The organism is Enterococcus sp. DIV0086, from assembly GCF_050498705.1.
GTDB classification, from domain to species: domain Bacteria; phylum Bacillota; class Bacilli; order Lactobacillales; family Enterococcaceae; genus Enterococcus; species Enterococcus faecalis.
On record NZ_JBNIDN010000001.1, the window covers coordinates 2,230,001 to 2,460,686 of the forward strand.

The 230,686-nt window shown below is 38.0% G+C and carries 203 protein-coding genes, 24 tRNA genes, 11 pseudogenes and 3 other annotated features (2 of these 241 cut by a window edge); of the genes and pseudogenes, 177 read left to right on the plus strand and 61 right to left on the minus strand.

All coding sequences use genetic code 11. The features are described from left to right. The 30 genes and pseudogenes from IGI63_RS10760 to IGI63_RS10905 form a co-directional block, all read left to right on the plus strand. Nucleotides 1-73 (plus strand) — tRNA-Leu (locus IGI63_RS10760); it begins 9 nt to the left of the window's first position. Nucleotides 74-79: 6 nt separating this feature from the next. After that, nucleotides 80-155: transfer RNA gene (locus IGI63_RS10765), tRNA-Thr, on the plus strand. Between the two features lie 4 nt (nucleotides 156-159). Continuing rightward, a tRNA-Gly gene (locus IGI63_RS10770) sits at nucleotides 160-230 on the plus strand. A gap of 15 nt (nucleotides 231-245) precedes the next feature. Beyond that, nucleotides 246-331, plus strand: a tRNA-Leu gene (locus IGI63_RS10775). Between the two features lie 14 nt (nucleotides 332-345). Beyond that, a tRNA-Arg gene (locus IGI63_RS10780) sits at nucleotides 346-418 on the plus strand. An 11-nt stretch (nucleotides 419-429) separates the two neighbouring features. Continuing rightward, a tRNA-Pro gene (locus IGI63_RS10785) sits at nucleotides 430-503 on the plus strand. A 13-nt stretch (nucleotides 504-516) separates the two neighbouring features. Further along, nucleotides 517-589: transfer RNA gene (locus IGI63_RS10790), tRNA-Ala, on the plus strand. 23 nt (nucleotides 590-612) lie between these two features. Continuing rightward, nucleotides 613-686 (plus strand) — tRNA-Met (locus IGI63_RS10795). A gap of 19 nt (nucleotides 687-705) precedes the next feature. Beyond that, a tRNA-Ile gene (locus IGI63_RS10800) sits at nucleotides 706-779 on the plus strand. Nucleotides 780-812: 33 nt separating this feature from the next. Beyond that, nucleotides 813-902 (plus strand) — tRNA-Ser (locus IGI63_RS10805). Nucleotides 903-935: 33 nt separating this feature from the next. Further along, nucleotides 936-1,009: transfer RNA gene (locus IGI63_RS10810), tRNA-Met, on the plus strand. 38 nt (nucleotides 1,010-1,047) lie between these two features. Next, nucleotides 1,048-1,124, plus strand: a tRNA-Asp gene (locus tag IGI63_RS10815). Nucleotide 1,125: 1 nt separating this feature from the next. Continuing rightward, nucleotides 1,126-1,196: transfer RNA gene (locus IGI63_RS10820), tRNA-Gly, on the plus strand. Nucleotides 1,197-1,204: 8 nt separating this feature from the next. Next, nucleotides 1,205-1,278, plus strand: a tRNA-Ile gene (locus IGI63_RS10825). Between the two features lie 14 nt (nucleotides 1,279-1,292). Then, nucleotides 1,293-1,364: transfer RNA gene (locus tag IGI63_RS10830), tRNA-Glu, on the plus strand. A 12-nt stretch (nucleotides 1,365-1,376) separates the two neighbouring features. Beyond that, nucleotides 1,377-1,465: transfer RNA gene (locus IGI63_RS10835), tRNA-Ser, on the plus strand. Nucleotides 1,466-1,498: 33 nt separating this feature from the next. Beyond that, nucleotides 1,499-1,572, plus strand: a tRNA-Met gene (locus tag IGI63_RS10840). 49 nt (nucleotides 1,573-1,621) lie between these two features. Then, nucleotides 1,622-1,695: transfer RNA gene (locus tag IGI63_RS10845), tRNA-Asp, on the plus strand. A 5-nt stretch (nucleotides 1,696-1,700) separates the two neighbouring features. Beyond that, nucleotides 1,701-1,773: transfer RNA gene (locus IGI63_RS10850), tRNA-Phe, on the plus strand. Nucleotides 1,774-1,787: 14 nt separating this feature from the next. Then, nucleotides 1,788-1,858: transfer RNA gene (locus IGI63_RS10855), tRNA-Gly, on the plus strand. Nucleotides 1,859-1,870: 12 nt separating this feature from the next. Further along, nucleotides 1,871-1,944, plus strand: a tRNA-Ile gene (locus IGI63_RS10860). 10 nt (nucleotides 1,945-1,954) lie between these two features. After that, nucleotides 1,955-2,041 (plus strand) — tRNA-OTHER (locus IGI63_RS10865). Between the two features lie 14 nt (nucleotides 2,042-2,055). Further along, a tRNA-Glu gene (locus IGI63_RS10870) sits at nucleotides 2,056-2,127 on the plus strand. Nucleotides 2,128-2,371: 244 nt separating this feature from the next. Continuing rightward, a pseudogene (gene licT / locus IGI63_RS10875) lies at nucleotides 2,372-3,213 on the plus strand (BglG family transcription antiterminator LicT). Between the two features lie 71 nt (nucleotides 3,214-3,284). After that, nucleotides 3,285-5,180: pseudogene (locus IGI63_RS10880) on the plus strand (beta-glucoside-specific PTS transporter subunit IIABC). 46 nt (nucleotides 5,181-5,226) lie between these two features. Next, nucleotides 5,227-5,817: a family 1 glycosylhydrolase gene (locus IGI63_RS10885; RefSeq protein ID WP_429975786.1), complete on the plus strand. Its 591-nt coding sequence runs from the start codon at nucleotides 5,227-5,229 to the stop codon at nucleotides 5,815-5,817. After that, nucleotides 5,814-6,623 (plus strand): annotated as a pseudogene (locus IGI63_RS10890) (family 1 glycosylhydrolase). Before IGI63_RS10885 ends, IGI63_RS10890 begins: the two are co-directional and overlap by 4 nt. 138 nt (nucleotides 6,624-6,761) lie before the next feature. After that, a pseudogene (locus IGI63_RS10895) lies at nucleotides 6,762-8,230 on the plus strand (family 1 glycosylhydrolase). A gap of 21 nt (nucleotides 8,231-8,251) precedes the next feature. After that, nucleotides 8,252-9,070 (plus strand): annotated as a pseudogene (locus IGI63_RS10900) (histidine phosphatase family protein). A 1,161-nt stretch (nucleotides 9,071-10,231) separates the two neighbouring features. Then, a complete protein-coding gene (locus IGI63_RS10905; protein WP_002355186.1) occupies nucleotides 10,232-10,897 on the plus strand; it encodes an alpha/beta hydrolase in 666 nt (221 codons plus the stop codon). Nucleotides 10,898-11,445: 548 nt separating this feature from the next. Here IGI63_RS10905 and IGI63_RS10910 read toward each other — a convergent pair. From IGI63_RS10910 to IGI63_RS10925, 4 genes and pseudogenes are all read right to left on the minus strand, one after another. Next, complete coding sequence (locus IGI63_RS10910) at nucleotides 11,446-12,099, minus strand: transposase (RefSeq protein WP_429975787.1); 654 nt, start codon at nucleotides 12,097-12,099, stop codon at nucleotides 11,446-11,448. Nucleotides 12,100-12,179: 80 nt separating this feature from the next. After that, nucleotides 12,180-12,497, minus strand: a complete 318-nt coding sequence (locus IGI63_RS10915) for an IS110 family transposase (RefSeq protein ID WP_429975788.1) — start codon at nucleotides 12,495-12,497, stop codon at nucleotides 12,180-12,182. Further along, entirely contained in the window at nucleotides 12,391-12,657 is a 267-nt protein-coding gene (locus IGI63_RS10920) for an IS110 family transposase (RefSeq protein WP_429975789.1), read from the minus strand. Before IGI63_RS10920 ends, IGI63_RS10915 begins: the two co-directional genes overlap by 107 nt. Before the next feature lie 216 nt (nucleotides 12,658-12,873). Further along, a pseudogene (locus IGI63_RS10925) lies at nucleotides 12,874-13,488 on the minus strand (bifunctional transcriptional activator/DNA repair enzyme AdaA). A gap of 110 nt (nucleotides 13,489-13,598) precedes the next feature. On the opposite strand from IGI63_RS10925, the gene IGI63_RS10930 reads away from it, so the two are divergent. The 5 genes from IGI63_RS10930 to IGI63_RS10950 all read left to right on the plus strand — a co-directional run bounded on the left by IGI63_RS10930 (nucleotide 13,599) and on the right by IGI63_RS10950 (nucleotide 16,823). Next, nucleotides 13,599-14,090, plus strand: coding sequence for a methylated-DNA--[protein]-cysteine S-methyltransferase (locus IGI63_RS10930; protein WP_165483222.1), 492 nt, complete (start codon nucleotides 13,599-13,601; stop codon nucleotides 14,088-14,090). 12 nt (nucleotides 14,091-14,102) lie between these two features. After that, nucleotides 14,103-14,615, plus strand: a complete 513-nt coding sequence (locus IGI63_RS10935; RefSeq protein ID WP_429975790.1) for a DNA-3-methyladenine glycosylase I — start codon at nucleotides 14,103-14,105, stop codon at nucleotides 14,613-14,615. 12 nt (nucleotides 14,616-14,627) lie between these two features. Continuing rightward, nucleotides 14,628-15,302 (plus strand): HD domain-containing protein, encoded by a 675-nt coding sequence (locus tag IGI63_RS10940; RefSeq protein WP_002355190.1) that lies wholly within the window; start codon nucleotides 14,628-14,630, stop codon nucleotides 15,300-15,302. Nucleotides 15,303-15,444: 142 nt separating this feature from the next. Next, complete coding sequence (locus IGI63_RS10945) at nucleotides 15,445-16,380, plus strand: cation diffusion facilitator family transporter (RefSeq protein ID WP_002355191.1); 936 nt, start codon at nucleotides 15,445-15,447, stop codon at nucleotides 16,378-16,380. 29 nt (nucleotides 16,381-16,409) lie between these two features. Beyond that, a complete protein-coding gene (locus IGI63_RS10950; RefSeq protein ID WP_002364994.1) occupies nucleotides 16,410-16,823 on the plus strand; it encodes a DUF4809 family protein in 414 nt (137 codons plus the stop codon). Nucleotides 16,824-16,920: 97 nt separating this feature from the next. Here the strand turns inward: IGI63_RS10950 and fabI are convergent, their stop codons facing one another. Next, a complete protein-coding gene (gene fabI, locus IGI63_RS10955; protein WP_002358338.1) occupies nucleotides 16,921-17,673 on the minus strand; it encodes an enoyl-ACP reductase FabI in 753 nt (250 codons plus the stop codon). A gap of 297 nt (nucleotides 17,674-17,970) precedes the next feature. On the opposite strand from fabI, the gene fabF reads away from it, so the two are divergent. From fabF to IGI63_RS10980, 5 genes are all read left to right on the plus strand, one after another. Continuing rightward, a complete protein-coding gene (gene fabF, locus IGI63_RS10960; protein WP_002358339.1) occupies nucleotides 17,971-19,209 on the plus strand; it encodes a beta-ketoacyl-ACP synthase II in 1,239 nt (412 codons plus the stop codon). Nucleotide 19,210: 1 nt separating this feature from the next. Continuing rightward, nucleotides 19,211-19,645 (plus strand): 3-hydroxyacyl-ACP dehydratase FabZ, encoded by a 435-nt coding sequence (fabZ, locus tag IGI63_RS10965; RefSeq protein WP_002355197.1) that lies wholly within the window; start codon nucleotides 19,211-19,213, stop codon nucleotides 19,643-19,645. Nucleotides 19,646-19,735: 90 nt separating this feature from the next. After that, nucleotides 19,736-20,071, plus strand: a complete 336-nt coding sequence (locus IGI63_RS10970) for a hypothetical protein (protein ID WP_429975791.1) — start codon at nucleotides 19,736-19,738, stop codon at nucleotides 20,069-20,071. A 128-nt stretch (nucleotides 20,072-20,199) separates the two neighbouring features. Continuing rightward, complete coding sequence (locus tag IGI63_RS10975) at nucleotides 20,200-20,625, plus strand: hypothetical protein (protein ID WP_429975792.1); 426 nt, start codon at nucleotides 20,200-20,202, stop codon at nucleotides 20,623-20,625. A gap of 77 nt (nucleotides 20,626-20,702) precedes the next feature. Then, entirely contained in the window at nucleotides 20,703-21,671 is a 969-nt protein-coding gene (locus IGI63_RS10980; protein WP_002386045.1) for a dihydroorotate oxidase, read from the plus strand. 38 nt (nucleotides 21,672-21,709) lie between these two features. On the opposite strand, the gene IGI63_RS10985 is transcribed toward IGI63_RS10980, so the two are convergent. Beyond that, the gene (locus tag IGI63_RS10985) at nucleotides 21,710-22,357 is read right to left on the minus strand and encodes a FusB/FusC family EF-G-binding protein (protein ID WP_002408654.1); all 648 of its coding nucleotides are present in this window, start codon (nucleotides 22,355-22,357) and stop codon (nucleotides 21,710-21,712) included. A gap of 354 nt (nucleotides 22,358-22,711) precedes the next feature. Here IGI63_RS10985 and efp point away from each other — a divergent pair, with 354 nt between their 5' ends. The 4 genes from efp to IGI63_RS11005 all read left to right on the plus strand — a co-directional run bounded on the left by efp (nucleotide 22,712) and on the right by IGI63_RS11005 (nucleotide 25,735). After that, complete coding sequence (efp, locus tag IGI63_RS10990) at nucleotides 22,712-23,272, plus strand: elongation factor P (protein WP_002355202.1); 561 nt, start codon at nucleotides 22,712-22,714, stop codon at nucleotides 23,270-23,272. A gap of 168 nt (nucleotides 23,273-23,440) precedes the next feature. Beyond that, on the plus strand, nucleotides 23,441-23,578 hold the full coding sequence (locus IGI63_RS10995; RefSeq protein ID WP_002355203.1) for a hypothetical protein: 138 nt from the start codon (nucleotides 23,441-23,443) through the stop codon (nucleotides 23,576-23,578). 89 nt (nucleotides 23,579-23,667) lie between these two features. Next, nucleotides 23,668-24,585 (plus strand): PLP-dependent cysteine synthase family protein, encoded by a 918-nt coding sequence (locus IGI63_RS11000; protein ID WP_429975793.1) that lies wholly within the window; start codon nucleotides 23,668-23,670, stop codon nucleotides 24,583-24,585. 13 nt (nucleotides 24,586-24,598) lie between these two features. Beyond that, nucleotides 24,599-25,735, plus strand: a complete 1,137-nt coding sequence (locus tag IGI63_RS11005; RefSeq protein ID WP_429975794.1) for a cystathionine gamma-synthase — start codon at nucleotides 24,599-24,601, stop codon at nucleotides 25,733-25,735. A 36-nt stretch (nucleotides 25,736-25,771) separates the two neighbouring features. Here IGI63_RS11005 and genA read toward each other — a convergent pair whose 3' ends face one another. The 3 genes from genA to genR all read right to left on the minus strand — a co-directional run bounded on the left by genA (nucleotide 25,772) and on the right by genR (nucleotide 29,498). Further along, a complete protein-coding gene (genA, locus tag IGI63_RS11010) occupies nucleotides 25,772-27,202 on the minus strand; it encodes a 6-phospho-beta-glucosidase GenA (protein ID WP_429975795.1) in 1,431 nt (476 codons plus the stop codon). 26 nt (nucleotides 27,203-27,228) lie between these two features. Beyond that, nucleotides 27,229-28,563 carry a PTS sugar transporter subunit IIC gene (genB, locus tag IGI63_RS11015; RefSeq protein ID WP_002355207.1) on the minus strand — a complete coding sequence of 445 codons (1,335 nt, stop codon included), beginning with the start codon at nucleotides 28,561-28,563 and terminating at the stop codon, nucleotides 27,229-27,231. 173 nt (nucleotides 28,564-28,736) lie between these two features. Further along, entirely contained in the window at nucleotides 28,737-29,498 is a 762-nt protein-coding gene (gene genR, locus IGI63_RS11020; protein WP_002355208.1) for a MurR/RpiR family transcriptional regulator, read from the minus strand. A gap of 198 nt (nucleotides 29,499-29,696) precedes the next feature. On the opposite strand from genR, the gene IGI63_RS11025 reads away from it, so the two are divergent. From IGI63_RS11025 to IGI63_RS11050, 6 genes are all read left to right on the plus strand, one after another. Beyond that, on the plus strand, nucleotides 29,697-30,287 hold the full coding sequence (locus tag IGI63_RS11025; protein ID WP_002386047.1) for a dihydrofolate reductase family protein: 591 nt from the start codon (nucleotides 29,697-29,699) through the stop codon (nucleotides 30,285-30,287). 131 nt (nucleotides 30,288-30,418) lie between these two features. Continuing rightward, a complete protein-coding gene (locus IGI63_RS11030; protein WP_002366061.1) occupies nucleotides 30,419-31,786 on the plus strand; it encodes a TrkH family potassium uptake protein in 1,368 nt (455 codons plus the stop codon). 20 nt (nucleotides 31,787-31,806) lie between these two features. Next, the gene (locus IGI63_RS11035) at nucleotides 31,807-32,970 is read left to right on the plus strand and encodes a cation:proton antiporter (protein WP_002355211.1); all 1,164 of its coding nucleotides are present in this window, start codon (nucleotides 31,807-31,809) and stop codon (nucleotides 32,968-32,970) included. Nucleotides 32,971-33,098: 128 nt separating this feature from the next. After that, nucleotides 33,099-33,539, plus strand: a complete 441-nt coding sequence (locus IGI63_RS11040) for a CopY/TcrY family copper transport repressor (RefSeq protein WP_002355212.1) — start codon at nucleotides 33,099-33,101, stop codon at nucleotides 33,537-33,539. Nucleotides 33,540-33,554: 15 nt separating this feature from the next. After that, nucleotides 33,555-36,041, plus strand: coding sequence for a heavy metal translocating P-type ATPase (locus IGI63_RS11045; RefSeq protein WP_429975796.1), 2,487 nt, complete (start codon nucleotides 33,555-33,557; stop codon nucleotides 36,039-36,041). A 21-nt stretch (nucleotides 36,042-36,062) separates the two neighbouring features. After that, complete coding sequence (locus IGI63_RS11050; RefSeq protein ID WP_002355215.1) at nucleotides 36,063-36,269, plus strand: heavy-metal-associated domain-containing protein; 207 nt, start codon at nucleotides 36,063-36,065, stop codon at nucleotides 36,267-36,269. 44 nt (nucleotides 36,270-36,313) lie between these two features. On the opposite strand, the gene IGI63_RS11055 is transcribed toward IGI63_RS11050, so the two are convergent. Both IGI63_RS11055 and IGI63_RS11060 read right to left on the minus strand, forming a co-directional pair. Next, nucleotides 36,314-37,684, minus strand: a complete 1,371-nt coding sequence (locus IGI63_RS11055) for a DUF5808 domain-containing protein (protein WP_429975797.1) — start codon at nucleotides 37,682-37,684, stop codon at nucleotides 36,314-36,316. Then, nucleotides 37,684-38,073: a GntR family transcriptional regulator gene (locus tag IGI63_RS11060; protein ID WP_429975798.1), complete on the minus strand. Its 390-nt coding sequence runs from the start codon at nucleotides 38,071-38,073 to the stop codon at nucleotides 37,684-37,686. Before IGI63_RS11060 ends, IGI63_RS11055 begins: the two co-directional genes overlap by 1 nt. A gap of 149 nt (nucleotides 38,074-38,222) precedes the next feature. Here IGI63_RS11060 and IGI63_RS11065 point away from each other — a divergent pair, with 149 nt between their 5' ends. Beyond that, nucleotides 38,223-39,551: an aminopeptidase C gene (locus IGI63_RS11065; protein ID WP_002358357.1), complete on the plus strand. Its 1,329-nt coding sequence runs from the start codon at nucleotides 38,223-38,225 to the stop codon at nucleotides 39,549-39,551. A 43-nt stretch (nucleotides 39,552-39,594) separates the two neighbouring features. On the opposite strand, the gene IGI63_RS11070 is transcribed toward IGI63_RS11065, so the two are convergent. Both IGI63_RS11070 and IGI63_RS11075 read right to left on the minus strand, forming a co-directional pair. After that, complete coding sequence (locus IGI63_RS11070; protein ID WP_002361147.1) at nucleotides 39,595-40,215, minus strand: flavin reductase family protein; 621 nt, start codon at nucleotides 40,213-40,215, stop codon at nucleotides 39,595-39,597. Between the two features lie 21 nt (nucleotides 40,216-40,236). Continuing rightward, on the minus strand, nucleotides 40,237-41,211 hold the full coding sequence (locus IGI63_RS11075) for a ring-cleaving dioxygenase (protein WP_002355221.1): 975 nt from the start codon (nucleotides 41,209-41,211) through the stop codon (nucleotides 40,237-40,239). A 265-nt stretch (nucleotides 41,212-41,476) separates the two neighbouring features. On the opposite strand from IGI63_RS11075, the gene IGI63_RS11080 reads away from it, so the two are divergent. Further along, complete coding sequence (locus IGI63_RS11080; RefSeq protein ID WP_002386054.1) at nucleotides 41,477-41,833, plus strand: DMT family transporter; 357 nt, start codon at nucleotides 41,477-41,479, stop codon at nucleotides 41,831-41,833. After that, nucleotides 41,830-42,141 carry a DMT family transporter gene (locus IGI63_RS11085; RefSeq protein WP_002361148.1) on the plus strand — a complete coding sequence of 104 codons (312 nt, stop codon included), beginning with the start codon at nucleotides 41,830-41,832 and terminating at the stop codon, nucleotides 42,139-42,141. The genes IGI63_RS11080 and IGI63_RS11085 overlap by 4 nt, the downstream gene beginning before the upstream one ends. 95 nt (nucleotides 42,142-42,236) lie before the next feature. On the opposite strand, the gene IGI63_RS11090 is transcribed toward IGI63_RS11085, so the two are convergent. Together IGI63_RS11090 and IGI63_RS11095 are read right to left on the minus strand one after the other, a co-directional pair. Then, nucleotides 42,237-43,283, minus strand: coding sequence for a glycosyl hydrolase family 18 protein (locus IGI63_RS11090; RefSeq protein ID WP_429975799.1), 1,047 nt, complete (start codon nucleotides 43,281-43,283; stop codon nucleotides 42,237-42,239). A 42-nt stretch (nucleotides 43,284-43,325) separates the two neighbouring features. Further along, nucleotides 43,326-43,910, minus strand: coding sequence for a lytic polysaccharide monooxygenase (locus IGI63_RS11095; RefSeq protein WP_002355225.1), 585 nt, complete (start codon nucleotides 43,908-43,910; stop codon nucleotides 43,326-43,328). 274 nt (nucleotides 43,911-44,184) lie between these two features. Here IGI63_RS11095 and IGI63_RS11100 point away from each other — a divergent pair, with 274 nt between their 5' ends. From IGI63_RS11100 to IGI63_RS11110, 3 genes are read left to right on the plus strand one after another with little or no spacing between them, the layout of a single operon-like run. Further along, nucleotides 44,185-44,919: an acyl-ACP thioesterase domain-containing protein gene (locus IGI63_RS11100; RefSeq protein ID WP_429975800.1), complete on the plus strand. Its 735-nt coding sequence runs from the start codon at nucleotides 44,185-44,187 to the stop codon at nucleotides 44,917-44,919. Between the two features lie 50 nt (nucleotides 44,920-44,969). Beyond that, nucleotides 44,970-45,803, plus strand: coding sequence for a DUF72 domain-containing protein (locus tag IGI63_RS11105; protein ID WP_002358361.1), 834 nt, complete (start codon nucleotides 44,970-44,972; stop codon nucleotides 45,801-45,803). Nucleotides 45,804-45,819: 16 nt separating this feature from the next. Further along, nucleotides 45,820-46,356 carry a haloacid dehalogenase gene (locus IGI63_RS11110; RefSeq protein WP_002355230.1) on the plus strand — a complete coding sequence of 179 codons (537 nt, stop codon included), beginning with the start codon at nucleotides 45,820-45,822 and terminating at the stop codon, nucleotides 46,354-46,356. 22 nt (nucleotides 46,357-46,378) lie between these two features. On the opposite strand, the gene IGI63_RS11115 is transcribed toward IGI63_RS11110, so the two are convergent. Further along, the gene (locus IGI63_RS11115; protein ID WP_429975801.1) at nucleotides 46,379-47,731 is read right to left on the minus strand and encodes an aspartate kinase; all 1,353 of its coding nucleotides are present in this window, start codon (nucleotides 47,729-47,731) and stop codon (nucleotides 46,379-46,381) included. 186 nt (nucleotides 47,732-47,917) lie between these two features. Between IGI63_RS11115 and IGI63_RS11120 the strand changes: the two genes are divergently transcribed. From IGI63_RS11120 to IGI63_RS11130, 3 genes are all read left to right on the plus strand, one after another. Further along, nucleotides 47,918-48,604, plus strand: coding sequence for an HAD family hydrolase (locus tag IGI63_RS11120; protein ID WP_002355232.1), 687 nt, complete (start codon nucleotides 47,918-47,920; stop codon nucleotides 48,602-48,604). A gap of 185 nt (nucleotides 48,605-48,789) precedes the next feature. Beyond that, on the plus strand, nucleotides 48,790-50,526 hold the full coding sequence (ezrA, locus tag IGI63_RS11125) for a septation ring formation regulator EzrA (RefSeq protein WP_002385382.1): 1,737 nt from the start codon (nucleotides 48,790-48,792) through the stop codon (nucleotides 50,524-50,526). A 126-nt stretch (nucleotides 50,527-50,652) separates the two neighbouring features. Then, nucleotides 50,653-51,798, plus strand: a complete 1,146-nt coding sequence (locus IGI63_RS11130; protein ID WP_429975802.1) for a cysteine desulfurase family protein — start codon at nucleotides 50,653-50,655, stop codon at nucleotides 51,796-51,798. Nucleotides 51,799-51,852: 54 nt separating this feature from the next. Here the strand turns inward: IGI63_RS11130 and IGI63_RS11135 are convergent, their stop codons facing one another. After that, complete coding sequence (locus IGI63_RS11135) at nucleotides 51,853-52,545, minus strand: response regulator transcription factor (protein ID WP_002355236.1); 693 nt, start codon at nucleotides 52,543-52,545, stop codon at nucleotides 51,853-51,855. Then, nucleotides 52,542-53,885 carry a sensor histidine kinase gene (locus IGI63_RS11140; protein WP_002385380.1) on the minus strand — a complete coding sequence of 448 codons (1,344 nt, stop codon included), beginning with the start codon at nucleotides 53,883-53,885 and terminating at the stop codon, nucleotides 52,542-52,544. Before IGI63_RS11140 ends, IGI63_RS11135 begins: the two co-directional genes overlap by 4 nt. 323 nt (nucleotides 53,886-54,208) lie before the next feature. On the opposite strand from IGI63_RS11140, the gene IGI63_RS11145 reads away from it, so the two are divergent. The 5 genes from IGI63_RS11145 (at nucleotide 54,209) to IGI63_RS11165 (ending at nucleotide 59,837) form a co-directional block, all read left to right on the plus strand. Beyond that, nucleotides 54,209-55,186: a DUF4822 domain-containing protein gene (locus tag IGI63_RS11145; protein WP_002358366.1), complete on the plus strand. Its 978-nt coding sequence runs from the start codon at nucleotides 54,209-54,211 to the stop codon at nucleotides 55,184-55,186. Between the two features lie 183 nt (nucleotides 55,187-55,369). Then, nucleotides 55,370-56,335 carry a DUF4822 domain-containing protein gene (locus IGI63_RS11150; protein ID WP_429975803.1) on the plus strand — a complete coding sequence of 322 codons (966 nt, stop codon included), beginning with the start codon at nucleotides 55,370-55,372 and terminating at the stop codon, nucleotides 56,333-56,335. Between the two features lie 218 nt (nucleotides 56,336-56,553). Continuing rightward, nucleotides 56,554-57,597 (plus strand): DUF4822 domain-containing protein, encoded by a 1,044-nt coding sequence (locus tag IGI63_RS11155; protein WP_002387660.1) that lies wholly within the window; start codon nucleotides 56,554-56,556, stop codon nucleotides 57,595-57,597. Between the two features lie 173 nt (nucleotides 57,598-57,770). Continuing rightward, the gene (locus IGI63_RS11160; protein WP_002379049.1) at nucleotides 57,771-58,574 is read left to right on the plus strand and encodes an ankyrin repeat domain-containing protein; all 804 of its coding nucleotides are present in this window, start codon (nucleotides 57,771-57,773) and stop codon (nucleotides 58,572-58,574) included. 51 nt (nucleotides 58,575-58,625) lie between these two features. Further along, nucleotides 58,626-59,837 carry an amidohydrolase family protein gene (locus tag IGI63_RS11165; RefSeq protein ID WP_429975804.1) on the plus strand — a complete coding sequence of 404 codons (1,212 nt, stop codon included), beginning with the start codon at nucleotides 58,626-58,628 and terminating at the stop codon, nucleotides 59,835-59,837. Between the two features lie 40 nt (nucleotides 59,838-59,877). Here the strand turns inward: IGI63_RS11165 and IGI63_RS11170 are convergent, their stop codons facing one another. Next, complete coding sequence (locus IGI63_RS11170) at nucleotides 59,878-60,690, minus strand: alpha/beta hydrolase (RefSeq protein WP_002393705.1); 813 nt, start codon at nucleotides 60,688-60,690, stop codon at nucleotides 59,878-59,880. Then, on the minus strand, nucleotides 60,665-62,257 hold the full coding sequence (locus tag IGI63_RS11175; RefSeq protein ID WP_429975995.1) for a PucR family transcriptional regulator: 1,593 nt from the start codon (nucleotides 62,255-62,257) through the stop codon (nucleotides 60,665-60,667). Before IGI63_RS11175 ends, IGI63_RS11170 begins: the two co-directional genes overlap by 26 nt. Before the next feature lie 122 nt (nucleotides 62,258-62,379). On the opposite strand from IGI63_RS11175, the gene fdrA reads away from it, so the two are divergent. The 9 genes from fdrA (at nucleotide 62,380) to IGI63_RS11220 (ending at nucleotide 76,286) form a co-directional block, all read left to right on the plus strand. Beyond that, the gene (gene fdrA, locus IGI63_RS11180) at nucleotides 62,380-65,391 is read left to right on the plus strand and encodes a DUF1116 domain-containing protein (RefSeq protein ID WP_002355249.1); all 3,012 of its coding nucleotides are present in this window, start codon (nucleotides 62,380-62,382) and stop codon (nucleotides 65,389-65,391) included. Continuing rightward, complete coding sequence (locus IGI63_RS11185; protein ID WP_002355250.1) at nucleotides 65,384-66,217, plus strand: DUF2877 domain-containing protein; 834 nt, start codon at nucleotides 65,384-65,386, stop codon at nucleotides 66,215-66,217. The genes fdrA and IGI63_RS11185 overlap by 8 nt, the downstream gene beginning before the upstream one ends. A 9-nt stretch (nucleotides 66,218-66,226) precedes the next feature. Further along, a complete protein-coding gene (locus IGI63_RS11190; RefSeq protein WP_002355251.1) occupies nucleotides 66,227-67,480 on the plus strand; it encodes an MFS transporter in 1,254 nt (417 codons plus the stop codon). 134 nt (nucleotides 67,481-67,614) lie between these two features. Continuing rightward, entirely contained in the window at nucleotides 67,615-68,553 is a 939-nt protein-coding gene (arcC, locus tag IGI63_RS11195) for a carbamate kinase (RefSeq protein WP_002355252.1), read from the plus strand. A 6-nt stretch (nucleotides 68,554-68,559) separates the two neighbouring features. Beyond that, complete coding sequence (locus IGI63_RS11200; RefSeq protein WP_429975805.1) at nucleotides 68,560-69,780, plus strand: dicarboxylate/amino acid:cation symporter; 1,221 nt, start codon at nucleotides 68,560-68,562, stop codon at nucleotides 69,778-69,780. Between the two features lie 89 nt (nucleotides 69,781-69,869). Continuing rightward, a complete protein-coding gene (gene allD, locus IGI63_RS11205) occupies nucleotides 69,870-70,931 on the plus strand; it encodes an ureidoglycolate dehydrogenase (RefSeq protein WP_002413499.1) in 1,062 nt (353 codons plus the stop codon). Next, on the plus strand, nucleotides 70,931-72,352 hold the full coding sequence (locus IGI63_RS11210) for a citrate transporter (protein WP_429975806.1): 1,422 nt from the start codon (nucleotides 70,931-70,933) through the stop codon (nucleotides 72,350-72,352). Before allD ends, IGI63_RS11210 begins: the two co-directional genes overlap by 1 nt. A gap of 24 nt (nucleotides 72,353-72,376) precedes the next feature. Then, entirely contained in the window at nucleotides 72,377-73,600 is a 1,224-nt protein-coding gene (locus tag IGI63_RS11215) for an amidohydrolase family protein (RefSeq protein ID WP_002389547.1), read from the plus strand. A gap of 391 nt (nucleotides 73,601-73,991) precedes the next feature. Then, nucleotides 73,992-76,286: a WxL domain-containing protein gene (locus IGI63_RS11220; RefSeq protein WP_429975807.1), complete on the plus strand. Its 2,295-nt coding sequence runs from the start codon at nucleotides 73,992-73,994 to the stop codon at nucleotides 76,284-76,286. A 91-nt stretch (nucleotides 76,287-76,377) separates the two neighbouring features. On the opposite strand, the gene IGI63_RS11225 is transcribed toward IGI63_RS11220, so the two are convergent. Next, nucleotides 76,378-76,557: a hypothetical protein gene (locus IGI63_RS11225; RefSeq protein WP_002386074.1), complete on the minus strand. Its 180-nt coding sequence runs from the start codon at nucleotides 76,555-76,557 to the stop codon at nucleotides 76,378-76,380. A gap of 185 nt (nucleotides 76,558-76,742) precedes the next feature. Here IGI63_RS11225 and IGI63_RS11230 point away from each other — a divergent pair, with 185 nt between their 5' ends. Next, complete coding sequence (locus tag IGI63_RS11230) at nucleotides 76,743-78,110, plus strand: PcsB-like coiled-coil domain-containing protein (RefSeq protein WP_429975808.1); 1,368 nt, start codon at nucleotides 76,743-76,745, stop codon at nucleotides 78,108-78,110. A 117-nt stretch (nucleotides 78,111-78,227) separates the two neighbouring features. After that, nucleotides 78,228-78,457 (plus strand) — a binding site (T-box leader). 60 nt (nucleotides 78,458-78,517) lie between these two features. After that, the gene (locus IGI63_RS11235) at nucleotides 78,518-79,645 is read left to right on the plus strand and encodes a 5-methyltetrahydropteroyltriglutamate--homocysteine S-methyltransferase (RefSeq protein WP_002366087.1); all 1,128 of its coding nucleotides are present in this window, start codon (nucleotides 78,518-78,520) and stop codon (nucleotides 79,643-79,645) included. A 51-nt stretch (nucleotides 79,646-79,696) separates the two neighbouring features. Here IGI63_RS11235 and IGI63_RS11240 read toward each other — a convergent pair whose 3' ends face one another. Together IGI63_RS11240 and IGI63_RS11245 are read right to left on the minus strand one after the other, a co-directional pair. Continuing rightward, the gene (locus IGI63_RS11240; protein WP_002383671.1) at nucleotides 79,697-80,881 is read right to left on the minus strand and encodes an AI-2E family transporter; all 1,185 of its coding nucleotides are present in this window, start codon (nucleotides 80,879-80,881) and stop codon (nucleotides 79,697-79,699) included. 15 nt (nucleotides 80,882-80,896) lie between these two features. Beyond that, complete coding sequence (locus IGI63_RS11245; protein WP_002381189.1) at nucleotides 80,897-81,412, minus strand: HdeD family acid-resistance protein; 516 nt, start codon at nucleotides 81,410-81,412, stop codon at nucleotides 80,897-80,899. A 192-nt stretch (nucleotides 81,413-81,604) separates the two neighbouring features. On the opposite strand from IGI63_RS11245, the gene IGI63_RS11250 reads away from it, so the two are divergent. The 6 genes from IGI63_RS11250 (at nucleotide 81,605) to IGI63_RS11275 (ending at nucleotide 86,962) form a co-directional block, all read left to right on the plus strand. Then, on the plus strand, nucleotides 81,605-82,291 hold the full coding sequence (locus IGI63_RS11250) for a DUF969 domain-containing protein (protein ID WP_002355265.1): 687 nt from the start codon (nucleotides 81,605-81,607) through the stop codon (nucleotides 82,289-82,291). Beyond that, entirely contained in the window at nucleotides 82,288-83,232 is a 945-nt protein-coding gene (locus tag IGI63_RS11255) for a DUF979 domain-containing protein (protein ID WP_002355267.1), read from the plus strand. The genes IGI63_RS11250 and IGI63_RS11255 overlap by 4 nt, the downstream gene beginning before the upstream one ends. 15 nt (nucleotides 83,233-83,247) lie before the next feature. Beyond that, complete coding sequence (gene pcp, locus IGI63_RS11260; RefSeq protein WP_429975809.1) at nucleotides 83,248-83,889, plus strand: pyroglutamyl-peptidase I; 642 nt, start codon at nucleotides 83,248-83,250, stop codon at nucleotides 83,887-83,889. Nucleotides 83,890-84,025: 136 nt separating this feature from the next. Further along, nucleotides 84,026-84,201 (plus strand) — a binding site (T-box leader). A gap of 89 nt (nucleotides 84,202-84,290) precedes the next feature. Next, nucleotides 84,291-85,736, plus strand: coding sequence for a Na+/H+ antiporter NhaC (nhaC, locus tag IGI63_RS11265; protein WP_002383673.1), 1,446 nt, complete (start codon nucleotides 84,291-84,293; stop codon nucleotides 85,734-85,736). Nucleotides 85,737-85,887: 151 nt separating this feature from the next. Then, nucleotides 85,888-86,322, plus strand: a complete 435-nt coding sequence (locus IGI63_RS11270) for a MarR family winged helix-turn-helix transcriptional regulator (protein ID WP_002362972.1) — start codon at nucleotides 85,888-85,890, stop codon at nucleotides 86,320-86,322. Nucleotides 86,323-86,326: 4 nt separating this feature from the next. Further along, nucleotides 86,327-86,962 (plus strand): nitroreductase family protein, encoded by a 636-nt coding sequence (locus IGI63_RS11275; protein ID WP_002358386.1) that lies wholly within the window; start codon nucleotides 86,327-86,329, stop codon nucleotides 86,960-86,962. Between the two features lie 42 nt (nucleotides 86,963-87,004). Here the strand turns inward: IGI63_RS11275 and IGI63_RS11280 are convergent, their stop codons facing one another. After that, on the minus strand, nucleotides 87,005-87,838 hold the full coding sequence (locus IGI63_RS11280; protein ID WP_429975810.1) for a Cof-type HAD-IIB family hydrolase: 834 nt from the start codon (nucleotides 87,836-87,838) through the stop codon (nucleotides 87,005-87,007). A gap of 183 nt (nucleotides 87,839-88,021) precedes the next feature. Between IGI63_RS11280 and IGI63_RS11285 the strand changes: the two genes are divergently transcribed. The 3 genes from IGI63_RS11285 to IGI63_RS11295 are packed head-to-tail and all read left to right on the plus strand — an operon-like array spanning nucleotide 88,022 to nucleotide 92,239. Then, nucleotides 88,022-89,770 carry a PTS transporter subunit EIIC gene (locus IGI63_RS11285; RefSeq protein ID WP_429975811.1) on the plus strand — a complete coding sequence of 583 codons (1,749 nt, stop codon included), beginning with the start codon at nucleotides 88,022-88,024 and terminating at the stop codon, nucleotides 89,768-89,770. Continuing rightward, on the plus strand, nucleotides 89,761-91,794 hold the full coding sequence (locus tag IGI63_RS11290; RefSeq protein WP_002361171.1) for a BglG family transcription antiterminator: 2,034 nt from the start codon (nucleotides 89,761-89,763) through the stop codon (nucleotides 91,792-91,794). Before IGI63_RS11285 ends, IGI63_RS11290 begins: the two co-directional genes overlap by 10 nt. 10 nt (nucleotides 91,795-91,804) lie before the next feature. Further along, nucleotides 91,805-92,239 carry a PTS sugar transporter subunit IIA gene (locus tag IGI63_RS11295; RefSeq protein WP_002358391.1) on the plus strand — a complete coding sequence of 145 codons (435 nt, stop codon included), beginning with the start codon at nucleotides 91,805-91,807 and terminating at the stop codon, nucleotides 92,237-92,239. Between the two features lie 270 nt (nucleotides 92,240-92,509). Here the strand turns inward: IGI63_RS11295 and IGI63_RS11300 are convergent, their stop codons facing one another. Beyond that, nucleotides 92,510-92,605, minus strand: coding sequence for a type I toxin-antitoxin system Fst family toxin (locus tag IGI63_RS11300; protein WP_122975133.1), 96 nt, complete (start codon nucleotides 92,603-92,605; stop codon nucleotides 92,510-92,512). Nucleotides 92,606-92,849: 244 nt separating this feature from the next. Between IGI63_RS11300 and IGI63_RS11305 the strand changes: the two genes are divergently transcribed. The 3 genes from IGI63_RS11305 to IGI63_RS11315 are packed head-to-tail and all read left to right on the plus strand — an operon-like array spanning nucleotide 92,850 to nucleotide 96,243. Then, the gene (locus IGI63_RS11305) at nucleotides 92,850-94,622 is read left to right on the plus strand and encodes a PTS mannitol-specific transporter subunit IIBC (RefSeq protein WP_002381191.1); all 1,773 of its coding nucleotides are present in this window, start codon (nucleotides 92,850-92,852) and stop codon (nucleotides 94,620-94,622) included. A gap of 14 nt (nucleotides 94,623-94,636) precedes the next feature. Further along, nucleotides 94,637-95,074, plus strand: coding sequence for a PTS sugar transporter subunit IIA (locus IGI63_RS11310; protein ID WP_002355279.1), 438 nt, complete (start codon nucleotides 94,637-94,639; stop codon nucleotides 95,072-95,074). 14 nt (nucleotides 95,075-95,088) lie between these two features. Continuing rightward, the gene (locus IGI63_RS11315) at nucleotides 95,089-96,243 is read left to right on the plus strand and encodes a mannitol-1-phosphate 5-dehydrogenase (RefSeq protein WP_429975812.1); all 1,155 of its coding nucleotides are present in this window, start codon (nucleotides 95,089-95,091) and stop codon (nucleotides 96,241-96,243) included. Between the two features lie 68 nt (nucleotides 96,244-96,311). On the opposite strand, the gene IGI63_RS11320 is transcribed toward IGI63_RS11315, so the two are convergent. Together IGI63_RS11320 and IGI63_RS11325 are read right to left on the minus strand one after the other, a co-directional pair. Then, nucleotides 96,312-97,427: an NAD(P)/FAD-dependent oxidoreductase gene (locus tag IGI63_RS11320; protein WP_429975813.1), complete on the minus strand. Its 1,116-nt coding sequence runs from the start codon at nucleotides 97,425-97,427 to the stop codon at nucleotides 96,312-96,314. Between the two features lie 78 nt (nucleotides 97,428-97,505). Next, nucleotides 97,506-98,144, minus strand: coding sequence for an NAD(P)H-binding protein (locus IGI63_RS11325; RefSeq protein ID WP_002358396.1), 639 nt, complete (start codon nucleotides 98,142-98,144; stop codon nucleotides 97,506-97,508). 320 nt (nucleotides 98,145-98,464) lie between these two features. Between IGI63_RS11325 and IGI63_RS11330 the strand changes: the two genes are divergently transcribed. From IGI63_RS11330 to IGI63_RS11340, 3 genes are read left to right on the plus strand one after another with little or no spacing between them, the layout of a single operon-like run. Further along, the gene (locus IGI63_RS11330; RefSeq protein ID WP_002355284.1) at nucleotides 98,465-99,643 is read left to right on the plus strand and encodes an efflux RND transporter periplasmic adaptor subunit; all 1,179 of its coding nucleotides are present in this window, start codon (nucleotides 98,465-98,467) and stop codon (nucleotides 99,641-99,643) included. A 9-nt stretch (nucleotides 99,644-99,652) separates the two neighbouring features. Next, entirely contained in the window at nucleotides 99,653-100,363 is a 711-nt protein-coding gene (locus IGI63_RS11335; protein ID WP_002383683.1) for an ABC transporter ATP-binding protein, read from the plus strand. Next, a complete protein-coding gene (locus IGI63_RS11340) occupies nucleotides 100,360-101,589 on the plus strand; it encodes an ABC transporter permease (protein ID WP_002355288.1) in 1,230 nt (409 codons plus the stop codon). Before IGI63_RS11335 ends, IGI63_RS11340 begins: the two co-directional genes overlap by 4 nt. A 54-nt stretch (nucleotides 101,590-101,643) precedes the next feature. Here the strand turns inward: IGI63_RS11340 and IGI63_RS11345 are convergent, their stop codons facing one another. Together IGI63_RS11345 and IGI63_RS11350 are read right to left on the minus strand one after the other, a co-directional pair. After that, nucleotides 101,644-102,348 carry a DUF4811 domain-containing protein gene (locus IGI63_RS11345; RefSeq protein ID WP_002361178.1) on the minus strand — a complete coding sequence of 235 codons (705 nt, stop codon included), beginning with the start codon at nucleotides 102,346-102,348 and terminating at the stop codon, nucleotides 101,644-101,646. Next, complete coding sequence (locus IGI63_RS11350) at nucleotides 102,348-103,865, minus strand: MDR family MFS transporter (RefSeq protein ID WP_002389910.1); 1,518 nt, start codon at nucleotides 103,863-103,865, stop codon at nucleotides 102,348-102,350. The genes IGI63_RS11345 and IGI63_RS11350 overlap by 1 nt, the downstream gene beginning before the upstream one ends. Nucleotides 103,866-103,965: 100 nt before the next feature. On the opposite strand from IGI63_RS11350, the gene IGI63_RS11355 reads away from it, so the two are divergent. The 10 genes from IGI63_RS11355 (at nucleotide 103,966) to IGI63_RS11400 (ending at nucleotide 112,984) form a co-directional block, all read left to right on the plus strand. After that, nucleotides 103,966-104,433 carry a MerR family transcriptional regulator gene (locus IGI63_RS11355; RefSeq protein ID WP_429975814.1) on the plus strand — a complete coding sequence of 156 codons (468 nt, stop codon included), beginning with the start codon at nucleotides 103,966-103,968 and terminating at the stop codon, nucleotides 104,431-104,433. 130 nt (nucleotides 104,434-104,563) lie between these two features. Then, a complete protein-coding gene (locus tag IGI63_RS11360; RefSeq protein WP_002355294.1) occupies nucleotides 104,564-105,316 on the plus strand; it encodes an IclR family transcriptional regulator in 753 nt (250 codons plus the stop codon). 160 nt (nucleotides 105,317-105,476) lie between these two features. Beyond that, the gene (locus tag IGI63_RS11365) at nucleotides 105,477-106,124 is read left to right on the plus strand and encodes a bifunctional 4-hydroxy-2-oxoglutarate aldolase/2-dehydro-3-deoxy-phosphogluconate aldolase (protein ID WP_010822481.1); all 648 of its coding nucleotides are present in this window, start codon (nucleotides 105,477-105,479) and stop codon (nucleotides 106,122-106,124) included. A 4-nt stretch (nucleotides 106,125-106,128) separates the two neighbouring features. Beyond that, a complete protein-coding gene (locus tag IGI63_RS11370; RefSeq protein ID WP_002385349.1) occupies nucleotides 106,129-107,136 on the plus strand; it encodes a sugar kinase in 1,008 nt (335 codons plus the stop codon). 12 nt (nucleotides 107,137-107,148) lie between these two features. Further along, nucleotides 107,149-107,988: a 5-dehydro-4-deoxy-D-glucuronate isomerase gene (kduI, locus tag IGI63_RS11375; RefSeq protein ID WP_429975815.1), complete on the plus strand. Its 840-nt coding sequence runs from the start codon at nucleotides 107,149-107,151 to the stop codon at nucleotides 107,986-107,988. Between the two features lie 21 nt (nucleotides 107,989-108,009). Then, nucleotides 108,010-108,798, plus strand: coding sequence for a gluconate 5-dehydrogenase (locus IGI63_RS11380; protein ID WP_002355302.1), 789 nt, complete (start codon nucleotides 108,010-108,012; stop codon nucleotides 108,796-108,798). A 229-nt stretch (nucleotides 108,799-109,027) separates the two neighbouring features. Next, the gene (locus tag IGI63_RS11385) at nucleotides 109,028-110,134 is read left to right on the plus strand and encodes a glycoside hydrolase family 88/105 protein (RefSeq protein WP_002385348.1); all 1,107 of its coding nucleotides are present in this window, start codon (nucleotides 109,028-109,030) and stop codon (nucleotides 110,132-110,134) included. Between the two features lie 20 nt (nucleotides 110,135-110,154). Beyond that, nucleotides 110,155-111,162, plus strand: coding sequence for a TRAP transporter substrate-binding protein (locus IGI63_RS11390; protein WP_002358408.1), 1,008 nt, complete (start codon nucleotides 110,155-110,157; stop codon nucleotides 111,160-111,162). A 14-nt stretch (nucleotides 111,163-111,176) separates the two neighbouring features. Then, nucleotides 111,177-111,653: a TRAP transporter small permease gene (locus tag IGI63_RS11395; protein ID WP_429975816.1), complete on the plus strand. Its 477-nt coding sequence runs from the start codon at nucleotides 111,177-111,179 to the stop codon at nucleotides 111,651-111,653. 35 nt (nucleotides 111,654-111,688) lie between these two features. Beyond that, a complete protein-coding gene (locus IGI63_RS11400; protein ID WP_429975817.1) occupies nucleotides 111,689-112,984 on the plus strand; it encodes a TRAP transporter large permease in 1,296 nt (431 codons plus the stop codon). A gap of 147 nt (nucleotides 112,985-113,131) precedes the next feature. On the opposite strand, the gene IGI63_RS11405 is transcribed toward IGI63_RS11400, so the two are convergent. Beyond that, nucleotides 113,132-114,004: a helix-turn-helix domain-containing protein gene (locus IGI63_RS11405; protein WP_002355307.1), complete on the minus strand. Its 873-nt coding sequence runs from the start codon at nucleotides 114,002-114,004 to the stop codon at nucleotides 113,132-113,134. Nucleotides 114,005-114,123: 119 nt separating this feature from the next. Between IGI63_RS11405 and rhaB the strand changes: the two genes are divergently transcribed. The 6 genes from rhaB (at nucleotide 114,124) to IGI63_RS11435 (ending at nucleotide 120,070) form a co-directional block, all read left to right on the plus strand. Then, nucleotides 114,124-115,635: a rhamnulokinase gene (gene rhaB / locus IGI63_RS11410; protein WP_429975818.1), complete on the plus strand. Its 1,512-nt coding sequence runs from the start codon at nucleotides 114,124-114,126 to the stop codon at nucleotides 115,633-115,635. After that, nucleotides 115,632-116,918, plus strand: a complete 1,287-nt coding sequence (rhaA, locus tag IGI63_RS11415) for an L-rhamnose isomerase (protein WP_429975819.1) — start codon at nucleotides 115,632-115,634, stop codon at nucleotides 116,916-116,918. Before rhaB ends, rhaA begins: the two co-directional genes overlap by 4 nt. A 27-nt stretch (nucleotides 116,919-116,945) precedes the next feature. Next, nucleotides 116,946-117,794 carry a rhamnulose-1-phosphate aldolase gene (gene rhaD, locus IGI63_RS11420; RefSeq protein WP_429975820.1) on the plus strand — a complete coding sequence of 283 codons (849 nt, stop codon included), beginning with the start codon at nucleotides 116,946-116,948 and terminating at the stop codon, nucleotides 117,792-117,794. Next, entirely contained in the window at nucleotides 117,791-118,102 is a 312-nt protein-coding gene (gene rhaM, locus IGI63_RS11425) for an L-rhamnose mutarotase (RefSeq protein ID WP_033601169.1), read from the plus strand. The genes rhaD and rhaM overlap by 4 nt, the downstream gene beginning before the upstream one ends. Before the next feature lie 251 nt (nucleotides 118,103-118,353). Next, nucleotides 118,354-119,232, plus strand: a complete 879-nt coding sequence (locus IGI63_RS11430; RefSeq protein WP_002358417.1) for an AraC family transcriptional regulator — start codon at nucleotides 118,354-118,356, stop codon at nucleotides 119,230-119,232. A 1-nt stretch (nucleotide 119,233) separates the two neighbouring features. Then, nucleotides 119,234-120,070 (plus strand): sugar phosphate isomerase/epimerase family protein, encoded by an 837-nt coding sequence (locus tag IGI63_RS11435; RefSeq protein ID WP_429975821.1) that lies wholly within the window; start codon nucleotides 119,234-119,236, stop codon nucleotides 120,068-120,070. A gap of 83 nt (nucleotides 120,071-120,153) precedes the next feature. Here IGI63_RS11435 and IGI63_RS11440 read toward each other — a convergent pair whose 3' ends face one another. Next, nucleotides 120,154-120,354, minus strand: a complete 201-nt coding sequence (locus IGI63_RS11440; protein ID WP_429975822.1) for a hypothetical protein — start codon at nucleotides 120,352-120,354, stop codon at nucleotides 120,154-120,156. Nucleotides 120,355-120,460: 106 nt separating this feature from the next. Beyond that, nucleotides 120,461-121,942, minus strand: a complete 1,482-nt coding sequence (locus tag IGI63_RS11445; protein WP_429975823.1) for a peptide MFS transporter — start codon at nucleotides 121,940-121,942, stop codon at nucleotides 120,461-120,463. Nucleotides 121,943-122,759: 817 nt separating this feature from the next. Between IGI63_RS11445 and IGI63_RS11450 the strand changes: the two genes are divergently transcribed. Then, entirely contained in the window at nucleotides 122,760-123,359 is a 600-nt protein-coding gene (locus IGI63_RS11450; protein WP_002355317.1) for a LysM peptidoglycan-binding domain-containing protein, read from the plus strand. 69 nt (nucleotides 123,360-123,428) lie between these two features. Here the strand turns inward: IGI63_RS11450 and IGI63_RS11455 are convergent, their stop codons facing one another. Beyond that, entirely contained in the window at nucleotides 123,429-123,809 is a 381-nt protein-coding gene (locus IGI63_RS11455) for a PaaI family thioesterase (protein WP_276338594.1), read from the minus strand. A 110-nt stretch (nucleotides 123,810-123,919) separates the two neighbouring features. Between IGI63_RS11455 and menB the strand changes: the two genes are divergently transcribed. The 6 genes from menB to menC are packed head-to-tail and all read left to right on the plus strand — an operon-like array spanning nucleotide 123,920 to nucleotide 131,264. Further along, nucleotides 123,920-124,789 (plus strand): 1,4-dihydroxy-2-naphthoyl-CoA synthase, encoded by an 870-nt coding sequence (menB, locus tag IGI63_RS11460; RefSeq protein WP_002385329.1) that lies wholly within the window; start codon nucleotides 123,920-123,922, stop codon nucleotides 124,787-124,789. A gap of 4 nt (nucleotides 124,790-124,793) precedes the next feature. Beyond that, a complete protein-coding gene (locus tag IGI63_RS11465; RefSeq protein WP_016617046.1) occupies nucleotides 124,794-126,251 on the plus strand; it encodes an o-succinylbenzoate--CoA ligase in 1,458 nt (485 codons plus the stop codon). Then, a complete protein-coding gene (locus tag IGI63_RS11470; protein ID WP_429975824.1) occupies nucleotides 126,248-127,615 on the plus strand; it encodes an isochorismate synthase in 1,368 nt (455 codons plus the stop codon). The genes IGI63_RS11465 and IGI63_RS11470 overlap by 4 nt, the downstream gene beginning before the upstream one ends. Then, nucleotides 127,615-129,348, plus strand: coding sequence for a 2-succinyl-5-enolpyruvyl-6-hydroxy-3-cyclohexene-1-carboxylic-acid synthase (gene menD / locus IGI63_RS11475; RefSeq protein ID WP_429975825.1), 1,734 nt, complete (start codon nucleotides 127,615-127,617; stop codon nucleotides 129,346-129,348). The genes IGI63_RS11470 and menD overlap by 1 nt, the downstream gene beginning before the upstream one ends. Continuing rightward, entirely contained in the window at nucleotides 129,336-130,160 is an 825-nt protein-coding gene (menH, locus tag IGI63_RS11480; protein WP_010819179.1) for a 2-succinyl-6-hydroxy-2,4-cyclohexadiene-1-carboxylate synthase, read from the plus strand. The genes menD and menH overlap by 13 nt, the downstream gene beginning before the upstream one ends. After that, a complete protein-coding gene (gene menC, locus IGI63_RS11485; RefSeq protein WP_010822488.1) occupies nucleotides 130,161-131,264 on the plus strand; it encodes an o-succinylbenzoate synthase in 1,104 nt (367 codons plus the stop codon). It abuts the gene before it with no gap. Between the two features lie 56 nt (nucleotides 131,265-131,320). Here the strand turns inward: menC and IGI63_RS11490 are convergent, their stop codons facing one another. Together IGI63_RS11490 and IGI63_RS11495 are read right to left on the minus strand one after the other, a co-directional pair. Beyond that, entirely contained in the window at nucleotides 131,321-132,019 is a 699-nt protein-coding gene (locus IGI63_RS11490) for a glucosamine-6-phosphate deaminase (RefSeq protein ID WP_429975826.1), read from the minus strand. 251 nt (nucleotides 132,020-132,270) lie between these two features. Then, entirely contained in the window at nucleotides 132,271-133,797 is a 1,527-nt protein-coding gene (locus IGI63_RS11495) for an AMP-binding protein (protein WP_002355329.1), read from the minus strand. Nucleotides 133,798-134,017: 220 nt separating this feature from the next. On the opposite strand from IGI63_RS11495, the gene IGI63_RS11500 reads away from it, so the two are divergent. Then, complete coding sequence (locus IGI63_RS11500; RefSeq protein WP_002355332.1) at nucleotides 134,018-134,419, plus strand: organic hydroperoxide resistance protein; 402 nt, start codon at nucleotides 134,018-134,020, stop codon at nucleotides 134,417-134,419. 43 nt (nucleotides 134,420-134,462) lie between these two features. Here the strand turns inward: IGI63_RS11500 and IGI63_RS11505 are convergent, their stop codons facing one another. After that, on the minus strand, nucleotides 134,463-135,233 hold the full coding sequence (locus IGI63_RS11505; RefSeq protein WP_225581367.1) for a sulfite exporter TauE/SafE family protein: 771 nt from the start codon (nucleotides 135,231-135,233) through the stop codon (nucleotides 134,463-134,465). Nucleotides 135,234-135,402: 169 nt separating this feature from the next. Between IGI63_RS11505 and IGI63_RS11510 the strand changes: the two genes are divergently transcribed. The 7 genes from IGI63_RS11510 to IGI63_RS11540 are packed head-to-tail and all read left to right on the plus strand — an operon-like array spanning nucleotide 135,403 to nucleotide 140,728. Beyond that, nucleotides 135,403-136,206, plus strand: coding sequence for a PTS mannose/fructose/sorbose/N-acetylgalactosamine transporter subunit IIC (locus tag IGI63_RS11510; protein ID WP_002358431.1), 804 nt, complete (start codon nucleotides 135,403-135,405; stop codon nucleotides 136,204-136,206). Next, nucleotides 136,199-137,017 carry a PTS system mannose/fructose/sorbose family transporter subunit IID gene (locus tag IGI63_RS11515; protein WP_002355336.1) on the plus strand — a complete coding sequence of 273 codons (819 nt, stop codon included), beginning with the start codon at nucleotides 136,199-136,201 and terminating at the stop codon, nucleotides 137,015-137,017. Before IGI63_RS11510 ends, IGI63_RS11515 begins: the two co-directional genes overlap by 8 nt. 30 nt (nucleotides 137,018-137,047) lie before the next feature. Beyond that, on the plus strand, nucleotides 137,048-137,524 hold the full coding sequence (locus IGI63_RS11520) for a PTS system mannose/fructose/N-acetylgalactosamine-transporter subunit IIB (protein ID WP_002355337.1): 477 nt from the start codon (nucleotides 137,048-137,050) through the stop codon (nucleotides 137,522-137,524). 16 nt (nucleotides 137,525-137,540) lie between these two features. Continuing rightward, on the plus strand, nucleotides 137,541-138,392 hold the full coding sequence (locus IGI63_RS11525; RefSeq protein ID WP_002355339.1) for a MurR/RpiR family transcriptional regulator: 852 nt from the start codon (nucleotides 137,541-137,543) through the stop codon (nucleotides 138,390-138,392). Between the two features lie 14 nt (nucleotides 138,393-138,406). Then, complete coding sequence (murQ, locus tag IGI63_RS11530; RefSeq protein WP_002355340.1) at nucleotides 138,407-139,297, plus strand: N-acetylmuramic acid 6-phosphate etherase; 891 nt, start codon at nucleotides 138,407-138,409, stop codon at nucleotides 139,295-139,297. Between the two features lie 12 nt (nucleotides 139,298-139,309). After that, the gene (locus IGI63_RS11535) at nucleotides 139,310-140,299 is read left to right on the plus strand and encodes a serine hydrolase domain-containing protein (RefSeq protein WP_002401733.1); all 990 of its coding nucleotides are present in this window, start codon (nucleotides 139,310-139,312) and stop codon (nucleotides 140,297-140,299) included. Nucleotides 140,300-140,308: 9 nt separating this feature from the next. Then, nucleotides 140,309-140,728 carry a PTS sugar transporter subunit IIA gene (locus IGI63_RS11540; protein ID WP_002363016.1) on the plus strand — a complete coding sequence of 140 codons (420 nt, stop codon included), beginning with the start codon at nucleotides 140,309-140,311 and terminating at the stop codon, nucleotides 140,726-140,728. A 34-nt stretch (nucleotides 140,729-140,762) separates the two neighbouring features. Here IGI63_RS11540 and IGI63_RS11545 read toward each other — a convergent pair whose 3' ends face one another. Then, entirely contained in the window at nucleotides 140,763-141,572 is an 810-nt protein-coding gene (locus IGI63_RS11545; RefSeq protein ID WP_002355344.1) for a DUF1189 domain-containing protein, read from the minus strand. 193 nt (nucleotides 141,573-141,765) lie between these two features. Here IGI63_RS11545 and IGI63_RS11550 point away from each other — a divergent pair, with 193 nt between their 5' ends. The 7 genes from IGI63_RS11550 (at nucleotide 141,766) to IGI63_RS11580 (ending at nucleotide 148,548) form a co-directional block, all read left to right on the plus strand. Continuing rightward, nucleotides 141,766-142,374, plus strand: coding sequence for a superoxide dismutase (locus IGI63_RS11550; protein WP_429975827.1), 609 nt, complete (start codon nucleotides 141,766-141,768; stop codon nucleotides 142,372-142,374). 147 nt (nucleotides 142,375-142,521) lie between these two features. Continuing rightward, nucleotides 142,522-143,502 (plus strand): diaminopimelate epimerase, encoded by a 981-nt coding sequence (dapF, locus tag IGI63_RS11555; protein ID WP_002361202.1) that lies wholly within the window; start codon nucleotides 142,522-142,524, stop codon nucleotides 143,500-143,502. Nucleotides 143,503-143,651: 149 nt separating this feature from the next. After that, a complete protein-coding gene (locus tag IGI63_RS11560) occupies nucleotides 143,652-144,860 on the plus strand; it encodes an LCP family protein (protein ID WP_002383706.1) in 1,209 nt (402 codons plus the stop codon). Nucleotides 144,861-144,990: 130 nt separating this feature from the next. Next, nucleotides 144,991-145,692 carry a glucosamine-6-phosphate deaminase gene (gene nagB / locus IGI63_RS11565; RefSeq protein WP_002355352.1) on the plus strand — a complete coding sequence of 234 codons (702 nt, stop codon included), beginning with the start codon at nucleotides 144,991-144,993 and terminating at the stop codon, nucleotides 145,690-145,692. Between the two features lie 95 nt (nucleotides 145,693-145,787). Next, nucleotides 145,788-146,489 carry an MgtC/SapB family protein gene (locus IGI63_RS11570; RefSeq protein WP_002355354.1) on the plus strand — a complete coding sequence of 234 codons (702 nt, stop codon included), beginning with the start codon at nucleotides 145,788-145,790 and terminating at the stop codon, nucleotides 146,487-146,489. A gap of 158 nt (nucleotides 146,490-146,647) precedes the next feature. Beyond that, nucleotides 146,648-147,217 carry a LemA family protein gene (locus IGI63_RS11575; protein ID WP_002385314.1) on the plus strand — a complete coding sequence of 190 codons (570 nt, stop codon included), beginning with the start codon at nucleotides 146,648-146,650 and terminating at the stop codon, nucleotides 147,215-147,217. Nucleotides 147,218-147,261: 44 nt separating this feature from the next. Then, nucleotides 147,262-148,548 (plus strand): TPM domain-containing protein, encoded by a 1,287-nt coding sequence (locus tag IGI63_RS11580; RefSeq protein ID WP_429975828.1) that lies wholly within the window; start codon nucleotides 147,262-147,264, stop codon nucleotides 148,546-148,548. 39 nt (nucleotides 148,549-148,587) lie between these two features. Here IGI63_RS11580 and nrdF read toward each other — a convergent pair whose 3' ends face one another. The 4 genes from nrdF to IGI63_RS11600 form a co-directional block, all read right to left on the minus strand. Then, the gene (gene nrdF, locus IGI63_RS11585) at nucleotides 148,588-149,553 is read right to left on the minus strand and encodes a class 1b ribonucleoside-diphosphate reductase subunit beta (RefSeq protein ID WP_002355357.1); all 966 of its coding nucleotides are present in this window, start codon (nucleotides 149,551-149,553) and stop codon (nucleotides 148,588-148,590) included. A gap of 200 nt (nucleotides 149,554-149,753) precedes the next feature. Then, nucleotides 149,754-151,913 (minus strand): class 1b ribonucleoside-diphosphate reductase subunit alpha, encoded by a 2,160-nt coding sequence (nrdE, locus tag IGI63_RS11590; RefSeq protein ID WP_002355358.1) that lies wholly within the window; start codon nucleotides 151,911-151,913, stop codon nucleotides 149,754-149,756. After that, nucleotides 151,894-152,271, minus strand: coding sequence for a class Ib ribonucleoside-diphosphate reductase assembly flavoprotein NrdI (nrdI, locus tag IGI63_RS11595; RefSeq protein ID WP_002355359.1), 378 nt, complete (start codon nucleotides 152,269-152,271; stop codon nucleotides 151,894-151,896). The genes nrdE and nrdI overlap by 20 nt, the downstream gene beginning before the upstream one ends. 1 nt (nucleotide 152,272) lies before the next feature. Next, nucleotides 152,273-152,497 (minus strand): redoxin NrdH, encoded by a 225-nt coding sequence (locus IGI63_RS11600; protein WP_002355360.1) that lies wholly within the window; start codon nucleotides 152,495-152,497, stop codon nucleotides 152,273-152,275. Between the two features lie 502 nt (nucleotides 152,498-152,999). Between IGI63_RS11600 and IGI63_RS11605 the strand changes: the two genes are divergently transcribed. The 12 genes from IGI63_RS11605 to IGI63_RS11660 all read left to right on the plus strand — a co-directional run bounded on the left by IGI63_RS11605 (nucleotide 153,000) and on the right by IGI63_RS11660 (nucleotide 167,713). Continuing rightward, entirely contained in the window at nucleotides 153,000-153,473 is a 474-nt protein-coding gene (locus tag IGI63_RS11605; RefSeq protein WP_429975829.1) for a ferrous iron transport protein A, read from the plus strand. Beyond that, entirely contained in the window at nucleotides 153,470-155,620 is a 2,151-nt protein-coding gene (feoB, locus tag IGI63_RS11610; protein WP_002355363.1) for a ferrous iron transport protein B, read from the plus strand. Before IGI63_RS11605 ends, feoB begins: the two co-directional genes overlap by 4 nt. Nucleotides 155,621-155,626: 6 nt before the next feature. Then, nucleotides 155,627-155,764, plus strand: coding sequence for a hypothetical protein (locus IGI63_RS11615; protein ID WP_002355364.1), 138 nt, complete (start codon nucleotides 155,627-155,629; stop codon nucleotides 155,762-155,764). A gap of 81 nt (nucleotides 155,765-155,845) precedes the next feature. Continuing rightward, nucleotides 155,846-155,919 (plus strand) — tRNA-Lys (locus tag IGI63_RS11620). Nucleotides 155,920-156,196: 277 nt separating this feature from the next. Next, nucleotides 156,197-157,072, plus strand: a complete 876-nt coding sequence (locus IGI63_RS11625) for an aldo/keto reductase (protein WP_002384874.1) — start codon at nucleotides 156,197-156,199, stop codon at nucleotides 157,070-157,072. A 22-nt stretch (nucleotides 157,073-157,094) separates the two neighbouring features. Then, nucleotides 157,095-157,577 carry a VOC family protein gene (locus IGI63_RS11630; RefSeq protein WP_002355441.1) on the plus strand — a complete coding sequence of 161 codons (483 nt, stop codon included), beginning with the start codon at nucleotides 157,095-157,097 and terminating at the stop codon, nucleotides 157,575-157,577. A gap of 165 nt (nucleotides 157,578-157,742) precedes the next feature. Further along, on the plus strand, nucleotides 157,743-159,188 hold the full coding sequence (gene cls, locus IGI63_RS11635) for a cardiolipin synthase (RefSeq protein WP_002361214.1): 1,446 nt from the start codon (nucleotides 157,743-157,745) through the stop codon (nucleotides 159,186-159,188). 291 nt (nucleotides 159,189-159,479) lie between these two features. After that, nucleotides 159,480-159,694 (plus strand) — a binding site (T-box leader). Between the two features lie 191 nt (nucleotides 159,695-159,885). Continuing rightward, entirely contained in the window at nucleotides 159,886-161,142 is a 1,257-nt protein-coding gene (gene tyrS / locus IGI63_RS11640; RefSeq protein ID WP_429975830.1) for a tyrosine--tRNA ligase, read from the plus strand. A gap of 297 nt (nucleotides 161,143-161,439) precedes the next feature. After that, complete coding sequence (gene tdc, locus IGI63_RS11645; RefSeq protein WP_002355450.1) at nucleotides 161,440-163,302, plus strand: tyrosine decarboxylase; 1,863 nt, start codon at nucleotides 161,440-161,442, stop codon at nucleotides 163,300-163,302. 202 nt (nucleotides 163,303-163,504) lie between these two features. Further along, the gene (tyrP, locus tag IGI63_RS11650; RefSeq protein ID WP_002355453.1) at nucleotides 163,505-164,923 is read left to right on the plus strand and encodes a tyrosine-tyramine antiporter; all 1,419 of its coding nucleotides are present in this window, start codon (nucleotides 163,505-163,507) and stop codon (nucleotides 164,921-164,923) included. A 124-nt stretch (nucleotides 164,924-165,047) separates the two neighbouring features. After that, nucleotides 165,048-166,454 (plus strand): Na+/H+ antiporter NhaC, encoded by a 1,407-nt coding sequence (gene nhaC, locus IGI63_RS11655; protein ID WP_002363118.1) that lies wholly within the window; start codon nucleotides 165,048-165,050, stop codon nucleotides 166,452-166,454. Nucleotides 166,455-166,810: 356 nt separating this feature from the next. Continuing rightward, nucleotides 166,811-167,713 (plus strand): hypothetical protein, encoded by a 903-nt coding sequence (locus IGI63_RS11660; RefSeq protein WP_429975831.1) that lies wholly within the window; start codon nucleotides 166,811-166,813, stop codon nucleotides 167,711-167,713. Nucleotides 167,714-167,801: 88 nt separating this feature from the next. Here IGI63_RS11660 and IGI63_RS11665 read toward each other — a convergent pair. From IGI63_RS11665 to IGI63_RS11680, 4 genes and pseudogenes are all read right to left on the minus strand, one after another. After that, nucleotides 167,802-169,204 (minus strand): annotated as a pseudogene (locus IGI63_RS11665) (IS3 family transposase). 76 nt (nucleotides 169,205-169,280) lie between these two features. Then, complete coding sequence (locus IGI63_RS11670) at nucleotides 169,281-169,730, minus strand: YehR family lipoprotein (RefSeq protein ID WP_002355456.1); 450 nt, start codon at nucleotides 169,728-169,730, stop codon at nucleotides 169,281-169,283. A gap of 150 nt (nucleotides 169,731-169,880) precedes the next feature. Then, nucleotides 169,881-170,387, minus strand: a complete 507-nt coding sequence (locus IGI63_RS11675) for a phosphatidylglycerophosphatase A family protein (RefSeq protein ID WP_002355457.1) — start codon at nucleotides 170,385-170,387, stop codon at nucleotides 169,881-169,883. Between the two features lie 131 nt (nucleotides 170,388-170,518). Next, entirely contained in the window at nucleotides 170,519-171,472 is a 954-nt protein-coding gene (locus IGI63_RS11680; RefSeq protein ID WP_002358635.1) for an L-lactate dehydrogenase, read from the minus strand. 167 nt (nucleotides 171,473-171,639) lie between these two features. Between IGI63_RS11680 and IGI63_RS11685 the strand changes: the two genes are divergently transcribed. Further along, the gene (locus tag IGI63_RS11685) at nucleotides 171,640-172,002 is read left to right on the plus strand and encodes a DUF4809 family protein (protein ID WP_002361220.1); all 363 of its coding nucleotides are present in this window, start codon (nucleotides 171,640-171,642) and stop codon (nucleotides 172,000-172,002) included. 15 nt (nucleotides 172,003-172,017) lie between these two features. After that, nucleotides 172,018-172,428, plus strand: a complete 411-nt coding sequence (locus IGI63_RS11690) for a DUF4809 family protein (protein ID WP_429975832.1) — start codon at nucleotides 172,018-172,020, stop codon at nucleotides 172,426-172,428. A 46-nt stretch (nucleotides 172,429-172,474) separates the two neighbouring features. On the opposite strand, the gene IGI63_RS11695 is transcribed toward IGI63_RS11690, so the two are convergent. Next, nucleotides 172,475-173,302: a LysR family transcriptional regulator gene (locus IGI63_RS11695; RefSeq protein WP_002355461.1), complete on the minus strand. Its 828-nt coding sequence runs from the start codon at nucleotides 173,300-173,302 to the stop codon at nucleotides 172,475-172,477. A gap of 141 nt (nucleotides 173,303-173,443) precedes the next feature. Here IGI63_RS11695 and IGI63_RS11700 point away from each other — a divergent pair, with 141 nt between their 5' ends. Together IGI63_RS11700 and IGI63_RS11705 are read left to right on the plus strand one after the other, a co-directional pair. Further along, the gene (locus IGI63_RS11700) at nucleotides 173,444-174,412 is read left to right on the plus strand and encodes a TDT family transporter (protein ID WP_002355462.1); all 969 of its coding nucleotides are present in this window, start codon (nucleotides 173,444-173,446) and stop codon (nucleotides 174,410-174,412) included. A 20-nt stretch (nucleotides 174,413-174,432) separates the two neighbouring features. Beyond that, a complete protein-coding gene (locus IGI63_RS11705; RefSeq protein ID WP_429975833.1) occupies nucleotides 174,433-175,392 on the plus strand; it encodes a GDP-mannose 4,6-dehydratase in 960 nt (319 codons plus the stop codon). A gap of 13 nt (nucleotides 175,393-175,405) precedes the next feature. On the opposite strand, the gene IGI63_RS11710 is transcribed toward IGI63_RS11705, so the two are convergent. Next, a complete protein-coding gene (locus tag IGI63_RS11710) occupies nucleotides 175,406-175,753 on the minus strand; it encodes a winged helix-turn-helix transcriptional regulator (protein WP_002355464.1) in 348 nt (115 codons plus the stop codon). Between the two features lie 111 nt (nucleotides 175,754-175,864). On the opposite strand from IGI63_RS11710, the gene IGI63_RS11715 reads away from it, so the two are divergent. Together IGI63_RS11715 and IGI63_RS11720 are read left to right on the plus strand one after the other, a co-directional pair. After that, nucleotides 175,865-176,482, plus strand: coding sequence for a nitroreductase family protein (locus IGI63_RS11715; RefSeq protein WP_033594544.1), 618 nt, complete (start codon nucleotides 175,865-175,867; stop codon nucleotides 176,480-176,482). 186 nt (nucleotides 176,483-176,668) lie between these two features. Then, on the plus strand, nucleotides 176,669-177,682 hold the full coding sequence (locus IGI63_RS11720; RefSeq protein ID WP_002389569.1) for a lipoate--protein ligase: 1,014 nt from the start codon (nucleotides 176,669-176,671) through the stop codon (nucleotides 177,680-177,682). Nucleotides 177,683-177,752: 70 nt separating this feature from the next. On the opposite strand, the gene IGI63_RS11725 is transcribed toward IGI63_RS11720, so the two are convergent. Together IGI63_RS11725 and IGI63_RS11730 are read right to left on the minus strand one after the other, a co-directional pair. Next, entirely contained in the window at nucleotides 177,753-178,607 is an 855-nt protein-coding gene (locus IGI63_RS11725; protein WP_002384882.1) for a M48 family metallopeptidase, read from the minus strand. 182 nt (nucleotides 178,608-178,789) lie between these two features. Further along, a complete protein-coding gene (locus IGI63_RS11730) occupies nucleotides 178,790-179,125 on the minus strand; it encodes a hypothetical protein (protein ID WP_002355470.1) in 336 nt (111 codons plus the stop codon). Nucleotides 179,126-179,239: 114 nt separating this feature from the next. Here IGI63_RS11730 and IGI63_RS11735 point away from each other — a divergent pair, with 114 nt between their 5' ends. The 8 genes from IGI63_RS11735 (at nucleotide 179,240) to IGI63_RS11770 (ending at nucleotide 186,677) form a co-directional block, all read left to right on the plus strand. Then, on the plus strand, nucleotides 179,240-179,524 hold the full coding sequence (locus IGI63_RS11735; protein WP_002364844.1) for a hypothetical protein: 285 nt from the start codon (nucleotides 179,240-179,242) through the stop codon (nucleotides 179,522-179,524). Nucleotides 179,525-179,528: 4 nt separating this feature from the next. Then, a complete protein-coding gene (locus IGI63_RS11740) occupies nucleotides 179,529-180,464 on the plus strand; it encodes a LacI family DNA-binding transcriptional regulator (RefSeq protein WP_002355472.1) in 936 nt (311 codons plus the stop codon). A gap of 170 nt (nucleotides 180,465-180,634) precedes the next feature. Further along, entirely contained in the window at nucleotides 180,635-181,231 is a 597-nt protein-coding gene (locus IGI63_RS11745) for a nitroreductase family protein (protein WP_002355475.1), read from the plus strand. A gap of 42 nt (nucleotides 181,232-181,273) precedes the next feature. Continuing rightward, nucleotides 181,274-182,119, plus strand: coding sequence for a VOC family protein (locus IGI63_RS11750; RefSeq protein WP_002358647.1), 846 nt, complete (start codon nucleotides 181,274-181,276; stop codon nucleotides 182,117-182,119). 130 nt (nucleotides 182,120-182,249) lie between these two features. Continuing rightward, nucleotides 182,250-183,011 (plus strand): DeoR/GlpR family DNA-binding transcription regulator, encoded by a 762-nt coding sequence (locus IGI63_RS11755; protein WP_095725467.1) that lies wholly within the window; start codon nucleotides 182,250-182,252, stop codon nucleotides 183,009-183,011. A 12-nt stretch (nucleotides 183,012-183,023) separates the two neighbouring features. Next, on the plus strand, nucleotides 183,024-184,424 hold the full coding sequence (locus IGI63_RS11760) for a M24 family metallopeptidase (RefSeq protein ID WP_429975834.1): 1,401 nt from the start codon (nucleotides 183,024-183,026) through the stop codon (nucleotides 184,422-184,424). 87 nt (nucleotides 184,425-184,511) lie between these two features. Continuing rightward, nucleotides 184,512-185,162: a uracil-DNA glycosylase gene (locus IGI63_RS11765; protein ID WP_048941054.1), complete on the plus strand. Its 651-nt coding sequence runs from the start codon at nucleotides 184,512-184,514 to the stop codon at nucleotides 185,160-185,162. Between the two features lie 174 nt (nucleotides 185,163-185,336). After that, complete coding sequence (locus IGI63_RS11770) at nucleotides 185,337-186,677, plus strand: MATE family efflux transporter (protein ID WP_141426313.1); 1,341 nt, start codon at nucleotides 185,337-185,339, stop codon at nucleotides 186,675-186,677. Nucleotides 186,678-186,701: 24 nt separating this feature from the next. On the opposite strand, the gene IGI63_RS11775 is transcribed toward IGI63_RS11770, so the two are convergent. Continuing rightward, entirely contained in the window at nucleotides 186,702-188,528 is a 1,827-nt protein-coding gene (locus IGI63_RS11775) for a M3 family oligoendopeptidase (RefSeq protein ID WP_002390495.1), read from the minus strand. A 127-nt stretch (nucleotides 188,529-188,655) separates the two neighbouring features. Here IGI63_RS11775 and IGI63_RS11780 point away from each other — a divergent pair, with 127 nt between their 5' ends. The 3 genes from IGI63_RS11780 to IGI63_RS11790 all read left to right on the plus strand — a co-directional run bounded on the left by IGI63_RS11780 (nucleotide 188,656) and on the right by IGI63_RS11790 (nucleotide 190,547). Then, nucleotides 188,656-189,165, plus strand: a complete 510-nt coding sequence (locus IGI63_RS11780; RefSeq protein ID WP_429975835.1) for a VanZ family protein — start codon at nucleotides 188,656-188,658, stop codon at nucleotides 189,163-189,165. A gap of 130 nt (nucleotides 189,166-189,295) precedes the next feature. Continuing rightward, complete coding sequence (locus IGI63_RS11785; protein WP_010821401.1) at nucleotides 189,296-190,024, plus strand: YebC/PmpR family DNA-binding transcriptional regulator; 729 nt, start codon at nucleotides 189,296-189,298, stop codon at nucleotides 190,022-190,024. A 52-nt stretch (nucleotides 190,025-190,076) separates the two neighbouring features. After that, complete coding sequence (locus IGI63_RS11790; protein ID WP_002384891.1) at nucleotides 190,077-190,547, plus strand: C-GCAxxG-C-C family protein; 471 nt, start codon at nucleotides 190,077-190,079, stop codon at nucleotides 190,545-190,547. A gap of 75 nt (nucleotides 190,548-190,622) precedes the next feature. On the opposite strand, the gene IGI63_RS11795 is transcribed toward IGI63_RS11790, so the two are convergent. Then, nucleotides 190,623-190,796, minus strand: coding sequence for a hypothetical protein (locus IGI63_RS11795; RefSeq protein ID WP_002355495.1), 174 nt, complete (start codon nucleotides 190,794-190,796; stop codon nucleotides 190,623-190,625). 112 nt (nucleotides 190,797-190,908) lie between these two features. Then, on the minus strand, nucleotides 190,909-191,883 hold the full coding sequence (locus IGI63_RS11800; RefSeq protein ID WP_002382960.1) for a ring-cleaving dioxygenase: 975 nt from the start codon (nucleotides 191,881-191,883) through the stop codon (nucleotides 190,909-190,911). Between the two features lie 30 nt (nucleotides 191,884-191,913). Here IGI63_RS11800 and IGI63_RS11805 point away from each other — a divergent pair, with 30 nt between their 5' ends. Continuing rightward, nucleotides 191,914-192,486, plus strand: coding sequence for an alpha/beta hydrolase (locus IGI63_RS11805; RefSeq protein ID WP_002358653.1), 573 nt, complete (start codon nucleotides 191,914-191,916; stop codon nucleotides 192,484-192,486). Nucleotides 192,487-192,552: 66 nt separating this feature from the next. Here IGI63_RS11805 and IGI63_RS11810 read toward each other — a convergent pair whose 3' ends face one another. Continuing rightward, nucleotides 192,553-194,079 (minus strand): UDP-N-acetylmuramoyl-L-alanyl-D-glutamate--L-lysine ligase, encoded by a 1,527-nt coding sequence (locus tag IGI63_RS11810; protein ID WP_429975836.1) that lies wholly within the window; start codon nucleotides 194,077-194,079, stop codon nucleotides 192,553-192,555. 203 nt (nucleotides 194,080-194,282) lie between these two features. Here IGI63_RS11810 and IGI63_RS11815 point away from each other — a divergent pair, with 203 nt between their 5' ends. The 3 genes from IGI63_RS11815 to pepV all read left to right on the plus strand — a co-directional run bounded on the left by IGI63_RS11815 (nucleotide 194,283) and on the right by pepV (nucleotide 198,324). Continuing rightward, on the plus strand, nucleotides 194,283-195,932 hold the full coding sequence (locus IGI63_RS11815) for a putative polysaccharide biosynthesis protein (protein WP_002364837.1): 1,650 nt from the start codon (nucleotides 194,283-194,285) through the stop codon (nucleotides 195,930-195,932). 108 nt (nucleotides 195,933-196,040) lie between these two features. Next, nucleotides 196,041-196,775, plus strand: coding sequence for a pseudouridine synthase (locus IGI63_RS11820; protein WP_429975837.1), 735 nt, complete (start codon nucleotides 196,041-196,043; stop codon nucleotides 196,773-196,775). Nucleotides 196,776-196,908: 133 nt separating this feature from the next. Then, nucleotides 196,909-198,324, plus strand: coding sequence for a dipeptidase PepV (gene pepV / locus IGI63_RS11825; protein WP_429975838.1), 1,416 nt, complete (start codon nucleotides 196,909-196,911; stop codon nucleotides 198,322-198,324). Between the two features lie 366 nt (nucleotides 198,325-198,690). On the opposite strand, the pseudogene IGI63_RS11830 reads toward pepV, so the two are convergent. From IGI63_RS11830 to IGI63_RS11845, 4 genes and pseudogenes are all read right to left on the minus strand, one after another. Beyond that, nucleotides 198,691-199,684, minus strand: a pseudogene (locus IGI63_RS11830) (IS3 family transposase). 401 nt (nucleotides 199,685-200,085) lie between these two features. After that, complete coding sequence (locus tag IGI63_RS11835) at nucleotides 200,086-201,306, minus strand: IS110 family transposase (protein WP_429975839.1); 1,221 nt, start codon at nucleotides 201,304-201,306, stop codon at nucleotides 200,086-200,088. A gap of 464 nt (nucleotides 201,307-201,770) precedes the next feature. Further along, a pseudogene (locus IGI63_RS11840) lies at nucleotides 201,771-201,977 on the minus strand (tyrosine-type recombinase/integrase); the annotation flags it as partial. A gap of 738 nt (nucleotides 201,978-202,715) precedes the next feature. Beyond that, nucleotides 202,716-202,883 (minus strand): hypothetical protein, encoded by a 168-nt coding sequence (locus IGI63_RS11845; RefSeq protein WP_429975840.1) that lies wholly within the window; start codon nucleotides 202,881-202,883, stop codon nucleotides 202,716-202,718. A gap of 348 nt (nucleotides 202,884-203,231) precedes the next feature. On the opposite strand from IGI63_RS11845, the gene IGI63_RS11850 reads away from it, so the two are divergent. Then, nucleotides 203,232-211,475, plus strand: a complete 8,244-nt coding sequence (locus IGI63_RS11850) for an InlB B-repeat-containing protein (protein ID WP_429975841.1) — start codon at nucleotides 203,232-203,234, stop codon at nucleotides 211,473-211,475. Between the two features lie 202 nt (nucleotides 211,476-211,677). Here the strand turns inward: IGI63_RS11850 and IGI63_RS11855 are convergent. Further along, nucleotides 211,678-211,881 (minus strand): annotated as a pseudogene (locus IGI63_RS11855) (acyltransferase family protein); the annotation flags it as partial. A 236-nt stretch (nucleotides 211,882-212,117) separates the two neighbouring features. Between IGI63_RS11855 and IGI63_RS11860 the strand changes: the two are divergent. The 5 genes from IGI63_RS11860 to IGI63_RS11880 all read left to right on the plus strand — a co-directional run bounded on the left by IGI63_RS11860 (nucleotide 212,118) and on the right by IGI63_RS11880 (nucleotide 217,306). After that, the gene (locus tag IGI63_RS11860; RefSeq protein WP_002363150.1) at nucleotides 212,118-213,071 is read left to right on the plus strand and encodes an ABC transporter ATP-binding protein; all 954 of its coding nucleotides are present in this window, start codon (nucleotides 212,118-212,120) and stop codon (nucleotides 213,069-213,071) included. Continuing rightward, nucleotides 213,072-214,589, plus strand: coding sequence for an ABC transporter permease/substrate-binding protein (locus IGI63_RS11865; protein ID WP_002355507.1), 1,518 nt, complete (start codon nucleotides 213,072-213,074; stop codon nucleotides 214,587-214,589). It begins immediately after the preceding gene. Nucleotides 214,590-214,730: 141 nt separating this feature from the next. After that, entirely contained in the window at nucleotides 214,731-215,186 is a 456-nt protein-coding gene (gene argR, locus IGI63_RS11870; RefSeq protein WP_002355509.1) for an arginine repressor, read from the plus strand. A 33-nt stretch (nucleotides 215,187-215,219) separates the two neighbouring features. Then, a complete protein-coding gene (locus IGI63_RS11875) occupies nucleotides 215,220-216,728 on the plus strand; it encodes a phosphomannomutase/phosphoglucomutase (protein WP_429975842.1) in 1,509 nt (502 codons plus the stop codon). Nucleotides 216,729-216,751: 23 nt separating this feature from the next. Beyond that, entirely contained in the window at nucleotides 216,752-217,306 is a 555-nt protein-coding gene (locus tag IGI63_RS11880; RefSeq protein WP_002367997.1) for a GNAT family N-acetyltransferase, read from the plus strand. A gap of 123 nt (nucleotides 217,307-217,429) precedes the next feature. Here the strand turns inward: IGI63_RS11880 and IGI63_RS11885 are convergent, their stop codons facing one another. Beyond that, complete coding sequence (locus IGI63_RS11885) at nucleotides 217,430-218,293, minus strand: RluA family pseudouridine synthase (RefSeq protein WP_002355515.1); 864 nt, start codon at nucleotides 218,291-218,293, stop codon at nucleotides 217,430-217,432. A gap of 342 nt (nucleotides 218,294-218,635) precedes the next feature. Here IGI63_RS11885 and IGI63_RS11890 point away from each other — a divergent pair, with 342 nt between their 5' ends. Together IGI63_RS11890 and IGI63_RS11895 are read left to right on the plus strand one after the other, a co-directional pair. Then, nucleotides 218,636-220,822, plus strand: a complete 2,187-nt coding sequence (locus IGI63_RS11890; protein WP_142957298.1) for a PBP1A family penicillin-binding protein — start codon at nucleotides 218,636-218,638, stop codon at nucleotides 220,820-220,822. 62 nt (nucleotides 220,823-220,884) lie between these two features. Then, nucleotides 220,885-221,226 (plus strand): YlbF family regulator, encoded by a 342-nt coding sequence (locus IGI63_RS11895; RefSeq protein WP_002355518.1) that lies wholly within the window; start codon nucleotides 220,885-220,887, stop codon nucleotides 221,224-221,226. A gap of 68 nt (nucleotides 221,227-221,294) precedes the next feature. On the opposite strand, the gene IGI63_RS11900 is transcribed toward IGI63_RS11895, so the two are convergent. Both IGI63_RS11900 and IGI63_RS11905 read right to left on the minus strand, forming a co-directional pair. Beyond that, entirely contained in the window at nucleotides 221,295-221,753 is a 459-nt protein-coding gene (locus tag IGI63_RS11900; protein WP_002368000.1) for a helix-turn-helix domain-containing protein, read from the minus strand. A 15-nt stretch (nucleotides 221,754-221,768) separates the two neighbouring features. Next, complete coding sequence (locus tag IGI63_RS11905) at nucleotides 221,769-223,331, minus strand: ATP-binding cassette domain-containing protein (RefSeq protein ID WP_429975843.1); 1,563 nt, start codon at nucleotides 223,329-223,331, stop codon at nucleotides 221,769-221,771. A gap of 428 nt (nucleotides 223,332-223,759) precedes the next feature. Here IGI63_RS11905 and IGI63_RS11910 point away from each other — a divergent pair, with 428 nt between their 5' ends. The 8 genes and pseudogenes from IGI63_RS11910 to IGI63_RS11945 form a co-directional block, all read left to right on the plus strand. Continuing rightward, the gene (locus IGI63_RS11910) at nucleotides 223,760-224,179 is read left to right on the plus strand and encodes a hypothetical protein (RefSeq protein WP_429975844.1); all 420 of its coding nucleotides are present in this window, start codon (nucleotides 223,760-223,762) and stop codon (nucleotides 224,177-224,179) included. A gap of 17 nt (nucleotides 224,180-224,196) precedes the next feature. Beyond that, nucleotides 224,197-224,418, plus strand: a pseudogene (locus IGI63_RS11915) (radical SAM protein); the annotation flags it as partial. A gap of 54 nt (nucleotides 224,419-224,472) precedes the next feature. Beyond that, nucleotides 224,473-224,991, plus strand: a complete 519-nt coding sequence (locus IGI63_RS11920) for an SPASM domain-containing protein (RefSeq protein WP_429975845.1) — start codon at nucleotides 224,473-224,475, stop codon at nucleotides 224,989-224,991. Continuing rightward, entirely contained in the window at nucleotides 224,984-225,256 is a 273-nt protein-coding gene (locus IGI63_RS11925; RefSeq protein ID WP_002368006.1) for a hypothetical protein, read from the plus strand. Before IGI63_RS11920 ends, IGI63_RS11925 begins: the two co-directional genes overlap by 8 nt. Then, nucleotides 225,253-225,753, plus strand: a complete 501-nt coding sequence (locus IGI63_RS11930; protein ID WP_429975846.1) for a S24/S26 family peptidase — start codon at nucleotides 225,253-225,255, stop codon at nucleotides 225,751-225,753. The genes IGI63_RS11925 and IGI63_RS11930 overlap by 4 nt, the downstream gene beginning before the upstream one ends. Before the next feature lie 273 nt (nucleotides 225,754-226,026). After that, nucleotides 226,027-227,262 carry a metallophosphoesterase gene (locus IGI63_RS11935; protein ID WP_429975847.1) on the plus strand — a complete coding sequence of 412 codons (1,236 nt, stop codon included), beginning with the start codon at nucleotides 226,027-226,029 and terminating at the stop codon, nucleotides 227,260-227,262. Next, nucleotides 227,259-229,970: an ATP-binding protein gene (locus IGI63_RS11940; protein WP_429975848.1), complete on the plus strand. Its 2,712-nt coding sequence runs from the start codon at nucleotides 227,259-227,261 to the stop codon at nucleotides 229,968-229,970. The genes IGI63_RS11935 and IGI63_RS11940 overlap by 4 nt, the downstream gene beginning before the upstream one ends. Further along, nucleotides 229,967-230,686 carry the 5' portion of a 3'-5' exoribonuclease YhaM family protein gene (locus tag IGI63_RS11945; protein WP_429975849.1) on the plus strand. 225 nt of this gene lie beyond the right edge of the window, so only the first 720 of its 945 coding nucleotides appear in the window; the start codon lies at nucleotides 229,967-229,969; its stop codon lies off the right edge, out of view. Before IGI63_RS11940 ends, IGI63_RS11945 begins: the two co-directional genes overlap by 4 nt.

The window sequence follows — 230,686 nt, forward strand, 5'->3', positions numbered from 1 at the left end:
GCGGAATTGGCAGACGCACTAGATTTAGGATCTAGCGCCGCAAGGCGTGGGGGTTCAAGTCCCTTCGCCCGCATATTTAGCCGGCTTAGCTCAGTTGGTAGAGCATCTGATTTGTAATCAGAGGGTCGAGGGTTCAAGTCCTTTAGCCGGCACCATTTTGCGGAAATAGCTCAGTGGTAGAGCACCACCTTGCCAAGGTGGGGTCGCGGGTTCGAACCCCGTTTTCCGCTTAGCCAATTCATTACGCCGGGGTGGCGGAACTGGCAGACGCACAGGACTTAAAATCCTGCGGTGAGTGATCACCGTACCGGTTCGATTCCGGTCCTCGGCATTGTTTTATATTTAGCACCCATAGCTCAACTGGATAGAGTGTTTGACTACGAATCAAAAGGTTAGGGGTTCGACTCCTTTGGGTGCATTAGTTATATACGGGAAGTAGCTCAGCTTGGTAGAGCACTTGGTTTGGGACCAAGGGGTCGCAGGTTCGAATCCTGTCTTCCCGATAATAATTTTCATGGGGCCTTAGCTCAGCTGGGAGAGCGCCTGCTTTGCACGCAGGAGGTCAGCGGTTCGATCCCGCTAGGCTCCATTCTTATTTTAATATAAGAGTTTCGCGGTGTAGCTCAGCTGGCTAGAGCGTCCGGTTCATACCCGGGAGGTCGGGGGTTCGATCCCCTCCGCCGCGATTATACATTTGGAAGAGCCTGACCTTTAGCTCAGTTGGTTAGAGCAGACGGCTCATAACCGTCCGGTCGTAGGTTCGAGTCCTACAAGGTCCATTGTGACGTTGTTTATAGTTTTATTTTTATCATGGAGGATTACCCAAGTCCGGCTGAAGGGAACGGTCTTGAAAACCGTCAGGCGGGTAAAACCGTGCAAGGGTTCGAATCCCTTATCCTCCTTTCTTAGGAATTAAATTTCCTTGGTCTAATTATCGCGGGGTGGAGCAGTCAGGTAGCTCGTCGGGCTCATAACCCGAAGGTCGTAGGTTCAAATCCTGCCCCCGCAATTGCTTTTGATTTCAAAAGCACATAAAAAGAAAAGTATGGTTTGGTAGTTCAGCTGGTTAGAATGCCTGCCTGTCACGCAGGAGGTCGCGGGTTCGAGTCCCGTCCAGACCGCCATGCGGGTGTAGTTTAGTGGTAAAACCACAGCCTTCCAAGCTGTTGTCGCGAGTTCGATTCTCGTCACCCGCTTTCTTTTTGGGCCTATAGCTCAGCTGGTTAGAGCGCACGCCTGATAAGCGTGAGGTCGATGGTTCGAGTCCATTTAGGCCCATAATTTTATAAAATGGCCCGTTGGTCAAGCGGTTAAGACACCGCCCTTTCACGGCGGTAACACGGGTTCGAGTCCCGTACGGGTCATAGTTTTGTTACGGAGGATTACCCAAGTCCGGCTGAAGGGAACGGTCTTGAAAACCGTCAGGCGGGTAAAACCGTGCAAGGGTTCGAATCCCTATCCTCCTTTCTTAGGAATTAAGTTTCCTTAGTCTAATTATCGCGGGGTGGAGCAGTCAGGTAGCTCGTCGGGCTCATAACCCGAAGGTCGTAGGTTCAAATCCTGCCCCCGCAATTGCTTTTATTTTTTTAAAGCATACATTTGCATAAAGCAAAAACGAATTGGTTTGGTAGTTCAGCTGGTTAGAATGCCTGCCTGTCACGCAGGAGGTCGCGGGTTCGAGTCCCGTCCAGACCGTTTTTGGCTCGGTAGCTCAGTTGGTAGAGCAATGGATTGAAGCTCCATGTGTCGGCAGTTCGATTCTGTCCCGCGCCATCCAAGAAAAATTTGCGGGTGTAGTTTAGTGGTAAAACCACAGCCTTCCAAGCTGTTGTCGCGAGTTCGATTCTCGTCACCCGCTTTTTTCTTATTTGGGCCTATAGCTCAGCTGGTTAGAGCGCACGCCTGATAAGCGTGAGGTCGATGGTTCGAGTCCATTTAGGCCCATTTATTTCTTGGGGAAGTACTCAAGTGGCTGAAGAGGCGCCCTGCTAAGGGTGTAGGTCGGGAAACCGGCGCGAGGGTTCAAATCCCTCCTTCTCCGTTTTTCTTTTTAATGGCCCGTTGGTCAAGCGGTTAAGACACCGCCCTTTCACGGCGGTAACACGGGTTCGAGTCCCGTACGGGTCATAGTGAAGCATACAAACATTGTTTGTATGCTTTTTTATTTTTATTACAAAAAAAAATGTTGTTGAAAGCGTTGACATTTGTTGTAAATATGTTATTCTTTGGATGTAGGGATAAGTAAATAGATGGATAGTGATTGTTTAAAGACAAGCTAAACCTAATTTTTTCATGAAGCGACATATGTGTCGTTCTTTTTGAAGAAATTGGGTTTTTCTTTTTTTCAACGAAACACAAAGGAGGTGGGGCATTGATTATTCACAAAATTTTAAACAATAATGTGGTTATTACATTAGATGATGATAAACGAGAGCAAATTGTTATGGGCAAAGGAATTGCTTTTAAGAAACGCATTGGGGATTGGGTTCCTGATGAAAGTATTGATCAAGTTTTTTATTTAGCCAATCAAGAAACATCACTTAAGTTTCAAGAATTGTTAGGAAATATTCCTTTAGAGATGATGAAACTCTCGGATGACATTATTGTTTATGCAAAATCAACGTTGAAAAAGAGTTTGAATGATACCATTTATATTTCTCTGACGGATCATTTGTACACAGCTTTAGAAAGAAAAAACAAGGAATTGCAATTAAGAATTTATTATTATGGGATATTAAACGTTTTTTTCCTGAAGAGTACGAAGTAGGAGTAAATGCTTTAAAAATGGTACAAAAGCGCGTAGGAATGGAATTGTCAACGGATGAGGCAGGTTTTATCGCATTGCACTTGGTGAATGCGGAGATGGAGGAAGAAGTCGGTAATATTTACGAATTGACAAAGTTGATGCAAGAGATTACAAATATCGTCAAATACTATTTTAAGGTAAGTTTTGATGAAGACTCTGTCTACTTTTATCGATTTAGCACACATTTAAAATTTTTCTGTTATCGCTTATTACACCAACGTGAAGTTGTCGAAAATGATGATGAAGAACTGTATGCGGTAATTAAAAAGAAATATCTCAACGCCTATCGTTGCGTGGAAAAGATCAGCTTGTATTTAAATGAGAACTATGACTATCAAGTTTCAAATGAAGAACGCTTGTACCTAACGATTCACATTGCACGAATTGTACAAACAACGGAACAATAAACGCACCACTTTGGATAGTGACATTCAGTTGGCTAAACCTTCAAATGAAAATAAATTTTTGGAGGAAAAAGATGGGAAAATATCATGAACTAGCAGAAAAAATTGTAAAAAATGTCGGTGGGCAAGAGAATATTAATAGTTTGACACATTGTATCACACGTCTCGCTTCAAATTAAAAGATGAGAGTCAAGCGAATGATGATGTCTTAAAAAATATGGACGGTGTGGTAACTGTTATGAAAAGCGGTGGACAATACCAAGTCGTTATTGGGAACCATGTTCCAGCCGTTTACGAAGAAGTAGTTAGTATTGCAGGCTTGTCAGGAGAACGTGAAGAAGGAGCTTCCAGTGGGAATTTATTTGATCGCTTAATAGATATTTTAAGTGGTTGTTTCCAACCCTTTTTAGGGCGTTAGCAGCGGCTGGGATGGTTAAAGGGTTAAATGCCTTATTGGTTTTCTTAAAGCTCTATACGGCTACGTCAGGGACTTATACCATGTTAAATGGGATTGGCGATGCAATTTTCTACTTTATGCCAGTTATTTTAGGTTATACAGCAGCTAAAAATTCCGGTTGCATCCAATGGTAGGGATCGTGATTGGTGCAGCTTTATGTTACCCAACGATTCAAGGAAGTGCATTACAAACGGCCTTTGAAACAACAGCGGGTGCCGGAGCCGCAGCACCGTATAATTTATTGGGCTTACCTGCCTATAATACATTTATGGGGATTCCTTGGGTCGGTGGAACTATACAAGTAGTGTCGTACCAATCATCTTCATTATTGCTTTTGCGGCACAAGTTCAAAAAGTGTTTAAACGTATTATTCCAGAAGTTGTTCAAACGTTCTTAGTACCGTTTTTCGTCTTGTTGATTGCCTTACCAATTGGTTTCTTAGTAATTGGGCCAATCGTTAGCATGCTAACAGATTTATTAAGCGCTGGCTTTACAGCATTAATGAGTTTCTCACCAGCTTTGTATGGTTTGATTCTTGGTTTCTTCTGGCAAGTCTTAGTTATTTTTGGTTTACATTGGAGCGTTGTGCCATTAGCTATTATGCAAGTGACACAAGAAGGTTCAAGCCAAGTATTAACGGGATCATTTGCAGCTAGTTTTGCGCAAACAGCGGTTGTTTTAGCGATGTTCTTCAAATTGAAAGATAAAAAAGTTAAAAGCTTTGTGTCCGCCAGCAATTATCTCTGGTATTTTTGGTGTAACAGAGCCAGCAATTTATGGAATCACTTTACCAAAAAAATGGCCATTTATTTATTCAATGATTGGTGGCGCTGTCGGTGGTTTATATTTGATGATCAACAATGTGACAGCTTATACAATGGGTGGTTTAGGAATTTTCGGTGTGCTAAACTTTATCAATGGTGATGATGCAAGTGGGATGATTCAGTCCTTTATTGCAATTGCCATTGCAGCGGTCGTTGGTTTTGGTCTAACATTCTTCTTCTGGAAAAGACGATACAGTTGAGGAAGAAGAAGTGATTATTGATAAAACAACGATTAAAAAAGAAAATATTACAAGTCCAGTCAAAGGACGAGTGTTATCTTTAAAAATGCAGAGGATCCTGCTTTTGAATGGAGCATTAGGAAATGGGGTCGTGATTGAACCAACGGAAGGTAAAGTGGTTGCACCCTTTGATGGAACGATTGTCACACTATTCCCAACAAAACATGCATTAGGTTTTGATTTCAGATAACGGCACAGAATTATTGATTCATATTGGGATTGATACAGTTCAATTAGAAGGCGAAGGCTTTGAAGCTTTTGTAAAACAAGGTGACCGCGTGAAAAAAGGTCAAACATTAGTAAACTTTGATTTTAGAAGGAATTAAAAAAGCTGGGTTTAGTACACAAATTCCAATCGTTGTGACGAATACAGCGGATTATTTAGATATTTTGGAAGTCGGCAGTAATGAAGTTTCAACAAGCGATGATTTGCTGACCGCTTTAATATAAAAAGATGTGGAGGAAGAGAATTTATGGCATTTAGAAAAGACTTTTTATGTGGGGTGGCGCAACAGCAGCCAATCAATGTGAAGGTGGCTATAACGAAGGCGGACGTGGTTTGGCAAACGTCGATTTAGCGCCAACTGGTCCAGATCGTTTTCCAGTAATCACTGGTGAAAAGAAAATGTTTAACTTTGATGAGGAACATTTCTATCCTGCACAAGAGGCGATTGATATGTATCATCGCTATAAAGAAGATATCGCCTTGTTTGGTGAAATGGGTTTTAAAACATACCGTTTATCCATTGCTTGGAGTCGAATTTTTCCAATGGGAGATGAAACAGAGCCGAATGAAGAAGGCTTGAAGTTCTATGAAGACTTATTCAAAGAATGTCATAAATATGGGATTGAGCCACTAGTAACGATTACACACTTTGACTGCCCAATGCACTTAGTGGAAGAATATGGCGCTTGGCGTAGTCGTAAGTTAGTAGGTTTCTATGAAAATCTTTGCCGTGTAATTTTCAACCGATATAAAGGATTAGTCAAATATTGGTTAACATTTAACGAAATTAATATGATTTTACATGCACCATTTATGGGGCAGGTCTATACTTTGAAGAAGGCGAAAACAAAGAACAAGTGAAATACCAAGCGGCCCATCATGAACTACTAGCAAGTGCAATTGCGACAAAAATTGCTCATGAGGTAGATCCTGAAAACCAAGTAGGTTGTATGTTAGCGGCTGGTTCCAACTACGCTTATACTTGTAAACCAGAAGATGTTTTCGCTGCTCGACAAGCAGATCGTGAAAATTATTTCTTTATTGATGTCCAATCACGTGGGGAAATACCTGCGTATGCTTTAAAAGAAATGGCCCGTAAAGGTATTCAAATTGAAATGGAAGAAGGCGACGAAGAACTTTTAAAAGAACATACGGTGGACTTCATTTCGTTCTCTTATTATTCTTCTCGTGTCACATCAACAGATCCAGAAATTAATGAACAAAACAGCTGGTAACATCTTTTGCCTCTGTGAAAAATCCTTATTTAAAAGCCAGTGAATGGGGGTTGGCAAATTGATCCGCTTGGTTTGAGAATTACGATGAATGACTTATATGATCGTTATCAAAAACCACTATTCATTGTTGAAAATGGCTTAGGAGCGGTAGATACACCAGACGAAAATGGTGATGTAGTCGATGATTATCGTATCGATTATTTGGCGGCGCATATTCAAGCGATGAAAGATGCTGTTGAACAAGATGGTGTCGACTTGTTAGGCTATACGACTTGGGGCTGTATTGATTTAGTATCAGCTGGAACAGGTGAAATGAAAAAACGCTATGGCTTTATCTATGTGGATCGCGATAACGAAGGAAATGGTACGTTAAAACGAAGCAAGAAGAAATCGTTTGATTGGTACAAAAAAAGTAATCGCAACAAATGGTGAAGATTTAAGTAATTAATAAAATCAGCAACTATTAAAGGGCGTTTGACGTTGGCAGAAAAAACAAGGACTCTTCTGCCAGCGTCAATTCCTTGATGGTTTCTTTTGTTATGCCTAAAAACAGAGGGAAAGAGGGATTTTATGGGATTTCCAGGAAAATTTTATGGGGCGGTGCAACAGCTGCTAACCAATATGAAGGTGGCTATCTTTCAGGAGGCAAAGGTCTGAGTACATTAGATGCAATTACTGGTGGTAGTCAAACAGAACCGCGACGGATTACGTATTTAACTAAAGAGGGCCAAAAGCTTCTTGTACGCGCGATCAAGCATTACCCGAAGGAGCGATTGGTTATATCGATGAAGAGTTATACTACCCTAGTCATGTAGCGACGGACTTTTACCATCATTACGAAGAAGATATCGCCTTATTTGCAGAAATGGGTTTCAAATGTTTTCGGCTGTCTATCGCCTGGAGCCGGATTTGCCCAAAATGGAACAAAAGAGATTAATGAAGAAGGCTTAGCCTTTTATGATAAAGTTTTTGATGCTTTGCTGCGCCATGGAATTGAGCCCGTTGTGACGATTAACCATTTTGATATTCCGATGTATTTGGCCGATGAATATGATGGTTGGGAAAAATCGTGAAGTGATTGATTTCTTTGTTTTTCTTTTGCGAAACCATTTTTACACGTTATCAGGATAAAGTGAAGTATTGGATGACTTTTAATGAAATTAATTTTTTTAAGAAGTTGGACGCAAATTGGGATTCACAATAATGATAAACAAAGTAAATATCAAGCGGCACATCATCTATTTGTAGCAAGTGCGAAAGCAGTTGAATTGGGACATTCCATCAATCCAGATTTCCAGATTGGTATGATGGTGGCTTATATCCCGAGTTATCCTTTGTCCTGCAAACCTGAGGACGTGATGGCAGCTGTTCAATTTAACCGAGAGCAAGAATTTTATATGGATGTCCAGGCTAAGGGCTATTATCCAGCGCATAAGCTCAAAGAATTTGAGCGTGAAGGAATGACAATTCAAATGGAGTCAGAGGATTTAGCGATTATTCAAAAAGGAACAGTTGATTATATCGGGTTTAGTTATTATATGTCGACTGTTTCGACTGCTTATCGAAGAAGTAAAATATGTCGGAGGCAACCAAATGCCTGCGGTTAAAAATCCTTATTTGCAAGAATCTGAATGGGGCTGGGCTGTCGATCCTTTAGGGTTAAGAATTTCATTGTGTCAGTTGTCAGATCGTTACAATATGCCATTGTTTGTGGTTGAAAACGGGTTTGGCGCGGTGGACACATTGCAAGAGGATGGCTCGATTGTCGACGATTACCGCATTGATTATTTTTTAAACAACATATTGAAGCCATGAGAACCGCAGTAGAAGAAGACGGGGTTAACTTAATTGGTTATACGCCATGGGGTTGTATTGACTTAGTTTCAGCAGGGACTGGCGAAATGAAAAAACGTTACGGTTTTATCTATGTAGACATGGATGACGAAGGTCAGGGAACCTTGAAACGAACTAAGAAAAAATCATTTAATTGGTACAAACAAGTTATCGCTAGTAATGGTGAAAACTTAACAACTGAGTAGAAAATGAGGGGAAATAAAAAAATGAAAAAACGATTGACGATTGTGGGGATGCTTTTTTCTGGCCATTTTAGTAATGGTTGGTTGTGGTAAAAATCAGCAAGCAACGACAAAGAAAAAAGAGACAAAACCTGAAGAACTAACTCTTTACATTGTGCGCCATGGAAAAACTATGTTAAATACGACGGACCGCGTACAAGGATGGTCAGATGCGGTCTTAACACCAGAAGGTGAAAAAGTTGTGACAGCAACTGGGATTGGCCTGAAAGATGTTGCCTTTCAAAATGCATATAGTAGTGATAGTGGCCGCGCCTTGCAAACTGCTCAACTTATTTTAGATCAAAATAAAGCAGGCAAAGACCTTGAAGTCGTGCGTGACCCAGATTTACGTGAATTTAATTTTGGTAGCTATGAAGGGGATTTAAACAAGACAATGTGGCAGGATATTGCTGATGATCAAGGTGTTTCCTTAGAAGAATTTATGAAAAACGCAGCCCTGAATCTTTTGCCAACAGTGTAGCTAAACTAGATCAACAGCGCGAGGAAAGCAAAAATAACTGGCCTGCAGAAGACTATGCTACAATTACTAAACGTTTGAAAAAAGGCTTAGATAAAATTGTTGCCACAGAATCAGCCAATCCCGGAAATGGCAATGTTTTAGTGGTCTCTCATGGCTTGAGTATTTCAGCGTTGTTAGCAACTTTATTTGATGATTTTAAAGTCCCAGAAGGCGGGTTGAAGAATGCTAGTGTCACAACAATTCATTACAAAAATGGCGAATATACTTTGGATAAAGTCAATGATGTAAGCTACTTAGAAGCAGGCGAAAAAGAATCAAAATAATCTAAGGAAACGAGAAACAGTCTAGTTAGGAGTTGGTGGAGCAAGAAAAGGGTTGCTTCACCAACTCCTATTTTTTATTAAAAGTGAAGGCTTACCTCATCACATTTTTAAATAGAAGTGGTTCGAGCTCAAAAATGATTTATCGCATAACTATGCTGACTAGATTTTGGACCGTTTTTTTACTAACTGAATAAAAGCATGTTCTGATGGGGTATTTTTACATTTATATTAAGTGAAAATTAGAAATTATTTTTTTAATTAGTGAATCAACTATTAAATAAATAGTATGAAAAAAATTGTGACATGTATCTGTTAAAAACCAGTCCTTTTTATGACTGTTGTTTTTTTTTTAGTTAATGAAATAGGTTGTTATTTATTATCTAAATTGTATAAGGCTGTTACTATGCTTGCTTATATTAGTAATGTGTCCTTATAAAATAGAATAATAGCTATGTCTATTTAAAATAGTGTATGCTACTATTTTTTACAACAGACAAATTTATGAAAGTAAGACTGTTTGTTGAAAAAATAATTTATATATTAATGAAAAAAGTTTAAGAAAGTGTATTGATGGTTTCAAGTGAAGCGATATAATTAATTTCATTAGAGAGAAGTGTTAGAATGGCGAGAAAGCAATGCTTTATTGTTAAGTCAATGTTACTATCATTCCTTATTTTGGGAGTCCTTTCCTTCATTTTCAAAGAATATATTTTTGAAAATGTTGGTTTATTGAGGGCTTCGTTAGTTCTGATAGTATTTTTCATTGGCGAGTATATCTATTTAGACTATACTTTATCAAATAACAGGGCTTTATTGATCTGTTCGGTGTTGATATTTCTGCTTTCAGCTTCATTGTTATTTTAATAAAGGGAAGTATAGGAAAAATAAAATGATGATTTGAAACGATTATTATCAGCTACTTAGAAGCAGGCGAAAAAGAATCAAAATAATCTAAGGAATCGAGAAACAGTCTATTTAGGAGTTGGTGGAGCAACAGAAGGATTGCTTCACCAACTCCTATTGTTGTGTTCTTTTTTTATTAAGGGTAGAATCAGAAAGAAGAATTTTTTCATTGGGAGGAAATGAGATGAAAAATAGAACAAAATCACGCTGGAAAAAATTGTCCTAGGACTTGGGCTTTTTGTAATCTTAGTCATCGGTTTGACTATTTTTATTAAAAATAGTACGTATCAAGCAACCGATTCAGCCTTAAAAATAAGCCAAAGTGCCACGCAAGAAAAAAACTATGATTATTATACAAACGGGCAAAAAAATGATACAGCACTGATTTTTTATCCAGGTGCATTGGTTGCGCCCGCTAGTTATAGTGAATGGGCGCAAGAAGTTGCTACGAAAGGTTATGATGTCTATGTTGTTCATTTTCCTTTGAATTTAGCGGTTCTTGCACCAAATGCTGCAGAACAAATTATAAAGGATCATCCACAACAAAACTTCGTTTTGGCTGGACATTCTCTGGGTGGTGTGATGGCTAGCCGTTTTGTAGCGGAAAATGAGCAACGAATCAAAGGCATGATTTATTTAGCTAGCTATCCTGACGAAAAAGGTGCACTAAACAAGCAAAATCTGCCGGTTCTGTCAATAACAGCCACAAACGATGGTGTTTTAAATTGGACTAGCTACCAAAAAGCCAAACAGTTTTTGCCAAAAGATACGCAGTATGTATCTATCAAAGGTGGTAACCATGCAGGGTTTGGTAATTACGGTGTCCAAAAAGGAGACAACAAAGCGACAATTTCTAACGAGCAACAGCAAACAGAAATCAGTCAATTGATTGTAGCGTGGCTACAATCACGCCCCAATAAATAATCCGATGAGCGTGGGACAAAAATCACTTTGGACTTTTGCTCCACGCTCAAAAACTAATAAACGGCGGGAACAGAAGCAACACTACGCGTTGCTCCGATCTCAACAACTTCTAAGGTGTTTTCTCGACATGCGTCTCGTCACAGTACAGCCTTCAAAAGAGCTACAGCTCTAAGAGTTGCGATGTTTCACTGTGAAGCATGAACAGATGAAATCATCGTACCTACTTGGTGAAGGTCCTTCGGAAATAAGCCGAAATTGTTGAGAATCACGAAGAACGTAGTGATTCGATGATGAACAATACCTACTTGGTCTCCCAAAATTAAAGAACAATTTTCGGAAATTCCTTCTTATTGCTTTCTCGTCAAAGACTCGTCGCAGTTTTGTCCTTGAGAGTTCTCGGAGTTAAACACTTCTATCCCGACCTCATTTCCTACGTTTAGTCAAGTACTTTTTTCTATATATTTATCAGGAAAAAGTATACGAAATAAACCTAATAAATGAGAAAATTTTTTATTAGGTATGCTATAATTTTGGTAAGGATATATTCCTTATTGGTCGTTAGAGGCCGTGTATGAGTAATCATACGTACTTGAATGTCGTACCATTGAGTGGAGACATTTCAAGAGCTTGTTGATGCAAGCGACTAGCGCAACCTTATGCTTTTTGGGCGAAGGTGTTTTTAATTTGTAATAATAATCGACAATGTATTTGGGTGCAGCTGCTTGCTGCCGAATCATGTTCATCATAATAAAATACAAATTCTTTCGTGCCTTTGGATTCCCATGTTTATTCATATGTTCTTGGGCAATATATTTTCCAGATTGATACCTTCTGGTATCGACACCGACAAAAGCGTTCAATTGTTTGTGAGAAGAAAACCGGCGAATGTCTCCTAATTCACCAATAATGAGTCCTGCAGAAAGTTCACCAATTCCTGGAATGCTTTGATACAAATCAAATTCTTCTGTTTGTTTGGCTGCTTCAATTAACTGTGCAGCTAATTGTTCTTTCGTTGTCAGTAATTGTTTCAATTGTTGGGCATAGTACACCACTTTTTGAACAGAAATACTTTGTCCAGATTCTGCTGGATAGGAATTTTGTGCCAAGTAAAGTAAGGTTTGTGCTTTTGCCAAGGCTTTTTGATCGGAGATTTTTTTATCGGTATTTTTCTTCAAAAGATTTTTTACTTTTGTTTGACTCAATCCTACTAAATAAGCTGGATGCGGAAATAGCTCGACAAGATTTAAAGCGAGTTTTGATAAGCGGTTGGTAAAAATGGTTTCTAGTTCTGGGAAAAAGTTAGTTGTAAAGCGGTATGGAGGTGCATTCTCATGTGTTTAATGTCACTTTCAATTTGTTGATAAAAGCGAGCTAAGTCCCGTGTTTGTTCATAAATTTCTGACGATTGTTGTTTTTGTTTTCGTAAAAATTGACTGTGTGTTTGAGCCAGACGATGGGCATCCCGTTTATCTGTTTTGACTGAACGTAAGTCACTATTCAGTTGTCTTTTGGCTTCTAAAGGGTTTAATAAACAATAGGCGAAAATGATTCTTTTGGCAAAACGTTTCAATGACTCTTGAATAAACTCCCGTTGCTTCAAAAACGATTTGTGGTCGTTCTGGAAGAGCATAAATTTCTTGAAGAAGCTGGCAAAAATACGGTTTATCATGAAGAATTTCTTGTTCAAAAAGACAAGTAGTTTCATGATAAATAACGGCGTAACTTTTTCCCATTGAGACATCTAAAGCAAGTACATACATGATTTTCATCTCCTAAAAAGTGTTGAAAGGTTCTTCACTGCTTCATTTCGTTCCTAATTTCCTACACACGGGCTCGAAGCCCCAACATACTTAAACCAGATTTTAAAATGACAGTGAAGGAGACCATTTTTTGTTTGGGACTCGAAGTCCAAGAGATCATGGTCGGTCTTCCTTTCACTTACGACTATACGCTTAAAAGAGCAATAGAGGGTAAATTCATCCGTCGATGAATTTACCCTCTAATCTTAGTATGTTTTTACTGCGATAAACAGAGGGGGTTACGCCTGTTTCTTTTTTAAAAGTGGTGGCAAAATATGCTGCGGTTTGGAAGCCAACTTTTTTCGCGATTTGTTGAATCGTAAGGGGTGAATGGAGAAGCAATTCTTGGGCTTGCCTAATTCGGACGCTTGTTAAATAAGCTAATGGGGTTTGTTTTGTCTGTTCCTTAAAGGTTCGCTGCAAATGAAAGGGACTACCGTGGCAGGTTTGCGCTAAATAGTCTAAACTTAAAGGTTACGCTGAATGCAGATCAATAAATTGCTTAATTTGAGCAACCCATTCCTCGTTAGGAACGACTTGCCCGGTTGGTTGACATCTTTTACATGGACGAAAACCAAGTGTTAAAGCTTCCTGAGCCGTTTTGAAGATCAGAACGTGGTTCTTGTTGGGCACACGGGAAGGGCACGAAGGACGACAAAAAATTTTCGTTGTGGTCACACCATAAAAAAAATCACCATCAAATTGCGTATTATTATTTTGAATGGCTTCCCAACGTTTCTGAGTAAGTCGATACGTTGTTTTCATTGTAAACACACCTCCCGTTTTCTTCATTGTAAAAGAATCCCTAATAAAAACAAGTAAAAAGTGATAGGAGCGCAAGATTTTGAAAGCCAAAAGAATTATAATGAAGATAAGAAAACACGAGAAAGAAGTGTAGACATATGGCAAAAAAGATTTATTATGCGCAACAAGAATGGCAGAACGATCACTATTATCTTGGTGTGACAGACGCTGGACTAGCTTTTGTAGGTTCAGCCAATCAATCGATAGAAGAGCTGAAAAACTGGTACCCTCAAGCACAATTAGAAGCTTCTGAAGAGAAAACTGCGCCTTATAAAGAAGCACTAATAAGTTATCTTAACCAACATTCGACAACGTTTGCTTGCCCCATAGACATCGAAGGAACGCCCTTTCAAAAAGAAGTTTGGCAGGCGTTGCAAGAAATACCTTATGGTGAGACAATGACCTATCAAGAAATTTCAGAAAAAATTGGGCGTCCACGTGCGGTTCGAGCAGTTGGCACAGCGATTGGGAAAAATCCTTTATTAATGGTCATTCCTTGCCATCGAGTCATCGGCAGCAAGGGACAATTAACCGGTTATCGTGGTGGTTTAGCAATGAAACAAGCATTATTAACATTTGAACAGTCTTAAAAGGAGGCGGCGATGAACAACTATCAATGGTATACAGAACAATGGGGAAAACCTACAAGAGAGGATGATTTGCTGTTTTTATTGTTGACGGTGGGTGTTTTTCAAGTTGGTTTAAGTTGGAAAGCAGCAGCAGGGAAAAAAGTAGCATTCATGAAAAATTTTTGCCAAATGAAGCCGGAAAAAGTTGCCGCGCTGTTGCCTGACGAAGTCGATCGAATAGTAGCTGATCCAGATATGATTCGCAATCGGCGCAAAATTGAAGCAACCATTAAAAATGCGCAAGCAATTTTAAAAGTACAAGAAGAATTTGGCAGTTTTGCCAATTATCTATGGCAATTTGAAAAAAACGTCCCCGTTTTATCTATTTATGAAGAAGCATACCAAGTCCCACGCACACAGCTTTTGTCAGATAACGTAGCAAAAGACTTAAAAAAAAGAGGATTTTCTTTTGTAGGTCCGATTGTCACCAATATGTTTCTGAAAGCTAGCGGGATTATCCAGGTGGAAATTTTAAATCCAGAATAAAGGAGTGTTAGGATGTTTGAAAATGAATCTCTTAGTTTTGAAGAACAAACAATTATTCAAGCAGCAGAGCGTTATGTTCAACAAGAATTAGCCAACGAAGCAAGTGGCCATGACTGGTGGCATATTTATCGAGTGACACAATTAGCAAAAACAATTGCAGAGAAAGAACAAGCAAATTTATTTTTATGTATATTAACAGCATTGTTACATGATATTGGCGATGAAAAATTTAACGAAAGTGAAGAGGCTGGCTTGCTAAAGGTGCAACAATGGTTGGAAGCAAATAACGTATCAACAGAGCAAACGAATCACATCCTTTCCATTATTGCTAATATGTCCTTTAAAGGAGGAAATACTGGGAAAACAGTTACTACATTAGAAGGAAAAGTGGTCCAGGATGCGGATCGACTAGATGCCATCGGCGCAATTGGAATTGCACGGGTGATGGCTTATTCGGGAAATAAAGGCCGTTTAATTCACGATCCTCACAAACAACCTCGTGAACAGTTAACCCAAGAAGAATACCGGAATGGGGAAGATACTGCTATTATGCATTTTTATGAGAAACTTTTAAAGTTAAAGGAACAAATGAATACAAATTATGGTCGCTTATTGGCGGAAAAGCGTCATCAATTTATGGAACTTTATCTGGAGGAATTTTATCAAGAGTGGGATGGACACCGATAAATGAGGGCCAACTAAAACAGTCAGTACATTTCTTTTTGAATTTTAAGAGAACTCTTTTTTACAAATACCTCAGAAGTGGTAAAATGATGGATGAATAAACGGGTGGTTTATCTTAGTTTTACGTTACATATAGGAGGTAATTATGGAGACAAAAAAATCGAGTGGCATGTTTGCAGTTATTGCCGCACTGATTGCGAATATTTTAGTAGCGATTAGTAAATTTGTTGGTTTTGCTTTAAGTGGTAGTACCGCTATGATGAATGAAAGTATCCACAGTGTCGTGGACTGTAGTAATCAGGTGTTATTACTTTTTGGGAATAAGCGCGCTTCTCGTGGACAAAGTGCGTTACATCAATTTGGAGAAGGCCGTGCAAAATACTTTTTTAGTACAATTGTTGCAACGATGCTCTTTTTTGGTGGGGGCGCGTTAGGCGTAATGGAGGCTATTCAGAAGTTACTGCATCCCTCTCATGAAGTAGAAAATGTGGCTATTGTCATTGGTATTTTAATTTTTGGTTTGCTTGTGGAAGGTAGCTCTTTGCGTGTAGCGATGAAAGAAATCAAAGAATTGAATACAGAGAAGTTATCGCTCTTAAAATTTTTGCGAGAAAGTCGTCACAGTGAAATTTTAATTATTTTTACGGAAGACTTTTGTGCGGTTATTGGTTTGTGTTTAGCTTTGGTGGGAACCCTTTTAACAATGGTAACTGGGATTGCTGCATTTGATGCTATCAGTGGTTTACTGATTGGTTTACTATTAATGTGTGCAGCCATTTTCTTAGCGAAAGAATTTTATAGTTTGATTATAGGAGAAAGTGTGACCGCTACAGATTTAGCAAAAATTAAAACTGCATTTGATCGGGCGGATGTTGAAAAACTAATTGATGTAAAGACCGTTCATTTAGGTCCAACTGAAATTTTAGTAGCGGCAAAAATTGATGTGGTAGAACCAATGGAAGAAGATGCACCTGATGTTGTGAATGCGATTGAACGAGACATTCGCAGTAAAATGCCTGATAAAAAAATCTATATCTATATTGAAGTTGACGATTATGATGTGAATTACGTTCGTAAATAACAAATGAAAGAATAACTTTAAAAAACAATATGGGGGAAGAAACGATGCAAGAGGCAATTATAACAAGTACAGTAGATTTAACCAGTGGTGGTTGTAACGCCTGTGGTTTAGTGGAAGATACCGTCTACACATTAGCAATGAATGGAGTGGACATTCCGTTAGATGGCTTGACAGTTGCTCATCTAGTTTCTGCTGTTGTTGCTAGAAATGGATTTAAACAGGAGCTACAAATGGATATGCTAGATGACGAATATATCCTTTATCGAAAAGAAGACACAGCAGTAACCTTTAAAGAAGCGTACAATCATTTAAGCTACGATAACGGTTCTGAAAAAATCCAATCTAAAAATAAACTGGAAGATTTATCAAAACTTTTTGAACAAGTTAATCAAATCCTAACAACTGTTTTTGGAATTGAAACTGTCAATTTTATTATAGAATAAAGTAAAAAATAGAACAGAAATTGGACAATCAATGAGTGAAAGAGATTGTCCAATCTCTGTTTTTTAATGTATAAATAGAAATAAAGACAAAAAATGATTAAGTTAAGTGAACGCCTTTATCGACATAAATGATGTCACCGACCACACCACTAGCTAGTTCACTGACTAAAAAGGCACAAGTGTTTCCGACTTCTTCAATGGTTACACCTGTTTTATCTGGTGTCCGCTCATTAGAAATACTAATCAATTGATCGTAGTCTTTTACACCAGTCACAGCCAATGTTTTAATCGCTCCTGCGGAGATTCCGTTGACACGAATTTTATCTGCAGCTAATTCAAAAGCTAAATATTTCACGGCAGTTTCTAAAGATGCTTTAGCAATCCCCATCATATTATAGTTAGGAATCGCACGTTCGGAACCTAAATACGTCAATGTGACAATTCCTGAACCAGGATTTAACAAAGGTTTCGCATAATGAGTGACTGCTAAAAGAGAGTAGCTACTAATATCTTGTGCTAATAGGAAACCATCACGAGTGATGTCACTAACGTTTCCAGACAATTCTTCTTTTTTGGCAAAAGCAATCGCATGGACTAGTCCATCGATCGTGCCCACTTCATTTTTAATTGTTTCAAAGGCTGCTTGAATGGACGCATCAGAAGCAACATCGCACTCCACCAACAAATCATTTTCATCTGCTAATTTAACCACTTGCTTTTTCATGCGTTCGTTTTGATACGTATAAATAACATTGGCCCCTTGATCTTTTAATGCTTTTGCACAGCCCCAAGCAATACTTTTTTTGTTGGCAACACCCATTACGACGACATTCTTATTTTGTAAAAACATATAAAATCTCCTTTAATAAAAAATTTTTGTTGATAGAATAGGCTTTTCTTCATCAAAATGTAAAAGTTACATTTATTGAGTTGACGAATAAAATTTCAACTGGTATTATCTGTGTGAGAATGATAACAAAATCTTCTCAATTTTCTAATCTTGAAAAAAACAGACATTTTTCCTGATGTCTGAATTATTAACCAAAATACTTTGAAAGTCAAACTATTTTTCTTATTTTTTGAGAAAAAGTGCTGGAAACCGCATGAAATAATAGTTTGATAATCAAAATAAACTCGGAGGTACAGTATGAAAAGAGTGGTCATAACCGGCATGGGTGCCGTAACACCATTAGGCAATACCGTAAAAGAATTTTGGCATAATCTAGTGGATGGCAAACTAGGAATTGGCAAAATTACTAAATTTGATTCTGAAGATACTGGGGTAGCTTTGGCTGGCGAAGTGAAAGAGTTTGACCCAAGTGCTGTTTTAGAACGCAAAGAGCAAAAAAGAATGGACTTATTTTCTCAATATGGCTTGGTCGCTGCTTTAGAAGCGTGGGAAATGAGTGGTTTAACAGAAGCAACGATTGACCCGACTCGTTTAGGTGTGATTGTCGGTAGTGGGATTGGCGGGATGACTACCTTACAAGACCAAGTACGGGTAATGGATAAAAAAGGCGCAAAACGCGTAACACCATTTTTCGTGCCCATGGTAATTGCTAATATGGCAGCGGGAAATATTTCGATTCGTTTAGGTGCAAAAGGACCTTCTCAAACTATCGTGACTGCTTGTGCTTCTGCGACGAATGCGATTGGTGAAGCTTTTCGCACGATTAAATATGGTTTAGCGGACATGATGGTAACTGGTGGGACGGAAGCCACAGTATGTGAAATTGGGATTGCAGGCTTTGCAGCATTGAATGCTTTAAATACAACAGAAGATGCGACTCGGGCTTCGATTCCTTTTGATAAAGAACGAAAAGGTTTTGTGATGGGTGAAGGCGCAGGAATGCTGGTTTTAGAAGAACTCGAGCATGCACAGAAACGTGGCGCAACTATCTACGGCGAAATTGTTGGATATGGCAGCAACTGTGATGCTAGCCACATGACCGCTCCTTTAAAAGACGGTAGTGGCGCGGCGGCTGCGATGGAAATGGCGATTGCAGAAGCAGGGATTACACCGGAACAAATTGGGTATATCAATGCTCATGGTACGTCAACCCCAGCGAATGACGCTGCGGAAACAACGGCCATCAAACGTGTCTTTGGTGAGCGAGCATCGCAAATTCCAATTTCAAGTACAAAGAGTATGACTGGACATTTATTGGGCGCGGCTGGCGGTATCGAAGCGATTGCTTGTGTACAAACATTGCAAGAAGGAAAAGCTCATCCGACAGTAGGCTACCAAGTTGCTGATCCAGATTGTGATTTAGATTATGTCACAGAAGGTGCACGTGACATTACAGCGGACTATACAATTAGTAATTCGTTTGGCTTTGGTGGCCATAATGGTGTAATTTGCTTGAAGAAATGGGAGGAAAACTAGTATGAAAAAAGTAATGACTGCAACAGAAATTATGGAAATGATTCCTAATCGCTATCCGATTTGTTATATTGATTATGTGGATGAAATTATTCCAAATGAAAAGATTATTGCAACAAAAAATGTGACAATTAACGAAGAATTTTTCCAAGGACATTTCCCTGGAAATCCAACAATGCCAGGCGTTTTGATTATTGAAGCATTGGCACAAGTAGGTTCGATTTTAATCTTAAAAATGGATCAATTTGAAGGTGAAACGGCCTATATTGGCGGTATCAACAAAGCAAAATTCCGTCAAAAAGTGGTCCCTGGTGATGTCTTGAAATTACATTTTGAAATCGTCAAATTACGTGACTTTGTCGGCATCGGCAAAGCGACTGCTTATGTGGAAGATAAAAAGGTCTGCGAATGTGAATTGACGTTTATTGTGGGACGATAAAAAGATAATTAGAAAGAGCAAGCGGTGAAGGCTTGCTCTTTTTTTGTGTGAATGTGATAAAATTAGTTAAAAGGTGTTGGAGGTATAAGTATGATAAAAAAGCTACAACCCCTATTCTATAAACAAACAGTCGTATATGGTTTGTTGTTTGTTTTTTTGGGAACGCTGAACTATTTTTTTGAGAGTACTCCTAAAGGACTCAATCGCATAGTTTTCGGTGTTTTGTCGTTTACCTATATTTTTCTGTATTTGAAAAATAGAAAGAGTGTCTCTGGGAATAAAAAAGATTTAGCTGTATGGATTTTAACTATTTCAGGAATGTTTGGAATAATGGTTATCCTTTATTATTTAAATATCAATGGTAGGATAATTGGTTACATACTAGCTATTTATTTTTTTAGTTCTTGCCTTAGTATTTATAGTTAGAAAGCTTAAAGATGATTTTAACACTACTTTAAAAGGTTCATTAACACTAATTTTGCTTGCCTACTTTTTTGGGGATGTTTAAAAGTTCTTGGTGGTCAATTATTCCGTTAGTTACTGCGGTAATCTTTTTGGCTTGTTCTAAAGAAATAATATATATTTTCTCTAAAAAAGAAATTAGTAAGGTCGATATACCATATAATTTGCAGAAAAAATGGATTTATTTAAGGTATTTTCTTATTCTTTATTCGATGATTTTATACCTTTCGTTTGTTACCTCAGACATGTTAGAAACTAAAGGATGGGTAATAAACATCTCTCATTATTTTTATGGAAAAAATGCTTTAGCAAGTTATAGTATATGTTTGGCTAGAGGAATATTGCGATTAGTTATTGTATTTATAAGTACATTAGTATTGATTTTTATAGCTAAAGTAACGCCATTAAAAAAAGTAATAACTAGCTATAAGGAAATTACTCGAAAAGATGAGAAGGATTTTGAACTACAAAATAAAAAGTTTAAAATCCAAAAAAAAGCACGCCGCAAATACAAATAACAAATTCATCAAAATCCATGCTCCTTTTTAAATAACATGCTATAATCATAAAAAGCTTACGTGAAGGTGGTAAGCTTATGAGTAAAACAATTTACAGGAGGGTTTTTCTTTTGGATATTTCAGTAGAGTTTTCGGGACATAAATTGGCGAATGTGTTAATGAACGCATCAGGCATTCATTGTATGACAATTAAGGAAATGGACGAGTTAGCGGCTTCTCAAGCAGGTGCTTTTGTCGCTAAGACGGCAACACCTAATCCTCGTCAGGGCAATGAGGAGCCTCGGTATTTTGATACACCATTAGGAAGTATTAACTCAATGGGCTTGCCTAATTTAGGGATTGATTATTATTTAGATTATCAGATTGCACGTCAAAAGGAATTTCCCGAGGAGTTACGCTTTTTATCTGTATCTGGTATGAATTATGAGGAAAATATCGCTATTTTAAAAAAAGTGCAAGAAAGTGAATACACAGGAGTGACAGAATTTAATTTGTCTTGTCCCAATTTGCCTGGTAAACCGCAAATTGCTTATGATTTTGAATTAACAGAAAAGCTTTTAACAGAAGTTTTCCAATTTTTTACTAAACCATTAGGTGTAAAATTACCCCCATTTTTTGATATTGCACATTTTGACGCAATGGCTGAAATTTTAAATAAATTCCCTTTAGTATACGTGAATAGTATTAATAGCATCGGTAATGGTTTATATATTGACAGTGACAAGGAAGAAGTGGTCATTAAACCAAAAGGAGGTTTCGGTGGACTGGGCGGCGAATATGTCAAACCAACAGCGTTAGCCAATGTTCGTGCGTTTGCGCAACGTTTGAAACCAGAAATCAAAATTATTGGAACGGGCGGTATTACATGTGGAAAAGATGTTTTTGAGCATCTTTTATGTGGTGCGACATTAGTACAAGTCGGCACACAATTGCATCAAGAAGGTCCACAAGTTTTTGAGCGTCTAGCCAAAGAATTACAAGAAATCATGGCAGCAAAAGGTTATGAAAGTATTGAAGAATTTCGTGGGAAATTGAAAGAGATGTAACAAAAAAAACGTCAAGAAATTTTCTTGACGGTTTTTTGTTATTTCACAGCCTTAACATTTTCCATAAAGGCTTCCAAATATTCAGGTTGTGTTAATTGTTGGTTACAGGTGTCGCTATCATGGCAAATGTAATTGCCTTTTTTCGTGTAGGTTCCGTCGCCGCCTGATTTGGTGGTAGCTAGGAACATAGACACATTCGTGATTGTTTGACAGATGGAGCAAACACCTTTAACAATGGTGGGTGAAAGGGTGCCGTGGACGCCGATTAATTTATTTTCTCGATAAGCTAAGATAAATTTTTTCTGAGTCCCAGCGTCGTTCCAACCGACATAGGTATTGTTCCGTAAATCCATGTTTTCCCACTCAGGAATCTTTAACTTTTTCACTTTGCGAAAGACTTTCGTGACTTGTGGTGTTGAAGGTTCTTTAAAGGGCAACACGGTTTCTTTTAATTCGTCTAAATATTTTTCAGCACGCGCGCGTGTTAAACGACGATCCATCACTTTGTCCAACAAAATCGTAACAGCAGGGTGTTCTTCTGGAAATAACCCATTGATTTTTTCGGCACATAGGGCCTGGACAGTTTTGACAGTCGTAGCATCGTTAACAGACGTATAGGTGTTCATTAACACAGCGACTTGTTCTTTAATTATGTTAAATTGGTAAGGTTGAATAGTTGGGTTCATGATTTTAAATTCCTTTCAAATAGACCGAGTACATACGCTGAAAGGCAATTTGTCTCACCAACGTATGTTTAGTGACAGACAACCTCATGTGTTTTTGATAAAGATAGCGTTTGACGTATCATATCATCACCCCCTTTAATGATTGATTTTTTCTATGTAAAAAGTGAAAATAATTGATGAAAGCTTGGTAATTCTAACGCAATTCAAGAAAAAAGGCAAGTTAAACTCGTTTTATTTCCCAATTCAATGTCTGGGGAGTGATAAACTTCTAAAAAAGATACGTGATTTCCTAGATTAATCCTAGGTTATTTGCTACAATAATGAAGAATTAACCAGAGAAAAGGAGAAATTACAATGATTGCAGCAAGCGATTTAAAAGCCGGTATGACTTTTGAGCAAGACGGCAAATTAATTAAAGTAATGGAAGCTAGCCACCACAAACCAGGTAAAGGTAACACGGTTATGCGTATGAAATTAAAAGATGTTCGTACGGGTTCAACAACAGATACAACAATGCGCCCAGATGAAAAAGTGAAAAAAGCGCACATCGATACAAAACCGGTTCAATATTTATACAGCCAAGATGATATGGCTATTTTCATGGATTTAGAAACATATGAACAATATGAAGTACCAACTGCTTTAATTGAAGAAGAACTAAAATATTTATTAGAAAATATGGAAGTAAAAATTCAATTTTATGGTGAAGAAGTCATTGGTTTAACTTTACCAACAACGGTAATCTTACGTGTTGCTGAAACACAACCTTCAATCAAAGGCGCAACAGTAACTGGTTCTGGTAAACCCGCTACAATGGAAACAGGATTAGTTGTTAACGTTCCAGATTTTGTTGAAGCAGACGAATTATTAGAAATCAATACTGCGGAAGGTACGTATTTAAAACGTGCTAAATAAGTACCAAAAAAAACAGAAGGCTAGCCTTCTGTTTTTTTGGTCTATTAATTCTTTTACCTATAAGAAAACCATTGGTGTGATAGGAAATAGCAATCGTTAGAATCGTTGACACTAGAAAATGGGAAATGGTATAGTTTGGTCAACACATGACGAAGGAGGAAATCAACCATGACGAAAAAACAAGCTAGCCCTTTTTTAGAAACGGAAAGCTGTTGTTGTATGGTGCAAAATAGTGCAGCATACTCTTTTGTGATGGGGAAAACCTCCGTTATTTCTGAAAAATTGCCTAACACGATTCCTCTCTGAATCTAGACAACCAGAAATAAACAAAAAAGGTGCTGATGCGATCAGCACCTTTTTGTTTTATGTACATGTATTAGAAGGAGGAATTCGCTATGATTGTTCAGTCAATTTTAGACACAATCGGAGCAACACCATTATTTGAATTTACAAGTGAACAATATCCTATGCCAGAAGGCACTAAAATTTATGCGAAACTAGAATATTTGAATCCAGGTGGCAGTGTCAAAGATCGGCTTGGTGTGCATCTTCTCAAAGAGGCAATGAAAACGGGAAAGATAAATCAAGCCACAACAATTATTGAACCGACAGCTGGGAATACAGGGATTGGACTTGCATTAGCTGCCAGTCAACTGGGCCTCAAGACAATCTTTGTTGTGCCAGAAAAATTTAGTCAGGAAAAACAACAGCTGATGCAAGCGTTAGGTGCTAAAATTGTCCCTTCGCCAACAGAGCAAGGGATTGTCGGAGCGATAACTAGTGCCCAAGACTTAGCCAAGGAAATTCCTAATAGTTACGTGCCGTTACAATTTGAAAATCCGGATAACCCTGCTGCTTACTACGAAGGATTAGGACCTGAAATTGTTCAAGACCTAGGAGGGAAGATTACTAGCTTTGTCGCAGGTTTAGGCAGTGGTGGAACGTTTGCGGGTGTTGGCAGATATCTCAAAGAACAAAATAGTAATACGCAATTATGGGGAGTGGAGCCAGAAGGTTCGATTTTAAATGGCGGACCTGCACACGGACATGAAATCGAAGGAATTGGCGTGGAGTTCGTGCCGCCTTTTCTTAAACAGATTCCTGTGGACGGCTTTTATACCATTTCAGACGAGGATGGTTTTTTCTGGGTCAAACAATTAGCCAAGAAAAGCGCTTTGCTGGTGGGAAGCTCCAGCGGCGCAGCGTTTGCGGCGGCATTAAGAGAGGCGCGCCGCTTACCAGCAGGCAGCACAATTGTAACTATTTTTCCTGACGGTAGTGACCGTTATTTATCAAAAAATATTTATTCTTAGGAGGAAACCTTTTATGAAATTCAATACCAAATTAATTCATGGCGGCATTAGCAAAGACACAACAACAGGTGCAGTGAGTGTTCCTATTTATCAAACGTCAACCTTTGAACAAAATGGCGTGGGCCAGCCAAAAGAATATGAATATTCTCGTTCAGGTAATCCCACACGTCACGCGTTAGAAACCTTAATCGCTGAGTTAGAAGGTGGGAGCCATGGCTTTGCGTTTAGCTCAGGCTTAGCGGGTATTCATGCAATCATTTCTATGTTTGGACCCGAAGATCATATTTTATTAGGTGACGATGTCTATGGGGGGAGTTTCCGTTTATTGGATAAAGTGTTTGTAGCAAATGGGTTAAGCTACACGATTGTAAACGCCAGCGACTTATCAACAATTGAAGCCGCAATTCAGCCAAATACAAAAGCCTTGTTTTTGGAAACACCAAGTAATCCACTGTTAAAAATTACAGATATTGAAGCGGCAGCTAAGCTTGCTAAAAAACATCAGTTGTTAACTATTGTCGATAATACATTTGCGACGCCTTATTTTCAACGGCCGTTAGCGTTAGGTGCTGATATTGTGGTTCACAGCGGGACAAAATATTTAGGGGGCCATAGTGATGTAGTCTCTGGTTTAGTCGTAACGAATCACCCAGAAAGCGCAGAAAAGATTGCCTTTTTACAAAATTCGATTGGTGCTGTTCTAGGACCACATGATAGTTGGCTGGTCCAACGTAGTTTAAAAACATTAGGCGTCCGGATGGCAGCGCACGCCCAAAATGCTCAAAAAATTGCAGAATTTTTAGAAGCGCATCCAGCGGTAGCAACGGTGTATTATCCAGGACTAGCGAGTCATCCTGGTCACGAAATTGCGCAAAAACAGATGTCGGGATTTAGTGGCATGATTTCTTTTGAATTAGCCAAGGATGAGCAAGTCGTTCCTTTCGTAGAAGCGTTGGAAATTTTTACTTTAGCGGAAAGTTTAGGTGGTGTAGAAAGTTTAATTGAAGTACCTGCCATTATGACTCACGCATCTATCCCCAAAGAAAATCTTGAAGCCGTGGGAATTAAAGATGGACTCATTCGTTTATCTGTAGGAATTGAAGCAGTCGAAGATTTATTGGCTGATTTAGAAAAGGGATTACAAGCATAAACAAAAGGCCTTCGTCTTTAGACGAAGGCCTTTTGTTTATAATTCTTCACCATTCGTAGCAATCACTTGTTGATACCAAGCAAACGATTTTTTCTTTCGCCGTTCCAACGTTCCGTGACCATCGTTGTCCTTATCTACATAAATGAAGCCATACCGTTTCTTCATTTCGCCTGTACTAGCACTCACTAAATCGATGAATCCCCAAGGTGTGTAGCCCATCAAATCAATGCCGTCATACGCAACGGCTTCTTTCATCATCTCAATATGTTCACGTAAATAAGCGATTCGGTAAGTGTCGTTAATCGTTCCGTCTGGTTCTAGCTCATCAATAGCACCAAAGCCATTTTCAACAATAAAGAGTGGTAATTCATACCGATCATTGAACCAATTCATTGCATAGCGCAAGCCCATAGGATCGATTTGCCAGCCCCAATCAGATGTTGCTATATAAGGATTTCGCACCAAGTCTTTTGCTTCATTGTAGTCAAAAGTAGGGGCCTTTTCTGCACCTTTCACAGCAAACGACATGTAATAGCTAAAGCCAATATAATCAACACAGCCATTAGCCAAATCAGTTAAATCTTCTTCTGTGACATCTAATGAAATGTTTTTTCGTTTCAAATAGCATTGAATTGCACTTGGATAATGACCGCGGACATGAACATCGGTAAACCAATAACGTTTTTGCATTGCGCTAACACTCATCATCATATCCTCAGGATTACAAGAATAAGGATAAATAGGCACCATCGCAATCATACAGCCAATTTGGAAGTCGGGATTGATAGCGTGGCCAATTTTCACTGCACGTGCGCTAGCGACTAGTTCATAATGAGCAGCCTGATACATAATTGCTTCGCGGTCTTCTCCTTCCTGGTAAGCAATACCAGAGTTAGTAAAAGGTGCAAAATCTTCTTCATAATTGGCTTGGTTGTTAATTTCGTTAAAGGTCATCCAATATTTGACTTTTTTCTGGTAACGAGTGAAACAGACTTCAGCAAATTTGACAAAAAAATCAATGACCTGGCGATTGCGAAAGCCGCCATATTTTGTGACTAAATGATAAGGCATTTCAAAGTGAGACAGTGTCACGACTGGCTCAATACCATTTTTCAAACACTCGTCAAAAAGTGCATCATAAAAACGAAGGCCTTCTTCATTGGGCGTTTCTTCATCTCCGTTAGGAAAAATTCGTGTCCAAGCAATAGAGGTTCGGAAACAATTTAAACCAAGTTCTTTGAATAGTTGAATATCTTCTTGATAGCGATGGTAAAAATCAATCGCTTCATGGTTAGGATAGTGTTCATCTGGTAAAACGCCTGCGGTAATTTTACGAGGGACGCCATGTGCACCGGCAGTCATTACATCCGCCACGCTCACCCCTTTACCGCCTTGGTCCCAGCCTCCTTCTAATTGATGAGCAGCAACAGCGCCGCCCCAAAGAAAATCATTTTTCAAAATTGACATATCGTTTCAGTCCTTTGTTCAAATTTTTATACGTTTTGTGCTTCGACTTTTTCAAGGGTTTCTTCAGTAATTGGTTGATTGGTTTCTTCTGCGTAATTAAGTGCATCCATTTTTTTAGCAAACGGTAAATAGATAAAGAAACTCATCGTCAGTACCACTACTTGAAGCAACGCTGCTTGCCAACCACCAACTAAAAGTCCAGAAATGATTGGAGGAGTAGTCCAGGGAACTTGTACCGCAGTAAAGAGAGGAACCAGTCCTGTGTACAAGGCAAAATATGTCACAACAGAAGAAACAATCGGTGTGATAATGAATGGCACAGCCATGATTGGGTTCATCACGATAGGTGTAGCAAAGACAATTGGCTCGTTAATATTGAAAACAGCTGGCCCAATTGAAAGCCGACCTAATTGCTTAAACTGAGCTGATTTGGCAAAGAAAACCATGAACACGACTAACCCGATTGTCATGCCCGCACCAGTGACCGTTAAAAATTGATCTAAAAATTGTTGTGTAACAATATGGCCACCATTAGCCAGTGTTAAGTCTTTTCCAGATTTCAAAATTTCGGTGTTTTCTAAAGAGTTTGCTTGTAAAATAGGGCCCATGATACCGCCAACGATTGTTGACCCGTGAACACCGAAAAACCAAAAGAGCGGAATGACAAAACCTAATAGTAATGCGCCACCTAGTGAATCTGTGACTCCTTGAAGTGGTGATTGTAGCACTTCGTAAATAAAGTCAAAGAATGTCGTATTGAAGACTTTATCTAGAAGAATGAAAATTAGCATTGCACCAGTTACAATGACGCTGGCAGGAATTAACGCAGTAAAGGAATTGGCCACATTTTCTGGTACAGCTTCTGGTAATTTGATACGAATATCATGACGTAAAAACCAACTATATACAACGCCGACTAACAAACCAACAATAATAGCTGTAATCATCCCTTTGCCAGCTGTCCAATCTTTGTTGATGACATTGCCAACTACTGCGCCAGAAACCGCATCTTTGACTTCAGATGACATAAACAAAATGAAAACCACCATGGCAATCATGCCCGCTGGGAGGCCTTCAAATCCCTCGCTTTTTACATATGAGTAGGCAATACCGATGACCGCAAATAACGACATAATCGCAAAAGATGCACCATATGCTTGATTGAAATAAACGGCCAGGCCACTTGCGTTAACCCATTCAGAAATAGCTGTAACTGGGAAATTCGCTAATAGAAGAAACACGGAACCAACAATGGTAAAAGGCATCGTGTAAAGCATCCCGTTCCGTAAGGCAGTAATTGCTTTGGTATTGACGAATTTTAGTACTGGAGGTAATAATTTCTCGTTAATCCATTCGTTCATAAAAATCTCTCCTTTGAAGAATAATATAAATGCAAATGTATCCGTTTACATATTTACTATATAAGCTTATTTGAAGAAAAAATAGACTTTTGCTTGAATGAGAAACATGTACCAAGAAAAAAAACAAAAAAGCTCATGCTGTTTTAGACAGCATGAGCTTTTGTGAAAAACAACTAGAAAGGTGTTTCATCTAGTTCCTTTAAAAGTTGACTTGCTTGATGAGCTAGGAGTTCAATTAAAGCAATGACAGGGATTTGAGTGGTTGTATTGACTGATTTATCTGCAAATGGAGAACGTTCGTCGGGCATATAATAGGAGATGTTGTAGTCAGCCAAGCGGGCAATAGTTGAATGTTGATTGTTGGTAATGCTTAGCACTTTGGCGCCAGCTGTTTTAAAATCGGTCATTTGTTTAATCATTTCATTGGTTTCCCCAGATACAGACAGAATCAAGGCTAATGTATTTTCAAATCCGCGCTTGGGGATAGGCGTAAAGGGGTCAGCAATACTGTAAGAATTGATATTTAAGTTGGCAAAATAACGACTGCCATAACTACCTAAAATTCCGCTAGTACCAATGCCAGTAAAGGCAACGTGACGTGCTTGAACAATCATTTGGATTGCTGGACGAAGCATTTCGTAATAGGTTTCTTGGTTTAATTTTTTTAAAAAAGCATCGACGTGAACCGTGGCATCATAAAAATTTTCAAACGTTTGTGTTTGTTTGGCTTCTTCTTTCACTGCATATTTTAATTCAGAAAAACCAGCATAGCCCATTTTGTTACAAAATCGTAGAATCGTTGAGGTGGAGACATGACAGGAAGTAGCCAGTTGGCGAATGGTCTGTTGAGGGATTTGGTGCAGGTGTTCCAATACATAATGGTAAACGAGCATTTCTAATTCATTCAAGGTCTGAACCTTCTCTAAATCAAACAAAGTAATCCTCCTTTATATAAAAACTGAATATGTTATTTTTTTGTGTAAATCAAATAAACCAATTCTTATTTTTCTTGAAAAAAATGTAAAATAACTCAATAAAAAGTTTCTTATTTCCTATTTTACAAAAAGTAGCCCAATTATCCTAGTTTTTCTCTTTTTTCTTTTAAAAATAACAATGCGCACCCCTAGAGTTTTTTGAGAAAACAAGCTAAAATAGATAAGAAGAGAAAAGGAGGCGTTGATGTGGCACGGGAAGTAATTTTATTTATTGCAGCGAGTATTGATGGTTTCATTGCGGACAAAGCGGGCGGTGTTGCTTGGTTAGAAGAGAATATTCGTGGCGATGAAGAAGATCGTAGTTACGATGAAATGTATGAAAAAATAGACACTGTGGTAATGGGGCGGACTACTTATGATCAAGTTACACAAGAATTGTCCCCAGATGTGTATTTTTATGAAGACAAGCATTCTTATATCATTACCTCTCATCCAGAACCATCAACTGCTTCAAGAACTTTTACCAAGGAAGATCCAGTCACATTAATTCGTCGTCTCAAAGAAGAAGACGGCGCGGGAATTTGGATTGTTGGAGGCCCAAAAGTGGTTCAACCGCTTTTGGCAGCTGATTTAATTGATACCTTCATTTTGACGACAATACCACTGTTTCTGGGTGAGGGCATTGCTCTATACGAGACAATGGCTCAATCAATCCCAGTTCGTTTAAAACAGGTTTATCAAAAAAATGAGTTGGTTTATTCGATTTATCAACGTGAAAACAAAAATTAAAAAATAATTATTCGGTTGGGCAAGTTGCTTTCAAGGTTTTGAGTTTCTCATAGGGCGAGAGGAACAAAGCAACAGTTGTCTAGCCGTTTGTGTTGTTTTTGATTAACAAAGAAATGGTAGAGGAGAAAAAAATGAAACATCAGATCAAAAAAAGGTTGTATATTTCACCTGTTCAAACAATTGTCTTAGGCTTTTTTTTATTAATTGTTGTAGGCACAATCTTATTAATGATGCCTTTTTCTGCACAAGCTGGACAAAAAACGCAATGGATTGATGCTTTTTTCGTGGCAACTTCCGCCGTCTGTGTTACAGGGCTTTCGCCTTTGAATACGGCGGAACATTGGAGTCCTATCGGGCAAGTTATTATTATGATTTTGATTGAATTAGGCGGCTTAGGCTTTTTAACCGTTGCCACGATTTTCTTTAGTTTGCTGCGGAAAAAAGCGTCACTAAGTGTACGGATGTTGTATCAAGAAGCGTTAAATGTTAGTGAAGTTTCCGGAGTTTTTCGTTTAATGAAATATATTATGAAGTTTGCGGCCATTATTCAATTACTTGGAGCTTTCTTGTTGTCCTTTCAATTTGTGCCAACATTTGGGTGGAAAAAAGGGTTGTTTTTTAGTCTCTTCCATGCCGTTTCGGCATTTTGTAATGCTGGCTTTGATTTGCTAGGGGATAGTATGGTTCCTTATCAAAATTCGCCTTATCTTTTACTAGTCATTAGCTTTTTAATTATAGCTGGCGGTTTAGGATTTATTGTGTGGCGCGATATTTTTGCAATGATTAAAGGCTATAAAAATAAAATTAAGCACCGTGTTAGTATTCATACACGCCTTGCTTTAACGGTGACCGCCACCTTTTTAGTCTTAGGGACCGTTATTTTTTACATTTCAGAATATCGCCATTTTCCAGCTGACATGTCTTTTTGGCAGCGTCTTGTCAACAGTTGGTTCTTGTCGGTTACACCAAGAACGGCTGGCTTTTATTCGGTTGATTATTTGAAAATGAGTAATCCAGGCCTGATTGTCACGATTTTGTGGATGTTTATTGGTGGCACTTCAGGATCAACCGCTGGCGGCTTGAAAACCACTACGTTTGGTGTGTTATTTTTACAATTTCGTGCAATTTTTAAAGGGAAACAGCGAGTGGAATTCCATGAACGCACAATTCCTGAGCGAGTAGTGCTCCAAGCGTTTACTTTGTTCTTCTTGGCAACTTTTTTATGTGTAACTGCTTCGGTTATTCTCTCGTTTACAGAAACATTACCTTTAAAAAACGGGATTGAGTATATTGTTTTTGAAGTGATTTCTGCATTTGGAACGGTTGGTTTAACAATGGGGTTAACACCAGATTTAACTGTTTTTGGTAAACTGGTGATTATTTTTCTAATGTTCGTCGGTCGTGTGGGTGTGTACACGGTGTTATTGTCATTAATTAAGAAAGGCTTGGAAAGTCAGTCGAAAGTTCAATATCCAAAAGAATCAGTGATGATTGGTTAATAGAGAAAGAGGGAAATAGAATGGAATTTTTAGGTATTTTATGTTTGATTTTAATTACAACGACTTTAGCAGGTGTTGCTTGTAAAAGAGTAGGAATTCCTGCAGTAATTGGGCAATTGCTAGTAGGGATTGTGTTAGGTCCAGCGATGTTAAATATTGTGCATCAAGATGTGTTTGTGCATGACTTTTCAGAAATTGGTGTCATTATGCTGATGTTTATTGCTGGAATGGAATGTGAATTGGAATTATTGAAAAAATATGCGAAACCTAGTGTCATGGTCGCTATTTTGGGCATCGTTTTACCGGTTGGTTTTACTATGTTGATTGGTCAGCTGTTTGCTTTTTCTTGGAAAGAAGCTTTTTTCCTTGGGTTAGTTTTAGCAGCAACGTCGGTCAGCATTTCAGTAGAAGTATTAAGAGAGTTGAATGTTTTAAGTAGTAAAGAAGGTGCAACGATTCTTGGGGCTTCTGTCGTTGACGATATCGTGGTCGTGATTATTTTAAGTGTTGCTGTCGGCATGATTGGTGCAAGTACAGGCGGCAATACAGAAGTCAGCTTTATTGTTAAGTTAATTGAACAAGGCTTATTCTTTATTGGGATTTTCTTTTTGGTCCGCTTTATTGCTCCCTATTTACTACGTTTAAGTCAAAAAATGAACATTGGGTCGTCTGTTATTATCATGTCATTGATTATCTGTTTGGGCATGGCTTATTTGGCTGATTTAGTTGGTTTAAGTTCTGTCGTAGGTGCTTTTTTTGCAGGGATTGCTGTGGGACAAACGGATGCAAAAACAGAAATTGATTTCAATATTGAAGCTATTGGCTATGCCGTGTTTATTCCCGTCTTCTTTGCCAGCATTGGCTTATCAGTGACATTTAACACGTTAGGAAAGGATTTACCTTTTATTTTGGTAATGACGATTATGGCGATTTTAACGAAATTACTGGGCGGCGCCTGGGGAGCGAAAATGGTTGGTTTCTCCAATACAAGTTCTTTAATGGTCGGTGCTGGGATGGTTTCGCGTGGGGAAATGGCATTAATCATTGCGCAAATTGGCTACCAATCTAAATTACTTTCAGAAGCGTATTATACGAGCATGATTGTGGTAATTATCTTAACGACCTTAGTTGCACCTTTCTTATTGAAATACTTTGTTAAAAAACAAGAATCTGCGTTGCAATAAAAAAAGATGAGCAGAAGTTGTTGACAAAAAAATAAAATAGCTATATGATGAGTTCAAGATAAACGACTACATTTGTAGTCGATAACCTTGAACTCTTTTTTTATTGATGAAGGAGGAATTTAACGAGTATGGCAAAAGATAAATTAGCGACAATTACAGATGCAGAGTGGGAAGTCATGCGGGTTATTTGGACCCAAGGCAAGACCACGAGTCGTGAAGTGCATACACTTTTAAATGAGAAGAAAGAATGGAAATCAACGACCGTCAAGACGTTACTAAGTCGTTTAACAGATAAAGGGTTAGTTGGAACGGAGAAAGTAGGCAATAAATATATTTATTATCCGCTAGTAGAAGAACGTCGGAGCGTTGAAACGGTGGCAGATGAACTTTTAGCCAAAGTGTGCAGCCGTAAAGTTGGTTCCGTGGTGGAAACAATTTTAACAGAGAGTCAGTTGAGTTATGACGATTTGGATCGATTAGAGGAACTCTTGAAAGAGAAGCGCAAGACGGCGGTTGAATCCGTCCCTTGCAACTGTATTCCTGGTCAATGCCAATGTCATTTAATTTAAAAAGGAGTGAAAAAAATGGAAAGTAAAACGTTTGATATTGAAGGGATGAGCTGTGCTTCCTGTGCCCAAACGATTGAAAAGGCTACGGCGAAGTTACCTGGGATGGCAAAGGCAAGTGTCAATTTAGCTACGGAAAAATTAAGTGTCACGTATGATCAGACGGAAGTCACAGAAGAAGAAATTAAGGAAGCTGTGTCAGATGCTGGCTACAAGGCGATTAGCCCAGCCCAACAACGAACGTTTGCGATTGAAGGAATGAGTTGTGCTTCCTGTGCCCAAACGATTGAAAAAGCTGTGAACCAATTATCTGGTGTTCAACAAGCGATTGTTAATTTAGCCACGGAAAAACTGGTGGTTAGTTATGACGACCATCAAGTAACGAGTGCTGAAATTATCAAAGTAGTTACGTATGCAGGTTATCAAGCGACAGAAGAAGTCGCTGCAGGTGCAACAGCGGACCAAGATCGTGAAAAGAAACAAAAACATATTGCTGAGATGTGGCAACGTTTTTGGATCTCAGCGGTGTTTACAGTGCCCCTTCTTTATATTGCGATGGGACATATGGTAGGCTTACCATTGCCGGCTTTTTTGAATCCAATGACACATGCGACGACCTTTGCAATGGTTCAATTGATTTTGACGTTACCCGTTCTATATGTCGGCAGAGAATTTTTCACAGTTGGTTTTAAAGCATTATTTAAAGGGCATCCGAATATGTTTTCTTTGGTAGCTTTAGGAACCAGTGCTGCTTTTGTGTATAGTTTATATGGCACAGTCATGATATTCTTAGGAGATACAAGTTTTACAATGGCTCTTTATTATGAATCAGCGGGTGTTATTTTAACTTTAATTACATTAGGAAAATATTTCGAAGCTGTTTCAAAAGGGAAAACCTCAGATGCGATAAAAAAATTAATGGGTTTGGCGCCGAAAACTGCTCATATTTTACGTGATGGCGCAGAAATTGAAGTGCCAGTTGATGCTGTTCAGTTGGATGACATTGTGATTGTTCGCCCAGGAGATAAAATCCCTGTTGATGGAGTGATTGTTTCAGGCAGTAGTTCTGTGGATGAAGCCATGTTAACGGGCGAAAGTTTGCCTGTTGAAAAGAAAGTCGGTGATGCAGTAATTGGTGCTAGCATCAATAAAAATGGCAGCTTTCAATTCAAGGCGACAAAAGTGGGAAAAGAGACGGCCCTTGCCCAAATCATTCAATTAGTGGAAGATGCGCAAGGCTCAAAAGCGCCGATTGCACAATTAGCTGATAAAATTTCGGGTGTTTTTGTCCCAATCGTTATTGGTTTGGCTGTTCTTTCTGGCTTGGCTTGGTTCTTTTTAGGACAAGAGTCATGGATTTTCGCTTTGACAATTACCATTTCTGTGTTAGTGATTGCTTGTCCTTGTGCGCTCGGCTTGGCAACGCCGACTGCGATTATGGTGGGAACAGGTAAGGGCGCTGAAAATGGCGTTTTAATTAAAAGTGGGGATGCTTTAGAAACCACTCACAAAATTCAAACAATCGTGTTTGATAAAACAGGAACTATTACAGAAGGCAAACCGGTGGTTACAGATATTTTAGTTGCTGATTCAGCACTTTCAGAAGCTGAGTTACTAACATTAGCAGCTTCTGCAGAACAAGGATCAGAACATCCTCTAGGTGAAGCAATTGTGGGGGCGGCTAAAGAACGTCAATTGCCATTAGCAGAAGGAAGCGATTTTTCAGCGATTCCAGGTCACGGCATCCGTGTGACAGTCAACGAACGAGTCCTACTTTTGGGCAATATAAAATTAATGAAAGAAGAAGCCATCGAGCTATCAACGTTTGTTCAACAAGCGGATCGTTTGGCAGAAGAAGGGAAAACCCCAATGTTTGTGGCAAAAGATGGTTCGTTTGCGGGTATCATTGCGGTAGCAGATACTGTGAAGGATAGCAGTCAAACAGCCATTGCACGTTTGCATAAAATGGGTATCGAAGCCGTGATGATTACGGGAGACAACAAGCGTACTGCAGAGGCGATTGCGAAACAAGTAGGTATCGATCGTGTCTTAAGTGAAGTTTTACCAGAAGATAAAGCGTTAGAAGTGAAAAAACTACAAGCAGAAGGCAAAAAAGTTGCGATGGTGGGTGACGGTATTAATGATGCACCAGCACTTGCCCAAGCAGATGTGGGGATTGCTATTGGTTCAGGCACAGATGTTGCAATGGAATCGGCCGACATTGTGCTAATGCGTAGTGATTTAATGGATGTGCCTACAGCAGTTGAATTAAGTAAAGCGACCATCAAAAACATCAAAGAAAATCTTTTCTGGGCATTTGCCTATAATACATTAGGTATTCCAGTGGCTATGGGTGTGTTACACTTATTTGGTGGACCTTTGTTAAGTCCGATGATTGCAGCAGCAGCTATGAGTTTTAGTTCAGTCTCTGTCTTACTAAACGCCTTACGCTTAAAAGGATTTAAACCTTCGACGGTGAAAAAAACTAGTGGAAGTCAAAAATAAAATTGAAAAGGATGAAGTGAAATGGAAAAAACAGTAAAAATTGATGGGATGAAATGTGATGGCTGTGTTCAAGCGGTCACTGAAAAATTTAGTGGAATTGACGGCGTAACGAATGTTGCGGTTCACTTGGCAGATCAAACAGCCGTTGTGACAGCAGATCGTGAAGTAAGCCAGGATGAACTGAATACCACGTTGGCAGATACAAAATTCAAGGTTGTCAGCGAATAACAAAAAAACAGGGCCTACCATCATGAGTAGACCCTGTTTTTTTGTTATGGAAGTTTTGCTTTGATTTCCTGATAAATCTTAGTTGTTTCTTGACCCTCACGCGCAGTATAATAATAAACTTTCTTCCGCGTTTCTATTTTCAGAATCGGATGACTTTTTGTATAAATTAGTAAATAAGCAGGTTTTCCAGCGACTTTAAATTCTCCTGTTAAGTAACTATCTGTCGCAGCACCCATTGTGCGGATGCGTTCTTGAGGTAAGTCATCAATCAAAGAAACAGCAGTGATTTGGTTAAAAGGAATTGACCTTGTTTTTGCTAATGGGGCAGATAACTCAATTTGTTTATTTTCAATAGTTGCTTGAAAGGCATGACTAGAAAAATCATTTATAAACATCGGCACTGTGGCAAAGAACAGCACCGCAATCGTTAAAATGCCAGTAGCGGCTAGAATAATTTTCCCAGCAGGCCGTCCTAGGTTAATAGATAAATTCATACCAATGCGATCAGGAACCATGATTTTGGGGTCCTTGGGATTGATATAAATCCCATACCGCCAATATTGATCATCATCCCCATAGCGATAATCGCCAGCCTGTAAAACGAATTGATCTTGTTTTTTGCGCATTGAAAATAGGTAGTAGAAGAGAAAGCCTACATAAACAAACAAAAGAATAAAGTAACAAAATGTAAGAGCCATCGCAACCGTATAATCAATTACAATTGTGAAAGTTGGTAAAATGGTTAGCGGTGCAAAAACTAAGGCTGATAAAACCATTAAAACAGACCAATGATGCCGAAATAAATCATTGATTTGCTGATTAATTTTTGAGTCACTAGTTAGCGGTTTGACAGGTAAGCGCGCAATAAAATAATAGCCGCCAATGAACAAACTTAACATCAAAACAGTAATTAAGAAAAGAATCCAGGAACCAATCGCCGTTTGCAAGGAATAAAAGCCCCCAGCAAAAGTAAGAATAATTGCAGGTAAAAACCACCAAAATGAAATAAGTTTCTGGTTTTTATTTAAAACTAATTGCGTATCGATTAAGAGAGGACGCTTAGGTAGCAACCAGCCGTTTTGCATTTTTAAAGCGGCCATTTTGCGAATATAAACGATTTGCAGATAGTAGCCACTGCCAATAAAACTAAATAAAAGTAACAGAAAAAGGAACAATAAAATCGAATCATAAGGAATAAATAACAAAGGCAAACTAACAACACTAAAAACGGCTGCTAGTTGAACCAAGCGTTTTTTATAACGTTTTCGGATTGCTTGAACGCTGGGATCTTGTAGTTTATCTTCTGGTAAAGTGTTTTCCAAAATAATATTTTTGTGAGGATTTGCATAAATCCCCATAGTAAATGCCATAAAAAAAGCGACAGAAACTAGGATGAAATAAAAGAATACCGCCATTATAGTGCACGCCCTTTCGAATCAAAATTTTGATAAATTTTCTGAATAAGTGCTTGGATTTCTGCTTCGGATTGCTGATGTAAAAAACTTTCAGCCAACAGAAGTTCTAAACGCTCATGCAATTGCTGTTGCCAAACAGCGGTAGCAGGTAACTTTGCGGCAATTTTGGTGCCGTTACGACGGTCAGTCACAATATAACCTGATTGCTTTAACTTGTTATAAGCTTTTGAAACAGTCATCATATTGACCCCGATTTCGTCCGCCAATTGTCGGATAGAAGGCAAACTTTCATTGGGAACCAGTTCACCTTTGGCAATACCTACAATGATTTGCTCAATGAGTTGCTGATAGATGGGCTGTTCGCTTTGTTCATCTATTTCTAAAAGCATCGAATCACTCCTGTCTTATTTGTGCTATCTGTATTATATATAATAATACAAAAAGAGTTGGAAAGCAAGGAATTTAGAGTAAATGGTTGTTTCTGTTTAAAGAGAAGCATATAATGAAGAAGAACGTAAAATGAAAGGACGATGAAAATATGACAGCAATTGAACCAAAATTAACAGAGAAATTCCATCAAGATTTCTTGAACAATAATAAACAAAATGCCTTACAACGTAGTGTAGTAAAAAATGGTATCAGCGCTTCAGGTGAATCTGTACAAGGAGCCGTGAATAACGTACCCGTCTTTTCAGTCGACTTAGCTACTGGAAAAGTAGCCAATCAAAAACAAAGCGGTCGCTGCTGGATGTTTGCGGCGTTAAATACATTTAGACATAGAATGTTAAATGCGTTTCAATTAAAAGATTTTGAATTATCACAAAACTATACATTTTTCTGGGATAAATATGAAAAATCAAATTATTTCTATGAAAATATTATTGCAACAGCCGATCAACCGTTGACTAGTCGTAAAGTGGCCTTTTTATTAGCGACACCACAACAAGATGGTGGGCAATGGGATATGATCGTTTCAATTTTTGATAAATATGGCGTAGTGCCTAAAACGGCAATGCCTGAAAGCAGCAATAGTTCCAATTCACGTGATTTAAACAACTATTTAAATAAAAAATTACGCAAAGATGCAACAATTTTACGTAGTTTAATTGAAAAAGGCGCTTCTGCTGAAGAAGTCCAAAAAAACAAAGAAGCAATGTTACAAGAAATTTATAATTTCTTAGCAATCTCTTTAGGAACACCGCCAGAAACCTTTGATTTTGAATACCGTGACGAAGAAAAAAATTATCATTTGGATCAAAATCTAACACCGCAAACATTCTTTGAAAAATACGTTGGCGTTAATTTACATGATTATGTAAGTATTATTAATGCTCCTACAGAAGATAAACCCTTCAACAAAACATACACTGTTGAAATGTTAGGGAATGTTGTCGGCGGCAAAGAAGTTAAATATTTAAATGTAGAAATGGCTGCTTTCAAAAAATTAGCTGCTGCACAATTGGAACAAGGCGAATCTGTTTGGTTTGGTTGTGATGTCGGACAATCTTCAACACGTGACACAGGAATTATGGCATTAGACGTTTACGATATGAACGATCTTTTTGATATTGATTTTACGATGACTAAAGCAGAACGTTTAGACTTTGGTGAAAGCTTAATGACACACGCCATGGTTTTAACAGGTGTTGATATCGTTGATGGTCAAACAACAAAATGGAAAGTGGAAAACAGCTGGGGCGAAAAAGTCGGTGAAAATGGCTTCTTCGTTATGAGCGATGCGTGGATGGACGAGTACACTTATCAAATCGTTGTGCACAAAGATTTATTAACTGATGAACAGAAAAAAGCTTGGGAACAAGCGCCAACTGTTTTGGCACCTTGGGATCCAATGGGCGCATTAGCATAAAACAGAAAAAGAAGGCCCTCGCCGTCATGGCGGGGCCTTCTTTTTACGTTGGGCGGCGAACTTCACGGATTTCGCCCAATGTTGTATAATCATTGCCTGCTAAACGAGCAATCGGTTGGAGTTTTTCAGGTAAAATGTACTGATGTTCTTCATCGAAAACGGCTGAATCAAAATAGAAATCGGTAATTTCTACAATGAATAAATCCGTAATAATTTGACCTTCATGGTTAGCAATAGGTACATATTGATGTAAGCGAGCTTCCATCCGAATCGGCGCGGCTTTGATTGCTGGAACAGCAACAGTCTGGCTGGCAATGGTTTCAATACCGAATGTGTCAATTTCACTGATCTCTGCTGCTAAAGGTGCCGAAGTCTGATTCATTTGAGTAAGAACGTCTTCGTTAACGAAATGGATGACAAGTTCTTTAGTAGCCAAGATGTTTCGTGCCGTATCTTTAGGCGCTTTGTCTGGTCGTAAAATGGATAACGTTGCTAAAGGAATTTCAGCTGCCGCTGCATTAAAGAAACTAAAGGGAGCAGCGTTGACGACACCTGTAGCTGTATCTTGTGTTGTAACCCAAGCGATTGGCCGAGGAATAATACTTCCTGATAAAAATTTATACGCTGTTTTTGCAGATAACTCGTTACTATTGTAATGAATCATAGGAGCCTCCTAGAAAAAATACTAATTTCTTTGAACATTCGCATCTGAAGTATCGAAAGGACGCACAAATTCTTCAATCCCTGCCCGTTTTGGTTCTAAAAATGGCGGTAATGATAATTTTTCGCCAGCGTGTTCATAGGTTTCATCCTCTAAAAATCCAGGACCATCGGTTGCCAGTTCAAATAAAACATGTGTTGCTGCCAAGAAATATTCAGATTTAAAGTAAAAACGTTCCACAAAGCCAGAATTAGGAAATTCCAAACGATTAATTTTTTCAATCCAGAAACGTAGTGCTTCCTCATCGGCAACGCGCAAGGCTAAGTGATGGACATTGCCGTAGCCTTCTTGAGCCGCTGGCAAATCTTCCCGATGCTCTACGATGATGCTGGCACCATTCCCACCTTCGCCAACTTCAAATAAATGGAAACTACCTTCAGCATCAATCAATTTGAACCCTAAAACTTCAGTTAAAACTAGTTGCAGATGTTCGTAATTTTCGACAGTTACAAAGGCTGGTCCTAAGCCGATTAAAGCATGTTCACTAGGGACGTTAGATTTTTTCCAAGGCGTGCCGGCTGCAACACCTTGGTTCTTTTCATCAGAAATAAGTTGGTAACGTTGATTGTCAAAGTCTTCAAATTCTAAATACTTTTTACCAAAACGTTCTTGAATTTCTCCATGATCAATTGCATATTCATTAAAGCGTGATACCCAGTAATCCAAAGCAGCATCATCTTTTACACGGAAGGAAGTACGAGAAATTGTATTGGTTCCTTTGGTTCCTTTAGGTAAGCCTGGAAAGTCAAAGAAAGTCATATCTGTTCCGGGAGAGCCGGCATCATCAGCAAAAAATAAATGATATGTTTCAATATCGTCTTGGTTAACAGTCTTTTTAATTAAACGTAGACCTAAAATATCGGTGAAAAAGTGATAAATTTTTTCAGCACTTGAAGTCATGGCAGTGACGTGGTGTAAACCTAAAATTTGTGTATTCATAATAAAAATCCTCCTAAAAGAAAAATAATTTTTTAATTAATTAACTTACTAAAAGTAAGTTTAAATGATTAGTCCTAAAAATGCAAAAGAAATGTCTCGAATTCGAACTATTATTTTTTAGTTGATTTTTTAAAAAAATAAGAATATAATAGCCTGAGATATTTTAATACATAAACTTTCGTAAACATCGCCGGATGCTTGCGACTAAAGTGTTAATGAACAGTTCTTAGGCCATAGCTGAACTGTTTGTTGGCACTTTTTTTGTTTGGAAGGGAAGGAAAACAAGATGAGTAAAGCTTGGTTAAAAGTTATTTTTGGCGCTTTTTGTGAAGTGATTTGGGTCATTGGCATGAAGCATAGTACAACATGGTGGGAGATTTTAGGGACAGTAATCGCAATCTTTATCAGTTTCTATGCGCTGATTAAAGCAGGAGAGGAATTGCCAGTTGGCACAGCCTATGCTGTATTTGTCGGCTTAGGTAGTGCTGGAACTATTGTAACAGATCATTTTTTATTCCACACGCCTTTGGGTATAGGAAAAGTTCTTTTTCTGTTGCTGTTATTAATAGGTGTAATTGGCTTAAAAATGGTAACTGGAAATAAAGAGGAGGAAACAAGATGAGTTGGTTATACTTAGTTATTGCAGGCTGTTTTGAAATCTTTGGCGTAGGTTCAATTAAATTATTTACAACAAAAAAAGACTTACGTTCATTGTTAATTTTAATTCTAGCGTTTAGTGGTAGTTTCTTATTCTTATATTTAGGGATGAGACAATTGCCGATGGGCGTTTCTTATGCAGTTTGGACAGGAATTGGTACAGCAGGAGGCGCTATTTTAGGAATGCTCTTAGGTGAATCAAAAGACCCACGCCGGATATTTTTTATTTTTTTAATCATTGTTTCTGTGATTGGTTTAAAATTAATTGGTTAGAAAGCGAGAGAACATTGTTTGGATTATTGAAAGACAGGTGAGTAAAATTTAAAAAGAGACAGAACCAAATGCGGTGTTCTGTCTCAAAATAGCTTTTATTTTACAAGGTTACTATAACGTGTCGCAAATTCATTGTTGTAGGACTTGCCGTTGACATCTTGACCAACGTCCCAATTTGCAGACCAAGTCATTAAGCCACGGATAGGATTACCGTCTTTTGCTAACTGATCAAAAGTTTTGGCTACAGGGGTAGCCTCAACGACATAGCCGCTACCAGCAGCATCCCGATTTGCTGGTAAACCAAGGACTAATTTATCGTTTGGTATCTGTAGATAGCCGCGCGTGCCATGGATTAATGAATCAGACATATAATAGAGGAACTCGTATTTTAGAGCATCGTTGCTTTGAGCAACCCAAGTCATAATTTCATCAACCCAGACACCGTCGCCGCCTTGGTTATATAATTGTGGGGCAATGTAATCATAATAACCATTTAGGGAAGTAATGTATGTTTCATAAGCGGCACCAGGTTTTAAATAAGGGAATTCTGGCGCCATCGTAATGATGAAATTTTTTCCTTGTGCTCGATAATGGTCTTTGACTATTTTCAACGCAGCAGGGATGACGGTTTGGTTGTCGCCAGCAGTAATCGCTAATTGCTCTAAGTCGATGTCTAAACCATCAAAGCCGTATGTTTCCACTTGACGAATGATTTCATTCGCAAAGGCTTGTTCATCGCCTTTGACTAATTGGATATGTGCATCTGCTCCACCAAGTGCCAATAAAACTGCGCGACCTTGACTATTTAATTGTGCGACTTCTTGTCGGAAGGCAGTGTCTGTTTGGTTATAAGGCTTGAACGTAGGAATCCGTGTCGTGCCATCGCTTTTCATGAAGGAAACCGGTACGACATTGTAGGCTTGATTTACTTCTGAAAGGTTCAGTGATGCTGATGTTCCTTGTTTGTAACCATCGCGTCCTTTTGAGGCCCAGTTATTCCAATATCCAACCAACACTTTTTTGCCAGAGATATCTACCATCGTATCCGCAGCATCTGCAGAAGCTTGAGTAGGCGTTAACCACAAGCCAACTGCAACGGTTGAAAGAAGGAGAAAAGCAGGAATTATTTTTTTTAGCTTCATTTTTTGAGAACTCCTTTAATTTAGTTTAAGATGTGAGTATTTTTACTGAATGTTCACATCAATCGCTTGGTAAAAGGCGTTCACCGTATCACCAATGCCCCAGACAGCGTAAATGACATGATACCCTTTGCGGTCTGTCGGAATATTAATTGTTTGTTTAACAACTTTATTAGGAACTTCTTGTTTGCCGTCAATTGAAGCAATTTTGTCGAAGTTTTTAATGTCTAATGGTTGATTGGGATTCCAGCCATTTTTAGTAATATAGTAATCCCAAGAAGCAGTTCTATGTTGGGCAGTTAAGTTCCAAGTGATGTCAAGGGGACCTGTTGTAATGTTTGTTTTGTGCCAACGAGTAGCTGTTTGTTCATCCAAAGGTTCAAAACCTGAGACACCTGCACTGGCTAATTTACCAGTAATAAACGTATTTTTGGGCGCTTCGATACTTTGAGGTTCCCATTGTGCACGACCAACATTTGTATTTAAGTTACCACCAGCAGAACTACCAAAGAAAGCACGACTTCCAGGACTTGCTACGTAACCGTGAGCCTCCGAAACAGTAGGGGCCAATGCAGCGCCACCTAAAACAAAACTAAAAGCCAGGACGATTGTTAATAAACTCTTTTTCACGAAAAAAACCTCCTAAAAAATTATTTTGTATGCGCTTACAGATAGGAATATAACATAATAATCTTTCGGATACAAATAATAAGAAATGTTATTTTTAAAAATAAAACAATATTTTTTAAGTAATATTAAGAATGTTTTTAAATAATATAAATAATAGTGTTTTTCAAAGTTTTGTTAATTTTTCATTCGGAATCGCAATTGAAGAAATCACGTGGTATACTTTTAAGAAGAAACAATGACACGAAAGTAGCCATTGGAAAAAGGAGATTATTTCGTGGGAAAAAAACATACATCCTCTTATGAAGTTGCCTACTATGACGGCGATTTTACTGGTGCAATGAAGATACCGGCTTTGTTAGCGGTTGTCATTAAAGTATCAGAAGAACAAACAGAATTACTAGGAAGAGATGCGGCTTATGTCGCTCAATTTGGTCTAGGCTGGGTCATCACCAATTATGAAATAGAGATTCACAGCTTACCAAAAGTTGGTGAAAAAGTAGCAATTACAACGCAAGCTATGAGTTATAACAAATATTTTTGTTATCGTAACTTTTGGGTTCATGATGAAGAAGGCAATGAATGTGTCTTTGTGAAATCAACCTTTGTCTTAATGGATCAAAAAAATCGGAAAATCAGTAGTGTGTTACCAGAAATTATTGCACCTTTTGATTCTGAAAAAATCACTAAAATTTATCGCCATGAAAAAATTGAAAAAGTCACAGAGGGGAACTTTTTACCTTATCGTGTGCGTTTTTTTGATATTGATGGCAATCAACATGTTAATAATGCGATTTACTTTAATTGGTTATTGGATGTGTTAGGGTATGACTTTTTGACAACGCATCAACCGAAAAAAATTCTTGTGAAATTTGATAAAGAAGTAGAATATGGCCAAGAAGTCGAAAGTCATTACGAAATTGTCGAACAAGAAAATCAGTTGAAAACGCGCCATGAGATTCGGATTGATGGTCAAACCTATTGTGAAGCGAATATCGATTGGACCAACTAAGTTGAGAGGACGGTTTAGAAAAATAAAAAGTTACGCAGAGGAGGAAGGACATGATTCGCTTAGGATTAACATCTTTTAGTGAACACGACTATTTAACTGGAAAAAAACGGGCCACGCTTTATGAATATGCCAGTCATTTACCGCTAGTTGAAATGGACACGGCGTATTACGGGATTCCTCCCAAAGAACGAGTAGCTGAATGGGTCAAAGCAGTTCCCGAAAACTTTCGCTTTGTCATGAAAGTTTATAGTGGAATCAGTTGTCAAGGTGAGTGGCAGACCTATTATGCAAGTGAAGAAGAAATGATCACCGCCTTTTTAGAAAGTATGGCCCCATTAATTGAAAGTAAAAAATTATTTGCCTTTCTGGTACAATTTTCAGGAACATTTGGTTGTACGAAAGAAAATGTCGCTTACTTGCAAAAAATTCGTCACTGGTTTAAAGACCTACCTATCGCCATTGAATTACGAAATAATTCATGGTATCAACCAAACTTTGTAAAACAAATGTTGCAATTTATGAAAGAAAATCAATTTTCACTTGTGATTGTAGATGAACCGCAGATTCCTACGAATCCAGTGCCCTTTTATCCTTATGTAACGAATCCTAATCTCGTGCTCTTCCGGTTTCACGGACGTAATGCGGCTGGCTGGTTAGCCAATGATGCAGAGTGGCGAAAAAAAAGAACCCTTTATCATTATAATACGCAGGAAATCGCTGATTTAAGCGAAGCTGTTTTAAAAATGTCGCAAGAAGCCAAAGAAGTGGGCGTAATTTTTAATAATAATTCTGGCGGCGATGCCGCAGAAAACGCTCTACAGATGCAAAAAGTCTTGAATTTGAGTTACGATGATTTGAATCCAAAACAATTAGATTTATTTTGAGAAAGAAGGTAGCTGAATGTCTGAAAAGCAATCCCCTTATGAAATGGCTTGTGCATTCCACGAGGTTTTTAATCCACAACAACCAGAGCAACCAACTGCTTTTTCGCCGGAGTTAGCCAGTCGACGAGCAGAGTTTAAAGTTGAAGAACTTGTAGAATTTTTATATAGTGCTGCTGATAATGACCAAGTACTTTTTCAACAATTGGTCAACGGATTAAAAAAATCTGTCGATAAAGCAGAGCAGAAAGTCTTGGCGAAAGGCAAACCAGTATCTGATCCTTTAGTGGAGGAAGTGGATGCACTAGTCGATTTATTGTATTTTACTTATGGTTCGTTTTGCTTAATGGGCGTCAATCCAACAAAAATTATTGAAATCGTTCATCAAGCCAATATGGGGAAATTATTTCCAGATGGGCAGCCACATTATGATCCGGAAACAAATAAAGTATTAAAACCTGAAAATTGGGAACAAGATTTTGCGCCAGAAGCTAAAATTAAAGCGGAAATTCAACGCCAATTGAAAATTACTGAGACCAATGAAAAAGACGAATGAGAAAACTCATTCGTCTTTTTCATTAATCATGGAAGAACGTCCGATATAACGCTTTGATGGCTTTTTCTTCTTGTTCTTTTTTGATACCAAACATAATACTTACTTCCGAAGATCCTTGGTTAATCATTTCTAAGTTGATTTTTTCTTTGGCTAACGCCATTGTACTTTCAGCAGTAACCCCAATTCGTTGGCGCATGCCTTCCCCGACAATCATAATCATAGAAAGGTGATGCGTGATGCGTAACTCATCAGGCGCTAAAACTTCTTGGAGTTGAGCCATCAGTCGATTTTCAATTTCAGTTGTTAACTGGTCTTCTCTTAAAACAATCGTGATGTCATCAATTCCTGAGGGCATATGCTCATAGCTCAAGGCTAATTTTTCTAGTACTTCTAAGAGCCGTCGCCCAAAACCTAATTCTCTATTCATTAAATACTTACTAATGTAAATACTTGCGAACCCTTGATCACTAGCAATTCCTACAACAGGAGCATGCTTCACTTTGCGAGAGGTGGTAATTAGGGTGCCAGGATGATGTGGGTTGTTGGTATTTTTGATAACGACTGGAATATTTGCGCGATAGGCAGGCATTAAGGCTTCGTCGTGGAGGACGGCAAAGCCTGCATAAGCTAACTCCCGCATTTCTCTGTAGGTCAATTCTTGAATCGTTTGAGGCTGTTCAATAATTCCAGGATGGGCGACATAAATTCCGTCCACATCGGTAAAGTTTTCATACAAATCTGCTTGAACACCTGCGGCAACAATGGACCCTGTGATATCGGAACCGCCACGAGAAAAAGTACAAATTTCGCCGGCTTCTGTATAACCAAAGAAACCTGGAATAACCAAGATTTGTTGAGTCTCACGATAGACACTAATTTTCTCTAAAGCTTTTGGTAAAATGCGGGCATTGCCTGGCTCAGGTGTCACTAGGAGACCTAATTCTTTTGGACTAATGTAGCGAGCATCTAAGCCATTTTGCTTGAAAAAACTGGCAACAACTTTGGCATTATTGTCCTCACCGCTAGCTAAAAAATAGTCAAATAAAAAAGCATTGTTTTCTTTTGGTAAAGTGGCTAATTGGCTAATCGAAATAGCAATATCAGCTAAAACTGCTTTATCCAAGTGTAATTCATCAAAAAGATCTTCATAACGACGAATGATGGCAGAGATTGTCGATTCAATTTCCTCATTATTTAAGTAGCGCTGATAGTATTGAATCAATAAATCAGTCACTTTAATATCTTGCGGGGTTCGCTTTCCAGGAGCGGATACAACGACAAACGTTCGGCGCGGCTCTTCCTTGACGATTTGTAAGACTTTCTGTAACTGTGGTGCTGATGCTAGCGAGCTACCGCCGAATTTAACTACGTTCACGTTTATCACTCCTGTTTTTAATTATTTTCTCATTTGTAGATTAGTAAAAGGATACCGAAAAACATTTAGAAAAGCAACCACTTATTTTCAGAAAGTTAGGAAATCATGAAAATATTTGTTCTTCATTTTTCCTTAAAATTTTGTTAAACTGTAAAGATATGAGTCGTAACGAAGGAGTTAAATAGTATGACAGAATCCAAAACTGCCATTATTTTTGATATGGACGGTGTCCTAGTAGATAGCGAAGCTTATTATTATGAGCGACGTAAAGCATTTTTAGCGGAATTTGATTTGACCATTGAGGGCCTAACCTTGCCAGAATTAGTCGGTGCGGATATGCGTTCATTATGGCAAAAGATTGAACAAGTCAACAAAAAAGAGCTAGATATTGCTTTTTTAAATGAACAATACATAGCCTATAAAAAAGCGCATCCGATAGATTATTTAGCTGTGCTTGATGAAAATGCGAAACGTGTTTTACAATTTTTAAAAAGACAAGGCTATAAAATCGGATTAGCTTCTTCTTCCACAAAAGACGCAATTGAAGAGGTTTTGACAGTGGGGCAATTAAGTAGTTATTTTGATGCGGTCGTGAGTGGGGAAGATTTCGAAGAAAGTAAACCGGCGCCGGATATTTATCTGCACACGTTACAAGAATTAGCTGTTGCGCCACAGGAATGTATAGCCATTGAAGATTCAGAAAAAGGCATTGCCTCTGCCAAAGAAGCTGGGCTAGAAGTTTGGGCTATGCGCGATGAACACTTTGGGATGGATCAAAGTCAAGCGGATGCCTTCTTAACACAACTAAGTGATATTTGTAAAAAAATTAGTGAAAATCGGATCGATGAAAGCAGTGAATCAACCCCTTCGTAAGAAGATCGCGGGTTTTCTTAAAAAAGTTTGTTATAACTAGTGAATGAATATACAGTTTGTGCTATAATTTTCTATAGGTATTTCTGCAAGAATGCCCTTTTTCAAGGGTCAGGAACAATAGATAACCGTGTGAAGAGAACAAACAACCTTTCTTTTATTATAGAAAAATTATCGGAGGAGCCAAAATGAAGAATAATTGGATTATCATTTTAGTACTAGTAATCGTTATTATTGCTGCGGTGCTATACTTAATTGGTTATTTTATGCGCAAAAAAAATCAAGAACAATTAGATGAATTAGAAGTTCGTAAAGAAGCCCTGTTTGACTTGCCAGTCTTTGAAGAAATCGATGATATTAAAAAAATGCATCTAGTTGGACAGAGTCAAAATAGTTTCCGTGAATGGAATCAACGTTGGGTAGAACTATCGACGCGTTCTTTCGCCGAACTAGAGAGTCAAATTTATGAAGTCGAAAATCAAAATGAAATTTTCCGTTTCATGAAAGCGAAGAAAGCAGTCGTGGAAGCGAATGAAACGATGACCGAAATGGAAGCCGAAGTGGAAGTCATTCGTAATGGCTTGAAAGAATTACGTGAAAGTGAAGAGCGCAATTCATTAGAAGTTCAAAAAGCTTTGGATGTCTATGAAGAATTAAGTAAATCACTAAAAGATGATAAAGCTAGCTTTGGTCCAGCTTACTCCGAAATCCAAAAACAATTAAGAAACGTCGAAATTGAATTCACACAATTTGTCACACTAAATACATCGGGGGACCCAATTGAGGCTCGAGAAGTCCTAGAAGATGCGGAACGTCATACGTATGAATTGGAAGACTTAATGAAACGGATTCCACCAATGTATGAAGAATTAAATGAAACTTTCCCAGATCAATTAAAAGAAATCGAAGAAGGCTACAACCAATTATTAGCTGACGATTATGTGTTCCCTGAACAAAACTTTGCTGAAGAAATTCAACATGCGAAAAAACGTGTCGAGAATTCAATGGCTGATTTAGAGAAAACAGAGATTGCTGCAGTAGAGGTCGCAAATCGCGACACAGCAACGGCGATTGATGCATTATATGAAGTGATGGAACGTGAAATTGAAGCGAAGAAATATGTCGTAACCAATCAAAAAATTATTGACGATTATATTTCTCATTCCTTAAAAAATAACCGTCAATTAATGATTGAATTGGACCATGTATCACAAAGCTACACCTTAAACAACAACGAGCTAGGACGTAGTCGTGGTTTCCAAACGGAAATTGAAGAAATTATCCGCCGTCAAAAAGACTTGGAACCTCGAATGAAAGAACATACCGTTCCTTACTCTGAAATTCAAGCGTTCTATAAAGAATGCTATAAGATTTTAGATGATATTGAAAATCAACAATTAGAAATTGATGCTTCATTGAAAGAACTAAGAAAAGGCGAAAAAGTCGCCCAAGAAAAAGTAGACGAATACGAATTCCGTTTACGGAGTATCAAACGATATGTTGAAAAGCAACGATTACCAGGTTTGTCTGCTGATTACTTAGAATTTTTCTATGTGGCAACGGATCGAATTGAAGATTTAAGCCGAGCCTTAAATAAAATGCGCATTAACATGGATGAAATCAATCGTTTATGTGACTTATGCGAAGATGATTTAGAGTTATTAGATAAGAAAACAAAAGATTTAGTCAATGCAGCAGCTCTGACAGAACAAATGATGCAATATGCAAACCGCTATCGTCATACTCACGAGACCATCCGAGCGGCTTTAGATAAAAGCATGTATTTATTCTCGACAGAATTCCGTTATCAAGATGCATTAGATGAAATTGGAACGGCATTGGAAGCTGTTGAGCCAGGGGCGTTCAAACGAATCGAAGATTTTTATTTTAAAAATATCAATAACCCTAATTTAACAGCAATTTAATTAAACAATCACTAAACAGAGGTTTGTCGACAGACAAGCCTCTGTTTTTTATGGCGTGGGGGTGACTTGAAGTGATACTTTAGAAAGTATATAATGGGAAAGAATTTTAAAAAAGAAGGGTGACAAATGATTTATTTTGATAATAGTGCAACTACACCGATTTACCCCCAGGCTTTAGATACATATGTAAAAACCAGTCAGCGGATTATTGGCAATCCGTCTAGTCTGCATGACTTAGGCAGCCAAGCGAATCGGCTCTTACAACAAGCACGGAAGCAGATTGCGGAGCTAATCAATGTTTCAGCAAATGAAATCTATTTTACAAGTGGCGGAACTGAAGGAGATAACTGGGTTTTAAAAGGAACGGCAATCGAAAAACGAGAATTTGGTAATCATATTATTATTTCTGCAGTGGAACATCCAGCAGTTACAGAAACAGCGGAACAATTAGTCGAACTAGGTTTTGAACTTTCTTATGCGCCAGTGGATAAAGAAGGTCGTGTAAAAGTCGAGGAACTACAGAAATTAATTAGAAAAGAAACGATTTTGGTTTCTGTTATGGCAGTGAACAATGAAGTGGGAACGATTCAACCAATTAAAGAAATCAGCGAGGTTTTAGCGGAGTTTTCTAAAATTCATTTTCATGTAGACGCGGTTCAAGCAATTGGGAAAGTTAATTACTCAGAGTGGTTAACGGATCGGGTGGATTTTGCAACGTTTTCTGCACATAAATTTCATGGACCACGAGGCATTGGTTTTATGTATTGGAAACAAGGAAAACGTTTAGCGCCGCTTTTAACAGGAGGCGGGCAAGAAAACAACCAACGCAGTGGGACAGAAAACGTACCAGCAATTGTGGCAATGGCCAAAGCGTTACGCTTGCATTTAGAGAACGAACAACAACGGCCGCAACATGTGGCGACATTACGGAGTTATTTACTAAAGGCGCTAGAAGAATTTCAAAATGTGACTGTTTTTTCACAAGATAATGAACATTTTGCGCCACACATTTTATGTTTTGCTTTGAAAGGGATTCGTGGCGAAGTGCTGGTCCATGCATTGGAAGAAAAACAGATTTATATTTCGACTACGAGTGCTTGTTCTAGCCGGAAAAAAATGGCTAGCAGCACCTTGTATGCCATGCATGTGCCTGGGGAATTAGCGACTTCCGCTGTGCGCATTAGTTTAGATGAAAGCAATACAATGGCAGAAATTGAACAATTTATGATTGTTTTCAACCAACTTTATCAAAAATTTTCTCGTGTAAATTAATAAAAAAATAAGTCGGAGCCTAAAAATAGGCTCCGACTTATTTTTTTGCTCTCTTTATCGATTGAAGCGGTAGCCACTTCCCCAGAGTGTTTCAATTGGAGAGTCAGAAAGATTGGCTTTTTTTAATTTTTCCCGAATCCGTTTAATGTGAACAACGACAGTCGAAACCTCAGTATCTAAGGCATCAAACCCCCAGACGCTTTCAAAAAGTTCTTCTTTATTCCATACACGGTTAGGATGTTCCATCAAGAAAACCAACAATTTGTATTCTTTGCTTGTAAAAATAACTTCATTTTCTAAAACAAACACTTTGTGGGCGGCAGTGTCGACAGCGATTTCATTGATTTTTAGTAATTGTGGTGGTTGTTCTGCTTTGCTTAACAATTGATAACGGTTCATATGGGCTTTTGCTCGAGCGACTAATTCATTGGGACTAAACGGCTTGATTATATAATCATCCGCACCTAAGCCAAGCCCACGAATTTTATCAATATCTTCTTTTTTAGCCGAAACAATCATGATCGGCGTTTGCTTTTTTTTCCGAATTGCACGACAGATTTCAAAACCATCCATAGTTGGCAGCATCACATCTAAAATAATTAAATCAAAGGGCTCATTTAAAGCTGCTTCCAATCCTTTTTTTCCATCATGTTCAATTGTGACAGTCATATCGTTAATTTCTAAATAATCTTTTTGCAAATCAGCAATGCTTGGATCATCTTCAATAATTAATACATGTGGTTTCATTTTTCATCCTCCAACAACGGCAGCGTAATTATCACGTTGGTGCCGTCTCCTTTTTTACTTGTGACAGTGATTGTTCCCTGATGATAGTCAATAATTTGTTTGACAATACTTAATCCCAAGCCGCTTCCTTTAACTGTTGGGGTTCGAGATTTGTCTACACGATAGAAGCGTTCGAATAAATAAGGTAATTCTTTTTTATCGATACCAATGCCGTTATCTGTAATGGTTAAAACTAAGTCTGTTTGATTATGCGTTAAAGAAATCGTAAAGGCTAGTTGTTCTTTAGTGGGATCCGCAAATTTAATGCTATTTTGAATTAGATTGGTAATCACGCGATTCATCTGCGTGGGATCCATTTGAACGTATAAAGCTTCGGTGGGAAGTACAGAAGTGATCACGAGTTCTTGTTCCAAACGGTATTCTTCAAGAATATGTGCAATAAAACGAGTGAAATTGGTCTTTTCCATTGTAAAGACAGCACGATCTAGGTCTAATTTAGAATACAAAAATAATTCTTCAATTAAATCATTGAGGCCTAAACTTTTTTCATGAATGACCGTTAAATAGCGCTGTTTTTTTTCTTCAGTATTGGCAACGCCATCCATCAAACCTTCAACGTAACCAATAATAGAAGTAATTGGTGTTTTTAAGTCATGAGAAATATTTGCAATTAATTCTTTCCGATTAGCTTCATATTTTTCGCGTTCCGCATTGGCTTCTTCTAAATCTTGCCACATTTGTTCAAAACTAAGTTGGAGCTGTTTGACTTCTGTTGAGACGGTTTGGTGGCTAGTTGGTGTAAATGGATTTTCTTTTTGGGCATCCTTACCCAATGTTTTAGTCGCTTTTTCTAATGCTTCTAATGGCTCGATAGTAGTTTTGGTTAAGCGCTTATTAATGAGCCAAGCTGCCGCAATTGCTACAAGGATAATTAACAAAATCATCCAGATAATCCAGCGTGTGAAGAACTCAAAAAGGCTGCTTTCGCGTTTCAAGACAATAAAGCTCCCGTTAGAACCATCTAAATAATGAAAATCGGATTTGACATAATGATATAGACGCCCTGCATTATCCAGTGTGCCAGTTGGCATAATATTATTCATTTCGTAGTTTGGAATATGTACAGACAAAGATTTTTCTACTAAATTATCCGAATAATAAGGAAACCGTGCATTCTTTCGAATAATCACACTTAATCCTTTTGCCTCAATTGTTTGAATCGTTTCCTTTAATTCTTTACTCAAAGGTGTATCTAGTAATTTCGGTGATTTTTTTAGCAGTTGATCTAAGGCCAAATAACTTTCTTCTTCGTTAGCGGTCAATGGTCGTTGCTTATTCATCATTCGGTAAGCTTGGGGCAAACTGGGGACAGTTCCTAATGTGATGTAAGAAGCTAAGGATAAAACAGCTAAAACAGAGGCTAAAGTAATAATGATGGCACTAATATAAGAAATAAAAAAGCGGCGTTTAATGGTCAAAAGCGTCCCTCCTAGTGGTTTTAATCTATTTCTTACTTATAGTGTATTACAAGTGAACAAAAAAAAGCTAGTATTGTTATTAACTTTTTTTCATTTGTTTATAATTTGTTCATTTTTCGGCAAGTAGGAGTTTATAAGGCTTTGCTATTCTAAATATATCAAAAAGAAAAAGGGGATTACCAACCATGAAAAAGAAAAAAGTTTTTAGTGCGCTTACCTTATTAACCTTTAGTACGTTGTTGATTGCAGGCTGTGCTGGCGGAGCCAACTCTGCAACAGATAAATCAAGTGCAGCTAGCTCAAGCACTGCAGTCTCTAGTTCAGCAGAAGCAGCTAAAGAGCAATCAAAAGGACAAGAATTAACAGAAATTTTATCCAGTACTGATTGGCAAGGCACAAAAGTTTACGACAAAAATAATAATGATTTAACAGCAGAAAATGCTAATTTTATTGGTTTAGCAAAATATGATGGTGAAACAGGTTTTTATGAATTTTTCGACAAAGAAACAGGTGAAACCCGTGGCGATGAAGGCACATTCTTTGTGACAGACGATGGCGAAAAGCGTATCTTAATTTCGGATACACAAAACTATCAAGCGGTGGTCGATTTAACGGAAGTGACGAAAGATAAATTTACCTATAAGCGAATGGGTAAAGATAAAGACGGGAAAGATGTAGAAGTCTTTGTAGAACATATCCCTTATTCTGACGAGAAATTAACCTTTACGAATGGCCGTAAAGATTTAGAAACAGAAACTGGCAAGATTGTTACCAGTGAACCTGGGGATGACATTTTAGGGGCTACATTATGGAATGGCACGAAAGTTTTAGATGAAGACGGTAACGATGTTACTGAAGCAAATAAAATGTTTATTAGTTTAGCGAAATTTGATAATAAAACAAGTAAATATGAATTCTTTGATTTAGAAACGGGTAAAACCCGTGGAGATTTTGGTTACTTCCAAGTAATTGATAATAACAAAATCCGGGCCCACGTTTCAATTGGTGACAATAAATATGGAGCTGCGTTAGAATTAACAGAATTAAATGATAAACGTTTTACGTATACACGAATGGGTAAAGACAACAATGGCAAAGAAATTAAAGTCTTTGTAGAACATGAACCATATGAAGGAGACTTTACGCCAGACTTCACGTTCTAATTAGTCAATCACGAGTGGATGAAGCGGTCAAAAGGAAGTAAAGGATTCTTTTGACCGCTTCATTTTTAACAAAAAAATAGTTTATAGTTTTTTTAATCGTTTATAAATTGTTCATTTTTCTGACAGTGGTAGTTTAGAATCGTTTGTTAAGATAGGTTTATCAAAGAAAAGGAGCGATGCTTTATGAAAAAGAAAGTATTAAGTTCGATTACTTTAGTAACATTAAGTACGTTACTTATAGCAGGTTATGCAAGTCCAGCATTTGCAGATCATGCAGCCAATCCAAATAGTGCTACAGCAAATTTAGGCAAACATCAAAACAATGGCCAAACAAGAGGCGACAAGGCGACTAAGATTTTATCTGGCACGGACTGGCAAGGAACCCGTGTTTATGATGCTGCTGGTAATGATTTAACGGCAGAAAATGCTAATTTTATTGGTTTAGCAAAATATGATGGTGAAACCGGTTTTTACGAGTTTTTCGACAAAAATACTGGGGAAACCCGTGGTGACGAAGGAACATTTTTTGTGACAGGTGATGGCACAAAACGAATTTTAATTTCGCGGACACAAAATTATCAAGCCGTAGTGGATTTAACCGAAGTGAGTAAAGACAAATTTACTTACAAGCGTTTAGGAAAAGATAAACTGGGGAATGATGTTGAAGTTTACGTGGAACACATCCCTTATCATGGGAAAAAATTAGCTTTTACAAATGGACGTGAAGCATTAACCAATCAAACTGGCAAAATTTTGACAAATAAATCAGGGGATAAAATTTTAGGAACAACCTTGTGGAATGGTACAAAAGTCGTAGATAAAAACGGTAATGATGTGACAGCGGCCAATCAAAATTTCATTAGTTTAGCGAAATTTGATCCAAACACAAGTAAATATGAATTTTTCAATTTACAAACAGGTGAAACCCGCGGCGATTTTGGGTACTTCCAAGTGGTGGACAATAACAAGATCCGGGCTCATGTATCTATTGGTACGAATCGCTACGGTGCAGCGCTAGAATTAACGGAACTAAACAATGATCGATTTACGTATACTCGAATGGGTAAAGATAATGCTGGGAATGATATTCAAGTGTTCGTGGAACATGAACCTTACCAAGGCACATATCATCCAGCCTTTACTTTCTAAAAGTCTCTTGTCTTCTCTCTTATTTAACAAAAGAACGTCCCCCAACGTTCTTTTGTTTTCTCTTCTTCTATAAATAAATTGTTATTAGTTATAATTAAATATTATTATTAAGATAATTATAGTGATTATTATTTAATAATTTGTTCATATTATGGACAGGTGGAGTTAATAACTACTTGCTATCCTTAAATTATCAAAAGGAAAGGGAGTAGTCGTTTATGAAGAAAAAAATCGTTGGTACAATTACGTTGTTGGCTTTAAGTGCGTTATTAGTTGGTGGAGCAGGAGGGGCTTTGACGGCAGAAGCATACGTTCCTCAAAGCGTAGACAATCCCAATAATTTAGGGGATTTACCTGAGTATTTACGTTCAGTTGGTATTAGACAAGATGAAGGATTATCAGAAAAAGATTGGGCTGGAACACGCGTTTATGATCGAAATGGGAATGACTTAACAGATGAAAATCAAAACCTATTACATGCAATCAAATTTGATGCAACCACTAGTTTCTATGAATTTTTTGATAAAGAGACTGGAGAATCAACAGGAGATGAAGGAACCTTCTTTATGACCGCTGGTATTACAGATGTTTCCCGTCTTGTAATTATTTCTGAAACCAAAAATTATCAAGGTGTATACCCACTTAGAACTTTATACCAAGATACTTTTACGTATAGACAGATGGGGAAAGATAAAAACGGAAATGATATTGAAGTTTTCGTAGAAAACAAAGCAACCTCAGGACCAGTTTATGGTCGTCCGCAGCCATACCCCAATAATCGTCCCAGAACACTAGAATTCACGAATGGACGCCGTGCCATGACAGAACAAACAGGCCAGATTGATGTAAATCGACAAGGGGATGAAATTATTGGTAAAACTTCCTTTGATGGGACACCGCAACTTCTTTGGAATGGCACAAAAGTAGTGGATAAAGATGGCAATGACGTAACTTCGGCCAACCAAAACTTTATCAGCTTAGCGAAATTTGACCAAGATAGCAGCAAATATGAATTTTTCAATTTACAAACTGGGGAAACTCGTGGCGACTATGGCTACTTTAAAGTAGGAAATCAAAATAAATTCCGTGCCCATGTTTCGATTGGAACCAATCGCTATGGCGCTGTCTTAGAATTAACAGAATTGAATGATAATCGTTTTACGTACACACGAATGGGTAAAGATAACGAAGGAAACGATATCCAAGTCTATGTGGAACATGAACCATACCAAGGAACTTTTAATCCTGAATTTACCTTTTAAGAACAAAACATACGAATGGAAACCAAAAAAAGTTTCGACTTCTTTTGGTTTCTCTCTTTTTAAAATAGAAAAACAGAGAAAGCGTTTTAATCGACAAATAAAAAAAGATTCGTTAGATTAGAACCACTGGAGAAAAATCTCATATTTCTCTCGAGGAAAGGAAGTTGAGCACAATGAACAAAAAAATTTTAATGGGGCTATTAAGTGTCGTGACCATTCCATTACTTGCTGCGTGTCAAGGAGGAGAAACACCCTCCGCAGCGTCAAAAAATAGTCAAACGGTGACTACTCAAAGTAGTGCAAAAACTGAAAGCACCAGTACAACCCGTTCGGTGGCTCAAACAACATCAAAAGAGGAAGTGAAAGAACCGATGAAGACCTATGAAGTGGGTGCGCTTTTAGAAGCAGCCAATCAACGAGATACGAAGAAGGTCAAGGAAATTTTACAAGATACTACTTATCAAGTGGATGAAGTCGACACAGAAGGCAACACACCGCTCAATATCGCTGTTCACAATAATGACATTGAGATTGCAAAAGCGTTGATTGATCGGGGTGCCGATATTAATCTGCAAAACAGCATTAGTGATAGTCCCTATCTTTATGCGGGAGCGCAAGGACGTACGGAGATTTTAGCGTATATGTTAAAACATGCGACCCCAGATTTAAATAAGCATAACCGTTACGGTGGCAATGCGTTAATTCCGGCAGCTGAAAAAGGACATATTGACAATGTGAAGCTCTTGTTAGAAGATGGACGAGAAGACATAGATTTCCAAAATGACTTTGGCTATACAGCATTGATTGAGGCAGTGGGGTTACGTGAAGGGAACCAACTTTACCAAGATATTGTAAAATTGTTAATGGAAAATGGTGCGGATCAATCCATTAAAGACAATTCTGGTCGAACAGCAATGGACTATGCCAATCAAAAAGGTTATACGGAAATTAGTAAAATTTTAGCACAGTACAACTAAGTATTGTGTCCTTTCGGGAAGGAATAAATACAGGTAGGAGTGAAGGAAAGCATGAATTATTGGTTAAAAAATGTTCGAATTGAAACAGGGTATCAAAAAGAAGGTGACTGGTTATCTGGGACAGTAACCAAAGAAGTGGCAATTGAAGTAACAGATGGAGTATTTACGAAAATCATCCCCAATGAAGAATTGGTAGAAGAACCTGGGTTGACAATTATTGATGGTCACCATCAATTGATTTTACCAGGTTTGATTGAAAAACATTGTCACTTTGATAAAAGTAAACTAGGTGTTCCGTGGTATCCGGTGACGCCAGCGAAGTCAATTGTGGAACGTGTCGAAGCAGAAATCCCTTATTTAGATAGTTTAGAACTTTCTTTAACAGAACGCGCCAACCATTTAATTGACTTAGAATTACCACATGGCGCGACAGCCTTCAGAACACATGTCGACGTGGAACCGATGACAGACTTACGTTATTTTGATGAAGTCCAAGCATTGGCCCAAACGAAACCATTTGCGGTAGAAATTGTCGTCTTTCCACAGCACGGCTTACTACGTTCAGATTCCGTTGAATTAGTTGATCAAGCATTGGCAAAAGGTGCCGATTTTATTGGTGGCGTGGATCCTTATTCACTAGATGGTGATTACAAAAAATCATTGGCTGAAACATTCCGCTTAGCAGATAAACATGGTGTCGGTGTGGATATTCATTTACATGACCGTCACGAAGCTGGGACAACAACGATTAAAGAAATTATCCGTTTAACGAAAGAATATGGCCTACAAGACAAAGTATTTATCAGCCATGCCTTCGGGTTAAATGATTTCATTGGTGAAGAACGTGACGAAGTTTATGATGCTTTAGCAGCAGAAAAAATTCATATTAATTCCAGCGTGCCAATCACACCTAACACGATTCCGCCAATTATGGAATTGTTACGTCATGGAGTCAATGTCCATCTTGGTTGTGACAATATCTACGATTGCTGGTCTCCCTATGGTGATGGTTCATTACAAGAAAAATTGGCTCGTTTAGGTGAACTTTTTAATGTGAAAGATCAAGATGCTTTAACCCAATTATTGGGCTTAGTGACAGATAGTGTCACAACTTTAGACGAACAAGGGCAAGCAAATTGGCCGCAAGTTGGTGCTGATGCAACTTACTTACTCACTGAAGCAGAATGTGCGGCGGCTTTTGTCGCTCGTCAGACACCGGTGGAAATCAGTGTGGTAAAAGGAACCACACTTTATCAAAAATAACAAAAAGAAGCGAGATTTCTCGCTTCTTTTTTTGTTATGCTTATCGTTCCTTCAGCCAGCTATCCAATTGCTCAAATAAAGTGATGACCGAAGGATCTTTGGTTTGTTTTAAAAAATCATGTTCTAAATAGTAAATCGCTTTAAAGGTACTCTCAGGAATGGTCCGTCCGATTTTTTTGCTATAGCGGAACGGCACTTCTTCGTCTGAGCTGCTAGCTGTACTGAAACAAGGTGGAAAAGTTTTTAATGTTTCGTCTGACAGTGCGTAAGCAGACCAGTCCCCATTTTCTGGTAATCCGTAAAAGTGCGGCAATAGCGCTTGCTGAATACTGTAATGATACAGCAGATAGCGAGAAAGAAAAGGATCATCCCAAACAGGCTTTGTTTGGTCGATGGTAGCTATTTCTTTAGCGGAAATGGCTTGCTTTAATAATTTTCGTGGCTCTTTAATAAATTCTAAATCTGTATAGCCGTAAAAATTGACTAAAAATTGTGGCGTCAAATTTAGTGTTTGTAATTGTTTGGTTAACTGTAACATTAAATAACCGCCAGCGGAACGCCCGCACAAACCAAATGGCTGGTTTTGAATAATCTCTTCGTTTAACAATTGGAAGGTTTCTGTTAGCGTCCCTAAGATGTGATCGATTTTTGTATTTGGAGCCAACAAATAGTCCAGCGCTAAAACGGTATAGCCATTGCTTGTAAACAGCTCCTTCAGTTCTTCTGGTAAATCACTTTTGGTTCCATAAATCATCCCGCCACCGTGTAAATAGACGACATAGTTCGTTGGTTCAGTCGTAGTGGGGTAGATAGTAACTGTTGCGCCATTAGCGAGTGTTTGATTGTTTTTCAAGTGCACGTCTCCTCATCTTTATAATGTATGTGGCAATTTCATAATTTAACAATTGCAAGGGATTGGCTAAGTCAATATCAAGAAGTTGTTCCACTTTGTTTAAACGATAACGAATCGTTTTTGAATGGAGGAACATCGCTTCAGAGGTCTGTTTATAGTTGCGATTATTTTGGAAAAAACTGTACAAGGTTTCAAACAAATCGTAGTTATTTTCGGCTAATTGATAAAATGCGCGAGGAATTAATTCGTCTAAATTTTCCAATTGGTCTTCGCGGATAAAATTTTTAAATACCCCGATATCGGCTAAGGTGACAATTGGTCCGTTATAAAAAGTTTCATTAAAGCGCAGAATGTCCAGACATTCAATCAGTAGCTCTTTAATCCCTTCTCGTGATTTTAAACTGCTGACGGCAACGGTAAGCGTGTCGTTTTCTTCTAAAAGTTCAGCTAATAAACGACTTAATTGCAGCTTTGTAATTTTTCCATCACTTTCATTGAAGTTAAAAAGGACCGCCGAATAATTTAGCTGATCAAAGAAGATGGATTTCACACGTAGGGTACGAAGTAAGGCAATAATTCGTTCTTTCATGAGTTGTGTATTGGTGTCTTTGGTAGAAAAAGCAATCGCTTGGTAAGAATCTAGCTCTTGCATTTGCACTTCACGAAGCAAACTGTTTAGCTCGTCAGGATTTTGCGGTGTATTTTGTAAAATAGCATCCGCTAAGTTGTTCAAACGAGTATACCGTTCTTTTTTTAACAAATTTTCGGTATTGAATTTTTCTTGTAAGACATCAATCGCATTTTCGATAATCACTAAATCCGTTTCTTTAACCTTTTCATCTTGTAAATAAACCAGAAGTAAACAATTAGTGGAATAACTATTGAAAATAGAAACTTCTAGTGCCAACTGTTTTTTGGGGTTGGCATGAGAATAAAGTGTTAAAAGAGAGTAATCATTTTTAGTGAACTCACTGTTTTTTAGTTTTTCTCTTGAGAGCACAATCGCATCATGGGGTAAGTCGCCATCGCTAATTTCCAGATGTTTATCCAACATTTTTAAAGCGAAGGGTAATTTAATGATGTCATAAAATTCTTGCATAATCGTCTCAACCGTTGGGTAGTGGCGCTCTAATTTGGTGAAACGTTGGCGCACATCGTAATACGTACGTAAGACATGCGACTGATAATTCAACAAAGGCTCGTAAATCGTAAATAGAATTTTTTCATAGCTAATGTCTTGTGTGATTTTAATTAAAGGAATTTCATAATTGAAACATAATTCGATAAACCACTCTGGAATCATTTTAATGAATCGATCTGTTTTCAAAATTAAGCCGCTGATGCCAATTCGGCGCATCTTTACGAAAAAATTTTCCAACTCTTTTTCGGGTAGATCATGCAATGCGTAGAAAGAAGTCAAAATTAACTGATTCTTTCTACTCCAGTTCTCAATGTCAATCGCTTCTAAGACCATTGCCGAGTCAACTTCATTGTCTAAACCAATCTCTTTCGTCAAAATTTTACCTTTTTTTAAGTCACCTATCGATAATAACTCTCTTAATTTCATCATTTTCTCCTTTTTTCCTCTTGTGGATAAAAATTATACCATTTTTTTAGAATTATGTCCGATGAAAACACTTTCTCGTTTCGATACAATAGCATTGTAAGGAATAGATAGGAGGATGAACAATGTTACACACAGTAATTTTGAAAAACAATTACCAAGACTCCATCAATTTAATGTTATTGACCAATAAAATCAATGCATTAGATGGTGTAACCATGAGTCAAATCATGATGGGAACAGATGCCAACAAAGACATCCTTAACAACACAAACTTGTTAACGGATGAGGCCAATAGTGCATCTGCAAACGACATGATGATTGTGGTTGACAGTGAAAAAGAAAACATCATGGAAGAAGTTATGCCAGCGATTGATGAATTCTTAGATGATTTATCAGCAAAGGGAACTAGTGAAGAAGCACAAGCAGCGACTTCTTGGTCAGAAGCGTTTGATCTTTTACCAGAGGCGAATGTAGCGCTATTCAGTATTCCTGGTGAATATGGTGCGCCAGAAATGGAACGTGCCTTAAAAAATGATTTACACGTGTTCTCTTTCACGGATAATGTGTCAATTGAAGATGAAGTACGTTTGAAAAAATTAGCGCATGAAAAAGGCTTACTAATGATGGGCCCTGACTGTGGAACTGGTATTATATCAAGTATTCCAATCGCCTTTACAAATGTTGTTTCTCCAGGAAACATTGGCGTTGTTGGTGCTTCAGGAACAGGGATTCAAGAAGTTACAACGATTATTGACCGCTTAGGTGGCGGAGTTGTTCACGCCATTGGAACTGGTGGTCGTGACTTAAGCGACAAAGTAGGCGCTATCACAGTGAAAGATGCTATTGTGGCTTTAGAAAATCACGAACCAACCGATGTGATTACAGTTATTTCTAAACCACCTGCAAAAGAAGTTCGTGATGAAGTGGTTGAATTATTACAAAGCATTTCAAAACCAGTCGTTGCGATTTTCTTAGGAGAAAAACCAACAAGTCACGAAGGCAAAGTTTATCTAGCTCATACATTAGAAGAAACAGCTAAAATTGCTGTTGATTTAGCAAATGATGTGGCCGTGAAGAAAAATTACTTTGAAGCATTAGCAAAACCAGCTGTACCAACATTACCAGAAGATAAAGTTGTAAAAGGCTTATATTCAGGTGGTACATTAGCTTCTGAAGCAGGTATGTTAATTTCAGAAGCTTTAGATCTTGGCGGTTTAGTGAAAGCAGAAGGTTATGTCTTGAAATCTCACGGTTATGAAGTCATTGACTTAGGCGATGATATGTATACACAAGGTCGTCCGCACCCAATGATTGACCCAGATGTTCGTATCGAAAAAATTCGTGAATACGCACAAGATGAAAAAACGGGGATTATCTTATTCGATGTGGTGTTAGGCTATGGTGCTCATGAAGACATGGTTGGTGCATTGTTACCAGCAATTGAAGAAGCGCGTGCCACAGCCAAAGAAGCAGGACGTGATCTTTACTTTGTTGCAACTGTCTGTGGGACGACGAAAGATCCGCAAAATTACCAATCGTCTGTTGATCGTTTGAAAGAAGGCGGCGTTTTAGTAGCAGAAAGCAATGCTAAAGCTGTTCAATTAGCTCTATTGCTAAAAGGAATCGAAATTTCAGAAGACGATAAAGAAGTGGTTGCTTACAACGGACCAACTGTCGATGTACCAAAACCAGGCGAAAAAGTAATGGAACTATTAACAACCAAACCAAGAATCATTAACGTTGGGTTGCAAAGCTTTACAGAATCAATCGTTGATTACGGTGGCGAAACTGTTCAATTTAACTGGCGTCCACGTGCTAACGGCAATAAAAAAATGATTAAAATTTTGGATGCTTTGGAAGATTACAGTGAACAAATCGAAGCTGAAAATCACAAAGTAACAGACAAAATTAAAAATGCACAACCATTCTTAGTAGATGTGGTACCTGCAAAATCAGTGATTCCAGAATTAAATGATGACGCACAAAAAACATTACTTCATGCTGGACCACCAATCCAATGGTCTGAAATGACTGGACCAATGAAAGGTGCTTGTATCGGAGCTGCATTATTCGAACGTTGGGCAGACAATGAAGAAGATGCTTTGAAGATTTTTGAAGCTGGCGAAGTACGTTTCATTCCTTGTCACCATGTAAAAGCAGTAGGACCAATGGGCGGTATTACTTCTGGTAATATGCCAGTCTTTGTTGTAGAAAATCGCTTAGAAGGTAACGAAGCATACTGTATCTTGAATGAAGGTATCGGTAAAGTATTGCGTTTTGGTGCTTATTCACAAGAAGTGGTTGATCGTTTAGATTGGATTAAAGATGTTTTAGGACCAACTATTGCGAAAGCCTTGAAACTTTCTGAAGAAGGCTTGAACTTAAACGTATTGATTGCGCGCTCTATTACAATGGGTGACGAGTTCCACCAAAGAAATATTGCCGCATCTTTGAACTTCTTAAAAGAATTGTCTCCATTAATTATCAAAACAGATATTCCAGAAGATCAAAAATACGAAGTAATCAAATTCTTAGCTGACACAGATCAATTCTTCTTAAATGTCATGATGGCAACTGGAAAAGCAATTGTTGATGGTGCCCGTAAAGATACCAACGGAACGATTGTCACAACGATGACTCGTAACGGCGTGAACTTTGGGGTCCGGATTGCAGAAACAGGCGATCAATGGCATACCGCACCAGTAAATACACCAAAAGGTCTTTACTTCACTGGTTTCAGCGAAGAAGACGGAAATCCTGATGTCGGGGATAGTGCAATTACTGAAACAGTAGGCGTTGGAGCAATGGCTATGGTAGCTGCACCTGGCGTAACACGGTTTGTTGGTGCAGGTGGCTTTGAAGATGCGTTAGCAACCTCAAATGAAATGGCAAAAATCTGTGAAGGACACAACCCAACATTCTCAATTCCAACTTGGGATTTCCAAGGAACTTGTTTAGGAATTGATATCCGTAAAGTGGTGGAATTAGGAATTACACCAATCATCAATACAGGGATTGCACACAAAAATGCCGGTGTTGGTCAAATTGGTGCAGGGACAGTTAGAGCACCTCTAGGCTGTTTTGAAAAAGCCCTAGAAGCGTATGCTGAGAAACTAGGCATTACGGTTGAATAACCAACTAGTCATTAGTGACTACATTTTTCCTATCCACCAATATGGCAAGATGGGAACCATTCACAGTGTTTTTGAACGTTCATTTAATCTGAAAGTCCAGGATCAATTAATCAATGTTGCAAACTTCCATAATTATTTATCAAGCTTTGGTATGTTTTTGCCAGATCAATTGTTTCAAGAAATCTTTCCGTATGTACAACAAGGTAATAAAGTCAAAATCACAGAAAATCAGTTGACCTTTTACAGTACAGTCGGCGTGAAAACGATCCAACTCACACCTGCCGAGGTCGTTTCTTTAAACATTACTCATTTCAAGTTAGAAAAAGACCAATTACGCTTGTTGCGAGACCGCTTATTAGCGAGAAACTTAGAACGTAGAATTGGCCTGCCTTTAGACGAACGAGCGAAGCATATTTTCAAAAAAATGAGCCAAAAACAAAAAGTTTGGACACTATCGGAATGGCAAGAAGTAACGAATTATCTGATTGGTCGGGGCAAAGGGTTAACCCCGAGTGGTGATGACATTTTAGTGGCGTATCAAACAATTCTGTTCATACTTGCTGATGAAAGAGCTGCGGCGTTAGCCGCTACTCTTTCGGCAGCAAATTTATCCACAACAGATGTTAGTAAAGGCTATATTGCAAGCTCGGCTAAAGGATATGTAAATTCATTGTTGTATCAGTTACTCTTGGATTTGGAGAACCATCGGGATAATAGAGTTGACGAAAATATTGACAGAATTATACAAATCGGACATTCCTCTGGTAAAGATATGTCATTTGGAATGTTACTAGCTTTACAATCTGTAGAGTTAGATGAGAAGTGAGGAGAAGACATGGAGAATAGTAAAAAAAATCAAGCAGTGCAAGTGAGCAATAGTTACTGGATTAAAGTCGTAGCCATTTTCTTCGTAGGCTGGATTTTAATGTACGCAACACGAACTATTTTTAATCCAGTGATGGGGGTCATTGGAGAACAATTTGGTCTAAGTAACACACAACTTGGTTTAGCCAATAGCATCTTCTTTCTAACCTATGCTGTTGCACAGATTCCTTTTGGGATGATTGGCGATAAAATTGGGCGGAAATTAGTCATTGCTGTTGGGTTTATCGTTCTTGCTATTTCTACTTATTTTAGTGGATTAGCGACAACCTTTGTTATGTTTTTAGTCATTCGTGCAATTGCTGGTATTGGTCAAGGAGCTTACTATGGCCCACAATATGCGCTATCGACAGAAGCGATTCCAGCAAGTAAACGGACCATCGGTAATGCCATCATCAATAGTGGGATGGCCTTCGGTACATCAGGTGGGTACTTACTTTCAAGTAAGTTGGTTTTAGAAAATGGTGAACATTGGAGCAAACCATTCTTTATCATGGCGATTCCAACGTTTATCGTAGGAATTCTTTTCTATACAATTTTGAAAGAAAAAGTGATTCGTCCTGGTGAAGAAGCTGCACGAGCAGCTGCTGAAGAAGGACCACAAGAAAAGATCTCATTAAAAGAAATTTTCTCAAATCGTAATTTATTAGCCGCATTTATTTTATGTTTCACAAGTATTTATGCAAACTTTGTCATTATTACTTGGTTGCCACAATTTTTAATTGCTGAACGTGGCTTTACAGGAGCGAGCGTTGGTTTCATTTCATCACTTGTACCATGGGCCTCTATTCCAGGCGCCTTAATCTTCGCTCGTTTGAATGATAAAACAGGTGCGACGAAAAAATTAGTCTTTACATTAGTACCTTTAGCAATCCTATCTGTCTTTGCGATTGCTTTTGTAACAAATCGGACATTGTTAATTTCTGTTTTAATTCTTTATGGGTTAACAGGGAAATTAGCGTTAGATCCAATTATGGTGACTTTTGTTACCAAACATGCACCAAAAGCGGCCTTAGGAACAACGTTAAGTGCCTATAATTTTATCGGGATGTCAGGGTCAATCCTAGCACCGTATGTCACAGGATATTTAGCAGATACAGCAGGCTCAATGCAAGTTGGCTTCTATCTTTCTTGTGTACTATTAGTTATTGGTTTACTAGCTTTTGCTTTCTTAGCTAAAGATGAAAGTAAACCGAAATTAGGTTAATTATCCCTTCGATAATGACTGAAACAATCAAAATGAGCAAGACAAAATCTTTCATTTCGTAAACAAATTATTTCTTATCCGTCGATACTGAAAAGATTTTGTCTTTGCTTTACTAAAAAGGAGCGAATCAATCAATGAGTTTAAACGTAATTGCCCTAGGTGGGAATGCTATTTTAGATACGGATCCAACAGATGAAGGCCAAAAAGCCGTCGTTAATCACGCGGCCAAATATATTGCAGAATTTGTTGCTAAAGGGGAACAAGTCATTGTCTGTCACGGAAACGGACCACAAGTAGGGAATTTGCTTTTACAACAAAAAGCAGGCGAAAGTGAAAAAAATCCAGCGTTGAAATTGGATACTTGTGTTGCGATGACACAAGGAAGCATCGGTTACTGGTTACAAAATGCTTTAACTAATGAGTTTGAAAAACGTAACATTGCTAAACCAGTTATCTCTGTAGTTACACAAGTGCGTGTGGACAAAGAAGATCCTTCGTTTAAAAAACCATCCAAACCAATTGGTCCATTCTATACAAAAGAAGAAGCTGACGCAGAAGCAGCCAAAGATGGCTCTACGTATGTGGAAGATGCTGGCCGTGGCTACCGAAAAGTTGTTCCATCACCAATGCCTAAAGAAATTGTTGAAAAAGAGGCGGTTCGTGCTTTAGTAGAGGCGGACGTTTTAACTATCTGTTCTGGTGGCGGGGGCATTCCGGTCGTAGCAGAAGACGGACAATACGTAGGTGTGGAAGCGGTTAACGACAAAGATTTCTCTGCACGTGTTTTAGCTGAAAACGTTGATGCAGACCGTTTGATTATTTTGACAGGCGTTGATAACATCTACATTAATTACAATCAACCAGATCAAAAAGCATTAGAACAAATCAGTGTAGCCGAAGCAGAAGAATACATTAAAGAAGGTCACTTTGCTGCTGGTAGTATGCTACCAAAAATCGAAGCTGCCTTAGACTTCGTAAAAGGTGATGACAAACGGAAAGCAATCATTACTTCTATCGAAAACTTAGAAAACATCGATAAAGAAGCAGGAACTGTGATCAGTCAAAAGGGGTAGTTTACCATGAAAAAACCGTCCATGATCACCCAAATTGCAATTGCTGTTGTCGTAGGAATCCTCGTAGGACTCTTGATTCCTGCTAGCGGCAATTACTTGAAAATAGTTGGAGATGTCTTTTTGCGACTGATGCAAATGGCTATTCCTATCTTGATCTTAGGGCAAATTGTCCAAGCAGTTGGCAGTATTAATCCAAAAGAATTAACGAGCCTTGGGGGTAGAACAATCGCTGTTTTCGGGATTTCCTCCTTAGCTGCCACTTTATGGGGCGTCCTAATGGCAGTCATTTTTAATCCAGGATACGGTGTTAAAATGACTGGCTTCCAAGATGCTTCTATTAAAGCACAAGAAATCTCAATCACTGATACGATTTTAAATTTCGTTCCGAAAAATATTTTTGATTCACTGACTCAAGGATCGATTATTCAAATTATTGTCTTTGCATTATTTTTTGGTTTAGCACTGAATAAATACTTACAAAGCCATCCAGAGACGCAACTCTTCCAAATAATTGTGGACTTTAATGAAGTTATCATTACAGTCATTCGATACGTCATGTATCTAGCACCTCTGGGGATTTTTGCTTTAATTGCTTCAACAATTAGTCACTTAGGCCTTCAAATTATTTTACCGTTAGTGAAGTATCTATTGGTCTATGGATTAGGAACTATTTTATTTTTGGGCATCTGGATTTTGGTTATCACATTGTACTGTAAAGTAAGTCCACTACGTTTAATTACAAACATGAAAAATATGTCTGTGATGGCCTTGGCGACAACTTCTTCAGCAATTACTTTACCAGTAGCTTTGGAAGAAACAGAAACAAAATTAGGTTTAAGTAAGCGAATTACTAACTTAGTGTTGCCGTTAGGTATGTCGTTAAACAGTAACGGTTCAGCGATGCATATGGCTTTTACTGTAATGACTATCGCTCAGATGTATCAGCTAGAGTTTGATATTACGAAAATGATTTACTTAGCAATTACAGCAACGTTTGTCTCACTAGCAAACGCAGTTGTTCCCGGTGCGGGCTTAGTCTCACTGGCAGTGATTGTTCCGCAAATGGGTTTACCCATTGAGAGTATTGCAATTTTTGCAGGCGTCGAATGGTTTGTTGGCATGTTACGAACAATTTTAAATGTCAATTCAGATGTTTACTCTGCTATTCTAGTTGCAAAATCAGTGGATGAAATTGACTATACTGTCTTTAACAGTAGCAATAAGTAGTGAAAAAAGGGGAGGAAATGCAAGGACGAAGAAGAAAATCACTTGTTTTCTTTCCCTTTTTTAAGATTAATGATAAAGGAGCAAGCGCAATGGAAGAAATGGTTGTCGTTACACCGGAAAAATTAGAAAAGCTGATGAAACAAAAATTAGAAGCTGCTGGTTTACATTCTGAACATGCCGAAGAAGTTGCTCGACATTTAACTTTTGCAGATGCTAGCGGTATTCATTCACACGGGGCGGTTCGTATGGATTATTATGCGGAACGGATTGCAAAAGGCGGGATCACGATTGACCCCGAATTATCATTTGAAAAAACTGGACCGTCCACTGCCATTTTTCATGGCGATAATGGCGTGGGTCAATTTGTTTGTAACGAAGCATTAGCTGCTGCAGTTGATCTAGCCAAAGAATCAGGGTTAGCATATGTTGGCGTTTCTCAAACGAGTCATAGCGGGACGTTATCGTATTATGTTAAAAAAGCAGCGGAACAAGGCATGGTTGCTCTTTCGATGTGTCAATCTGATCCAATGGTGGTACCGTTTGGTGGTACAAGCAATTATTTTGGGACAAATCCAATCGCTTTTGCAGCACCTAGAGCAGGTCATGAACCAGTCGTGTTTGATATGGCTACGACAGTACAGGCTTGGGGGAAAATTTTAGATGCACGTTCAAGAGATGTTGAAATTCCCGACACGTGGGCAGTAGACGAAAAAGGCCAGCCAACGACTGATCCTTATGAAGTACGAGGTTTATTGCCGATTTCAGGACCAAAAGGATATGGACTAATGATGATGGTCGATGTCTTAGCTGGTTCGTTGTTAGGCTTACCTTTTGGCAAACATGTCAGCTCCATGTATGCGGATTTAACGGAGAAACGGAATCTGGGTCAGATGTTTTTAGTCATTGATCCAAGCCGCTTTACAGATTCTGAACGATTTAAAGAAAATATTAATCAAATGGTGGAAGAACTTCATAGTGTGCCTACAGCAGAAGGGTTTCAACAAGTTTACTATCCAGGAGAAATTGGTCAGCTAAACTATCAAAAAGCCATGTCAGAAGGCATTGAAATTCCACAAAGTATTTATGATTATTTAGTTAGTGAGATTGTACATTACGATAAATATGGCGGGCAAGGTGCCTTTGCCAAATAATGAGGAGCTCAGAGAGTATTCGCTACTGCGTTGCTCTCGCCTTCTTTCTATTGGAGGAAAGTAAAATGAAAAAATCGTCAAAAGTAGCACTTATTTTTGCATTCTTAGTTAGTATTTTTGTGCCAGTTGTGGCCTTTGCTGATGAGATTGGGGATGTAGTTGCCCCGACAGGAATCATGGCATTAGTTGTGATTATTCCATTGATTGTTGTTTTGGTTCTATTGTTTATGAAAGTCGATATGATTATCGCTGGTTTAATTGGTGGCGTCTTAGCGATGCTGATTGGTGGCATTGGACTAGAAGAAGCGAATAAACAGATGTTGGAAGCTATCCCGATGATGTTAGGAATTACCGTTCCCATCATTAATTCAGCTGTTGCGATGGCGGTCTTTAAAGCAGGTAGTTATTCAGCTGCATTAACTTTAGCCAAACGAGGCACAAAAGGAAAAGTCGAGTATGTTTCAGCTTTTATTGTTATCTTATTAGCCGCAGCCACATATATGTCAGGAATTGGTGGCGGAAGTGCGATGGTTATTGCGCCATTGGCCTTTGCCGCAGTTGGCGTTGTTCCTGAATTAATTGCAGCAATGTCTTTAGCTGCTGCGGTATCATTTACAACATCACCCGCTTCATTAGAATCAAGTATTGTTTCAAAATTAGGCGATATCAGTGTCGGTTCATATGTTTCAACCATGCGACCTTACTGGTTATTCTTCGTAGCATTAGCGATTGTGTTAGCCTTTTGGGGAACGAAACATAGAAATGTTGGCTTTAAAGAGTCGGCAGATGATGAATTTGATAAAAAGAGCAATGGTGAATTATTTAAAATTACCTTGCCAGCCATTTTCTTATTGTTTGCTGTAATTTTTGGACCAATTGTGAATGATTTAATTGGTTTTGCCTTCTTTACGCCACTTGTATACATGATTTTAACATTAGTTTTAATTTTCTTATGTACAGATTTCTCAATGAACAAATCTGTCGAAGCGATGGTAGATGGGTCTACATATATTTTGACTCGTTTATTCCAAGTAGGGATTTTCTTAGCCTTTATTAATGTTATTGCACAAACAGGAACGTTTGCTGTAATCGCAGGTGTTGCTGAAAATGCACCAGCCTTTATTGTCGTGCCAGTTGCCATTTTAACAGGGATTTTAATTGGGATTCCAGCTGGGGCCTACGTAGGTTCTGTTTTAACTTTAGTGCTACCAGTTGCTGTATCGTTGAACTTCCCGCCGTTAGCATTAGGTTTTGTAGCAATGGGTGTTGGTTTAGGTAGTCAAATGAGTTTCGTTAATATTACTATGCAAGCTTTATCTTCAGGCTTCCAAATTCCAATTTTGGATGTTGTTAAAGGAAACGTGAAATGGTTAAGTATTGCCTCTGTACTATTATTAGTTATCGGTTTAATCTTTGGATAAAAAACAATTTAGGGAGTGGAAAACATGGATTTATTAATTAAACAAGTTCGTCTTCAAGACGGTGAAGCATTACAAGATGTAGCTATTAAAGAAGGTAAAATCATTGAAATCGCCCCAGTTATTACTGGCGATGCCAAAGAAGTCATCGAAGCAGATGGTCGTGTTTTAATCCCAGGTTTTGTAGAAAGCCATTTACATTTGGACAAGGCATTAATCGCTGATCGTAAACCAAATAAATCAGGTACGTTGAAAGAAGCAATTGAAGTAACCGCAGAATTAAAACCAACATTTACCGAAGAAGACATTTACGACCGTGCCAAACGTGCTTTAGAAATGTTAATCGTTCATGGGACCACGGCGTTAAGAACGCATGCAGAATTTGACCCAGCGCAAGGTTTTACTGGCTTCAAAACAATTATGCGTTTGAAAGAAGAATACAAAGAGTTAATTGACATGCAAGTAGTTGCGTTTCCGCAAGAAGGAATTTTTAAAGCCCCTGGAACAGAACAAATGATGTATGAAGCAATGGATATGGGCGCAGACGTTGTCGGCGGTATTCCTTATAATGATGCACCAGCGAAAGAACATATTGATTTAGTGTTTGAAATTGCTAAAAAATATGATAAAGATGTAGATTTACACCAAGATTTTGCCGATGAAGCTGATGATATGAGTATTGAATATTTATGTGAAAAAACCATCGCTGAAGGCTACCAAGGCCGTGTTTCAGTGGGCCACTTAACGGCATTGCATGCCTTACCTGAAGCAGAATTGGCGCCTATTATTGCAAAAATGGCGGAAGCAAATATTAGCGTGATGGCTTTACCAGCAACGGATTTACATTTAGGGGCTCGTGGTGATCAGTACAATGTTCGACGTGCGGTTACGCCAATTCGTAAATTACGCGATGGTGGCGTGAATGTCTGTATTGCTACGAATAATATTCGCAATGCTTTTACACCATATGGCACAGGGGATATTGTTCAAACAGCGATGTTAGCCATTCCTGTTGGGCACCTAGGTGGAGCGGATGACTTAAAAACAGTGCTACCAATGGTAACAACAAGTCCTGCTCGTGCGATGGGACTAGAAGGATACGGTGTCGCAGTTGGGAATAAAGCAGATTTAGTCTTATTAGACACAAAAGTGGTTGAACATGCGATTATTGATATTCCAGAACGGTTATATGTTATTAAAAACGGCCGTGTTACAGTCAAGACAGACAAAAAAGTCGAAATCATTCGTTAAGAAAAAAAACAAAAAGCTAGGAAGGTGAAAATATGATTAATTTATCCTGTTTTAGCTATGATTCTCTATTGAAAAGTTTATTTTCAGTTTATTTTTGGTCGATTTTCCTTGATATATATAGAATCTTCAGGAAATGCTCCTATCTGTTTAAAATTCGGAATTTCAGAAATTATTCTTTTTTGCTAAACTAGTTATAACTGGTTAGTAAAAAGAAGTATTGGACGAATAGCGCTGAAACAAGTGAATGATCCAAAGTATAAAGAAAAATAAAACCGATACCACAAGACAAGACTGTTGCTGAAAATGGTAAGTGATCATTCTGCTAAGTTTAGTGTCTTAATGTTTAGTTAACTAAGAATTGTTGGATTGTTCTTTAGAAAGAAGGGACAATATGAAGCGAAGTAAATGGAAAGAATTGATAGTAACGGGCATCTGCCATATATTAGTATTCCCCATACTAATACAGACAACTGTTTTTGCAGAAACATTACCAAGTACAAAACAAGTAAGAGAAGGAACCAATCATTCATTAACAGCAGAAAAAGCCGAAAGTGAACAACCACAGACAAAGGATAAACTACATGATGAAGAACCACTAGCATTGCCAAAAAGTGAGTTAATCGATAATGAGGCTAATGTTACAAGTCAAACGATTAGAGAAAGAATTGAGACGCCTAACCTAACTTATCGTTATGGATTTATTAATGAAGAGGGGCAGCCAGTAAACGCCAATGAGATCCTTCTACAGTATCATAGTTGGCAAGGCAATTCCCCAAATGGCATAAATGTGTGGGAAGGTGAAAGTCAACCAGTGACAGCATCTACAGTGGCTAATTTAAAAGAAGTGGTAATTCCAAGTGAGAAAGTAGCCGTCTATTCCGACATGTCAACGGTGCTTGCAGCGAGTAATCAAACATTTTTTTTACCAAGATATTATACTTCTTTAAGCTTATACAATAAGAAAGGGGAAATTGATCCCAATTTTCCGCTGCCAACTATTTCCGACGCATCAGGAAACCAATATCCAACAACAATTTCGCAATTTGAATTGGAAAAAATGTCTGCACAACAATATAGTCAGAAAACAGGAGTAACGTTTAACATTAGCGAGAGTCAAAAACTAATCGTTCCTTTGTACAACCAAGTGAAGGTTGATTCATCGAATCAATCTGGGCTATTGAATTACTTTAAATTTTCAGGGCCGGTTTATTATCATGTTACCAATCGCATAGTGACAGAACATTTTGTGGATACTCAAGGGAAACCAATCTCTCCACCACCGGGGTTTAGACAAGGAAAGCAAACGCTTATTGAGCGTGACCCTTACGCCTTTAAACAGAAAGATCTTTTGCCAAGTAGCTATGAAATTGACTCAAAAACGTATCAATTTCAAGGATGGTATAAAGGGAAAACGAGACCTGAAAATTTAGAAAAAAGCGTAACGCCCAGTTATGATATTACCTATGATGACAATGATGATTTAACTGTTGTCTATAAGGAGATACCTCAAAAAAATTATACATTTGAGGATGTAAACGGTGTTGAAATTGCACCACCATCTGATTTTATTCAGGATCACCAACAACCAATGACTACGGATGGCTTTCGCTATTTAGCTGAAAAAAAACTGCCACAACAATACAGCGTTAACGGTAAAACTTATTTATATCAAGGTTGGTATCAAGATAAAACAAAACAAGAGAGCTTAGAAAAAACGAAGCGCCCCATAAACTCCCCTGTTTTTAATGAAATGAACGCTATTACAGCAGTGTATAAGGAAATAACTGCAAAAGCTGAAATGCAAATAGAAGGACTAGTCAAAGTCATGCCAAGTGGTTATATACAAATTTGGCAGATTATGCTTACAAATGTGGGAGAAGTACCGTTAAAAAAAATAAACTTAAAGCCAGCAAGTGGTTGGTCACCAGGTCTAGCTCGGCCAATCCAAGTCACGATTCGTGTTGGATCTGAACCAAACAAAATTGTTCCTATTACTGATGAAAATTGGCGAGTTGGCATTGCTTTAAATACGGAAGTGCCTATTGGTCAGACAGCAACTATTATGATGACAACAATTGCTACAGGTGAACCAGATCAAGTGTTACAAGCGGCTGTTGAAATGAATGGAAATTTTTCTGCTGTTCACGCAGCTGATACTGTCAGAATCCAACCTAAAAATCAAGAAATTGTGGCACCAGATGAGGAAGGTTTTATCAGCACACCAACTTTTGATTTTGGCAAAGTCGCCATTTCTAGCAACACGCAGCAACATGGTTTAAAGCAGGCAGCAGATTATTATGAAAATGGTCAGGAAAATCCATATTTACGTTTGAAAAAATCACAACCCAATTGGGCACTAACTGCAGAACTATCCCCCTTTGAAGGAAGAGTGGATCAACTATCATCAATGACAAAGTTATTGTTAGGAACAACCAATGTTTCAGGTTTTATTCAGTATAATCAACCAACGGAAACTAAAGTTGCTCTTGGCAAAACAACCGCTATTCAATTAGTTGCCAACGGTGTAGCTAGCCATATTGTTGCCAATGGTCAGTTTGACGAAAGTGATGTTTATCAATTTGATTTTTCTTTTGATCAAATCAAATTAGAAATTCCAGCAAATCAAGGTAGAAAAGATCAAACTTATCAAGCAATGGTGACTTGGAATTTAGTGACAGGCCCATAAGTCCATAAAAAATAAGTTGAATAGTTTGATCAAAAACATTGCATAGAAATAATAAAAGGCGGCTCAACGAAGCGGCCTTTTTCTTGATTCATTACCAAAATATAACAAATTTTGTAACAAAAACGTTTAATAAAAAGAAGGAAAAATGATTAATTTTACGAAAAAAAGCATATATCGACAAAAAAGAAGCAAAATTTGAATAAAAAAAGAAAAAATATGAAAAAAAATCGAAGAATTGTTTAACAATTGAAAACACGTGAAAACCAGTCATGGCAAGGTGTAAAAGCCTTACAAAAGGTAAGTTTACCTATTATGGAGAAAGAAGGAGTGATCTGAAATGTTTTTGTAACATTTCTATTGCTTAATTGAAATATGGGTGTGGTAGAATGTTTTTGTCGTAAGAAAAGATTAAGATATTTTAAATAAACTTTAGAAATTAATTCGGAGGAATGACAAGTGAAGAAACGTCTATTTGCATCAGTATTACTATGTTCATTAACGCTATCAGCAATTGCTACCCCAAGCATCGCTTTGGCGGACAATGTTGATAAAAAAATTGAAGAAAAAAATCAAGAAATTTCATCATTAAAAGCAAAACAAGGGGATTTAGCTTCACAAGTATCTTCTTTAGAAGCAGAAGTATCTTCAGTATTTGATGAAAGCATGGCTTTACGTGAACAAAAGCAAACACTAAAAGCAAAATCAGAACAATTACAACAAGAAATTACAAACTTGAATCAACGTATTGAAAAACGTAACGAAGCAATCAAAAATCAAGCACGTGATGTTCAAGTTAATGGACAAAGCACAACAATGCTAGATGCAGTTTTAGATGCGGACTCAGTTGCAGATGCAATCAGCCGTGTTCAAGCTGTTTCAACAATCGTAAGTGCCAACAACGACTTAATGCAACAACAAAAAGAAGATAAACAAGCCGTTGTTGATAAAAAAGCTGAAAACGAGAAAAAAATGAAACAACTTGAAGCAACAGAAGCTGAATTAGAAACAAAACGTCAAGATTTACTTTCTAAACAATCTGAATTAAACGTAATGAAAGCTTCATTAGCATTAGAACAATCATCAGCTGAAAGTTCTAAAGCTGGCTTAGAAAAACAAAAAGCAGCTGCTGAAGCAGAGCAAGCACGCTTAGCTGCTGAACAAAAAGCTGCAGCTGAAAAAGCTAAACAAGCTGCTGCAAAACCAGTTCAAGCTAAAGCTGAAGTAAAAGCAGAAGCACCAGTTGCCTCTTCTTCAACAACAGAAGCGCAAGCACCAGCAAGCTCAAGCTCAGCAACTGAATCAAGCACGCAACAAACAACTGAAACAACTACACCAAGTACAGATAATAGTGCAACAGAAAATACTGACTCTTCTTCATCAGAACAACCAGTACAACCTACAACACCAAGTGATAATGGAAATAATGGTGGCCAAACTGGTGGTGGAACAGTTACACCACCAACACCAGAACCAGAGCAACCAACACCAGCGCCTTCTGCTGATCCAACAATCAATGCATTGAACGTTCTACGTCAATCTTTAGGTTTACGTCCAGTAGTATGGGATGCAGGCTTAGCAGCTTCTGCAACTGCTCGTGCAGCACAAGTTGAAGCAGGTGGTATTCCAAATGATCACTGGTCTCGTGGAGATGAAGTTATCGCAATTATGTGGGCGCCAGGTAACTCAGTAATCATGGCGTGGTACAATGAAACAAACATGGTAACAGCTTCAGGTAGCGGTCACCGTGATTGGGAAATTAACCCAGGTATTACGCGTGTCGGTTTTGGTTACTCAGGTAGCACAATTGTAGGACACTCAGCCTAATCAGCAATGATAAAAATAGACGTAAGCAGCTTCTGAAAAGAAGCTGCTTTTTTCATTACTATTTCATCCATCTCCGTTGACAAATTTGCTAAACGTGGTATTCTAATTATAATCTAATAATTTCCGTTGAATAGGAAAGTAAATACAAGACAGCTGGTAGAGAGACTTTGGTTGGTGAAAAAAGTTAGATGTCCGTATCGAAAAATGGCCTAGGAGGAATTTTTGTCGAAACGTAGGCAAAAACGTAATGTCTTTCGTTAACAAGACCGCTGATTATGATTGTCAGTTGAAGGGAAAGAGTCATCTTTCCGAAAAAAGGTGGTACCGCGATAATAATCGCCCTTTTACTAGTTACGGCTAGTAAAAGGGCGTTTTTTTATAAATAAAAATAGGAAAGAGTGAGGCAAATGAGTAGTCAGATTCCTTTTACAGTTGATCATGTGGGAAGTTTTTTACGTCCGGAAACAATTAAGAAAGCACGGAAAAAGGTCCAAGCAGGTGCTTTATCTCAAGCAGAGCTACGTCTTATTGAAGATGAGGAAATCAAAGCATTAGTAGCAAAACAAAAAGCTGGCGGCTTACGGGGAATCACAGATGGTGAATTTCGTCGCGGTTTTTGGCATATTGATTTCTTAGAAGGATTAAATGGTGTGACAGGCTATATCCCAGAAACGGGGTATAACCAAACCTTTCATGGAAAAGCAGCTCCGGCCTATAATATCCGCGTAGTGGATAAAATATCTTTTCCTGCGCAACATCCATTTTTAGAGGACTTTTCATTTTTAAAAGAGGTGGTGGAAGTTGGTGATGGCACGGTAGCCAAAGCAACGATCCCTAGTCCGACCATGATTTTACGTCAAGAAATTTTATCTAACGATGGCACCTCGCGCATTCAAACAATTTATCCAGAGATTGGTGCTTTTTATAAGGATTTAGCACAAACATATAAAGACGCAATTGCGGCCTTTTACGAGAGAGGTTGCCGTTATTTGCAATTTGATGATACAAATTGGGCGTTTCTAGCGGATCAGACAAAACAAGAAGAATTACGAGCAAAAGGAATACAGCCAGAAGAAATTGCACAAGTGTGTACCACGATTATTAATGAAGCCTTAGCTGGCAAGCCAGAAGATTTAACTGTAACCACGCACATTTGCCGTGGGAACCATGCTTCGTCTTGGTTATTTTCAGGTGGTTATGAACCGATAGCAAAAGAATTATTTGCTACGAATTATGATGGTTTCTTCTTGGAATATGACTCAGATCGTGCAGGGGACTTTTCACCATTAAGACATTGGCAAAATAATGGCAGCAAAGTCGTTTTAGGTTTAGTTACTTCTAAGTTTCCTGAATTAGAAGAGACTGAACAAGTGAAAGCACGAATTGAAGAAGCCCAACAGTTTGTTCCTTTAGAAAACTTAAGTATTAGTCCGCAATGCGGTTTTGCTTCGACGGAAGAAGGAAATCGTTTGACGGAGAAAGAACAATGGCGCAAAGTTCAATTACTTCAAGAAATTGCTAGAGAAGTATGGTAAAAAAACTGGGACATAAGTCTAAACGGATTATGTCCCAGTTTTTTCATTGTATTATTTTAAATATTGATCTTTAGTAAAATTCGTGTGTTCATACTCGCCATTGTCACCATAAAAGCGGTTATAGCGTTGTTTGAATTTGCGGAATAAATAAATGACTGTCACTTTAACTAGGCAATACATTGGAATCCCGAAGATAACGCCCATTAAACCAAACAGTTCACCCATAACTAACAAGACAAGTAAAATAGTAATCGGATGGACTTTTAATTTATCGCCCATCACACGAGGAATAACAAAATCACCATGAATCAATTGGATGGCAAACCAGACGATAACGAATTTTACTACCATAAATGTGGAATCCTGAAAGGCAATAATCAATCCAGGAATAAAGGCAATAAATGGCCCGATATAAGGAATAATACATAAAATACCCGCAGCTAAAGCTAAAATGCTACCAAATTGTAAACCAATTAATAGAAAAGCTGGCCAATACATAATCCCTAAAACCAACGAAGCAATGACTTGACCTTTTAGATAATCGCCAATTTGAATGTTGGCAATTTGGCTATATTCGTCAAAATCAGGACGAAAAGCTGGGGGAATGATGCCTTTTACAAAGCGATAAAACTTTTCTTTGTCTTTTAAAAGGAAAAAGGCGATGATAGGTCCTGTAAACAAGGTTAGGAAAGTAGAAGAGACTGCAGAAAAGACGCTTCCCAGACCTTGTGCGCCTGTTTGTAGGTAATCCCCTGCAAAGTCTTTAAAGGAGTTTGCAAGTTTGCCCCAGAGCTGATTAATCGACTCATTAGCAGATTCTAAATCTTTTGCAAAAGGTGTTTTAGCCATAAATTCTTGTACTGCTTGGAGCGTGCTTTTCCAAAAACTTGGGAATTGTTTGATTAATTCTTCCGTTTGGTCTTGGATAATTGGGAAAAGTTGCAGTCCAGCTAACACTAGTAATGCAATAATTAAGACATAGAGAATCGCAATCGCCCAAACACGGGGAATTTTTTTCTCAAGGCGTTTCACCATTGGATTAAGCAAATAAAATAGAATAATACCAAAAAGTACCGGGCCTAAGACGGCACTAAAAATAACAAAAATTGGTTTAAAGATAAATGAAACAGTGTTGAATAAAAAGATAGTTACAGCAATTAGACAAAGGATAGTTAATGTGTAAAGTAAATTTTTCCCACCTAAAAAGCGGATCCACTTGGTACTTTCTTTATCCATAAGTTGCTCCTTTCGTTAAGCTTTATTTCTAAAATGACCAATAATTTCAATGACACCCATGAAAATCAGGATAAATCCAAAGACTTGCATCAAAACTAAGAGACTTTTGAAGGGGTTGAAAACTAAAACAGCTCCAGCGATTAAAACCAGAATACTGTAGATAAGCGCGCCTGTTTGACGAGTATTTAAAGCAAAAGTCAATTGAACGAGGCCGTTTATAACAATGCTAATCCCTAATAAAAATGGCAGAATCGAAACAATCACCGGTGCAAAAAATAAAAAGGCTACTGCTAAGACGACAAAGATTAAACCTGTTACGAAACCAAGCCCCCAGCTACCCGTTTGTTTTTTTATTTTGTAGTCATCATAAATATTAATTAACCCTAAAAGCATCAAATAACCAGCAATTAAATAACCGACGAACTGGAAGAAAGCACCGGGATTAAAGACAATGGCACTTCCGATAACGATAAAGACGGCGTCGCGCAATAGGGTATGGCGCCGAAAATTTTCTCTAAAAGTTTGGAACATAAAAATCCTCCTCAATGTTATTGTTTCTTTTATTCTAGCGGAAAAAAGAAAAAAGTGCGAGTGGTAGCTCTAAAAAGTGTTGGAAACTGTGTCTTTAGAAAAAATAACATTAAAAATTAAAAAAGTCTTACAAATGAGCGAAAATTGGCATATAATGGAAAGTGAAATTTTATTTTAAGAAGGAGAGATTTGATGGATTTATTACCTTTATTAGGCGTATTGATCGTCATTGTCGGCTTCGCATTGAAATTTGATGCTATCTTGATTGTGATGGTTGCTTTAATAGTGACGGCTTTTACTGGCGGGCTTGGTTTGACATCAATGCTAGAAACACTAGGAACAACCTTTGTGAATAATCGAGGCATGGCTATCTTTATTATTATTATGTTAGCAACAGGAACGTTAGAAAGAAATGGCTTGAAAGAGTCAGCGGCTACGTTGATTAAACGATTCAAAAAGGTATCTGCTGGTGTGATTATTGACATTTATGGTGTCTTTCGGATTATCTTCGCCGCTTTTAACGTAAGTTTCGGTGGGGTAGCAGGTTTTGTGCGTCCGATTATTTTGCCAATGGCGTTAGGAACAATTGAATCAAAAAATTTACCAATGGTGCCAGAGTATGAAGAAGAACTAAAAGGGATGGCTTCAGCCATGGAAAATATCTGTTGGTTCTTTGGTCAAGTTCTGTTTGTTGGTGGGGCTGGGGCATTACTTGTTCAATCAACATTAAAAGATTTAGGCTATGAAGTGACATTAGGTAAATTGGCTTTAGTGGAAGTACCAGTCGCCTTAGTTGCCTTAATTTCGGCAAGTATTTACTTTACTTTAAAAGAAAAAAGATTACGTAAAAAATATTATGGACAGGAGGGACTGAAATGAGTTTTTTCACAGATCCAAGTATTGATTTGAGTGCAAAGTTATTGGAAGTCCTTTATATTTTTATGGGGATTATCTTGTTATATACAAGTTTTCGTAGTTTTCGTGATAAAACCAATCAACATGCGTATGGGACTAGTTTATTCTGGGGAATCTTAGGGATTTTAATCGGTTTTGGTCGGTTTATCCCACCAGTTGCCTGTGGCGTACTTATTTTTGTGATGACAATTCCGGCAATTCTTCAAAAAGTGACAAAAGGAGAAAGTCGCTTACCTTCGAAAGAATACATGGAAAAAATGTCTCAAAAATTAGGAATGAAGATTTTTATTCCCGCACTAAGTATCGGGGTTTTTGCAATTCTTTTTGCCACATTGACTACTTTAGGAGCTTTAGTCGGTGTCGGTGTTGGTGTCTTTGTAGCGATTTTCATCATGATGTTCTTTTCTAAAAATAATACGCCGAAAGTATTTTTTGATGATGCGGCGGAAATGTTAGAAACAGTCGGTCCTCTTAGTACGTTGCCAATGCTATTAGCTTGTTTAGGTGCTGTTTTTACTAGCGCTGGTGTTGGTGAGATTATTTCAAAAGGGGTTAGTGCCGTAGTACCAGCAGGAAATGTCAATGTAGGGATTATTATTTATGCTGTGGGAATGGTTATTTTTACGGCTATCATGGGCAATGCCTTTGCAGCAATAACCGTGATGACAGTTGGAATTGGTGTGCCGTTTGTCTTTTCTTTAGGTGCAGATCCCGCATTAGTTGGGATGGTTGCCTTAACATGTGGTTTTTGTGGTACACTGTTAACACCGATGGCTGCGAACTTTAATATCGTACCTGTAGCCATGTTGGAAATGAAAGATAAGTACGGCGTCATTAAAAATCAATTGCCGATTGCACTTTTCATGTTAATTTTCCAAATTGTTTATATGATTCTATTCAAATAAGAAAGGATGATCGAAATGAAAGTTGTCGTTACTGGCTTTGATCCATTTGGAGGAGAAGCAATCAATCCTGCCTTTGAAGCAGTCAAAAAATTACCTGCTGAAATTGCAGGAGCTGAAATTATTAAAGTTGAGGTGCCAACTGTTTTTGGCACTAGTGGTGAAAAAGTGGCTGAAGCAATTGAAACCCATCAACCAGATATGGTGATTTGTGTTGGACAAGCAGGCGGCCGCCAAACAGTCACTGTTGAAAAAGTGGCGATTAATTTAGCGGAAGCGCGTATCCCGGATAATACAGGACAACAACCAAGCGATGTGCCGCTGGTTGAAGATGGAGCAACAGCCTATTTTACAAATTTACCGATTAAAGCGATGGTAAAAAATTGTCATGACCATCAATTACCTGCAGCGATTTCTTATACAGCAGGAACCTTTGTATGTAATGATATTATGTATCACTTACTACACTTAATTAACACTAAATATCCAACTATTCGTGGCGGATTTATTCATGTTCCGTTCCTACCAGAACAAACAATTGATAAACCAACGTTTGCTTCTATGTCATTAGAAGCAATCACAGATTCTTTGTTCTATATGATTGAAGCAGCAGTAAAAACGCAAGAAGATATTCAACTACAAGGTGGCACAACCCATTAATTAACAGGCGCTTTCGTGAGAACGGAGGCGCTTTTCTATTTTTACAAAAAGAAAAAGTAATTTTTGTTGGCGTGTGAAAAAATTTTTTATACTATTTTCGTTGACAAGTCGGTTTCTTCTTGGTATATTGAGATTCATAAATTATTAGCCCAGTAGGAAATAGATGTTTTGTTCAGAAAGTCGATGGTTGCTGCGAATCGATCAAGTCTATTTGTGAATTACACTAATAAGTAGTAACAATTACATAATACATAAGCGAGAAGCAAGTAAGCTTCTAATTAAGGTGGTACCGCGGAGAGATTCGTCCTTATTCTTTAAGGATGAATCTCTCTTTTTATGTAGCTTTAGGAGGCGTTTTCAATGAGTTGTGGAGGGGTTATTCGTTATCATAAGATCCTTTAATGTCAGAGTATTCAGAAAAAAGATTAGAGGAGAGTAACGAAATGAAAGAAAAACAGAAAAAGAAGACCGTGAGTGTTCGAGAAGCAAGTATCGTATTATTAATTATTGTGGCAGCTATTGCAACAGGAGTAATTGGCTTAAAGATATCGCCAAATATTACTATTTTGTTTGTGATTGCATTGATTTTAGGCTACGCAATGTTTCGTAAAGTACCATTTGATCAAATGCATAAAGGGATTGTTGATGGCTTGAAGCCAGGAATTATTCCAATTTTTATTTTCATTTTAGTGGGGGCATTGATTGCCGTTTGGATTCAAGCAGGAATTATTCCAACGATTATGGTTTTTGGTTTTAAAATGATTAGTGTTAAATGGTTTGTGCCGTCAGTTTTTATTGTCTGTGCGATTGTCGGCAGTGCAGTAGGTAGTGCTTTTACAGTGATGTCAACAATTGGAATTGCCTTTTTCGGTATTGGCAGTACCTTAGGGTTAAATCCTGCTTTAGTTGTGGGGGCGATTGTTTCTGGTTCAGTTTTTGGTGATAAAATGTCACCTTTATCAGAATCAACAAACTTAGCCGCAGCGATTGTTGAAGCGGATTTGTTTAAACATATAAAAAACTTGATGTGGTCGACTGTACCAGCATTTATCGTCTCTTTAATCTTGTTTATGATTTTAGGACAAACGTACGCGAATACTAGTCTGACAGAAGTAGTTCAAGTTATTCAAGTATTGGAAGACCACTTTACCATTTCAATTTGGTCATTGTTACCATTAGCCTTAATGTTAATCTGTGCCTGGCGCAAAATTCCAGCGATTATCACGATTTTGTTGAACATTATTGTGGCAGTAATTATGATTATTATTCAAAATCCGAAAGTATCGTTGCAGGCATTAGGAAACACGTTGGAAAATGGGTTTGTTTCTCAAACGGGGAACGCACAAATTGATCAATTATTAAGTCGTGGCGGGATTATGAGTATGATGCCGACTGTGGCACTTATTATTCTAACGTTGTCTCTAGGTGGCTTATTAATGGAATTAGGATTGATTTCTGCGGTCATGGAAGTTGTTTCGCAGAAAATGAGTAGTACACCGAAATTGATTTTATCAACGTTATTAACAGGAATTGGCGTAAATATTTTTATTGGTGAACAATTCCTATCGGTTATTTTACCAGGGAATGCCTTTAAAGAAGTTTACAAAAAAGAAGGTTTGGATCCGACTGTTTTAGGCAGAACCTTGGAGGATGGCGGGACGGTTATTAACTACCTCATTCCTTGGGGGATTGCAGGTAGCTTCGTAGCGGGGACCTTTGGCGTACCAACGTTGACTTACTTACCATTTGTTTTCTTTAGCTTATTATCGCCTGTCTTCTCAATGGTCAGTGCGTTTACTGGTTTAGGGATTAAGCGGTTATCAGCAGAACCTGTTACCGAAAAATAGGTTGATTAAAATAGAACAGTTGATGGGGAATACTGTAGTTTCTCCCTGTCAATTGTTCTATTTTTCTTGTAAAAAAGGTTGCATTTTTAGAAAGAAACAGTTATAGTTGACTAGTCAATTGTTGACGAGTCATCTTTTTAAGGAGGAAACTATGTCGTTATCATTACGGGAAGTCAGCCAATTATTATGTCAGTTAAAGGTATTAGATCAAAAAATTACCAAAGTTTTTGAAGAGCAAGTTGGCTTGAGTTTGACTCGTTATGAGTTGCTGATGATTTTAAAAGAACGTCAGCCGTGTCTTCAAACGGAGATTCAAGAACACTTAAAAATCGATAGTGGTGCGGTCACTCGCCATTTGAAAATTTTAGAAGAGAAACAGTATGTGACACGACAGCGAAATCCAGAAAATAATCGGGAAGTGCTAGTGCATTTAACAGAAAAAGCACAACAAGAACTACAGCAATGTACAGCCAAGCAACAAACGGTAACAGAAATTATTCCCAGTACATTTACAAAGGACGACTGTCGCCAGTTAAAAGAACTTTTGACAAAACTAGATCAAAGCATTACAACGAAAGAGGTATGATAGAATGACAACATATACAACGAATGATTTTTCAGAGATTGTTTTTGGCCGCAAATCGGTTCGGGTGTACGATGAAACCCATAAAATTTCTCATGAAGAAATGTTAACAATGATTCAAGAAGCGACCACTGCCCCTTCTTCTGTTAACATGCAGCCATGGCGTTTTGTCGTAGTGGAAAGTGAAGCAGGCAAAGAAAAATTAAAACCCTTAATTCGCTTTAATACGCGTCAAAATGAAACATCTTCTGCAATGCTCTTAATTTTTGGTGATCTAAACTGCCATGAACGAGGAGAGGAAATTTACAATCAAGCTTATGCTAGTGGTAAAATGCCTAAGGAAGTGCGGGACCAACAATTAGCAGCCATTATTCCCCATTATGAAAGTTTAAGCAGAGAACAAATGAATGACATCGTAAAAATTGATGCGAGTTTAGCAGCTATGCAATTTATGTTAGTGGCACGAGCTCACGGATATGAAACAAATCCAATCGGTGGTTTTGAAGCGGAAAAATTAGCCGAAACATTTGGTTTAGATCAAGAGCGCTATGTCCCAGTAATGATTTTATCTGTGGGTAAGGGCATGGAAACTGGCTATGAATCTGTTCGTTTAGCACCAGAAAAAATCACGACATTTGAATAGGCAATAAAAAATGACGGCGTACGCTTGCATTAACCAACTTTCTTAAAGAAAGTTGGTTAATGCAACAGCGATGCCGTCATTGTCGTTGGATAAAGTGACTTCCGTTGCGATGCTTTTAAGCTCGTCAACGGCGTTTTCCATAGCAATCCCCGTGCCGGCCCATTCCAACATATTATAGTCGTTGTGACCATCACCAAAAGCAATTACTTCTTCAGCAGCTATACCTAACTGTAGGGTTAGTTTTTCTAAAGAACGCGCTTTATCAATATTTTTTGCGGTAAATTCAAAATAGAAAGGAGCGGAAAAAGCAGCGGTGACGGTTTCTTTGAAAGGCGCGTAGATGGCCTCATGATATTTTTGTAAATAGGCGGGTTCACCAGCAATTAAAATTTTGTTCAAGGGAAAGTTTAGTCTGGCGGCTAAATCACGCCACTCACATAATTGAAAGTTGCCACCCCGTGATTCATATTCAATAATATTAAAATCACCAGTCTCTAAATGTAAGGTGTTATGAAAAACATCATTGACATACATAAATGTTTCATCATTAATCATTGGAATTACGTCAAATTGTTTCAAATGCTCTAAAATTTGTTGACTCAATGACTTTGAAATTGTCTGATTAAATAGTTGTTGCTGACTGCCGTGATGGGTGACACAAGCGCCGTTATAGGAAAGTAAGTGTCCATTATAATGAGCCATCTCCAATTCATCTGCTAAGGGCCGCATACCGTTAGTCGGGCGGCCAGAAGCCAAAATCAGTGATAGGCCTTGCTTTTGTGCAGCTACTAATGCTTGTCGCGTTTTTGGTGAAATCTTTTTTTCTGAAGTTAACAAGGTACCATCAATATCCATTACAATTGCTTTGATTGCCATAATTGGCCTCCAATCCGAAGAGTTTCTTTCTTTTAGTATAAAAGTTTTTTCTATTAATGTAAACGGATTCTCTTGTGAGGTGTATAAAAGAATTATTTTACAAAAATCTATACTATTTTTTTGTGAAATTTCATATAATAGAAGTATTCTAATTATCTACATAGAGAGCGAGGGACAAGGAATATGAAGGAAAAAGAAATGCATTCGCTCTTTTTTAAACATAAGTTTGTGAAAGTAACTCCCTATTTACGTCGTTTTGGTCATCGTTTGAGTGGGATGATTATGCCAAATTTGAGTATTTTTATTGCGTGGAGCTTATTGTCTTTGGTGGCTGGCTATACGACTGGGAATCTACGGCTAGCTCTTTCTGAAGTCGAAACGATAATGATTCGAGTTGTTTTACCGATTCTAATTGGTTTTACAGGCGGAAAAATGTTCGAGGAACAACGTGGCGGCGTTGTTGCTGCTATTGCGACAGTGGGCGTGATTGTTTCCACAGATGTTCCACAGTTGTTTGGTGCTATGTTTATTGGCCCTTTAGCAGGATATACTTTCGCCAAAATTGAACAAATTCTCTTACCGAAAGTTAAAGAAGGCTATGAGATGCTGACTAAAAACTTTTTAGCAGGAATTGTGGGAGGACTGCTTTGCTGTTTTGGTATTCTGGTTGTAGCTCCGGCTGTTGAAAGCGCTAGTTTTTGGCTGTATCAATTTTCTTCTTGGTTAATTGAAGCCAATCTTTTACCATTGGTTCACGTTTTCTTAGAACCTTTAAAAGTGTTATTTTTTAATAATGCGATTAACCATGGCTTATTAACGCCTCTAGGTTTAGAAGGCGCTAGTCAAACAGGTCAGTCCATTTTATTTCTATTGGAAACAAATCCTGGACCAGGCGTGGGCGTTTTGGTTGCTTTTCTGCTGTTTGGGCCTGTAGGACAACGAAAAACAGCAGGAGGTGCCACCATGATTCAACTGATTGGGGGCATTCATGAAATTTATTTTCCGTTTGTTTTAATGGATCCGCGCTTATTTTTAGCAGTAATTGCTGGAGGAATGAGTGGTACGCTTGTTTTTCAAATATTTAATGTGGGGCTAAGTGCTCCAGCTTCGCCAGGTTCATTGGTTGCGATTTTAGCCAATGCCCCGACTGATGCGAGGCTGGCGGTTTTTAGCGGAATTTTTGTTAGCTTTCTGTGCTCTTTTGCAATAGCAAGCTTGTTATTAAAACGTCAACGAGGAATTGAACCAGTTTCAATGATAAAGATGAAGGAGAAGGAGGAAGGCCAAGTGGAAACAGTCACACCTAACTATCAGCAAATTTTATTTGTTTGTGATGCAGGAATGGGCTCAAGTGCCATGGGGGCTAGTTTGCTAAGCCGACAATTAAAAGCTGTGGACTTGGAGATACCTGTGACTTACCAGTCCGTTCATCAGATGAAGTGGCAGCCTAAGACATTAGTGGTCATTCAAGCAGAATTGAAACAGTTAGCACAAAAGTGCGTCCCAGAAAAGGATATGGTGAGTGTTCAAAATTTTTTAGAAATTAAATCCTATTACCCGCAAGTTTTAGCCAAACTGACTGCTTCTTCTCAAGAGCAATCTTCACTTGGTTCAGAGTCTACTGGAACGAACCCGACCAAACAAATACAGAAGCTTGTTTTTTTATATGCCGAGAATGTTCGAGGATCGCAAACAATGGGAATTGAATTATTGCGGCAACAAGCGGCGAAACAAGGAGTCGCGATTGAAGTATCTAAAGAACCACTGGAAACAGTCTTTTTTACCAAGGAGACAACCTACGTAGTGACTCGTGAACTGGCGCAAGCCTATCATTTAGATCTAACGCAACAAAATTTATACGTAGTTACTAGTTTTTTGAATAAGAAAGAGTATCAAGAATGGCTGGAAGGAGGAGCTGATAGATGTTTTTAACGACAAGAGAAACTGTTCTATTAACGGAATTAGTGAATAGTCCTACCCCCGTTTCAGTAAACCGCATGATGAATTTGTTAAAGGTTAGCCGCCGGACGGTATATCGTGAATTAGAAAATTTAGAAACCTCGCTAGCATCGATGGGCGCGACGTTGGAAAAAGTAGCTCGTGGGCGCTTTTCGATTCAAGCAGATGAAGCAGCGATGACGGAAATTCAGGCTGCTATTTTAGGAGAAGAGACACAGGAACTTTCTACTTTGGCGCGGCAACATGCGATTTTATTGACATTACTTCAAACAAAAGAGCCAGTCTCTATGCATTATTTTCTGGAAACGTATTGTATTAGTAATACGACTTTTTATGCCGATATTAAACAATTAGAAACACGGATTGCTCGGATTCCGTTGACGATTTCTCGGAATCAAGGTTATGAAGTGACTGGTTCTGAAAAATATCGCCGTCTTCTAATGGCGAATATTCTAAGTATGGAAATTAATGAGTACCAATTTTTTCATTTTACCGAATTAACGACAAACGACCATTTTTTCTTTCAGTTTATTCATGCAGAACATTTAGCATTTGCACAAAAAATTGTTCAGCCAGAAGTAGAAACTTTATTTCCAGCATTAAGTGATCGTAAATTACAACATTTGATTTTAATGTTAACAATTGCGATGGATCGGGTCACTGCAGGTTTTTATTTAGCTGATGAGACCTATACTGGGCAGATGAATAAGGCCTTTCTAAATTGTTCTAAACGACTTTTTTCAAAAGTCGCTGCTGAAACGAAACAACTATACGCTGTCAGTGAGATTGTTTTTTTTGCTAGCTTATTAAGTGATTTTTCTAATTCTTTTGATGAAGATTTTTTTGATGAACATTTTGACACTCAGCTGGCTTATGAAGTGAAACAACTGATTGAAGCAGTAAGTCAAGAAACGGAAGTTAATTTTTTCGAAGATACCAATTTGTATAAAATGTTGTTGACGCATTTATCAGGTGTTTTTTCTCGGGCGGTTTTACAAGAAGAAGATTTAACGAATCCCATTTTAGAACGGATTATGAATCAATATCAAGAAATAGCTGCGGCTTTACGCCAAGCGTTGCCGCAAATTTTTCCGCAAAAGAATTTATCGGAAGAGGAAATTGCCTACATGGTACTTCATTTTGCCAATTCTTTAGAGCGGAGTCCCAAAATTATGGAAGTTGATATTGCTGGTTTTTCTCCTAGCGGTTTGGCTTCGACAAGTATGCTGGAAATGCGATTACGGCGCTACTTTCCTTTTATCAACCAGATTCATTTTTTTCGGATTGCGGATTTAGGTAAGGTGAATGTTGAGGAAAACTATGACTTAGTGATTTCCACTTCGTTATTACCAGGATACAACGGTAAATATAAATTGATCTCACCGTTACTTTTAGACGATGAAATCCGCCAATTGAAAGAAGAGTTTAAGCGGATTAGTCACGAAAAACGCTCGCTTAGGAAAGCGCCTGTGAAAAAAATAGGTGGCGAAGAAAGCTACGAAACAGTGGTCGCTTTCATGGAAGAAATTAGTAAACTATTAGAAACATTTTTCATAGCAGATTTAAATAATCAAGCGGATTTAGCAGAAACCGTTCAACAAGCTCTCGCGCAACTTTCCGCAGATTTAATCACCGATAGTGCAATCGTCTGTCAGCAATTGATGAAACGTTACGAGCAAGCGCCTATTGGGATTCCTCAGACGGAAATGGCCTTATTCCATACCTCAAGTACAGCAGTGACACAGCCTGTTTTTTGTATTTTTAATCTGGCCCAGCCACTTATGATTGAAGGTATGGATAAAAAGCCGATGCAGTTACAACGTATGTTACTCATGCTAGCGCCAATGCCGATTGATGAAACAATCGGGAAAATTTTAGGAAAAATCAGTGGTGCGATTATTATGAATGATTTAAATACAGAAATTTTTCATTCAGGAAATGAAGCCATTGTTTATCAGTTGCTTTCGTCATTATTAATTGAAGAAATGAAAGGCTAGGTGTTGAGAGATGTTTGAAATTACAGCGGAGCAAATAATGTTGAATCAATCGTATGCTAGTTGGGAGGAAGCACTTGCAGCTTCTGGTGAATTACTGCTAAAAAATCAGTTGGTCACGCCTGACTATGTCAAAGCAATGTATCAACGTCAACAAAAAGTCAGTGTGTATATCGGTAACTTCGTGGCATTACCTCATGCGGAAGGACAAGATGAACAAGTTTTAAAAGAAGGGATTTGCTTTATTCAAGTGCCTGATGGGGTCAACTTTGGTACGGAAGCAGATCGAAAAATAGCTACTTTGTTATTTGTCGTTGCTCTAAAAAGTCAACGGCAACTAAGCATGCTTCAAGAATTAGCTTTTTTCTGTTCAGATCTCGAAAACATTCAGCGGCTCAGTGATTGTCGAACAATAGATGAAGCGCAAAAAATTCTGGCTCAAGCCTAAAGTTACGTCTGAAAAAAATTGGTAATAAAAAATCAATTCATTCTGAAATGTTCAATAATTATTGAAATAATTTTATAATAAAAATTAAAATATTTTTATTTAAGAGATTAAACAAAAAAGATAAGAAGATTCCTTGACAAAAAATAGGCCCTATGATAAATTTAAGGTAACTTGTGACAAAGTCGTGCATGGATGCACTAAAAAGACACCCTATCAGTAGTAGGGTGTCTTTTTTTGCTGTTTAGACAGCAGCGGCTGGAAGCAACTTGTTTATTCCTCGTTCTGTTTTTCCAACCAAATGGTTACAAGTTTCAGGACAATCCCGACAAAAATCGGCACAAGAATTTTTGTGACAATGTCGTACATGTGATGCACCTTCTTTCGAGGCAAGTCGCCAATTTGAGTATAGCATAAAAAGTTGTTCATTTATTATTGAAATTATTATAAATGAAATAAGCACGTGTTTTATGGTTTTCGTACTAGAGAACACGTGCTTTTTTCTTTCAACTTTTGGCACAATGGTTTGTGCCAAAGTACGACTTTTTCCAGATTCGGAAAGCGGATACAATTTAGTCAACAAGAAAAGTTACTTGAGAGAAGGGGAATAAAAATGGAACAAGTACCAGAAAAAAATAAAGTATCAATTAAAGCAAAAGTCCAAAGACTTGGCAGTACCTTATCTAGCATGGTGATGCCCAATATCGGGGCGTTGATTGCGTGGGGCGTTTTGACAGCGCTATTTATCCCAGATGGATATCTGCCAAATAAAGCCTTTGCCACGATGGTTGGCCCAATGTTGACCTATTTAATTCCATTATTAATTGGCTACACTGGTGGGAAAGTAATTGCAGGTGATCGCGGTGCCGTAGTTGGCGCAATTGCGACAATGGGCGTGATTGTGGGAACCGATATTCCGATGATGCTAGGTGCCATGATTATGGGTCCACTTGGTGGCTTTACAATTAAGAAATTTGATCAGTATTTCCAACATCGGATTAAAGCTGGTTTTGAAATGTTAGTAAACAATTTTTCAGCTGGATTGATTGGTTTTGCGTTAGCTTTACTTGGTTTTTCAGCGATTGGCCCAATTGTCGATGCGCTGACTGCTGCAATGGCACGTGGTGTGGAAATCATTTTAAATGCTCATTTGATTCCATTAACGAGTATTTTTATTGAACCGGCAAAAGTGCTCTTTTTAAACAATGCGATTAATCATGGCATTTTAACACCCTTAGGGACAGAACAAGTCTTATCGGCTGGCAAATCAATTCTTTTCCTATTAGAAGCAAACCCTGGTCCTGGGTTAGGTGTCTTATTAGCATTTATGTTTTTTGGAAAAGGTGCGGCAAAATCTTCTGCACCGGGAGCAATAATTATTCATTTCCTTGGTGGTATCCACGAAATTTACTTCCCATATGTAATGATGAAACCGTTATTATTCTTATCGGTTATTGCAGGTGGCGCGACAGGTAGTTTGGTTTTCCAAACGTTAGATGCTGGTTTACGTGCGCCCGCTTCCCCAGGCTCCATTATAGCTATTTTAGCGATGACACCAATGGGTTCTTACTTACCAGTTATTTTAGGTGTTTTGGCAGCAACTGCTGTTTCCTTTGCAGTATCCGCAGTCATTTTAAAAGCAGATGCGAAAGAAGAAAGTGATGAATTTGCCCAAAAAGTGAAAGAAACCCAAGCTGCTAAAGCAGCATCCAAAGGATTAACTGTCACAAATGGTAGTGCTTCATTGTCAGGAATTCAACAAATTATTTTTGCTTGTGATGCTGGGATGGGCTCTAGTGCAATGGGTGCGTCTATCTTACGGAAAAAGGTCCAAGAGGCTGGTTTAGTACAAACTGTGACGAATCGGGCCATTAATAATTTGACCGATGAGGGAAATACATTGATTGTCACACAAGCGGAATTGCAAGAACGGGCCAAACAGAAAGCACCTAATGCAACCTTTGTAGCAGTTGAAAACTTCTTGAACTCACCACGTTATGATGAAATTGTGGCTGAACTATCAGGTACCAAAGAAAAAAACGACGCACAACCAACAGTCTCCAAAGCAACACCTGCTTCTGAAATTGAGGGAGATTTAGCAAATGTCAATGAGATTCTTTTGGTTCACGATGATCGTGTCGGGTCAGCAACGATGGGAATGAAAGTCTTAGAAGAAATTTTAGATAAAGAGAAAATTTCAATGCCGATTCGAAAAATTAATATTAATGAATTAACTCAACAAACACAGGCTTTAATTGTCACAAAAGCTGAACTAACGGAACAAGCCCGTAAAAAAGCCCCGAAAGCGACACACTTATCAGTAAAAAGTATGGTTAATCCCAAAAAATATGAAACAGTGGTTTCGCTCTTAAAAGAAAGTGCCTAGAGAGGAAGAAAACAATGGAAAATCTTACGAATATTTCAATTGAATTAAATCAACAGTTTAATACAAAAGAAGAAGCTATTCGCTTTTGCGGCGAAAAACTAGTCGAGGCAGGCTGTGTTGAGCCCGCTTATATCGAAGCAATGATTGAAAGAGACCAATTGCTATCTGTTTATATGGGGAATTTTATTGCTATTCCTCATGGAACAGAAGAAGCCAAAAAATTAGTGAAAAAATCAGGAATCTGTGTAGTGCAAGTCCCAGAGGGCGTTAATTTTGGCACCGAAGAAGATGAAAAAATTGCTACCGTATTATTTGGGATTGCCGGAGTCGGTGAAGAACATTTGCAATTAGTCCAACAAATTGCACTTTATTGTAGTGATATGGATAACGTGGTGCAACTTGCCGATGCATTAAGTAAAGAAGAAATAACAGAAAATTTAGCCATTGCTTAAAGGAGAGAATAAGAATGAACGCAGTACATTTTGGAGCAGGAAATATTGGACGCGGCTTTATCAGCGAAATTTTAGCTAAAAACGGGTTTCATATTACGTTTGTGGATGTTAATGAAACCATCATTCAAGCGTTAAAAGAACGTAAAAGTTATACAATTGAATTGGCCGATGCCTCACATCAACAAATTAACGTTGAAAATGTGACCGGGTTAAATAACATGACAGAACCAGAAAAAGTAGTAGAAGCAATTGCGGAAGCCGATTTAGTCACGACGGCGATTGGTCCCAATATTTTACCAAGAATTGCTGAATTAATTGCCCAAGGAATTGATGCACGGGCCGAAGCAAATTGTCAAAAGCCGCTGGATATTATCGCTTGTGAAAATATGATTGGTGGTTCAACCTTTTTAGCAGAAGAAGTGGCCAAATATTTGAAAAATCCAGCTTATGCTGAACAATGGATTGGTTTTCCTGATGCGGCGGTTGATCGGATTGTTCCATTACAAAAACATGAAGATCCACTTTTTGTTCAAGTTGAGCCTTTTTGTGAATGGGTCATTGATGATACCAACCGAAAAGCCAAAGAGATTCAGTTAGAAGGTGTTCATTACGTTGCTGATTTAGAGCCGTATATTGAACGAAAATTATTTAGTGTAAACACTGGCCATGCTACAGTTGCCTATACAGGGGCGTTGTTAGGCTATCAAACCATTGACGAAGCGATGCAGGACGCCTTAGTGGTAGCACAACTCAAATCAGTTTTGCAGGAAACCGGTAAACTTTTAGTGGCCAAATGGAATTTTGATGAACAAGAACATGCAGCCTATATTGAAAAAATTATTCAACGTTTCCAAAATAAATATATTTCAGATGCTATTACACGTGTAGCACGGACACCAATCAGAAAATTAGGTGCGCAAGAACGGTTTATTCGACCAATCCGTGAATTACAGGAACGCAATCTAGTGTCGCCGCATTTATTAGCAATGATTGGTATTGTTTTTAATTATCATGATCCAGAAGATGAACAAAGCCGTCAATTACAGGAAATGCTTGACCAAGAAAGCGTTGATACAGTGATCGCTGAAGTAACGGGCATTGAAGATCCAGAAACGGTTAAAAATATTAAACAAAACGTAGAACGCTATGCGCGACCACAAGTAGCATAATAACAAAATCCTTCTACCAAGATACTTCACATTTCTTAATTAAAGGGAAAAAAACAACCGCTCACTGATTAAAGTGAGGGGTTGTTTTTTACATATTGACTAAGTGGTTTTTGATAAAGCTCTCCTTTGAAGGCACCTGTATTGAAGTATTCAGCTAATTGGTAACCAATGAATGGGCCAGTAGTGAGTCCTGATGAACCAAGTCCGCTAGCAACCACAAGGTGGGGCATTTCTGGCAAAGGGCCAAAAAACGGAGCGAAATCAGATGTATAAGCACGTGTACCAACGCGGTAATGCATGGGTTGCTTAAAAAGCTGCTCTGCTTCTTTTAGAAATGGCGCAGTCCCAGAAGTTAGTTGTTGAAAAGCGCTAGCAGTCTCTTTTAAATCCCAGGCTTGATCATTTTCGTGGGTGGCACCTAATAAAATTTTCCCTTGATTAAAAGGAATTAAATCGGCTTCGCCATCTAACATAGCAACAGGCCATTGCTGACTGTTTGTAAAAGGGGTCTCGAAAACTAACAATTGTCCTTTTTGGGGACGAATGTCCACAGATAAATTTAAAGTAGCGAGTAATTCCTTTAAATGAGGACCAGGTGTTAAAGTGAGAAAATCAACGCTCTTTTTTTCTGAATTTGTGACAATTTCCCACCCTTGGTTCAGTTGTCGAAAGTGCGCCCGTTGTGAACAAAAAGTGACCCCTTTGGCTTCGGCGCGTTTCTGAAGATGGTTTAGATAAGCTGGTCCATCTAGGCGACCGCCGCCAGAAATAAAAAGTGAGGGAGTTTCCTTAAGTAGCGGTAAGAACTTCGCTGTTTGAACCGCTGACAACATCGTGATTTCTCCAATTTCAGGTGCAGTTTGCTTACGCTCTTCTGCCAAATAGGCTAAGTCTGCCAAAGCAGCTGCCGGACGCAAAATGACTGTCCCTGATTGACGATAAATATCCTCCGTCAGCTGAAAATCTTTGACTAGCTTTGGAAATAGGGCAGCGCCCTCTCGCGCTAATTGGTACCATTTCTTATTCCGACGTTTGGATAGCCAAGGGGAAATAATCCCGGCGCTCGCTTTAGTCGCTTGGCCGAGCCCTTCATCATAAACGGTAATGTCAAATTTTTGTGGATCTAAATAATTAGCTAACGTCATTCCGATAATGCCGCCGCCAATAATGGCAATTTTTTTCATGCTTCTTCTCTCCTTCGAACAGTTGTATTGTAACACAAAAAAACCGCCTCTAGACAGAGACGATTGGGAGATAACTTGTTAACGGGTCCTTCTGTGTGTGTAAATAGAATTGCCGCCTTCTAAAACGTGAACAATTTCTTGTGCCATTTCTGCCACAGGCACAGGATCATAGCCAATAAATAAGTTCTTTAAAAAGGGAATTTTCTTAAAAAAATAAATACATTTACTAAAAAGTATGGTGCCGGTACGTTCTTGACCTACAAGTAAACTAGGATAAAAAATCACTGCTTCGGCGACTTCTTGGTGGATTAGTTCCTCCGCTGCCAATTTGGCATCCATATATTTTCTCAAAGGGAAAGGAACAGTATTGGCTGAAATAAATAAAAACTTAGCTGGCTTTTTTTGTTGTGCTAAAAAAGAGCTGATTTTTTTCACGGGCGTCAGAATTAGCCGTTGATAGGTTTTCTTTTTTCGTGGATTTTCAAATAAAATACCTACTGTATCAATGACCCAGTCAGCACGCTGGACTTGTTCTTGCCAATTCGTGTCACGAGTCACATCGGAGCATACCCACTGCACTTGGTGGCTCCAAGATGCGGAGAGCGTGGCAGGCTTTCCATGACGTGAAACACTGATGACTTGATGTTGGCGTTGGACTAAAATTTTTGCGATTTGTTGACCTAAAAAACCGCTACCGCCAAAAATAATGACTTTCATGGCAAGCCCTCACTTTCAATTGTTTCTTCTAGTGTACCTTAAATAAAAAAAGAAGCAAAAAATCTCGATTGCGCATAGTTTAGTTATAAATAACATAAAAATAACCTTTTTAGATTGTTGAAATACAAAGACCCAACAATGGTTATTTATTGTCGTGAAATAAATAAAAAAATGAACAAAAATGAAATAAATCAGACTAAAGGCCTAGAGAAATGCCCTTGTTTCTTGAATTCAAGCATGGTTAAATAGTTATAAGTAAACGACCGAGCAATTTAGTTTGTTGGGGAAAATAGACAGAATGAGGAGATGAAACGAAGAAAATGAAGAAGAAAACGATAATTATATTGGGGGCAGTTGCGGTAATTGCGGTTGGGGGCATCGTAACTGTGAATGCGTTAAATAAAAATGCACAACAAGTAGCTGTCAAGCAAGCGCCTAAAGATGACTGGGGAATTGACTATTTTGACGTTCCTGACTTGCAACAAATTTATATTAACGGTGTCATCCAACCGGAACAAATGGAAGCCTTTGCGCGCGATCAAAAAATAACAAAGGATCCAGAGATTAAGGTGAAAAACGGCGATGTCGTAGATGCAGGCACAGAACTATTTACTTACGAAGATGAGGCGGTCACAAAAGAAATTGAGGCACAACAAAATAGCTTAGCCAAATTAGAAACGAAGCGGGCGAATATCTATAATAAGTGGAATCGGGCCATTGATAAATTTAATAAAACTAAAGAAGAAGACCGCACGATGTCTGGTGATGATTTAAATGAACAATATCAAACAGAAGTCGATGCAGTAGATGAAGAGATTACCTTCACCAATGAAACCTTAGCGGATTTAGGAGCGAAGCAATATATTTCCACAAAGGCTAATTTCAAAGGTCGCGTATCAATTCCAGAAGTAAAAGATGCCAATTCACCGATTTTACGGTTAACTTCAGAAGATCTTTATTTAGCTGGAAAAGTGAATGAAAAGGACTTGACTAAAATTAGTGTTGGGCAAAAAGCTAAACTAACTTCTGTTTCCAACAATGTGGTTGTGGATGGCTCAATTTCTTATATCGATGATAATCCTCCTGAAGGCAACAGCGATGCTGCGAGTGGCAATCCAGAGGGCGGCACGACGATGTCTAGTTATAGCGTCAAAATTGCGTTGGCCAATTTAGACAAAGTTAAAAATGGCTATCATATGCAAGCAACCATTGATTTAGGCGATTTAGGGGCGATTGAGTTACCAAAAAAAGCGATTCAAAAAGAGGGTGAACAGGCCTACGTTTTAGTGAATGATTTTGGAACCATCATTCGTCGTGATGTCCAAGTCGGGCAAGAAAATGGCGACAAAATGGCGATTGAATCTGGCTTAGAATCAGCCGACCGAGTGGTTATTTCTTCAAAAAAACCAGTAAAAGTCGGTGATATTGTGGAATCAGATGCAGCGATTGCTTCTGATGAATCAGCAACCAACGAATCAATGACAGATGCGTCGAAATAGGAGGGCTTGATGGTGGAAGCAAACAATACAAATCAACCCCTCATTGAATTGCGGGACATTAACAAGTTCTATCCAGTAGGTAAGGAAAAACTACATGTTTTAAAAGAATTGAACTTGACCATCCATCAAGGAGAGTTCATTTTAATCATGGGGAAGTCCGGTAGCGGTAAGACAACGCTGATGAACATTATTGGTTTCTTGGATCGCTTAACAGACGGAAGTTATCATTTCTCAGGAACAGATGTTTCAAAATTGTCTGAAAATAAAAAATCAGCCTTTCGCAATGAATATCTAGGGTTTATTTTTCAACAATTTTTCTTGATTAATTCTTTAAATGTTAGTCAAAATGTTCAATTGCCCTGTGTTTATGAAGGGAAAAAAAGCCGCGCTGAGAAAAAAGCGATTGCTGAAAAATACCTAAAAATTGTCGGTTTGGAAACAAAAGCCAAATCAAAAGTTACTGAACTTTCTGGAGGACAGCAACAAAGAGTAGCCATTGCTCGTTCCTTGGTGAATGATCCATTATTGATTATGGCTGATGAACCGACTGGGGCATTGGATAGTGAAACGGGTACAGAAATCATGGAATTATTGAAAGAATTGAATGAACAGGGCAAAACAATTGTCATGGTGACACATGATGAAGATATGAAAAAATATGCCTCACGAGTGATTCATATGAAAGATGGTCGCTTTTTGGAAGAAGAGGTGATTAGATGATTGCTAATTTATTTGTTAGTACTTTTTTAAGCTTAAAGGCGCATAAGTTGCGGGTATTTTTAACGATGGTCGGGATTATTATTGGGATTACATCAGTCGTAACGATTTCTGCGCTAGGTGAAGGGATGAAGCGTCAAGTTGTGAAGGCATCCAGTGCAGTGAACGCGGATGTTTTGAAGATTCATTATACAATGTCGGATGGTAGCAGTGACAATTTTATGTCCTATGAAGAGCCAGATTATACGTTTAGCCGAGTGGACTTGAAAAAATTACAAGACATTCAAGGAATTGAAAGTATTTATCCTCAATATGGTGAATCAATGATGGGGGGCGGAGACAATTTGTTTGTACCAATGGATTATTTTGGGGCGCAGGCGAATTTATCCATTACGTCGACTAAAGGGCAGAATGATATTTTATATGGTCGTGATTTTCAACCGAGCGATGCAAATACAGATGCGATTGTCTTAAATCATGATATCTTTGAAGCGCAAATTCGGCTTGATGATCCTAGCCAACTCATTGGAAAAGCTGTTTCAATTGGTGGTTATATGTACAAGGTGATTGGTATTTTAGCACCAAAAGATTTAGATAGTTTGGGTATGAACGATGATTGGGCAACTGCTATGAGCAGTTTTGTTTCTCGAGAATCATACAATAAATTAGCGAAAACAAAAGCAATTAGTGGCATCAATATTAAGGTTCGTGAGGGAGCGGACCGTGAAGCAATTTTAGGACAGGCAATCACCATTTTAAGTGAAAATCATCCTGAAGTGAAAGGAACGTTTAAAGAAAATGACCAGGACCAACAACTCCAACAACAAATGGAAGAAATGGTCACGGGTATGACAATGTTTCTGATGGCAATTACTGCAATCTCCCTATTAGTCGGGGGAATTGGCGTCATGAACATCATGTATGTGTCTGTCACGGAACGGAAACGAGAAATCGGGATTCGTCGGGCCATTGGTGCTAAACCACGAGTCATTTTATTCCAATTTTTAATGGAAGCAGCGTTTATCACATTGATTGGTGGTTTGATTGGTGTCGGCTGCGGCTACTTATTGGCAACTGTGGTCGGTGGGTATATTTCGATTACGCCAATTATTACGCCGTCCATCTTTGCCATTTCAACATTGGTTTCTGTCTTCACAGGTATCTTTTTCGGGATTATTCCAGCAATTGGTGCCTCGAGGATGGATCCGATTAAAGCGATTTATAATTAAAAAGAAGAGCTTGGTAGTCACATCTTGTTTGATGATCCTATCAAGCTCGCTTTTTTATTTCATGTCACTAAGAATTTTCTGAATCAATTCTTGTTGAAACTCTTTGGTATATTGTTCGGTGAGTTTCGCTTGTTCTTCTTGGGACATTGATGGATTCGCCATCATAGCAGCCATCATTTTTTTGCCAACTGTTTCAGTCCCTTCTTTTTTGATATCAGCGGCATGTTGTTCCATATATTCGCCTAATTTTTTGGCTTGATCAGCACTTAAAACTAGCCAGTCACTAGCAACGTTGAAGGTGTTTTCTTGTTTTGCAAATTGGTTATCGTTGTCAGCAAGGCCAAATAGTGTTTTGGCCCAGGACTCTTGATAGGACCATTTCGTCGTTTTTTGGACTAATGTGGCTTTTTGAGCATCTTTTTGAACTGTGTTTGTGACGTTTTCCGTTCCTGTTTTTTGTAGTTTCTTTTTATCTGGTGTGTTATATAAATAAACTTTTTCGGAACCATCGCCCAACGGCTGGTACAATAACATGTTGGGGCCATCTTTGCTTGAACTACTGCTTTTTAGTTCAAACGTTTTGTCCTGAGTAACTTCGGTCATACCAAAATGATCTTTATCGTTTAAAACGATAAGACTTAACGAAGCTAAGAACCCTAAACCAAAAATAACCATACAGAATTTATGCCAGACTTTTCGGCCAAATACATTCGTATAGGCAAAGCCTAACACGCAAAGGATTAAAAGGAAAATAATCATTATTTCATTGCACCTACTTCCTTAACAGGCATCGCTTCTTTTTTATTTAAGAAGAAAGTAATCGCCAAGCCGAGAACGCCAAAGATTGTTGCCACGAAGAAGGCTGCGTGATAACCGTTTAGTGTTGCGTTTGTTGCTTGATCGCGATAAGCGAGTGGGGCTGTTTTTAATAAGTCCGATGCAGGTAAGCCGTCTTTGGTAACATTTGTTAAAACACTAATCAAAACAGCTGTTCCAATTGAGCTGGCTACTTGTCGGAAGGTGTTGTTTACAGCAGTTCCGTGACTTAATAAATTCATTGGTAAAGCATTCATGCCAGAAGTTGTCACAGGCATCATGACCATCGAAATACCAAACATCCGAATCGCATATAGGACAATGATATAAATAATAGGTGTTGCTTTTGTTAAGAAAGCAAACGGTAACGTTGCAGCTGTTAAAATAAACATCCCGGTAATCGCAAGACGACGGGCACCAATTTTATCAAAAATGCGACCCGTTACTGGCATCATAAGTCCCATAACTAACGCTCCTGGTAAAAGCATTAACCCTGAATGGAAGGCAGATTCGCCACGAATATTTTGGATATACAAAGGTAAAACCATTTCGGCGCCAATCATTGCCATGTTGGTTACGCCAGATAAAATGGCCGCAACAGTAAAGACTTTTGATTTAAAAACGCGTAGTTCTAAGAAAGGTTGTTCTAAATGCAATTGTCGATATGTAAAAAGACATAAAACAATCGCACCAACAATTAAGAATCCATAGACTTGCGGGCTACCCCAACCTTTATCACCAACGCTTGAGAAGCCGTAAAGTAAGCTACCAAAGCCGAGAGTAGAAAGAATGACCGATAAGACATCGATACTTGGATTAGATAATTGAATGACATTTTTCATTAAAAATGAAGCTAAAATTAGGACTAAAACGACAATTGGAATGACCATCCCAAAAAGGTCACGCCATGTATAAGAATCAATAATCCAACCAGATAATGTTGGACCTAAAGCGGGTGCTAATCCGATAACAATTCCCGTTGTGCCCATGGCAGCGCCACGTTTTTCAGGCGGGAAAATTGAAAGCATAATTGTTTGTAAAAGAGGCATAGATACGCCGACCCCTGCGGCTTGAACAAGACGTCCAGTCAATAACATGCCGAAGTCTTGAGCTACAAAACAGATGATGGTTCCGATTAAGAACGTTGACATCGCTGTTATGTATAATTTTTTTGAACTGAATTTGTTAATCAACCAAGCACTGATGGGAATCATAATGCCGTTCACAAGTAGGAATCCAGTGGTTAGCCACTGTACACTTGAAGCTGAGATATCAAATTCTTTCATTAATGTAGGTAAGGCCGTCGTTAAAAGTGTTTGGTTTAAAATCGTACAAAATGTTCCGATTAGTAAAACGCCGACTAGTAACGACCGGTTATAAGGTTTTCCGTGAATATCCACAGGTTGTTGTGAAGTCACATATATCGCTCCTTTTTCTGTAAGTTTCAAATTAAATTGCATTAACTACTTTACAACTAATTAGAATCTTTGTCAACTTACTTGACAAAGGTGTAAAAAAAACTACAATTAAGGAAAGGATAAGGGAAAGGAAGTTAAACTAATGTGGTCAAAAATGATTCAGCGTTTGTTAAATGAAGAAAATTTGTTGATAGGAATTAGTGAACTAAGTGAAATTGCTGAAGTTTCGCCACGTCAACTTCGTTATTGGGAAGAAAAAGGGTATATTTCTTCCATTGCGAAAGACGCAAACGGTCCACGGAAATATCGGTTACATACAGTCGTCAAAGTGCATTGGATCAAGCGTTTTTTAGATGAAGGATATACGTTACAAAGTGCGGTGGAAAAAGCAGAAGAGCAGCATCGTAATGTGGGGATGACGAAAAAAATCTTTAGTCAAATGTTTCATGGTATCTCAGAAGTTTGTCCCAATTACGTAGCGATTGATTTGGGCGATTTCGATGAAGAACAAAAATTATATGTTGTATTTAATGAAACCACAGAAGTCAGTGAGTATCTTTTAATTGCTAAGGATGCAGATGTTTCTGATGAGTTAAAGAAAAGAAAATAAGAATGAAATAGGACTGGGAGAAAGACCTGAAGTGAAAGTAAAACGTTACTGAATGAATCTTCGAGTTCTTTTTTTCTTGCAATTTCTTTATTTTTCTATATAATTTCTTATATGGAAAAGGAGGGTTTCGATGAAAGAAACAAAACCTTACGGAACAGTCTTGTTAAAAGCGGCTAAAATCATGGACTGTCTAAGTTTACAACCCGATCAAACCTTACAGGAAATTGCAAAGAATACCGAAATGACGGCATCAACGGCAATCAAAATTTTAGAAACCTTAACATTAATTGGCTATGTTCAAAAAGACACGAACAAGACGTACCGCTTAGGAACAAAATTGATTCGCTATGCGAATCAAAGTGTGGAGCAAATCGATTTAGCTGAAATTGCGGTACCTTATTTAGAAAACCTTCAAAATACGGTCGATGAAACCATTCATTTAGGGATTTTAAATAATAATGAAATTCTGTATATCAATAAATTAGAACCGAAAAATCAAACGATTCGCATGTCCTCGAAAGTGGGAATTACTCGACCTTTGTATAATTCGGCCATGGGTAAAGCCGTTTTAGCAGAATTTTCGGAAGAACAAGTGCAACAATATTTAGACACGCAGACATTAATTCCCTATACCGAAAATACGATTACCAATCCCTTGCGTTTGAAAAAAGAATTAAAACAAGTGCAACAAACGGGGGTTGCTTACGATGATGAAGAAATTGAACAAGATATTTTCTGTAGCGGAGTATCTTTAATGAAAGATGGCGAAATTGCGGGTGCTTTTAGTGTAAGCATGCCGAAATATCGTTTGACAGAGGAAAATAAAACGACGATTAATCAAGCCCTTTTGGCAACAAAAGCAGCGATTGAAGCGAAATTATAGTAGAAAAAGAAAGACAAACAAAAGTCGATTGGGATTTTTGTTTGTCTTTCTTTTTTTATTTTTGTAAAAACGTTTGCATTTTCTTTTTTTATCTGTATAATGAAGTTGTGAATTTCTTTATAATAAATATATATTTCTAAATAAGAAATGAGGGAGTCTGTTGAAGCGAGTATCAATTTTAAAAAAATTAGAAAATGCTGGCGTGATTGCTGTGGTTCGCGGAAAGACAAAAGAGGAAGCGCTAAAAGCTAGTCAAGCCATTGTAGCAGGCGGTATGCGGGGGATTGAGTTAACCTTTACTGTTCCTCAAGCAACAGAAGTGATTCAGGAATTAGTTGCGTTATACCAAGAGAATCCTGACGTAGTCATTGGTGCGGGGACAGTTTTGGATGCTACGACTGCTCGTTTAGCTATTGTAGCAGGGGCTGAATATATTGTGAGTCCAAGCTTCGATGAAGAAACCGCTAAAATTTGCAATTTATATCAAGTTCCCTATTTGCCAGGCTGTATGACCATCACAGAAATGAAAGAAGCACTGAAAAGCGGAGCAGATATTATTAAACTATTTCCGGGAAGTGTTTATGGACCGAGTGTTATTTCGGCATTTAAAGCGCCATTGCCTCAGTTAAATATTATGCCAACGGGTGGTGTCAGTTTGGAAAATATGGCCGAGTGGTTCGCTGCAGGTGTGACGGCCGTCGGTGTTGGCGGTAATCTGTTAGCGCCAGCAGCAACTGGGGATTTTGAAAAAGTTCGTGAGGTTGCCCAAGCCTATATGGAAAAATTCCAAGCAATCAAAGGGGTGTAGGCACATGGGGAAAGTCGTAACATTGGGAGAAATCATGTTGCGTTTGTCAACGCCTGTCGGAATACGCGTAGCACAAACAGAAAATTTCGCTGTACATTACGGCGGTGGTGAAGCGAATGTAGCGATTTCGTTAGCGAACTATGGCCACCAAGTGACTTTTGCTAGTAAAGTGCCCGATAATTCATTAGGAGAAGCCGCCAAAAAGCATTTAAGTCGTTATGGGGTTTCAACGGAATTTGTACGAACTGGCGGAACACGCCTAGGAACGTATTACTTGGAAACTGGTACAGGAGAACGAGCAGCCAGTGTTGTCTATGATCGCGCCTATTCAAGCTTTGCTCAAATCGAAGAAATGGAATGGGACTTACATGAGCTGTTTTCAGGAGTAGAGATCTTTCATATTTCAGGAATTACAGCGGCGTTATCAAAAAATTGGCAAAGTATGACGGTTGCGCTAGTTAAAGCAGCGAAGCAAGCAGGGTGCCAAGTAAGTTTTGACATTAATTATCGAGGGAAACTTTGGTCCCAGAAAGAAGCGAGCGTGGCATTGAAGGCCATTCTTCCATTTGTTGATATTTGTTCAGCTGGGGTATTAGATGCTCGTTATTTACTGGAGATACCAGAACCAGAGGAAGAACTTGAAGATGCATTAACGTGGTACTACCGAAAAATGCAAGAACGTTATCCCAACATTCAAGTATTTTATTCAACCAAACGTCAAGTTCATTCAGCGACAGATAATGAATTAATCGGAACGCTATGGTACAAAGGTGCGTATTATACGTCCAAATGTCATCGATTACAACCGATTGTTGACCGTGTCGGTGCCGGTGATGCGTTTGCTGGTGGGGTTTTACATGGCATATTAGCTGCCTATGATCCACAAACCTGCATTGATTTTGCGACAGCGGCTAGTGCGTTAAAACATACTGTCCATGGTGATTGTAATCAATTTAGTCAAAAAGAAGTCCTTGCTTTTTTGGCAACGGGCTCAGGAAAAATAAATAGATAGGAGATTTTAGTTATGCAAAATATGGAAACACGTTATACACATAGTCCGGCGGATATCCGTCACTATTCAACAGAACAATTGAGAGATGAATTTTTAGTAGAGAAAGTTTTTATTCCAGGTGCAATCAGCTTAATCTACACACATAATGATCGGATGATTTTTGGTGGTGTGACACCGACCACAGAAGAATTAGAAATTATTTTGGACAAAGAATTAGGGGTTGACTATTTCTTAGAACGCCGTGAACTAGGGGTTATTAATATTGGGGGACCAGGCTTTATTGAAATTGATGGCGCCAAAGAAACAATGAAAAAACAAGATGGCTATTATATTGGGAAAGAAACAAAACATGTTCGTTTTTCTTCAGAAAACCCTGATAATCCAGCGAAATTTTACATTAGTTGTGTGCCAGCACATCATAAATATCCCAACGTAAAAATTAGTATTGATGAAATTACCCCAATGGAAACGGGTGATCCATTAACATTGAACCAACGTAAAATTTACCAATACATTCATCCGAACGTTTGTGAAAGTTGCCAGTTACAAATGGGTTACACCATTTTAGAACCAGGTAGCGCTTGGAATACTATGCCTTGTCATACACATGAACGTCGTATGGAAGCGTATGTTTATTTTGATATGGAAGAAGATACGCGGATTTTCCACATGATGGGTAAACCAGACGAAACGAAACATTTAGTAATGAGTAATGAACAAGCAGCCATTTCACCAAGCTGGTCAATTCATTCTGGGGTTGGTACAAGTAATTATTCCTTTATTTGGGCCATGTGCGGAGAAAATATTACGTACACAGACATGGATATGGTTGCAATGGATCAATTAAAATAAACCAAAGAAAGAGGAGAAAACATGGAATTTAAAATGAATGATTTTCAATTAGATGGAAAAGTAGCGTTAATTACAGGTGCTGTCTATGGGATTGGCTTTGAGATTGCGAAATCCCTAGCTGAAGCAGGAGCAACAATTGTTTTTAATAACTTATCTCCTGAATCAGTTGAACAAGGTTTGGAAAATTATCGGGCTGCAGGGATTGAAGCACGTGGTTATGTGTGTGATGTCACTGATGAAGAGCAAGTTCAAGCGATGGTTGCTCAGATTAAAGAAGAAGTCGGCTCTATTGATATTTTAGTCAATAATGCGGGAATTATTAAACGAATTCCAATGGTGGAGATGTCAGCAGAAGAGTTCCGTCAAGTGATTGATGTTGACTTGAATGCGCCATTTATTATGGCAAAAGCGGTTATTCCAGATATGATTGAAAAGGGTCATGGCAAAATTATCAATATCTGTTCAATGATGAGTGAACTAGGTCGTGAAACAGTTAGTGCGTACGCGGCAGCAAAAGGCGGACTAAAAATGTTAACGAAAAATATTGCTTCTGAATATGGACAATATAATATTCAATGTAATGGGATTGGACCTGGCTACATTGAAACGCCACAGACGGCGCCATTAAGAGAACCAGGGCATCCATTTAACGAATTCATCTTGGGACGAACACCTGCTAATCGTTGGGGCACACCAGCAGACTTAGCTGGCCCAGCAGTTTTCTTAGCATCTAACGCTTCTGACTTTGTTAACGGACATATCTTATATGTCGATGGTGGAATTTTAGCTTATATTGGAAAACAACCATAAATAAGTAACAAAAAGCGGACATACCTAAAAAGGATGTCCGTTTTTTGTTATTTACTCATTGATTGAATTGGTAAAAACCGTATCTAATTTTTAAAAAAAGTCAATTTTTGACAGTAATTCGTCAAGATTAACTATATAATTTGCTAACATTCCTTGCTAAACTAAAATTACAAAAAAATGAAAGCGTTTCATTTGCGCTAGTGGGATGGAAAAGGAGTTTTGATTGCCGATGATTATTAAACAGGAACAATTCATACCAAAAGATACAGTAGAAACAACGATTGACTTATTAATTAGAAATTTAACAACGATTAAAGATAACACAGGTGAATTTCTGTTAGATTTTGATGGTTTAAAAGTTGATGACAAAAGTTGGACGATTTGGAACTGGCCGCAAGGCGTTGGGTTGTATGGTATATATAAGAATTATCGAAATACTAAAAGTGAAAAAGCTTTACAAGTAGTTAACGACTGGTTTGAAGGTCGGATGCAAGAAGGCGCGCCGCCTAAGAATGTGAATACGATGGCTCCGCTTTTAACAATGGCTTATCTATATGAAGACACTAAAGACTCTAAATATATACCTTACTTAGAGCAATGGGCGGAATGGGTGATGGAAGAAATGCCCCGAACGAATGAAGGTGGCTTGCAACATGCGACATATGGACCAGAAAATAAAAATCAATTATGGGATGATACGTTAATGATGACTGTCTTACCTTTGGCAAAAATTGGTAAGTTGTTGAATCGACTCGATTATTTGGAAGAAGCAAAGCATCAATTTTTAATCCATATTAAATATTTACAAGATAAAAAAAGTGGTCTATGGTATCACGGTTGGACTTTTGAGGGAAATCATAACTATGCGGAAGCACTGTGGGCAAGAGGAAACTGCTGGATTACGATTGCTATTCCAGAAATTATTGAAATCTTAGAGTTGCCAAAAGGAGATAGTTTACGGGAATTTTTATTGAGTACCCTCAATGCGCAAGTGGCAGCTTTAGCGAAATACCAAGATGAATCTGGTTTATGGCATACATTAATTAATGATTCAAATTCGTATTTAGAATCTTCTGCTACAGCGGGATTCGCTTATGGGATTTTAAAAGCGGTTCATAAAAAATATATTTCTTCTGAATATGAAGAAGTGGCAAACAAAGCAATTGCTGGCTTACTAAATGAGATTGATGAAACGGGAGAAGTACAACATGTGTCAGTTGGTACAGGAATGGGTGATAATTTAGATTTTTATCGCACAATTGGAATGACAGCGATGCCTTATGGTCAATCATTAACAATCCTATGTTTGACTGAATTGCTTGTTTCTTATTGCTAGAAAAGTAAGGAGAAAAGTTCATGAAAAAAAGAAAGGTTTTATTTACAGCAGTTATGGTATTGGCAGGATTACAGTTGCTAAGTGGTTGCGGCAAAACAGAAGCTTCGGCAAATGATACGGTAGTCTTGCGCTATGCGTATGCTAGTAATAGCCAACCAGTTATCGATTCTATGAAGAAATTCGGTGAATTGGTAGAGGAAAAAACAGATGGTAAAGTTCAAATTGAATACTTTCCAGATGGTCAATTAGGAGGAGAAACAGAACTAATTGAATTAACACAAACAGGTGCAATTGATTTTGCAAAGGTCAGTGGATCAGCATTAGAAAGTTTTTCTAAAGATTATTCTGTATTTGCCATTCCGTATATTTTTGATAATGAAAAACATTTTTTTAAAGTAATGGATAATCAAGCGCTAATGCAACCAGTGTATGATTCTACAAAAAAATTAGGATTTGTTGGTTTAACTTATTATGACTCTGGTCAACGAAGTTTTTATATGAGCAAAGGGCCTGTTACATCTCCAGATGATTTGAAAGGTAAAAAAATTCGGGTCATGCAAAGTGAAACCGCCATCAAAATGGTAGAACTTTTAGGGGGTTCGCCAGTACCTATGGGTAGTTCGGAAGTATATACTTCTCTACAATCTAATCTAATCAACGGTGCAGAGAATAATGAGTTCGTTTTATATACAGCTGGTCATGGTGGTGTGGCTAAGTATTATTCTTATGATGAGCATACTCGAGTGCCAGATATTGTGATTATGAACGAGGGAACAAAAGAACGTTTGACAGCGAAACAAGAACAAGCGATTGAAGAAGCAGCAAAAGAATCGACCGCTTTTGAAAAAACGGTCTTTAAAGAAGCGGTTGAAGAAGAAAAGAAAAAAGCACAAGCAGAATATGGCGTTGTGTTCAATCAAGTAGACAGTGAACCATTCCAAAAACTTGTTCAACCGTTGCATGAATCATTCAAAAATAGCTCAGAACATGGCGAACTGTATCAGGCTATTCGCCAGTTGGCGGACTAATTAAGGAGGTAATTATGAAAGGTTTTAGAAAATTTTTAAATCGACTTTTAGAAATACTTGGATCAATCATTCTTGCTGCAATGGTTTTGGTAGTTTTGTACCAAGTGTTTGCCCGGACAGTGTTAAAAAATCCTAGTACCTTAACAGAAGAATTTGTTCGCTTTGCATTGGTCTGGCTGGCGATGTTAGCTTCTGCTTATGTGGTTGGAAAAAAGGGACATTTAGCAGTAACTTTGTTAAGTGAAAAATTACAAGGGAAACAAAAACGCTTTTTAGAATTTATTGTTCAATTGTTGTTCCTACTTTTTGCAGGAGTGATTATGATATTTGGCGGTTGGAATAGTGTAGTAATTACGTTAGGACAAATTTCACCATCTTTGGCAATTCCTATGGGTTATGTCTATTTAGCCGTTCCAGTAGCAGGTGTTTTGATGTTTATTTATAGTTTGATGAATTTGCTAGAGTTATTCACGCAATCAAAAGATTCTTAATGCGTTTATAGAAGAAAAAGAATAGGAGTAAAAATATGGCTTTAGAAGCAGGCATTATCTTATTTGTAGTTTTTGCAGTCTTATTGGTAGTTGGTATGCCAATTGGTATGAGCATTGCGGCATCTTTAATTGCAACATTGTTATTAGTAATTCCTTTTGAAGCAGCTGCATTTACCTCAGCTCAAAAAATGGTCTCTAGTTTAAATAGTTTCTCTCTCGTAGCAATTCCGTTTTTTATTTTTTCTGGTGTGATTATGAATAATGGGGGAATTGCCCAAAAGTTGGTAAATTTTTCTATGTTATTTGTTGGTCGTGTTCCCGGCGCGCTAGCACATACTAATGTGTTAGGGAACGCATTATTTGGTTCGATTTCTAGCTCTGCAATTGCAGCATCTACTGCTATTGGTGGCGTACTAATTCCGCAACAAGTAAATGAGGGCTATGATCGGAAATTTGCAACGGCTGTAAATATTGCCTCTGCTCCTACAGGAATGGTTATTCCACCAAGTACAGCGTTTATTATGTATTCATTGGTGGCTGGTGGGGCCTCTATTTCTTCTTTATTTTTAGGAGGTTATTTGGTAGGTTCTTTGTGGGCGTTAGGAATTATGGTGGTAGCTTATGTTATTGCAAAACGTCATAATTATCCTACTGTGGCAAAAGCAAAAAAAGGAGAAGTCAGCAAGGTTCTGCGAGAAGCGGTTCCCAGTGTATTGTTAATTGTCATTATTATTGGCGGTATTTTGACGGGGTTATTTACAGCGATTGAAGCATCAGCAATTGCTGTCGCATACTCATTATTGATTTCAATGTTTTACTACAAAACAGTGAAAATAAACGATTTACCTAAAATGTTAAAAGAGGCTGTCTTGATGAGTGGAACCATTATGTTCTTGTTGGCAACTTCTTCAATGATGTCTTTTGCGATGGCTTTTACAGGGATACCAGAAGCAATCAGTACAGCTATTTTAGGAATCACAGACAATAAATACTTAATTCTACTATTAGTAAACGTTGTCCTATTGTTTGTGGGAATGTTTATGGATGTTGGTCCAGCTATTTTGATTTTTACGCCAATCTTTTTACCAATTGTTATGAATGTTGGGGTGGATCCAGTTCATTTTGGTTTATTTGCGATTATGAACTTGTGTGTTGGTTCAATTACACCACCTGTTGGAACAGGATTATATGTTGGTGCTAGTGTTGGGGGTGTTAAAGCTGAGCAAATGCTGAAACCACTAGTTCCATTTTATCTGGTAATCTTAGCAATTTTACTTTTAATCACATATGTACCTGAACTTGTCATGTGGTTACCAAATCTAATTTCTTAATTCAATACAAATTGTCTAACAACCCCAATTGAGCGAAATATAAGTTGTTCAATCAACTAGATTTGGTAATTTACTATAAAATATTGAGTTTAGGAGGCATAGAAATAAAAAATCTCTTTATGACGTTATGTGTCATAGAGAGATTTTTTAGAAGCCACTTTTACGGTATTGACTAGGAGTTAATCCAGTTCGCTTTTTAAATAATCGACTAAAGTAGGCATAGTTTTCTAAACCAACATCTACAGCAATTTCTTTCACTGTTTGATTAGAATAGCGTAGTAAATCTTTTGAATAAGAAATTTTTTTACTAATTTGATATTTAATTGGCGGTAATCCAATGTATTTGGAGAACTCTTTGTTCAATTGATATTTATTTAAATGAAAGAGTTGAGCCAAGTCTTCTAAAGAAATTGTTTCTTTGAAATGTTGATCAATGTAAGCTTTCATTTCCAAAACCAATGATGGAATCGTTTCGTAGGTAAAGTCTTGACGATACTTTTGCAACAATAATTCGTTCAGTAATTGATGAATTAAAACGGAAGATTGGTAATCAGTTTGCGCATGTTGTAAATCTTGTAATTGTAATAGCTGCTGAATGATTAAATGAATAGGATTATCTTCTGGAAGCTGATTAGTGGAGAAAACTGGTGAACCATTTTTCATAAATTCTTGGAAAAAAGCACCAGAATTTCCTCCTTCAAAATGAATCCAGTCCATTTCCCAAGGATCTTCGCTGGTTGCTTGATAGTATTGATAATCCCGACAGTCAATAAAGAATAAATCACCTCTCTGTAAGCTGTATGTATGATAACGATAGCGTAATTCCCCAGTACCATTTAGCGTGAATTTAATTAAGTATGATGGTAAATGTGCCCGCTCCGTATAATAAGGGCGCGAGGCTTTAAACTGTCCAATTTCCTGTATGTAATAAAAAAGTGTGCGACTTTTACTGCTAGGTGTCAAAATATGTCGCTTAGAATCGTCTGACCAAGAGTAGTCGGCTTTTTCCCAATAATCCATAAGAACCTCCTAATTACCAAGATAGTACAATTATATCTCAAAATTGTGAGAGGTGAAAGCGCTATTTTTTGTTTATGATGAATACATAAAGTTAGTCTAACGTACAAAAAATAAAAATAGTGAAAGGATTGACAACTATCAACAAAGTGAAAAAAGAACAAGTTGAAAAACGAACCTATTTAGCGGTTGATATTGGCGCTTCTAGCGGTCGCATAATGAAAAGTCAACGCTTAGCGAATGGTCAGATAACAATAGAAGAAATTCATCGTTTTAAAAATGGTTTTCATCAAAAAGATGGGTATCAGCGTTGGGATATGGCTAGTTTAGTTCATGAGTTACTGCTTGGTCTGCAAAAAGTTAAACAATTAGGTATCAAGGAATGCTTTATTGGAATTGATACTTGGGGTGTTGACTATTGTCTGCTGGATCAATCTGGACAACTTTTGGACGAACCGATTGCTTATCGAGATGGACGGACAGAAGCAGCTGTAACAAATTTTTCAAAAGGCTATTCATTAGAAAAATTGTACCAACAAACGGGGATTCAAGTTCAACCTTTTAATACCATTTTTCAGTTATTTGTAGAGGAAAAGGAACGTTTGGCTGTAGCCAGCCAATTGTTGTTAATCCCTGATTACTTAGGTTATGTCTTTACTGGAAAAGCAGTCATCGAAGCCACCAACGCCTCCACCACGCAACTGTTGAATGCTGGAACGAAACAATGGGAAAGTGAATTACTGGATTTCCTAGGAATTGATGAAACACTATTTCCAACATTAGTAGAGCCGGGCACGATTTTAGGCGACCTGCAAACAGCGGCTTTTCCAGACTATGATTTACCAAATGCAACGTTGATTACGATAGCTAGTCATGATACAGCTTCAGCAATTTTAGGTACGCCAGGCATTGGCGATGACTGGGCGTACATTAGCAGTGGTACTTGGTCTTTATTAGGCATTGAAACTACTGTTACAACAATTTCTGCTGAAGCTTTCCAAGAAAATTACAAGAATGAATGGGGCGCCCAGAACACAATTCGTTTCTTAAAAAATATTATGGGTATGTGGTTAATTCAAGAAGTGGCACGGCACCAAAACTACCAATATAGCTATGCTGAATTGGCCGCCTTAGCTGAAAAAGAACCAGCATTTCAACAATTTATTGATGTAAATGATCCTCGTTTTTTAAATCCGGGAAATATGATTACTGAATTACAAGCCTATTGCCGTGAAACACAACAAACAGTTCCTGAAAGCCCTGGTGAACTCGCTCGTTGTATTTATGATAATTTAGCATTGTGTTACAGCGTAGAACTAGAAAAATTAGCTCAATTAACAGGAATCGAACGGAAAATTACAACTTTACATGTTGTCGGTGGTGGTTCCAATAATCGTTTATTGAACCAGCTAACTGCTGATGTTGCTAATGTTACAGTGAAAGCGGGACCTGGGGAAGCAACTGCTTTAGGTAATCTTTTGATGCAGATGATTGCAACAGGTGAACTTAAAGATATTCCAGCAGCTCGTACTTGTATCCAAACATCTTTTCCCACGGAAATCTATCAAGCAAATCCAATTGATTCAACAATAAAAAATCGCTATCAAGCATTTATGAAAAGGAGCTCATTATGACAACCATTACACAAAAATATGAAGAAGCGAAAGAAAAATATGCCAGTATTGACGTAGATACCGAAGCTGTATTGGAAAAAATGGCTGATGTCAAAATTTCAATGCATGTGTGGCAAGGAGATGATGTGAGAGGCTTCTTAAGTGAGGATGAACTTTCTGGCGGTATTTCAGTTACAGGGAATTATCCAGGCGTTGCTCGAAGTCCCCAGCAACTACGTCAAGATTTAGAAAAAGCGTTTTCTTTAATTCCAGGAAAACACAAATTGAATTTGCATGCTATTTATTTAGACACAGAGGAAAGGGTGGATTTAAACGAACTGGAACCAAAGCATTTTGAACCATGGGTGACTTGGGCAAAAGAAAATGGCTTAGGATTGGACTTTAATCCAACCTTTTTCTCGCATCCAATGTACCGCGATGGCTTTACTTTAGCTCATCCGAATCCGCAAGTTCGAAACTTTTGGATTGAGCATGGGAAACGTTCACGAAGAATTGCTGAATATTTTGGAAGAGAATTAGGACAAGTAGCTGTCAATAACTTTTGGGTGCCAGATGGCTTTAAAGATAACCCAGTTGATCGTTTAACGCCGAGAAAGCGGCTAATGGCTTCGCTAGATGAAATTTTTTCAGAGGAAATTGATCCAGCTTATACAGTCGATGCGGTGGAAAGCAAGCTCTTTGGGATTGGTTCAGAAGCCTATACAGTTGGGTCTCATGAATTTTATATGGGCTACGGTTTAACGCGGAATAAATTAATTTGTTTAGATGCTGGTCATTTTCATCCAACAGAAGTGATTTCTAATAAGTTATCTTCATTATCCTTATTTGGCGAAGGAATGCTATTACATGTCAGTCGTCCAGTTCGCTGGGATAGTGACCACGTTGTCATTATGGATGATGAATTGCAAGAAATTGCCAAGGAGTTAGTTCGCAATGATTTATTAGGAAAAACACACGTGGGCTTAGATTTCTTTGATGCCACAATCAATCGTGTTGCCGCTTGGGTGATTGGCACCCGCAATACACAAAAAGCGTTAATGAAAGCGATGCTTGAGCCAACAAACGTCTTAAAAGAAGCTGAATTGATAGGAGATTTTACCACACGTTTAGCCTTAACGGAAGAGTTAAAAGACTTTCCATTTGCCGATATCTGGAACTACTACTGTCAAGAAAATCACGTACCTATCGGCTTAGATTGGTTAACGGATGTTCAAGAATACGAAAAAGTGATTTTACCAACTCGTCAATTGCCAACAGGTAAAGATAGTTGTCGTTTTTCATAAAATTAACAAACGAGAGGAACTTCTAAAATGAAAAAAATGAACGTGTTACAAGCACCATTTGTGGAAGAAATGGTCAAAACGACCAAAAATTTATATCGTTTAGGTTGGGATGAACGAAATGGCGGAAATATTTCGTATTTATTAAAAGAGGAGGAGATTTTACCTTTTCTAAATCCAACACAAGTGCTCCGAAAGATTCCAATGAAATTTGATGCAACGAAATTAGCAGGAAAATATTTTATCGTGACAGGCTCAGGAAAATATTTTAAAAATGTCTGTGATGCACCAAGCGAAAACTTAGGGATTTTACGAGTTAGTGAAAATGGCCAGAAATTAGAACTATTGTGGGGCTTAGAAGATGAAGCTGTGCCAACGAGTGAATTACCTAGCCATTTTATGAGCCATATTGCTCGTTTAGCTGTTGATCCAGAAAATCGCATTGTCATGCATAATCATGCGAGTCATTTATTAGCAATGAGTTTTACCCACGAATTAGATGAAAAAGTCTTTACTAGAACATTATGGCAAATGTGTACCGAATGTTTAGTAGTATTTCCAGACGGTGTTGGTATTATTCCATGGTTGGTTCCTGGAACGAATGAAATTGGTGTAGCAACGGCTGAAAAAATGAAAGAATCTCGTTTGGTTTTATGGCCGCAACATGGTATTTATGGTGCTGGCCGTGATATGGATGAAGTATTTGGTTTAATTGAAACTGCCGAAAAAGCCGCTGAAGTGTACACTTATGTTTGTGCGCAAGGAGGCGTTCGCCAAACAATTTCAGATGCAGATTTATGGCGCTTAGCAGAAGCGTTTGGTGTGACACCGAAAGTTGGCTATTTGGAAGAGAAAGTATCAAAACGGAGAAAGCTATGATAAAAAAAGCCTTTTGTATGCAAGTATATCCTGATCAACATGCCGAATATCAACGACGTCATGAGGAGTTATGGCCAGAAATGCGTCAAATGCTGAAAGAACATGGGGCAATTAAGTATCAAATTTTTTTAAATCCTGAAACCAGTACACTTTTTGGTTATTTAGAAATAGAAGATGAAGCTCGCTGGGAGCAAATAGCACTGACACCAATCAATCAAAAATGGTGGAACTATATGGAAGATATTATGGAAACAAATCCTGATTGCTCGCCGGTGACGGCTGAATTAAAAAAAGTTTTTGAACTATAATTTAAAATAGAACAGTTTGTTATAGTGAATCGTATGATTGTACACAAAACAACTTACTTGAGTAGAGTTGATTTCAAGGGATTGTTCTAGAACTTACAAAGAAAGCCTTTGTGGTAACGGCTGTTCCAGAAAGAAATAAATTGTACCAACATTAGCTGTAACTGTTTATTCAAAAAATAGTTAACTTCTAAAAAAAGAGGTGAATCTTGTTGAAGAGTGTAAAAGAAATCCGGAAATCACAAGTAAATAGTATGATTTCAGATCAATATGAGATCTTTCATGTAAAAGATATGGTTAGTCCAGAAAAAACCATCTATCATTACCACGATTTTTATGAAGTCCATTGTACGTTAAAAGGGGTAGCAACGTTCTTTTTAGATGGACATCAATTTGATGTTGAAGCAGGGACCGTTTTACTCATTCATTATCATGATTTACATCGAATTATTAAGCAGAGTACTGATGATTTTGAACGGATGTATATTTTTTTAACACCTGATTTTTTACAACAACGATCTAGTAAACGGACAAACTTGTCTGCTTGTTTTCAACATTTTGGTCAGCGTCGTAGTAAAGTTATCAAAGTGGATGTAGCAAAATTAGCAAACTACTTGACCCCGTTAGATCATTCTCCTTTGCCAGAAGAATATGGTGCGGATGTTCGTTATGAACAACAACTGTTAGACTTTTTAATTTACTTAAATCAATTAGTTCTGAAAGAAGAGAATGAGAGCCAACCAAAACAAATGATTGAAAATGAACGAATTGAAGCAATGATTACCTACATTTCTCAAAATTTGGATCAACCATTAACCTTAGAACAGATGGAAAAAAATTTTTTTGTGACTAAGTATTATGTAACGCGGGAATTTAAGAAACATACAGGATTTACTTTCCATCAATTTGTGCTGAAAAAGAAACTACTTTACGCTAAACAGTTATTAAAAGAATATCGCAGTGCTAGTGATGTTTATCTGAAATGTGGATTTAAATCATATCCACACTTTTTGAAATCCTTTAAAAAAGAGTTTAATATGACACCAAAAGAATTTTTGGTGCAACATAAGAATAATCAGATCATTCATTTTGATCATTACGAAGAATCTATCAAGAAAGTGAGGCTTGAATAAAATGTTGACACTTGCAGTACGTGCCCATGATGTTGGCACCAAAATATCTCCTGTGGAATTGGTTAAAAAAATTGCTGAAACGAACATAACTTCAATTCAATTTGCCTTAGGTATTTCTTATCCAGAATATGCAAGTGCTGCTGTTCTATCTCCAGGACTAGGAAGCCAATTGAAGAATATTTTCGAAGATGAAAAGATTACGATTAGTGTCCTAAGTTGTTATATTAATCTGATTCATCCAGATTTAGAAGAGCGAGAAAAACGACTTCATCAATTTGAAACATACATTCGTTACGCTTCAATGTTTGGGGCAAAAATCGTTGCAACTGAAACAGGCAGTATATATGAAACGATTTATTACACTGAAGATAATTATACAGAAGAAGCCTACGAAGAAGTTTTATTTTCTGTTAGAAGATTATGTCGAGAAGCTGAAAAGTATGGAATAATTGTTGGGATTGAACCAGGAATCAATCATCCAATTCATACAATTGAAAAAATGCAACGATTGATTGACGAGGTTGCTTCAACTAATTTAGGCATTATTTTGGATCCTACCAACTTAATTCGAGTGGATATAGATAAAACGTATTTGGAAATAGTAGAAGAAGCGTTTGAGTGTTTTGGTGAAAAAATCGTTGCTTTTCATTTGAAAGATTTCATTATAAGAAATCAGCAGATATTTCCGGTAGCCATTGGCGAAGGGCAGGTACCTCTTAAAGAAACCATTCAATTTTTGAATAAACATAAGCCCGGACTGTTCACTATTTTTGAGGAAACACCATTTGAAAAAATAGCAAGTGCCTATCAAAAAGTTTCGCAATATCATTCCATTTAGATAAAAATGTGCAACAAAAAACATCTCGATTTTTTGAGATGTTTTTCGTTGCTTAATAAGACAAAATATAAAATATACTTGCCTTAAAAACTCACATAAAAGAAAGAAGGAACCGCCACAGCAAATGAAATAATAGCAAACACTAAACTGCTCCATAGTCCTAACAGAATAAATGGTGAAGTTCTTTTACCGCCCTCTTTCTTTAAGTAGGCAAATGTCCGTCCAGTAACAATGAATTGCCAGATACTAATCAATAAAAAAATACCGCCAATTAAGTAACGCATGTCCTCGTCCTCCTTCTATTTAGTATACCACTTGATGAAAACGTTATCAAAACGCTGTATAAAAAAGTTGCCTTTCAAAAAAGAGAAAGGCAACTTTTTTGACGGTTTAACGGACGTCACCCATTAAGTTTTGGATTGGTTTTTTCACAATAAATAAGAGAATCCCAGCAACGACAGCTACAAGTCCGACAATCCCAAAATATGCTGACTCTGTTCCAGGTGTATAGAAACGAGCAATTTGAGCGTTAATGGCTTGTGAAGCGGCATCTGCTAATAACCAAATAGCAACGGTTTGAGCTTCGAAAGCTTTCGGTGCTAATTTTGTAGTAATCGATAAGCCAACGGGAGATAAACACATTTCTCCGACAATCATAATGAAGAAACTAAAGAATAACCAAAGTGGACTCACCCGTCCTTCGGTACCATAAAGTAGACCTGGCAACATTAATAAGACGAAGGAAAGACCAGCAAAGACTAGCCCTAGTGAAAACTTCACAACTGTTGATGGTTGACGTTTACCTAGTTTTGTCCATAATGTAACAAAAATAGGGGTCAAAATAACTACGAATACAGGATTTAATGATTGGAACCAGCTAGCGGCAATCGGGAAGCCAAACAAACTCGTTTGCGTCCGTTCATTTGCAAATAGAGCAAGAATAGACGAACCTTGTTCTTCCAATGACCAGAAAACAATTGCTGCTAAGAATAATGGCAAGTAAGCCAGAACTTTTGGTTTTTCTTCAGCAGTGACATCTTTAGACGTTAACATTTTGCTGAAATAATAAACAGGTAACAGGATTCCTAACACGCTGATGGTATTAATAAAGAAATCAATTGTTAAATGTCCTGTGACATAGGCGCCACCAAAAATAAGTAAAGCAACGACAATTGCCAACATAAATGCTTTAGCAAATTTCTTTTGCTCTTCTTTAGACATTGGATTAGTTGGGGCTTGACCAATCCCAGCAAGAGATTTACGTCCTTGGAAATAATATTGTAGTAGCCCGAAGAACATCCCTACTGCGGCAACTGAAAAGCCTAAATGATAATTATATTCTTGTCCTAAAGTTCCGACAACAAGGGGAGCGATTAAGGCTCCGATATTAATCCCCATGTAAAAAATGGAGAAGCCTGCATCTCTACGTAAGTCAGTTTTTGAATAAAGATGGCCAACCATCCCTGAAACGTTTGGTTTTAACATCCCAGTCCCAAACACAATCAACATAATAGAAACGAATAAGGCGGGGACACCAAATGGGGTAGCGAGAACAATATGTCCAGCAATGATTAGCAAACCACCAATAAAAATAGTTTTCCTTGAACCTAAGACACGGTCAGAGACCCAACCGCCAATGATACTGGACATGAAAACCATTGATCCATAAATGGACATGATGGCTAAGGCAGTTGCTTTGGGGAGACCTAAACCGCCATTGGCTACGGTATCGTAAATGTAATACATTAGAATAGCACGCATGCCGTAGTAACTGAAACGTTCCCACATTTCTGTGAAGAACAGTGTTGCTAGTCCTTTCGGTTGTCCCAGAAAGGATTTGTCTAATTTCTCAAGTTGTTCTTTGTCACTCATAGATAAAACTCCAATTCTTATAATATTCAGAATATTTGATAATAAAATGACTTAAATGTAGATTCATATATTTTATTACTCATAGATTGAAAATAGAAAGAGAAAAACTGATTACGTTTTTAAATAACAAGCGTTCGATTGATTGTTTGTTTTTTATTCGTGAATTACAATAAAAATGAATATTTATTCTGCTTTTATTTTCAATACTTTGTTTTCATAGTTGCTTTAGCTGTTCCTTTTTTGAATAAGATTAAAATGAATAAATAACAAGCAAAATATAAGATTTTTTTGTTTAACTCTTTTTGTTTCAATAGGAAGTGCTTAGTGTTTTTTCAGAATCGAAAAATGAATACGATAAAAAATTTAACTATATAATAGAAGGAAAAATAAAAATAGTGAATGATAAAAAAATTCAAAGAAAACACCTGTTCTTTTTAGGCGTGAGTTTTTGAAAAAAACATTCTCATGTCTAGTATATTTAACATTTTGTTACTTTTTGACTGAAACGAATGTAAAAAAACCGACATTTAAGGGCTAATCAAGGGTTAGAAAACGGTTTCTCAAAAATAAAATCCTGTTTTTTTTAACTTTTTTTCGCAAAATATAAACAGGATAATATCAAGCTTCCAGCAGCTTTTTATTACAAAATGTAACAAAATCGACATTCTAGTAATAAATTGTCACGAGATATTCACCTACGGCCGGCCATTCGATGATAAAGTATGTGAAGTCGTTTCGATAAAGCGAAGCAGACGTGGTTGTTGCCGAGAGCTAAGAGCAACAATCAAATATTTTTAATTACAAAGGAGAAACATACATGAAATCAATCAAAACGATTTTACTTGGAACAACTTTGGCCGCAGGTTTAGGATTATTCTTAGGAACAGACGCAAACGCAGAAAGCTTATATACAGTTAAAGCAGGAGATACTTTATCAACAATTTCTCATCAATTTGCAGGAGACAATAGCTTAATTCAAAAAATTGCTTCTGATAACAAATTGCCAAACCTTGATTTAATTTTTGAAGGAGAACAATTAGTTATTCGTTCAGAAAAAGAAGTTGCTAATACTCCAGCACCAGCTGTAGAAGTTGCACCAGTTCAACAAGTAGTTGAACAACCTGTTGCACAACCAGTACAACAAGAAGTACAACAACCTGTTGCTCAAGAAGTAGCGCAACCAGCAGCACCTGCCGCAAGCAGTGATGCAAAAGAGTGGATCGCACAACGTGAATCTAGTGGTTCTTACGATGCAACAAACGGCCAGTATATCGGTCGTTACCAATTATCTGCCTCTTATTTAAATGGTGACTATTCACCTGCCAACCAAGAACGCGTGGCAGATCAGTATGTAGCAGGTCGCTATGGTTCATGGGATGCAGCTAAATCATTCTGGTTAGCAAATGGTTGGTACTAAAATTAAATAAACGAAGTAATCTAATTACTTATTAAAAACCTTAAACAAAAAAACAGTAACCTGTAAAGATTACTGTTTTTTTTGTCGATTTGTTAAAGTACAACGCCCCACGCTCGTTAATTGGTGGTCTGCGTTATAAATTTTTGCTTCCCAAACTTGAAGGGTCCTTCCCGAGTGATCGGGCGTCGCAATCACGGTAAGGCTACCATCATGGACACTGCGAAGATGATTTACTTGTAAGTCTATGCCGACAGCAAAAGTGTTTTCAGGAACGTTTTCGTTCGCACCTAAACTACAGGCAGTTTCAATTAAGATGCCGTTTAAGCCCCCGTGGACAAGGCCATAGGGTTGTTTATGCACGTCTTTTACCGCTAAAGTAAGCTGACATTTCTCAGCAGAAACGTGTTGAATCGTGATGCCTAAATACTCTAAAAGATGAATAGTAATCAGTCCTTTCTAATAAAAGAGAGAATAAAAGGTTTTTTATTTATTATACAGGAATGAAGAAAATTTGAAATAGCCATGTTTTTTCTTAAAATTCAAGCGACTTTTTCTCTAAAGTGCCGATTCTTGTGTATAATAGAAAAGATGAGATTAATGAAGGAGGTTTCCTAATGAGAAACTGGACAACAATTAAAGAATATGATGAAATTTTATTTGAGCAAGCAGGCAAAGTAGCAAAAATTACTATCAACCGCCCGCATGTTCACAACGCATTCACACCGAAAACAGTCATGGAAATGATTGATGCATTCAACATTAGTCGTGATAAAGAAGATGTCGGGGTTATTATTTTAACAGGCGCAGGTGACCAAGCATTCTGTTCTGGTGGCGATCAAAAAGTTCGAGGTAATGGTGGATACGTTGGCGAAGACAACATTCCACGTTTAAATGTGTTAGATTTACAACGGTTAATCCGTGTCATTCCCAAACCAGTCATCGCAATGGTGAAAGGCTGGTCCATTGGCGGCGGCAATGTTTTACAATTAGTTTGTGATTTAACAATTGCGGCTGAAAATGCTAAGTTTGGGCAAACAGGACCAAATGTCGGTAGCTTTGATGGTGGATACGGCTCAGGTTACTTGGCGCGCGTTATCGGCCATAAAAAAGCGAAAGAAGTTTGGTTTATGTGTAAACAGTATTCTGCTCAAGAAGCTTTAGATATGGGCTGGATTAATACAGTTGTTCCATTGGAACAAGTAGAAGATGTGACAATGGAGTGGGCAGAAGAAATGTTAACCAAAAGCCCGATTGCTTTACGGATGATTAAAGCCTCTTTAAATGCCGATACAGATGGCTTGGCTGGTGTGCAACAATTAGCTGGTGATGCGACACTTCTTTACTATACAATGGCTGAAGCACAAGAAGGCCGAGATGCATTTAAAGAAAAACGGACACCAGATTTCGATCAATTCCCTAAATTCCCATAAACCAATGACTTGGTTAAATAAACAAGTACAAAAACGTCCCGATCATCCTGCTTTTTATTTTCAGGATGAATCTTGGACGTTTTTAGAAGTGCAACAAGAAGTCAGCCATTGGGTAGCCACATATCAACAGGTGCTTGCACCAGAAGAAAAACGTGTGGCTTTATTCAGTAAGAACAGCAAAGAGTTGTATTTTTCAATTCTAGCCTTATGGGAATTGGGGAAAGAGTTATTATTTTTAAATACGCATTTGACACTTGCTGAACTGACTTTTCAGTTAAAAGATGCGCAAGTTAAAACGATTATTGGTGCGCCTGAAACGCAGGCTTTGTTAGAGGAGATTTCTTTTGTCGACGTTCAGCCAATGGTTAAAAAACAGCATAGTCTTTCACATCAGGAGTTTCAACAGCCAAGTGACTTAGAGTCGGTGGCTTCTATTATGTATACATCTGGAACTACAGGACAGCCTAAAGGGGTCTTGCAACGGTTTAAAAATCATTTGGCCAGTGCTAGAGGCACTCAAGAAAATATGGGGATTACTGCTGAAGATTGTTGGTTGTGTGCAGTCCCATTATTTCACATTAGCGGATTGTCGATTGTTGTTCGACAACTCGTCTTAGGTTGTAGTATTCGCCTTTACGATAAATTTGATGAACAGCAAGTGACACAAGATTTACAAGAAGGCCGTGGAACCGTCATTTCAGTGGTTGCGACAATGTTACAACAATTATTGTCTGTCTATCCTGAAGCTGGCTACAGCGTCAGCTTTAAAGGAATGTTATTGGGCGGCGGACCGATTGCACCGGATAAATTAGCGCAGTGTGAGGAAAAAGGGATTCCAGTCATTCAATCTTATGGGATGACGGAAACGTGTTCGCAAGTTGTTGCCTTGAAATTTGAAGATGCGGCACTGAAAATCGGCTCTGCTGGACAACCGTTAAAAGATATGCAGATCAAAATTGTTGATGAACTAGGACAAGAACAGCCAGAAAAGCAAGTCGGGGAAATTTTACTTAAGGGACCAAACGTTGTTTCAGGTTACCTTAACCAGCGTCAACCTGAAAAATGGACAGCAGATGGTTGGTTTAAAACAGGCGACATGGGCTATTTAGATGCACAAGGTTACCTGTATTTGGTTAGTCGTTTAAGTGAACTCATTATCTCTGGTGGTGAAAATATTTACCCCACTGAGGTTGAACAGGTGTTACAGGCGATAACAGGAATTAAAGCAGCGGCAGTTGTAGGAGAACCAGATGCGCAATGGGGAGCCGTCCCAGTTGCATATGTGATTAGTGACCAAGAAATCACCTTAGCGCAAATTCAAGACCAGTGTTCACGAAAACTGGCAAAATATAAACGACCGAAACGCATTTATTTTTGTCATTCTTTCCCGCAAACAGCAAGTGGAAAGATTGCCAAACATCGTTTCATGACAGAAGAAAGAGAGGCGTTTTTAATCAGATGAAATTGCCTGATGAATTACGACAAGCCTATCAGAAGAATGCCCGTCAGTTCAGTTGGGTTTTTCCATTAGAAACAGAACAAACAGCCTTGGCAATTTTTGCCGCTGGTGAAAAGGCATACCAAGGAGAACGTTTTTTTTGGCAAACACCGAAAAAAGATTTTGCTTTGGTTGGCTTCGGATATGAAACTATCTTAAAAGGCGCAGAAACAGAAACGCATCAATTGAACAACTTTTTAAAAAAAGAGGCGGCAACTCGTTTTCAAAATATGTCTATTTCTGGTACGGGGGCCCTTCTGTTTGGCGGTTTGCCTTTTGATACAGAACAAACGCCTACTGAGGCCTGGGGAGAGTTAGGGGAAGGTTGGTTTTATCTACCAAGTATTCTATTTACTTTTTCAGGTTCACGTATTTATGGAACGCTGAACTTTTCAGGTTCTAGTGAACAAGAAGTCGAGGAATGTTGGTCGACTTTGGTGGCTCAGTTTGATCGCTTGTTAGCTACCTGTGAGGAGTTGCCAGCTGTAGCGGAAACAAAGATTGACAAGGAAGAAGTTGCCGTGACTGAATGGCTACAAGCTGTCAACGAAACAGTAGCAGTCTTAAGAGAAGATGGCCCTTTAAAAAAAGTGGTTTTGGCTCGACAACTTGCTGTGAGCAGTCCTGAAAAAATTCGAAGTAACCAAGTGCTCGTTAATTTAATGGCACAACAACAAAATACGTATTTGTTTGCTTTAGAATCCAAAGACACAAGTTTCATTGGTGCAACACCAGAACGACTTCTGTTGGGTACTAGAGAAACGTTTGCGACCGCTTGTATTGCAGGAACCATTAAAACGGGTCAAACACCAGAAGAAACGAAAACTTTAGGAGCACAACTTTTACAAGACCGCAAAAATACCGGAGAACACCAAATTGTGGTGGAACGTTTAGCGAAAGAGTTGGCGAAGATGACGACTTCTGAAAACAGTATTCAAGCACCCATTATTTTGGAAAATCGAGATGTACAACATCTTTATGTGCCAATCTCGGGTCAACGTAAACCGGGAATTTCGTTCTTGGAAAGTGTGATGCAGCTACACCCAACGCCAGCTTTAGGCGGTGAGCCCAAAGAGTTGGCAGTCGAATGGATTCGACAATATGAGCCAGGGAGTCGTGGGTTATATGGTGCGCCAATCGGTTGGATTTCAGGGAATGATGATAGTGGCGAGTTTGCTGTGGCCTTGCGTTCAGGTGTCTTTGCTGGTCAACAAGGCGTTCTTTATGCAGGTTGTGGTATTGTTGCGGATTCCCAAGCAGAGCTAGAAAGAGAAGAAACGAAAATAAAATTTCAACCGATGTTACGAGGAATTGGAGGGCAGGTTTAATGAATCATCAAGAAACAATGACCGATTATTTAATGGCCTTTATTGAAGGCTTAAAAAATAGTGGGGTTGAACAAGCAGTCATTAGTCCAGGGTCCCGTTCCACACCACTGGCTTTATTACTTCATCGGGAAACCGCAATCCAAACTTTTGTCGATGTCGATGAACGTTCCGCTGCTTTTTTTGCTTTAGGATTAAGTAAAGCGAGTCAAAAACCAGTGGTCTTACTTTGTACCTCTGGAACAGCAGCTGCAAACTATTATCCAGCAATTTGTGAAGCCAATATTAGCCATGTGCCTTTAGTCGTTTTAACAACGGATCGGCCGCATGAGTTACGTCAAGTTGGTGCTCCTCAAGCCATGGACCAATTACAAATGTATCAAAATCACGTGAAATTATTTGTTGAAATGGCTTTGCCAGAAGCAACAGAAGAGATGTTGAATTACGCCTATTGGCAAGGCGCTAAAGGAGCAGCTTTCGCGCAACAAACGCCTGCAGCACCTGTTCATTTGAATTTTCCTTTGCGGGAACCATTATTACCTGACTTAGAGAGAAAAACAAAGAGTTCTCAACAAACGGCTTTATTCGCTGGTCAATCAATCCTTTCTACAGAACAAGTGCAACAGTTAGCGGATCAATGGTACCAGAAAAACGGCGTTTTGGTTGTCGGTGGCAGTCATACAGAGGAAGAAGCGGCGTTATTTATTCAATTAGCCGAAGCTTTGCAATGGCCGTTACTAGCGGATCCTTTAGCAAACATTGTGACACATGGGCAAAATAGTGAAGTTATTATTGCACACAGTGATCTGTTTCTAAATGTGGCGACCTTGCCACAAGAACCAGAAGTGGTAGTGCGTTTTGGTTCGCTGCCAATTTCTAAAAACATCATGTTATGGTTGAAACGCTTAGCAACGACAGAGACTGCTTTTTATTTTGTGGACGAAAATGGGCAATGGCAAGAGCAATTGAAAAAATCACAAACAGTTATTCAGGCAAAGGAAACCACGTTTGTAGAACAACTGCTAACGGTTGTCAAATCAACAGAAGCGACTTGGTTAGCACAATGGCTCTTGCTGGAAAAAACGGTCTCTGAAGTTCTTCTAGAAACGCTGAACGCGACAGAATTAAATGAAACAACAGCCAGCTTAGCTGTTCACCAAACAATGAAAGAGAACGGTCAGTTATTTGTATCTAATAGTATGGCTATCCGCTACTTAGATCGATTTATGGATAGTCGCCCTTATCGGATGTTTGGAAATCGCGGCATCAACGGGATTGATGGGATTGTTTCAACTGCTTTAGGAATGAGTGCCGTAGCACCGACACAGCAAAACGTTCTACTGATTGGTGATTTAGCGCTATATCATGATATGAATGGTTTATTTTTGGCTAAACGTTATCAGTTGCCGTTAACAATTGTTTTATTAAATAACAATGGTGGCGGGATTTTCTCTTTTCTATCTCAACGAACTTTACGTGAGGACTATTTCGAGCCTTTATTTGGAACACCGCTTGATTTAGATTTCTCGTTAGTTGCTGAACTTTACGGTGCTTCGTATCAAGAAGTCAAAACAATCGCGGAGCTCAAGCAAATTTTACAAACAGCGGCTGAAGAACCACAATTTCAAGTGATAGAAGTCAAAGGAAATCGCCAAGAGAATGTTCATTTGTACGAATCAATTTTAGCTGAAATTGGTAGACGAGTAGAAAGACAGGGGATTTCATGGAACGGTTAATTCGGGGGATGCAGTACCATTATCAATGGTTAACACCTTTTGATGCAAAGCGAACGACAGTAGTCTGTTTACACGGTTTCACAGGAACGTTAGCCACGTTTGCAGCCGTTTTTCCCAGTCAAACACCTTATAACGTTTTAGGCATTGATTTACCTGGGCATGGCGCGACTGCTAGTTTGGTAGCACCAGAGCGTTATACCATGAAACAGGTTTGCCATGATCTTGCTGAACTAACCGAATCGCTAAATTTGCCTTGCTTTTGTTTATTAGGCTATTCAATGGGCGCTCGAACAGCTTTAGGTTTTGCATTACATTATCCACAAAAGGTACAGCATCTTTTATTGGAAAGTGGGTCACCAGGTTTGGCCACCGCCGCAGAACGTCAGACTCGTATCTGTCAAGATCATCGTTTGGCGGAACGTCTCTTAGAGGAACCGCTGGTGGATTTTATTGATTTTTGGCAAGAATTACCGTTATTTCAAACGCAAAAAGCCTTGTCTGTGGCACAGCAAATGGCCATTCGTCAGGAACGTTTGAGCCAATCGGCCTTTGGGTTGGCTAGTAGTTTGTGGTATATGGGTACAGGAGCGCAAGAGAGTTACTGGGAACGTCTAGCAGAATTGCAGCCGATTCCTACCGATTTATTGGTAGGCGGCGAAGATCAAAAATTTATTGGGATTGCGAAAAAAATGCAGGCACGTCAACCGTTGTTGAGGCTGACAATTTTTCCTGAAGCAGGACATTGTATCCATTTAGAACAACCAACGATTTTCTATGAAAAGGTGACAGCGTTATTGGAAGGAGCTATCTGAATGAACATTCAATCAATTGAAACCTATCAGGTTCGTTTGCCTTTAAAAACGCCGTTTGTCACGAGCTATGGTCGCTTGGAAGAAAAAGCGTTTGATCTATTTGTAATAACAGATGAGCAAGGAAATCAAGGGTTTGGCGAATTAGTGGCTTTTGAGCAACCTGATTATGTGCAAGAAACGTTGGTAACCGAACGCTTCATCATCCAACAGCATTTAATTCCGTTACTTTTAACAGAAGCGATTGAACAGCCGCAAGAGGTTTCAACAATTTTTGAAGAAGTTAAAGGACATTGGATGGGAAAAGCTGCGTTAGAAACTGCCATCTGGGATTTATATGCCAAACGGCAACAGAAGAGTTTAACTGAATTTTTTGGACCAACGCGGAGGAAAATTCCTGTAGGGATTAGTTTAGGGATTCAAGAAGACTTACCTCAATTGCTTAAACAAGTTCAGTTAGCTGTAGAAAAAGGGTATCAACGAGTGAAGCTGAAAATTCGTCCCGGTTATGATGTGGAACCTGTTGCTTTGATTCGTCAGCATTTTCCTAACTTGCCTTTAATGGTCGATGCAAATTCAGCGTATACATTGGCAGATTTGCCTCAATTGCAACGTTTAGATCACTATCAATTAGCGATGATTGAACAGCCTTTTGCTGCAGATGATTTTTTAGACCACGCACAATTACAAAGAGAACTGAAGACAAGAATTTGTTTGGATGAAAATATTCGTAGTCTCAAAGACTGCCAAGTGGCGTTAGCATTGGGCAGTTGCCGTAGTATCAATTTGAAGATTCCTCGTGTAGGTGGGATTCACGAGGCGTTGAAGATTGCCACATTTTGCCAAGAAAATGATTTATTGGTTTGGTTAGGTGGCATGTTTGAGTCTGGTGTTGGACGCGCATTGAATTTGCAATTTGCGTCACAGCCTACCTTTTCCTTTCCAGGTGATATTTCAGCCACGGAACGCTATTTTTATGAAGATATCATCACTGAACCTTTTGTTTTAGAGCAAGGGACAATGACCGTGCCTCAGGGACTTGGTATTGGTGTTACACTTTCTCATACAAATTTGCTAAAATACAGTCAGTATCAAAAAATCATGTAATGATAACAAAATTGCGCCTATGACTATGCAGAGAAGCATAATCTAGGCGCAATTTTTTATTTTTCTAATTGACTCGCTGCGGCTTCATCCAAGAGAACCGTTAAATTTGGGTGGAGTTGAAGAATAGAAGCAGGATACGTTTCTGTGACAGGTCCTTGGAGCACTTGTTTGACCATCTGAGCTTTTTGTTCACCATTTACAATTAGGACAAGGTGCTTAACTTTCATGATGCTGGCTGGCCCCATCGTAACAAAGGTCATGCCTGGCTGCATCATTTCAGGAACAAACCAAGGCTCTGAACCAGTGACGGTCACTTGATAGGTTTCATTTTTAAAATGAGTGGTAGTGGGCATGTTCCCACAAAAATGACCATCTGCTCCTAAGCCAATTAACATCAAATCTAAGCCGCCTGCGTCAGCAATCCGTTGTTCTTGTTGTTGAAAGTTTTCAACAGTTAATGGATGGATGTTTTGCTCGGATATTTCTGCAGGTGTCAAATACAGCGTCCGCAAATCTGTCAGAGTAATGCCTTCCTTTTGATGAGGAACGGGGATTTCATCAAAGTTATAATAATGAACATTATCAAAGTTAGATGAATTTTTCACAATCGAGGCTAATTTTTGGTAAACAAGTGCTGGTGTTTTGCCAGCGGTAATTGATAAATTCACTCGTTTATCTTGGCTCATCGTGCTTAGAAGTAACATTTTTGCCCATTCGCTCATCGTGTCGAAATCTTGTTTAATTAAAATTTTCATACTTGCTCACTCCATTCTTTGAATAAGCTAAGTATAATTTGTGGGAACCATCCCATGTCAAGCTCTTCACAAAAAGGATTTAATTAACGGTGGGCAAAAGAAAGAGGAGCAGCCGTCAAAACGACGGCTGCTCCTCTTTTTAAAACTTAAGATAACCTACAACGAGTTAACTTTTTAGCTTTCTGTTCCACTTGCTCCAACGCTGGTCTAAACGTTCTTTTGACCAACACTGTTTAACAAAGAATTTTATTTTATTGTTCTTTTAACCATTTTTCTAGTTGTAAACGTTGCACTTTCATAGTAGCTGTGTGAGGGATTTCGTCAAAAGCCATAATGATAGGTTCGTTTAAATGTGGTAAATCGGCTACTTGTGTCCACCAAGCGTCCCAATCCATTTCTTCCCCAGGGACAACCGCTAAAATTGGCTGAGGTTCATTTTCTTTGCCACGGACAATAATCACTTCTTCTAAGAAATCTAATGCATCCAATAAATGATCTTCAATAGCTAAATTACTGTCGATGTTTTCAATTAGATCTACTTGGCGATCTTTCAAGAATAAGTGGCCGCGTTCATCTAACATTCCGTAATCGCCGCTGTCCCACCATTCGCCGTAGACATTTTCTGCAAAGCGGGCATCTTCTTTGTAATATGTTAAGGCCCGTCCTTTTGATAAGAATTGGATATGGCCGTCCGTCATCGCAGGTAAAACTTGTCCTTTTTCATCGGTAATTCGAGCTTGTGTTAAATCCTCTAAACCAACGCCCATGTCACGAGCATCTGAATCTTTTAGGGATTCTAAAGTATGCGCTCGTAAGATCATTGGCCCGCATTCGCTTTGTCCATAAACTTGTAGGAAAATTGGTTCATTGGCAGCAGATGCTTTTAAGAAAGCCACCATTGTAGCGTTGTTAATTGCATCAAAAGTAGAATGATAATAATGGACACTAGCGAAGGCTTCAGGTTTTTCTTTGGCCAAACGAACCCATTGAACGAAGTTATTGGGGTGTGTTTCTACAGCGATTGGTTGATAGGTGCTGAACATTTCAGCGACTTTTTCGCTCGAAGCATTTGCTAAAGGCATCATAGGGAAGCCCATGGCCATTAAAGAAGACACGCCAATGTTAAAACGAGAATGAACTGGCGAAATATGAAAGCCAACTAATTTCTTTTCAGCAATTTTTGTAAAAATGGTTTTTTGCCATTTTGTACGCCAACCCATAGAGTGATTGGAATGACAGATAAGTTTAGGAATACCTGTTGTTCCAGAGGTGTGGGTCATGTAGGCAATTTCGTCTTTAGTCAGTTCGTCTTGAGGAACTTCCGTGGCATCAGCTTCTAAAAGAGAAGCAACCGAAAGTTTTTTATTGGCAGAGCTGTTACGAACAGCTTGAACTTTTTCAGCAGTCACATCATCAAATAAAATATAAGGATCTTCTAAACGATCAACGAATACTTCAATTGTTTCAAAAGGTAAATGGTATGAAACCATTACAGGAACGGCTGCTAGATATGAGGCTGCAACAGCTAGTAAATACGTGTCGAATTTAGGACTTTTATAAATAATAATTTTGTCGCCTTTTTTTACACCTAAAGTGGCTAATTGATATGCCCGTTTCAAAATTTCTTGATGGCTTTCACCATAAGTTGTTTCTAAGCCAAGTGCAGGAAAAGCAGGCAAAGATTCATCAAAAATAATTGGAACAGTTGGTGTTTTTTCTGCGGCTTCTTGATAGTTTGTATAGAGGTTTAATGGTTGATAATCAAGTAAGTGTGTCAAGGGAAAGTCTCCTTTGTAAAATAGTTTGTGTACAAATGTACAAGTTCACTTTATCCTATCATAGAATGGGTTCTTTTTCTACGTCAAAAATACAACGTTAAATGTTATTTTTTATTATTCACAAGCACAACGTTTGCTGTATCTGGCAAAGTTTCCTACAATAATTATGTAAGTAACAAGTTCTCAGAAGTGTAAAACTTTACAAAGGAGAGGAATTTACATGAAAAAAATCTATGAAACAACTATCATTAATACGGGTGGACGTGCAGGAGAAGTTCACTCACCGGATAAATCATTTTCTTATGCGGTTGCTTCGCCAGGTGTTAAGAAAGAAAATACAACAAATCCAGAACAATTATTCGCAGCGGCTTACAGTGCTTGCTTTAACGGTGCATTAGAATTAGTGATGGATCAAGAAAAAGTCGAAGGTAAAAGTACAGTAACTGCACGTGTATCCTTATTCCAAGGAGAAGATGGGTTTAGCGTTGGTGCTGAATTAGAAGTTCATATTGATGGGGTAGATCAAGCTAAAGCAGAAGAACTTGTTAAAAAAGCCCACGAAATTTGCCCATATTCTAAAGCAACAAGAAATAATATAGATGTTAAATTAACAGTGATTTAATTAAAAAAGAAGCGCTTTGTCTATACGACAAAGCGCTTCTTTTTTAGATAACAGTCCACAAATTATACATATTTAACAAAATAACTAAAAAAACAACTAAACTATAAATTTGGGCGACCCGTTGTTGAGATAATTTTTTACTGAAAAGACCGCCGACATAACCACCGAATAAAGCGGCAGGAATAATAGCCCAAAGCATTGTTAAATCAAAAACCGCAAACCCTGTGGTCAAGCCGATATTGCCAAGTTTGGCGAGTTGGGAGAAAAAAATAGTAATGATGGAATAGACAGTTGCTGATTTGATATCCATTCCAAAAAAGAGAATAAGGCAAGCTACATTAATGGGACCGCCACCGATGCCTAAAAAGGTTGATAGAATCCCTAAGCCTAATCCGACAATCAGAAAAATGCTCAATCCGTTGAGGTGTAAGTGCCAGTTGGAAAATTGATTGTAGAGAAGAACCAAAACCAAGGTCAGCAACATGATGATATATTGGATTAGTTGTACTTTTTCTTCATTTGGCGCTAGTGCAATCGCCTGATTAAGAAGTAAATCACCTAACATGCCGCCGACTAAGGAACCAAACGAAATACTCGCGGCTTTTTTCCATTCAATTTGGACACCATTTTGATACTGTTTATAAGTCGAAGAAATGGACATGACAAAAACAGCGACACTTGAATAGAACGCAATACTATTTAACGAATGGAACCCAAGAAAATCCAAAACAGGCTTAATAATGACGCCTCCACCCATCCCAGAGAGCGCCCCAACTGTATTGGATAGAAAAATAGTTATGAAATAAATCAGCAAAACCCGCACATAATCACTCCTAAACCGTTTTCTTTTAGTATAGCACAAAAATTATATAAGAAATATAATTTCATTTAAAAATATTTTTAAAAAGAACTTGAAATGATATTTCTTTAATGGTATTCTACAAATACAAAAAAGAAAACGCATTCAAGGAGGATGAGAAAGCATGACAGTATCGATTGGTATTATTTTGATTTTATGTCTTTACACAGTTGTTGGTGTACTTGACCAAATTTCTATTCAGATTGGTCCATATACACCATTGTTTGCTGCAACGTTTACTGGCCTAGTCTTAGGGGATGTTCAAACAGGTTTGATGATTGGGGCAACGCTTCAATTGATGACATTAGGCGTAGCGACTTATGGAGGAGCAACAGTCCCAGACTTTCTTTCAGGGGCCATTATGGGAACGGCTTATGCAATTATTTCAGGGAAAGGGGCAGAGTATGGTATCGGAGTTGCGGTTCCAATTGGGTTATTATTAACACAACTAGATATTTTAGGCAGAATGGCTAATACGTTTTTCCAACACAAAGCAGATCGCTATGCGGAAGAAGGCAATTATAAAGGGGTCGAGCGCTGCAATGTTTTAGGAATTTTTCCTTGGACGATTTCTCGTGTCATCCCAGTTTTTATTGGCCTAGCTTTTGGTGAACAAGTTGTAAACGCTATCAACAATTGGATTCCTATTTGGGTGATGAATGGGCTAAAAGCAGCAGGCGCTATTTTACCAGCGATGGGGATTGCTATTTTAATGCGTTACTTACCAATTAAAACATACTGGCCCTATTTTATTATTGGGTTCGTGTTACTTGCTTATGGGGCCCAATTCTTCTCAGTTTTAGGTGTCGCACTGGTTGGCTTGGCTTTAGCAGCGATTTATGTGATGAATCATAACAAAGGCGGCGCAGCTACAACAAGTGGCACGGTTATTTACGAAGATGATGAGGAGGTTGAGATTGATGACTAACAAATTAACAAAAAAGGATATTAATAAAGTTTACGTCCGTAATCTTTTTGGCTATCAGTGGGGCTGGAACTATGAAAAAATGCAAGGACTTGGTTACGCTTGGGTGATGATGCCTGCATTAAAGCGACTATATAGTGAAGATCCAGTAGCTATGAAGAAAGCCTTGAAGACACATCTTGGCTTTATGAATACAACGCCAGCCATGTCGCATTTAATTGTCGGAGCTGATATGGCTTTGGAAGAAGAAGTCGGCATTGAAGATGAAACGGCCATTACTGGCTTGAAAACAGGTCTAATGGGTCCGTTTGCTGGTGTTGGTGATACCATTTTTATCGCGATTTATCGTGCGATTGTTTTTTCGATTGCAGCTTACATGGCGCAAGGGGGCCAGGTTGTTGGGTTACTGATTCCGTTAATTGCCGGAGCAGTGGTCCTATGGGTTCGCTATAAATTCACTTGGATTGGTTACCATCAAGGGAAAAAAATTGCGACAGAATTTGCGGATAAAATGAAATTGTTTACGCAAGGTGCAGCTATTTTAGGGTTAACGGTGGTCGGCGGTTTGATTCCTTCGGTAATTACTTACAAATTAGATTTAACTTATAAAATGGGAGATGTAACATTATCAGTTCAAGAAATGTTGGATAAAATTTTACCCGCATTAATTCCTTTAGGGATTGTTCTTTTATCCTATTGGTTACTAGGGAAAAAGAAAATGAATTCAACACGGCTAATCTTTGTTTTAATTTTAATTGGCATGGTTTTAGGCAATTTACAACCAATGTTGGCTTGGGTTGGCGGTTTATTTTAAAAAAATAGTATATAATAGGAGAGATTTATTATGACAATTGTACATGCAAGAGTAGATGAGCGTTTAATTCACGGACAAGTTGCAACCGTTTGGACGAATACGGTTGGAGCACAAAGAATCATGGTAGTAAATGATGCCGCTGTCAAAGATCAATTACAAATTGGTGCCTTAAAAATGGCCAAGCCTGCAGGAGTTAAATTATCCATTTTATCGAAACGTAAAGCGATTGAAAAAATTTTAGCAGGCAATTATGATGAAGAAAAAGTCTTTTTAATTACGAAAGACATTGCAGATATGGCGGCTTTAATTGATGGTGGTGTTCCGTTGCAGAGCTTCAATGTCGGCAATATTTCTCAAAAAGAAGGCAGTCGAGCAATTAAAAAATCTGTTGCATTAACCGATGAAGATATTCAAACTGTTCGTCGTTTAACAGATAATGGGGTGACTATTACCGCACAGATGATCCCTTCTGAACCAAACGAAGCAATTTTAACTTTCATAAAATAGAAATGGAGATGAGAAGATGGAGCCAATCCGTTCAATCAGACAAAAATATAAGGACTTTTCCAAAGTAAATAAGAGAATCGCAGACTATATACTGAAGGATCCGACCCGTCTTCTCTCATTAACAGCAAACGAAATTGCTAGCAATAGCGAAACTTCTCCAGCATCAGTTACCCGTTTTTCTAAACAATTAGGGTTTGACAGCTGGGAAGAGTTAAAACTATCCATTGCAGCGGTACAAGCTGCCAGTAACGGTAAAAAAGATATTGATCCAATTGTAGCGGCGGATGATTCGGTGGATACTATTTGTATGAAAGTGGAATCTTTATTAAATGCTACGATTGAGGATTTATTTTATACAGTGGATAAACAAGCCTTGGAACGAGCAATCGCGCATGTTAAAAAAGCGGAAAAAATTCATTTGGTTGGAATTGGTGCCTCTTCTTTAACGACTTATAATCTTTATCACAAGTTTAACCGCGCTGGTCGCCAAGCAATTTTTAATTATGATAGTCACATGATGTTGGAGTTTTTAAATTATGCAACGGCACAAGACATTTTGATCACGGTCTCCTATAGTGGTTTGACAAAAGAAGCCTTAATCGCCTGTGAAATTGCCAAAAATAGAGGCGCAACGGTTATTTTTATTACCAGTAACGATGGAGAAAACGTGCGATCATTGAGCGATGAAGTTCTTTTAGTCCCCAATAATGAGCACCTCATTCGAGTTGGGGCTATTTCATCGATTGCTTCGTCAATGGCAATTGGCGATGTTCTGTATTTAGGTTCAATTCAAGATGATTTAGACACAGAAATTGAACGCAATATGATTGAAACGAGTCAACTTGTCAGCCGTCTAAAAGAGAAGTAGGGGTGTGCAAGCAAATGAACTTAGAAGGATTAACGACAGAAGCCAGAAATGAAGCGACTAAAAAGATTGACCAAGTGTCAACATTAGAAATGGTAACTTTAATAAATCAAGAAGACCAAAAGGTAGCACAAGCAATTGAAAAGGTGCTTCCGCAGATTGCTGCAGCAATTGATGCAGCGGCAGAACGATTTAAAAAAGGGGGCCGTTTAATCTATTGTGGTGCAGGAACGTCTGGACGTTTAGGTGCTTTGGATGCGATTGAATTAACGCCCACATATAGTGTGTCGCCAGAACGCGCATTTGGTATTTTAGCTGGTGGTGAAAAAGCAATGTATCAAGCAATTGAAGGTGCTGAAGACTCGAAAGAATTAGCTATCGAAGATTTAACGCAACATCAATTGACCGCCCGAGATGTCGTAATTGCGATTGCTGCTAGTGGTCGGACACCATATGCTGTTTCCGCAATTGAATACGGAAAAAAAGTGGGCGCTCTAACCATTTCAGTTACCTGTAATAATCAAAGTCCGATGAATCAATTGGCGGAAATTGGGATTGCGCCAATTGTAGGACCGGAAGTCATTACAGGATCAACTAGAATGAAAGCGGGTTCAGCACAGAAAATGGTGTTAAATATGTTTTCAACAGGGATTATGGTTAAAGTAGGGAATATCTATCAAAATTTGATGGTCAACGTACAACCAACGAACGAAAAATTAATTCAACGTGCCACGAATATCATTAAAGAAGCAGCAGAAATCGAGGAATCGCAAGCCAAAGAATACTTGGAGGCAGCACAGCTAGAAGTGGCACCAGCCATTGTAATGGCGAAAGCCCACGTTGATTTTCAAAAAGCCAAACAACTATTAGCAGAACATGACGGACGGATTTCAGAAGTTTTAGCATAGAAGTGGTGAACAATGAATCAAATCGCAATTCAAGAAACAATTCAGAGACTGATTAATCAGCAAGTCGTTCCGGGTGTCGCTTGGGGGACGATCACAGAAGATAGCTTATCAGAACAGTATACGGGCTTTTTAGGTAATACTGGTCCATTTGCAAGACAAAAGGTTTCATCAGCTAGCCTGTATGATTTAGCGTCCTTAACGAAAGTTATTGGGACAACAAATCGAATGTTACAATTAATCGATACAAATCAGCTTACTTTTTCAACCACTGTGGGGGAAATCCTACCTGATTATCAAGGACTATCTTGTTCGATTGGGGAGCTTCTACTGCATCAGAGCGGACTGCCAGCTGATGTTGTCGATAAGAAAAATGTCACAAAAAAAAGCTTGCAAGAAATCATTTTAACGCATTCGTTATCTGAACGAGGGAAAACCACTTATTCTGATTTAGGGTATTACTTATTGGGAGAAATTATTCAAGTATTGGATCGCTGCTCATTAGAAGAGAGCTTTCAAACATACTTATTTCAACCAATGAACCTACAGCATACAAGTTTTACGGTCAGCGATTTTGCCCAGGCAGTGCCCACAGAGATTACAAAACAACGCGGCGTTATTCAGGGAGTGGTCCACGATTCGAAAGCCTATCAACTAAAAGCGCCAATTGGCAGTGCAGGTTTATTTGCAACTTTACCAGATTTACTCACTTTTGTTCAGTGTTTTATGAACAATCGCTACCCGTCTGGCAAACCATTATTTTCTGAAAAAATGTTCGATGCTCTCTGGTCTATGAACCAAGGGGGACGTACATTTGGTTGGGAAGTGAAAAAGACGCAAGCAGGGGCAGGCTATTTGTATCATACTGGCTTTACTGGAACGGCGATTGGTATGAAAAAAGAGACCAAAGAAGCCCTAATTTTGCTGACGAATCGGATTCATCCCACTCGTGAAGAACGTGGCTTTCTGAAAGCACGAACAAAAATTTATCAGCAGTATTTTTAGGAGGATATGATGAAACCAAAATTAATTTTAATGAGCCATGGACGGATGGCAGAAGAAACCTTAGCTTCTACTCAAATGATTGTCGGGGAATTAGCAGATGCTGCGATTGTGTCAATGACCGCAGAAGATGGCTTGAGCGGCACGCAAGCAAAACTGGCAGCAATCTTAAAAGAAGCTGGCAATGTCCCGACGCTTGTATTAGCTGATTTAAAAGGAGGAACACCTTGTAATGTGGCTATGATGGCCATGGGCACTTATCCGCAATTGCGAGTAGTCGCTGGACTTAATTTAGCAATGGCAATTGAAGCAGCCGTCTCACCTGTGGAAAATGTGGATGAATTAGCTGCATATTTAACGCAAATTGGCCAATCTGCGGTGACCACGATTGACTTACCTGAATTAACAGATGAAGAAGAATTTGAAGAATAGCAAAAAGGTGTTGTCTCAAAGACAACACCTTTTTTTAAGAACCAGGGATATTCCGTGGTTCGTTTTTGGTTGTGACAAAGAAAAAGAACAGACTTAGTAAAATAACTAGGATGCCATCGTTAAACATCGGATTTACGAAGTTTAAAATAGCACTTAAGATGACTGGCACGGTAGCACAATACGTAATAATTTTTAAACAATCAATCAAACGTAAAGAATAAAAACGTAATTTTGAATAGAGAGATGCACCGATAGCGGCAATAAGTAAGTCTAAAACTAAACCGATTAGAACAGGGTAGATAGCCACTAAAAAGACAATAAGTTTTGTCCACCAGGGGATCGCTGCTTCACTTAGCGCAGTCTTGATACTCTGAGCGTTAACGCCATCTAAGGTTCCTTTACTATAGGGGAAGATAAATTGGTCGGTGCCTAGAATTGATTCAGTTGCGCCTGAATTTGGTAAGGCGACTACAAATTCATCTTGTAAAAAAGCCAAACCAAACGCATTACCAATTAAATCCTTTTGGACATCAGCGGCTGTACGTTTTCCATCTGGATCAAACGTAAAAATAATCGAGTCGGTTTGATAAATAAAACCAGATTCTTTGGCCTTTGTTTGCAACGTGCCATTTTCAATAGAAAAGTCAGGCAACTTTTCTGCAATTTTTTGGCCATCTTGTTGCACCTCTTGTAGCACAGAAAAGACTTGTTTGGTAATAGGTAGTGCTAAAATAGCACTTAAAAAAACAGCATAGAGAATTACTTTCCAAAACGCCATTTTTTTCGCATGCCGTAATTCTGAAACTGAAAAAAAGGCCTGCTTAAATAATTGCAATGTATTCATTTATTTACTCCTCACATCATTCTTCTACAGGTCATTCTAGCGAATTTATGAGGGAAACACAAGGTAATCTCCCTCTTTTGTAAAACTTTTCTTTTGGCAAGCAAACTATTTTGTAGAAAGCGGTTCACTCTGTTATCATAATAGTTGTATGAAAGACGTATGTTACATACTAAAAAATAGGGGGATTTAAAAAATGACTTACACATTACCAGAATTACCATATGCTTATGATGCATTAGAACCTTACATTGACGTGGAAACAATGCACTTACACCATGATAAACACCACAACACTTATGTGACTAACTTAAACGCAGCGATTGAAAAACATCCAGAATTAGGCGAAAAATCTGTAGAAGACCTAATTTCAGATATGAATGCTATTCCTGAAGATATCCGTACTGCCGTTCGTAACAATGGTGGCGGTCACGCAAACCATACATTCTTCTGGGAAATTATGGCACCAAATGCTGGTGGACAACCAACTGGCGCTATTAAAGAAGCAATCGATGAAACATTTGGTAGCTTTGATGAAATGAAAGCTGCTTTCAAAACAGCTGCAACTGGCCGTTTTGGTTCAGGTTGGGCTTGGTTAGTTGTGAATAACGGTAAATTAGAAATCACTTCAACACCAAACCAAGATTCACCATTAATGGATGGTCAAACACCTGTTTTAGGTCTTGACGTTTGGGAACATGCGTATTACTTAAAATATAAAAACGTTCGTCCAGATTACATTGAAGCATTCTGGAACGTTGTTAACTGGGATAAAGTAAACGAACTTTTTGCTGCAACAAAATAAGTTTGCCAATTGTGAAGGAAAGAGTCAAATGACGGCTGTCATTTGACTCTTTCCTTTTACAAATCCAGGGTCGAAATAGTTGTTCGTTTATGGCATACTAAAGTAAGTAGGGAAAGATAACGGATACATAAAGAAGGAGCTAAAAAAATGAATGTTATGATGCAAAAAGTACACGGGTCAGAAAATGATTTCTTTTTATTGGATGAAACACAGTTTGAGCGTTCTTTAACCGCTGAGGAAATTGAGCAATTGCGCATCCAGTTATGTTCGCGGGAAACAGGATTATTGGCGGGAGCAGATGGGTTACTTTTGGTAGGAGAAGGGACTCACGGCACGTCCAATGCTAGAATGCGAGTGATTAACAGCGATGGTAGTGAAGCAAGCATGTGCGGGAACGGCTTGCGTACGGTTGCCCGTTATTTAGCTGAAAAAAACCAAGAAAAATCATTTACAGTTGAAACAATGTTTGCAGATTTGAAAGTACGTCAAGCCCCCAATTTAGCTGAAGAAGTAGCGACTTACCAAGTGGAAATTTCACCAGTAAGTTTTGAAGCAGTCACTATCCCAATGCATTTAGGGGTCCAAACATTAATTGATGAAATCGTACCAGCCTTATCTAACACCATTCGCTTTACAGCGGTAGCAGTGCCTAATCCGCACCTTGTAGCATTTGTGGATCACGAAACCTTAAATGGTCCAGAATTTGAACGAATCGCTACCTATGTAAATAATGAAAATCCGTATTTTCCAGAAGGGATAAATGTGAGTTTTGTTGAAATTCTTGGCAAAAATCAACTATTTGTTCGAACGTATGAACGTGGTGTAGGTTTTACAAGTGCTTGTGGGACAGCTATGTGCGCAAGTAGTTTACTTTATACGTTATTGAAAGATGGTGTTTTTTATGAAGAAATAACCGTCAAAAATGCTGGAGGTATGGTGAAAACAGTCGTCCACGAAACGTCTGATGGCAGTTATTGGATGGAATTAATTGGGAATGCCACGATTACGCATTTGATTGAAGGATCACTGACTGATTTACTAAATGGTGCATTTGAGAAAATAACTATCACTGAAACGAATGAACAGAAACATTATCAAGAATTTCTGCAAACACTTTCTCAAAAATAACAATTGTTCCTTGATAAAGCGCTCTTTTATTTTACAATTGTGTTAAGTTCTTGTTCCAAAAAATAAAAAATATTGCTTGAATAAGCAAACTATGAGAAAATAAAGGGCATGAATTAAGAATTATTCTTAGATAAACGAGGAAGTGTCTTATGAAACTATGGAAAAAAGTAGTACTGGGCTTTTTGAGCGTCTTGCTAGTGGTAGTAGCTGGGGTATGTGCTTACGGGATTAAGATGTATTCAGATGCCAATTCAACAATTAATGGGATCTATCAATCAGTTAACCGTAAGTCCAATAAAGGAGCCACGGCCAATATTGATGCGCAAGAACCATTCTCTGTTCTTTTAATGGGGATTGACACAGGCGATTTAGGTCGAACAGAACAAGGTCGTTCAGATACTACAATGGTTGTAACCATCAACCCGAAAGAAAACAAGTCCACAATGATCAGTTTGGATAGAGATATTCTAACAGATATTGTTGGAAATGACACACAAGACAAATTGAACCATGCCTATGCATTTGGTGGCGCCGAAATGGCGATTAATACAGTCCAAGAATTACTGGATATTCCCATCCATCACTATGTATCCATCAATATGAAAGGGTTAAAAGACCTGATTGATGCGGTAGGCGGTATTGAAGTAGATAATACGATTGGTGAATTTACGTTGGACGGTATTACTGTTCCAGCAGGTAAAATCAAGTTAGATGGCACGACAGGTTTGGCTTATGCGCGGATGCGTCACGAAGATCCTGAAGGAGATGTGGGTCGTCAACGCCGCCAACGAGAAGTTGTTGAGAAAATTGTGCGCAAAGTCATGAGTTTTGATGGTGTTTCAAAATATCGAAAAATTCTTGATGCTGTTGAAGCCAATGTAAAAACAGACTTAACCTGGGATGACATGATGGACATCCAATCAAAATATTTGTCTGCCTTTAAAACAATTGACTCAGAACAATTACAAGGATACAGTGCAACCATTGATGATATTTATTATCAAGTCCTAGATCCAAATAGCTTATACAAAACACAAACAACGCTTAGAAAACAACTTGGTTTAAAAGAACATGCTTCTGAACGTGAAAAAGATTTAGCCTTTTATAATCAGTTTAGCTATGCTGTTACAGATACTGCACTGATTGGTGAATCTGGTGATTCAAGTGCCAATAGCTCTACTAGTTCGAGTAGCACAGCGGACACCACAGCCGGACAAACAGAATACAACGGCAATACGCAACAAGCAGCAGAAGGAGCCTATGATCCGAATACGTACGTTGACCCAAATACGTACACAGATCCAAACGCTTATGCTGATCCAAATACGTATGTGGATCCCAACGCACCACAATATTAATCTGTTAAACAAGCTCGAAAACTTCTATTTCTGATGAGAAATAGAAGTTTTTTTCTTTTATTCTAGAAATTTTTTTCAGAAGGTGTTATAATTGGACTATACCAAAATAAACCGTAAGGAGCGTGTCAAAATGCAAATTATCCGTGTAGCAAATGCAGAAGAAGGCGGCAAAAAAGCGTTTGAATTAATTAAAGAAGGTATGAACAATGGTGCGAAAGTTTTAGGCTTAGCAACAGGTAGTACACCAGAAACATTATATAAAGAAATGACAGCAAGTGATGTCGACTTTACAGAAATGACTTCTGTAAACCTAGATGAATATGTTGGTTTAGGTGGCGAAGATGAGCAAAGTTACCGTTATTTCATGAACAAACACTTATTCGACAAAAAACCATTTAAAGAAACATTTGTACCAAATGGTAAAGCAGAAGATTTAGATGCTGCTTCCGCAGAATATGAAAAAATTATCGATGCACATCCAGTAGATATCCAAATCTTAGGTATTGGTCAAAATGGACACATCGGTTTCAACGAACCAGGCACACCTCTAGATAGCTTAACACATGTCGTTGAGTTGACTGAATCAACAATCAACGCAAACAAACGTTATTTTGACAAAGTAGAAGATGTCCCAACACGTGCTGTTTCTATGGGGATTGGCTCAATCATGAAAGGTAAAAAAATGATTTTAATGGCTTATGGCGAAGCAAAAGCAGAGGCCATTAAAGGAATGATTGACGGACCAGTAACAACAGACATGCCAGCAAGTGCATTACAAAACCATCAAGATGTTGTTGTAATCATTGATGATGCAGCTGCAAGTAAATTATAATCGTTGATGAAAAAGAACTTGAAACATAAGGATTTCCTTATGTTTCAAGTTCTTTTTTTGTTATACTGGAAGTAATAGAAGAAGAGGTGAAAAGGATGTTACAGCTAACAATTCCAGAAATTATTTTACGGTTAGTCCTAGCGATGGTGATGGGTGGCGCAATTGGTTTTGAAAGACAATATAAGAATCGCCCAGCAGGGATGCGCACTCACATTTTAGTTTGTATGGGCGCGGCTATTATTGCGTTAATTCAGTCGCAAATTGCAATCAATGCATTGAAAGATGCGTTAGCTAATCCGGCTTTGACGGGGGTCATTCGTTCAGATCAAGCAAGGTTGATCGCACAAGTTGTAAGTGGAATCGGCTTTTTAGGTGCTGGAACCATCATTGTAACGAAACAAAGTGTCACCGGATTGACGACAGCAGCGTCACTATGGACCGTTGCTGGTTTAGGGATCGCGGTGGGCATGGGCTACTATACGATTGCCTTAACAAGTTTTATCGGTGTATTATTTGCCTTAACCATTGTCAAACGAATTATTCACGTACCAACAATCAAAAAATTAGAAATTCGCTATCAACATAAACAAGAAACCAAAGAATTTATTAATCAGTATTTTGAAGAAAAACATATTGAAATTTATGATGTGAATTTCAATGTTTCTTGGGTAGATGATACAAAAATCTATACGAATATCTATACTATTGATTTGCCTAAAGGCCTAACGTATGCCGATGTTATCGAAGATCTATCTGTTTCAAATAATGTAACAAAATTACGATTGATTAATGTGTAGAAACATCTATTTATAATTAATGACAACCGCTATAAGTTAAAATGCTTATGGCGGTTTTCTTCTAGGACCTAGGACTGATTTTTTAAGTTTAATATTTCAAAAAGATTACAAAAGAGTTATGATTGTATTACGAGTTAGAAAGAAAGGTGATAAGTAAGATGAATAAAAAAAATAAATTTCTTAGTATTATTGTTGTTGTCGTTGTGATTATTGGTGCATTTGTGATGAAAGCTTATAATCAATTGATTACTTTAGATAATAAAGTCGAAGCAGAATGGTCACAAGTAGAGAATGTAATGCAAAGACGTGCTGATTTAATTCCTAATCTTGTCAGTAGTGTTCAAGGCAGTATGACTCAAGAAAAAGAAGTTTTAAAAGAAATAACGGAAGCACGTAAAGCATACGCAGGAGCAAAATCTTCTTCTGAAAAAGGGCAAGCAAATGAGCAAATTGAAAAAGGATTAGGTAATTTTGTTACAGTATTGAATGAAGATTACCCAAAGTTAGCTTCTTCTGAAAATGTCAAAACCTTAATGACTCAATTAGAAGGATCTGAAAATCGAATTTCTGTTGAACGCCGTAACTATATACAAGCTGTTGAAACATATAACCAACAGATTTCAAAATTCCCTGATAAAATAATTGCAAAACTTTTAGGATTTGAGAAGAAAACTAACTATGTTGCGACAGAGCAGGGAAAAGAAGTGCCGCAAGTAAAATTTAAATAAAAATTTATAGAAAATTTGGGTTAAAAAGAAAGAAGTGAGGAAGGTTGGATAAAAAAGTCGAAAAAATTCAAGAAAAAGTTCGTTTGTTTTATAAAAAGCATCAGCGGAATACAACGATTGTTGTGGTAATTAGTTTGAGTATGATTTTAATATTAGGAATGGCTGCTTGGTATGAAGGAAAGGGAATCTCTTATGAAGCAAAACAAACTGCACTGAGAGAGAAGCAACATGCCTTACAAAAAAAGAGAGACGATATCTTAGCAGGGGAAATGACTGAAGCGTCAACCCAGACAACAATAAATAACTTTTCTAAACAAGAAATAACTGGTGAAAATGAATTAGTGACAATTACTGGAACGAATGGGCAGTTGAACATTAATGATGCTAATATCTATGTTTCAGATAATGCAGGTATTGTCTCAAATCAACTTAAACAGAAAATGTTTCAATTGAATCAACAATTGTTGGAAAATGCGAATGGCGCACAATTTATGCTTATTACCGTTCCTGCGTTACCTAGTGGGGAATCTGTTGAATCTTACAGCAATAAGATTGCTAATCAATTAGGTGTAGGGGATCGTGAAAAAAATAATGGTGTGGTTTTTCTAATGGCAATTGAGGATCGCGAGTCTCGCTTGGAAGTTGGATATGGCTTAGAGAGTATTTTAACGGATAGCTATGCGGATGATATTATTAATAATGAAGAAGTAAAAGAGGCTTTTAGAGACGAGGATTATAATACAGGTCTCAATAAAATTATTGATCAAGTATCGGCTGCAATCAATTCAAAAACCGCACAAGTGGATAATGAATTAACAAATATACAAGCAGAGTTAAACACTAACACAACGAAAAGAAATGTTCTTTTAATGGCAAGTATTGCTGGGATGCTCATTTGTGCTGTTTATATTTTACAAATTTTAAGAACAAGAAAACTTGTTAAAAAAATGTATCAAGATTATTTGAATTGTTTACCAACAAAGGCTGTCCTAAATAACTCAGAACAGACAAAGAAAGTATTAAATAAGATGAAAAAGACTTCTTTTTATTGTTTATATCTTAATGGAGCAACGTTATTTGCCACAAAAGGGAAAATAAGACGTGCCACTAAGCGTGGTTCTTTACTAAGTATATATCCAAATGCAAAAAAACAATCTTTTGGGCGTTTATTAGTAGGAGATACTTTATATAGTTATGATGGTAGTGTTTTGACGTATGCTTATTTAAACTCACAATACAATCCGTCTAATCATAGTAGTTCTGGTAGCAGCAGTGGTGGTTCATTCGGTGGCGGCTCATTCGGCGGTGGCGGTGCCTCAGGAAGTTGGTAAAATAAAAAGCTAGAAACGTTAATCGTTTCTAGCTTTTTGCTATTTATCTAAACCGTAAAGATAGTCATCATCTTTCATGGCTTCAACTGTTCCTAGTAAATAGCCATTTCCTACTTGGGAGAAGAAGTCATGGTTGCTAGTTCCTGTCGAAATACCATTCATTACAATCGGGTTCACATCATTGGCTGTATCCGCAAATAAGGGATCCATACCTAAGTTCATTAAAGCTTTGTTGGCGTTGTAACGTAAAAAGGTTTTTACTTCTTCGGTCCAACCTAAGTCATCATATAATTCTTCTGTATAACGTTCTTCGTTTTCGTACAATTCGTAAAGTAAATTATACATCCAGTCTTTTAGTTTATCTTGCTCATCTTCTGGTAATTCATTAAATCCTAATTGGAATTTATAGCCAATATACGTGCCGTGCACTGATTCATCACGGATAATCAATTTAATAATTTCAGCGACGTTCGCTAGTTTATTGTTTCCTAAATAGTAAAGAGGAGTGTAGAACCCAGAATAGAATAAAAACGTTTCTAAAAATACACTAGCAATTTTTTTCTCTAACGGAGTGCCGTTTTTATAAATTTCGTTAATCCGTTCTGCTTTATATTGCAGATGTTTGTTGGTATTTGTCCACTCAAAAATATCATCAATCTCTTTTTTTGTATTTAATGTACTGAAGATAGAAGAATAACTTTTGGCATGGACAGATTCCATGAATTGGATGTTATTTAAGACGGCTTCTTCATGAGGCGTCCGCACATCATTTCTCAGTTGATCCATGCCGCTTTCTGATTGAACAGTATCTAATAAAGTTAAACCGCCGAAAACGTAGCCGACAGTAGTTTTTTCTAAATCGGAAAGAGTCCGCCAATCATCTAAGTCATTGGATAACGGAATCCGTGTATCTAACCAAAATTGTTCGGTTAATTTTTCCCAAGTGGATTTATCAATGACGTCTTCAATGGCGTTCCAGTTAATTGCTTCATAATACGTTGCCATGGTTATTCCTCCTGTATGCTGGGACAGCAGTCTGTTTGACTAGTTGTCTCGTTTCTTCGCTTAAAACGTTCTACAGAGTCCAAATAGGAGCGTGCAGCCGTTCTTCTTTGTCCAGTATATCTGAAAATGTCCTGTTTAAAAAGAGAACATTCCTAAAAAATAAGACGCTCAAGCAGAACGCCTTATTTAAGTGCTTTTCATTAAATCACGCAAGACTCACATTGATTGCTGCCAATTTCTTCAGCATCATCTGTAAATGTACGAATATAGTAAATTGATTTAATCCCTTTGTTGAACGCATAATGACGTAAAATGTTCAAGTCACGGGTTGTTTGTTTTGGTGTTTCTTTCCATTCATACAAGCCTTCAGGGATTTCTGAACGCATAAACAAGGTTAAACTCATTCCTTGATCAACGTGTTGTTGCGCTGTTGCGTAGACATCAATCACTTTGCGCATATCCATGTCGTAAGCAGAAGTATAGTAAGGGATTGTATCATTAGCTAAATAAGGCGCTGGATAGTAAATCTTACCAATTTTCTTCTCTTGACGTTCTTCAATCATGCGAGTAATTGGATGAATGCTGGCACTAGTATCATTAATATATGAAATTGAACCATTTGGCGCTACGGCTAAACGATTTTGATGATAAAGACCATCTTTTTTCACAGCATCGCGTAACGCAGCCCAATCTTCAGCCGTTGGAATCTGAATGTCTTTAAAAATTTCTTTCACTTTATCAAATTTTGGTGTAAAGTTGCCTTCAATATATTTATCGAAGTAAGCACCAGAAGCATAATCTGATTTTTCAAAATTGTGGAAGACTTGGTTACGTTCTTTCGCAATTTGATTACTTTCCATTAAAGTCCAGTAATTTAATAACATGAAATAAATGTCTGTAAAGTCTAATGATTCTTCAGAGCCGTATTCCATATGATTTTTAGCGAAGAAGGTGTGTAAGCCCATTGCGCCTAGTCCGATTGTATGGCTTAAACGATTTCCATTTTGGATAGTTGGCACGACATCAATTTCAGAAGCATCTGTTACAAAAGTTAACGCACGCGTCATAGCGCGGACAGATTTTCCAAAGTCAGGACTTTCCATTAAATTAACAATGTTAGTTGAACCTAAGTTACAACTAATATCTGTTCCTAAAACTTCATATTCTTGTTTCCCATTAATAACAGAAGGCGTTTGAACTTGAAGAATTTCAGAACATAAGTTACTCATGATAATCTTGCCATCAATCGGATTGTTTTTGTTAGCTGTATCAATATTGATGATATAAGGATAGCCAGATTCTTGTTGTAATTTAGAAATTTCATTTTCTAAGTCACGGGCTTTAATTTTACGTTTACGTATGTTTGGATTGGCCACTAGGTTATCATATTCTTTGGTAATATCTACATAGGAATAAGGCACACCATATTCACGTTCCACACTATAAGGACTAAATAAATACATATCTTCGTTGTTACGTGTTAATTCGTAAAATTTATCTGGAACAATAACACCAAGAGACAACGTTTTTACACGGATTTTTTCATCAGCGTTTTCTTTTTTAGCAGATAAGAACATTTCAATATCTGGATGGAAGACGTTTAGATAAACCACACCAGCACCTTGACGTTGACCTAATTGGTTAGAGTAGCTAAAGCTATCTTCAAATAATTTCATAACAGGGACAACACCACTTGCTGCGCCATCATAACCTTTGATTGGTGCGCCCGCTTCACGTAAGTTTGAAAGAGTAATTCCTACGCCGCCGCCGATTCGTGATAATTGAAGGGCAGAATTAATTGAACGTCCAATGCTGTTCATATCATCTGTTACTTGAACTAAGAAACAAGAAACCAATTCACCTCGACGTTTACGCCCAGCGTTTAAGAAAGAAGGTGTGGCTGGTTGATACCGTTGATGGATCATTTCATCCGCCAATGTTAAAGCCAACTCTTCATCGCCATCCGCAAAATACAAGGCATTAAAGGCAACCCGATCTTCATATGTTTCTAAATACTCTGTTCCGGCGTTGTTCTTTAAAGCGTATTGAGAATAAAATTTATAAGCCGCCATGAAAGACTTGAATTGGAAATGTTGTTCATCTAAGAAAGCATATAATTTTTCAATAAAGTCCATTGAATATTTTTCGATGAATTCAGTTTCAATAAAATCTTCTTTCATTAAAAAGTTGATTTTTTCTTCAGCAGAGCTGAATTTACGTGTATTCGGTTCTACATTTTCTTTAAAGAAGGCTGCGAGTGCTTCTTTATCTTTATTTAAAGGGATTTGACCATCAACAGGACGGTTAATCTCGTTATTCAGTTTGAAATAGCTGACATCTTTAATTTCTTTTAGACTCAATTTCTTCCACTACTTTCTTAAAGGTCTCCACGTCTTCGTCTGTTCCGCTAAACTCAAAGGAGTATAGAAGCGGAACGTGGTAATCGCGGGCAATATCTTTGGCGGTATAGACAAATAATTCAGCAAAATTACGGTTGCCCCCACCAGCTACACCAACTAACAGTTCTTGGTTACTTTTATAATCAAGAAAGTCATTCACTACCTCTGTAATTTCTGCATCATAGGTAGGAATGACAAGAATAAAAGGCTCATTTATTTCAAAAAAAGGATTCGCTGGCTCAAGTTCATAAGCAGGCAAATCCAATTTTTTAATAAAGCGCCTTGTTTGACCGGTGACTGAAAAATAAACAAGTTTCATCTTAGCTAGCCAATTGTTTTAATTGGTCTGGACGGAAGCCAACAACGGTTGTTGCTTCAGATGTGATTACCGGTACGCTTTGGAACCCTTGTTCTTTTAACCAGTCGATAGCATCTGGTTGTGCGTCGATATTGATTTCTTCAAAAGCGATGTTATTTTCACTTAGGAAACGTTTCGCCATTTTACATTGGATACAGTTATTTTTTGAAAAGATTTTTACGTTCATTGAAAGTTCCTCCTCTTTTTTTCTACATAGACTAGTATAAATCTATGTAGAAAAAAGTCAACACTTTAACACTATATATTGTGGTGCGTTTTTCTCATAATACTAGTTTTTGTGTTTTTGAAAGAAAAATGAAAACACGTGAATCCTCGTTTTTGGGAGAAAAAACACATTGGTCAGTGTTTGACAAACAAAAAAATTAAAATTTTGAAAGAGAACATTTAGTGAAAAAACACTAAATATTGTGTTGACATTTGAGTTAGGCACAAGAAGAAAAAATAAGCGGATTTGTTATTGAATGAGTGGAATTTTACAGTAGCTAGTAACATAAAAAACAAGAGCTGACTTTTTTTCAAAAATGGTAACCTGAAAAAAGTGTCTCTATATAGAAGAAAACAGGAGATACATCCAGAAATTCATTGACTTTCCGTGTAAGCAAGCGTATTCTTTTAATTGAGAACGATTCTCATTTTCGTTTGAAACTTTTTCACATGGAGGAAAGTAAATGATTACGTTAGCGCAGGCAGAAGTTGGGAAAGTCTATACAATCGAAAGCGTCCAAGCAGATATTCAGACAAAGAAACATCTGAACAATTTAGGTGTCGTTGCAGGCCAAGCAGTTGTACTTGTCAATTATCAGAATCAAAATGGTATTGTTTTATTACATAATAGTCGAATTGCGCTGACAGATACGATTTTACAAGCGATTCATGTGGAGGAGCGCTCGGCGAATGAGAAAGTTTGGGTCTCCTTAGATACCTTGAAAGTTGGAGAACGCGCTACAATAGTAGGGATCCACGGACAAGGAGCGGTGAAACGTCGGTTGATGGACATGGGCTTAACAAAAGGAACAGTAATTTTTATTCGCAAAGTAGCTCCTTTAGCTGATCCAATTGAAATCAATGTACGTGGCTACGAACTAACGTTACGAAAAAGTGAAGCGGAACTAATCTTGGTTGAAAAGGAGGAAAGCGAATGACTCAGCAAATTGCACTAGCCGGCAACCCTAATAGCGGTAAAACGACAACGTTCAATATGTTAACAGGAGCCAACCAATATGTTGGAAACTGGCCAGGGGTGACTGTGGAACGCAAAGAGGGGGTGGCAAAGAAAGATAAGACACTCATTATTCAAGATTTGCCAGGGATTTACTCTCTTTCTCCTTATACGCCTGAAGAAATTGTGGCACGAGATTATCTTTTGGAGGACCAACCTTCAGTGATTTTGAATATTCTCGATGTGACCAATTTGGAACGGAATCTTTATTTAACAACACAATTAATTGAAACTGGATTACCGGTTGTTTGTGCGTTAAATATGATGGATTTGTTGGAAAAAAACGGCCAAACATTGAATAGTGAAAAGTTAAGTTATGGCTTAGGCGTGCCTGTCGTTGAGATTAGTGCTTTGAAGAATCGTGGGTTGGATCATGCTTTAAAACAAAGTAAGCAGCGAGCGAATGCCATAGAGACAGAGGTTATTTATCCTTCTTATGATAATCGCTTAGAAGCAGCACTTGCTGAAATTGTTGATATTTTAGGAAATACTGTTCCTGAAACGCAACAGCGTTGGTATAGTTTAAAACTTTTTGAACGAGATGTTCGAACCAAAGAGCAATTATTATTGAGTTCTTTTCAAGAAAAAGAAATTGAAGAAGTCATACAAATTACCGAAAAAATCTTTCAAGATGAAAGTGAAGCCATTATCATTAATGAACGCTATGCCTTTATTGCTCGATTAATTGCTTTGTGTGCGACGAAAAAAACAGAAATGACATTTACTCACAGTGATAAGATTGACCGAGTGGTAACCAATCGGTGGTTGGCGTTGCCAATCTTTGCGTTTGTGATGTGGTTGGTCTATTACTTGTCTATTCAAACGGTTGGTACAATGGGGACAGACTGGTTAAACGATGTCTTTTTCGGGGAATGGGTTCCTCAATTTGTGGGAAATTGGTTGGCGCAATGGCAAGTAGCGCCATGGATGCAAAGTTTAATTTTAGATGGGATCATTGCAGGTGTTGGGGCTGTGTTAGGATTTTTACCACAACTGGCCGTCCTGTTTTTATGTTTAGGTTTTTTAGAAGATTGTGGCTATATGGCACGGATTGCCTTTGTCATGGATCGCTTGTTTCGGAAATTCGGCCTATCTGGTAAGTCGTTTATTCCAATGTTAATTGCGACAGGTTGTGGGGTCCCAGGCGTGATGGCTAGTCGAACGATTGAAAACGAACGCGATCGGCGAATGACTATTATGGTCACGACTTTTATGCCATGTTCGGCGAAGTTGCCAATTATCGCTCTGATTGCAGGTGCATTTTTTCCTAACCAAAGTTGGGTCTCGCCCTCTGCTTATTTCTTAGGGGTTGCTTCCATTGTGTTGTCAGGGATTGCTTTAAAAAAGACCAAGCATTTTTCGGGAGATCCAGCACCATTTATTATGGAACTTCCCGCCTATCATTTGCCGCAGCTTAGAAGTGTGGTTCGGCATGCCTATGAACGATGTCGCTCATTTGTAAAAAAAGCAGGAACGATTATTTTTGTTTCCAGTATTCTCATTTGGTTCATGTCACATTATTCTGTGACGTTTCAACCCGTTCCAGAAAGTCAAAGTATTCTAGCATTTCTAGGTAAAGGGTTGGCGGTGCTATTTATCCCATTAGGCTGGGGTAATTGGCAAGGGGCAGTTGCCACAATTACAGGATTGATAGCGAAAGAAAATATTATTGGTACCTTAGGCATTTTATTTGGCAATGTGAAAGATGTTTCTGAAAACGGGGTAGAAGTCTGGGGCGCACTGCAACACACCTTTACGCCAGTCGCGGCCTATTCGTTCTTAACTTTTAACTTATTATGTGCACCTTGTTTTGCTGCAATTGGCGCAATTCGTCGTGAAATGGGAGACCTCAAATGGACATTAGGAGCCATTGGTTATCAATGCGGTTTGGCTTATATGGTTAGTTTTGTGATTTATCAATTGGGCCATGTGTTAGTCGAAAAAGGCACACTAACTCTGGGGACTTTTTTAGCGATGGGTGTTGTTTTAGCTGGATTTTATTTCCTTATAAGAAAACCAAAGCCAGGCAAAGAAAGTGTCCAAGCAATCACTTCTTTAGAAAGAGGGTAATAACGGATGGCAACAATTATTTTATCCATTTTAATTTTTGGAACAGCAGGAATCATCACCTATCGACGAATCAAAAAAGGGGAAAGTTGTGAAGATTGTCAAACAGCTTGTCCTGTAAAAAAAGAACAATCTTCACAAGAATAACAACTGAAAAAAATTCCCTCTTGTATAAATAATAGCGGAGTGCTACAATATTGAGGTAGCTGAAAAGCCATTTTATACAACGGGGGCATAGCTCAGTTGGTTAGAGCATCTGACTCTTAATCAGAGGGTCTAGGGTTCGAATCCCTATGCCCCCATTGGGTGCCAAACCCACGAGAACGGTATTCTGTCGGCGTCTTAGGACGTTTCGAAGACGGAGTACGCGTTCTCTTTTTTTACATAAAATGTCGTGTGTCGTGAGAGATACACTAGTTAAATCGGTTAAAGAATGCTACGCTTAGAAGAGAGAAAAAGTATGTTATATAAAAAAGTTAAAAATTTTTCAGGCTAAAAAAGCGAATTTACCAAAAATCGCACTTTTTGGTTCCTATGAAACGAAAAAGTACGTACTATACAGCATGTACGGCACGGTATATGATGATATCAGAAAACGTTAAAGGAGCGAATCAAATGATTACATCACTAGCAGATACAGTAACATTAAACAACGGCACTAAAATTCCAGGAATGGGTCTCGGGGTATTCCAAATACCAGATGAAGAGACAGCAAAAGTGGTCGAAGAAGGGATTATCAATGGTTATCGTTTAATCGATACAGCGCAAATCTATGGCAATGAATCTGGCACAGGAGCGGGAATTAAAGCAGGCTTAGCGGCAACTGGTTTGAACCGTGAGGACTTATTTGTTACCTCGAAAGTTTGGAACGCGCATATTTCCTATGATGAAACAATTCAAGCTTTCAATGATAGTTTGGAACGTTTAGGTTTAGATTATTTAGATTTGTATTTAATTCATTGGCCAGGAAATAATTCTTACAAAGAATCATGGCAAGCTTTAGAAACTTTATACGCCGAAGGAAAAGTGAAAGCAATTGGTGTCAGCAACTTCCAAGTTCATCATTTAGAAGATTTACTTTCTTATGCAAAAGTTGTTCCGGTAATTAACCAAGTGGAACTACATCCAAAATTGGATCAAAAAGAAGTGCGTGATTTCTGTGAAAAACATGATATCAAAGTCCAAGCTTGGTCACCATTGATGCAAGGCCAATTATTATCTAATGAAACCATTTTGGCGATTGCTGAGAACCATAATAAATCAGCAGCCCAAGTGATTTTACGTTGGGATATTCAACAAGATATCTTATTAGCCGTGAAATCTGTCCACAAAGAACGGATGATTAGCAATGCAGCGGTCTTTGATTTTGAACTAAGTGCAGAAGAAATGGCACAAATTAACCAATTGAATGAATCGTTACGTGTGGGACCAGATCCAGACACGTTTGATTTCTAAAAATTAACTAGGAGGAGATACAATGAGTGAAGCAGTTAAAGGTTTTTCAGTAGTCAACCACGTGGGGATTACAGTCAGTAATTTGGATGAATCAGTGAAGTTTTATGAAGCATTAACAGGAACAAAAATCGCAAATCGTGATGAAATTGGTGGAAAACGGATGGCCCAAACACAAGGGTTAGATGATACATTAATCAAGTATGCTAATGTGCATCTAGAAAACATCAATATTGATTTATTAGAATATGTTAAACCAAAATCAGAAAAAGCTTCTTATTCCAACGAACAAATTAGTGCAATGCATATGTGTTTCGAAGTGGAAGATATTGATGCAGCTGTTGCACGTTTAAGAGCGATTGGCGTAGAACCTGATGGAGAGCCGATTACATTCCAAGAAGAAGATGGCTTGAAGAGCGGTTTTGGTACAGGTGTCGCTTACTTTACCGATCCAGATGGTACAAATTTAGAATTGATTGCTCCTAAAGGTCCATTTACACGAAATTAAGTTAAAAGACTTTCAAACAAACATCAAAAAGACCCCCTCATTCTAGTATCACTAACTAGAATGGGGGCTCTTTTTATTTTTTGAGACAGAAGTCGCTAAAGAAAAGATATTCCAAATCCGTAATTGATGGTATACTAAAACGTAACAAATAAAGGAGGAAGACAATTGATTCTTAGCGTCTTAACAGTTATTTATTTTATTAATGCAATTATTGCGGGAATTACCATTTTGTTAAAACCTCGAGATGTAGCAGCAATTTGGGCATGGCTACTCGTACTGATTGCTCTACCCGTTTTTGGTTTTTTCTTATATTTATTCTTTGGTCGAGGGTTAACCGACAAAAAGAAATTTTATTTGCAACAAAGTGATTTACGGGAATTAGAGAATTTCCAGAATTTCCAAGAAGAAAGTTTTGAACTTTATAGTCAAAAGATGCCGACGGAGGAGCAACAACAGTTTACAGACTTTTTTTCCTCGTTAAATAGGATGCCTCTGACTAAGAAAAATGATGTTGAAATTTTTACGGATGGTACGGAAAAATTCAATGCGTTGATGGCGGACATAAAAAAAGCTCAGCACTCCATTCATATTGAATATTATGCCTTTGTAACGGATCATATCGGCACCAAAATTTTGAACTTATTAGAAGAAAAGGCGGCTGAAGGGGTTGAAGTGCGGTTGCTTTACGATGCCTTTGGCTCAAAGGGCACCAAGGTTCATCATTTGAATGAATTGAAAAAAAACGGCGGTTTTGTCCAAACGTTTATTACTTCTCAAAAAGCACTTTTGAAGTTTCGTTTGAATTATCATGATCACCGGAAAATTGTTGTTATTGACGGAAAAGTAGGCTACATTGGCGGCTTTAATGTTGCCGATCAATATGCCGGAACGACTAAAAAGTTTGGCTATTGGCGGGATACACATTTACGGATTCAAGGGCCAGCAGCCTCATTACTGCAAATGCGTTTTTTAATGGATTGGAACGTCTCTTCCCCCGAGAAAAATCGTGTGGCGTATCAATTGGATTATTTCTTTAAACTTGAAGCATTGGTGCCAGAGGCAAATACATCCATTCAGATGATTGCCAGTGGTCCTAACAGTGACCGTGAACAAATTAAATTGGCCTTTATTAAATTGATTACTTCTGCCAAGAAAAGAGTCTGGATTCAAACGCCGTATTTAGTTCCTGATGATAGTGTCTTGGCTGCTTTAAAAGTTGCTGCGGCTTCAGGAGTAGATGTTAAAATTATGATTCCAGATAAGCCCGACCATCCGTTTATTTATCGAGCAACACAGTATTACGGCCGCTTATTGATGAAAGAAAATATTGAAATTTTAATTTATAACGGTGGTTTCTTACATGCGAAAACAATGATTATGGATGATGAAGTCTGCACAGTTGGTTCAGCCAATCAAGATATCCGAAGTTACAAATTAAACTTTGAAGCAAATGCTGTGTTATATGATAAAAAAATCATTGATCAATTAGAAGCAATTTTCTTAGAAGATCGAAAAAAATGTACAACAATGACTCCAGAAGTTGTTCGCGACATGTCAAAATGGTTGATTTTTAAACAACAAATTTCACGATTATTTTCACCAATTCTTTAAAACTGTTTTTCACAAAATGACGAACTTCTGATCCGAAGTTCGTCATTTTTCTTCGGGAATTTTATAAAAGTATAGAAAATCACAAAAAAAGTCAAAAAAATTTTAAAGAATATTTTTTAAATTTTTTCGTTATTTTTTTATCTTTAGTTGCTGTTAAAACAAATAAATATTATTTTTAATTTGTTATTTTATTTTTGTGAAAAAGGGACATCTTTTGTAAAAGTAAAAAAAATTAAGCAAAGAGTGTTGACAAAAAAAACGAAAAGGAATATGCTACATGTACAAGTTAAATACAAAGCAATGACAGAAAAGCAGTAGAGAAATAACCACTGTTACAGAAAGCTAGTGGCGCTGGAAACTAGTACACGTTATTTATCGAATTACATTCTTGAGCTTCTGCCTACAGGGCACGGGTAACAGCGTTATTTGTTAAGAGGTATATAGTATTTTAAATAAACTAAACTATGTATAAATTTGGGTGGTACCACGAGAAATTCGTCCCTAAGTCGTTTCGACGGCTTAGGGATTTTTTGTATTCTTTTTTTGAATACGTGGCAGACTAAAGAAAATTTCGTGAACCCGTGTATACATAGAAATAAATACGGAATATCGTGTAAAAACAAGTGTGTTAATCGTTTGTTTCTTTAAATGAACGATTTCCTATAAAGAGATAATTATAAATATGGAGGGTGATAACATGAATATCATTGACGAGCTAGCATGGCGTGGTGCAATCAATCAACAAACAAACGAAGAAGGACTAAGAGAACTTACAGAAAATACGAGCATTTCGCTATATTGCGGTGTCGATCCAACTGGAGATAGCATGCATATTGGACATTTAATTCCTTTTATGATGATGAAACGATTCCAATTAGCAGGTCATCACCCATACATTTTAATTGGTGGCGGAACTGGAACAATTGGTGATCCAAGTGGACGAACAACCGAACGTGTCTTACAAACGATGGAAGCTGTGCAACATAATGTGGACAGTCTTTCAAACCAAATGAAAAAATTATTTGGTAAAGATGCTGAGGTAACAATGGTGAACAACTACGATTGGTTATCAGAACTATCTTTATTAGATTTTTTAAGAGATTACGGGAAAAACTTTAATGTCAACACGATGTTGGCAAAAGACATTGTCGCTAGTCGTTTAGAAAGTGGCATTTCCTTTACAGAATTCACATACCAAATTCTTCAATCAATTGACTTTTACACATTGCATAAAAAACATAATATTCAATTGCAAATTGGTGGCGCTGATCAATGGGGCAATATCACTGCAGGATTAGATTTGATTCGTAAAAAAGAAGGACCAGAAGCCAAAGTATTCGGGTTAACCATTCCTTTAATGCTAAAAGCAGATGGTACAAAATTTGGGAAAACAGCGGGTGGCGCTATCTGGTTAGATCCTAAGAAAACCTCACCATTTGAATTCTACCAATTCTGGTTAAACCAAGATGATCGTGATGTCATCAAATACTTGAAATTCTTTACTTTCTTAGATAAAGAAGAAATCGATGCGTTAGCTGAAAAAGTTGAAAAAGAACCAGGTAAACGTGAAGCACAAAGACGCTTAGCTGAAGAAGTGACACGATTTGTTCACGATGATGCAGCATTAGAAGAAGCGCAAAAAATTTCAGAAGCTCTTTTCTCAGGCAATATTAAAGACTTAACGATTGAGGAAATCGAGCAAGGATTAGAACATGTGCCAACTGTTGAAATTACCAAAGATGCTAAAAACATCGTAGATTGGTTAGTTGACACAGAAATCGAACCATCAAAACGTCAAGCTCGCGAAGATGTGAGCGGAGGAGCTATAAGTATTAACGGTGACCGAGTTACCGATTTAGATTTTGCAGTCGATCCAACACAACATTTCGATGGAAAATTCGTTGTTGTACGGAAAGGGAAGAAAAATTACTTTTTAGCAAAAGTAATGGATTAGAAATTGATAATAATTTCACGAAGAGAAGACGTGTGATTATTTGATCAAAGTTAAAATTCTATTTCTCCTTACAGGTAGTGGTGAAACCGTTAATACACCTAATAAGAGTGGGATTGTACACACAATCCCACTCTTATTTTTTATATAATGGTTCTGACAAGACACCTTGTGAAAAAATTATAAAATTAAAGAGCTATGATAACCATTGTTATTTTTCTTCTTTACACTTTAGCCGTTTGGGTGTAAGTTGTGAATGCAAAATCTAATTCATTAAAATTTGTAAGGAGGAATTTTCGTATGAAAAACGAAAAATTAGCAAAAGGCGAAATGAACCTTAATGCACTATTCATTGGGGACAAAGCCGAAAACGGACAATTATATAAAGACTTGTTGATCGACTTAGTAGATGAACATTTAGGATGGCGTCAAAACTACATGCCACAAGACATGCCAGTTATCTCTTCTCAAGAACGCACATCTGAAAGCTACGAAAAAACTGTCAACCATATGAAAGATGTATTGAATGAAATCTCTTCTCGCATGCGTACACATTCAGTTCCATGGCATACAGCAGGTAGATATTGGGGACATATGAACTCAGAAACATTAATGCCTTCTCTATTAGCTTACAACTTTGCAATGCTATGGAACGGGAACAACGTTGCCTATGAATCTTCTCCAGCAACTTCTCAAATGGAAGAAGAAGTAGGACATGAATTTGCTCACTTAATGAGCTACAAAAATGGTTGGGGACACATCGTTGCTGATGGTTCTTTAGCTAACTTAGAAGGCTTATGGTATGCCCGTAACATTAAATCATTACCATTTGCTATGAAAGAAGTAAAACCAGAATTAGTTGCTGGCAAATCAGATTGGGAACTATTGAACATGCCAACAAAAGAAATTATGGACTTATTAGAATCAGCTGAAGATGAAATTGATGAAATCAAAGCTCATTCAGCTCGTTCAGGTAAACATTTACAAGCAATCGGTAAATGGTTAGTCCCACAAACTAAACACTATTCTTGGTTAAAAGCTGCTGATATTATCGGTATCGGTTTAGATCAAGTTATCCCAGTACCAGTTGACCATAACTACCGTATGGATATCAACGAATTAGAAAAAATCGTTCGTGGCTTAGCAGAAGAACAAATTCCAGTGCTAGGTGTTGTCGGTGTAGTTGGTTCTACTGAAGAAGGTGCCGTTGACTCAATCGATAAAATTATTGCTTTACGCGATGAATTAATGAAAGACGGTATTTACTATTATGTACACGTTGATGCTGCTTATGGTGGTTATGGACGTGCCATCTTCTTAGACGAAGACAACAACTTCATCCCTTACGAAGATTTACAAGATGTTCACGAAGAATACGGTGTCTTCAAAGAGAAAAAAGAACACATTTCAAGAGAAGTGTATGATGCATATAAAGCAATCGAATTAGCAGAATCAGTAACAATTGACCCTCATAAAATGGGTTATATCCCTTATTCAGCTGGTGGTATCGTTATCCAAGATATCCGTATGCGCGACGTTATTTCTTACTTCGCAACTTACGTATTTGAAAAAGGTGCCGATATTCCTGCGTTACTAGGTGCTTATATCCTTGAAGGTTCAAAAGCTGGTGCAACAGCTGCTTCTGTATGGGCTGCACATCACGTTTTACCTTTAAACGTTGCAGGTTATGGTAAATTAATTGGTGCTTCAATTGAAGGATCACATCATTTCTATAACTTCTTGAATGATTTAACATTCAAAGTTGGCGACAAAGAAATCGAAGTCCACACATTAACTCATCCAGACTTCAACATGGTTGACTATGTGTTTAAAGAAAAAGGCAACGATGATTTAGTAGCAATGAACAAATTAAACCATGATGTATATGACTATGCATCATACGTTAAAGGAAATATTTACAACAACGAATTCATTACTTCACATACTGACTTTGCTATTCCAGATTATGGCAACAGCCCATTAAAATTTGTAAACAGCTTAGGATTTAGTGACGAAGAATGGAACCGTGCAGGTAAAGTAACTGTGTTACGTGCTGCTGTAATGACTCCATACATGAACGATAAAGAAGAATTTGATGTTTACGCTCCTAAGATTCAAGCTGCTTTACAAGAAAAATTAGAACAAATTTACGACGTAAAATAATTGAATCTTAAACGGAAAAAAGAAATGGTAACCGAACGAGGGAACGTTCGTCTGGTTGATTTATTCAATAGATAAATCAACCAGACGGCTAACCTCTTAACCAATTCTTTGTCTGGGTAAGAGGCAGTCGAATGACTGTTTTACTCAGCGTATAACAGTCATTCATGCTCCTTATCCAAAATCTTATAAGGAGTGTACAAAATTGGATAAACAACAAGTTAAAAAAATTGAATTAGGTACTTTTATCGGTTTAACAATGGCATTGTGTGCAACTGTACGTAGTATCCCAACACTTGCTGCTGTTGGTTGGACATTAATTTCTTACACAATTTTCGCGGTCTTATTCTTTGCTGGTCCAATCGCATTGATATCTGGTGAATTATCTACGATGCTTCCTCAAGAAGGTGGCCCTCAACTTTGGGTTAAAACTGCCTTAGGTAGCAAATGGGGTTTTGTTGTCGCTTGGTTACTATGGGTGCAAATGTTCCCAGGAATGGTAATGGTTGCTTCTACATTAGGCCCTTTGCTAGGTAATACATTTGGTAATGTTCATTTAGGTGAAAATCATTGGTTCGTATTAGGTTGTATCTTAGTGATTTACTGGATTATTACAATCTTGAACTTGAAATTTGACATGGCGAAAGTTGGCGGAAATATTGGTGTTTGGCTAGGTGTTTACATCCCAGTATTAGTTATGTTTGTTTTAGGTCTTCTTTCAATGATTAAAGTAGGCTTAACACCTGGCGGCTATTTAGGTGCCTTCTCTTGGTCAAAAGTTTTACCAAACTTAGAAAATATGGACACATTTAAATATCTAGCAGGGATTGCGTTTATCTTTGTTGGGATTGAAATGTCTTCTGTTTATATTCCTCGTTTGAAAGATGCAACAAAAAATTATACAAAAGGCGTTTTCATTTCATTAATTGGTTTAGTCTTATTAAACGTTATTAATGCAATGTTTGTTGCTAATATTGTTCCAAATGGCAAAATGGAATTGTCTAACATTACACAACCAATTTTGCTTTATTGTGACGTTTTAGGTTTACCAACAATTATTGGTAATATCTTTAGTTTCATGGTCTTCTTAGGTGTGTTATTACAATTATCTGCTTGGGTTACTGGACCATCAAAAACAATTATTCAAGTTGCTCGTGATGGCTTATTGCCACCAAAATTTGGTTTCCATCGCGAAAATAAATATGGCGTTTCTCGTAACGTTGTGTTAACACAATCTGTGGTTATCTCATTATTCGCTTTACTTTATGGGGTAATGGATGATGTCAACGCTGTATTCTTAACTTTAACAAATGCAACAACAATTATTTATAGTATTGTGTATGTATTGATTGCGATTTCCCTAATTAAATTACGTAAATCTCAACCAGATACACTACGTCCTTACCGAATTGGTAAAAAAGGTAATGGCTTAGCTTATTTAGTGGCAGCAATGTTAATTTTTAGTGTTATCATTGTTATTTTCGCCACATTAGGTACAACAACCGTGACTGATGCAGTCTTAGTTGCATTAATCACTATTGTTATGTTTGTGATTCCGTTAATCATTAATCGCTTTAAAAAAGCAAGTTGGGCAACGGAAGTAAAAGAAGATTTAGGTGAATAAAAAGGCTAGCAATTATTTTGCTGAGTGCCTCTTCACCTGATGACTATAGTAAATTGTCGTTTGGAAACTGAAGCAAGTTCGATTATTGCTTCAGTTTTCGCTTTCCATAAAAGGAGGTTTTCATATGAAATCAACGAAACCCACTGTTTCGTTCGCTGAAAGTTTAGGCATTTTGATTGCCTTGTTAGCGATTCTCGGGTACTTAATTATTGGTCAAAAATTAACCCCTCACATACCGATTCTTTTTGTATTCATGTTGTTGTTGCTTTATGGCAAATGGAAAGGATTTTCTTGGGATGAGATCCACGAGGGCATTGTGGAAGGGATCAAACCAGGGATCATTCCGATTATTATTTTCTTGTTGATAGGTGTCTTAGTTGCTACTTGGATCTTGTCTGGGACGATTCCAACAATTATGGTCTATGGTTTTAAAATTATCTCAGTGAAGTTCTTCTTACCAACCGTTTTTGTGGTCTGTGCACTAGTTGGTGTGACGGTAGGGAGCTCCTTTACGACTGTTTCAACTATGGGGATTGCCTTTCTAGGTATTGGACATATTCTTGGATTCGACAATGCGATGACAGCTGGTGCAGTTGTTTCAGGTGCCTTTTTAGGGAACAACATTTCACCGTTATCTGATACAACAAACTTAGCTGCTGGAATTGGTGGCGTGAACCTTTTTGAACATATACTAAACATGATGTACACTGTTATTCCGGCGTTTATTATTTCGATTGTCGGCTATATCTTCTTGGGGCATCAATCTGGTTCAGCGGATTTACAATCGGTTGATGCAATGGTCCAAACGTTACATCAAGGATTCTGGATTTCACCGATTACATTGTTGCCAGTAGCGGTTTTATTCTTATTCGCCTGGAAAAAGGTACCGGCTATTCCAACGTTACTAGTCGGCTCTACAGTGGCGGTCATCTTAGCTTTTATAAATGATCATCACCTAAGTTTAGCGAAAGTTTCTACCATCTTAATGAGTGGTTATGTGGCAGATACAGGGGATCAAAGTATTGATACACTTTTATCTCGTGGTGGGATTGAAAGCATGTTAGGTTCTGCTGCGTTGATTATTTTGGCATTAGGTTTGGGCGGCTTGTTGATTAAGTTTAACATCGTGGCTACTTTAATTGATAAAATTAAAGGCTATGTGAATAATCCAGCCAAATTAATCGCTTTAACTGCCTTAAGTTCTGTGGGAATTAACTTACTAGTTGGCGAACAATATTTGTCAATTATTTTACCAGGGGAAACATTTAAATCCTCATTTACTCGTTTAGGTATTGATAAAAAATATTTAACTCGTACTTTGGCAGATGCTGGGGCGGCAGTCAACTCGTTAATTCCTTGGGGAGTTAGTGGTACCTTCATTATGGGAACGTTAAAAGTTGGTGCACTAGAATACTTACCGTATGCCTTTTTCCCATTGCTTTGCCCTATTATCACCGTCATTCTGGGGATATTCTTAAAAAAACAACAAGGGGAAAACAAAAAAGCACCAGGGACTAACGTTGAATTGTGAGTTTTTTCAGATAATTAAACAATTGGTTACGATTGAACCTCAGTGTATCTACTGATTGGTTCAATCGTTTTTTCGTCACAGATTTTTTACAATTCTTCATATAATCTTTGAAGCTCCTTAAAGGCAATTTAATTATTCTAAGTTATGATACAAAGGATCAATCAAATAGGTGGATGAACGTGGTGTTAAACTCATAGAGACTAACAGTAGTTTATTCTTGCTCAATGTTGAGGTGTAGGTTCGAATCCTACCGTCCACTTTCTGTTATTTAAACCAACTTAGAACGAAACACAAACAAGTGACGGATACACATGATTAAGGTACAATAAGGGTAGGGAAAACAAGGAGGAATTCTTATGAAAAAGATAGGGCTTATTTCTAGTGCTTTTCTTTTAACCCTTGCTTTAGCAGCATGTGGCGGCGGAAAAAGTACAGAAAATACGGATAGTCGTTCCAGTGCTGCGGAAAGTACCACAGTCGAGAGTACAAAAGAATCAAGTAGCAAAGCAGCAACAAAATCTAGTGATGCGAAACCGTCAGGAACAACAACAGCTGATTCGAAAGCAACAGCTTCTTCTACGAAGGAAGCGGCAAATAATGGCTCAGCAGAGAAGCAATCACCAGCGAAAAATGCGAATCCAGATGACCAAGCCAATCAAGTGCTTAACCAGCTAGCAAACATGTTTCCTGGTCAAGGCTTACCGCAGGCAATTTTAACGAGTCAAACGAATAACTTTTTAACTGCAGCGACAACTTCACAAGCGGATCAAAACAATTTCCGTGTTTTATATTATGCAGAAAAAGAAGCGATTCCAGTGAATGATGCACGTGTCAATCAGTTAACGCCAATTAGTTCTTTTGAGAAAAAAACATATGGCTCTGATGCCGAAGCAAAAAATGCAGTGAACCAAATCATTGACAATGGCGGTCAACCAGTAGATTTAGGTTACAATATTACTGGGTATAAACAAGGGGCGGCAGGTTCTAGTTACTTATCTTGGCAAGAAGGCAATTGGAGTTTAGTCGTACGGGCCTCAAATATCAATGGTGAATCGCCTGATGATTTAGCGAAAAATGTTGTTAATATTTTGGAACAAGAAACATTACCAGCACCGAATACCGTTGGTCAAATCACGCTGAACGTGGCAGGAACCACTGACTATAATCGCAACTCAGTAGTTTGGCAAGCCGGTACAGTCGTTTACTCTGTTCATCATTTTGACCCAATTCAAGCAGTGAAGATGGCAACATCAATGTAATTAATAAAAAGAAAGCGTGCGACAATGGGCATTTGTAGTGACCCCAAAAAGTTAGACTTTTTATAGAGTGGATTTTTCCACTCTATTTTTATGCAGTTTTTTGATTGAATTGTCGAAATTCTACTGGGCTTTTCCAGTTAAGTTTTTCCTTGATTTGGTGATGATTGTAATAATAAATGTAGTTCTCAATTGCTTCTATCAATTCATTTTGACTTTGATAGATTTTTCCATAGTACACTTCTTGTTTTAGGATACTGAAGAAATTCTCCATAGGAGAATTATCTAAACAGGTTCCTTTTCGAGACATACTTTGAAAGATATTGTTGTCCTTTAATGTTTGTATATAGACATTCATTTGATAAGCCCAGCCTTGATCAGAGTGAAAGGTGCGCCGATAGGGACAATCATTTGTTTGAGAAATTGCTTCTTTCAGACCTTCCATAACTGTTTTACCATTTGGTTGAGTAGAAAGGCTATAGCTTAGAATTTCACTATTATACATATCCATAAATGGATCTAAGTATAGTTTTTTCTGACGAAAGATGCCTGCGTTATCTGCTTCAAAGTACTTAAATTCAGTTGTATCAGTTGTAATTTTTTGATGAGGAACAGAGGTTTTAAATCGGCGACGAATCAAATTTTTAGCGATTTTACCAACGATTCCTTTATAGGAATTATATTTTCTGGATTTCTTAGTAAAAGCTTTGACTTGTAACTTTAACTTTTGTATTAATCGCTGTACTTTCTTTTTATTCACTTGAAATCCACGTCGTTTCAATTCTTGGGTCATCCTTCTATAGCCATAATGTTGATGTTTTTTACGAATCGCTTGAATTTCTTCTTCAATGATTTGTGTTGAAGCTGTTCTGTCGAGGCGTTTTTGCCAGTACATGTAAGTAGATTTTGGAAACCTTAGGGTTTCCAAAATATCTTTTAATCGAAAGTGTCTTCGGAGACTGTGAATGATTCGTGCGATTCGTTCATTTTTTGTTCGTCCTCTAAACGCAGTCTCCTCAATTCTTTTAAATAGGCATTCTCAATTTTTAACATTCTATTTTCTTTTTCTAGTTTCTCTACTTGAGATCGTTCACTTGGTAGTGGTTGGGGTTCATTTCGTTTCTTTTTAGACATGGTAGGTGGACGTCCTTTCTGTTTAGAGAGTCCCTCTATACCAAACTTCTGATACGTTCTAAACCAATTCGCAATCAATGATGGATTGTTCATTTTTAGAAGATTAGCTACTTCTTGATAGGACAACTCTGTTGTTAAATATAACTCTATCGCATCTAGCTTAAATTGAACAGAGTAATTCTTATTTTTTCGACTGCGAAGTAGGCCTTCTTCACCAAGTTCTTTATAGGCATTTATCCATTTGCTTATTTGAGAACTATCTTTAAACCCATACTTCTTTGCGAGAAACCTTAGACCTCCTTGACCAGATAAGTAGTCATGAACAAGTTTAAGTTTAAATTCAAAACTGTATTTTGCCATACAAAAAACCTCCAAAAGTTAGATTTCTAGGTCTAACTTTTGGGGGTCGGCTCACATTGTCGCATGCTTTCTTTTATTATTTTTGTTCTGTATAACCTTGTGACTCCACCAATTCTTGGCTTTTCTTCATGCTGATTCCCTTAGAAGAATCTCCATCAATCTGGATACCATCCACTTTTTTGGCTTTATCATAATCAAGTTTTTCATAATTAATCGTCAATTTTTCGATGGCTTGTTTGTCCTCATAGGTCAGTTTGTAATCAAGCCCTTTGATGTCCTCATATTGTTTAGAAACGGGTTCCAACGCTGTTTTTGCCTCTTCTTTTGTAATTCCCAATTTGTCATAAGAAACAATGTTTTTAGCCGTTTGCGTTAAGACTTTATCTCCTTGGTACGTATAGGTTAAGGTGGAATCAATCCCATCTTGTGGCGAACCTACAAAGGTTTTTGTCTCTATTTTTGAACCGCAACTTGCAAGAAAGAATACCCCAATAAAAATTAAAAATACGCGTAAAAACTTTTTCATTTCTAGATAACCTCCTTTAGCTGTTTATTCTTGACTGTAACATAACACGGCAAATAATTACTGTTAAGTAGAAAGCTTGTGAGAAGTCCAGCAAATAAAACTAAATAAAAAAACTTGCCTCTTCTCATAAAAATGAAGAGGCAAGTTTTTTTATTTAGTAATATCACTTAAATCTGGTTGTGAGTGAGCCAATCGACTGGCTGCCGCAGCCGCAATTGCACCTACGATATCATCCAAGAATGTGTGGACATGTTCGCCATCATGCGCATTTAACTCTTTTAAAATGCCTGGTTTTACCTTGTCGATATACCCATAGTTCGTAAAACCGATAGATCCATAAACATTTACAATGGAGAGCGCCATAATTTCATCAATGCCATAAAGCCCTTCATCTTCCGTTAAAATTTCTTGTAACGGTGAAAGTAGCTTGTTTTCTTCCGCCAGAATATCCAGTTGGACACCTGTAATAATCGCGTTGTGTACTTCACGCTTTGTTAACACGGCATCAACACTTTCTAAACAAGTATCTAATGTTAAATTGTCAATATAATCTTTTTGTAAAAATAACACAAGTTCAGCTAAATCATTCATTGTTACGCCACGTTCTTGCAATAAACGACGTGCGCTATTTTCTAACGTATCTCCTTGGATTACCATTTTTTGTCCTCCTAATTTCTGCTTTAGTTGAAGTTCTTCTTTCATGGTACCAAAAAGAACGATAAAGGGGAATTAGAATCTATTTTGGTAGAGAATAATTTAGTTGAAGTGTTATTTTTAGTTAAAAATTACTAAGCGTTCGGTTGTAACGATGCCATCACTTGTTTTAATTGTGTCACTGATTTTTGGAAGAGTTCTTTTTCAGCGGCATTCAGATTCAATTCAATAATGTCAGTCACACCTTGATTGCCAACGACTGCAGGAATCCCTGTAAATACATCTTGTTGCCCATATTGCCCATCTAAGTAAGCTGAGACAGGTAAAATAGCTTGTTCATTATTTAAAATGGCTTTAACAATGCGTGCAGTACTCATACCAATCCCATAATAGGTCGCTTGTTTGCGATCGATAATTTCATAAGCTGTATTTTTCACTTTATCAGAAATGATTGGTAAATCGTCACTAGTTAAGCGCTCTGTCGTATCCACAATTTCTAAAATAGGTTTGGTACCAATCATGGTATGAGACCAGACAGCCACTTCAGAATCCCCGTGTTCGCCAATAATATAGCCGTGAACATTGCGTGGATCAATCGCTAAACGTTGAGACAGTTCTTTGCGGAAACGAGTTGTGTCCAAAGTTGTACCAGTTCCAATTACTCTTGAAACAGGTAAACCAGAAGCTTGCCAAGCCACATAAGTCAGTACATCGACAGGATTTGAGGCAATCACTAAAATTCCATCAAAACCAGATTTCATGATATTGTTAACAATTGTTTTCATAATTTCTGCATTGATTGAAACCAAATCTAGACGACTTTGCCCAGGTTTTTGATTAGCACCAGCTGTAATCACGACGATATCGGCATCTTGGCAGTCTTGATAGTCGCCAGCCCAGACGTTTACATTTTCTTGACCCCAAGACACACCATCTAATAAGTCAATTGCTTCGCCTTCAGATTTGGCTTTGTCAATATCAACTAAGATTAATTCATTCGCAATCCCTTGGTTGATCATGGAATAGGCAATACTTGTGCCAACAAAACCAGTACCAATAATTGCGACTTTTTTGTTAAATACTTTCATCGTTCATCTCTTCTTTCTGTAATATTTCTTTCTTAGTGAATTATATCACGAACTTTTTAGGTGTGGTTATACCAATCTGTAATAGTCTTTATTAACAATTTAAATAAGGGAAGCGTGCTTTTTTTGTTATGATAAGAGTAGGAAAATAGAGGAGATAAGGAGGCAAAATGACAACGACAACAGTGTATTATGCAAGCAATAATGAAAAACAGCCGAACTGTTTTCAACTAGTTATCGGTAGCTGTAGCTATGAACTTCCAAAAATAGAAATCTACGAAATCCTGGAATGTGTCGCTTCAGCATATGGCTATCAAAAAGAACCATTCATTGAAGAACAAACAGAATGTTTTGTTAAAGGCAACCGTTGTATACATGTTTCCCAACAAGCGACGACGTTGACTTTTGTTGTGAATGATCTGCGTTTAGTAATGGAAAAACAATGCCGGAATCACGAAGAAGTCTTTCAAGAAGTCAATCATATTTTATTGAATATTTTTGAGGAGACCCCTTGTGTTTTTCTCGAAAAGTAGGAAAGAAGGATTAAGATGAAACAGGTGAAAATAACAACTACCTCAGAGTTGATTAATGGCGGCTGCAATGCCTGTCCGAATGTGAAGTGTACGAATTATCTTGTTCATGTAGAAGATGAAACAATTGCGTTAGAAACGCTAACCGTTGCAGATTTAGTAACTTTATTAGCACTCAAAGAAGGGTTTCGTCAAAAATTAGTTATGGAAATGTTCGAAGAATATACGATGTTTGAAAGGGAAACTCATCAAGTTGTATTTAAGGAAGAGGAAACGAGAATTCTTTTTCAATCAAAAAAACAGACCATTCAAAGCACTCTTTTGTCTAAAGAGCCACAACAAGTGTTCCAAGAAACCCAGCAAATTTTACACCAACTATTTGAGTTAGAACCTTTTGAATTTGAATTGGTAGAGGAAACTGATGAATAAAAAACAGGAAAACGATTTAGCGAAAGCTAAGTCGTTCTCCTGTTTTTTAGGCTTGTCGTTCACGAATTTTTTCAACGATTCGGTTATAAACTTCAGAGAATGAAGTATTGGCATGGTGATCGGTCTGGACAATGAAAATTTTTCGAGAAGCAAAGGACTGATCAATTGGTTGCCAAGGGATCTCATCGGAAATAGATAATCGAGAAACAATTGATTGCCCAATGTTATTTTTTAGCAATTGTAACAGGACTTCGTTGTTGTTTAATTCGATAATTGGTAAGTTGATGCTGTGTTCGTTGAGATAAAGCTCATTGAAAAAACGTAAGCCAGAGTTCTTTTCTCTTAAGAGCCAAAATTTTGAAGCGGCATCTCCTGCTAGAACTAGTTGGTCTTCATAAACAATTTCTTTGTGTAGATTTTTGGTTTCAATGGGTTTTTCAATTAGTCCAATGTGGGCATGATTATTTTGAACCATATCCACGACTTCGTTTGAATTCATCAGTTGAATCGAAAAGTTGATGAGTGGAAAAGCGGTAACCAAACTCTCCATAATATCTGGCAGTAAATAAATAGCAACTGTATTTGAAGAGGCTATAATGCAGTCTTCTTTAAAATTCTCTTTTTCTGCAGCTTGCGCAAAAGAAGTAGTTAAGCTTTCAATAATCGAGAGCATTTTTGGATATAAAAAATCAGCTTCTTTGGTAGGAATAACCGATTGTTTTCCATTACGATAGAACAGCTTGATCGAAAAGTGTTGCTCTAATTTCTTGATTTGCAAAGAAACAGTTGGCTGAGAAATATACAATTGTTTAGCCGCCGCACTAAAATTTTTGGTTTCATACACAGCAATAAATGTTTTGATCCATTCGAACATAAAATCGCCTCTTTCTATTTACTATCTTAATAGTTGGTATTGCAAATATTTATTTTACAAATATAAATATTTCATTTAGTATAATAACATACTTTTGATTAATATCAATAATAATAAATAAAGACGGAGTGTGACTACATAATGGTAGAAAGTGCGAAAAAATTCTTGCGGAAAGTCCCGATTCCCATTTGCGGACTAATTTTAGGGATGGTTTCTTTGGGGAATTTACTTTATTCCTTGGGATATGCAACAATTGGGACCATTTATTGTGTACTTGGCAGTCTCTTAATGATTTTAGTTATTTTAAAAATTATTTTTACAATGAAACATGCATTAAGCACCTTAGATGATCCAATTATTGCTTCGGTATCACCAACATTTACAATGGCTTTAATGGTTATCTGTGTTTTCTTAGATCGGATATTTACCAATGCTGCTTGGATTAATGTGTTGTGGATTGGCGCAGTGATTTTACATTTTATTTTAATGATTTATTTTGTAGCGGTGCATATTTTTCCAACAAAAATCGAACTGGAACATATTTATCCAAGCTGGTTTATTACGTTTGTCGGCATTGGCGTTATTCCTAATACTTCTCAATTGTTTATCAATGAGTTGGGAAAAATTGTTTTTTGGGTAGCGTTGTTCTTTTATTTACTCTTGTTACCAATTTTAATCAAGAGAATTACGAAGTCGAAAGAAATGCCTGAATCGACCATTCCTTTATTGACGATTATGACAGCGCCAGGTTCGTTATGTTTAGCTGGCTATATTTCAATGGGTGGTCATTTGTATATGCCATTAGTTGTTTTCTTGCTAATTTTATCTCAATGTATTTATGGGATTGTAGTAGTGAATCTATATAAAATTATGCAAGTGACATTCTATCCAAGTTATGCTGCCTTTACATTCCCATTAGTGATTTCTGCGACAGCATTAGTCAAAGTTAAACCTTTATTTGCAGAAAAGGTAGGCCTAACGAGTCTGTTAAATATTTTGTCTACTTTTGAACTCTTATTAGCTGTGGCTATTGTAAGTTATGTGTTCATTCGATATTGCATTTTTTTATTCCAAAGAGAAAATAACACGAAAAAAGTGGAATTAAATTAAAAAAGAGAGGAAGCAAAGAGGTGAAGAAACTATTAATTACTGGAGGAGCTGGCTTTATTGGTTCTAATTTGGCTAATTTTTATAGTCAACAGTATCAAGTTTTTGTGATTGATGATTTGTCCATGGGGCGAGTGTCAAATTTGCAACAAACTGAGCAGTTGGTTTTTATTAAAGGAAGTGTGACGGATCAGCAATTATTGGACGAAGTACTTTCAAAGCATTCGTTTGAGTATATCTTTCATCTTGCGGCCGTGGCAAGCGTGGCAAGTTCTGTGGCACAGCCTCTAGAGACCCACGAGGTCAATTTTTTAAGTGTATTGAAAATACTGGAATCAATAAAAAAATATCAAAAAAAGCTCAAACGTTTTGTTTTTGCTTCGTCGGCAGCCGTTTACGGTGCAGAGCCAACGTTGCCTAAAAGAGAAACTTCGGTGATTTGCCCTTTGAGTCCCTATGCTATTGATAAGTTTGCTGCTGAACGTTATGTTCTCAATGAATACCATTTACACGGGGTACCCACGAGCGCAGTTCGCTTCTTTAACGTCTATGGTCCCAATCAAAATCCTGCTTCACCCTATTCTGGTGTCCTGTCCATTTTGATGGATCGTTATATCCAGTTAGAACAAGGGCAAGCGAGCCAATTTCAAATATTTGGAGATGGTCAGCAAACACGTGACTTTATCTACATTGAGGATGTCCTAACTGCATTAAATTTAGTAGCAACCAAAAGTGAAGCGTTGGGACATGTTTATAATGTGGGTACCGAAGTTGCCATTTCCCTTAATCAATTAATTGAAGAAATGAACCAATTAGTGGGACTTTCTTTGCCAGTTTCTTATCAAAAGGAACGAAATGGCGATATAAAATATTCTCTTTCAGATAGTTCTGCTTTGAAAGGCTTAGGTTTTTCGCCCGTTTATTCAATTCGAGAAGGACTTCAAAAATATCTTAAGTTTACCCATAATACCCAAAATAGATAAAAAAAGACGAGACTTATTTGTTAAGTCTCGCCTTTTTTTGTGCAAATGTTTCGCCCCAATGGCAAAGTGAAGAGAGGGCATCGTAAAGAGCATATCCTTCCGGAGTGAGCGTATATTCCACACGCGGGGGTAGTTCGTTAAAGGATTCTCGATGGACTAAGCCATCTTTTTCCATTTCTCTCAAGCGATCTGTCAGGACGCGCTGAGTGATTCCGTCGAGCGCACGCATCAATTCACCGTTGCGCTTGGTTCCTTGGAATAATTCATCCATTAATGATAATTTCCATTTGCCGTTAATGGTGGAAAGGGCTAAGTTGATACTGGTTTGTTTATCAGTTGTCATAGTTTCTCCTTGTGACACGTAATGGTTACTTTTTTCTTCCTAGGTGAATAAAAAGTGCGTACTTTTTTTCTCCATCATAGTGAGTAATAATAACTATGTCAAGTAAGGCAAGAGGAAGGAAGAAGAAATATGATGTATCAAGATGTTGTTCGCAGCCGCCGCTCAGTTCGGGATTTTATGCCAGATGTTGAGATTCCTAAAGAGGAATTAATGGCCATAATTGAGGAAGCGATGTTCGCGCCAAATAGTACCAATTTAAATTCATGGCGTTTTTTAATTGTCACAGAAAAAGAACAAAAAGAAGCCCTTTACGAAGTTTCGATGCAACAACCAGCAGTTAAAGGGGCAGCGGCGGTGATTATTTTATTAGGTGATTTGACTGCTTATACAGTGGCCAATGCAGATGAAGTCAGTGCTAAAGCTGTCGCACAAGGAACGATGACGGAAGAAATTCGTCAAGGAATTAATGAAAATGTTTCTTGGTACTATGATGTTAGCGAAGAACAAAAAAGAGAGTGGCTAATGTTAGACCAAGGCTTAGTTGCAATGCAGCTGATGCTTTCTGCAAAAGATCGAGGCTATGACACTGTGGCGATGTCTGGTTTTGAAACAGAAGCGGTTCGCAAGTTATTTAATATTGAGGATCATTTAGTGAACGGACTGATTATTCCGATTGGCAAAGCTCAAACACCCGGCTTTGAAACAGTCCGACGAGATGTTTCAGAAGTAGTAACTTGGTTAGATTAAAAAGCTAAACAGTTCTGCAATTGCTGTTTATTAGATTTTGAGCGTGGAACAAACATCCAAAGTGATTGTTGTCCCACGTTCTTTTTTTGTTGATCATCCGCTTTTGAGAATGGCCAGAGAAGACGTTTAGTGAACCAATTTTGAAAGAAAGTGATACACTAGAAGAAAAAGAAGTGGGGCGACCTTATGCGTTATGTCATAATGCAGTCACGAGATATTCGTGAAAATTTAGCAACGGAAGATTATCTATTAAACACTCTCTCTTTTGAAGAGCCCTTAGTATTGTTCTATATTCAGGAACCCTGTGTTATTTTAGGCCGAAATCAAAATGCTTATGAAGAAATTGACTTAGCTTATGCTAGAGAGAAGGGAATCGTTATTACTCGCCGTTTATCGGGCGGTGGTGCTGTTTATGATGATCTCGGGAATGTCAGCTTTAGTTTTGTTGTTCAGGAAGGACACCAAGCTTTTGGGGATTTTAAAGCGTTCACTAAACCAATTATTGAAGCATTACATAAAATGGGCGCAACGGGGGCCGAGATTAGCGGTCGCAATGATTTATTAATTGATGGGAAAAAATTTTCTGGCAATGCCATGTATACAAAAAAGGGGAAGATGTATACTCATGGTACCTTGATGTATGATGTTGATTTGGCAGAAGTTCAACGTGTTTTAACTGTTTCTAAGAAAAAAATTGAATCAAAAGGGACAAAATCTGTTCGGGGACGCGTAACCAATTTACGGCCGTACTTAGACGAAAAATATCAACAATTAACCATTGAGGAATTTCGCAATCGTTTACTGATGGAGCTCTTTGATGTCGAATCTCTAACTGAAATTGCGGAGAAAGAATATGTCCTAACCAAAGCAGATCAGCAGGAAATTAGGAAATTGGTCGCTGAAGTGTATGGCAATGAAGCTTGGATTTTTGGTGAAGCGCCTAAATTTACGATCAAAAAAGAAGAAAAGTTTAAAGGCGGCATTGTGGATGCACGTTTGACTGTTGAAAAAGGTAAAATAATTGAGTTAACGATTTATGGTGATTACTTTGCCAAAAAAGAAACAGCGGAAATCGTTGCAGCTTTATTAGGTGTGGACTATCAGTATTCATCAATTTGGCAAGCATTAGCAGCGTTTAACTTTGAAGACTACTTTGTAAATATCACCAAAGAAGAATTTGTTCATTTATTGGTGGATTAATAAACGTGCTGGGACAAAAGTTAAAGAATCTTTTGTCCCAGCACGTTTATTTAATGATGGTTGGCTCTTGCTAGAAAAATTTTCCATGAACGTCCCAATTGCCAGTATCTTTGGCTTTTTTCAATGTTTGCATTCGACGGAAGCCAACAGGATGATCGGATAAGAAGTTACTCAATTTAAGCCAGATGGTATCATCATGTAAATCAATACTGTGAAAGTATTCTTCTAAATCCACACGACTGCCCATATATTTTCCTGAAAATAAATAAATCATGCTTAAAGCACCTTCTTCTGCGTAGTATAAACCTGCGCGATCAGCGGTATATTCTTGCGTTCTTGTAAAACTTTTATCTAACGCAACTGGTTTCAAAATAATGGATAACATTAGCCGCCATAAATTAGTGTGCCCACATTTATGGTGTCCTAGCTCGTGTGCCAAAATAAAGCGAATCAGCGAAAAATCGCCTGTATTGTACGCGATGTCCAACAAATCACTGTGAATGACAACATAGCGTCTGTGTAAAGAGCATTTTGCCGCAAAAGCGTTTAAGACACCATTCCCGTTGATTAAATAAAGACGTGGCATCCTTAATTTTTTAGTGCCAAAGCCCATTTCTTTTGCCAAATCAATATATAAAGAATAAATTTCTGGTAACTGATTTTCTGTAATTTCCACTCCGTTAGAAGCAGTATCCATGTACATATAACGAATGGTAAAAAAAGCAATGACTGGCGCAATTGGTGCAATTAAGACAATTAATAACCAGTCAGGAATCGGCAAATCACTCAATATCAATAAAGCAACTAACCCCAATGCTAAAAACAATAAAACAAAACCAATGATAATCATTGGTAATTCAAAACGATAACGTAACTTAGCAACAGAAATTTCTTTCTTTTTTTCCTGCGGTTGACACATAAACATTCCTCCCCAAACATTTCCCAAACACTTTTTCAAATAAAATGACTTATCTGTTACTTCTAATATACCATTGGTTAATCGATAATGACAATGGTGGGAACTTGAATAAAGGTAATTATATCAAGTGATTAATGAAAGGGACTCGTTGTACGCGGGGAATTGGTCTATCTTGATTAAATAAAATTTTAATAATCTAACTGTTTTAGACGTAATAAAGTAGTTTCTGGAGTTAATTTTTTAATAACATACAAACGCAAAATCGCATGTTCAATTTTTTGTTCTTCTGGCGATAGCTCCGAATTTATATAGGATAACTTCTCGATTAAATAGGTTAAAAATGAGCCAGCACCTTGGCTGCCCACTAAAAAGCCCATTTCTTCCGTTTCGGTTAATTGTTGTTTTTTTAAGTGGTAAATTTCTTGTGCAAGTGCCCCCGAGATAATGATTTCATCTGTTTGCTTGTTCAAATTTGTTAGTAAGTCGCTTTTTGTTGCTACTGTAACAGTTTCCATTGCACTCATCCTTTGCTTTTATATGATACATCTAGTATAACATGGTCTCACTTTTTTTATTTTTCCTCTTGCTCTGGTACGCGTTTCATAAGGTAAGCTATGTGTATCAAAATATTGGAGGGCATGAAAATGAATGTTATAGTGGAGATAAGCGATAGACTTGGTATGGATTACTATTTTGTCTCGGTGACTACGACGGCCAAAAGTCTGCAGTTAAATAGTCCCAAAAAATACTATAAGATTTGGCATCAAGAAATTCCGTACCATCAGATAACGGAGTGGCACTTGACACAGCAGGAGGATATTCAGGAAATTTCTTTTGCTTGGCAGGAGACCTTTTATCGTTTTGTTGATTACGGGACAGGGATTGTGCCTTATTTAACTCAATTTTGTAAAGTAATGGGGTGAAAGTATGACAACAATTCGAGAAATTGCGCGCCTTTCAGGATCTTCAGTCACGACTGTTTCGCGTGTGATTAATCATCATCCGTATGTTTCTGAAGAAAAACGACTGAAAATCCAAGCAATTATCGATGAGTTGGGCTATAAGCCCAATATATTAGCGAGAAATCTTAGCTTTGGGAAAAGTAATACATTAGGTGTCATGGTTCCTTATACGAATCAACCTTATTTTGATGCTATTTTAAGTGGGATTATCCACCAAGCATTTCAGCAAGGGATGATGGTCAGTTTATTACCAACGGATTATGATAAAGAAGTTGAAAAAAGTTACTTGGAAAAAATGGCCACGGGTGCGTTTGATGGCATGATTGTTTTGTCAAAGGCAAATCCTTTAAGTGTGTTTGCTCCGTATAAAGAGCAAGTTGTTTTTTGTGAAAAAATAGAAGACCCTAGTTATGCTAGTATCTATATCGATCGTTTAACCGTTTATCGGCGGGTTTTCCAAGCGTTGAAACAACAAGGATGTAGTGAAGTGGCAATTACGATTAACCGTGCACCAGAAAAAAGTACAAGCGCACGCTATTTAGTTGACGCATATCAGGAAATTTATGGAGTGATTCCTGAAAATCGGTTATTTAAGGACTGTTTAACCTATGAAGATGGGTGTGAAGTAGGACGACACTGTGGGCAAGATCCAACGCTCCAAGCGGTTGTGACCAACGGTGATGAAATTGCTGCAGGGATTCAAGCCGTTATTGAAAGACCACTCTTTTTAGTGGGACAGGAGCAAACTTTATTAAGTGAAATTTTAAATTTTTCAACAATCTGTCATCCATTAATGGAATTAGGGGAAAAAGCCACACACTTATTTCAAGAAAAACGGCCGAAAACGATTCAATTGACTTCTACATTTATTAATCGACAACCAGATTTTTCTTTTTCTTAGAAAAAAGCTGGTTGTTTTTTCTTTGGTAGAATAAGGTTTTTCACTAAAAAATAAAAAAACTTACAAAAAGTAAGACAAAAAGCTTTACTTACTTTTAGTAAGGTAGTATAGTAAGCATGTAAACAAAATTAAATGAATTTACTGAGGAAATTCGAAAGGATGAACATATTATGTCAAAATTTACTGAAATGATGAAAAACCGTCGTTCAATCTATGCTTTAGGAGAAAACTTACCAATTTCAAAAGAAGAAGTAACTGCTTTAGTAAAAGAAGTTGTTAGAGAAAGTCCAACAGCTTTTAACTCTCAAACACAACGTGTTGTGTTCTTATTCGGCGATGCTCACAAAAAATTATGGGCAATGACTGAAGATGCCTTAAAACCATTAACTCCAGCAGAAGCATTTCCAAACACACAAGCTAAATTACAAGGTTTTGCAGCTGGTGCGGGCACAATTTTATTCTTTGAAGATACAGATATCGTGAAAAACTTACAAGATAGCTTCCCATTATATGCGGATAACTTCCCTGTTTGGTCTGAACAAGCAACTGGTTTAACACAAGCGAACGTTTGGACTGCCTTAGCGCAAGAAAATATCGGCGCAAACTTACAACACTACAACCCAGTCATTGACGAAGCGGTTGCTGCAGAATGGTCAATTCCTGCAAACTGGAATTTACGTGCACAAATGGTCATTGGTTCCATTGAAGCGCCAGCTGGCGAAAAAGAATACATGGAAGATAGTGCTCGTTTTAAAGAATTCAACTAAATCATTGCTTTAGTAAAATGAAGAGGAGAGGAGTGAAAGCAAATGGTTCAAGCATTACCAAGTAATATTGGGATTCAACAAGTCACTTTGAAAGTGGCTGATTTAGATAAAATGGTAAACTTTTATACGAAAACAATTGGCTTAAAACTTTTAAAACAAGGAGAGGGACGTGCTTGGCTAGCACCACAAGGCACCAACGATGCAATTCTTGTCTTAAAAGAACTAACAGCTGGGGAAGAAAATCAGGGTACCACTGGCTTGTACCATATTGCTTTCCTGCTACCAACTCGCAAAGATTTAGGCAATATGTTGCTGTGGCTTTTGCAGGAAAATGTGCAAATTGGCGCAGCAGATCATGGCTATAGTGAAGCCCTTTACTTAAGTGATCCAGAAAATAATGGCATCGAAATTTATTGGGATAAACCAGAAGAAGTCTGGGATATTCGTCCAAATGGTGAAATTATCGGTGTGACAGAAGAATTAGACGGTGATAGTTTAGCTGCAGAAGCTGACGGTCACTGGCTAGGAATTTCCGAAGGTTCTAAAATTGGGCACATTCATTTGAAAGTGGCCGATTTAGATGCCACTGAAACGTTCTATAAAAACTTAGGGTTTGGCTTAAAGTCTAACTTTGGTCAACAAGCGAAGTTTTTTGCAGCGGGTCAGTACCATCATCATATTGGGACAAATACATGGAGCGGCAAACAGCTGCCAACGATTCAAGAAAATCAATTTGGCTTAGAAAATTACACCTTCCGTTTACCAACTGCGGCAGATTTAGAGATAGTCCAAGCCAATGCGGAAGAAGCAAAGTTACATTTTATTGCCAAAGATCATTTACTTGCGTTAGAAGATCCTAGCGGCATGATTATTCAATTTACCTATTAAAACCACTCTCAAACTAGCCCTTCGTTAGAAAATGAAGGACTAGTTTTTTTGTCTTTTTTTTGCATTGTTTTGCATTTATTTGCAAAATTATGCAAAAGGTGCTATCTTTACTTAGAAGAGGTGAGGAAGCATGTTGATTGAAGAACGTTTAGCCAAGATTCAAAAAATAGTGAATGAACAAAAAAGTATTTCCATGGAAGCGTTAGCGGAGCAAGTCTCCGTTTCAAAAGATACTATTCGGCGAGATTTAATTCGTTTAGAAAAGGAAGGACATTTAAAGAGAACGCACGGTGGCGCTATCTCAGTTCAGTCTGAAGCAACTATTTACGATTATGCTCAACGAATAATGAAGCATCCAGAGAAAAAACAAGCGATTGCCCAAAAAGTTTGGGCAACCATTCCCAAACAAGCGTCCATTTTTTTTGATTCATCAACCACGGTGGAAGCAGCTATTCGAGCGATGGAAAATAGTCCGATTCACGCGATCACGAACTCTCTCAGTCATGCGCTACTTCTAGCGCAAATGGATCAGACAAAAATTACAGTATTACCTGGGCAACTGCATAAACAACAACTCTTTTTGTTTGGGGCAGAAACAGTCGCTAAGGTTGGGGAATTTGCCCCCGACTATACATTATTAGGTGTGTTTGCGTTATCTGAACAAGGATTATTTATTCACACAGAAGAAGAAGGTCAAGTCAAACGGCGAATGATTCAACAAGGCAAACAAGTCATTGCCTTAGCAGACCAAACGAAATTAAACAAAACGGGTTTATTTAAAATTTGCGAATTAACAGAAATTGATTGTTTAGTGACAGATACACGACCTGATGAAAAATTCTGTGAGCAGTTAGCGCAAGCAGGCGTAACGTTGATTGTCGCAGATGAATAATGGAGGATAATAATGAAGCGAAAAATTAATTATACACATATTGCTGAACCTACTGTTTTTGAGAATGTTTTTCCAACGTATTTGACGAATGAAACGATGATGGCGCGTAAGCAGAAAGTATTACAACGAATGGAAACAGAAAAATTCGATCAATTGGTCTTCTATGCAGACAAAGAGCATGGCAGTAATTTTGAATACTTAACTGGCTTTATTCCGAGGTTTGAAGAAGGACTCCTTGTGTTAAATAAGGATGGTGCGACGACACTTATTTTAGGCAATGAAAATTTAAAACTGTGCCAACATGCCCGCATCTCAGCCGATTTAATTCATTATCCAGCTTTTTCGCTACCTAATCAACCAATGGCTGGGGAACAAAAGTTGTCGCAGATTTTTGAAACGCTTCTCGATGAAACTGCTCAAAAAATAGGTATCGTTGGGTGGAAAATGTTTACGACACAACAGCAAGAACCTGCTACTATGTTTGATGTGCCATATTTTATTGTCGAAGCACTGAAAAAAGCGCTGCCGAAAGAAGCTCGTTTACTAAATGGGACCCACTTATTGATTGGAGCAAAGGGGGCCCGCACAACAAATAATGCTAACGAATTGGCGCACTATGAATATGGGGCGAATTTGGCTTCTCGCAGTATGTTAAAGGCCTTAAATGCAATTGAAGTAGGACAGCGTGAAACGGACATTGGGGCTTTGTTAAATGATGAAGGTCAAACGCCGACGGTAGTAACCATTGCGGCAACTGGTCAACGTTTTGAATATGCAAACATGTATCCGACTGCCAAAGAAATTCAGTTAGGTGATGCCTTATCATTAACTACAGGCTACAAAGGCGGCTTGTCTAGCCGAACAGGTTTTGTTATTGAAAACGAGCAGCAATTGCCAGAAGCGCAACGTGATTATTTAGAGCGCGTAGCAAAACCCTATTTTCAAGCTGTCGTTCACTGGCTTGAAACCATTCGAATCGGACTGTTAGGACGAGAAATGTACCAAGCGATTGAAGAACAGTTACCAAAAGAAATCTATCACTGGCATTTGAATCCTGGGCATTTAGTTTCGGATGATGAATGGATGTCGTCGCCTATTTATCCAGATTCAGCCATTCGCTTGGAAAGTGGCATGCTCTTTCAAGTGGATATTATTCCTTCTGTACCTGGTTATACAGGGGTGAGTGCAGAAGAATGTGTGGCTTTGGCTGATGAAACATTGCAAAAAGAGATTCAGCAAACTTATCCAGACATGTGGCAACGGATTGCGACACGCAAAGCCTATTTAAAAGAGACATTGAAGATTGACTTACCAACGGAGGTTTTACCAATGTCTAATTTAGTTGGTTACTTACGGCCTTTTTATTTAGCTAAAGACAAAGCTTTGTGTGTAGAAAAACCAGCTCCTAAATGAGTAGGTCCCTTTTTTTGAGTTTCTTTTGGGCCTTATTTATAATCAATATAGCGAAGGAAGAACACCAGAAGAGAGGCGTGATGGTAAATGCATTATCCTGAACATCTGAAACAAGCAGTTTTAGCTAAAGCGAAAGACTTACCATTAGAAGGGTTTGTGGAAGGCCAAGGCCCGCAACAGCCAAAAGTGATGTTGATTGGGGAAGCCCCTGGAAAAGAAGAAATTAAAGAAAATGTGCCTTTTATTGGTCGTTCAGGTCAATTGTTGATGGAACAATTACAACAAATTGGCTTAAGTCGTGAAACGGTGTATATCACCAGTGCGGTTAGGAGTCGGCCTTTTTCTGTAAAAACGAAGCAGATTGCAAAAACGGGAGAAAGAGTAACCAAATTTCCTAATCGAACCCCAACCAAAGAAGAAATCAAAATTTTTGCGCCTTTGCTTGATTGGGAAATCGCTGTTTGCCAACCTGAACTAATTTTGACACTGGGGAATATTGGGTTGCAACGACTTTTAGGACCAAAGCCAACAATCACTGCAGTGCACGGAACGGTCATTCAGTCGCCCATTCAAACATTTGATGAGCAATCACAAAATTATCATTGGACGCAGAAAACCTATCAAATCATTCCACTCTTCCATCCAGCGGCTGTCTTTTATAATTATCGTTTAAAAGAAGTCGTGAAAGAAGATTGGCAAGTGGTTCAAAAACAACTGCAACTGCTTAAGAAAGTTTAAAATGAGAAAAATAAAAGGATGGTTGTTTTTTCGAAGAGAGAATGCTACCCTAGAAGTATCAATAAATAGACAGATTATTTAATCGCTGGGTTGAATAATTGAAGGATTCTGATTTTTGCGTAAGCCTTGAAGCAAAAAGAATGAGTCCTTTTTTTGTTAGAAGGAGATTTGGGTATGGAGCAAACACAGCAAAACCATTTTACTGCGTTGTTTTATAAAAATGTTCTGTTAGGAATTTTAAGTATGGCGGCGCAATCAATTTTTATTTTGGCGGACACATTTTTCATTGCAAATGGAATCGGCACCGAGGCGTTGGCGGGGCTTAACATTGTCTTACCACTCGTTAATATTATTAATGGATTAGGTTGGATGTTTGGCGTTGGCGGCGCTACGTTGTTTTCGACAACGGTTGCGCAAAAAGAAATCAAAAAAGCCAATCAGTATTTTAGTTTAACGATTGGGTTAGTTTTCGTTATAGGGAGTTTCTTTACTTTAGTGAGCTTGATTTTTTCCGATCAAATTATTCGGGGGCTTCAGGGGACCGGTGTCTTGTTTGGTTTGGCAAAGGAATATTATATGATTTACCTTAGCTGTTCATTATTATTTATTTTAAACAATTGCCTGATTACTTTTTTAAGAAATGACCATAATCCTCGTTTGGCAACGATTGCTTTTGTCAGTGGGGGAATTGTCAACATTATTTTGGATTATGTCTTTATTTATCAATTTGGGTGGGGTATGGCAGGTGCGGCCATTGCAACGGTGATGTCACCGTTAACAAGCTTAATCCTGATTACGTTGCATAAGTGGTCGCCGCAACGAGTTTTACGTTTTGAAAAGTTTAAAGTGAAATTTCAGGATGTTCGAGAAATTATGTCGATTGGTTTTTCCTCCTTTTTAAATGAATTTTCTTCGGCCTTTGTCATGTTTTTATTTAATATTGTTTTGTTAAACTTAGTTGGTCATGTGGCGATTTCAGCTTATGCGATTGTTGCCAACCTCAATATTATTGTGATTGCCATTTTTACAGGGATTGGGCAAGGGGCGCAACCATTACTCAGCCGATACTATGGTTTAGGGGAAACGAAGGTGTTGCGTAAATTTGTTAAACTTAGCTTTATTACGTACTTGGTTGCCGGCTTCCTGTTTTTTTTAATCAGTCAAGTGTTTACGGGACAAATTATTGAGGTCTTTAATAGCGAAGGGAACGACCAGTTGGCGCAAATTGCTAGGACAGCCATCCGCTTATATGCGATTTCCTTCTTGTTTACAGGATTGAATTTTATGGGGATTTATTACTTTTCGGCAGTTCGTAAACCGAAAATGGCGCTAATGATTTCCTCTTTGCGTGGATTCTTTTTAATTGTGCCAGTTTTATTTATTTTGGTGAAATTACTAGGATTAACCGGTGTTTGGTTAGCCATGCCCGTAGTTGAATTTGTTACGTTTGGACTAATGCTTGTGGGCTACCTTGCGTATCGAAACTATTTGAAAAAAAGAGAAGCAGTAACCTGATGTTGGTTACTGCTTCTTTTTTGCTTAGTTTACATAGTTTTCAGTTAAAGTCATGAATTGTTCCACATCTTTTAGGACTTGATCAATGCCGGCTTGCCAGAAATCAGGTTTTGTTAAGTCAACATTTAAATGTTTTTTCGCTAATTCTTCGCTTGTCATCGAAGCAGTGTCTCTTAATAACGCAATGTATTGGTCTTCAAAAGAGCTGCCTTGTTGATTGGCATACGCATAGATACCCATGCTGAATAGATAGCCAAAAGTATATGGGAAATTATAGAAAGGCACATCATCAATAAAGAAGTGCAATTTGCTCGCCCAGAAATGAGGATGATAACTGCCAAGACTATCTTTGTAGCTTTCTTTTTGCGCCGCTAACATTAATTCAGTAATATCTTCTTCCGCTACTAAACCTTTTTGGCGCGCTTGATAAAAATTATTTTCAAAGATAAAACGCGCATGAATGTTCATAAACATAGCAATGGCATTTTGCATTTTTGTGTCTAAAAGGTTAATCTTTTCAACGTCTGATTTGGCCTCTTTTAAGGTGGCGTCAGCAACAATCAATTCTGCAAAGGTACTAGCCGTTTCTGCTACGTTCATGGCATACTCTCGATTCAATGAAGGTAAATCCCACATCACGCTACTATGGAAAGCGTGACCTAATTCATGGGCTAAAGTAGCTACTTCGTTGATTGAATTGCCAAAGGTCATGAAAATACGCGACTCTTGTGTTTCAGGTAATTCTGTACAATAACCCCCAGGACGTTTGCCTGGACGATCTTCAGCTTCAATCCAACTTTTTTCAAAAGCCATTTGGGCAAAATCGGCCATTTTCGGACTGAATTTACGGAAATTTTCTAAAATAAAGGCAGCGGCTTGATCAAAGGAATACGTTTTTTCTTCTAAATCACCTAAAATAATTGGTGCATCTTGGTCTTGCCAATCCATTTTTTCTTTACCGAATAATTGCGCTTTGCGCGTTAGAAAGTCGACGAATGGTTGTTTATTTTTTTGGATGGTTTCCCACATAACCGTTAATGTTTCTTGACTCATTCGATTATAGTTTAAGGGATTTTCTAAATAATCTGTAGTGCCATGCAATTTGTAATCAGATAAACGGAACCCATCCAAGTGATTTAGGGTGTCTGCTAAAATTGAAGCTTTGCCACTCCAAGCTTTCTCCCAGGCTGTAAACAAACGTTGACGAACCTCTTTGTCAGGATCTCCCATCATGCGGTTAAAGGCTTGGCCTGCAGATAGTTCTGTCACAGAGCCATCTTTTTCTTCAAAAGGAATCACAATGGAAGCAACAATCGTATCGTAATGTGTACTCCAAGCATTTAACCCATCTAGAGAAAGCGTATTGATGATATTTTCTTCTTGTTCGGAAAGCAGTTTTTTTCCATCACGTCGTAATTCATTTAAGCGAAAAGCCATTGTTTTAAACGGTTCTTCGGCTAACAGGTCTTGCCAATGTTCTGCTGAAATCTCGGTGATTTTTTTAGTAAAAATGGTTTCAGCTAATTGAATCGCTGGCAACAGATTGTATAAATCGCCTGATAAAATTTTGGCCTTGGTATCATTAGTATTAGCAGAAATTAAAGCAGTTAAAAAACTATTACATTGTGAAAAGCCATTTGAGATTTTCCCTTGTAACGTTAAAATTTCAGCAAATTGTTCTTTGCCTTGGGCACTTTCTGGTGTCCATTCTGTGATTAATTGATGGTACTCTTTTGTCTGTTCGGTTAATTGAGTCATTCGTTGGCTAAGTTCTTTTGACTCGCTCCCATTGGGGAAAATACTGTCTAAATCCCATGTAATAGAATAGGTCATATCCAATCCTTCTTTCATTTTTTTCTTTTCAGTATATCATAAGACCTAAGAGAAGTTGTTTCTTTTTCCCTCGAAACCGACTATAATAAAAAAGAATTTTCCGTGGCAGTCACGGGGCAACTTGAAACCAAGAAAAGAGGATTATATGAAAAATTATTTGAAAGATAGTAATTTATATTTAGTCATTGCGTTTGTTATTATGGCCATTTTATTTTTCAGTTCATCACAGACGTATGAACAGCAATCACAAGTTGGTCTTTTAGATAAACTTCTGAGCAGTCATCCTTTTGAAGAACAATTAAAAAATATTTCTTTTCAATATGCTGGCAGTGAAGTGAGCATTCAAGCTAGTGGTTATAGTAAATTTGTTGAATTTTTTATTCGTAAGGGAACCCATTTTGGTACGTATTTTCTATTAGGTGGTAGTTGGTTTATTGGATTAGTGCCAAGAATCAAAGGCCTGTTTTTAACAGCTGTTGTTTCCTGGCTAGCTGCTACTGGCTATGCAGGTTTAGATGAATTTCATCAAATGATCACAGGCGGAAGGACCCCTCTTTTTCAAGATGTTATGTTGGATGCCATGGGTGCTTTGACAGCCATCGTTATTTGTTTGGTGGTTCATGGTTTGAAGAAAAATAAAAAAAGAAGACGCTAATTTAGAAGAGCTTCGTTTATTTGTCAGAAAGATGAATAAGCGAGGGTCTTTTTTTGGTAGTGCTTGTTCCTAACTGAAAAGAAGAGTAGAATAAAGGAGAATAGTAACGAAAAGTCAGGAGGAATCAAGGATGTCAGGACACAGCAAATGGAGCAACATTCAAGGGCGTAAAAATGCACAAGATGCCAAACGTGGGAAAATTTTCCAAAAAGTTTCAAGGGAAATCTATATGGCGGCAAAAGCAGGTGGCCCTGACCCCGCAATGAATCCTGCTTTACGTTTAGCAGTCGATAAAGCTAAGTCAGCCAATATGCCCAATGATAATATTGCTCGCGCCATAAAAAAAGCCAGTAGTGCTGGTGAAGGGGAACATTATGACGAGGTAACTTATGAAGGATACGGGCCAGGTGGCGTGGCAGTTTTAGTTCATGCACTAACAGATAACCGCAACCGAACGGCCACCAATGTTCGCGTCGCGTTTACTCGAAATGGTGGCTCTTTAGGTGAAACGGGTTCGGTGAATTATATGTTTGATCGTAAAGGCTATATTGTCATTAAGAGAGAAGATCATGCAATTGAGGAAGACGACATGCTAGAAGTCGTTTTGGAAGCAGGTGGCGAGGATTTAGAAACATCACCAGAAGTATTTGAAATTTACACAGCACCAGAAGATTTTACAGCGGTTCGCGATGCTTTAGAACAAGCAGGTTATTCATTAGCACAAGCTGAATTAACAATGGTTCCGCAAACCTTACTAACCTTGAACGAGGAACAAAAAGCGCAATTAGAGCGCTTGGTTGACAAGTTAGAAGACGATGATGATGTGTCAGAAGTATTTACCTCTGCAGAAAATCTATAAAATAAAGGGATGCTTGGCGTCCTTTTATTCATAAAATGAAAGCGGATACAGAATGGAGGGCATTTTGAAAAAGAGAATTTGTTTACAAGCAATCAGGGAAGAAGCGGAAGCCTATTATCGTAACGGTGATTTTTATTGCTCGGAAGCGATTGTGGCGACCATTCGGCAACACTTCGATGCGGAGATTCCCATTGAAGCTGTGGCCATGGCTTCTGGGTTTCCTGTAGGTGTTGGAGGAGCGAAGTGTATTTGTGGTGCTCTTTCAGGCGGGGTTATGTGTCTGGGCTACTTTTTTGGTCGGACAGAAGCCAAAGGAGAACAAGTAAATAAAACGATGGCTTTAGCCAACGAATTGCATCAAAGTTTTCGACAAAAGCATCGAGTGGTTTGCTGCAGTATTTTGACAAGTAAAATGACGATGGGTTCACCTGAGCATATGGAACAATGCATTGGCTTTACTGGAGAAATCGCTGAAACAACCGCAAAAATTATTGCACGAGAACTTGCTTACGAATTAGTCTAGTAAAAAATGAGAGAGGAGCAACCAGATTCATTCACCTGAATCTGGTTGCTCCTCTCTCATTTAATGCGTAATCAATTAACCAAGTACTTTTTCATAAGCTTCCACTTGAGATAAGACACGTTGGAGCTGTAATTCATTTTCAATATAGTTGATTGAATTACCTAAATCTTCTTGGCGGTTTGTTTCTAAACGATCGACTTCTTTTTTTGCTTCGTTCAATAAGTGTAGAACTTCTTCCTTAGATAACATGTACTCACCTCCTTGCGCAGTTCATCTACTATTAGTGTACTCCTTTTTTTCAAAAAAGGGCAATAATAGGATATTAAAAAACAAAAATAGCGGTCCTAACCGCTATTTTTGTTTACTCATGGCGTTGTTGTGCTAAAATCGCTTCGATTCGTTCTCTTTGATCTGCCAAAAAGTGAGGCAAATAAAGGGGGATTTCATCAAAGTTTGAGCTTTGATTTTCATAGGCTTCGGCATCTAGCAGGCCTTTTTGTGTGGCTACTTCAAATAACAAGTGGTTCGGTTCTCTAAAATACAATGATTTGAAAAATTCGCGGTCTTTAATTCCTGAGTTTGTAAAATTCTTTTCATCCAACAGGCTATCAACTTGCGTTAATTCTTGCGTATCTTCCACCCCAAAGGCGACGTGATGAACGCCACCAATTCCTTCAATGGCAAGCGGATTGGTTCGGTCATCAATGATATGAACCTCTTGATAAAACTGTGGATGATGATTTTCCAGAACAGTTACTTCATGTGCAGTTTCAAAAAAAGGTACTGTTTCTTTTTCATGCCAATGTAAATAATCCACTAAAGGTTGTTTGGTAGCTGCGGCATATTGGACGCGTAATTGAATTGCATCAATGCCTAAAATTGCATGTTCTACTGGAATTTCAGCATGCTCAGCTGGAAAATAATCTTCCGCATTTTCAAATTCACGTAACGGAACAAGCGCCATTTGCGTATTATCGGGCGCTTCAAAACGCAAAATTGGGTGTTGGTTAAATGTTTCCACACCATAGTGGCAGATACCCGCTTGCTCAAGACGTTCTGCCCAAAAATCCAAAGAGGCGCGCGTTGGTACTTTTAAAATAGTTCGTTCAATTGTATTTGTCCCAAAGGATTGATCTTGGCCATCATTCAATTCAAAAAAAGTTAATTCGGTACCTGTTCGTTGCTCATTATCTGAGAAAAACAAGTGATACATGGTGTGGTCATCTTGGTTGATCGTTTTCATTAGTAATTTTAATCCCAGTGTATTATGATAGAAGTCAAATGTAGGCTTTATCAATCGATTTAAAATAGAGATGTGATGAATTTGTGCATACATAGTAAAATTCCTTTCTTGGAGGTTTATTAAATGAAACAATTTTTTCAAAAAGGGTCGAAACCTAATCAATTAGTTGTCGCTTTTCATGGTACTGGTGGCAATGAATATCAATTATTAACGACCATCGCAACCCTTTATCCAGAAGCGAGTGTTCTAAGTTACTTAGGGACAGAAGGTGTAGGCGAACAGCGACGCTTTTTTGCGCCATTAGTTAATGGAGCGTTACCTCGTGCTAACTTTGATGAGCGAGTGACTGCGTTTCTAGAAGAAGTTTGGCAACCGCAAAAGTTATACGATGAAGTTATTTTTATAGGGTACTCTAATGGTGCCAATTTTATTTTAGGCCTGTTAGAAAAGAACCCGACTATTGCTAACACTGTTATTTTACTGCATCCAAGCAATTTAGGCTATCAATATGTATCTGGTGAGTTTGCGACAAAAGTGATTGTCACAACAGGGGCTCAGGATGAGTTGAGTATTCCGGGACAAGTTCTTTCTTTAGCTAACCAATTAAAGAAACATTTTCCAGTTGACTTTTTGCTCGTTGATGGCGGTCATGGCTTATCAGAAGAAGAAGTAACGAAAATAAAAGAAGTTCTTTAAAAAACAAGCTGCAACCTTTGTTGATAAGTGGTTGCAGCTTGTTTTTTTCATGTGTGTTCAAATGATTTAGTTCTTTTTATTAATGAAAGCTTCCGCAAGGGCAAAGTCTCCTGCGTAAGGTTCATCTACGCCGTTTACTTTTTGATAAAGGTCGGCGCCTTTACCAGCTAAGACAATCGCATCATCAGCCGTTGTGCTTAAAGATAATGCGTGAGCAATTGCTTCGCCACGATCTAAAACGGTGTAAACAGGCATTTCTTTGGTAATATGGGTTTGAATTTCTTGGCAAATTTTTGCTGGATCTTCACTGGCTGGGTCATCGGTTGTTAGGACTGCAACATCAGCCAATTCAGAAAGAACCCTACCAAAGTCTTTGCGGCGAGAAATCGCTTTGTCTCCCGTGCTACCGACAAGAACAATTAAGCGGCCGTCAGGATGTTCTTCACGGACAAAGGTTAAAAGATTCTTCAAACTGTCATAGTTATGAGCGTAATCAACATAGACGGTTGCACCATTGGTATTCGTTAAAGATTCCATCCGGCCAGGGACGGTGGTTGCTGCGATCCCTTGTTGACACTCTTCTTTTGAAGCTCCCACAAGGACACTAGCAATCGCCGCACTTAACGCATTACCTTTGTTAAAATCACCACCTAAACGAAGGTGATAAGAGCCGGCCAATTCTAACGCATCTGCAGGACTTTCAACGATAAAACGTAAGGAATCCTCTGAAGAAACAGCGAATGAATAGTCAACTTCTGAAGCTGGCTGACTGCCATAGACAATGGCAGGGACTTTTTGCTGTTGTGCAGTTTCTTTAAGTAATGGAAAATAATCAGCTTCGTGATTCAACACAATGACTTTAGAATGTGTAATCAATTGACGTTTGCAATAAAAGTAATCGTCAAAGGTTGGATGTTCAATTGGACTGATATGGTCGGGGGTAATGTTTAAAAAAATGCCGACATCAAAAAATAACTTGTAGACACGATTAGTTTTGTAGGCTTGGGAAGAAACTTCCATAATAAAATGAGTCATCCCGTTAGCAACAGCGGTTGCCATCATTCGATACAAGTCCAAAGATTCGGGTGTAGTCAAGGCAGATTTAAAGAATGTTTTGCCATCTAATGTCGAATTCATGGTAGAAAGCAAGGCTGTTTTTTGTTGTGTAGCAACATCTAAAATATATTTGGTGAAATAAGCCGCTGTTGTTTTACCCTTGGTTCCAGTAAAGCCAATCAGTTTTAATTTATTTTGTGGATAATCATAAAAAGCCATGCTTAACACAGCCATTGCTTTTTTAATGTCAGTCACGATAATTCCTAGTTGCGCCGGAACCTCATAAGGCACCTCAGAAACATAGATTTCTAGGCCGTCTTTTACAGCATTTTCTAAATAGATTTCTTTAAAGTTTAATCCTTTACAAAAAAAGAGTGTTTCTGCTGTTACGTCTCTCGAATCGTAAGAAAGAGCCGTTACTTCTCGTTGACCTAACGTGTCGGAAAGGGTCAAGTGCCAGCCTTCTGGTGAAATAAATTCTTTTAATAAATCTTCTTTTTCTAAGCAATCGCGAATTGCGAATAATGAAATCGTCACTTTTTTTGCCTCCAAACGTTTCAACGAAATTTCAAAACTGATGTCATTATAGCATTATTTTTCTTTTAAAAAAACCATCTCGTTAGCGTGAGAAAATCCATGAGAAATGTTAAAATAGGATAATTCTTCGAGAAAGTCGTTGCATATCCCAAGATGAACAATTAAAATAAAGAAAGCATACTCAAAGAATATTGGAGGACAAAATGATCAATCAACCAAATTCAGTTGATCAACCAATCCTGACGAACCAAGAAAAAATGGTCAAAGGCTCAGCTTGGATGACAGCTAGTAATATTATCTCCCGCATGTTAGGGGCGATTTACATCATCCCCTGGTACGCTTGGATGGGCGAGCACGGAAACGAAGCGAACAGTTTGTTTTCAATGGGGTATACGATTTATGCCTTATTCCTAATGATCTCTACCGCCGGAATTCCAGGTGCGATTGCCAAGCAGACCTCGCATTATAATTCATTGAACGAATATAAAATTAGTCGACAGCTCTTTTATCGTGCCTTACAACTAATGGGTGGCTTAGGTGTGGTTTTTGCTATTGTGATGTATTTGGCATCTCCGGCATTAGCAGCTTTGTCTGGCGGAGGACCTGAATTAGTTCCAACGATGCGTTCATTAAGTTTAGCCGTTTTAGTTTTCCCAAGCATGAGTGTCATTCGCGGTTATTTCCAAGGAAATCAAGAAATGATGCCCTTTGCTTTATCACAAATTGTTGAACAAGTAGCACGAGTGTTTTACATGTTATTAACCGCTTTTATTATCATGAAAGTCTTTGAAGGTAATTACGTTACAGCGGTGACCCAAGCCACTTTTGCGGCATTTATTGGGATGCTCGCAAGTTTTGCGGTTTTAGGTTATTACATGTACAAACAAAAACCATTATTTGATTATTTAGAAGAACACAGCGCCAATGAACATGAGATTGCCCCAAAAGAGTTATTGATTGAAACTTTTAAAGAGGCGATTCCTTTTATCGTAGTTGGCTCAGGAGTGACTGTCTTTAAACTTGTCGATCAGTTTACTTTCTCAAACTTTATGCGTTTGTTTACGGATTATTCAGATACCCAATTACGAGAGCTTTTCGGTATTTTTAATGCCAATCCGGACAAATTAACCATGATTGTCGTGGCTTTAGCGACTTCGATTTCGGCTACTGGATTACCGTTGATTACAGAAGCGGTCACCTTAAAAAATCACCGTGAGTTAGCGCGTTTGATTAGTAATAATTTACAACTTTTTGTGTTTGTAATGTTGCCAGCAACGTTCGGTATGATTGTTTTAGCGCAACCACTATACACTGTTTTTTACATGCCAGATGCTTTAGGTACTTCTTTATTAGTGCAAGCTTGTTACGCTAGTTTATTCTTGGGCTTGTATATGTTAGTGTCAAATATGTTGATGGGGATGTATGAAAATCGTGACGCAATGCGTTATTTAGGAATTGGTTTAGCAGTGAAATTAATCGTGCAATTCCCCGCAATCCGTTTATTTGAAGTTTACGGTCCGTTATTAGCAACGATGATTGGCTTTACGGTTTCTTGCGTATTGATTCTAAGAAGAATTCGTCAAGTGACACGTTTTAATTACAAATTAACCTTACGGCGAACATTGTTAATGTTCTGTATTACAGTCATCATGATGATTATCGCTTTGATTTTCCGTCAGTTCTTGTATCTATTTTTAGATCCAACTAGACGTTTCCAAGCTTTCATTATCGTTGTAATTGTGGCTGCTGCAGGAGGCGCTTTTTATGGCTATTCGGTCTTGAAGATTCGCTTAGCTGATCGTTTATTAGGGAAAAATGCCGCAAAATTACGTGCAAAATTCAATATTAAATAATAGCTGATTGAACTACTTTCAGCAGATTCTCTTAAGAGACAAGGCTTGAGACATCGATCGATTCGATTTATGTCCCAAGCTATTTTTTTAAAGGAAAGAGGAATGACGATGCGTTTAGATAAATTTTTAGCCGATGTTGGTATCGGTAGTCGTAAAGAAATCAAACAATTGTTAAAGAAAAAAGTCGTTACGGTGAATGGTGACGTCGTAAAAGAAGCCAAAACACAAGTAAATGAAGAAACAGATCAAATTGCCTTGATGGGAGAAATTCTTACGTATCAGAAATTCTTTTATTACATGTTGCATAAACCACAAGGTGTCATTTCTGCGACGGAAGATCAGCGAGATGAAACGGTAATTGACTTGTTAACTGATCAGGATTACCGTGCCGACTTGTTCCCAGTTGGTCGCTTGGATAAAGATACCGAAGGCTTGCTTCTATTAACAAATGATGGCCAGTTAGCGCATCAATTATTATCGCCTAAAAAGCATGTGGATAAAGAATATTTAGCTGAAGTTGAGGGACTTGTGACAGCGGAAGATTGTCAACTGTTTGCGCAAGGATTTGCCTTGAAAGATGGAGAAATGGTTAAACCAAGTCGTTTAGTCATTGAGACGATCAATGAGGAAGAAGGGACTTCCGTAGTCCGTTTAGTGATTCAAGAGGGAAAATTCCGTCAAGTCAAACGGATGTTAGCCACTGTAGGCAAACCTGTGACGTATTTAAAACGATTACGAATGGGTGAACTATGGTTAGATGAAACGTTAGAACTAGGGGAATATCGGCCCTTGACAGAAGACGAATTGCAACAACTACAACCTAAACAATCATACCTCAATTAAAATAAACAAAAACCCAGCCCTTTCTGCGGAAAAGATAAAAAATTTCTCGAAAAATAGTGTCGGGTTTCTTTCTTTTTCTGCATAAAATGGTATGATTGACTATGTAGAACTTTATGAATAGGAGTGACAACAAATGACAATTGATTGGACAAAAGAAGTCGAAGCACGTAAAGCCGACTTATTAGAAGATTTACAAAACTTATTACGGATCAACAGTGAACGTGATGATGCACAAGCAACACCTGAAGCGCCCTTTGGACCTGGGCCAGTTGCTGGCTTAAAACACATGTTAGCGTATGGTGAACGTGATGGCTTTACGGTGAAAAATGTCGACAATTACGCTGGACACATTGAATATGGTGAAGGCGACGAAACGTTAGGGATTTTTGGTCATATGGACGTTGTTCCTGCTGGTGATGGTTGGGAAACAGATCCTTATGAACCAGTCATTAAAGATGGCAAAATTTATGCACGTGGTGCAAGCGATGATAAAGGCCCAAGTATGGCTGCTTATTACGCAATGAAAATTATCAAAGAATTAGGCTTACCCGTGTCTAAAAAAATCCGTTTCGTAGTAGGAAGTGACGAAGAAAGCGGCTGGGGCGATATGGATTACTATTTCCAACATGAAGAAGCGCCAGACTTTGGTTTCTCACCAGATGCTGAGTTCCCAATTATTAATGGGGAAAAAGGAAATGTGACTATTCGTTTAACTTTCCGAGGCGGTAACGGCGCTGATTATAAATTAGAAAGCTTCAAATCTGGCTTACGTGAAAACATGGTTCCGGGAACAGCAGATGCTGTTGTAACGGCTGCTTCAGCAGACGAAGCGGCTTCACTAGCTGCTAGCTTTGAAACATTCATCAAACAAGAAGCAAAAATTTCAGGTAACGCAGAACTTTCAGATAAAACAGTGACTTTCCATGTAGTTGGTAAAGGGGCTCACGGGGCTAGCCCACAATCTGGAATTAACGCAGCGACTTTCTTGGCAACTTTCTTAAATGATTACAGCTTTGCAGAAGGCGCATACAGCTTTATTAATACCATTGCTGAATTTATCCATGAAGATTTTTATGGCAAAAAATTAGGTGTGGCTTTTGAAGACGAAAAAATGGGTAAATTGACAATGAACGCTGGGATTGTTAACTTTGATTCAGAAAATCCTGAAAATAGCTTAGTAACATTAAACTTCCGCTATCCAAAAGGAACTTCAGCAGAAGAATTACAAGCAAAAGTTCAAGCAACAGTCGGTGAAACGGTCACTGCAACACAAGGAGATCGCAACCAAGAACCGCATTATGTACCAGTTGATGATCCATTGGTGGCAACGTTACTACAAGTTTACGAAGACCATACAGGCGAAAAAGGCCAAGAACAAATCATTGGTGGCGGTACTTATGGCCGCTTATTAAAACGTGGTGTTGCCTATGGCGCAATGTTCCCTGGCTACACAGACACAATGCACCAAGCCAACGAATTTATGGAATTAGATGACTTATTCCGAGCAGCTGCTATTTATGCAGATGCGATTTATCGTTTAGCGAAGTAAATATATTTTTAAATCCATTCACTTACTTTTCATTCCTTTTAAAATGTTGACAATATGGTGTTATCAATTTTAAAGAAATGAATAAAAGTGATTAATAGTTAGTATTTGTTGTGATAAAGTTGTGGAGTTTTTACTGATTATGTCTAAACTCCACAACCTATTTTGACTCCTGTGTCAATATTCCAAGCAAAAAAGTTTGAAAGAAATAGTTAGTAGTAACTAAAAATAAGAAAGATAGAAAACATTACGATATTGAGAGAATAATTGAATCTCAAGTTTCATAGATTATTCAGTAAAAGGCACACTTAAATGATCCTTACAGCAACTAATTTTTTTATATGGTATAAAAGGATGAGATGCTAATGGCTACGCAACAAGAGAAATTCGATCATTATTGAACCAACGAATATAGCTACCAATCCCAACAATTGCTTCATCCAGTGTTTGAAACGATTGGAAATTTATATATTCTCGTTTTAAAATCGAGTGAAAGCTCTCTATTCTTGCATTATCCCCTGGACAACCTTTTCGAGAATAATAATGCTCTGTTTTTTTTTTTGTTTTTAAAGTATGATTAAATAAATCGCTCGTATATTGGCTACCCATGTCGCTGTGAATGATTTCTATTCCTTGTACGTGTAAATCTACTTTACTTAGTATACTTGTTGCTAATTCTTTTGTCATGGCTGCTCCAACTTTGTGAGCGATAACCCTTCGGGTTACCGGATTATATAGGCTAGCTAAATAGACCCACTTCCCTCTCACTGGAACATACGTGATATTGGTTAGAAGAACGTTAGACCAATCCGTTATTTTCATTATTAAGTTTGCTAATTTATCAAATTCACAGTAGGTTTTAAGCTTTTTCATTTTCTTTATCATTTGAGATTAAATCCCTAATTCACGCATTAGCCGATAAATAAGGTAGTTACTGACAGGGATAGCTAAATCATCATTGAAATACTTTGTCAATCTTGGATACGATAGCCAGGATTTTAGTACTTTTTCTTTTAGCTGTTGTCGCCTTATCATTCGTTCACTTGGTTTCCAATTCAAGTAGGCATAATAGGTTATTCTTGGGATTTTGAAGATGTTCAAGATTCGTGTAATGCGGTGCTTGGCTTCTGAATTAGTACGGACCACTCGTAAGACAATCGTTCGTCATTTGGCGATTAATTCTTTGCCAAAAGAACCGCTGCTCGCTTTAAAATATTAATTTCTTCTTTTAAGCGTTTGCTTTCCCTTAATAATTTTCGTTCTTTTATTGAAAGCACATCCACTTAGTAATCGTAGATATACTAACATTGTATTCCTTCGATAATGAGTTAGCAAACCGACCGGTCTGATGAAGAGATACCATAGATTCTTTAAATTCTTTTGAATATCTTGTCGTTGATTTTTTTTTGCATAATAAAAAACTCCTTTAATAGATTATAGCGAATAACTTGTCCGCATTTCTATTATAGGAGCCAGCCCCACTTGTTGGTGATTCGGAAGCAATAACAGAATACAAGGGTTGAAAATAACTTAACAATAAAACATCTAAAAATAATGATTTTATCTTCGTAAAGACACCCCTTCAAATTAAAGATTTCACTTATTTGAGTCTAACTAGATACCGTTCTGCGTTCCAACCTCTTTCCTACGTTTAGTCAAGTACTTTTTTCTATATATTTATCAGGAAAAAAGTATACGAAATAAACCTAATAAATGAGAAAATTTTTTATTAGGTATGCTATAATTTTGGTAAGGATATATTCCTTATTGGTCGTTAGAGGCCGTGTATGAGTAATCATACGTACTTGAATGTCGTACCATTGAGTGGAGACATTTCAAGAGCTTGTTGATGCAAGCGACTAGCGCAACCTTATGCTTTTTGGGCGAAGGTTGCGTTTTTAATTTGTAATAATAATCGACAATGTGATTGGGTGCAGCTGCTTGCTGCCGAATCATGTTCATCATAATAAAATACAAATTCTTTCGTGACTTTGGATTCCCATGTTTATTCATGTGTTCTTGGGCAATATATTTTCCAGATTGATACCTTCTGGTATCGACACCGACAAAAGCGTTCAATTGTTTGTGAGAAGAAAACCGGCGAATGTCTCCTAATTCACCAATAATGAGTCCTGCAGAAAGTTCACCAATTCCTAGAATGCTTTGATACAAATCAAATTCTTCTGTTTGTTTGGCTGCTTCAATTAACTGTGCAGCTAATTGTTCTTTCGTTGTCAGTAATTGTTTCAATTGTTGGGCATAGTACACCACTTTTTGAACAGAAATACTTTGTCCAGATTCTGCTGGATAGGAATTTTGCGCCAAGGAAAGTAAGGTTTGTGCTTTCGCCAAGGCTTTTTGATCGGAGATTTTTTTATCGGTATTTTTCTTCAAAAGATTTTTTACTTTTGTTTGACTCAATCCTACTAAATAAGCTGGATGCGGAAATAGCTCGACAAGATTTAAAGCGAGTTTTGATAAGCGGTTGGTAAAAAGGGTTTCTAGTTCTGGAAAAGTTAGTTGTAAAGCGGTATGGAGGTGCATTCTCATGTGTTTAATGTCACTTTCAATTTGTTGATAAAAGCGTGCTAAGTCCCGTGTTTGTTCATAAATTTCTGATGATTGTTGTTTTTGTTTCCGCAAAAATTGACTGTGAGTTTGAGCCAGACGATGGGCATCCCGTTTATCTGTTTTGACTGAACGTAAGTCACTATTCAGTTGTCTTTTGGCTTCTAAAGGGTTTAATAAACAATAGGCGAAATGATTCTTTTGGCAAAACGTTTCAATGACTCTTGAATAAACTCCCGTTACTTCAAAAACGATTTGTGGTCGTTCTGGAAGAGCATAAATTTCTTGAAGAAGCTGGCAAAAATACGGTTTATCATGAAGAATTTCTTGTTCAAAAAGACAAGTAGTTTCATGATAAATAACGGTGTAACTTTTTCCCATTGAGACATCTAAAGCAAGTACATACATGATTTTCATCTCCTAAAAAGTGTTGAAAGGTTCTTCACTGTTTCCTTTCGTTCCTAATTTCCTTCACACGGGCTCGAAGCCCCAACATACTTAAACCAGATTTTAAAATGACAGTGAAGGAGACCATTTTTTGTTTGGGACTCGAAGTCCAAGAGGTCATGTTCGGTCATCCTTTCACTTACAACTATACGCTTAAAAGAGCAATAGAGGGTAAATTCATCCGTCGATGAATTTACCCTCTAATCTTAGTATGTTTTTCTTGTAAGAATATAAAACAAGAAGTTATTCTTAATACTTGATAAATTAGCTTTTTACTGATATGACGGGATATACTGACGGCTATTCTTAATTATTTGTTTGTCTTTATATAACAAAAAGAACTTCATTAAGATTCTTTACTCATTAATTATGAAAAAAGAAATCTCTTTTTTTTGCAATCGCTTTCCTTTTTAAAAATAAAAAAATCCTGTCAATTACTTCCTTTTATTTATTTTTGAAAATTTAAGCCGCTCCATACAACGAATTGCAAAAATTCTTTGTTCTAGTAAAGAATCTGAGTAAATATCCAGTGTCATTTGTGTCGAAGAATGACCTAGAAGCGCACTAACAGAAGAAATATCTGCACCATTTTCTAAACATCGTGTTGCAAATGTATGACGAAGCTGATGGAAATGAATATTTACTAAGCCTGCTTTTTACAGATTCGCTGAAAGTGATAGGATAATAAACGCGGTTCATAAGGCTTATTGTTAACAGAAAAAACGTACGTTGACTGTTTATTTTTTGCATGTTCCTTTAATAATAGAATCAATTTTCTTGATAATGGTACTACTTTGAGCAGCCTGACTTTTAGCAGGAGCCTCAGTTAAAATGGTCTTATTTTCATTAGGGAGCGGTAAACGCTGATAAGTATTTTCAACATAAAAGTTGACGATCAAATTGTATATTATTCCATTTCAACGCGGAAATCTCTCCAATTCTAAGCCCCGTATGCATAGCAACTATGACTGCTAAAGAACTAGGGGTTGCAATGGTTTCAATAGTATTCTCTAACCTTTTTGTTGCTCATGTAAAGATAATGCATGCACTTTCTCTTTACTTTGGGTAAGACAACATTTGAACAAGGATTAATTAATACTTTTTATACGCAACTCTTAATGTCTCACTTAAAAGTGTTATCATTATTTTAATACTTGCTGGGGAGAGAGATTGCTTTTCCAATTGACTGACTAATTGCTGTACTTTTGTAGCTGAAATTTCGTGTAAAGGTAGGTCCCTAAAGAAGGTAATAAATACTTTTTTAGTTTATAACTGTAGCTGAAAAAGTAGAGTCTTTGACTATTCCTTGAATGTTCAGTAGCCATTCTCTACACCATACTTTATAAGACAATGAGCCAACCCTTTTATAATGGTTCATCTTAGCGACCTTTTTTCCGCAAAGGAATTAAACGATTTCTCACTTCACTTAATGTTCTACCGTAAATGTACCCATAATGCAATCGTCCATTGGGACGTCGACCAATTGGATAACGGCCCTCCCAGCGACCATCTTTTCGTTTATAAATATTTTCTCCAGTTCGTGGCATAAAATAACTTCATCCTTTCTACTTGTTGACGGCTTAATTTGACGGAAAAATAAAAAAGACTATTAGATATCTTAATTTTAACTTTTTGAGCTACCTCTATTAAGTATAAGAGATTTACGAATAAATAGTAATAGTTATTCTTGTGTTTATATTCTAATAGTATTATAATGTTAAGGTGAAATATTGTAGTAGATTTTAAATAATTAATATATTCCCATGTTTAAAATGATTCTAAATGTATAAAAAACTTCTTGTTTTATATTCTTACAAGAAAAAAGAGGCGGGAACGTAGAACAGCATTTAGTTAGATTCTAACATGTGAAATCTTTAGTTTAAAGGGGTGTCTTTATGAAGAAACGAAGTCTTTTATTATTGGGAGTTATAACGTTAGGTTGGGTTCAACCGGTTTGTACAGTGGTAGCAGAAAAAATGGAAACGACTATGCAAAGTTATTCTGCCGTTATGGATAAAAGTTTGAAAGACTCGGCATTACCCATGGTCGGTTCGCAACCTAATACAAAAGAGAAAACTAATGAAAGTCCACCACAAGAAAGGATGACGGAGACAGAGACTACTGAATCATCGAATATAACTAGTTCGAGTATAAAAAATAGTTCAATAGGACAAAGTACAACAAATTCTAGTTCTATAAAAGATTCAGCGTCAGCAACCTATGGAAATACATTTTTTAGTTCAGCTACCGAAAAAAAACACATTGAAGAAGCTAAAAGTACAACAACAGAAGATAAACAAGCATTGAATGGCGCATCAATTATTGTAAATAGAGAAAATTTTGGTTCTTATTTTACTAATTTAGGTACGGCTACTTATGATTCTAGTACAGGGGTTGCTATATTGACAGAAGCGAAAGAAGAACAGGTAGGTGCATTCACTTTAAATAGTAAACTATCATTTAATACTAATTTTTCTTTTAAAGGTGCTCTAAACCTAGGTACAAATAAAAATGGTGCAGATGGTTTAGGCTTTGCATTTCATCAAGGAAATACAACGGATATTGGCTTTTCCGGGAATGGTTTGGGAATTACAGGATTACAGAATGCTATTGGCTTTAAGGCTGATACATATTACAATATTCCGGGAGCTCCTGAATCGGATGAGGATGATATATATATATCAAGACCTAATGAATCCGCACAGTATGGCGGACCTGGAGACATAGAGCAGGCTCCCTATGGAGCGTTTGTAACAACAAATTTTGAAAAAATTATGAATCAAGCTGGAAAAAAAGAAGTTACTAGATGGTGGCCAACTTTCACAGATCCTAAAAAACTTAGTAAAGATGACATCGATGGGAATTTTCACGATTTTTCTATTATTTATGATGCAGCAACGCGAAAACTAACTGTAAGCTTTACACAATCTTCAGGGAATATACAAACTTGGGAGCGATCTATTGATAATGATTATACTACTGCTGCGTTTACCATTCTTGGATCAACTGGCTTAGCGTTTAATAAACAACAAGTTAGATTTGATGAGTTTTCTTTTCAAGAGGCAGCAACTGTTAATGTTAAATATGTTGATACTAATAAAAAGGAAATAGCTCAAGGGGAAGTTACATATCCTCAAGGTGCTTATGTTAATGGGACATACACAACTGAAAAAAAAGTTATACCTGGTTATACTTTTAAAGAAATGGATCCGTCGGGTTTGGATTCGAAAGGTAATTTAACAGTGAGCGGAAGTAATGGTACGGTAACTTATATATATGACGTTAATAAGTATACTGTTAAGTATGATGCAAATGGTGGTAGGAATAGTGATGCTATGCCTGATCAGTCATTTTTATATAATCAATCACAAAATTTATCAGATAATTTATTTATTAGACCAGGATATACATTTAAAAACTGGGATGATCTAGCAAAAGGTGGAGGGAACTCTTATACTGATAAGCAAAATGTGAAGAATTTAGTCAGTGAATCAAATGGTACTGTAATTCTTTATGCGCAATGGACAGCGAATGAGCAAAGCGTTAACTTTGATGCCAATGGCGGAAGTACAGATCAAAAAACAATTACAGGTAAAACAGATGAAACGGTAGACCTCTCAGAGGTTAAACCAGCGAGCCGAGTTGGATATACCTTCAAAGGCTGGTACACTAGCAAAACTGGCGACACTAAAATGCCAGCAAACGTGAAATTGGCAGACGGCGGAGTGACATACTATGCGCAATGGACAGCGAATGAGCAAAGCGTTAACTTTGATGCCAATGGCGGAAGTACAGATCAAAAAACAATTACAGGTAAAACAGATGAAACGGTAGACCTCTCAGAGGTTAAACCGGCGAGCCGAGTTGGATATACCTTCAAAGGCTGGTACACTAGCAAAACTGGCGACACTAAAATGCCAGCAAACGTGAAATTGGCAGACGGCGGAGTGACATACTATGCGCAATGGACAGCGAATGAGCAAAGCGTTAACTTTGATGCCAATGGCGGAAGTACAGATCAAAAAACAATTACAGGTAAAACAGATGAAACGGTAGACCTCTCAGAGGTTAAACCGGCGAGCCGAGTTGGATATACCTTCAAAGGCTGGTACACTAGCAAAACTGGCGACACTAAAATGCCAGCAAACGTGAAATTGGCAGACGGCGGAGTGACATACTATGCGCAATGGACAGCGAATGAGCAAAGCGTTAACTTTGATGCCAATGGCGGAAGTACAGATCAAAAAACAATTACAGGTAAAACAGATGAAACGGTAGACCTCTCAGAGGTTAAACCAGCGAGCCGAGTTGGATATACCTTCAAAGGCTGGTACACTAGCAAAACTGGCGACACTAAAATGCCAGCAAACGTGAAATTGGCAGACGGCGGAGTGACATACTATGCGCAATGGACAGCGAATGAGCAAAGCGTTAACTTTGATGCCAATGGCGGAAGTACAGATCAAAAAACAATTACAGGTAAAACAGATGAAACGGTAGACCTCTCAGAGGTTAAACCAGCGAGCCGAGTTGGATATACCTTCAAAGGCTGGTACACTAGCAAAACTGGCGACACTAAAATGCCAGCAAACGTGAAATTGGCAGACGGCGGAGTGACATACTATGCGCAATGGACAGCGAATGAGCAAAGCGTTAACTTTGATGCCAATGGCGGAAGTACAGATCAAAAAACAATTACAGGTAAAACAGATGAAACGGTAGACCTCTCAGAGGTTAAACCAGCGAGCCGAGTTGGATATACCTTCAAAGGCTGGTACACTAGCAAAACTGGCGACACTAAAATGCCAGCAAACGTGAAATTGGCAGACGGCGGAGTGACATACTATGCGCAATGGACAGCGAATGAGCAAAGCGTTAACTTTGATGCCAATGGCGGAAGTACAGATCAAAAAACAATTACAGGTAAAACAGATGAAACGGTAGACCTCTCAGAGGTTAAACCAGCGAGCCGAGTTGGATATACCTTCAAAGGCTGGTACACTAGCAAAACTGGCGACACTAAAATGCCAGCAAACGTGAAATTGGCAGACGGCGGAGTGACATACTATGCGCAATGGACAGCGAATGAGCAAAGCGTTAACTTTGATGCCAATGGCGGAAGTACAGATCAAAAAACAATTACAGGTAAAACAGATGAAACGGTAGACCTCTCAGAGGTTAAACCAGCGAGCCGAGTTGGATATACCTTCAAAGGCTGGTACACTAGCAAAACTGGCGACACTAAAATGCCAGCAAACGTGAAATTGGCAGACGGCGGAGTGACATACTATGCGCAATGGACAGCGAATGAGCAAAGCGTTAACTTTGATGCCAATGGCGGAAGTACAGATCAAAAAACAATTACAGGTAAAACAGATGAAACGGTAGACCTCTCAGAGGTTAAACCAGCGAGCCGAGTTGGATATACCTTCAAAGGCTGGTACACTAGCAAAACTGGCGACACTAAAATGCCAGCAAACGTGAAATTGGCAGACGGCGGAGTGACATACTATGCGCAATGGACAGCGAATGAGCAAAGCGTTAACTTTGATGCCAATGGCGGAAGTACAGATCAAAAAACAATTACAGGTAAAACAGATGAAACGGTAGACCTCTCAGAGGTTAAACCAGCGAGCCGAGTTGGATATACCTTCAAAGGCTGGTACACTAGCAAAACTGGCGACACTAAAATGCCAGCAAACGTGAAATTGGCAGACGGCGGAGTGACATACTATGCGCAATGGACAGCGAATGAGCAAAGCGTTAACTTTGATGCCAATGGCGGAAGTACAGATCAAAAAACAATTACAGGTAAAACAGATGAAACGGTAGACCTCTCAGAGGTTAAACCAGCGAGCCGAGTTGGATATACCTTCAAAGGCTGGTACACTAGCAAAACTGGCGACACTAAAATGCCAGCAAACGTGAAATTGGCAGACGGCGGAGTGACATACTATGCGCAATGGACAGCGAATGAGCAAAGCGTTAACTTTGATGCCAATGGCGGAAGTACAGATCAAAAAACAATTACAGGTAAAACAGATGAAACGGTAGACCTCTCAGAGGTTAAACCAGCGAGCCGAGTTGGATATACCTTCAAAGGCTGGTACACTAGCAAAACTGGCGACACTAAAATGCCAGCAAACGTGAAATTGGCAGACGGCGGAGTGACATACTATGCGCAATGGACAGCGAATGAGCAAAGCGTTAACTTTGATGCCAATGGCGGAAGTACAGATCAAAAAACAATTACAGGTAAAACAGATGAAACGGTAGACCTCTCAGAGGTTAAACCAGCGAGCCGAGTTGGATATACCTTCAAAGGCTGGTACACTAGCAAAACTGGCGACACTAAAATGCCAGCAAACGTGAAATTGGCAGACGGCGGAGTGACATACTATGCGCAATGGACAGCGAATGAGCAAAGCGTTAACTTTGATGCCAATGGCGGAAGTACAGATCAAAAAACAATTACAGGTAAAACAGATGAAACGGTAGACCTCTCAGAGGTTAAACCGGCGAGCCGAGTTGGATATACCTTCAAAGGCTGGTACACTAGCAAAACTGGCGACACTAAAATGCCAGCAAACGTGAAATTGGCAGACGGCGGAGTGACATACTATGCGCAATGGACAGCGAATGAGCAAAGCGTTAACTTTGATGCCAATGGCGGAAGTACAGATCAAAAAACAATTACAGGTAAAACAGATGAAACGGTAGACCTCTCAGAGGTTAAACCGGCGAGCCGAGTTGGATATACCTTCAAAGGCTGGTACACTAGCAAAACTGGCGACACTAAAATGCCAGCAAACGTGAAATTGGCAGACGGCGGAGTGACATACTATGCGCAATGGACAGCGAATGAGCAAAGCGTTAACTTTGATGCCAATGGCGGAAGTACAGATCAAAAAACAATTACAGGTAAAACAGATGAAACGGTAGACCTCTCAGAGGTTAAACCAGCGAGCCGAGTTGGATATACCTTCAAAGGCTGGTACACTAGCAAAACTGGCGACACTAAAATGCCAGCAAACGTGAAATTGGCAGACGGCGGAGTGACATACTATGCGCAATGGACAGCGAATGAGCAAAGCGTTAACTTTGATGCCAATGGCGGAAGTACAGATCAAAAAACAATTACAGGTAAAACAGATGAAACGGTAGACCTCTCAGAGGTTAAACCGGCGAGCCGAGTTGGATATACCTTCAAAGGCTGGTACACTAGCAAAACTGGCGACACTAAAATGCCAGCAAACGTGAAATTGGCAGACGGCGGAGTGACATACTATGCGCAATGGACAGCGAATGAGCAAAGCGTTAACTTTGATGCCAATGGCGGAAGTACAGATCAAAAAACAATTACAGGTAAAACAGATGAAACGGTAGACCTCTCAGAGGTTAAACCAGCGAGCCGAGTTGGATATACCTTCAAAGGCTGGTACACTAGCAAAACTGGCGACACTAAAATGCCAGCAAACGTGAAATTGGCAGACGGCGGAGTGACATACTATGCGCAATGGACAGCGAATGAGCAAAGCGTTAACTTTGATGCCAATGGCGGAAGTACAGATCAAAAAACAATTACAGGTAAAACAGATGAAACGGTAGACCTCTCAGAGGTTAAACCAGCGAGCCGAGTTGGATATACCTTCAAAGGCTGGTACACTAGCAAAACTGGCGACACTAAAATGCCAGCAAACGTGAAATTGGCAGACGGCGGAGTGACATACTATGCGCAATGGACAGCGAATGAGCAAAGCGTTAACTTTGATGCCAATGGCGGAAGTACAGATCAAAAAACAATTACAGGTAAAACAGATGAAACGGTAGACCTCTCAGAGGTTAAACCAGCGAGCCGAGTTGGATATACCTTCAAAGGCTGGTACACTAGCAAAACTGGCGACACTAAAATGCCAGCAAACGTGAAATTGGCAGACGGCGGAGTGACATACTATGCGCAATGGACAGCGAATGAGCAAAGCGTTAACTTTGATGCCAATGGCGGAAGTACAGATCAAAAAACAATTACAGGTAAAACAGATGAAACGGTAGACCTCTCAGAGGTTAAACCAGCGAGCCGAGTTGGATATACCTTCAAAGGCTGGTACACTAGCAAAACTGGCGACACTAAAATGCCAGCAAACGTGAAATTGGCAGACGGCGGAGTGACATACTATGCGCAATGGACAGCGAATGAGCAAAGCGTTAACTTTGATGCCAATGGCGGAAGTACAGATCAAAAAACAATTACAGGTAAAACAGATGAAACGGTAGACCTCTCAGAGGTTAAACCAGCGAGCCGAGTTGGATATACCTTCAAAGGCTGGTACACTAGCAAAACTGGCGACACTAAAATGCCAGCAAACGTGAAATTGGCAGACGGCGGAGTGACATACTATGCGCAATGGACAGCGAATGAGCAAAGCGTTAACTTTGATGCCAATGGCGGAAGTACAGATCAAAAAACAATTACAGGTAAAACAGATGAAACGGTAGACCTCTCAGAGGTTAAACCAGCGAGCCGAGTTGGATATACCTTCAAAGGCTGGTACACTAGCAAAACTGGCGACACTAAAATGCCAGCAAACGTGAAATTGGCAGACGGCGGAGTGACATACTATGCGCAATGGACAGCGAATGAGCAAAGCGTTAACTTTGATGCCAATGGCGGAAGTACAGATCAAAAAACAATTACAGGTAAAACAGATGAAACGGTAGACCTCTCAGAGGTTAAACCAGCGAGCCGAGTTGGATATACCTTCAAAGGCTGGTACACTAGCAAAACTGGCGACACTAAAATGCCAGCAAACGTGAAATTGGCAGACGGCGGAGTGACATACTATGCGCAATGGACAGCGAATGAGCAAAGCGTTAACTTTGATGCCAATGGCGGAAGTACAGATCAAAAAACAATTACAGGTAAAACAGATGAAACGGTAGACCTCTCAGAGGTTAAACCAGCGAGCCGAGTTGGATATACCTTCAAAGGCTGGTACACTAGCAAAACTGGCGACACTAAAATGCCAGCAAACGTGAAATTGGCAGACGGCGGAGTGACATACTATGCGCAATGGACAGCGAATGAGCAAAGCGTTAACTTTGATGCCAATGGCGGAAGTACAGATCAAAAAACAATTACAGGTAAAACAGATGAAACGGTAGACCTCTCAGAGGTTAAACCAGCGAGCCGAGTTGGATATACCTTCAAAGGCTGGTACACTAGCAAAACTGGCGACACTAAAATGCCAGCAAACGTGAAATTGGCAGACGGCGGAGTGACATACTATGCGCAATGGACAGCGAATGAGCAAAGCGTTAACTTTGATGCCAATGGCGGAAGTACAGATCAAAAAACAATTACAGGTAAAACAGATGAAACGGTAGACCTCTCAGAGGTTAAACCAGCGAGCCGAGTTGGATATACCTTCAAAGGCTGGTACACTAGCAAAACTGGCGACACTAAAATGCCAGCAAACGTGAAATTGGCAGACGGCGGAGTGACATACTATGCGCAATGGACAGCGAATGAGCAAAGCGTTAACTTTGATGCCAATGGCGGAAGTACAGATCAAAAAACAATTACAGGTAAAACAGATGAAACGGTAGACCTCTCAGAGGTTAAACCAGCGAGCCGAGTTGGATATACCTTCAAAGGCTGGTACACTAGCAAAACTGGCGACACTAAAATGCCAGCAAACGTGAAATTGGCAGACGGCGGAGTGACATACTATGCGCAATGGACAGCGAATGAGCAAAGCGTTAACTTTGATGCCAATGGCGGAAGTACAGATCAAAAAACAATTACAGGTAAAACAGATGAAACGGTAGACCTCTCAGAGGTTAAACCAGCGAGCCGAGTTGGATATACCTTCAAAGGCTGGTACACTAGCAAAACTGGCGACACTAAAATGCCAGCAAACGTGAAATTGGCAGACGGCGGAGTGACATACTATGCGCAATGGACAGCGAATGGAAAAAACAAAAATAATAGTAATACTCAATCAGGTCAAGCAAAGCATATTAACGGTTCTAAGCCAAACTTGCCAAGCACAGGAGAGCAAAGAGAAAATATCTTTTATATTTTAGGAGGAGTAATAGTATTCTTGGCAATTGTATTATATGTAGTATCGAAAAAATAGAAGGAATAAATGATTATTTTATCAGTTCATCGCTTAAAGTTTATGATACTTTAAAAAGAAGAAGGTAAATAAAAGTCACAGAAAGATGGTAAAGATTTTTGAAATAATTTTCTTAAATAAAAACGCAAAAGACAACAATCCTAAGTGGAAGGTAAGCCGACCCCCAAAAGTTAGACCTAGAAATCTAACTTTTGGAGGTTTTTTGTCTCTTTGTCAAATAATGTTTACTAAAGAGTCCAGAGACAAAAATAAAGGCTGGCATATAGAATGAATAGATCCAAAAGTTGATCGTTTCCATGAGTCGTGAAGGAGAAGCCTCAAGATCTAAAATATGCCCAAAAATCACTAAGAAAATTAAAAAAAGTTTCACGTTGTCCCATTTATAAATTCGCTTGTCGTTTTCCATAACGATCACTCCTTTTAGTAGAAAACAGTTCACTTTTGTTTAATGCAGAAGAGGACAATTTTTCCATTCATTGAGTAGATAATTGTAGATACGAACCGGCAGCCGTTAAATGAGCCCCCACATACTTGCGCTTAAAACAAAAAATTAGGCAGGATGTTAGTCTTAAATTATACTGAAAGAGTGACGATCCTCCAAAGATTTTGTTTATTAAGAAGTGAAAGATGCGGTGAAAATAAATGATAAAATTTCAAAATGTTTCAAAAGTATATCAAGAAAATGCTGTTTTGTCCGATGTGAATTTAACAATCCAACAAGGCGAATTTTTTGTATTAGTAGGGCCGAGTGGTAGTGGAAAAACGACGACTTTGAAAATGATTAATCGGCTCATTGAGCCAACGACAGGTGAAGTGGCTCTCAATGAACAAGCGGTAACCAATTATCCTTTACGTGAATTACGACTAAAAATTGGCTATGTTCTTCAGCAAATTGCCTTATTTCCTAACTTAACCGTGGCGGAAAATATTGAGTTGATTCCTGAAATGAAAAAATGGCCCAAAGAGCAACGCAGAGAGCGAACCATTGAACTATTGAAAAAAGTTCAGCTGGATCCTGAGGAATATCTGCATCGTAAGCCAGCAGCGCTTTCAGGAGGCGAACAACAACGTATCGGGATTTTACGCGCCATTGCAGCCGAACCAGAAGTGATTTTAATGGATGAACCTTTTAGCGCGCTAGATCCGATTTCAAGACATCATCTTCAACGTTTGGTGAAAGAACTTCATCAGGAATTAGCGAGTACCATTGTTTTTGTGACCCATGATATGAATGAAGCTTTACTGTTAGGAGAGCGCATCTGTATTATGGACGCTGGCAAAATTATTCAAGTCGATACGCCAGAAGCCATTCAAAAACATCCGAAAAATAATTTTGTCGGTCAATTTTTCAAACAATCTTCGCCAGAACTAGCGAACTATTGTGGCGCTGACTTGACTGCATTTTTAGAAGCCGCAGATGAGACGATTGAGCCAGTGCCGACTGTTTTCATGGAAACCAATTTAAAAGAGATTGTCCAACTCATTAATGCACAAGAGAAAGCAAATTTAGTAGAAAAACAACAAGTTTTAGGGTGTATCACCTCAAAAACGATTACTCGTTTTATGGAACAGCTGTTGGAAAGCGAGGGACAGTAGATGCAAGCACTGATTGAAACTTTTTTCGCTCGAAAAGAAGAATATCTGCAAGCGTTAATCGAGCATATGCAATTGTCCTTTATCTCGTTATTATTCGCTGCGTTGATTGCAATTCCTTTAGCCATTTATTTAACGAGTCATCGTAAGTTAGCGGAAAGTCTGTTACAAGTGACTGGGATTTTCCAAACCATCCCTTCTTTAGCCTTGCTAGGCTTACTGATTCCGTTAATTGGTATTGGTCGACCACCGGCAATTGTTGCGCTAGTGATTTATGCCTTATTCCCAATTTTACAAAACACCTATACTGGTTTGACGGAAATTGATCCTTCGTTAGAAGAAGCCGCAGAAGCATTTGGGATGAGTAAAAAAGAAAAACTGTTTAAGTTTGAGTTGCAAATGGCATTACCATTTATTATTTCAGGTATTCGAACGGCTACCGTTTTAATTATTGGTACGGCCACGTTGGCGGCGTTAATTGGAGCAGGTGGTTTAGGGACCTTCATTTTATTAGGAATTGATCGAAATAATTTATCGTTGATTTTTATTGGAGCCCTTTCATCGGCTGCACTAGCAGTCTTATTTAATTATGGAATTCATTGGTTGGAAAAAGCGAATGGGCGGCGACTAATCATTGGCGGTACTATTTTAGGCCTTTTGTTAGGTGGTTCATTTTTCTGGAATCAACAAACTTCTTCAAAGGAAAAACAGCTGACAATTGCTGGCAAATTAGGAGCGGAACCAGATATTATTATTAATATGTATAAAGCCTTAATTGAAGAAAATAGCGACATTCAGGTGACGTTAAAGCCAAACTTTGGCAAGACTACTTTTTTATATAATGCCTTGAAATCAGATGAAATCGATCTTTATCCGGAATTTACAGGAACAGTGATCGAAACCTTTTTAAAAAATCCTCCTCAGCTAGACAATCAACCTCAAGTAGTCTATGAAGCGGCACGCGCTGGCTTGAAAAAGCAAGAAAACCTTACTTTGTTGAAACCGATGCGCTATGAAAATACGTATGCCGTCGCAGTTAAGCGCTCATTTGCAAAAGCGCATCAATTAAAAACGATTAGTGATTTACAGAAAATTAGCAATCAGTTGAAAGCAGGTTTTACGTTAGAATTTATTGATCGGCAAGATGGTTATAAGGGATTACAAGAAAAATATCATTTAAATCTGAATGTCCAATCGATGGAACCGGCGTTACGCTATCAAGCGATTAATAATGGTGAGGTAAATGTGATTGATGCCTATTCAACGGATAGTGAATTGAGACAATACGATTTAGTAACGTTAGAAGATGATCAAGCGCTATTTCCGCCTTATCAAGGAGCACCACTTATTAAAACAGCAACGTTGGAAAAATATCCAGAATTAGCAGAAATATTGAATAAATTGGCAGGAAAAATTAGCGAAGAAGAAATGAGTGAAATGAATTATCAAGTCAATGTGGAGGGGCAAGATCCTAGCATAGTGGCGAAAGACTATTTAAAAGAAAAGAATCTTCTTAAATAAGTATTTTTTACTGAAAAAGACTGGTATATAAACATTTATCCAGTCTTTTTCAGATAAATAAAGAGTTTAATGTGAAAAGTACCTGTATTTTTACTCATTTTTGGATATAATAAAAGAAATGAATGGAGAGGAGTGGTCTATATGAAAAAAGCAGAACGTCAACGTTTGATTAAACAATTAATTATGCAACAAGAAATTGAAACACAAGATGAATTAATCACTCGTTTGGAAGAACTTGGCGTCCGAGCCACTCAAGCGACTGTTTCAAGAGATATCCGTGAAATGAGTATTGTTAAAACACATGGTGCAGATGGTCGTGTCAAATATGCAATTTTTTCTCAAGCACAAGGCACAAGCAGTGAAGAGAAATTACGAGAATCAGTAAAAGATTCAGTTGTTCGAATGGAGCGAGTACAATTTATTGTCATCTTGCATACAGAGATGGGAAATGCCGATGTGGTGAGTAACTTTTTAGATGAAGTAGCTTATCCAGAAGTGGCCGGTACAGTGGCTGGTGCGGATACGATTATTGTGATTACACGTTCAGAAGAGGATGCGGAACACTTTATCGAACGTATCGAAAATATGATTTTTTAAAATTGAAAGCATCAATAGAAGGGAGTTTTTTTCTTGGTAGAATTGAAAGCGCTACAAAATGGTTCGGATATTCGGGGAATTGCTTTGGATACGGAAGAGCAAACTGCAACATTAACCGCAACAGTAGTAGCCGAAATTGCGGTGGGCGTGGTTCGTTGGTTACAGGATAAAAAACAGCTGCCACGAAAGGCACAACAGCGCCTGACAATTGCAATCGGACATGATAGTCGTCTAACGGCGGAGCCGATTAAGCAAGCATTAGTAGATACGTTTCTTTCATTAGGTATTCAGGTGATTGACGTTGGTTTAGCTACGACGCCTGCTATGTTTATGGCTACTCAATTTCCAACGCTTCAATGTGATGCAGCGATTATGATCACAGCTAGCCATTTGCCTTACTATTTTAATGGCTTGAAGTTCTTCACAGCAGAAGGTGGAGCAGAGAAAGAAGATATTCGGTATATTTTATCTCATACTGATCCGCTGACAGCCAATGAAAATGGCACACTGATGAAGCAAGAGTTACTGCCAATTTATGCGGAGCATTTGGTGGAAAAAATCCGCCAAGGAATTCATTCGCCAGAAGAGAAACCTTTACAGGGCTTTCGAATTATCGTTGATGCGGGTAATGGGGCTGGGGGCTTCTTTGCGGAGCAGGTTCTTCAAGTTTTGGGCGCTGATACGACGGGATCACAGTTTTTAGAACCAGATGGGCATTTTCCTAATCATGTACCTAATCCAGATAATTCTGAAGCAATGAAAAGTATTCAAACGGCTGTTTTAGCTAATCAAGCAGATTTGGGCATTATTTTTGATACAGATGTAGATCGTTCGGCCGTGGTGGACCAATCAGGTGAGGTACTAAACCGAAATAATTTAATTGCTGTTTTAGCGGCAATCGTTTTAAAAGAAGCGCCTGGTAGTTATATTGTGACAAATTCGCCAACATCAAGTCATTTAAAAACATTTATTGAAGAAAAAGGCGGCCAACAGATTCGTTATATTTCTGGTTACCGAAATGTCATTAATAAAATGATTGAATTGAATCATGGGGGCTTTCAGACACCGTTAGCCATTGAAACCAGTGGTCATGCAGCATTTCAAGAAAACTACAATCTGGATGATGGTGCATATGTCGTGGCGAAAATTTTAATGTTGTTACCAGAATTGAAACAAAACAATCAAACGTTAGGTGATCTGATTGCTACATTGAAGCAACCGGCAGAAACCAACGAATTTCGCTTCAAAATTACTGCGGAGGATGTTACTTGTTATGGGCAACAAGTCTTGCGAGACTTTGAATTGTTTGTAGAAAATCAAGCAGACTTTGCTGTGGACCGTGAAAACCAAGAAGGTGTTCGGGGAAACGTGTCTGGTCAATATGGCAGTGGTTGGTTTTTGCTACGCTTAAGTCTGCATGAACCGTTGCTTGTTCTTCAGGTAGAGAATGACCAAAGCGATAAAAATGCGTGTGTCATCGAAAAAATTTCCACTTTTTTACAAAAATACGAGGAAATAGATAGTCAGCAAATAGAAAAATAATCTAGGAAATTAAAGGTGTTCTTATGGAAAATGTCTTAAAAGGAAAACACATTGGCTTTTCTCATTTTAGAGAAGAATATATCGAACATATTGCAAAACAGCAATGGGATAATGAATTGCTTCGGCATTTGAGCTGGGATGCTTTACATCCGTGGGGGCTTGAAGAATGGAAAGATTTCACGATTAATAAAGGAGAAGATGATCGATTTCTATTTGCTATTTTAGAAAATACGACAGAGGAATTTATTGGTTGGGTTTCGTTGTCTGATGTACAGTTGAAAAATAGAGGGGCCAATTTAGGGATTGCTATTTTACAAAAAGAGCAACGTGGTCAAGGATATGGCTTTGAGGCGGTGTCTTTAATTTGTAAATTTGCTTTTTATGAATTGGGCTTGCACAAAATCAGATTAGCTGTCAATAGTAACAATCAAAAAGCGATTCATGTTTATGAAAAAGTAGGCTTCAAAAAAGAAGGAATTGATAGAGAAGCGTTATTTCAAGATGGCCAATGGCTGGATATCTACAATTACGGAATTTTACAAAAAGAGTGGCTACAAATGATTAAGGCTGAGAGTTAGCTCAGGAACTGTTTAACACCAAGACACTGAGCAAACGCAGATATGCCGTTCTCAGCAGTGAATGTGCGGTAAAATAAAAAAGCAGAAGAAATCGGCGGTTACCGTCCAATTTCTTCTGTTTTTTTACCATAGGCCAGGCGCTGCAGTCACAACGATTTGTTTTTTTGTAAACGGATGGAGTAAATGAAGTTGTGAAGCATGGAGCATTAAACGAGCTGCCTGCGATTTTGGGTTGTATAACGGATCACCAATAATTGGATGCCCTTCGCTAGCTAAATGGACCCGAATTTGGTGCGTCCGACCTGTTTCTAAAACACAGGTAACTGCGGTTTGATTGTTAGAAAGAGCTTGGACCACTTGGACATGTGTAATCGCTGAATCCCCTTTTTGAGGATCAATCCGTCGTTTCCGGCGATCATGTCGATCACGACCAATCGGCTGATTGATTGTCTGCTCTTTTTGGTTAAAGTGACCAGCTACAATCGCTTGATATTGGCGGTAAATTTGTTTTGTTTCTAATAAACGACCTAAAATAGGTAAGACAAAAGGATTTTTAGCAAAGACAATCGCACCACTGGTTTCTTTATCTAATCGATGAACGACATAAGGGACCTGATTTTTCTCGGCTAAATAGGCAGCAACATGATTTAACAAGGTGTCTGTTTCCTGTGGCTGATTTGGATGGGTTTTAATGCCATAAGGTTTATTTACAATCATTAAATGTTCATCTTCATATAGAACCTTCACACGCGTTGCTTCCCCAAAATGAATAGTGGGACGCACATAATCGGTTTCTTCAAACGTTAAGGTGACACAATCGCCAGCTTGGACTGGAAAATGAAAAGCAGCTGTTTCTCCGTTGATTTTGACATTTTTTCGCGTGCGTAAAAAATGGCGCACTTTTCGAGGGACTAGCCACTCATTTTCTAATAGTTCTTTTACAGTCATTGTTGAAAAATTTTCAGGTAATCTCATTGAATATTCCACCAAATCCCACCTTTCACTGATTCGCTATTTAGTGTAACAAAGCTGCTCAAAAGGTCAAGTCAGAACGGAAAAAAAGCTGAAATTTGTTAGAAAGGCAGTTCCTTGAGAGATTCTTAAACAAATTTACATAAAAAACGAAGAAAAGCATGATAGAATAGAGGCTAAATAAAGACTCGTTTCTAAACGTAAGCAATTATTTACCTCTAGCGAAGGCCACATTTCCTTTGCTACAGCGAAAAGATCATTGAAATTGTTTTTCAAGAATTTTTCATGCTTTAGACCTAGGTCGTACCCACAAGAATATGGTAGACTTAGCCAAGAAACGTAAATAGAGGGAGTACTATGGACAATCTTAAACAATTTTTTAGTAAAGTCGGTGTCGGATTACGTCATTTTTGGACGTGGATAAAGCCTTATTTAATACAATTCCATCAAGCCAGAAAGCGGATTTGGAAAAAGTATCAAATCAATAAAATTTTCTTGTTAATTGGTTTGGTAGTCGCTTTAGGTGCCAGTATTTATTTATTTTACTTAGCCAAGTCCGCAAACGTTGAGACCCTAAAATCGGGGCTAAGTGAATCAACACGTGTTTATGATGAATCAGGAGAGGAAGTCGGAAAGTTATTCGGGCAAAAAGGAACTTTTGTGGAACTGGATAATATTTCTCCTTATATTCAAGACGCGGTTATTTCAACTGAAGATCGCGGGTTTTATCAACATAAAGGGTATTCCATCAAAGGGATTGCCCGTGCGGTTGTTGGAAAATTGACCTTCGGGAAAATCGGTGGCGGTGGTGGAGGAAGTACAATTACGCAGCAATTAGCCAAAAATGCTTACTTAACGCAAGAGCAAACGTTAGATAGGAAAGCCAGAGAATTATTCTTAGCGATTGAAATCGAAAAGAAATATTCGAAAAAAGATATCTTAGCAATGTATTTAAATAATTCTTATTTTGGTAATGGTGTCTGGGGCGTACAAGATGCAGCTCGTAAATATTTTGGCGTGGATGCGTCTCAAGTTACAGTGGGGGAAGCCGCAACGCTAGCGGGCATGTTAAAAGGGCCAGGAATTTATAACCCAATTGATTACATTGACAATGCCACAGCGCGACGGAATACCGTTTTACAACTAATGGTCGACAATAAAAAACTATCTCAAGAAGAAGCCAATCAAGAAGCGAGTGTTAACTTAGCGAGTCTATTAAATGACACCTATGTTGGCGACGAAAATAGTTACAAATATCCATATTATTTTGATGCGGTAATTGATGAAGCAGTCAATCGTTATAAATTTAAAGAAGAAGATATTTTAAATAAAGGCTACAAGATTTACACTTCTTTAAATCAGGGGTATCAAGATGCGATGGATGCAACTTATAAAAATGATGCACTATTTCCACCCAATGCAGAAGATGGTGCCATGGTTCAGAGTGGTTCTGTAGCCATTGATCCGAAAACCGGCGGCGTGCAAGCACTGGTGGGCGGTCGAGGGGAACACGTTTATCGAGGCTTTAACTTTGCAACGCAAACAAAACGTTCACCAGGCTCGTCCTTAAAACCAATTTCAGTCTATACACCAGCTTTAGAGGCTGGCTATAAACCAGACTCTATTTTAGAAGATAAACCACAAGATTATTATCCAGCGCAAAACTATAGCCGCACGTACAGTGGAGAAGTTCCTATGTATCAAGCCTTAGGAGAAAGCTTAAATTTACCAGCGGTGTGGTTATTACATCAAATTGGTTTAGATAAAGGCTATGAAAAAACAGAGAAATTTGGCATTCCGTTATCAGAAAAAGATCGGTACTATGGTTTAGCCCTTGGGGGATTACAAACGGGTGTTTCGCCACTAACTATGGCGGGAGCTTATAGTGCCTTTGCCAATGAAGGCTATAAAACTGAAACGCATTTAATTACAAAAATCGTCGACTCAACTGGCGCAATTGTAGTTGATAATACTAAAGTCAAGAAAGAGCAAGTCATTACCAAAGATGTTGCAGATGGGATTACAAGTATGTTACTAGGGGTCTTTAGTTCTGGGAGCGGGGTCAACGCACAACCGGCAGGCTATGTAATGGCTGGTAAAACAGGTACGACAGAAACCAACTTCGATAGTAGTAAAACGAACGATCAGTGGGTGATTGGTTATACACCAGAAGTTGTCATTGCTACTTGGTTAGGCTTCCAAGAAACCAGTAAAACCCATTATTTGGAAGGTAGTAGCGCCACATATGCCTCTCAGGTGTTCAACAGTCAAGCCAGTGGCATCTTGCCACAAGTCAAACAAGCACAATTTCCTGTCGCGGATGCTTATGCCACAGGTGGGAAAGTTGTTGATAGCAACGATAGTTTAACCGGTGGTGCCAATTCTAATTGGCGGGATAACTTAAAAGACTTTGGAAACTCTGTTCAAGATGGCGCTAGCAATTTCGGAGATACATTGAATGAAGTTGGGGGACAAATTAAAGACGGCGCGAAAAAAGTCAAAGACAAGATTGAAGGAATTTTCGGAGGCTTATTAGGAAATTAGTTGGGAAAACCTAAGAGAAATGGTACAATAAAGATGAAACTATTGAGAAAAGAGGGATTCCATTGAGTAACATTTATGATACAGCCAATCAGATTGAACGTGAACTACGTGAGTTAGACGAATTTAAAGCATTACAAGCAGCGTATGAAGAAGTAAAAGCAGACGAAGCAGCTTACACATTGTTTAAAGAATTCCAAGGATTCCAACAAGGACTTCAAGAAAAACAAATGCGCGGCGAAGAATTCACGGATGAAGATGCTGAAAAAGCACAAAGCATTGCAACGAAAGTGCAAGAAACAGCAGTTATCAACGAATTAATGCAAAAAGAACAAGCGTTTAGCTTAGTTGTCAATGATTTAAACCGAATTATCATGACTCCTGTGCGTGATATGTATAACGATTAATAAGAAAACCCTAGAGAAGCACTTGCTTCTCTGGGGTTTTCTTATTATTTAATTTTATGAATAGCTAGCTACTCTTGGTAATTTTGAATCGATAATTCTATAAAGTTTGTTAGCCAGTTTCCAAAATTTAAAATGTAAGCATGAGGGCCAATTAAGGTAATTCTAACAAGGTTTCTAGGCAAAAGCTGATATTCAAAACTTTTATTTTGCTGATTGCTACCGTAAACAGAGTTGAAATGTTTTAGTATTTTATTTTTAACGAATTCAATATCACTTTCTGTGTTAAGTGAGAAAGTCAATGTTACAAGGCCTTCATTGTTTTGTGGAACATCTTTCACATAAGATTCGATAGCGGTGTTCTTTACAATGATATCATCTGATTTTCCTAAAAAATCATAAATATCTCGTTCTGAGAAACGCCATTGTCCACCAATTTTTGTTCCTTTTATTTTCCCTTCTTTCAAATAATTCCGAATGGTTCTTGTGGTCACATTTAATTCTTGGGCCAATTGTTCTACAGACAACATATTTAGAAGTCTCCTTTAAATATTTATAATTTTATTAGCGTATTGACTATTTTTTTTATCATGAGATGTAAAGATGAATATTTTATCTTTGACACATTCTAATAATGTTTCAAAGATTGCTTGACTGGATTCTTCGTCAATATTACTGGTACTCTCGTCTAAAATATAAACATCGGCATCCGCTAAAATAAGTCTTGCGACTGCAATTCTTTGTTTTTCTCCACCAGATAAATTACTGCCGTTTTCAGTTAAAACAGTTTCCCAGTCCTTAGTTTTCAAAATAGGATTAAGAATGCCTGTATTTAAAATAAGTTGTTTTTGTTCATAGGATAGAGGCGTTCCCATACCAATATTTTTTTCTAAAGTTTCTGTGAGTATTGTTGGTTCTTGTGCCAAATAGGCAATTTTGTTTCTCAAGCTTTTATTATTTATTGCATTGATTGGTAAATCGTTAATCATAATTCCTGATGATTTTCGAAACTTTAGTAATAGTTTTAATAAAGATGATTTACCACTTCCAGATTTTCCCGTTAAATAAACTCGATCCCCATTTTGTAGATTTTCTTGGATCCTGTATTGAAATTGGTTACCGTCTATCTCGAATGTTGGGAAAAATAACTGAATGCTTACAATAGCACCTATATCTATGTCACCATCTCTTTCTATATTTTTGTCTAAACTATCTTTTATAAATGTATTTGCTGTTGTTAAAGTATTTAAATCGATAGTAACTTTAGATAATTCACTCAAAGAGGAAAAAAACAAAGGCAAAAGGATACTTAATATAATTAGACTGGAAATGGGCAAGGTATCTGCCGCAATTAACATACTTGTTCGAATATAAACAAAAGTTTGGAAACTTTGATTAATAAAAGCAACAATACTACTAGTGCTTTGAGCGAATTTATTAGTACTAGCTACGGATTGATACATTAAATTGATTTTTTCGTAGAGTAAATTTTCTAAAATTTCAGCTGAAATGCCGGCTTTAACAGCATCTTGATTTGATAACGTAGAGATTAAATTTTTGTTTGCAACAGCTGCATTTTTTTGCATGTTTTCCATTCGAACTTTTAATTTTTTATTTATATACTTAAATCCAAAATAGTTTAAAGGAATCAATAAAACCATGAATAAAACAATTTCAATAGAAAGATAACTGACCATAAGTAAAGATAAAAGGATAGTGAAAATTGATTTAATTGTCACACTGAAGCTAGATATCAAAAATAAATAAAGTGCATCCACAGCACTAAAAATACGATTAATCAAATAGGTTGGCTCAAGAGTAATGTAAGAGTCATACTTAATGTGTATCATTTTATTAATTAGAGTAAATAAGTAATTGGAATTGAATCTTGCAGCAAAATTTTCTTTATAAACCATGATAACTAATTGTATTACTAAAGACAATAACATGGCTAAGAAAATATAGATCATTGCCTGTGAATTAAGGTTTTTTTTATTTGTTAGATATTGAATGATAATTGGTGCAATTAAAGAGGTTAATGTGGTGACTATAGCAGTCAAACTAACTAGAAAAACAAATTTTTTATTTTTTTTCATAATCTTTTCCATGATTTGCAACTCCCTTTCGTACTTAAACACATTGTATATAATTTCATAATATATATCAAATTTTTCACTGTTTTTCCTAAATTTTATCGAATTAATAGGAAAATATTTGACACACGAAGGAAAAGTATGTATTATTTAAAATATATTTAAGGAGCTGATTATTTAGGAGAGGAGGAATTTTCTATGAAATTTAATAAACCAGAATTGAAAAAAATTGGCAAAACAATTCAATTAGGCTGTATGTGTGGAATCCTTGTAGGTACTGGAACTTAAAAAACAATTTTGAATAAAGAAATGTAATCTAATCAAATTTTTCATTTAATATTACGAAACGATAAATCTTAGCTCCTTAAATTTTCTATCTTTAATTAATAATGTACGCTTAAGTTTAAATGCTCTCAGGCATACAAAGAAGGGAAGGATAATTTTTGTTAAAATTTTATTTTTATAGAAACAAGGTTATAGTACATAATCCAATTATTAGTAGTTGGATTGGTATAGAAGAAAATGAACTTCCTATTCTCGAAAAATATCTAAAAACTAGAGATAGACATGATATCTCAAAAGACTTATTAAGAAAAATAGAATTGTATAGAATCTTTGATTTCACTGACTTGGAAGTAGAGGGGAATTTTCATAAATTAATAGAAAATTTCTCTATTCCACGCACGGTATATATTGTTGTAACCGAAGAATGTAATTTAAAATGTACCTATTGTTATGCTGAAGCAGGTCCAGGTAAAAAGCTACGTAGAGAATTAGATTACGAAGAGTATGATAAGATTTTTAAACAGTTAAAGGTAGCTGGAGTAAAAAAATTGTTTTTACAGGTGGAGAAGTTGGTTTAAAAAAGAACTTCTATAAGATATTAGATAATGCATATAAAAAAGGATTTATCTGCAACTTAATATCCAATGGTAGAGTAGCCTATAACATCAAACAAGCTAAGTTTTTATCTGAACGTTGTTACAAAATTACAATCAGTTTAGACTCTTTAAATGAAAATAACAATGATGACAATAGAGGAAGAGGATGCTTTAAAGTTGCTACAAAGGCTTTAGAGAATCTAATAAAACTTAACTTTAAAAATTTAGCCATTAATCAAACAATTACTAAAAATAATATTGCTGACATTGATACAATGGTTACCTTTGCAAAATCTCATAAAATAAACTTAAATATTGGAACTTTTTGTAAATTGGGTAGAGGAATTGACGATATTTCTCTTACAAAAGTTGAAAGAAAAGAGATTGATCGGATTGCGATGAAATACAAGAAAGCTTTGAATCCATTTACAATTAAAGTTCATTGTGGTCAAGGTATCGGAGAATTTTCAATTGATCCCATGGGAAATGTCTATACTTGTAAGTTATTGGATCAAAAAGATTTTTACTTAGGGAATGTTAGAGCCGAACCGCTAGACTATATTTTTAAGAATAAAAAAATTGATCACTTCTCTTATTCGTCCCTTGGTATGGAGCCGTGTAAAAATTGTTCATTCAAACTGCTTTGTGGAGGCTCGTGTAGAGCAAATCATTATTATTCAAAGTCAAAGGATGATTCTTCGAATGTAATCAATAATGAGGAATGCAAAATAATCAAAGGAATGATTTTGGAACAAATGTATCAATTTGTATATGGAGGTAAAGAGCATGCTTAGTATTAATGAAAAAATTAATTATGAAGACAAAGGAGAGTTTTTAGTTATATCATTAAATGAGGATGGTTTTATGCTTGAAGATAAAACTTCAATATTTATTTTTCATAGAATCGAAGCTAAAAAATTTAAGAATATTGATGAAGCTGTGTCTAGGTTATCTAAAGAATTTGATACAGATAATCAAAATATGTATATAGTAAGAGAACAAATTAAGGCATTTATAGAAGAGCTATTGAAATATGATGTGGTGGTGATGAGGCAATGAGGTTTGTTGCAGAAGGAATATCTATGTTGCCAACATATAAAGAGGGAGATATTTTAATAGCACAATGTAGTAACTTTGAAATAAGTACAGGTAAAATTGTTGTGATAAAAAGTCTATACAACAACTTTTTTGCACATAGAGTAGTCAGTATAGGAGAAGGTCTAGCCATATGTAAAGGAGATAATTTTAAATATTTTGATCCCCCTATAAGAACTAATTCAATTTTAGGCGTGATAGAGGATCAGGCAGATGACAGCTACGTGAAAGAGAAGATAAAAATAAGAGCAATATATAGTAATGAAAAAATTAGTGACAATTTTAATATCTTGGTTCTTTCTAAAAATCTATTGAGAGAGATACATTTAGAAAATTTGATGAACTTTGAGGTACCTGTTGATTCAGAAGAATCCTGTATTTATTATAGATATTTAAGCAATAATTTACCTAAAAACCAAAATGATTTTTTTAATAAATTTGATTCAATATTCAGTATTTGAACTTATAGAAAGGACTACTTTAGTACCTGTTTTTAGAGTAATCCTAAATTTGAAATCATTTATAAAAATTTTCACTTATTATTCTTACCAATTATAGATATTTTACTTTTATGAATATAAGAAGAAACGGACAATCTAAATACTTGTTTTTTCGACAGAATCAGTTAACCTGATTCTTTTTTTGTTGAAAAAACGAACAAATTTTCGTATGTTTTTACTGACCAAGCTGGCAGAAAATGATATGATAGAGGAAGGAGAAAAGGAGGGGAAACGATGAAACTATTGCATACAGCTGATTTACACATGGATCGGTCTTTTGAAGGGTTAACTAGGATCCCGACAGCCTTAGCGAAGCGCTTAAGAGAAGCTAATCAACAATTGTTAATGAATATCGTAACAGTTGCCATTCGAGAAGTGGTGGACTTGGTTATTTTTGCAGGAGATACGTTTCATCAAAGTCAGACCTCTATTTCAATGCAAGCCCAATTGATGGCCGCATTAGAACAGTTGAAACAAGCAGAAATCCCTGTGATTCTAACATTTGGGAATCATGATTACTATAAAAAAGACCGCTATTGGTTTTCTTTTCCGGACAATGTCTTTTTATTTGAAAAAGAAATGGTTGAGACACTGTATTTTGAAACGAAAGCGGGCGAACAAGTGGCTGTTTCGGGGTTTAGTTATGAGCATCCCTGGATTGACGAAAATAAGGCACTAGAATTTCCTATCAAACAAGCAGATTCTGACATTCATATTGGGATTTATCATGGAGACACCAGTCGGAAAGCGCAACAAAATTATGCTCCGTTTACATGGAAGGATTTAAAAGCCACTGGCTATAATTATTGGGCATTGGGCCACATTCATCAGCCGCAAATTGTTAGTGAACAACCGCTAATTGTTTATCCTGGAACACCTCAAGGACACACGAAAAAAGAACAGTCTTTACAAGGGGTTGCAGTGGTCACACTTTCCCAAAATCAAGCTACTGTTCAATTTGAAAAAGTCGCAGAAATAGATTGGACGAATGTAGAAGTATCTCTTGCGCAATGCCGTGACACCCAAAGCGTTTTGTCTTATCTTGAAACCAGTTTGCTGACGAAGTGGCATGCGCATCAGCAACAGCAATTGATGGCGTTGACACTGAAAGAAACGCAACATTTGGATGTGACCGTGGTGCAAGCCATTGTCAATGGTGAACTATTAAGCTACTTACAGCAGCAGCTTTTACAAAAAACGCAAGGTGATTTTTTTGTTTATCGCCTAATATTGCAAGCAGAGGAACCAACGAAAGAACCGATCTATTTAGCCGCTAGTCCCAACTTATTAACGGCATTAGAAAAAACATACTTAGACCCAGTTATTTTTGAAGATACCACCAAGGAATTGTTACGTTATCCAGAATTTGCTGGAATTTTTTCAATGGATGAGCAGTGGCGATTAGAGAGCTTGCGCCTAGCACATGAGCAAATTAATGAAGACTTTACTATTCAGGAGGACCCACTATGAAATTACTTGCAGTAGAGATTGTGGGCTTTGGAAAGTGGCAACAACAGAAAATTACATTTGAATCTGGTAATCAATTGCTGTACGGCGCAAATGAAGTTGGCAAGTCCACATTGTATCAATTCATTCAAGCAATGCTGTTTGGGTTTCCCACAAAGGGCAAAAGAAAACGCGATTACGCACCTAAAAATGGTGGCTCGTATGGTGGTCGTTTGTGGTTGGAACATCCTGTGTTTGGGGAAGTTCAAGTCGAGCGTTTTAAAGAAAAAAATAAAGGGCAAGCAATCATTTATTATCAACAACAAATGGGGGATGAAAAAACCTTACAGCAAATGTTACATCCGCTAACGAAAAAGTTATTTCAAGAGGTTTTTACTTTCCAACAAGAACAATTAATTACGAGTGACAAGTTGACAGAAGAGGAACTGCAAACATCCTTATTAGCCATTGGTGTTTCTGGTAGTCAACAACTTTTGACTTACCGAAATGCGTACTTTAAAGAAGCACAAAAAATCTTTAAAGGTAAAGGACAGCAGCCATTACTCAATCAGAAGTTGGCGGCGTATCAAGAACTAAAAGAGCAAATTCAAGAGAAAGAAGCGCAGCAACAAACTTTTCAACAATTAGAAGAAACGATTCGCGAAACAGAACAACAGCGAGTGACACTGCAACAGCAATTAAAAGAAACACAACAGGACTTGTTACAGGTTGCGGAACAGCAACGTCACTTTCCCTTGTACGAAGAATGGCAGTCGCTACCTGAAGAAACAGAGAACGTTGTTTTAGTAAAAGAAGACCAAGTTCAATTAGAAGAAACCTTTCAAGAATATATGTACCTAGACAAAGAACGACAATGTTTGACCAAAGAGTTATCTCTTCAGTCAGAAGCGCTCGATGTTCCAGAAGGCTATGCTTTTTACCTAGAACAAGAAGCATTGATTCAACAATTATTGAATCAACGCTATGATATGCAACAATTGATGACGGAATCGGAATGGATGACCCAAACCTTTGAGCAAAATCGTCAAGAAATGGTCCTTTTAGAGAACGAATGGTCATGGTCGCCTGAACGACCACCACAGCTTTTTTATGACAACGAAACCGTTCAAAAGTGGCGCCAACAACAAGTTGCGTATACGCAAGCTCTTCAAAAAGGACAAGAACAGAAAGCATTCTTGGCTTCTCAAATTGAAAATCTGGAAGACCAGTTAACGGATTTTGAAAAAGAGCATGCCGCATTTTTTGGTGAAGCGACGCGTGCCCAAAAAGCGCAGAAAACAAGTCAACCACTTTGGTTATTGCTAGGAAGTATCCTTGCATTACTCGGTTTCTTTTTGCCAAGCCCTTTAAAATGGGGCCTAGTTCTCGTGGGAGTTAGTTTTATCGCGAAAGAAGTGCTTAGCTACGCCACTAGAAAAGAAGCTTCCTATGATGAAGTGAAAGAAGAATGGCAGACGAAACTTTCGCAACTAGATTATTTAAATGAACAGTTCCAACAAGCGCTGAATCAAGAACGTGAGGCACAACTGCAAGTGGAACAACTTGAACAAGCAGTAGCTGAGCAAGCCCAAGTCCATCAATTAGGAAAAATGAATCAAATTGATACTTTAATGAATCAGCGGGAATTGATTACGCGCTATTTATTGCTTGTTCAAACAAATGAAGAACTCATGAGTCAATTGAAGGAAAATCAACAAAAACGCCAAGTATTTGAAGAACAAGTCTTCCCATTGATGACGCATTTACCCTTGCAAGGAAAGAGCCTTTCCGAAAAGTTACACTTTTTAGAAGGATTTGCTGAAGAAATGGAGAAAGTTCGCTTTGCTCAAGAGTATCAAGCAGATGGCTATCTCAAACAGCAGTTACGAGAGTTGAAAACTAAACAGCAAGAAGCATTAATACGAATTCAGCCTTTACTAATTCGTTATCGGATTCTATCAATCGCTGATGTTCCAAGTAGGATTCAACAGCTGACCACTCAGCAAGCCCAAGTTGGTCGTGGGCAAGAATTAGCGACACAATTAGGCAATCTGTTTCCAGAAGCGGTAACAGAAACAACGTTAAAAGACCGTTCTTTACAACTGGCGCAGCAACAAGCACTGGAAGAAAGCCAGTTAGATAAAATACAAGAACAGTATCAAGCGCTGATTTATGAAAAACAACAATTAATGACGGATGGTACCTTAGATGAGTTGTATCAACGCCAAGCGATTTTAAAAGCGGAAATCAAAGAACTAGCTCAACGTTGGTCTGGGTATCAACTGGCGGGGCAACTGTTAATGGACCTATTAACAGAGCTTTCGGAACAACAATTGCCCAGCTTATTACAGTATGCATCAAGCTACTTTGCACTTTTAACAAGCCAGCGTTATCAATCAATCCAAGTAGCCGAAGGTCAACTAGTTGCGGTGACGAAAGAACAAGAAATGTTTTATTTACATGAATTATCAACTGGCACTAAAGATCAATTGATGATGGCTGTTCGTTTTGCCTTTTTAGCAGTCCAAGGCGAGCAACTGATTTGTCCAATTATCATTGATGATGGCTGGTTACACTATGATCATCAAAGAAAAGCCCAATTAGCTGAATTATTTACTAAGTTTGGTCAAAAACAGCAAGTCATTTGTTTTTCTTCTGACCAAGAAATGGTAAGCTATTATCAGGACTTACAACAAAGAGTAATTGCGTTAGAAGGAGGAAGCGTCAAGTGAAAAAATTACGTGAATTAACAGTAGAAGAACTTTTCGAATCATTTGTTCTAATTAAAAATGCCGATGTGCGTGTAGCTAAAAATGGGAAAAAGTTTATTGCCTTTACCTTTCAAGACACATCTGGCACGATTGACGGAAAATATTGGGACGCCTCTGAGGATGAAATTACACGATTTACTGCGGGGAACGTTGTTTTACTGAATGGGAAACGAGAAGTTTATCAAAACAAACCCCAAGTAAAAATTTTACACATGCGTTTAGCGACAGCAGAGGAACCAAGCCAGCCAAGTTTATATATGGAACGAGCGCCTTTGAAAAAAGAAGAGATGGTTGAGGAAATCAATCAAGTAATTTTTGAAATTACCAATGCTCATTGGAATCGTATTGTGCGCTATCTCATGACGAAATACCAACAAGAATTTTATGAATTTCCTGCAGCCAAACGGAACCATCATGCTTTTGCGAATGGCTTAGCTTACCACACTGTCTCAATGTTGCGCCTAGGCAAAGCAATTGCTAAGGAATATACTGAAATTAACACGTCACTATTATACGCGGGGATTATTTTACATGACTTAGGAAAAGTTTTAGAATTATCTGGTGCTATTACGACAGAATATACGGTGGCAGGGAACTTAATTGGTCATTTAGTTTTGGTGGATGAGGAAATTACCAAGGCGTGTTTGGCTTTGAAAATTGATGATCGAGAAGAAGAC

Coding starts and splice junctions, on each gene's coding strand:
- IGI63_RS10885 (WP_429975786.1), top strand. CDS start 5,227: ATGTGGGGTGGCGCAACAGCAGCCAATCAATGTGAAGGTGGCTATAAC.
- IGI63_RS10920 (WP_429975789.1), bottom strand. CDS start 12,657: ATGTATGTACTTGCTTTAGATGTCTCAATGGGAAAAAGTTACGCCGTT.
- IGI63_RS10930 (WP_165483222.1), top strand. CDS start 13,599: ATGGCAAAAAAGATTTATTATGCGCAACAAGAATGGCAGAACGATCAC.
- IGI63_RS10935 (WP_429975790.1), top strand. CDS start 14,103: ATGAACAACTATCAATGGTATACAGAACAATGGGGAAAACCTACAAGA.
- IGI63_RS10940 (WP_002355190.1), top strand. CDS start 14,628: ATGTTTGAAAATGAATCTCTTAGTTTTGAAGAACAAACAATTATTCAA.
- IGI63_RS10945 (WP_002355191.1), top strand. CDS start 15,445: ATGGAGACAAAAAAATCGAGTGGCATGTTTGCAGTTATTGCCGCACTG.
- IGI63_RS10950 (WP_002364994.1), top strand. CDS start 16,410: ATGGGGGAAGAAACGATGCAAGAGGCAATTATAACAAGTACAGTAGAT.
- fabI (WP_002358338.1), bottom strand. CDS start 17,673: ATGTTTTTACAAAATAAGAATGTCGTCGTAATGGGTGTTGCCAACAAA.
- fabF (WP_002358339.1), top strand. CDS start 17,971: ATGAAAAGAGTGGTCATAACCGGCATGGGTGCCGTAACACCATTAGGC.
- fabZ (WP_002355197.1), top strand. CDS start 19,211: ATGAAAAAAGTAATGACTGCAACAGAAATTATGGAAATGATTCCTAAT.
- IGI63_RS10970 (WP_429975791.1), top strand. CDS start 19,736: ATGATAAAAAAGCTACAACCCCTATTCTATAAACAAACAGTCGTATAT.
- IGI63_RS10980 (WP_002386045.1), top strand. CDS start 20,703: ATGAGTAAAACAATTTACAGGAGGGTTTTTCTTTTGGATATTTCAGTA.
- IGI63_RS10985 (WP_002408654.1), bottom strand. CDS start 22,357: ATGAACCCAACTATTCAACCTTACCAATTTAACATAATTAAAGAACAA.
- efp (WP_002355202.1), top strand. CDS start 22,712: ATGATTGCAGCAAGCGATTTAAAAGCCGGTATGACTTTTGAGCAAGAC.
- IGI63_RS10995 (WP_002355203.1), top strand. CDS start 23,441: ATGACGAAAAAACAAGCTAGCCCTTTTTTAGAAACGGAAAGCTGTTGT.
- IGI63_RS11000 (WP_429975793.1), top strand. CDS start 23,668: ATGATTGTTCAGTCAATTTTAGACACAATCGGAGCAACACCATTATTT.
- IGI63_RS11005 (WP_429975794.1), top strand. CDS start 24,599: ATGAAATTCAATACCAAATTAATTCATGGCGGCATTAGCAAAGACACA.
- genA (WP_429975795.1), bottom strand. CDS start 27,202: ATGTCAATTTTGAAAAATGATTTTCTTTGGGGCGGCGCTGTTGCTGCT.
- genB (WP_002355207.1), bottom strand. CDS start 28,563: ATGAACGAATGGATTAACGAGAAATTATTACCTCCAGTACTAAAATTC.
- IGI63_RS11030 (WP_002366061.1), top strand. CDS start 30,419: ATGAAACATCAGATCAAAAAAAGGTTGTATATTTCACCTGTTCAAACA.
- IGI63_RS11035 (WP_002355211.1), top strand. CDS start 31,807: ATGGAATTTTTAGGTATTTTATGTTTGATTTTAATTACAACGACTTTA.
- IGI63_RS11040 (WP_002355212.1), top strand. CDS start 33,099: ATGGCAAAAGATAAATTAGCGACAATTACAGATGCAGAGTGGGAAGTC.
- IGI63_RS11045 (WP_429975796.1), top strand. CDS start 33,555: ATGGAAAGTAAAACGTTTGATATTGAAGGGATGAGCTGTGCTTCCTGT.
- IGI63_RS11050 (WP_002355215.1), top strand. CDS start 36,063: ATGGAAAAAACAGTAAAAATTGATGGGATGAAATGTGATGGCTGTGTT.
- IGI63_RS11055 (WP_429975797.1), bottom strand. CDS start 37,684: ATGGCGGTATTCTTTTATTTCATCCTAGTTTCTGTCGCTTTTTTTATG.
- IGI63_RS11060 (WP_429975798.1), bottom strand. CDS start 38,073: ATGCTTTTAGAAATAGATGAACAAAGCGAACAGCCCATCTATCAGCAA.
- IGI63_RS11065 (WP_002358357.1), top strand. CDS start 38,223: ATGACAGCAATTGAACCAAAATTAACAGAGAAATTCCATCAAGATTTC.
- IGI63_RS11070 (WP_002361147.1), bottom strand. CDS start 40,215: ATGATTCATTACAATAGTAACGAGTTATCTGCAAAAACAGCGTATAAA.
- IGI63_RS11075 (WP_002355221.1), bottom strand. CDS start 41,211: ATGAATACACAAATTTTAGGTTTACACCACGTCACTGCCATGACTTCA.
- IGI63_RS11085 (WP_002361148.1), top strand. CDS start 41,830: ATGAGTTGGTTATACTTAGTTATTGCAGGCTGTTTTGAAATCTTTGGC.
- IGI63_RS11090 (WP_429975799.1), bottom strand. CDS start 43,283: ATGAAGCTAAAAAAAATAATTCCTGCTTTTCTCCTTCTTTCAACCGTT.
- IGI63_RS11105 (WP_002358361.1), top strand. CDS start 44,970: ATGATTCGCTTAGGATTAACATCTTTTAGTGAACACGACTATTTAACT.
- IGI63_RS11110 (WP_002355230.1), top strand. CDS start 45,820: ATGTCTGAAAAGCAATCCCCTTATGAAATGGCTTGTGCATTCCACGAG.
- IGI63_RS11120 (WP_002355232.1), top strand. CDS start 47,918: ATGACAGAATCCAAAACTGCCATTATTTTTGATATGGACGGTGTCCTA.
- ezrA (WP_002385382.1), top strand. CDS start 48,790: ATGAAGAATAATTGGATTATCATTTTAGTACTAGTAATCGTTATTATT.
- IGI63_RS11130 (WP_429975802.1), top strand. CDS start 50,653: ATGATTTATTTTGATAATAGTGCAACTACACCGATTTACCCCCAGGCT.
- IGI63_RS11135 (WP_002355236.1), bottom strand. CDS start 52,545: ATGAAACCACATGTATTAATTATTGAAGATGATCCAAGCATTGCTGAT.
- IGI63_RS11140 (WP_002385380.1), bottom strand. CDS start 53,885: ATGAATAAGCAACGACCATTGACCGCTAACGAAGAAGAAAGTTATTTG.
- IGI63_RS11145 (WP_002358366.1), top strand. CDS start 54,209: ATGAAAAAGAAAAAAGTTTTTAGTGCGCTTACCTTATTAACCTTTAGT.
- IGI63_RS11150 (WP_429975803.1), top strand. CDS start 55,370: ATGAAAAAGAAAGTATTAAGTTCGATTACTTTAGTAACATTAAGTACG.
- IGI63_RS11155 (WP_002387660.1), top strand. CDS start 56,554: ATGAAGAAAAAAATCGTTGGTACAATTACGTTGTTGGCTTTAAGTGCG.
- IGI63_RS11160 (WP_002379049.1), top strand. CDS start 57,771: ATGAACAAAAAAATTTTAATGGGGCTATTAAGTGTCGTGACCATTCCA.
- IGI63_RS11165 (WP_429975804.1), top strand. CDS start 58,626: ATGAATTATTGGTTAAAAAATGTTCGAATTGAAACAGGGTATCAAAAA.
- IGI63_RS11175 (WP_429975995.1), bottom strand. CDS start 62,257: ATGAAATTAAGAGAGTTATTATCGATAGGTGACTTAAAAAAAGGTAAA.
- fdrA (WP_002355249.1), top strand. CDS start 62,380: ATGTTACACACAGTAATTTTGAAAAACAATTACCAAGACTCCATCAAT.
- IGI63_RS11190 (WP_002355251.1), top strand. CDS start 66,227: ATGGAGAATAGTAAAAAAAATCAAGCAGTGCAAGTGAGCAATAGTTAC.
- arcC (WP_002355252.1), top strand. CDS start 67,615: ATGAGTTTAAACGTAATTGCCCTAGGTGGGAATGCTATTTTAGATACG.
- IGI63_RS11200 (WP_429975805.1), top strand. CDS start 68,560: ATGAAAAAACCGTCCATGATCACCCAAATTGCAATTGCTGTTGTCGTA.
- allD (WP_002413499.1), top strand. CDS start 69,870: ATGGAAGAAATGGTTGTCGTTACACCGGAAAAATTAGAAAAGCTGATG.
- IGI63_RS11210 (WP_429975806.1), top strand. CDS start 70,931: ATGAGGAGCTCAGAGAGTATTCGCTACTGCGTTGCTCTCGCCTTCTTT.
- IGI63_RS11215 (WP_002389547.1), top strand. CDS start 72,377: ATGGATTTATTAATTAAACAAGTTCGTCTTCAAGACGGTGAAGCATTA.
- IGI63_RS11220 (WP_429975807.1), top strand. CDS start 73,992: ATGAAGCGAAGTAAATGGAAAGAATTGATAGTAACGGGCATCTGCCAT.
- IGI63_RS11225 (WP_002386074.1), bottom strand. CDS start 76,557: ATGACTGGTTTTCACGTGTTTTCAATTGTTAAACAATTCTTCGATTTT.
- IGI63_RS11235 (WP_002366087.1), top strand. CDS start 78,518: ATGAGTAGTCAGATTCCTTTTACAGTTGATCATGTGGGAAGTTTTTTA.
- IGI63_RS11240 (WP_002383671.1), bottom strand. CDS start 80,881: ATGGATAAAGAAAGTACCAAGTGGATCCGCTTTTTAGGTGGGAAAAAT.
- IGI63_RS11245 (WP_002381189.1), bottom strand. CDS start 81,412: ATGTTCCAAACTTTTAGAGAAAATTTTCGGCGCCATACCCTATTGCGC.
- IGI63_RS11250 (WP_002355265.1), top strand. CDS start 81,605: ATGGATTTATTACCTTTATTAGGCGTATTGATCGTCATTGTCGGCTTC.
- IGI63_RS11255 (WP_002355267.1), top strand. CDS start 82,288: ATGAGTTTTTTCACAGATCCAAGTATTGATTTGAGTGCAAAGTTATTG.
- pcp (WP_429975809.1), top strand. CDS start 83,248: ATGAAAGTTGTCGTTACTGGCTTTGATCCATTTGGAGGAGAAGCAATC.
- nhaC (WP_002383673.1), top strand. CDS start 84,291: ATGTCAGAGTATTCAGAAAAAAGATTAGAGGAGAGTAACGAAATGAAA.
- IGI63_RS11270 (WP_002362972.1), top strand. CDS start 85,888: ATGTCGTTATCATTACGGGAAGTCAGCCAATTATTATGTCAGTTAAAG.
- IGI63_RS11275 (WP_002358386.1), top strand. CDS start 86,327: ATGACAACATATACAACGAATGATTTTTCAGAGATTGTTTTTGGCCGC.
- IGI63_RS11280 (WP_429975810.1), bottom strand. CDS start 87,838: ATGGCAATCAAAGCAATTGTAATGGATATTGATGGTACCTTGTTAACT.
- IGI63_RS11285 (WP_429975811.1), top strand. CDS start 88,022: ATGAAGGAAAAAGAAATGCATTCGCTCTTTTTTAAACATAAGTTTGTG.
- IGI63_RS11290 (WP_002361171.1), top strand. CDS start 89,761: ATGTTTTTAACGACAAGAGAAACTGTTCTATTAACGGAATTAGTGAAT.
- IGI63_RS11295 (WP_002358391.1), top strand. CDS start 91,805: ATGTTTGAAATTACAGCGGAGCAAATAATGTTGAATCAATCGTATGCT.
- IGI63_RS11300 (WP_122975133.1), bottom strand. CDS start 92,605: ATGTACGACATTGTCACAAAAATTCTTGTGCCGATTTTTGTCGGGATT.
- IGI63_RS11305 (WP_002381191.1), top strand. CDS start 92,850: ATGGAACAAGTACCAGAAAAAAATAAAGTATCAATTAAAGCAAAAGTC.
- IGI63_RS11310 (WP_002355279.1), top strand. CDS start 94,637: ATGGAAAATCTTACGAATATTTCAATTGAATTAAATCAACAGTTTAAT.
- IGI63_RS11315 (WP_429975812.1), top strand. CDS start 95,089: ATGAACGCAGTACATTTTGGAGCAGGAAATATTGGACGCGGCTTTATC.
- IGI63_RS11320 (WP_429975813.1), bottom strand. CDS start 97,427: ATGAAAAAAATTGCCATTATTGGCGGCGGCATTATCGGAATGACGTTA.
- IGI63_RS11325 (WP_002358396.1), bottom strand. CDS start 98,144: ATGAAAGTCATTATTTTTGGCGGTAGCGGTTTTTTAGGTCAACAAATC.
- IGI63_RS11330 (WP_002355284.1), top strand. CDS start 98,465: ATGAAGAAGAAAACGATAATTATATTGGGGGCAGTTGCGGTAATTGCG.
- IGI63_RS11335 (WP_002383683.1), top strand. CDS start 99,653: ATGGTGGAAGCAAACAATACAAATCAACCCCTCATTGAATTGCGGGAC.
- IGI63_RS11340 (WP_002355288.1), top strand. CDS start 100,360: ATGATTGCTAATTTATTTGTTAGTACTTTTTTAAGCTTAAAGGCGCAT.
- IGI63_RS11345 (WP_002361178.1), bottom strand. CDS start 102,348: ATGATTATTTTCCTTTTAATCCTTTGCGTGTTAGGCTTTGCCTATACG.
- IGI63_RS11350 (WP_002389910.1), bottom strand. CDS start 103,865: ATGCAATTTAATTTGAAACTTACAGAAAAAGGAGCGATATATGTGACT.
- IGI63_RS11355 (WP_429975814.1), top strand. CDS start 103,966: ATGTGGTCAAAAATGATTCAGCGTTTGTTAAATGAAGAAAATTTGTTG.
- IGI63_RS11360 (WP_002355294.1), top strand. CDS start 104,564: ATGAAAGAAACAAAACCTTACGGAACAGTCTTGTTAAAAGCGGCTAAA.
- IGI63_RS11370 (WP_002385349.1), top strand. CDS start 106,129: ATGGGGAAAGTCGTAACATTGGGAGAAATCATGTTGCGTTTGTCAACG.
- kduI (WP_429975815.1), top strand. CDS start 107,149: ATGCAAAATATGGAAACACGTTATACACATAGTCCGGCGGATATCCGT.
- IGI63_RS11380 (WP_002355302.1), top strand. CDS start 108,010: ATGGAATTTAAAATGAATGATTTTCAATTAGATGGAAAAGTAGCGTTA.
- IGI63_RS11385 (WP_002385348.1), top strand. CDS start 109,028: ATGATTATTAAACAGGAACAATTCATACCAAAAGATACAGTAGAAACA.
- IGI63_RS11390 (WP_002358408.1), top strand. CDS start 110,155: ATGAAAAAAAGAAAGGTTTTATTTACAGCAGTTATGGTATTGGCAGGA.
- IGI63_RS11395 (WP_429975816.1), top strand. CDS start 111,177: ATGAAAGGTTTTAGAAAATTTTTAAATCGACTTTTAGAAATACTTGGA.
- IGI63_RS11400 (WP_429975817.1), top strand. CDS start 111,689: ATGGCTTTAGAAGCAGGCATTATCTTATTTGTAGTTTTTGCAGTCTTA.
- IGI63_RS11405 (WP_002355307.1), bottom strand. CDS start 114,004: ATGGATTATTGGGAAAAAGCCGACTACTCTTGGTCAGACGATTCTAAG.
- rhaA (WP_429975819.1), top strand. CDS start 115,632: ATGACAACCATTACACAAAAATATGAAGAAGCGAAAGAAAAATATGCC.
- rhaD (WP_429975820.1), top strand. CDS start 116,946: ATGAAAAAAATGAACGTGTTACAAGCACCATTTGTGGAAGAAATGGTC.
- rhaM (WP_033601169.1), top strand. CDS start 117,791: ATGATAAAAAAAGCCTTTTGTATGCAAGTATATCCTGATCAACATGCC.
- IGI63_RS11430 (WP_002358417.1), top strand. CDS start 118,354: ATGATTTCAGATCAATATGAGATCTTTCATGTAAAAGATATGGTTAGT.
- IGI63_RS11435 (WP_429975821.1), top strand. CDS start 119,234: ATGTTGACACTTGCAGTACGTGCCCATGATGTTGGCACCAAAATATCT.
- IGI63_RS11440 (WP_429975822.1), bottom strand. CDS start 120,354: ATGCGTTACTTAATTGGCGGTATTTTTTTATTGATTAGTATCTGGCAA.
- IGI63_RS11445 (WP_429975823.1), bottom strand. CDS start 121,942: ATGAGTGACAAAGAACAACTTGAGAAATTAGACAAATCCTTTCTGGGA.
- IGI63_RS11450 (WP_002355317.1), top strand. CDS start 122,760: ATGAAATCAATCAAAACGATTTTACTTGGAACAACTTTGGCCGCAGGT.
- IGI63_RS11465 (WP_016617046.1), top strand. CDS start 124,794: ATGACTTGGTTAAATAAACAAGTACAAAAACGTCCCGATCATCCTGCT.
- IGI63_RS11470 (WP_429975824.1), top strand. CDS start 126,248: ATGAAATTGCCTGATGAATTACGACAAGCCTATCAGAAGAATGCCCGT.
- menD (WP_429975825.1), top strand. CDS start 127,615: ATGAATCATCAAGAAACAATGACCGATTATTTAATGGCCTTTATTGAA.
- menH (WP_010819179.1), top strand. CDS start 129,336: ATGGAACGGTTAATTCGGGGGATGCAGTACCATTATCAATGGTTAACA.
- menC (WP_010822488.1), top strand. CDS start 130,161: ATGAACATTCAATCAATTGAAACCTATCAGGTTCGTTTGCCTTTAAAA.
- IGI63_RS11490 (WP_429975826.1), bottom strand. CDS start 132,019: ATGAAAATTTTAATTAAACAAGATTTCGACACGATGAGCGAATGGGCA.
- IGI63_RS11500 (WP_002355332.1), top strand. CDS start 134,018: ATGAAAAAAATCTATGAAACAACTATCATTAATACGGGTGGACGTGCA.
- IGI63_RS11510 (WP_002358431.1), top strand. CDS start 135,403: ATGACAGTATCGATTGGTATTATTTTGATTTTATGTCTTTACACAGTT.
- IGI63_RS11515 (WP_002355336.1), top strand. CDS start 136,199: ATGACTAACAAATTAACAAAAAAGGATATTAATAAAGTTTACGTCCGT.
- IGI63_RS11520 (WP_002355337.1), top strand. CDS start 137,048: ATGACAATTGTACATGCAAGAGTAGATGAGCGTTTAATTCACGGACAA.
- IGI63_RS11525 (WP_002355339.1), top strand. CDS start 137,541: ATGGAGCCAATCCGTTCAATCAGACAAAAATATAAGGACTTTTCCAAA.
- murQ (WP_002355340.1), top strand. CDS start 138,407: ATGAACTTAGAAGGATTAACGACAGAAGCCAGAAATGAAGCGACTAAA.
- IGI63_RS11535 (WP_002401733.1), top strand. CDS start 139,310: ATGAATCAAATCGCAATTCAAGAAACAATTCAGAGACTGATTAATCAG.
- IGI63_RS11540 (WP_002363016.1), top strand. CDS start 140,309: ATGAAACCAAAATTAATTTTAATGAGCCATGGACGGATGGCAGAAGAA.
- IGI63_RS11545 (WP_002355344.1), bottom strand. CDS start 141,572: ATGAATACATTGCAATTATTTAAGCAGGCCTTTTTTTCAGTTTCAGAA.
- IGI63_RS11550 (WP_429975827.1), top strand. CDS start 141,766: ATGACTTACACATTACCAGAATTACCATATGCTTATGATGCATTAGAA.
- dapF (WP_002361202.1), top strand. CDS start 142,522: ATGAATGTTATGATGCAAAAAGTACACGGGTCAGAAAATGATTTCTTT.
- IGI63_RS11560 (WP_002383706.1), top strand. CDS start 143,652: ATGAAACTATGGAAAAAAGTAGTACTGGGCTTTTTGAGCGTCTTGCTA.
- nagB (WP_002355352.1), top strand. CDS start 144,991: ATGCAAATTATCCGTGTAGCAAATGCAGAAGAAGGCGGCAAAAAAGCG.
- IGI63_RS11570 (WP_002355354.1), top strand. CDS start 145,788: ATGTTACAGCTAACAATTCCAGAAATTATTTTACGGTTAGTCCTAGCG.
- IGI63_RS11575 (WP_002385314.1), top strand. CDS start 146,648: ATGAATAAAAAAAATAAATTTCTTAGTATTATTGTTGTTGTCGTTGTG.
- nrdF (WP_002355357.1), bottom strand. CDS start 149,553: ATGGCAACGTATTATGAAGCAATTAACTGGAACGCCATTGAAGACGTC.
- nrdI (WP_002355359.1), bottom strand. CDS start 152,271: ATGAAACTTGTTTATTTTTCAGTCACCGGTCAAACAAGGCGCTTTATT.
- IGI63_RS11600 (WP_002355360.1), bottom strand. CDS start 152,497: ATGAACGTAAAAATCTTTTCAAAAAATAACTGTATCCAATGTAAAATG.
- IGI63_RS11605 (WP_429975829.1), top strand. CDS start 153,000: ATGATTACGTTAGCGCAGGCAGAAGTTGGGAAAGTCTATACAATCGAA.
- feoB (WP_002355363.1), top strand. CDS start 153,470: ATGACTCAGCAAATTGCACTAGCCGGCAACCCTAATAGCGGTAAAACG.
- IGI63_RS11615 (WP_002355364.1), top strand. CDS start 155,627: ATGGCAACAATTATTTTATCCATTTTAATTTTTGGAACAGCAGGAATC.
- IGI63_RS11625 (WP_002384874.1), top strand. CDS start 156,197: ATGATGATATCAGAAAACGTTAAAGGAGCGAATCAAATGATTACATCA.
- IGI63_RS11630 (WP_002355441.1), top strand. CDS start 157,095: ATGAGTGAAGCAGTTAAAGGTTTTTCAGTAGTCAACCACGTGGGGATT.
- tyrS (WP_429975830.1), top strand. CDS start 159,886: ATGAATATCATTGACGAGCTAGCATGGCGTGGTGCAATCAATCAACAA.
- tdc (WP_002355450.1), top strand. CDS start 161,440: ATGAAAAACGAAAAATTAGCAAAAGGCGAAATGAACCTTAATGCACTA.
- nhaC (WP_002363118.1), top strand. CDS start 165,048: ATGAAATCAACGAAACCCACTGTTTCGTTCGCTGAAAGTTTAGGCATT.
- IGI63_RS11660 (WP_429975831.1), top strand. CDS start 166,811: ATGAAAAAGATAGGGCTTATTTCTAGTGCTTTTCTTTTAACCCTTGCT.
- IGI63_RS11670 (WP_002355456.1), bottom strand. CDS start 169,730: ATGAAAAAGTTTTTACGCGTATTTTTAATTTTTATTGGGGTATTCTTT.
- IGI63_RS11675 (WP_002355457.1), bottom strand. CDS start 170,387: ATGGTAATCCAAGGAGATACGTTAGAAAATAGCGCACGTCGTTTATTG.
- IGI63_RS11680 (WP_002358635.1), bottom strand. CDS start 171,472: ATGAAAGTATTTAACAAAAAAGTCGCAATTATTGGTACTGGTTTTGTT.
- IGI63_RS11685 (WP_002361220.1), top strand. CDS start 171,640: ATGACAACGACAACAGTGTATTATGCAAGCAATAATGAAAAACAGCCG.
- IGI63_RS11690 (WP_429975832.1), top strand. CDS start 172,018: ATGAAACAGGTGAAAATAACAACTACCTCAGAGTTGATTAATGGCGGC.
- IGI63_RS11695 (WP_002355461.1), bottom strand. CDS start 173,302: ATGTTCGAATGGATCAAAACATTTATTGCTGTGTATGAAACCAAAAAT.
- IGI63_RS11700 (WP_002355462.1), top strand. CDS start 173,444: ATGGTAGAAAGTGCGAAAAAATTCTTGCGGAAAGTCCCGATTCCCATT.
- IGI63_RS11715 (WP_033594544.1), top strand. CDS start 175,865: ATGATGTATCAAGATGTTGTTCGCAGCCGCCGCTCAGTTCGGGATTTT.
- IGI63_RS11720 (WP_002389569.1), top strand. CDS start 176,669: ATGCGTTATGTCATAATGCAGTCACGAGATATTCGTGAAAATTTAGCA.
- IGI63_RS11725 (WP_002384882.1), bottom strand. CDS start 178,607: ATGTTTATGTGTCAACCGCAGGAAAAAAAGAAAGAAATTTCTGTTGCT.
- IGI63_RS11730 (WP_002355470.1), bottom strand. CDS start 179,125: ATGAGTGCAATGGAAACTGTTACAGTAGCAACAAAAAGCGACTTACTA.
- IGI63_RS11735 (WP_002364844.1), top strand. CDS start 179,240: ATGAAAATGAATGTTATAGTGGAGATAAGCGATAGACTTGGTATGGAT.
- IGI63_RS11740 (WP_002355472.1), top strand. CDS start 179,529: ATGACAACAATTCGAGAAATTGCGCGCCTTTCAGGATCTTCAGTCACG.
- IGI63_RS11745 (WP_002355475.1), top strand. CDS start 180,635: ATGTCAAAATTTACTGAAATGATGAAAAACCGTCGTTCAATCTATGCT.
- IGI63_RS11750 (WP_002358647.1), top strand. CDS start 181,274: ATGGTTCAAGCATTACCAAGTAATATTGGGATTCAACAAGTCACTTTG.
- IGI63_RS11755 (WP_095725467.1), top strand. CDS start 182,250: ATGTTGATTGAAGAACGTTTAGCCAAGATTCAAAAAATAGTGAATGAA.
- IGI63_RS11760 (WP_429975834.1), top strand. CDS start 183,024: ATGAAGCGAAAAATTAATTATACACATATTGCTGAACCTACTGTTTTT.
- IGI63_RS11765 (WP_048941054.1), top strand. CDS start 184,512: ATGCATTATCCTGAACATCTGAAACAAGCAGTTTTAGCTAAAGCGAAA.
- IGI63_RS11770 (WP_141426313.1), top strand. CDS start 185,337: ATGGAGCAAACACAGCAAAACCATTTTACTGCGTTGTTTTATAAAAAT.
- IGI63_RS11775 (WP_002390495.1), bottom strand. CDS start 188,528: ATGAAAGAAGGATTGGATATGACCTATTCTATTACATGGGATTTAGAC.
- IGI63_RS11780 (WP_429975835.1), top strand. CDS start 188,656: ATGAAAAATTATTTGAAAGATAGTAATTTATATTTAGTCATTGCGTTT.
- IGI63_RS11785 (WP_010821401.1), top strand. CDS start 189,296: ATGTCAGGACACAGCAAATGGAGCAACATTCAAGGGCGTAAAAATGCA.
- IGI63_RS11790 (WP_002384891.1), top strand. CDS start 190,077: ATGGAGGGCATTTTGAAAAAGAGAATTTGTTTACAAGCAATCAGGGAA.
- IGI63_RS11795 (WP_002355495.1), bottom strand. CDS start 190,796: ATGTTATCTAAGGAAGAAGTTCTACACTTATTGAACGAAGCAAAAAAA.
- IGI63_RS11800 (WP_002382960.1), bottom strand. CDS start 191,883: ATGTATGCACAAATTCATCACATCTCTATTTTAAATCGATTGATAAAG.
- IGI63_RS11805 (WP_002358653.1), top strand. CDS start 191,914: ATGAAACAATTTTTTCAAAAAGGGTCGAAACCTAATCAATTAGTTGTC.
- IGI63_RS11815 (WP_002364837.1), top strand. CDS start 194,283: ATGATCAATCAACCAAATTCAGTTGATCAACCAATCCTGACGAACCAA.
- IGI63_RS11820 (WP_429975837.1), top strand. CDS start 196,041: ATGCGTTTAGATAAATTTTTAGCCGATGTTGGTATCGGTAGTCGTAAA.
- pepV (WP_429975838.1), top strand. CDS start 196,909: ATGACAATTGATTGGACAAAAGAAGTCGAAGCACGTAAAGCCGACTTA.
- IGI63_RS11835 (WP_429975839.1), bottom strand. CDS start 201,306: ATGAAAATCATGTATGTACTTGCTTTAGATGTCTCAATGGGAAAAAGT.
- IGI63_RS11845 (WP_429975840.1), bottom strand. CDS start 202,883: ATGCCACGAACTGGAGAAAATATTTATAAACGAAAAGATGGTCGCTGG.
- IGI63_RS11850 (WP_429975841.1), top strand. CDS start 203,232: ATGAAGAAACGAAGTCTTTTATTATTGGGAGTTATAACGTTAGGTTGG.
- IGI63_RS11860 (WP_002363150.1), top strand. CDS start 212,118: ATGATAAAATTTCAAAATGTTTCAAAAGTATATCAAGAAAATGCTGTT.
- IGI63_RS11865 (WP_002355507.1), top strand. CDS start 213,072: ATGCAAGCACTGATTGAAACTTTTTTCGCTCGAAAAGAAGAATATCTG.
- argR (WP_002355509.1), top strand. CDS start 214,731: ATGAAAAAAGCAGAACGTCAACGTTTGATTAAACAATTAATTATGCAA.
- IGI63_RS11880 (WP_002367997.1), top strand. CDS start 216,752: ATGGAAAATGTCTTAAAAGGAAAACACATTGGCTTTTCTCATTTTAGA.
- IGI63_RS11890 (WP_142957298.1), top strand. CDS start 218,636: ATGGACAATCTTAAACAATTTTTTAGTAAAGTCGGTGTCGGATTACGT.
- IGI63_RS11900 (WP_002368000.1), bottom strand. CDS start 221,753: ATGTTGTCTGTAGAACAATTGGCCCAAGAATTAAATGTGACCACAAGA.
- IGI63_RS11905 (WP_429975843.1), bottom strand. CDS start 223,331: ATGGAAAAGATTATGAAAAAAAATAAAAAATTTGTTTTTCTAGTTAGT.
- IGI63_RS11920 (WP_429975845.1), top strand. CDS start 224,473: ATGGTTACCTTTGCAAAATCTCATAAAATAAACTTAAATATTGGAACT.
- IGI63_RS11925 (WP_002368006.1), top strand. CDS start 224,984: ATGCTTAGTATTAATGAAAAAATTAATTATGAAGACAAAGGAGAGTTT.
- IGI63_RS11930 (WP_429975846.1), top strand. CDS start 225,253: ATGAGGTTTGTTGCAGAAGGAATATCTATGTTGCCAACATATAAAGAG.
- IGI63_RS11935 (WP_429975847.1), top strand. CDS start 226,027: ATGAAACTATTGCATACAGCTGATTTACACATGGATCGGTCTTTTGAA.
- IGI63_RS11940 (WP_429975848.1), top strand. CDS start 227,259: ATGAAATTACTTGCAGTAGAGATTGTGGGCTTTGGAAAGTGGCAACAA.